The sequence below is a fragment of the Sphingomonas sp. NPDC079357 genome (genome assembly GCF_044901155.1).
Lineage (GTDB): Bacteria > Pseudomonadota > Alphaproteobacteria > Sphingomonadales > Sphingomonadaceae > Sphingomonas.
Genome location: NZ_JBJDOM010000001.1, coordinates 1,578,148 through 1,804,460, shown reverse-complemented (window position 1 = coordinate 1,804,460; position 226,313 = coordinate 1,578,148). Strand labels below are relative to the sequence as shown.

The 226,313-nt window shown below is 65.6% G+C and carries 211 protein-coding genes, 3 tRNA genes, 2 pseudogenes, 2 riboswitches and 1 other annotated feature (2 of these 219 only partly in view); of the genes and pseudogenes, 103 read left to right on the top strand and 113 right to left on the bottom strand.

From position 1 onward, the window contains the following. A protein-coding gene (locus ACI2JO_RS08475; RefSeq protein ID WP_404720206.1) for a glycoside hydrolase 43 family protein crosses the window boundary here: on the top strand, positions 1-215 show its 3' end. The gene continues 1,345 nt to the left of window position 1, outside the view; 215 of the gene's 1,560 nt are visible here — the last part of the coding sequence; its start codon lies beyond the left edge, outside the window; the stop codon is at positions 213-215. An 8-nt stretch (positions 216-223) separates the two neighbouring features. On the opposite strand, the gene ACI2JO_RS08470 is transcribed toward ACI2JO_RS08475, so the two are convergent. Beyond that, positions 224-1,042, bottom strand: coding sequence for an inositol monophosphatase family protein (locus ACI2JO_RS08470; protein WP_404720205.1), 819 nt, complete (start codon positions 1,040-1,042; stop codon positions 224-226). A gap of 44 nt (positions 1,043-1,086) precedes the next feature. On the opposite strand from ACI2JO_RS08470, the gene ACI2JO_RS08465 reads away from it, so the two are divergent. The 6 genes from ACI2JO_RS08465 to thiC all read left to right on the top strand — a co-directional run bounded on the left by ACI2JO_RS08465 (position 1,087) and on the right by thiC (position 7,735). Beyond that, positions 1,087-1,959, top strand: coding sequence for a sterol desaturase family protein (locus ACI2JO_RS08465; protein WP_404720204.1), 873 nt, complete (start codon positions 1,087-1,089; stop codon positions 1,957-1,959). Continuing rightward, positions 1,928-2,248 carry a DUF2141 domain-containing protein gene (locus ACI2JO_RS08460; RefSeq protein WP_404720203.1) on the top strand — a complete coding sequence of 107 codons (321 nt, stop codon included), beginning with the start codon at positions 1,928-1,930 and terminating at the stop codon, positions 2,246-2,248. Before ACI2JO_RS08465 ends, ACI2JO_RS08460 begins: the two co-directional genes overlap by 32 nt. 63 nt (positions 2,249-2,311) lie before the next feature. Further along, positions 2,312-3,193 (top strand): MipA/OmpV family protein, encoded by an 882-nt coding sequence (locus tag ACI2JO_RS08455; RefSeq protein ID WP_404720202.1) that lies wholly within the window; start codon positions 2,312-2,314, stop codon positions 3,191-3,193. Positions 3,194-3,474: 281 nt separating this feature from the next. Next, complete coding sequence (locus ACI2JO_RS08450; RefSeq protein WP_404720201.1) at positions 3,475-4,527, top strand: ferritin-like domain-containing protein; 1,053 nt, start codon at positions 3,475-3,477, stop codon at positions 4,525-4,527. Positions 4,528-4,590: 63 nt separating this feature from the next. After that, positions 4,591-5,646: a ferritin-like domain-containing protein gene (locus ACI2JO_RS08445; protein ID WP_404720200.1), complete on the top strand. Its 1,056-nt coding sequence runs from the start codon at positions 4,591-4,593 to the stop codon at positions 5,644-5,646. 90 nt (positions 5,647-5,736) lie between these two features. Continuing rightward, positions 5,737-5,847, top strand: a riboswitch (TPP riboswitch). A 40-nt stretch (positions 5,848-5,887) separates the two neighbouring features. Further along, positions 5,888-7,735, top strand: coding sequence for a phosphomethylpyrimidine synthase ThiC (thiC, locus tag ACI2JO_RS08440; RefSeq protein WP_404720199.1), 1,848 nt, complete (start codon positions 5,888-5,890; stop codon positions 7,733-7,735). A 90-nt stretch (positions 7,736-7,825) separates the two neighbouring features. On the opposite strand, the gene ACI2JO_RS08435 is transcribed toward thiC, so the two are convergent. From ACI2JO_RS08435 to crtY, 4 genes are all read right to left on the bottom strand, one after another. Further along, entirely contained in the window at positions 7,826-8,002 is a 177-nt protein-coding gene (locus ACI2JO_RS08435; protein WP_404720359.1) for a type II toxin-antitoxin system YoeB family toxin, read from the bottom strand. Positions 8,003-8,160: 158 nt separating this feature from the next. Further along, complete coding sequence (locus ACI2JO_RS08430) at positions 8,161-8,355, bottom strand: type II toxin-antitoxin system Phd/YefM family antitoxin (protein WP_404720198.1); 195 nt, start codon at positions 8,353-8,355, stop codon at positions 8,161-8,163. A gap of 11 nt (positions 8,356-8,366) precedes the next feature. Next, positions 8,367-9,842, bottom strand: a complete 1,476-nt coding sequence (locus ACI2JO_RS08425; RefSeq protein WP_404720197.1) for a phytoene desaturase — start codon at positions 9,840-9,842, stop codon at positions 8,367-8,369. After that, positions 9,839-10,996 carry a lycopene beta-cyclase CrtY gene (gene crtY, locus ACI2JO_RS08420; RefSeq protein ID WP_404720196.1) on the bottom strand — a complete coding sequence of 386 codons (1,158 nt, stop codon included), beginning with the start codon at positions 10,994-10,996 and terminating at the stop codon, positions 9,839-9,841. The genes ACI2JO_RS08425 and crtY overlap by 4 nt, the downstream gene beginning before the upstream one ends. Before the next feature lie 112 nt (positions 10,997-11,108). Here crtY and ACI2JO_RS08415 point away from each other — a divergent pair, with 112 nt between their 5' ends. The 3 genes from ACI2JO_RS08415 to ACI2JO_RS08405 all read left to right on the top strand — a co-directional run bounded on the left by ACI2JO_RS08415 (position 11,109) and on the right by ACI2JO_RS08405 (position 13,604). Continuing rightward, positions 11,109-11,642 carry a peroxiredoxin gene (locus tag ACI2JO_RS08415; RefSeq protein WP_404720195.1) on the top strand — a complete coding sequence of 178 codons (534 nt, stop codon included), beginning with the start codon at positions 11,109-11,111 and terminating at the stop codon, positions 11,640-11,642. A 77-nt stretch (positions 11,643-11,719) separates the two neighbouring features. Continuing rightward, positions 11,720-12,769, top strand: coding sequence for a GGDEF domain-containing protein (locus ACI2JO_RS08410; protein WP_404720194.1), 1,050 nt, complete (start codon positions 11,720-11,722; stop codon positions 12,767-12,769). A 427-nt stretch (positions 12,770-13,196) separates the two neighbouring features. After that, a complete protein-coding gene (locus ACI2JO_RS08405) occupies positions 13,197-13,604 on the top strand; it encodes a DUF1810 domain-containing protein (protein WP_404720193.1) in 408 nt (135 codons plus the stop codon). Here the strand turns inward: ACI2JO_RS08405 and ACI2JO_RS08400 are convergent. The 7 genes from ACI2JO_RS08400 to ACI2JO_RS08370 form a co-directional block, all read right to left on the bottom strand. Beyond that, positions 13,601-15,274, bottom strand: a complete 1,674-nt coding sequence (locus ACI2JO_RS08400) for an ATP-binding protein (RefSeq protein WP_404720192.1) — start codon at positions 15,272-15,274, stop codon at positions 13,601-13,603. The two genes, ACI2JO_RS08405 and ACI2JO_RS08400, sit on opposite strands and share 4 nt — an antisense overlap. A gap of 72 nt (positions 15,275-15,346) precedes the next feature. Then, the gene (locus ACI2JO_RS08395) at positions 15,347-16,063 is read right to left on the bottom strand and encodes a TIGR02186 family protein (protein WP_404720358.1); all 717 of its coding nucleotides are present in this window, start codon (positions 16,061-16,063) and stop codon (positions 15,347-15,349) included. Between the two features lie 35 nt (positions 16,064-16,098). Then, positions 16,099-17,013: a sulfite exporter TauE/SafE family protein gene (locus tag ACI2JO_RS08390; protein ID WP_341208058.1), complete on the bottom strand. Its 915-nt coding sequence runs from the start codon at positions 17,011-17,013 to the stop codon at positions 16,099-16,101. Positions 17,014-17,053: 40 nt separating this feature from the next. Beyond that, on the bottom strand, positions 17,054-17,674 hold the full coding sequence (locus ACI2JO_RS08385) for a hypothetical protein (RefSeq protein ID WP_404720191.1): 621 nt from the start codon (positions 17,672-17,674) through the stop codon (positions 17,054-17,056). Positions 17,675-18,057: 383 nt separating this feature from the next. Next, positions 18,058-19,419, bottom strand: coding sequence for a glycosyl transferase family protein (locus ACI2JO_RS08380; RefSeq protein ID WP_404720190.1), 1,362 nt, complete (start codon positions 19,417-19,419; stop codon positions 18,058-18,060). A gap of 224 nt (positions 19,420-19,643) precedes the next feature. Then, positions 19,644-20,189, bottom strand: a complete 546-nt coding sequence (locus ACI2JO_RS08375) for an RcnB family protein (protein ID WP_404720189.1) — start codon at positions 20,187-20,189, stop codon at positions 19,644-19,646. Positions 20,190-20,306: 117 nt separating this feature from the next. Next, positions 20,307-20,774, bottom strand: a complete 468-nt coding sequence (locus tag ACI2JO_RS08370; RefSeq protein WP_404720188.1) for an outer membrane protein assembly factor BamE — start codon at positions 20,772-20,774, stop codon at positions 20,307-20,309. Between the two features lie 168 nt (positions 20,775-20,942). Between ACI2JO_RS08370 and ACI2JO_RS08365 the strand changes: the two genes are divergently transcribed. Together ACI2JO_RS08365 and ACI2JO_RS08360 are read left to right on the top strand one after the other, a co-directional pair. Beyond that, the gene (locus ACI2JO_RS08365; RefSeq protein ID WP_404720187.1) at positions 20,943-21,404 is read left to right on the top strand and encodes a ubiquinol-cytochrome C chaperone family protein; all 462 of its coding nucleotides are present in this window, start codon (positions 20,943-20,945) and stop codon (positions 21,402-21,404) included. Next, positions 21,401-21,943: a YceD family protein gene (locus ACI2JO_RS08360; protein ID WP_404720186.1), complete on the top strand. Its 543-nt coding sequence runs from the start codon at positions 21,401-21,403 to the stop codon at positions 21,941-21,943. The genes ACI2JO_RS08365 and ACI2JO_RS08360 overlap by 4 nt, the downstream gene beginning before the upstream one ends. Here the strand turns inward: ACI2JO_RS08360 and ACI2JO_RS08355 are convergent. From ACI2JO_RS08355 to ftsE, 4 genes are read right to left on the bottom strand one after another with little or no spacing between them, the layout of a single operon-like run. Then, on the bottom strand, positions 21,937-22,620 hold the full coding sequence (locus tag ACI2JO_RS08355; protein WP_404720185.1) for a lysophospholipid acyltransferase family protein: 684 nt from the start codon (positions 22,618-22,620) through the stop codon (positions 21,937-21,939). The two genes, ACI2JO_RS08360 and ACI2JO_RS08355, sit on opposite strands and share 7 nt — an antisense overlap. Next, positions 22,617-23,153: a YdcF family protein gene (locus tag ACI2JO_RS08350; protein ID WP_404720184.1), complete on the bottom strand. Its 537-nt coding sequence runs from the start codon at positions 23,151-23,153 to the stop codon at positions 22,617-22,619. The genes ACI2JO_RS08355 and ACI2JO_RS08350 overlap by 4 nt, the downstream gene beginning before the upstream one ends. Then, complete coding sequence (locus tag ACI2JO_RS08345) at positions 23,150-24,022, bottom strand: cell division protein FtsX (protein WP_404720183.1); 873 nt, start codon at positions 24,020-24,022, stop codon at positions 23,150-23,152. The genes ACI2JO_RS08350 and ACI2JO_RS08345 overlap by 4 nt, the downstream gene beginning before the upstream one ends. After that, entirely contained in the window at positions 24,019-24,726 is a 708-nt protein-coding gene (ftsE, locus tag ACI2JO_RS08340; protein ID WP_404720182.1) for a cell division ATP-binding protein FtsE, read from the bottom strand. The genes ACI2JO_RS08345 and ftsE overlap by 4 nt, the downstream gene beginning before the upstream one ends. Before the next feature lie 115 nt (positions 24,727-24,841). Between ftsE and ACI2JO_RS08335 the strand changes: the two genes are divergently transcribed. The 5 genes from ACI2JO_RS08335 (at position 24,842) to ACI2JO_RS08315 (ending at position 29,585) form a co-directional block, all read left to right on the top strand. After that, entirely contained in the window at positions 24,842-25,612 is a 771-nt protein-coding gene (locus ACI2JO_RS08335) for an MJ0042-type zinc finger domain-containing protein (protein WP_404720181.1), read from the top strand. Between the two features lie 92 nt (positions 25,613-25,704). Further along, positions 25,705-25,791: transfer RNA gene (locus ACI2JO_RS08330), tRNA-Leu, on the top strand. Between the two features lie 123 nt (positions 25,792-25,914). Then, positions 25,915-26,949 (top strand): hypothetical protein, encoded by a 1,035-nt coding sequence (locus ACI2JO_RS08325; RefSeq protein ID WP_404720180.1) that lies wholly within the window; start codon positions 25,915-25,917, stop codon positions 26,947-26,949. After that, a complete protein-coding gene (locus ACI2JO_RS08320) occupies positions 26,946-27,278 on the top strand; it encodes a hypothetical protein (RefSeq protein WP_404720179.1) in 333 nt (110 codons plus the stop codon). The genes ACI2JO_RS08325 and ACI2JO_RS08320 overlap by 4 nt, the downstream gene beginning before the upstream one ends. A gap of 129 nt (positions 27,279-27,407) precedes the next feature. After that, positions 27,408-29,585, top strand: coding sequence for a transglycosylase domain-containing protein (locus tag ACI2JO_RS08315; RefSeq protein ID WP_404720178.1), 2,178 nt, complete (start codon positions 27,408-27,410; stop codon positions 29,583-29,585). On the opposite strand, the gene ACI2JO_RS08310 is transcribed toward ACI2JO_RS08315, so the two are convergent. The 3 genes from ACI2JO_RS08310 to ACI2JO_RS08300 are packed head-to-tail and all read right to left on the bottom strand — an operon-like array spanning position 29,558 to position 31,250. Further along, the gene (locus ACI2JO_RS08310) at positions 29,558-30,235 is read right to left on the bottom strand and encodes a M48 family metallopeptidase (RefSeq protein ID WP_404720177.1); all 678 of its coding nucleotides are present in this window, start codon (positions 30,233-30,235) and stop codon (positions 29,558-29,560) included. The genes ACI2JO_RS08315 and ACI2JO_RS08310 overlap by 28 nt on opposite strands. Next, positions 30,232-30,675, bottom strand: coding sequence for a YcgN family cysteine cluster protein (locus ACI2JO_RS08305; protein ID WP_404720176.1), 444 nt, complete (start codon positions 30,673-30,675; stop codon positions 30,232-30,234). Before ACI2JO_RS08305 ends, ACI2JO_RS08310 begins: the two co-directional genes overlap by 4 nt. Beyond that, positions 30,663-31,250 carry an SCO family protein gene (locus ACI2JO_RS08300; RefSeq protein ID WP_404720175.1) on the bottom strand — a complete coding sequence of 196 codons (588 nt, stop codon included), beginning with the start codon at positions 31,248-31,250 and terminating at the stop codon, positions 30,663-30,665. Before ACI2JO_RS08300 ends, ACI2JO_RS08305 begins: the two co-directional genes overlap by 13 nt. A gap of 66 nt (positions 31,251-31,316) precedes the next feature. Between ACI2JO_RS08300 and ACI2JO_RS08295 the strand changes: the two genes are divergently transcribed. Beyond that, positions 31,317-31,925, top strand: a complete 609-nt coding sequence (locus tag ACI2JO_RS08295) for an ankyrin repeat domain-containing protein (protein WP_404720174.1) — start codon at positions 31,317-31,319, stop codon at positions 31,923-31,925. A gap of 18 nt (positions 31,926-31,943) precedes the next feature. On the opposite strand, the gene ACI2JO_RS08290 is transcribed toward ACI2JO_RS08295, so the two are convergent. The 11 genes from ACI2JO_RS08290 to ACI2JO_RS08240 form a co-directional block, all read right to left on the bottom strand. Next, on the bottom strand, positions 31,944-32,435 hold the full coding sequence (locus ACI2JO_RS08290) for an MmcB family DNA repair protein (protein WP_404720173.1): 492 nt from the start codon (positions 32,433-32,435) through the stop codon (positions 31,944-31,946). 64 nt (positions 32,436-32,499) lie between these two features. Beyond that, entirely contained in the window at positions 32,500-33,132 is a 633-nt protein-coding gene (locus ACI2JO_RS08285; protein WP_404720172.1) for a cell wall hydrolase, read from the bottom strand. Positions 33,133-33,300: 168 nt separating this feature from the next. Beyond that, positions 33,301-33,636, bottom strand: coding sequence for a DUF1491 family protein (locus ACI2JO_RS08280; RefSeq protein ID WP_404720171.1), 336 nt, complete (start codon positions 33,634-33,636; stop codon positions 33,301-33,303). Next, complete coding sequence (locus ACI2JO_RS08275; RefSeq protein ID WP_404720170.1) at positions 33,633-34,085, bottom strand: PaaI family thioesterase; 453 nt, start codon at positions 34,083-34,085, stop codon at positions 33,633-33,635. Before ACI2JO_RS08275 ends, ACI2JO_RS08280 begins: the two co-directional genes overlap by 4 nt. Continuing rightward, entirely contained in the window at positions 34,075-34,545 is a 471-nt protein-coding gene (locus tag ACI2JO_RS08270) for a PTS sugar transporter subunit IIA (protein ID WP_404720169.1), read from the bottom strand. The genes ACI2JO_RS08275 and ACI2JO_RS08270 overlap by 11 nt, the downstream gene beginning before the upstream one ends. A gap of 9 nt (positions 34,546-34,554) precedes the next feature. Next, positions 34,555-35,145, bottom strand: a complete 591-nt coding sequence (gene hpf / locus ACI2JO_RS08265; protein WP_404720168.1) for a ribosome hibernation-promoting factor, HPF/YfiA family — start codon at positions 35,143-35,145, stop codon at positions 34,555-34,557. Between the two features lie 55 nt (positions 35,146-35,200). Then, positions 35,201-35,890 carry a DNA polymerase III subunit epsilon gene (gene dnaQ, locus ACI2JO_RS08260; RefSeq protein ID WP_404720167.1) on the bottom strand — a complete coding sequence of 230 codons (690 nt, stop codon included), beginning with the start codon at positions 35,888-35,890 and terminating at the stop codon, positions 35,201-35,203. A 10-nt stretch (positions 35,891-35,900) separates the two neighbouring features. Further along, positions 35,901-36,494, bottom strand: a complete 594-nt coding sequence (coaE, locus tag ACI2JO_RS08255; protein WP_404720166.1) for a dephospho-CoA kinase — start codon at positions 36,492-36,494, stop codon at positions 35,901-35,903. Next, positions 36,491-37,300: a shikimate dehydrogenase family protein gene (locus ACI2JO_RS08250; protein WP_404720165.1), complete on the bottom strand. Its 810-nt coding sequence runs from the start codon at positions 37,298-37,300 to the stop codon at positions 36,491-36,493. Before ACI2JO_RS08250 ends, coaE begins: the two co-directional genes overlap by 4 nt. Continuing rightward, positions 37,297-37,884 carry a Maf family protein gene (locus ACI2JO_RS08245; protein ID WP_404720164.1) on the bottom strand — a complete coding sequence of 196 codons (588 nt, stop codon included), beginning with the start codon at positions 37,882-37,884 and terminating at the stop codon, positions 37,297-37,299. The genes ACI2JO_RS08250 and ACI2JO_RS08245 overlap by 4 nt, the downstream gene beginning before the upstream one ends. Next, positions 37,884-38,714, bottom strand: a complete 831-nt coding sequence (locus tag ACI2JO_RS08240; RefSeq protein WP_404720163.1) for a pyruvate, water dikinase regulatory protein — start codon at positions 38,712-38,714, stop codon at positions 37,884-37,886. Before ACI2JO_RS08240 ends, ACI2JO_RS08245 begins: the two co-directional genes overlap by 1 nt. A 328-nt stretch (positions 38,715-39,042) precedes the next feature. Between ACI2JO_RS08240 and hemE the strand changes: the two genes are divergently transcribed. The 7 genes from hemE to ribA all read left to right on the top strand — a co-directional run bounded on the left by hemE (position 39,043) and on the right by ribA (position 45,789). Beyond that, complete coding sequence (hemE, locus tag ACI2JO_RS08235) at positions 39,043-40,062, top strand: uroporphyrinogen decarboxylase (RefSeq protein ID WP_404720162.1); 1,020 nt, start codon at positions 39,043-39,045, stop codon at positions 40,060-40,062. Between the two features lie 2 nt (positions 40,063-40,064). Beyond that, positions 40,065-40,520 carry a CopD family protein gene (locus tag ACI2JO_RS08230; RefSeq protein ID WP_404720161.1) on the top strand — a complete coding sequence of 152 codons (456 nt, stop codon included), beginning with the start codon at positions 40,065-40,067 and terminating at the stop codon, positions 40,518-40,520. 289 nt (positions 40,521-40,809) lie between these two features. Continuing rightward, positions 40,810-42,066 carry a transcription termination factor Rho gene (gene rho / locus ACI2JO_RS08225; RefSeq protein WP_159755545.1) on the top strand — a complete coding sequence of 419 codons (1,257 nt, stop codon included), beginning with the start codon at positions 40,810-40,812 and terminating at the stop codon, positions 42,064-42,066. Positions 42,067-42,289: 223 nt separating this feature from the next. Continuing rightward, a complete protein-coding gene (locus ACI2JO_RS08220; protein WP_404720160.1) occupies positions 42,290-43,024 on the top strand; it encodes a TerC family protein in 735 nt (244 codons plus the stop codon). Positions 43,025-43,087: 63 nt separating this feature from the next. Further along, positions 43,088-43,699 carry an outer membrane lipoprotein carrier protein LolA gene (locus ACI2JO_RS08215; protein ID WP_404720159.1) on the top strand — a complete coding sequence of 204 codons (612 nt, stop codon included), beginning with the start codon at positions 43,088-43,090 and terminating at the stop codon, positions 43,697-43,699. A 240-nt stretch (positions 43,700-43,939) separates the two neighbouring features. Continuing rightward, a complete protein-coding gene (locus ACI2JO_RS08210) occupies positions 43,940-44,722 on the top strand; it encodes an exodeoxyribonuclease III (RefSeq protein ID WP_404720158.1) in 783 nt (260 codons plus the stop codon). Then, on the top strand, positions 44,716-45,789 hold the full coding sequence (ribA, locus tag ACI2JO_RS08205) for a GTP cyclohydrolase II (RefSeq protein WP_404720157.1): 1,074 nt from the start codon (positions 44,716-44,718) through the stop codon (positions 45,787-45,789). The genes ACI2JO_RS08210 and ribA overlap by 7 nt, the downstream gene beginning before the upstream one ends. A gap of 61 nt (positions 45,790-45,850) precedes the next feature. Here the strand turns inward: ribA and ACI2JO_RS08200 are convergent, their stop codons facing one another. Both ACI2JO_RS08200 and ACI2JO_RS08195 read right to left on the bottom strand, forming a co-directional pair. Continuing rightward, positions 45,851-46,519, bottom strand: coding sequence for an HAD family hydrolase (locus tag ACI2JO_RS08200; RefSeq protein ID WP_404720156.1), 669 nt, complete (start codon positions 46,517-46,519; stop codon positions 45,851-45,853). Beyond that, the gene (locus ACI2JO_RS08195; protein ID WP_404720155.1) at positions 46,516-47,175 is read right to left on the bottom strand and encodes a YggS family pyridoxal phosphate-dependent enzyme; all 660 of its coding nucleotides are present in this window, start codon (positions 47,173-47,175) and stop codon (positions 46,516-46,518) included. Before ACI2JO_RS08195 ends, ACI2JO_RS08200 begins: the two co-directional genes overlap by 4 nt. A 22-nt stretch (positions 47,176-47,197) precedes the next feature. On the opposite strand from ACI2JO_RS08195, the gene ACI2JO_RS08190 reads away from it, so the two are divergent. Further along, the gene (locus ACI2JO_RS08190) at positions 47,198-47,710 is read left to right on the top strand and encodes a thiamine phosphate synthase (protein WP_404720154.1); all 513 of its coding nucleotides are present in this window, start codon (positions 47,198-47,200) and stop codon (positions 47,708-47,710) included. 123 nt (positions 47,711-47,833) lie between these two features. Here ACI2JO_RS08190 and ACI2JO_RS08185 read toward each other — a convergent pair whose 3' ends face one another. Then, positions 47,834-48,559: a hypothetical protein gene (locus tag ACI2JO_RS08185; RefSeq protein WP_404720153.1), complete on the bottom strand. Its 726-nt coding sequence runs from the start codon at positions 48,557-48,559 to the stop codon at positions 47,834-47,836. Between the two features lie 191 nt (positions 48,560-48,750). On the opposite strand from ACI2JO_RS08185, the gene ACI2JO_RS08180 reads away from it, so the two are divergent. From ACI2JO_RS08180 to holA, 4 genes are read left to right on the top strand one after another with little or no spacing between them, the layout of a single operon-like run. Beyond that, entirely contained in the window at positions 48,751-49,197 is a 447-nt protein-coding gene (locus ACI2JO_RS08180; RefSeq protein ID WP_404720152.1) for a DUF3576 domain-containing protein, read from the top strand. 16 nt (positions 49,198-49,213) lie between these two features. Further along, positions 49,214-51,754 carry a leucine--tRNA ligase gene (leuS, locus tag ACI2JO_RS08175; protein WP_404720151.1) on the top strand — a complete coding sequence of 847 codons (2,541 nt, stop codon included), beginning with the start codon at positions 49,214-49,216 and terminating at the stop codon, positions 51,752-51,754. Positions 51,755-51,777: 23 nt separating this feature from the next. Then, complete coding sequence (gene lptE, locus ACI2JO_RS08170) at positions 51,778-52,263, top strand: LPS assembly lipoprotein LptE (protein WP_404720357.1); 486 nt, start codon at positions 51,778-51,780, stop codon at positions 52,261-52,263. Further along, complete coding sequence (gene holA / locus ACI2JO_RS08165; RefSeq protein WP_404720150.1) at positions 52,260-53,270, top strand: DNA polymerase III subunit delta; 1,011 nt, start codon at positions 52,260-52,262, stop codon at positions 53,268-53,270. Before lptE ends, holA begins: the two co-directional genes overlap by 4 nt. A 77-nt stretch (positions 53,271-53,347) precedes the next feature. Here holA and ACI2JO_RS08160 read toward each other — a convergent pair whose 3' ends face one another. Genes ACI2JO_RS08160 through ACI2JO_RS08135 form a run of 6 tightly spaced genes read right to left on the bottom strand, consistent with a single transcriptional unit; the run spans position 53,348 to position 58,875 of the window. Further along, the gene (locus ACI2JO_RS08160; RefSeq protein ID WP_404720149.1) at positions 53,348-54,268 is read right to left on the bottom strand and encodes a ParB/RepB/Spo0J family partition protein; all 921 of its coding nucleotides are present in this window, start codon (positions 54,266-54,268) and stop codon (positions 53,348-53,350) included. Further along, positions 54,265-55,047 (bottom strand): ParA family protein, encoded by a 783-nt coding sequence (locus tag ACI2JO_RS08155; protein WP_404720148.1) that lies wholly within the window; start codon positions 55,045-55,047, stop codon positions 54,265-54,267. The genes ACI2JO_RS08160 and ACI2JO_RS08155 overlap by 4 nt, the downstream gene beginning before the upstream one ends. Beyond that, a complete protein-coding gene (gene rsmG, locus ACI2JO_RS08150) occupies positions 55,047-55,655 on the bottom strand; it encodes a 16S rRNA (guanine(527)-N(7))-methyltransferase RsmG (RefSeq protein WP_404720147.1) in 609 nt (202 codons plus the stop codon). Before rsmG ends, ACI2JO_RS08155 begins: the two co-directional genes overlap by 1 nt. Then, positions 55,652-57,373 carry a tRNA uridine-5-carboxymethylaminomethyl(34) synthesis enzyme MnmG gene (gene mnmG, locus ACI2JO_RS08145; protein ID WP_404720146.1) on the bottom strand — a complete coding sequence of 574 codons (1,722 nt, stop codon included), beginning with the start codon at positions 57,371-57,373 and terminating at the stop codon, positions 55,652-55,654. The genes rsmG and mnmG overlap by 4 nt, the downstream gene beginning before the upstream one ends. Next, positions 57,374-58,642, bottom strand: a complete 1,269-nt coding sequence (mnmE, locus tag ACI2JO_RS08140; RefSeq protein WP_404720145.1) for a tRNA uridine-5-carboxymethylaminomethyl(34) synthesis GTPase MnmE — start codon at positions 58,640-58,642, stop codon at positions 57,374-57,376. Continuing rightward, entirely contained in the window at positions 58,639-58,875 is a 237-nt protein-coding gene (locus tag ACI2JO_RS08135) for a DUF6489 family protein (protein ID WP_404720144.1), read from the bottom strand. The genes mnmE and ACI2JO_RS08135 overlap by 4 nt, the downstream gene beginning before the upstream one ends. Before the next feature lie 143 nt (positions 58,876-59,018). Here ACI2JO_RS08135 and ACI2JO_RS08130 point away from each other — a divergent pair, with 143 nt between their 5' ends. Further along, complete coding sequence (locus ACI2JO_RS08130; RefSeq protein ID WP_404720143.1) at positions 59,019-59,711, top strand: dienelactone hydrolase family protein; 693 nt, start codon at positions 59,019-59,021, stop codon at positions 59,709-59,711. A 78-nt stretch (positions 59,712-59,789) separates the two neighbouring features. On the opposite strand, the gene ACI2JO_RS08125 is transcribed toward ACI2JO_RS08130, so the two are convergent. Further along, positions 59,790-62,105 carry a DNA translocase FtsK 4TM domain-containing protein gene (locus ACI2JO_RS08125; protein ID WP_404720142.1) on the bottom strand — a complete coding sequence of 772 codons (2,316 nt, stop codon included), beginning with the start codon at positions 62,103-62,105 and terminating at the stop codon, positions 59,790-59,792. 114 nt (positions 62,106-62,219) lie between these two features. Between ACI2JO_RS08125 and ACI2JO_RS08120 the strand changes: the two genes are divergently transcribed. Further along, a complete protein-coding gene (locus tag ACI2JO_RS08120; protein WP_404720141.1) occupies positions 62,220-63,449 on the top strand; it encodes a UbiH/UbiF/VisC/COQ6 family ubiquinone biosynthesis hydroxylase in 1,230 nt (409 codons plus the stop codon). A 9-nt stretch (positions 63,450-63,458) separates the two neighbouring features. Here ACI2JO_RS08120 and pdeM read toward each other — a convergent pair whose 3' ends face one another. From pdeM to ACI2JO_RS08095, 5 genes are all read right to left on the bottom strand, one after another. After that, positions 63,459-64,136 (bottom strand): ligase-associated DNA damage response endonuclease PdeM, encoded by a 678-nt coding sequence (gene pdeM, locus ACI2JO_RS08115; protein ID WP_404720356.1) that lies wholly within the window; start codon positions 64,134-64,136, stop codon positions 63,459-63,461. Between the two features lie 40 nt (positions 64,137-64,176). After that, positions 64,177-65,577, bottom strand: coding sequence for a M20/M25/M40 family metallo-hydrolase (locus tag ACI2JO_RS08110; RefSeq protein ID WP_404720140.1), 1,401 nt, complete (start codon positions 65,575-65,577; stop codon positions 64,177-64,179). A gap of 53 nt (positions 65,578-65,630) precedes the next feature. Beyond that, positions 65,631-66,554 carry an aspartyl protease family protein gene (locus ACI2JO_RS08105; RefSeq protein ID WP_404720139.1) on the bottom strand — a complete coding sequence of 308 codons (924 nt, stop codon included), beginning with the start codon at positions 66,552-66,554 and terminating at the stop codon, positions 65,631-65,633. A gap of 30 nt (positions 66,555-66,584) precedes the next feature. Further along, a complete protein-coding gene (locus ACI2JO_RS08100; RefSeq protein WP_404720138.1) occupies positions 66,585-68,993 on the bottom strand; it encodes a ligase-associated DNA damage response DEXH box helicase in 2,409 nt (802 codons plus the stop codon). Positions 68,994-69,228: 235 nt separating this feature from the next. Continuing rightward, a complete protein-coding gene (locus ACI2JO_RS08095) occupies positions 69,229-69,411 on the bottom strand; it encodes a hypothetical protein (protein WP_184505351.1) in 183 nt (60 codons plus the stop codon). A gap of 73 nt (positions 69,412-69,484) precedes the next feature. Between ACI2JO_RS08095 and ACI2JO_RS08090 the strand changes: the two genes are divergently transcribed. The 3 genes from ACI2JO_RS08090 (at position 69,485) to ACI2JO_RS08080 (ending at position 74,104) form a co-directional block, all read left to right on the top strand. Beyond that, on the top strand, positions 69,485-70,483 hold the full coding sequence (locus ACI2JO_RS08090) for a ligase-associated DNA damage response exonuclease (protein ID WP_404720137.1): 999 nt from the start codon (positions 69,485-69,487) through the stop codon (positions 70,481-70,483). A gap of 196 nt (positions 70,484-70,679) precedes the next feature. Beyond that, positions 70,680-72,311 carry a S10 family peptidase gene (locus ACI2JO_RS08085; protein ID WP_404720136.1) on the top strand — a complete coding sequence of 544 codons (1,632 nt, stop codon included), beginning with the start codon at positions 70,680-70,682 and terminating at the stop codon, positions 72,309-72,311. Beyond that, positions 72,311-74,104, top strand: a complete 1,794-nt coding sequence (locus ACI2JO_RS08080; RefSeq protein WP_404720135.1) for a DUF885 domain-containing protein — start codon at positions 72,311-72,313, stop codon at positions 74,102-74,104. Before ACI2JO_RS08085 ends, ACI2JO_RS08080 begins: the two co-directional genes overlap by 1 nt. A 158-nt stretch (positions 74,105-74,262) precedes the next feature. Here ACI2JO_RS08080 and ACI2JO_RS08075 read toward each other — a convergent pair whose 3' ends face one another. Together ACI2JO_RS08075 and ACI2JO_RS08070 are read right to left on the bottom strand one after the other, a co-directional pair. Next, entirely contained in the window at positions 74,263-74,940 is a 678-nt protein-coding gene (locus ACI2JO_RS08075) for an RlmE family RNA methyltransferase (protein WP_404720134.1), read from the bottom strand. Next, entirely contained in the window at positions 74,937-75,974 is a 1,038-nt protein-coding gene (locus ACI2JO_RS08070) for a Ppx/GppA phosphatase family protein (RefSeq protein WP_404720133.1), read from the bottom strand. Before ACI2JO_RS08070 ends, ACI2JO_RS08075 begins: the two co-directional genes overlap by 4 nt. 145 nt (positions 75,975-76,119) lie before the next feature. Here ACI2JO_RS08070 and ACI2JO_RS08065 point away from each other — a divergent pair. Continuing rightward, a tRNA-Gln gene (locus ACI2JO_RS08065) sits at positions 76,120-76,193 on the top strand. A 262-nt stretch (positions 76,194-76,455) separates the two neighbouring features. Here the strand turns inward: ACI2JO_RS08065 and ACI2JO_RS08060 are convergent. The 5 genes from ACI2JO_RS08060 to ACI2JO_RS08040 all read right to left on the bottom strand — a co-directional run bounded on the left by ACI2JO_RS08060 (position 76,456) and on the right by ACI2JO_RS08040 (position 80,490). Next, positions 76,456-77,085, bottom strand: a complete 630-nt coding sequence (locus ACI2JO_RS08060) for a hypothetical protein (RefSeq protein WP_404720132.1) — start codon at positions 77,083-77,085, stop codon at positions 76,456-76,458. 17 nt (positions 77,086-77,102) lie between these two features. After that, positions 77,103-77,888: a hypothetical protein gene (locus ACI2JO_RS08055; protein ID WP_404720131.1), complete on the bottom strand. Its 786-nt coding sequence runs from the start codon at positions 77,886-77,888 to the stop codon at positions 77,103-77,105. Between the two features lie 17 nt (positions 77,889-77,905). Continuing rightward, entirely contained in the window at positions 77,906-78,739 is an 834-nt protein-coding gene (locus ACI2JO_RS08050) for a hypothetical protein (RefSeq protein WP_404720130.1), read from the bottom strand. Between the two features lie 29 nt (positions 78,740-78,768). Next, a complete protein-coding gene (locus ACI2JO_RS08045; RefSeq protein ID WP_404720129.1) occupies positions 78,769-79,656 on the bottom strand; it encodes a 3'-5' exonuclease in 888 nt (295 codons plus the stop codon). Between the two features lie 93 nt (positions 79,657-79,749). Then, positions 79,750-80,490 (bottom strand): hypothetical protein, encoded by a 741-nt coding sequence (locus tag ACI2JO_RS08040; RefSeq protein ID WP_404720128.1) that lies wholly within the window; start codon positions 80,488-80,490, stop codon positions 79,750-79,752. A gap of 188 nt (positions 80,491-80,678) precedes the next feature. Between ACI2JO_RS08040 and ACI2JO_RS08035 the strand changes: the two genes are divergently transcribed. Beyond that, positions 80,679-80,969, top strand: a complete 291-nt coding sequence (locus ACI2JO_RS08035) for an ArsR/SmtB family transcription factor (protein ID WP_404720127.1) — start codon at positions 80,679-80,681, stop codon at positions 80,967-80,969. A 215-nt stretch (positions 80,970-81,184) separates the two neighbouring features. On the opposite strand, the gene istB (ACI2JO_RS08030) is transcribed toward ACI2JO_RS08035, so the two are convergent. From istB (ACI2JO_RS08030) to ACI2JO_RS08020, 3 genes are all read right to left on the bottom strand, one after another. Then, the gene (gene istB / locus ACI2JO_RS08030) at positions 81,185-81,964 is read right to left on the bottom strand and encodes an IS21-like element ISRsp3 family helper ATPase IstB (RefSeq protein WP_279729000.1); all 780 of its coding nucleotides are present in this window, start codon (positions 81,962-81,964) and stop codon (positions 81,185-81,187) included. Then, positions 81,954-83,474: an IS21-like element ISRsp3 family transposase gene (gene istA / locus ACI2JO_RS08025; protein ID WP_404720355.1), complete on the bottom strand. Its 1,521-nt coding sequence runs from the start codon at positions 83,472-83,474 to the stop codon at positions 81,954-81,956. Before istA (ACI2JO_RS08025) ends, istB (ACI2JO_RS08030) begins: the two co-directional genes overlap by 11 nt. Before the next feature lie 120 nt (positions 83,475-83,594). Next, entirely contained in the window at positions 83,595-85,079 is a 1,485-nt protein-coding gene (locus ACI2JO_RS08020; protein ID WP_188084622.1) for a SulP family inorganic anion transporter, read from the bottom strand. A gap of 95 nt (positions 85,080-85,174) precedes the next feature. Next, positions 85,175-85,229 (bottom strand) — a sequence feature (sul1 is cis-regulatory element that is thought to sense ions involved in sulfur or methionine metabolism; They are found in Alphaproteobacteria). Positions 85,230-85,610: 381 nt separating this feature from the next. On the opposite strand from ACI2JO_RS08020, the gene ACI2JO_RS08015 reads away from it, so the two are divergent. Beyond that, positions 85,611-86,228: a recombinase family protein gene (locus ACI2JO_RS08015; RefSeq protein WP_188084618.1), complete on the top strand. Its 618-nt coding sequence runs from the start codon at positions 85,611-85,613 to the stop codon at positions 86,226-86,228. A 9-nt stretch (positions 86,229-86,237) separates the two neighbouring features. Further along, positions 86,238-89,243, top strand: coding sequence for a Tn3 family transposase (locus ACI2JO_RS08010; RefSeq protein ID WP_188084617.1), 3,006 nt, complete (start codon positions 86,238-86,240; stop codon positions 89,241-89,243). A 33-nt stretch (positions 89,244-89,276) separates the two neighbouring features. Here ACI2JO_RS08010 and ACI2JO_RS08005 read toward each other — a convergent pair whose 3' ends face one another. Beyond that, entirely contained in the window at positions 89,277-89,546 is a 270-nt protein-coding gene (locus ACI2JO_RS08005; RefSeq protein WP_404720126.1) for a hypothetical protein, read from the bottom strand. Between the two features lie 79 nt (positions 89,547-89,625). Between ACI2JO_RS08005 and ACI2JO_RS08000 the strand changes: the two genes are divergently transcribed. Together ACI2JO_RS08000 and ACI2JO_RS07995 are read left to right on the top strand one after the other, a co-directional pair. After that, positions 89,626-90,705, top strand: coding sequence for a transposase (locus ACI2JO_RS08000; RefSeq protein ID WP_099186151.1), 1,080 nt, complete (start codon positions 89,626-89,628; stop codon positions 90,703-90,705). A gap of 46 nt (positions 90,706-90,751) precedes the next feature. Beyond that, entirely contained in the window at positions 90,752-90,952 is a 201-nt protein-coding gene (locus ACI2JO_RS07995) for a hypothetical protein (RefSeq protein ID WP_206435071.1), read from the top strand. 58 nt (positions 90,953-91,010) lie between these two features. Here the strand turns inward: ACI2JO_RS07995 and gloB are convergent, their stop codons facing one another. The 10 genes from gloB to ACI2JO_RS07945 all read right to left on the bottom strand — a co-directional run bounded on the left by gloB (position 91,011) and on the right by ACI2JO_RS07945 (position 104,691). Then, entirely contained in the window at positions 91,011-91,784 is a 774-nt protein-coding gene (gene gloB, locus ACI2JO_RS07990) for a hydroxyacylglutathione hydrolase (RefSeq protein WP_125999146.1), read from the bottom strand. Next, positions 91,774-92,106, bottom strand: coding sequence for a ribbon-helix-helix domain-containing protein (locus ACI2JO_RS07985; protein ID WP_404720125.1), 333 nt, complete (start codon positions 92,104-92,106; stop codon positions 91,774-91,776). Before ACI2JO_RS07985 ends, gloB begins: the two co-directional genes overlap by 11 nt. 190 nt (positions 92,107-92,296) lie before the next feature. Continuing rightward, positions 92,297-93,193 carry a transporter gene (locus tag ACI2JO_RS07980; RefSeq protein ID WP_125999144.1) on the bottom strand — a complete coding sequence of 299 codons (897 nt, stop codon included), beginning with the start codon at positions 93,191-93,193 and terminating at the stop codon, positions 92,297-92,299. Positions 93,194-93,386: 193 nt separating this feature from the next. After that, complete coding sequence (locus ACI2JO_RS07975; RefSeq protein ID WP_404720124.1) at positions 93,387-95,432, bottom strand: sigma-54-dependent Fis family transcriptional regulator; 2,046 nt, start codon at positions 95,430-95,432, stop codon at positions 93,387-93,389. Between the two features lie 251 nt (positions 95,433-95,683). Next, on the bottom strand, positions 95,684-98,500 hold the full coding sequence (locus ACI2JO_RS07970) for an FAD-binding and (Fe-S)-binding domain-containing protein (RefSeq protein WP_125999142.1): 2,817 nt from the start codon (positions 98,498-98,500) through the stop codon (positions 95,684-95,686). A 116-nt stretch (positions 98,501-98,616) separates the two neighbouring features. Continuing rightward, positions 98,617-100,254 carry a chaperonin GroEL gene (groEL, locus tag ACI2JO_RS07965; protein WP_125999141.1) on the bottom strand — a complete coding sequence of 546 codons (1,638 nt, stop codon included), beginning with the start codon at positions 100,252-100,254 and terminating at the stop codon, positions 98,617-98,619. 112 nt (positions 100,255-100,366) lie between these two features. Further along, positions 100,367-100,723, bottom strand: coding sequence for an MmoB/DmpM family protein (locus ACI2JO_RS07960; protein ID WP_125999140.1), 357 nt, complete (start codon positions 100,721-100,723; stop codon positions 100,367-100,369). A gap of 25 nt (positions 100,724-100,748) precedes the next feature. Continuing rightward, complete coding sequence (locus ACI2JO_RS07955; RefSeq protein ID WP_404720123.1) at positions 100,749-101,864, bottom strand: aromatic/alkene monooxygenase hydroxylase subunit beta; 1,116 nt, start codon at positions 101,862-101,864, stop codon at positions 100,749-100,751. A gap of 25 nt (positions 101,865-101,889) precedes the next feature. Then, the gene (locus tag ACI2JO_RS07950; protein WP_404720122.1) at positions 101,890-102,915 is read right to left on the bottom strand and encodes an NADH:ubiquinone reductase (Na(+)-transporting) subunit F; all 1,026 of its coding nucleotides are present in this window, start codon (positions 102,913-102,915) and stop codon (positions 101,890-101,892) included. A gap of 111 nt (positions 102,916-103,026) precedes the next feature. Next, complete coding sequence (locus tag ACI2JO_RS07945; protein WP_404720121.1) at positions 103,027-104,691, bottom strand: hypothetical protein; 1,665 nt, start codon at positions 104,689-104,691, stop codon at positions 103,027-103,029. 403 nt (positions 104,692-105,094) lie between these two features. Here ACI2JO_RS07945 and ACI2JO_RS07940 point away from each other — a divergent pair, with 403 nt between their 5' ends. From ACI2JO_RS07940 to ACI2JO_RS07920, 5 genes are all read left to right on the top strand, one after another. Further along, positions 105,095-105,511, top strand: coding sequence for a cytochrome c family protein (locus ACI2JO_RS07940; protein WP_125999136.1), 417 nt, complete (start codon positions 105,095-105,097; stop codon positions 105,509-105,511). Between the two features lie 16 nt (positions 105,512-105,527). Further along, positions 105,528-105,923: a VOC family protein gene (locus tag ACI2JO_RS07935; protein ID WP_125999135.1), complete on the top strand. Its 396-nt coding sequence runs from the start codon at positions 105,528-105,530 to the stop codon at positions 105,921-105,923. 46 nt (positions 105,924-105,969) lie between these two features. Beyond that, positions 105,970-106,509, top strand: coding sequence for a gluconate 2-dehydrogenase subunit 3 family protein (locus tag ACI2JO_RS07930; RefSeq protein WP_125999134.1), 540 nt, complete (start codon positions 105,970-105,972; stop codon positions 106,507-106,509). 65 nt (positions 106,510-106,574) lie between these two features. After that, positions 106,575-108,107 carry a GMC family oxidoreductase gene (locus tag ACI2JO_RS07925; RefSeq protein WP_404720120.1) on the top strand — a complete coding sequence of 511 codons (1,533 nt, stop codon included), beginning with the start codon at positions 106,575-106,577 and terminating at the stop codon, positions 108,105-108,107. Positions 108,108-108,169: 62 nt separating this feature from the next. Then, on the top strand, positions 108,170-109,483 hold the full coding sequence (locus tag ACI2JO_RS07920) for an Nramp family divalent metal transporter (RefSeq protein WP_404720119.1): 1,314 nt from the start codon (positions 108,170-108,172) through the stop codon (positions 109,481-109,483). Between the two features lies 1 nt (position 109,484). On the opposite strand, the pseudogene ACI2JO_RS07915 reads toward ACI2JO_RS07920, so the two are convergent. The 8 genes and pseudogenes from ACI2JO_RS07915 to ACI2JO_RS07880 form a co-directional block, all read right to left on the bottom strand. Beyond that, a pseudogene (locus tag ACI2JO_RS07915) lies at positions 109,485-109,995 on the bottom strand (acetyl-CoA C-acetyltransferase); the annotation flags it as partial. Between the two features lie 509 nt (positions 109,996-110,504). Continuing rightward, positions 110,505-110,585, bottom strand: a pseudogene (locus ACI2JO_RS07910) (ATP-binding protein); the annotation flags it as partial. 93 nt (positions 110,586-110,678) lie between these two features. After that, positions 110,679-111,458 carry an IS21-like element ISRsp3 family helper ATPase IstB gene (gene istB, locus ACI2JO_RS07905; protein ID WP_279729000.1) on the bottom strand — a complete coding sequence of 260 codons (780 nt, stop codon included), beginning with the start codon at positions 111,456-111,458 and terminating at the stop codon, positions 110,679-110,681. After that, positions 111,448-112,968 carry an IS21-like element ISRsp3 family transposase gene (gene istA, locus ACI2JO_RS07900; protein ID WP_404720355.1) on the bottom strand — a complete coding sequence of 507 codons (1,521 nt, stop codon included), beginning with the start codon at positions 112,966-112,968 and terminating at the stop codon, positions 111,448-111,450. Before istA (ACI2JO_RS07900) ends, istB (ACI2JO_RS07905) begins: the two co-directional genes overlap by 11 nt. A 1,061-nt stretch (positions 112,969-114,029) precedes the next feature. Beyond that, positions 114,030-117,149, bottom strand: coding sequence for an AAA family ATPase (locus ACI2JO_RS07895; protein WP_404720118.1), 3,120 nt, complete (start codon positions 117,147-117,149; stop codon positions 114,030-114,032). A 3-nt stretch (positions 117,150-117,152) separates the two neighbouring features. Next, entirely contained in the window at positions 117,153-117,791 is a 639-nt protein-coding gene (locus ACI2JO_RS07890; protein ID WP_404720117.1) for an ABC-three component system middle component 1, read from the bottom strand. Continuing rightward, on the bottom strand, positions 117,781-120,165 hold the full coding sequence (locus tag ACI2JO_RS07885) for an ABC-three component system protein (protein ID WP_404720116.1): 2,385 nt from the start codon (positions 120,163-120,165) through the stop codon (positions 117,781-117,783). Before ACI2JO_RS07885 ends, ACI2JO_RS07890 begins: the two co-directional genes overlap by 11 nt. 513 nt (positions 120,166-120,678) lie before the next feature. Next, positions 120,679-121,011 (bottom strand): hypothetical protein, encoded by a 333-nt coding sequence (locus ACI2JO_RS07880; RefSeq protein WP_404720115.1) that lies wholly within the window; start codon positions 121,009-121,011, stop codon positions 120,679-120,681. A 320-nt stretch (positions 121,012-121,331) separates the two neighbouring features. Between ACI2JO_RS07880 and ACI2JO_RS07875 the strand changes: the two genes are divergently transcribed. After that, positions 121,332-122,258, top strand: a complete 927-nt coding sequence (locus ACI2JO_RS07875) for a hypothetical protein (protein ID WP_404720114.1) — start codon at positions 121,332-121,334, stop codon at positions 122,256-122,258. Between the two features lie 333 nt (positions 122,259-122,591). Here ACI2JO_RS07875 and ACI2JO_RS07870 read toward each other — a convergent pair whose 3' ends face one another. Beyond that, on the bottom strand, positions 122,592-123,044 hold the full coding sequence (locus tag ACI2JO_RS07870) for a DUF190 domain-containing protein (RefSeq protein ID WP_204200589.1): 453 nt from the start codon (positions 123,042-123,044) through the stop codon (positions 122,592-122,594). Beyond that, positions 123,001-124,359: a voltage-gated chloride channel family protein gene (locus ACI2JO_RS07865; protein ID WP_042489218.1), complete on the bottom strand. Its 1,359-nt coding sequence runs from the start codon at positions 124,357-124,359 to the stop codon at positions 123,001-123,003. The genes ACI2JO_RS07870 and ACI2JO_RS07865 overlap by 44 nt, the downstream gene beginning before the upstream one ends. Before the next feature lie 23 nt (positions 124,360-124,382). Then, positions 124,383-124,459, bottom strand: a riboswitch (Fluoride riboswitch). Between the two features lie 163 nt (positions 124,460-124,622). On the opposite strand from ACI2JO_RS07865, the gene ACI2JO_RS07860 reads away from it, so the two are divergent. The 4 genes from ACI2JO_RS07860 to ACI2JO_RS07845 are packed head-to-tail and all read left to right on the top strand — an operon-like array spanning position 124,623 to position 127,707. Continuing rightward, complete coding sequence (locus tag ACI2JO_RS07860) at positions 124,623-124,988, top strand: DUF305 domain-containing protein (protein WP_219994278.1); 366 nt, start codon at positions 124,623-124,625, stop codon at positions 124,986-124,988. A 1-nt stretch (position 124,989) separates the two neighbouring features. After that, complete coding sequence (locus ACI2JO_RS07855; protein ID WP_007406255.1) at positions 124,990-126,429, top strand: YncE family protein; 1,440 nt, start codon at positions 124,990-124,992, stop codon at positions 126,427-126,429. Position 126,430: 1 nt separating this feature from the next. Continuing rightward, positions 126,431-126,940 carry an RNA polymerase sigma factor gene (locus ACI2JO_RS07850; RefSeq protein WP_007406239.1) on the top strand — a complete coding sequence of 170 codons (510 nt, stop codon included), beginning with the start codon at positions 126,431-126,433 and terminating at the stop codon, positions 126,938-126,940. Beyond that, a complete protein-coding gene (locus ACI2JO_RS07845) occupies positions 126,937-127,707 on the top strand; it encodes an anti-sigma factor (RefSeq protein WP_007406229.1) in 771 nt (256 codons plus the stop codon). Before ACI2JO_RS07850 ends, ACI2JO_RS07845 begins: the two co-directional genes overlap by 4 nt. 51 nt (positions 127,708-127,758) lie before the next feature. Here ACI2JO_RS07845 and ACI2JO_RS07840 read toward each other — a convergent pair whose 3' ends face one another. Both ACI2JO_RS07840 and ACI2JO_RS07835 read right to left on the bottom strand, forming a co-directional pair. Next, complete coding sequence (locus tag ACI2JO_RS07840) at positions 127,759-128,271, bottom strand: MgtC/SapB family protein (protein ID WP_007406274.1); 513 nt, start codon at positions 128,269-128,271, stop codon at positions 127,759-127,761. Then, positions 128,268-129,335, bottom strand: a complete 1,068-nt coding sequence (locus tag ACI2JO_RS07835) for a molybdopterin-dependent oxidoreductase (RefSeq protein ID WP_007406227.1) — start codon at positions 129,333-129,335, stop codon at positions 128,268-128,270. The genes ACI2JO_RS07840 and ACI2JO_RS07835 overlap by 4 nt, the downstream gene beginning before the upstream one ends. Positions 129,336-129,481: 146 nt before the next feature. Between ACI2JO_RS07835 and ACI2JO_RS07830 the strand changes: the two genes are divergently transcribed. From ACI2JO_RS07830 to ACI2JO_RS07800, 7 genes are all read left to right on the top strand, one after another. Then, positions 129,482-130,354, top strand: a complete 873-nt coding sequence (locus tag ACI2JO_RS07830; RefSeq protein ID WP_007406272.1) for a LysR family transcriptional regulator — start codon at positions 129,482-129,484, stop codon at positions 130,352-130,354. Beyond that, positions 130,351-131,502: a TDT family transporter gene (locus ACI2JO_RS07825; protein WP_007406242.1), complete on the top strand. Its 1,152-nt coding sequence runs from the start codon at positions 130,351-130,353 to the stop codon at positions 131,500-131,502. Before ACI2JO_RS07830 ends, ACI2JO_RS07825 begins: the two co-directional genes overlap by 4 nt. An 89-nt stretch (positions 131,503-131,591) precedes the next feature. Continuing rightward, complete coding sequence (locus ACI2JO_RS07820) at positions 131,592-132,827, top strand: molybdopterin-dependent oxidoreductase (protein WP_007406293.1); 1,236 nt, start codon at positions 131,592-131,594, stop codon at positions 132,825-132,827. 14 nt (positions 132,828-132,841) lie between these two features. After that, positions 132,842-133,324, top strand: coding sequence for a c-type cytochrome (locus tag ACI2JO_RS07815; RefSeq protein ID WP_404720113.1), 483 nt, complete (start codon positions 132,842-132,844; stop codon positions 133,322-133,324). Between the two features lie 215 nt (positions 133,325-133,539). Beyond that, a complete protein-coding gene (locus ACI2JO_RS07810) occupies positions 133,540-135,645 on the top strand; it encodes an ATP-binding protein (protein ID WP_404720112.1) in 2,106 nt (701 codons plus the stop codon). A gap of 148 nt (positions 135,646-135,793) precedes the next feature. Continuing rightward, positions 135,794-139,333 carry a PAS domain S-box protein gene (locus tag ACI2JO_RS07805; RefSeq protein WP_404720111.1) on the top strand — a complete coding sequence of 1,180 codons (3,540 nt, stop codon included), beginning with the start codon at positions 135,794-135,796 and terminating at the stop codon, positions 139,331-139,333. Further along, positions 139,333-139,704, top strand: a complete 372-nt coding sequence (locus ACI2JO_RS07800; RefSeq protein ID WP_242122325.1) for a response regulator — start codon at positions 139,333-139,335, stop codon at positions 139,702-139,704. Before ACI2JO_RS07805 ends, ACI2JO_RS07800 begins: the two co-directional genes overlap by 1 nt. A 61-nt stretch (positions 139,705-139,765) precedes the next feature. Here the strand turns inward: ACI2JO_RS07800 and ACI2JO_RS07795 are convergent, their stop codons facing one another. Continuing rightward, positions 139,766-142,396, bottom strand: coding sequence for a GAF domain-containing protein (locus ACI2JO_RS07795; RefSeq protein WP_404720110.1), 2,631 nt, complete (start codon positions 142,394-142,396; stop codon positions 139,766-139,768). Positions 142,397-142,647: 251 nt separating this feature from the next. Here ACI2JO_RS07795 and ACI2JO_RS07790 point away from each other — a divergent pair, with 251 nt between their 5' ends. Beyond that, a complete protein-coding gene (locus tag ACI2JO_RS07790) occupies positions 142,648-145,890 on the top strand; it encodes a PAS domain-containing protein (RefSeq protein ID WP_404720109.1) in 3,243 nt (1,080 codons plus the stop codon). A 781-nt stretch (positions 145,891-146,671) separates the two neighbouring features. Here ACI2JO_RS07790 and ACI2JO_RS07785 read toward each other — a convergent pair. Next, positions 146,672-147,793 carry a hypothetical protein gene (locus ACI2JO_RS07785; RefSeq protein WP_404720108.1) on the bottom strand — a complete coding sequence of 374 codons (1,122 nt, stop codon included), beginning with the start codon at positions 147,791-147,793 and terminating at the stop codon, positions 146,672-146,674. Between the two features lie 272 nt (positions 147,794-148,065). On the opposite strand from ACI2JO_RS07785, the gene ACI2JO_RS07780 reads away from it, so the two are divergent. From ACI2JO_RS07780 to ACI2JO_RS07730, 11 genes are all read left to right on the top strand, one after another. After that, positions 148,066-148,953, top strand: a complete 888-nt coding sequence (locus tag ACI2JO_RS07780; protein ID WP_404720107.1) for a hypothetical protein — start codon at positions 148,066-148,068, stop codon at positions 148,951-148,953. A gap of 163 nt (positions 148,954-149,116) precedes the next feature. Next, positions 149,117-151,465 (top strand): hypothetical protein, encoded by a 2,349-nt coding sequence (locus ACI2JO_RS07775; RefSeq protein ID WP_404720106.1) that lies wholly within the window; start codon positions 149,117-149,119, stop codon positions 151,463-151,465. Beyond that, complete coding sequence (locus tag ACI2JO_RS07770) at positions 151,452-152,480, top strand: TniB family NTP-binding protein (protein ID WP_404720105.1); 1,029 nt, start codon at positions 151,452-151,454, stop codon at positions 152,478-152,480. The genes ACI2JO_RS07775 and ACI2JO_RS07770 overlap by 14 nt, the downstream gene beginning before the upstream one ends. Then, a complete protein-coding gene (locus ACI2JO_RS07765; protein ID WP_404720104.1) occupies positions 152,480-154,336 on the top strand; it encodes a hypothetical protein in 1,857 nt (618 codons plus the stop codon). Before ACI2JO_RS07770 ends, ACI2JO_RS07765 begins: the two co-directional genes overlap by 1 nt. A 33-nt stretch (positions 154,337-154,369) precedes the next feature. After that, positions 154,370-155,035 (top strand): Panacea domain-containing protein, encoded by a 666-nt coding sequence (locus ACI2JO_RS07760; RefSeq protein WP_404720103.1) that lies wholly within the window; start codon positions 154,370-154,372, stop codon positions 155,033-155,035. Continuing rightward, positions 155,032-155,448: a hypothetical protein gene (locus tag ACI2JO_RS07755; protein ID WP_404720102.1), complete on the top strand. Its 417-nt coding sequence runs from the start codon at positions 155,032-155,034 to the stop codon at positions 155,446-155,448. Before ACI2JO_RS07760 ends, ACI2JO_RS07755 begins: the two co-directional genes overlap by 4 nt. A 328-nt stretch (positions 155,449-155,776) precedes the next feature. After that, positions 155,777-157,429: a glycoside hydrolase family 43 protein gene (locus ACI2JO_RS07750; protein ID WP_404720354.1), complete on the top strand. Its 1,653-nt coding sequence runs from the start codon at positions 155,777-155,779 to the stop codon at positions 157,427-157,429. Between the two features lie 86 nt (positions 157,430-157,515). After that, positions 157,516-158,448, top strand: coding sequence for a serine O-acetyltransferase EpsC (gene epsC, locus ACI2JO_RS07745; protein ID WP_404720101.1), 933 nt, complete (start codon positions 157,516-157,518; stop codon positions 158,446-158,448). Continuing rightward, positions 158,441-159,181: a gamma-glutamyl-gamma-aminobutyrate hydrolase family protein gene (locus ACI2JO_RS07740; protein ID WP_404720100.1), complete on the top strand. Its 741-nt coding sequence runs from the start codon at positions 158,441-158,443 to the stop codon at positions 159,179-159,181. Before epsC ends, ACI2JO_RS07740 begins: the two co-directional genes overlap by 8 nt. A gap of 54 nt (positions 159,182-159,235) precedes the next feature. Next, positions 159,236-159,604, top strand: coding sequence for a hypothetical protein (locus ACI2JO_RS07735; RefSeq protein WP_404720099.1), 369 nt, complete (start codon positions 159,236-159,238; stop codon positions 159,602-159,604). Positions 159,605-159,662: 58 nt separating this feature from the next. After that, on the top strand, positions 159,663-161,102 hold the full coding sequence (locus ACI2JO_RS07730; RefSeq protein ID WP_404720098.1) for an MATE family efflux transporter: 1,440 nt from the start codon (positions 159,663-159,665) through the stop codon (positions 161,100-161,102). Here ACI2JO_RS07730 and rpoN read toward each other — a convergent pair whose 3' ends face one another. The 5 genes from rpoN to ACI2JO_RS07705 form a co-directional block, all read right to left on the bottom strand. Beyond that, positions 161,103-162,572, bottom strand: a complete 1,470-nt coding sequence (gene rpoN, locus ACI2JO_RS07725; protein ID WP_404720097.1) for an RNA polymerase factor sigma-54 — start codon at positions 162,570-162,572, stop codon at positions 161,103-161,105. 179 nt (positions 162,573-162,751) lie between these two features. After that, positions 162,752-163,546 (bottom strand): LPS export ABC transporter ATP-binding protein, encoded by a 795-nt coding sequence (lptB, locus tag ACI2JO_RS07720; protein ID WP_404720096.1) that lies wholly within the window; start codon positions 163,544-163,546, stop codon positions 162,752-162,754. A gap of 109 nt (positions 163,547-163,655) precedes the next feature. After that, positions 163,656-164,192, bottom strand: coding sequence for an LptA/OstA family protein (locus tag ACI2JO_RS07715; protein ID WP_404720095.1), 537 nt, complete (start codon positions 164,190-164,192; stop codon positions 163,656-163,658). A gap of 12 nt (positions 164,193-164,204) precedes the next feature. Then, positions 164,205-164,837 (bottom strand): LPS export ABC transporter periplasmic protein LptC, encoded by a 633-nt coding sequence (lptC, locus tag ACI2JO_RS07710; protein ID WP_404720094.1) that lies wholly within the window; start codon positions 164,835-164,837, stop codon positions 164,205-164,207. Beyond that, the gene (locus ACI2JO_RS07705) at positions 164,830-165,450 is read right to left on the bottom strand and encodes a ribonuclease D (RefSeq protein WP_404720093.1); all 621 of its coding nucleotides are present in this window, start codon (positions 165,448-165,450) and stop codon (positions 164,830-164,832) included. Before ACI2JO_RS07705 ends, lptC begins: the two co-directional genes overlap by 8 nt. Positions 165,451-165,719: 269 nt before the next feature. Between ACI2JO_RS07705 and ACI2JO_RS07700 the strand changes: the two genes are divergently transcribed. Together ACI2JO_RS07700 and ACI2JO_RS07695 are read left to right on the top strand one after the other, a co-directional pair. Further along, complete coding sequence (locus ACI2JO_RS07700) at positions 165,720-166,559, top strand: cold-shock protein (protein ID WP_404720092.1); 840 nt, start codon at positions 165,720-165,722, stop codon at positions 166,557-166,559. A 310-nt stretch (positions 166,560-166,869) separates the two neighbouring features. Then, a complete protein-coding gene (locus tag ACI2JO_RS07695; RefSeq protein ID WP_404720091.1) occupies positions 166,870-168,396 on the top strand; it encodes a peptide chain release factor 3 in 1,527 nt (508 codons plus the stop codon). Between the two features lie 114 nt (positions 168,397-168,510). Here the strand turns inward: ACI2JO_RS07695 and mgtE are convergent, their stop codons facing one another. Further along, positions 168,511-169,923 carry a magnesium transporter gene (gene mgtE / locus ACI2JO_RS07690; RefSeq protein ID WP_404720090.1) on the bottom strand — a complete coding sequence of 471 codons (1,413 nt, stop codon included), beginning with the start codon at positions 169,921-169,923 and terminating at the stop codon, positions 168,511-168,513. A gap of 143 nt (positions 169,924-170,066) precedes the next feature. Here mgtE and ACI2JO_RS07685 point away from each other — a divergent pair, with 143 nt between their 5' ends. Continuing rightward, positions 170,067-170,495 carry a peptidylprolyl isomerase gene (locus ACI2JO_RS07685; RefSeq protein WP_404720353.1) on the top strand — a complete coding sequence of 143 codons (429 nt, stop codon included), beginning with the start codon at positions 170,067-170,069 and terminating at the stop codon, positions 170,493-170,495. A 193-nt stretch (positions 170,496-170,688) separates the two neighbouring features. Here ACI2JO_RS07685 and ACI2JO_RS07680 read toward each other — a convergent pair whose 3' ends face one another. Continuing rightward, positions 170,689-171,573 (bottom strand): LysR substrate-binding domain-containing protein, encoded by an 885-nt coding sequence (locus ACI2JO_RS07680; protein WP_404720089.1) that lies wholly within the window; start codon positions 171,571-171,573, stop codon positions 170,689-170,691. Positions 171,574-171,883: 310 nt separating this feature from the next. Here ACI2JO_RS07680 and ACI2JO_RS07675 point away from each other — a divergent pair, with 310 nt between their 5' ends. Then, positions 171,884-174,178 (top strand): CDC48 family AAA ATPase, encoded by a 2,295-nt coding sequence (locus tag ACI2JO_RS07675; protein WP_404720088.1) that lies wholly within the window; start codon positions 171,884-171,886, stop codon positions 174,176-174,178. A 116-nt stretch (positions 174,179-174,294) separates the two neighbouring features. Here ACI2JO_RS07675 and ACI2JO_RS07670 read toward each other — a convergent pair whose 3' ends face one another. Then, positions 174,295-175,572: an MFS transporter gene (locus tag ACI2JO_RS07670; protein ID WP_404720087.1), complete on the bottom strand. Its 1,278-nt coding sequence runs from the start codon at positions 175,570-175,572 to the stop codon at positions 174,295-174,297. Positions 175,573-175,728: 156 nt separating this feature from the next. Here ACI2JO_RS07670 and ACI2JO_RS07665 point away from each other — a divergent pair, with 156 nt between their 5' ends. Beyond that, on the top strand, positions 175,729-176,343 hold the full coding sequence (locus ACI2JO_RS07665) for a class I SAM-dependent methyltransferase (RefSeq protein ID WP_404720086.1): 615 nt from the start codon (positions 175,729-175,731) through the stop codon (positions 176,341-176,343). 55 nt (positions 176,344-176,398) lie between these two features. Here ACI2JO_RS07665 and ACI2JO_RS07660 read toward each other — a convergent pair whose 3' ends face one another. Next, positions 176,399-177,865, bottom strand: a complete 1,467-nt coding sequence (locus ACI2JO_RS07660; RefSeq protein WP_404720085.1) for a S41 family peptidase — start codon at positions 177,863-177,865, stop codon at positions 176,399-176,401. Between the two features lie 107 nt (positions 177,866-177,972). Here ACI2JO_RS07660 and ACI2JO_RS07655 point away from each other — a divergent pair, with 107 nt between their 5' ends. Then, complete coding sequence (locus ACI2JO_RS07655; protein ID WP_404720084.1) at positions 177,973-178,329, top strand: hypothetical protein; 357 nt, start codon at positions 177,973-177,975, stop codon at positions 178,327-178,329. 140 nt (positions 178,330-178,469) lie between these two features. Beyond that, entirely contained in the window at positions 178,470-179,174 is a 705-nt protein-coding gene (locus ACI2JO_RS07650; protein WP_404720083.1) for a glutaminyl-peptide cyclotransferase, read from the top strand. A gap of 122 nt (positions 179,175-179,296) precedes the next feature. On the opposite strand, the gene ACI2JO_RS07645 is transcribed toward ACI2JO_RS07650, so the two are convergent. The 5 genes from ACI2JO_RS07645 to ACI2JO_RS07625 all read right to left on the bottom strand — a co-directional run bounded on the left by ACI2JO_RS07645 (position 179,297) and on the right by ACI2JO_RS07625 (position 182,300). Next, positions 179,297-179,431, bottom strand: a complete 135-nt coding sequence (locus ACI2JO_RS07645) for a hypothetical protein (RefSeq protein WP_404720082.1) — start codon at positions 179,429-179,431, stop codon at positions 179,297-179,299. Positions 179,432-179,641: 210 nt separating this feature from the next. Beyond that, positions 179,642-181,066, bottom strand: coding sequence for an ammonium transporter (locus ACI2JO_RS07640; protein WP_404720081.1), 1,425 nt, complete (start codon positions 181,064-181,066; stop codon positions 179,642-179,644). 11 nt (positions 181,067-181,077) lie between these two features. Further along, on the bottom strand, positions 181,078-181,416 hold the full coding sequence (locus tag ACI2JO_RS07635) for a P-II family nitrogen regulator (RefSeq protein ID WP_028967359.1): 339 nt from the start codon (positions 181,414-181,416) through the stop codon (positions 181,078-181,080). Between the two features lie 132 nt (positions 181,417-181,548). Then, complete coding sequence (locus ACI2JO_RS07630) at positions 181,549-181,749, bottom strand: DUF2007 domain-containing protein (RefSeq protein ID WP_404720080.1); 201 nt, start codon at positions 181,747-181,749, stop codon at positions 181,549-181,551. Continuing rightward, a complete protein-coding gene (locus tag ACI2JO_RS07625) occupies positions 181,749-182,300 on the bottom strand; it encodes a pyridoxamine 5'-phosphate oxidase family protein (protein WP_404720079.1) in 552 nt (183 codons plus the stop codon). Before ACI2JO_RS07625 ends, ACI2JO_RS07630 begins: the two co-directional genes overlap by 1 nt. A 49-nt stretch (positions 182,301-182,349) precedes the next feature. On the opposite strand from ACI2JO_RS07625, the gene ACI2JO_RS07620 reads away from it, so the two are divergent. Next, positions 182,350-182,595, top strand: a complete 246-nt coding sequence (locus tag ACI2JO_RS07620; protein WP_404720078.1) for a type II toxin-antitoxin system CcdA family antitoxin — start codon at positions 182,350-182,352, stop codon at positions 182,593-182,595. Then, the gene (locus tag ACI2JO_RS07615; RefSeq protein WP_404720077.1) at positions 182,595-182,891 is read left to right on the top strand and encodes a CcdB family protein; all 297 of its coding nucleotides are present in this window, start codon (positions 182,595-182,597) and stop codon (positions 182,889-182,891) included. Before ACI2JO_RS07620 ends, ACI2JO_RS07615 begins: the two co-directional genes overlap by 1 nt. A 2-nt stretch (positions 182,892-182,893) precedes the next feature. Here ACI2JO_RS07615 and tldD read toward each other — a convergent pair whose 3' ends face one another. Together tldD and ACI2JO_RS07605 are read right to left on the bottom strand one after the other, a co-directional pair. Beyond that, complete coding sequence (gene tldD, locus ACI2JO_RS07610; RefSeq protein ID WP_404720076.1) at positions 182,894-184,309, bottom strand: metalloprotease TldD; 1,416 nt, start codon at positions 184,307-184,309, stop codon at positions 182,894-182,896. A 36-nt stretch (positions 184,310-184,345) separates the two neighbouring features. Then, complete coding sequence (locus tag ACI2JO_RS07605) at positions 184,346-184,582, bottom strand: zinc-finger domain-containing protein (RefSeq protein ID WP_028967353.1); 237 nt, start codon at positions 184,580-184,582, stop codon at positions 184,346-184,348. 83 nt (positions 184,583-184,665) lie between these two features. Between ACI2JO_RS07605 and ACI2JO_RS07600 the strand changes: the two genes are divergently transcribed. The 6 genes from ACI2JO_RS07600 (at position 184,666) to ACI2JO_RS07575 (ending at position 194,383) form a co-directional block, all read left to right on the top strand. Then, on the top strand, positions 184,666-185,607 hold the full coding sequence (locus ACI2JO_RS07600) for an ABC transporter ATP-binding protein (protein WP_404720075.1): 942 nt from the start codon (positions 184,666-184,668) through the stop codon (positions 185,605-185,607). A gap of 177 nt (positions 185,608-185,784) precedes the next feature. Then, positions 185,785-186,714, top strand: coding sequence for a DUF1080 domain-containing protein (locus ACI2JO_RS07595; RefSeq protein ID WP_404720074.1), 930 nt, complete (start codon positions 185,785-185,787; stop codon positions 186,712-186,714). Positions 186,715-186,939: 225 nt separating this feature from the next. After that, positions 186,940-188,520, top strand: a complete 1,581-nt coding sequence (gene nadB, locus ACI2JO_RS07590; protein ID WP_404720073.1) for an L-aspartate oxidase — start codon at positions 186,940-186,942, stop codon at positions 188,518-188,520. Between the two features lie 145 nt (positions 188,521-188,665). Then, positions 188,666-189,775 carry a serine hydrolase gene (locus ACI2JO_RS07585; RefSeq protein WP_404720352.1) on the top strand — a complete coding sequence of 370 codons (1,110 nt, stop codon included), beginning with the start codon at positions 188,666-188,668 and terminating at the stop codon, positions 189,773-189,775. Positions 189,776-189,930: 155 nt separating this feature from the next. Further along, positions 189,931-192,699: a DNA polymerase I gene (polA, locus tag ACI2JO_RS07580; RefSeq protein ID WP_404720072.1), complete on the top strand. Its 2,769-nt coding sequence runs from the start codon at positions 189,931-189,933 to the stop codon at positions 192,697-192,699. A 160-nt stretch (positions 192,700-192,859) separates the two neighbouring features. Next, the gene (locus ACI2JO_RS07575) at positions 192,860-194,383 is read left to right on the top strand and encodes a lipopolysaccharide biosynthesis protein (protein WP_404720071.1); all 1,524 of its coding nucleotides are present in this window, start codon (positions 192,860-192,862) and stop codon (positions 194,381-194,383) included. A 65-nt stretch (positions 194,384-194,448) separates the two neighbouring features. On the opposite strand, the gene purH is transcribed toward ACI2JO_RS07575, so the two are convergent. The 4 genes from purH to ACI2JO_RS07555 all read right to left on the bottom strand — a co-directional run bounded on the left by purH (position 194,449) and on the right by ACI2JO_RS07555 (position 199,936). Further along, positions 194,449-196,023 carry a bifunctional phosphoribosylaminoimidazolecarboxamide formyltransferase/IMP cyclohydrolase gene (purH, locus tag ACI2JO_RS07570; protein ID WP_404720070.1) on the bottom strand — a complete coding sequence of 525 codons (1,575 nt, stop codon included), beginning with the start codon at positions 196,021-196,023 and terminating at the stop codon, positions 194,449-194,451. 195 nt (positions 196,024-196,218) lie between these two features. After that, entirely contained in the window at positions 196,219-197,940 is a 1,722-nt protein-coding gene (locus tag ACI2JO_RS07565; RefSeq protein ID WP_404720069.1) for a heparinase II/III family protein, read from the bottom strand. Next, positions 197,937-198,599 (bottom strand): ribulose-phosphate 3-epimerase, encoded by a 663-nt coding sequence (gene rpe, locus ACI2JO_RS07560; protein ID WP_404720068.1) that lies wholly within the window; start codon positions 198,597-198,599, stop codon positions 197,937-197,939. The genes ACI2JO_RS07565 and rpe overlap by 4 nt, the downstream gene beginning before the upstream one ends. Before the next feature lie 29 nt (positions 198,600-198,628). Beyond that, positions 198,629-199,936 carry an RsmB/NOP family class I SAM-dependent RNA methyltransferase gene (locus tag ACI2JO_RS07555; RefSeq protein WP_404720067.1) on the bottom strand — a complete coding sequence of 436 codons (1,308 nt, stop codon included), beginning with the start codon at positions 199,934-199,936 and terminating at the stop codon, positions 198,629-198,631. Between the two features lie 93 nt (positions 199,937-200,029). On the opposite strand from ACI2JO_RS07555, the gene ACI2JO_RS07550 reads away from it, so the two are divergent. Further along, entirely contained in the window at positions 200,030-200,191 is a 162-nt protein-coding gene (locus ACI2JO_RS07550; RefSeq protein ID WP_404720066.1) for a DUF1674 domain-containing protein, read from the top strand. Between the two features lie 217 nt (positions 200,192-200,408). On the opposite strand, the gene ACI2JO_RS07545 is transcribed toward ACI2JO_RS07550, so the two are convergent. Further along, positions 200,409-200,924, bottom strand: coding sequence for a beta-carotene hydroxylase (locus ACI2JO_RS07545; protein WP_404720065.1), 516 nt, complete (start codon positions 200,922-200,924; stop codon positions 200,409-200,411). 51 nt (positions 200,925-200,975) lie between these two features. Here ACI2JO_RS07545 and ACI2JO_RS07540 point away from each other — a divergent pair, with 51 nt between their 5' ends. Then, positions 200,976-202,565 (top strand): lysine--tRNA ligase, encoded by a 1,590-nt coding sequence (locus ACI2JO_RS07540; RefSeq protein ID WP_404720064.1) that lies wholly within the window; start codon positions 200,976-200,978, stop codon positions 202,563-202,565. A 130-nt stretch (positions 202,566-202,695) separates the two neighbouring features. Here the strand turns inward: ACI2JO_RS07540 and ACI2JO_RS07535 are convergent, their stop codons facing one another. Genes ACI2JO_RS07535 through hemC form a run of 3 tightly spaced genes read right to left on the bottom strand, consistent with a single transcriptional unit; the run spans position 202,696 to position 205,140 of the window. Next, positions 202,696-203,571, bottom strand: coding sequence for a hypothetical protein (locus ACI2JO_RS07535; RefSeq protein ID WP_404720063.1), 876 nt, complete (start codon positions 203,569-203,571; stop codon positions 202,696-202,698). Between the two features lie 31 nt (positions 203,572-203,602). Then, complete coding sequence (locus ACI2JO_RS07530) at positions 203,603-204,250, bottom strand: uroporphyrinogen-III synthase (RefSeq protein ID WP_404720062.1); 648 nt, start codon at positions 204,248-204,250, stop codon at positions 203,603-203,605. After that, positions 204,247-205,140 carry a hydroxymethylbilane synthase gene (gene hemC / locus ACI2JO_RS07525; RefSeq protein WP_404720061.1) on the bottom strand — a complete coding sequence of 298 codons (894 nt, stop codon included), beginning with the start codon at positions 205,138-205,140 and terminating at the stop codon, positions 204,247-204,249. Before hemC ends, ACI2JO_RS07530 begins: the two co-directional genes overlap by 4 nt. A 211-nt stretch (positions 205,141-205,351) precedes the next feature. Here hemC and tsaD point away from each other — a divergent pair, with 211 nt between their 5' ends. Both tsaD and ACI2JO_RS07515 read left to right on the top strand, forming a co-directional pair. Beyond that, positions 205,352-206,377, top strand: a complete 1,026-nt coding sequence (gene tsaD, locus ACI2JO_RS07520) for a tRNA (adenosine(37)-N6)-threonylcarbamoyltransferase complex transferase subunit TsaD (protein ID WP_404720351.1) — start codon at positions 205,352-205,354, stop codon at positions 206,375-206,377. Then, positions 206,374-207,354 carry an NAD(P)H-dependent glycerol-3-phosphate dehydrogenase gene (locus tag ACI2JO_RS07515; RefSeq protein WP_404720060.1) on the top strand — a complete coding sequence of 327 codons (981 nt, stop codon included), beginning with the start codon at positions 206,374-206,376 and terminating at the stop codon, positions 207,352-207,354. The genes tsaD and ACI2JO_RS07515 overlap by 4 nt, the downstream gene beginning before the upstream one ends. A gap of 199 nt (positions 207,355-207,553) precedes the next feature. Here ACI2JO_RS07515 and ACI2JO_RS07510 read toward each other — a convergent pair whose 3' ends face one another. After that, a complete protein-coding gene (locus ACI2JO_RS07510) occupies positions 207,554-208,489 on the bottom strand; it encodes a ribose-phosphate pyrophosphokinase (protein ID WP_404720059.1) in 936 nt (311 codons plus the stop codon). 79 nt (positions 208,490-208,568) lie between these two features. Between ACI2JO_RS07510 and ACI2JO_RS07505 the strand changes: the two genes are divergently transcribed. From ACI2JO_RS07505 to ribH, 6 genes are read left to right on the top strand one after another with little or no spacing between them, the layout of a single operon-like run. After that, positions 208,569-209,906, top strand: coding sequence for a glutamate--tRNA ligase (locus tag ACI2JO_RS07505; RefSeq protein ID WP_404720058.1), 1,338 nt, complete (start codon positions 208,569-208,571; stop codon positions 209,904-209,906). Between the two features lie 17 nt (positions 209,907-209,923). Further along, complete coding sequence (locus ACI2JO_RS07500) at positions 209,924-210,274, top strand: hypothetical protein (RefSeq protein WP_404720057.1); 351 nt, start codon at positions 209,924-209,926, stop codon at positions 210,272-210,274. 25 nt (positions 210,275-210,299) lie between these two features. Beyond that, the gene (gene ribD, locus ACI2JO_RS07495) at positions 210,300-211,307 is read left to right on the top strand and encodes a bifunctional diaminohydroxyphosphoribosylaminopyrimidine deaminase/5-amino-6-(5-phosphoribosylamino)uracil reductase RibD (RefSeq protein ID WP_404720350.1); all 1,008 of its coding nucleotides are present in this window, start codon (positions 210,300-210,302) and stop codon (positions 211,305-211,307) included. A 12-nt stretch (positions 211,308-211,319) separates the two neighbouring features. Further along, positions 211,320-211,925 (top strand): riboflavin synthase, encoded by a 606-nt coding sequence (locus ACI2JO_RS07490; protein WP_404720056.1) that lies wholly within the window; start codon positions 211,320-211,322, stop codon positions 211,923-211,925. Beyond that, a complete protein-coding gene (gene ribB / locus ACI2JO_RS07485) occupies positions 211,915-213,048 on the top strand; it encodes a 3,4-dihydroxy-2-butanone-4-phosphate synthase (RefSeq protein WP_404720055.1) in 1,134 nt (377 codons plus the stop codon). The genes ACI2JO_RS07490 and ribB overlap by 11 nt, the downstream gene beginning before the upstream one ends. Continuing rightward, a complete protein-coding gene (ribH, locus tag ACI2JO_RS07480) occupies positions 213,048-213,467 on the top strand; it encodes a 6,7-dimethyl-8-ribityllumazine synthase (RefSeq protein ID WP_404720054.1) in 420 nt (139 codons plus the stop codon). Before ribB ends, ribH begins: the two co-directional genes overlap by 1 nt. Before the next feature lie 73 nt (positions 213,468-213,540). On the opposite strand, the gene ACI2JO_RS07475 is transcribed toward ribH, so the two are convergent. Then, positions 213,541-214,188: a class I SAM-dependent methyltransferase gene (locus ACI2JO_RS07475; RefSeq protein WP_404720053.1), complete on the bottom strand. Its 648-nt coding sequence runs from the start codon at positions 214,186-214,188 to the stop codon at positions 213,541-213,543. A 355-nt stretch (positions 214,189-214,543) separates the two neighbouring features. On the opposite strand from ACI2JO_RS07475, the gene ACI2JO_RS07470 reads away from it, so the two are divergent. Beyond that, positions 214,544-214,915, top strand: coding sequence for a hypothetical protein (locus ACI2JO_RS07470; RefSeq protein ID WP_404720052.1), 372 nt, complete (start codon positions 214,544-214,546; stop codon positions 214,913-214,915). A gap of 105 nt (positions 214,916-215,020) precedes the next feature. Here ACI2JO_RS07470 and ACI2JO_RS07465 read toward each other — a convergent pair whose 3' ends face one another. The 3 genes from ACI2JO_RS07465 to ACI2JO_RS07455 form a co-directional block, all read right to left on the bottom strand. Further along, positions 215,021-215,815, bottom strand: a complete 795-nt coding sequence (locus ACI2JO_RS07465; protein ID WP_404720051.1) for a DUF72 domain-containing protein — start codon at positions 215,813-215,815, stop codon at positions 215,021-215,023. Continuing rightward, positions 215,812-216,516: an HPP family protein gene (locus ACI2JO_RS07460; RefSeq protein WP_404720050.1), complete on the bottom strand. Its 705-nt coding sequence runs from the start codon at positions 216,514-216,516 to the stop codon at positions 215,812-215,814. The genes ACI2JO_RS07465 and ACI2JO_RS07460 overlap by 4 nt, the downstream gene beginning before the upstream one ends. A gap of 108 nt (positions 216,517-216,624) precedes the next feature. Further along, positions 216,625-216,699 (bottom strand) — tRNA-Gly (locus ACI2JO_RS07455). A 156-nt stretch (positions 216,700-216,855) separates the two neighbouring features. Between ACI2JO_RS07455 and ACI2JO_RS07450 the strand changes: the two genes are divergently transcribed. From ACI2JO_RS07450 to ACI2JO_RS07420, 7 genes are all read left to right on the top strand, one after another. Further along, positions 216,856-217,566 carry a response regulator transcription factor gene (locus tag ACI2JO_RS07450; RefSeq protein ID WP_028967327.1) on the top strand — a complete coding sequence of 237 codons (711 nt, stop codon included), beginning with the start codon at positions 216,856-216,858 and terminating at the stop codon, positions 217,564-217,566. A 4-nt stretch (positions 217,567-217,570) separates the two neighbouring features. Next, positions 217,571-218,893 (top strand): ATP-binding protein, encoded by a 1,323-nt coding sequence (locus tag ACI2JO_RS07445; RefSeq protein WP_404720049.1) that lies wholly within the window; start codon positions 217,571-217,573, stop codon positions 218,891-218,893. A 184-nt stretch (positions 218,894-219,077) separates the two neighbouring features. Continuing rightward, positions 219,078-220,583 (top strand): SulP family inorganic anion transporter, encoded by a 1,506-nt coding sequence (locus ACI2JO_RS07440; protein ID WP_404720349.1) that lies wholly within the window; start codon positions 219,078-219,080, stop codon positions 220,581-220,583. A gap of 161 nt (positions 220,584-220,744) precedes the next feature. Then, positions 220,745-221,614 carry a TorF family putative porin gene (locus ACI2JO_RS07435; RefSeq protein ID WP_404720048.1) on the top strand — a complete coding sequence of 290 codons (870 nt, stop codon included), beginning with the start codon at positions 220,745-220,747 and terminating at the stop codon, positions 221,612-221,614. Positions 221,615-221,845: 231 nt separating this feature from the next. Beyond that, entirely contained in the window at positions 221,846-222,742 is an 897-nt protein-coding gene (locus ACI2JO_RS07430; protein WP_404720348.1) for a tetratricopeptide repeat protein, read from the top strand. Continuing rightward, positions 222,739-223,362: an LON peptidase substrate-binding domain-containing protein gene (locus ACI2JO_RS07425; RefSeq protein ID WP_404720047.1), complete on the top strand. Its 624-nt coding sequence runs from the start codon at positions 222,739-222,741 to the stop codon at positions 223,360-223,362. Before ACI2JO_RS07430 ends, ACI2JO_RS07425 begins: the two co-directional genes overlap by 4 nt. After that, positions 223,359-223,529: a Trm112 family protein gene (locus ACI2JO_RS07420; RefSeq protein ID WP_404720046.1), complete on the top strand. Its 171-nt coding sequence runs from the start codon at positions 223,359-223,361 to the stop codon at positions 223,527-223,529. The genes ACI2JO_RS07425 and ACI2JO_RS07420 overlap by 4 nt, the downstream gene beginning before the upstream one ends. A 143-nt stretch (positions 223,530-223,672) precedes the next feature. Here ACI2JO_RS07420 and msrA read toward each other — a convergent pair whose 3' ends face one another. The 4 genes from msrA to pabB form a co-directional block, all read right to left on the bottom strand. Beyond that, on the bottom strand, positions 223,673-224,326 hold the full coding sequence (msrA, locus tag ACI2JO_RS07415; protein ID WP_404720045.1) for a peptide-methionine (S)-S-oxide reductase MsrA: 654 nt from the start codon (positions 224,324-224,326) through the stop codon (positions 223,673-223,675). A gap of 51 nt (positions 224,327-224,377) precedes the next feature. Beyond that, the gene (locus tag ACI2JO_RS07410) at positions 224,378-224,518 is read right to left on the bottom strand and encodes a hypothetical protein (protein WP_404720044.1); all 141 of its coding nucleotides are present in this window, start codon (positions 224,516-224,518) and stop codon (positions 224,378-224,380) included. 211 nt (positions 224,519-224,729) lie between these two features. Continuing rightward, positions 224,730-225,929, bottom strand: a complete 1,200-nt coding sequence (locus ACI2JO_RS07405; RefSeq protein WP_404720043.1) for a pyridoxal phosphate-dependent aminotransferase — start codon at positions 225,927-225,929, stop codon at positions 224,730-224,732. Positions 225,930-225,976: 47 nt separating this feature from the next. Further along, positions 225,977-226,313 carry the final stretch of an aminodeoxychorismate synthase component I gene (pabB, locus tag ACI2JO_RS07400; RefSeq protein WP_404720042.1) on the bottom strand. It continues 1,409 nt past the right edge of the window, so 337 of the gene's 1,746 nt are visible here — the last part of the coding sequence; its start codon lies off the right edge, out of view; its stop codon occupies positions 225,977-225,979.

Sequence of the window (226,313 nt, the reverse complement as noted above, 5' to 3'; positions counted from 1 at the left end):
GGCTGCGCACCGAGATGGACTTCCCCGCGAAGACCGCCACCGTCTCCTACAGCGAGGACGGCCGCCGCTTCACCGCCGTCGGCGGCACGGTGCCGCTGGTGTTCGACTGGCAGACCGGCACCTTCCAGGGCGTCCAGTTCGCGCTGTCCTGCTATACCCCCAAAGGCAAAGGCGGATGGCTGGACGTCGACCGGTTCACGCTATCGAAGTTCTGACGAACCGTTCAATGCTCGTGATGCCCATGCCCCGCCACGTTGCGCAGCGCTTCCAGCACCTCGTCGGTCCGCGCCGGGTCGCCGATCGCCAGCACATGCCCGGCGCTGTCGGCGGTCAACGGATCGCCGTTCCAGTCGCACATCCGCCCGCCCGCGCCCTCGACGATCGGGGCCAGCGCGGCGAAGTCGTACAGCTTCAGCCCGGACTCGCACACGATGTCGAGGAACCCGCTCGCCAGCAGGCCGTAGTTATAGCAGTCACCGCCATAGACCGGCCCCTGCCGCGGCGCCCCGCCGCTCGCCGCGGTCACCAGCGCCATGAAGTGCGGCACGTCGGCCTCCTCGAACAGATGCGGGCTGGTCGTCGCGACGATCGCCCCCTCCAGCGCCGCGCACGACCGCGTCCGCACCGGCGCGTCGTTGAGCAGGGTCGGACGTCCGGTAACGCCCGTCCAGCGCTCGCGCTGCACCGGCTGGTCGATGATCCCGAGCACCGGCCAGCCATCCTCGACCAGCGCGATCAGCGTTCCGAAGATCGCGCGCCCGGCGGTGAAGCTGCGCGTGCCGTCGATTGGGTCGAGCACCCATTGCCGCCCCGTGACGCCGTCCTTCACGCCATGTTCCTCGCCGACCACACCATCGCCGGGGCATTCGGCGTCGAGCAGCCGGCGCATCGCCTCCTCCGCCTCGCGGTCGGCACGCGTCACCGGAGAGCGATCCTCCTTCAGCTCCAGCCCGGCCGGCTGACGGAAATAGGGGCGGATCACCGCGCCGGCGGCGTCGGCGAGGCGGTGGGCGAGGGCGATGTCAGCGGGGCGTACAGGCATGGCCCTGCCTATCGCGCCCGGTGACGATGCGCTAGAAGCCGCTTATGTCCGCCACGATCGCTATCCTGCTGTCGGCGCTGGCGATGAGCGTCATCGTCGGGGTGCGCTATCTCGCCGCCAGCGCCGGCTTCGCCCTCGCGACGCGGCTCAGGCATCCGCGCCTATATGCCGGGCTCGATCCACAGATCCGGCGCGAAATCCTGTGGAGCCTCGCCTCCGCGGGCATCTATGGCGTGCCCGCCGGCATTATCGCCTGGGGCTGGCAGAACCGCGGTTGGACGCGAATCTACGCCGACGTCCATGCCTGGCCGTTATGGTATCTGCCGGTATCGGTGCTGCTGTACCTGATCGCGCACGATACGTGGTTCTACTGGACGCATCGCTGGATGCACCGTCCGCGCGTGTTCAAGCTCGCGCATGCCGTGCATCACGCCAGCCGCCCGCCGACCGCCTGGGCGGCGATGGCCTTCCATCCGATCGAGGCGTTGAGCGGCGCTGTGGCCATTCCGCTACTGGTCTTCGTGATTCCGATCCATGTCACCGCACTGGGGGTGGTACTGACGGTCATGACGATTATGGGGGTGACCAACCATATGGGCTGGGAAATGTTCCCGCGCTTCATGTGGGGGGGACGGGTGGGCCGCTGGCTGATTACCGCCAGCCATCACCAACGGCACCATGAACGGTACGGATGCAATTATGGTCTATACTTCCGCTTCTGGGATCGGCTCTGTGGCACCGACGACGGGCTCGGCGACTTCACGCGCATCCACGCGCAAGCGGCTCGCCGCGGCGGGGCTGGCGATGCTGGCGGTGCCGCTGATCGGCGCGGCGCCGGTGGGCTCGCTGCAGGTGGACATCGACCATCTGCGCTCGGCGAAGGGAATGCTGCGGCTGTGCCTGACCGCCGATCCTGACAACTTCCCCAATTGCGTCGACGACCAGCATGCGGTGTCGCGTTCGGTGCCCGCCGGGCAGACCAGCGTCCGCTTTCCCGCTTTGCCGCGCGGCGACTATGCGGTGGCGGTGATCCACGACGAAAACAGCAACCGGAAGCTGGATACGTTCGCAGGCATCCCGAAGGAAGGCTTCGGCTTCTCGCGCAATCCCGCGATCCGCTTCGGCCCGCCGCGCTTCTCGGCGGCACGCTTCTCGCTGACCACTGATGCCGAAGAGCAACAGATTCGCATGCGCTACATGCTCTGACCGGCAACACGGGAGCAAAATTCCCCGCGAACGGTTGGGCGCGCAGATCGAAGGGGAATTTACGTGCACGTCAACCGTTCCGCCGTCCACTCACTGCTCGCCGCCGCGCTCGCCTGCCTCGCCATGCCGGCGCTGGCGCAGAGCGCATCGGTCCCGGCGGAGCCGAATCCGACGCCAGACCCGGCGCTGGTCGGTGATACGGCGACGGTGGCGGTCGCAGCGGCCTATCTCCCCGATTACGAAGGCTCGGACCATTATCGCATCGTCCCCGGCCCGGCGGCGATCGGTTCGTTCCACAATTTCGCGTTTCAGGTGATCGGCAACCGCGCCTCGATCGACCTGGTCCCGAACCCTTCCGGGCCGCGCTGGGACGTACAGGCGGGCCCGGTCGGCGTCATCAACTTCAACCGCACCAACAACAAGGCGATCGATGACCGCCGCGTCCGCGCGCTGGGTGAGCGCGGCACCGCGGTCGAGCTTGGCGGCTATGTCGGGCTGGGCAAGACCGGCGTGCTCACCAGCCCCTATGACAAGCTGTCCGCCTCGCTCAGCTACCGTCACGATGTCAGCGGCGTTCACGACAGCGGCATCTGGTCGCCCTCGGTCAATTACTTCACGCCGCTCAGCCTGAAGGCGGGTGTCGGCCTGTTCGCCTCCGCCGAGCGTGTCGGCCGCGGCTACGCGCGCACCTATTTCGACGTCGACGCCGCGCAGTCGCTGGCGAGCGGGCTGCCGCAATACAGCACGCGTGGCGGATGGAAGCATTGGACCGTCGGCATGGCCGGCACCTATTCGCTGACCGGGAACCTGCTGAAAGGCTGGAAAGCGATCGGCGGCGTTACCTACAAGAAGATGCTCAACGACTTCGGCGATACCCCGGTGGTGTCGATTGCGGGTTCGCGGAGTCAGTGGCTGGCCGCGCTGGGCGTTGGATATACGTTTTAAGTCGCAGGACGGCCTTGCGCGTGCCGGGCAAGGGCTCATCCAAGACCGGCCGCCGGGGCCCCGTCCGACCGACGACGCGGCCGCGCCGCGGCGTGATTCCGACCGCGAAACCCCGAGGGCTCGCTTCCAACCCCGGCAGGCAGAAGTGGGCTTTCGGATCACGTCAGGGGTGACGGCGACATCAAAAAACCGAATCCCGTCTTTGCCCCCCGCGCGCTGCTGGCCTATCACGCGCATCAACGCCGCGTACTGGCGCGAGTAATAGAAGGGACGAGCCTGCCATGACCGATAGCGAGCAGCTGATCGAGACGCTCGACGCGCGCGTGCGTCGCCGCGATTCGCGTCGCGCCTTCTTCACCGGCGCGATGGGTGCCGCGGCCGCCGCCGCAACGCTGTCGGGCGCCGCACAGGCACAGACCGCGACGCCAACGCCCTCGCCTTCGCCCTCACCTACCCCAACCTCGACCTTTACCGAGGTCGACGTGCTCAACTTCGCGCTGAACCTCGAATATCTCGAGGCGAATTACTACGCTTTCGCCGTCACCGGCAGCGGGCTCGCCGCTGCCGACATCAGCGGCGCGATCGGCACCGCGGGCACGGCCACCGGCGGGCGCGCGGTCGGGTTCAAGGACCCGATCGTCCAGCAATATGCGCAGGAAATCTATCAGGACGAGCTGGCGCACGTCCGCTTCCTGCGCGCGCAATTCACCACGTCGTCGCTCGTCGCGCAGCCTGCGATCGATCTCGGCACCAGCGTGTCGGGCGCGTTCAGCACCGCTGCGCGGCGCGCCGGGCTGGTGGCCGATGGTGTGGCATTCGACCCCTATGCCTCGGACGAGGCGTTCCTGCTCGGGGCGTATCTGTTCGAGGACGTCGGCGTCACCGCCTACAAGGGCGCGGCACCCGCCCTCATCAACAGCAAGATCTATCTGGAGGCCGCCGCCGGCATCCTCGCGGTCGAGGCGTATCACGCCGCGATCATCCGCTCGGTCCTGTATCGCAAGGGGCTTCAGACGCCCTCGCTCCAGCTCATCGAGGCGACCACCGCGATCTCCCGGGTACGCGACACGCTGGATGGCAATCCGACCGAGGATCTGGTGCGCGGCATCGGCCCGGTCGACGACAGCGGGCTGGCGACCGGCACGGTCGTCGACAATGGCACCACGCTCGACGTGTCGAACATCGCGCCGCTCAACACCAACGGCATCGCGTTCAGCCGCACGCCGCTGCAGGTGCTCAACATCGTCTATCTCAACCAGGCGGCGGTAACGAGCGGCGGCTTCTTCCCGGCCGGGGTCAACGGCAACATCAAGACGAGCGCGGCATCGGCCTGACGCGAGACGGTCTCACCGCCTCCCCGCCTTTGCCCCATACGCCCCGCACAAGGGAATGACGCCATGATCAAGGATTCCGTTTTCGCCGCGCTCGAACTCGCCGAGGCCCGCCGGGCCGAGCGCCGCCGCTTCCTCAAGCTGGCCGGCGCCGGCACCGCCGCGGCCGGCGGGCTCGCGCTGCTGTCGGCGTGCGGCAGCGACAACAACAACAGCACCAGCCCGAGCCCGACGCCGACCCCTACGCCGACCGCGACCGGCAGCGTCACCACCGACGTCGCGATCCTGCAGCTGGCGCTCAACCTCGAATATCTCGAGGCGCAATTCTATTCCTTCGCGGCCTTCGGTCGCTCGCTGCCCGAGGCAAGCCTCACCGGCACGGTCGGCACCCGCGGCGCGGTGACGGGCGGGCGCAAGGTCGGCTTCTCCGATCCGATCATCGCCAGCTATGCGCGCGAGATCGCCGCCGACGAACTGGCGCACGTCAACGCGCTACGCGCCGTCATCACCTCGGTGAGCGCCGCGCAGGTCATCAACCAGCCCGCGATCAACATCGACGGCGGAGCCACCGGGGCGTTCAGCGCGGCCGCGCGCGCGGCAGGGATCGCCGATGCCAATGGCGAATTCGATCCCTACCTCAACGACGACACTTTCCTGCTCGCCGCCTATCTGTTCGAGGATGTCGGCGTCACCGCCTACAAGGGCGCTTCGCCGCTGATCAGCAGCGCGATCTATCTGGAGGCGGCGGCGGGCATCCTCGCCGCCGAAGCGTACCATGCCGGGCTGATCCGCGCCGAACTCTACAGGCGTGGCTCGGAAGCGCGGGTGAAGGCGAACAAAATTTCGGACGCACGCGACTCGCTCGACGGCAAGCCGACCGACACCGCCACCGATCGCAAGGATCTCGATCAGGGGATCACCACCACGGTGAACGGTGCGGAGGTGGCCAACATCGTTCCGGCGGACAGCAACGGTATCGCGTTCAGCCGCTCGACGCTGCAGGTTCACAACATCGTCTATCTGACCGACGCGGCCAAGACGTCGGGCGGCTTCTTCCCGGCGGGCACCAACAATTCGATCGAAGCACTGCGCACCAGCGGCGACTTCACCAAGGCAAGCTGATCCGTCTTTCCGATGTTGGCTGGGCCGCGCTCCGCAACTGTCGGAGCGCGGCCTTTTTCGTTGGTGTCGCGGCGTCGGCGTGCGTATACCGACCGTTCCCCGGGGGACCGCCGACGCTGCGGTTGAGAGGAGGGCCGCAGCCCTCGACCCGCTGAACCTGATCCGGCTGACACCGGCGTAGGGAGTGGATGCGGCGTCTCCGGACCACCCTTCCTTCTCCCGCACTAGAGGAGAAGACGTGATGGCCGACATTCCCGCCCGTACCGAAATCGGTGTCACCACCGGCCCGATCCGCGGCAGCCGCAAGGTGCACGTCGGCCCGCTGAACGTCGCGATGCGCGCGATCGATCTCGATCCGTCCTCCGGCGAGCCGCCGCTCAACGTCTACGACACGTCCGGCCCCTACACCGATCCCACGGTTCGCATCGACATCGCCGCCGGCCTGCCCGCGTTGCGTCGTGACTGGATCATGGCGCGTGGCGACGTCGAGGCTTATGACGCGCGCGAACTCCGCCCCGAAGACAATGGCCAGCTCGGCCCGGACCGCTCGGGTGGGGTGCAGCCGTTCCCGAACGTTAACCGCCGCCCGCTGCGTGCCAGGGCCGGCGCGAACGTCAGCCAGATGCATTACGCCCGCCGCGGCATCATCACCCCCGAGATGGAATATGTCGCGACGCGCGAGAATCTCGGCCGCGAGATGCTCAGGGAATATGTCCGCGACGGCGAGAGCTTCGGCGCGGCGATCCCCGATTACGTCACGCCCGAGTTCGTCCGCGACGAGGTCGCGCGCGGCCGGGCGATCATCCCGAACAACATCAACCATCCCGAATCCGAGCCGATGGCGATCGGCCGCAACTTCCTGGTCAAGATCAACGCCAATATCGGCAACAGCGCGGTCGCCTCGAACGTCGCGGCCGAGGTCGACAAGCTGGTCTGGTCGATCCGTTGGGGCGCGGACACGGTCATGGACCTGTCGACCGGGCGCAACATCCACGACACGCGCGAATGGATCATCCGCAACTCGCCGGTGCCGATCGGCACGGTGCCGATCTACCAGGCGCTGGAGAAGGTCGGCGGGATCGCCGAGGAGCTGACGTGGGAGATCTTCCGCGACACGCTGATCGAACAGGCCGAACAGGGCGTCGATTACTTCACGATCCACGCCGGCGTCCGCCTGCCCTACGTCCCGCTCACCGCCAAGCGCGTCACCGGGATCGTCTCGCGTGGCGGCTCGATCATGGCGAAATGGTGCCTCTCGCATCACAAGGAGTCGTTCCTCTACGAACGCTTCGACGAGATCACCGAGATCATGAAGGCGTATGACATCGCCTATTCGCTCGGCGACGGCCTGCGCCCCGGCAGCGTCGCCGACGCCAATGACGAGGCGCAGTTCGCCGAGCTGTACACGCTCGGCGAGCTGACCAAGCGCGCCTGGGACCAGGACGTGCAGGTGATGATCGAGGGCCCCGGCCATGTGCCGATGCACAAGATCAAGCAGAACATGGAAAAGCAGCTCGAGGCGTGCGGCGAGGCGCCCTTCTACACGCTCGGGCCGCTCACCACCGATATCGCGCCGGGCTATGACCATATCACGTCGGGCATCGGCGCGGCGATGATCGGTTGGTACGGCACCGCGATGCTCTGCTACGTCACGCCCAAGGAGCATCTTGGGCTGCCCGACCGCGACGACGTGAAGGTCGGCGTGGTGACCTACAAGCTCGCCGCGCACGCCGCCGATCTGGCGAAGGGCCACCCCGCCGCCAAGCTCCGCGACGACGCGCTGAGCCGCGCCCGCTTCGAGTTCCGCTGGCGCGACCAGTTCAACCTGTCGCTCGATCCCGACACGGCGGAATCGTACCACGATCAGACCCTGCCGGCGGAAGGCGCGAAGACCGCGCATTTCTGCTCGATGTGCGGGCCGAAGTTCTGCTCGATGAAGATCACGCAGGAAGTGAGGGACTTTGCGGCGAAGCAGAACGCCCCGGTCGAGACGTTCGTCGCGGCGGAAGACGCCGAGGCCGGGATGGCGGCGATGAGCGAGCGGTTCCGGGAGAAGGGTAGCGAGGTTTACCTGCCGACGGCGGAGTAATTCCTCGGCTCCTTCGGATGACCGAGATCAGACAGGCTACAGGAGTCCGGCGGTCAGAGCGCCGGCTTCAATAATGATACCGGCACTGTGCTATCTGCAACACCTGCTCCCCGCCGCTTCCCGCCACCCGCTACACCAGGCGATGCTCCTGGCTGATCCAGCACGACCCCAGCCTGACAGATTCCCTCCAAGCGGCTCCGGCTTCCCCGTTCCCTTGAACGGATGCCGACGACATTCCTCGACCAACGCATTGACCTTGGCGAACAGCTTGGCGTCGTGAGCATGTAAATCGACATATTTGGCCCACGAGCGGGACGAGAACTGCGCGTTCGCGGGCGAATCAGCTCATCCTCCTCGCCGCCGCCGGCCTTCATCTCGGCGATGCTCTCCAGCAGGCGCTTCGCACTGCCGGGCGAGCGCAACAGCTACAGCGTCTCCTCGATCGGCGCCCAATGCTTGCCGAAATCCAGCACCGCCCCTTCGCCCCGCTCGCGGGTGATCGCCAACGGCGCGCGGTCGGCAACGACCTTGTCGATCATCGCGTTCAAGTTCGCGCTGGCTTCGGAATAGCTGACGGCGTTCACGTCCAGGAAACTGGACAGCGGTCCGCCGAGACTCAACGCGCCTTGCGTTACGCCCCCAGCATCAACGCCGCCGTCGCCTTCGCACTCCCGACCACGCCCGGGATCCCCGCCCCCGGGTGCGTTCCTGCGCCCACGAAGAACAGATTCGGGATCGCATCATCCCGGTTATGCACCCGGAAATACGCGCTCTGCGTCAGGATCGGCTCCAGCGAGAAGGCGCTGCCCAGATGCGCGTTCAGGTCGTGCGCGAAGTCGGTCGGCGCATAGCTGAACTTCGTCACGATCCGGTCGTGGATGCCGGGGATCAGCCGCCGCCCGACCTCGTCGAGGATGCGCTTCTCCAGGATCGGCTTCACCGTCTCCCAATCGCCCGTATACTTGCCGAGATGCGGCACCGGCGCCAGCGCGTAGAAGGTCGAATCTCCCTCCGGCGCCAGCGACGGATCGGTGACGGTCGGGTGGTGCAGGTACAGCGAAAAGTCTTCGCTGAGCATCCCGTGTTCGTAAATGTCGTCGAGCAGCCCCTTATAGCGCGGCCCGAACAGGATCATGTGGTGCGGGATGCCCGGCCACGTCCCCTTCACCCCGAAATGCACCACGAACAGCGACGGCGAGTAGCGCTTGCGCTCCAGCCGCGCCGCCGTCCGCCGTGCCGCACCCGATTCGGGCAGCAGGTCGCGATAGACGTGCATGATGTCGGCATTGGCGGCGACCATGTCGACCGGCTCGCGCCAGCCGCTGGCGGTCTCCACCGCGGTCACGCGGTCGCCGAGCGTCTCGATCTTCGTCACCGGGTCCGACAGCCGCAGCGTGCCGCCCAGCCGCTCGAACAGCGCGACCATGCCGGCGACCAGCCGGTTGGTCCCGCCGCGCGCGAACCAGACACCGCCGTCGCGCTCCAGCTTGTGGATCAGCGCATAAATCGCGCTGGTGGTCATCGGATTGCCGCCGACCAAAAGCGTGTGGAAAGACAGCGCCTGCCGTAGCCGCTCGTCCTGCACGTACTTCGACACGATCGAATAGACCGAACGCCACGCCTGATATTTGGCCAGCGCCGGCGCCGCCTTCACCATCGACGCGAAGTCGAGGAAGGCAACGGTGCCGAGCTTCTCATAGCCTTCGTGGTACACGCCCGCGGCATATTCGAGGAACTGGCCGTAGCCGGCGACATCCGCCGGGTTCAGCTTCGCGATCTCGGCGCGCAGCACGGTATCGTCGTTGGTATAGTCGAAATTGGTCCCGTCGGGCCAGTTGAGCCGGTAGAACGGCTGCACCGGATCGAGCGTCACGTCGTCGGCCAGCTTCTGCCCCGACAGCGCCCACAATTCCTCCAGACACGCCGGATCGGTGATGACGGTCGGCCCGGCGTCGAAAGTGAATCCCTCCTGCTGCCAGTAATAGGCGCGGCCACCGGGCTTGTCCCGCGATTCGACGATCGTCGTCGCCACCCCCGCCGATTGGAGCCGGATCGCGAGCGCCAGCCCGCCGAAGCCTGCGCCGACCACTACTGCACGGCGGGTCATGCGCGGCCTCCCAGCGCCGCGATCGCGCGGCCGACCGGCACCGGCGGCTTGCCGCTCAGCACCCGCAATTTGTCGAGCCCGGTCGAGCGCGCGGCATAGAAGCGCGCGACCAGTTCGGGCGACAGGCGATAGAAACGCTCCAGCACGCGATAGCGCTGGTCGGGGTCGGCGGCCTTGAACAGCATCAGATCCAGCATCCGGTAGAAACCTCGTTGCCGCCACGAACGCGCGGCGTGGCGAAAAGTCAGCTCGTGGAGCGCCTTGCCCGAAAGATCGCGCTGATTGGCGATCAGCACCGCGATCCGCGCGGCATCGGGCAGTGAATAGCCGGTGGTCGGGTGGAACAGTCCCGCCCGTACCCCCGCTTTGGCGACCTTCGCGCCGGTCGACTGCCAATAAGCGTCGAAGTCGCCGCCGCTCACCACCGGCAAGACGCCGCGTTCGCGGTGGATCACCTCGGCCTGCCACCCCTTCCCGCGCGCATAATCGTCGACCCGCGTGGCGATCGTCGCCGCGTCGAGCACCGGCGAATCGCTATAATAGGTATCCTCGACCAGCAAGGTGTCGGGGGTAAACGGCAGCAGATAGACGAAGCGATAGCCGTCGAGCTGCGCAACCGTCGCATCCATTACCACCGGGCGCGTCACCCCGTGCCCGCCCGCGACACGCAGCTCATGCCCGACGAACTTCTGCCACCCGCCGTCCAGCAACGACGTGTCGCCGACGCCGCGCGCATCGATGACACCCAAAGCGCTCAGCCGATCGCCGTCCGCCAGCACCACCGCGGTCGCGCTGCACGCCAGCACCGACCGCCCGGTCATCAACGCGCGTCGCGGCAGGATCTTGCGCACCTGCGCGTCGAGCATGGCGGAGCGGACGGTATAATAGGGCTGCGCCAGCGTCCGAACATGGCCGGGGAACTGCACGTCATAGTCGGGCCAACCATGCGCCACCAGCGGCGCGACCAGCGCTTGCTCGGGGCCGTGCAGATCCGCGCCGAAGAACGACCAGAAATGATTCCCACCGATCGTCTCGCCCGCCTCGACCAGCCGCACGTCCATTGCCGGATGTCGCGCCTGCACCGCCAGCGCGATCAGCGCGCCGGACAGGCCGCCGCCGACGATCGCGAGGTCGCATTTGTGGGTGGCGGGCATGACGCTTGCGCTATCCTATTGCCGTGCGTTGCGGAAGCCCGACGCAGGCTGGCGGAACCGGCGGGCGATGATATGGCTTGTGGATCAACTTCCTCCTGCCGGAGTCGTCCCGATGCGCCGTCTGCTCGCTGCCGTTACTGCCCTGACCCTCGCCGCCCCCGCCGCCGCGACGCTCGCGCCCGGCGCGAAGGCGCCCGACTTCTCCACCCGCGGCGCGATCGCCGGCAAGGTGGTGCCGGTGCGCCTGTCCGAACAGCTCAAGCGCGGACCGGTGGTGCTGTATTTCTTCCCCGCCGCCTTCACCGGCGGCTGCAATGCCGAAGCGCGCGCCTTCGCCGAGAAAGTCGATGCGTTCCGCGCCGCCGGCGCGACCGTCATTGGCATGTCGGCCGACAACGTCCCCGATCTGCAGCGCTTCTCGTCCAGCGAATGCGCTGGCAAGTTCGCGGTCGCCAGCGCCGGACCGAAGGTCGTCGCGGGCTATGACGTCGCGCTTGGCCGCGAGGTCAAGGGGCGGCAGGTCACCAGCCGCACCAGCTACGTGATCGGACGTGACGGTCGCATCGCATCGGTCTGGTCGGACATGAACCCGGCGGAGCATGTCACCCGCTCGCTCGACGCGGTGCACAAGCTCACAGGCCGTTGAAAGCGCCGGTTATCATATCTTAGCAGTTGCCGCTTAAATCTTGGCTCCCGAGATTCGGGGGCAAGATGGGGCGGATGATGGCGAGCAAGGCGGTCGATATCGGGCAGGCGAACGGGGGAGATCGCCTGTTCGCCCGTATCGGCGCGTTTCTCGCCGCGCACCGCCTCAGCCCCGATCCGGCGCACTACGCCTTTGCCTATGAGGTGGTCGCCAATGCCACCGGGCTTGTCGCCCGGCGCGTCGCCGAACTGACCGATGGCGGCGTGCGCCTGACCAGCCAGGACATCGAAAGCCTGGGTGGCACCAGCATCGCCGGCGCGCCGATCGACACCGCGGACGAAGATACGGCGATGAGCGGCGACGTCGATACGCAGCAGGCGCTGCTCGAACGGATGATGTTCCAGCTCGAGGGTTTCGGCGATGCGATGCGCGTCGTCCATGCCGAGGCCAACGACTTTGGCCGTGACCTGCAACGCTCTGCCGACACGATGCGCGACATGGGTGCGGAGGCAGGGATCGAAGCGATCACGCAGCTTACCGCCGACATGATCGGGCGTGTCCAGCTCGCCGAGTCGAAGCTCGATTCCGCCCTGCGGGAGACCGAGGAACTGCGCACCGCGCTCGACGAGGCGCGTGGTTCCGCACGCACCGATCCACTCACCGACCTTCCGAACCGGCGTGCCTTCGACGAGACGTTCGCCTCACTCCACCGCGACACCCCTGTGACGGTCGCGATCTGTGACATCGATCACTTCAAGCGGGTGAACGACAATTTCGGCCACGCGGTCGGCGATCGGGTGATCCGCATGGTCGCGCAGACGCTGGCCAGCGAAAAGGGCATGATGGTCGCCCGCTATGGCGGCGAGGAATTTGCGCTGCTGTTCGAGAATGTGCGGCTCGACGACGCCGCGCAGATCATCGAGCGCGTCCGCCGCACCATTTCCGAACGTCGCCCGCGCGTGCGGGAAACCGGCGAATCGATCGGCACCGTGTCCTTTTCGGCCGGGGTCGCGGAGGGCCGCGTAGGTGAGGGACGCGCCGCCCTGATGGCGCGCGCCGATGCCGCGCTCTACCGCGCCAAGGATCAGGGACGGGCCCGGACGATCACCTCGGACTCCGCGCCGTAAACTGGCAAATTCCGCCGAAGCGGGCTGGCAATCCGCGCCAACCGCGCCGGCAATCGTCGGCACTCCCCTCGGAGAACGCATTTGGCACGGGTTCTGCAATGACCTTGGCATCGGCCGGATCGACCGGCCGCTGACCAGGGAGTTCCTACCATGACCATCCGTTTCACCGCGCTTCGCCAGTCGCTGCTGTCGGTCGCCGCCGCCTTCGCCGTCGCCGCCGTGATGATCAGCGCCGCCGTCCCCGTCACCCCGATCGCCTGAGCGGAGCGCGTGCCGATGACCAACTATCCGACGCTCGCTCGCTCGCTCTTGCTCGGCGCCGCCAGCTTCGCCACCACCGCCGTGCTGCTCTACGTCGACGCCGTCACCGCCGTGGTCATCTGACCGCGGCGGGGGACCGCCGGGCCCGCCCGGGCGTTGGCGCTGCATGGACCTCGATCGCTTCGTCTCTGCGCAGGAGACACAATATGACACCGCGCTCGCCGAACTGACGCACGGCACCAAGCAGAGCCACTGGATGTGGTTCATCTTCCCGCAGATCGCCGGACTTGGCCACAGCGCCACTGCGCGCCATTTCGCGATCCGCGATCTTGCCGAGGCTCGCGCCTATATCGCCCATCCATTACTCGGCCCGCGCTATCTGGCTTGCGTCGCGGCGCTCGACCGCCATCGGGGCCGGTCGGCGGAGGCGATCATGGGCGGGATCGACGCGGTGAAGCTCCGCTCGTCGCTGACGCTGTTCGACCGCGCCGGCGCGCCGCACGCGGTCGGCGAGACGCTGCACGCCTTCTTCGACACGCCCGATCAAGCGACCTTGCGCCTGCTCGAGGGTTAACGCCCCTGCGCGCGCCAGCGCTGGACGGTGCGCGCGATCATCGCTTCCTCGCCGCCCGCCTCGCGCCACAGCGCGGAGAAGACCGGATCGTCCGACGCCGGCCGCCGGCCCTCCTCCAGCGTGTCGAACGCGACGCGGATCGGGATCGCGACGCCCTCCCCGCAGACAATCGCCTCGCGGTTGCGCAACGCCGGCAGCGCGTCGAGGAAGCCGCGCGCGCCTTCCGGCATCGCAGCGCGGACGAACGCCTGGTCACGATCGTTGTTGAGTCGCATGGCGATGATTGTGCCGCACTGCGACAGCACGCCCTCCGACAAATCGGACGGTCGCTGCGTCACCAGCCCGAGCGCGACCCCGTATTTTCGCCCCTCCTTTGCTACCCGCCCGAGGATTCGCGCCACCGAACCGCGCGCTGCCGGATCGGCGGGAACGTAGCGGTGCGCCTCCTCGCAGACGAGCAGGATCGGCCGCTGCGGCTCGCCGCGCGACCAGATTGCGAAGTCAAAGACCATCCGCGCCAGCACTGCGACCACCACCGAGGTGATCTCGTTGGGCACGCCCGACACGTCGATGATCGAAATTGGCCGCCCGTCGCCTGGCAAACGGAAGATTCGCTGCACGAACGCCGCCATCGTATCGCCGACCAGCATCCCGGAGAACATGAAGCCATAGCGCGGATCAGCACGCACCTCGTCGATCTTGTTCTTCAGCCGCAGATACGGTGAAGTATCCCCCGCCCGATCCATCTTGCCCATTTCCTGCTGCAAGATCTGCATCAGGTCGCTCAGAAGGTACGGGATCGGCGCATCGACGGTCAGCTTGGATATCTCCTGCCCCGCCCGGCTCCTGGCCTTGGCGGCGAGCAGACATTTGGCGAGGATGTCCGCGTCAGCCTGCCGCACCGGCCCGGTCGAGGTGACGAACACTTCGCAATGTTCCTCGAAGTTCATCAGCCAGTACGGCATCTGAAGATTGGACACGTCGAACAGCGCGCCCGCCTCGCCAAACGCCGCGCCATATTCGCCGTGCGGGTCGATCATCACAATGTGTCCCTGCGGCGCAAGCGTGCAGATGCGGTGGAGGATCAGCGCGGCGGCGGTCGACTTGCCGGTGCCGGTCGAGCCGAGCAGCGCGAAATGCTTGCCGAGCATCGCGTCGACGTACAGCGAGGCGCGCACGTCGCGGCTGGGATGAACGGTGCCGACCTCGATCGCCGCCCGTCCGCTGGCGGCATAGATCTCGCGAAGCTCGTGCCCATCAACCGCGAACGCCTGCGCGCCCGGGATCGGGTAGCTCGTCACCCCGCGCCGGAACCGGAGCATCCGTCCCGTCAGCCGCTCCTCGTCACCTTCGCCGAGGAAATCGACCTCGGCGATCACCGCCTCGTCGCGTTCGTCGGCCAGCCGCAGCGCGCGCGTCGTCGCGATCAGCCAGATCGTGCCGACCCGCACCTTCACCTGCCCGCCGACCTGCCCCGCCATCGCCAGCACGGGATCACGATGCGTGCGCAGGGCGTCGAGCGCCGCCCGATCGAGCAACAGCTCGCCGCGACCACCCTCGATCTGACGGACATGCCCGATCGCGGCCGCGGACCCGGCCGCAGACCCCGCCCCGGAGAAAGCGGCAGCGATTGCGGTGTCGAAGGCGTGCGAGCCAGGGATGTCGTTCATAGAAGAGAGCGCTTCCAGGGCTTTGGAAGCGCTCGACTTAGCGCCCGTTTCGTAAAGATCGGGTGGATGCGCTCAACGACGCGCGAACCGCCCTGCCCCCCAGCCCAGCGCGACCGACAGCAGCACCGCCGCGCCGCCGTACAGCCATTCGTGGCGATCGGCCGCCTGCGCGACAAACCGCTCGAACCCCTTCTTGCGAATGTCGATATCGCGCACCGCCACCGCCAGCACACGCCCGTCACGCACCAGGAACGTCTCGGCGGTGAAACGTCCGACCGGCACTCGCGCCGGGATCGACACGCGCGCGCGGTACAGAACACCGTCGCTGATCTCGACCGCGCGCGCCGCTTCGTAGAACAACCCGGTGCGGACGCGTTGCTCGACCAGCCCACGCGTGAAACGATCCTGCACGTCGGAGGGTGCGGCGGAGGCGGGCGACAATTGCAGGCTGTCGAGTCCAAGTTCATAGATTGCGCGCGTCCGCGCATCGACCAGCTCGCCGAGCGGCCGCGACGAGGCGACCGCGTAGAAGGATGGTGCCGAACGATACCGCAGCCGCCCGGCATTGACCCAGATCCCGGCGACCTTCTCCTTCTCGCGGATCACGATCGACTGGGTCGGCCCCTTCACCACCACCACGACATCAGCGCCTCTGGTGTCGGTCGGCGGGGGCCCGCCGGGATAGATGATCGCCCCGAACAACAGCAGCTCGGCCCCGGAAAAGCTGTAGGCGATGTCGATCTCGCGCTGCGAGACATCGGGCACCAGCAGCGGCTTGGCCTGCGCCATCAGCAGCGGGGCGGCGGCGAGCAGCAGCGCGGCCCTCACGACAGTTCGACCGTGTAGATCTCGTCGGGCCGCCATCCCAGCCCCAGCGCGATCCGCCCCGCCACCAGCAGCACCATCAGCGCCAGCGCGAGCCGCAGATATTCGGGCCGCGCCTTCGCCGCGAAGCGCGCGCCGACCTGCGCGCCGACGACCGAGCCGATCAGCAACAGCCCCGCCAGCACGATATCGACCGCCTTGGTGGTGGTCGCGTGCACCAGCGTGGCGGCGGCGGTGACGAACAGGATTTGGAACAGGCTGGTCCCCACCACAACCGCCGTCGACATGCCGAGCAGGTAGATCATCGCTGGCACCAGCACGAACCCACCGCCCACGCCGAGCAGGATGGTGAGGATACCGGTGAAAAAGCCGAGCAGCAGCGGCGCGAGTGGCGAGATGTACAGCCCGGAGGCATAAAAACGCGTGCGGAACGGCAGGCTCGCGACCAGCGGATGATGGCGCCGTCGCCGCGCTGGCGCACTCCGCCGCCCCTTGGCGATCAGGATCGCGTCGACCGCTTCCTTGAGCATCATCAGCCCGATCGAGCCGAGCAGCAGCACATAGGTGATCGCGATCGTCGTATCGATCTGCCCCCATTGCTGGAGCAGCCGGAACAGCCACGCGCCGAACAGCGAGCCGAGCACGCCGCCGATCACCAGCACCGTTCCCATACGCGTATCGACCCCGCCGCGCCGGAAATGCGCGAACACGCCCGACACGCTCGCGCCGGTCACCTGGCTTGCGGCGGAGGCGGCGGCGACGGTTGGGGGGATGCCGTAAACGATCAGCAGCGGCGTGGTCAGAAACCCGCCGCCGACCCCGAACATCCCCGACAGCAGCCCGACGCCCGCGCCGAGCGCGATCATCACCAGTGCGTTCACCGACAGGTTCGCGATCGGCAGATAGATGTCCATGACGGGTCGAACCGCTAGCCGGTTCGCCGGCACGATGCCATCAATAGTCGGTGCCGATCGACAGCGCCGGGCCCGAGCCTGGTCGCGCGTTGCCGACGATCCGCTGGCGCCACTCCAGTGCGACACGCAAGCGCAGCGCGCGACCGAGTGGTAATTCGATCATCGCCGCCGGCCCGACATCCAGCCGTTGCGCCTCCCGCTGCGCGCCGCCCCACACGCCTACCCCGAGCGAGAGCCGCGTGCGCCCTGCCACCGCGGCGACCGGACGCATGATGCGCACCTCGCCATCGGCATAAGCGTCGACCTCACGCCGCAACACCGCGCCCGCCTGAGCATAGGCGTCCAGCCGGAAATCGGCGGGGAGTCGCACGTCGCTCACGCCGCTGACCAGCCCGAGCGCCGGGCCGCCGCGCTGGTTTGCGAGACCGAAGCGCCGTTCGGCGACGACTCGGACGGGCGCCGAGGTTGGTCGCCATTCGATACCGAGCGCGGCTTCCTGTTGGCGGACATCGAGTGCCGCCGCCACCCGCGTGACGATCGCCACGCGTCCGCGCCGATCCAGCGCACGCACGATGCGAACACCCGCTTGCGAGCCGCCGAGTTGCGGCGTTGCGAGCGCGCCGCCCGCCCCAGCGCCACGCACGATCGCCCAACCGCTCACCGACCAGCGGCGTGGAGAGGACGCCGATGCCGGGGGGATCGTCAGAAATGGTTTTTCCAGAATTGCAGGCGGCTGTTCCGGCTGCGACGTCGAGCGTGTGGCAGGGGATGTCGGGAACACCCCGCCCGTCGACACGGTCTCGACAGGCCCCGGGCGCGATGCCGAGACTTGGCGCCGCGTAAGTGGCCGGGGCGGTGCTACGACCGAGGCCCAAGACGTCGACAGGCTCTTTACCCCGCGTGGCTCGTCCATGCCGGCCACTCGACGAACAGTCTTGCGGAGAGCACGCTGCGTTGGCGGTTCGGGCCATAATTGCCAGACACGCAGCCCAATCCACGCCCCGAGCACCAGCACCATAAAGCGCAGCGGACGTCCGGTGCCGCTCACGATCCGCTCGGGAGTTGCGTCGGGAAACGATGCGCGGTCTTGTCCCAGCGCGGGGTCGTCCCGAATAAAGTCGCGATATAGCGGGTCAGCGCACGGCGAGCGGCGAGCATCGCGATGTAATTGGCGACCAACGCGCGCGGGAGCGACCAGAGGCCCTCACGCCAGCCATGTTCGGCCGCCGTGTGCATCGCACGCGCGCCCAGCCGCCAGCACAACAGCCCGGTATTGAGCATCAACAATATTCGTAGACCGGGGCCGAACGGGGTCGCCACGCTATGCGTCACGGCATGGCTCAGCCACGAGAGCCCCCAACCAACCAGCGCAAGGTAGCCGGCGAGCAGCGCCGTGACCGACAGCAGCCCGCGCCGGTCACGCATCCGCATCCAATATTCGGCGCCGTGCCGCCGCGGCCCCCAGCCGGTACGATCCCACCCTGACAGCGCGATTCCGGCGACCCAGCGTGACTTTTGCCGAACCGCCGTGTTGATTGTGTCCGGAAAGTAGGCACGGGTGGCAATAAGTCGGCCCCCCGCGCACGCACGCCAGCGTACAAATCGCGCACGCAGCCCCAACGCTGCGACGCGCAGCCCGAGTTCGTAATCCTCGGTGAGACTCTTTGGCTCGAATGGCGCGCCGCTACCATGGTCGAGACGATCGAGTGCATCGCGCCGGATCGCGCACCCGACGCCGGCCAGCGGCACCCCAGCGCCAATCGCTGACCGCACCGTTAGATCGCGACGATGCGACTCGGCGAACTCGTCGGCGTAATGACCCGAAATCATCCGCCGTCGCGTATCGATCAACGGGACGACCGGCAGCTGCACCAGCGCGGCATCTCGAAGATGGTCATCGAATATGCGAAGCTCGAGCGGGTCGACGACATCCTCCGCATCGTGGAGCACGACCGCTGCGGTGGTCAGTCCCGATGCCACTTCATCGGCAAGTAGCGCGCGCCAGAGCTGGTTGAGACAGTCCGCCTTGGTCGTCGGGCCATCGTGCGCGCCGATCACCACCCGCACACGCGGATCGGCGACCGCCACCGCTGCGGCGGCAGCTATCGTACCGGGATCATTGGGATAGCACCCGATGTAGAGGCGGTAATCGGGGTGATCGTAGCGCGCGAGCGTCGCTCGCAGCATCGCGCCGATCACCTCCTGCTCGTCCCACGCGGGCACGAACACGGCGAGCGGCAACGGTGGTGCGGCGGGTACAGCGGATCGAACCGGATCGGGTTGGCGAAACCGCCACCACATCAGATCCATGATGATGTCGTCGATCCCGCCAAGCAGGATCATGACCGCAGCGAATAGCGCCAGCTCCGCCACCGCGCGATCGCAAAGCCCCAGCACGCCGATCATCGCGTGTTTCGATCCATGCCGCCTGCCCCCAGACCGCCGCATCGATGGCAAGACTGTGGCAGAAAAGCAACGCCGTTGAAGAAGCGTCGACGCTCCACGAACCGAATGGTAAATCGCGCGTTGCCGATCCGGTCCCCTTTCCCCCTTTCGGGACCGGTGCCGACCCAAGCCGGTACCGGCCGCGCCGTCGCGTTACTGGCGGCGCGGCCGAAACCGGTCGGAGGTCAGGAGTAGAAGCCTCGCACGACGTCGAGGACGACGCCGCGGCGCGGATCAACCAGCAGAGCGTCGTCATAATGCCGCACCCAGCGCGCCCGCGCCGGCGCTGCGGGCAAACGGTAGCGCCACGGATCGGCGATCACATAGCGCGTGCCGAAATAGCTTGGCGCGATCCGACCACCGGGTCGAAACGCCTGGTAACGGAACGGTGCCTGCCAGCCACCACGCGCGTACAGGTCGCGATGCCCCGCACGCCAGCGCTGCATGTCGGCACGCCATTCACGACGGTCGCGCTGCCACTGACGCTGCTGGCGAAGGTCTTGGCGATCCTCGCGAAATTCACGACGCGCGTCACGCAGATCGGCGCGCTGCGCTCGAGCATCGCGCCAGTCGCCCCGTGCACGCGCGCGGTCAAGCTGACGCTGTTCGTGACGGATGTCCTGTCGATCGTGGCGCAGTTCGGCGCGTGATTGCGCGGTCGCCGCGGTAGACACGACCACGCCCGACAGCGCAGTCGCGGCGAGCAAAGCGGCGGTGACAAGGTGACGCATCTTATCCTCCATGACGACGGTGCGGCCCGTGCCGCACCGTTGCAAATGGAGATGACGCCCTCACGCTGAACCGGCCGCGAATACCTGTGTCAGCAAAGTGACAGGATTGTCTGAGCGTTACTGCCCGTTACGCCCGGTTGGCCCGGCCCCGCCCGGCGCGCCAGCGGCACCGACCGCGCCGATATTGCCGAACAGGTCCTGGAAGAAGCCACGCTCGCGACCCAGCGTCGGCGTGGTCTTGCCATAAGGCTTCAAGCTGACGACCTGCTCGACCCCCGACTTCCGGATCGCGCTCACGTTCCCCGCCTGATCGAAGCTGATCTGCAAGGTCAGCTGTTCCTTGGGGCGCGGCGCGTTGAACGCGTAATTGCGGCTGTCGCGCGCAAGATAATACCAGTCGCCCTGGTTGAACTGGCTGGCGAAGCTGGGCGTGCCGAGCGTGGCAAGCACCGACTGGCGGTTGTCCACACCCGGCTGGATCGCATTCACCAGATCGGCGTCGACGATATAGCCCTGATGCGAGCGAAGCGGAGCACAGCCCGCGGCAAGAACGCCGGCCAGGGCGAGGAAGATCAGCGGGCGCATCGATACTCCGGTCACAGGCGCGCGTGGACTTTGCGGCCGTCCGCCTCAATATGCCCAGCGGCGCGGCGAAACAAGCGCGTGCCCGCAACGGATCGCGTGGAACGGTAAAGGGATGATGTGGTGGGCTGGTTGACGAAGCTGCTGGAACGACGCGACCGCGATGCCGCGATGCCGCTGTACGATGTGGTGATCGCCCGCGCACGCGCGCCGCATTGGTACCTGAATGGCGCGGTGCCCGACACGCTTGATGGTCGGTTTGACATGGTCGCGGCAGTGTTGGCGATGGTACTGCTGAGGCTGGAAGACGATCCCCATGGCGCAGAGCCGATCGCCCGGCTTACCGAGCGCTTCGTCGATGATATGGACGCCCAGGTTCGCCAGATCGGTTTCGGCGACATGGTCGTCGGCAAGCATGTGGGTAAGATGATGGGGATGCTGGGTGGGCGCCTGGGCGCCTATCGCGACGGGCTGGTGGATGGCGGGCTCGACGCCGCGCTCGTTCGCAACCTGTACCGTGGCGCCGCTCCGAGACCGACGGCGGTCGCGCATGTGCGCACCGAATTGATCGCGCTACGCACGTCCCTTGCCGACGTGCCGCTGCAGCACCTGATGGAAGGACGATGGGCATGACGACGGAATTTTCGCGGGTCGAGCGGCTCGATACGATCGGCGGCGAAGAGCGTCAGGTGACGATCGAGGCCGATGCCCAGGAACGAGTTGCGCTCGCTCGGCGATTTGGGCTGGTGTCGCTCGACCGGTTGACCGCGAACTTCGCGATACGGCGCGAGGCGGCGGCGGTGATCGCGCATGGCCATGTCAGCGCGTTGGCGGTGCAAAGCTGTACCGTGACCGGTGCCCCTCTTCCCGCCAGCGTCGAGGAAGATGTCGCGTTGCGCTTCGTCGAGCCTGCGTCAGCGATCGGCGGTGACGAGGAGATCGAGCTTTTCGGTGACGCGCTCGACACCATCGAGATCGAGGGTGGCGGCGTCGATCTGGGCGAAGCGGCGGCAGAGACGATGGCGCTCGCGCTTGATCCGTTCCCGCGCAGCCCCGACGCCGCTGCCGTACTGAAACAGGCCGGCGTGATCAGTGAGGAAGAGGCCGGCGCGTTCGGCGCGCTGGCGGGGCTGAAGGCCAGGCTGGAGGGAAAGCCAAACCCTGCTCAGTGATTCAGCACGTTGATTGCGGCATGAACGCGCGCCTCGGCCTCGGCGCGCGGTAGCCCGGCCGGAATGGGATCGCCGATCCGGATCGTGACGATCCCGGGCCGCTTGGCACCTTTCTTGGGCAGCAGTCGTCCGCTGTCGAGAGCGATTGGTACCACTGGCAGCGCCAGCGCCTTGTAAAGCCCGGCAAAGCCCGAGCGGAGCGGTGGCGACTCGCCGTGCGGCACGCGCGTCCCCTCGGCGTAGACCACCACCGACCGCCCGGTTGTGCGCACCGCGGCGGCTTCCCTCATCATCGCACGCAGCGCCTTGGCCGACGCCTCGCGATCGACGACGATCGCGCCATATTGCACCGCCGACCAGCCCCATAGCGGGATGCGCATCAACTCGCGCTTGAGCACCATGGCCGGTGAGCCGAGGATCAGTTGCAGCTCCAGCGTCTCGTACATCGCCTCGTGCTTGGCCACGTAGAGGAATTGTCCGACCGGCACCTCCCCTTCGACGCGCGCCCGGATGCCAAGGATGAGGCGCAGCAGCACACGGTGCAGCCGCGACCAGCGATCGGCATGCCTGATGAGCACGCGCTGCCCGAACAGCGCCACGACCGGCGTCGTCACCACGATCGGTACCGACAATGTATAGAAGATCGCGCGAAAGACGATCGTGCGCAGCCAGTTCACCGCAGTCGCTCCCCCCACAGCACCAAACGGCGCAGCAGCAGCTTGTTGTATTCGTTAAAGGCCTGCGTCAGCGTCGGCTGCGCGTCCACCCCGTCAACCAGGACCGTGACGCCATCGCCGAGCGCTGGACCCAGTTCCAGCGCCGCCCGCCGCGCATGCCAATTCGACGTCACGAGCCGGATTGATCTATAGCCCCGCGCGCGCACCCAGACGGCTGTTTCCTCGGCATTGCTGCGTGTATCGACCGCCTCGGCACCGAGATCGACGCAGCACGCGATCGTCGCGGCATGCCCGGCGACTCGCGCCAGATCGGCGCGCGTGACGCCCGGCGCCGTGCCGGTCACCAGCATCCGTCGCGCGCGCCCGTGCTCGAGCAGATCGAGCCCGCGCGCGATCCGCCCTGCCGCGCCGGTCGGGACGACGATGCCGTCGGTGCGCAGATCCGGGTCGGCTGGCTGCGGCAGGGCCAGCATGAACAGCGCGAAACCCAGCATCCACAGCAGCAGGACCAATGCGACGACGCGGCGGATCATGCCAGTCGCCCCAGCGCGCGGCGCACCGCGATATAGGCGACAAGGGCCGCCAGCAGCACGAACGCAATCGGCAGCGCCAGAACAATACCCCAGCCCACACGCCCAAGCACCAGGCCGCCCAGAAATTCCGAGCCGATCCCTGCATTTGCCTGACTGAGGAGCACGATCGTTCCACAGGACAGCGGTGTGCCGACCAGCACCGCGAGCGCCGCGTCGCGCGCCATCCGCCGGCAGAACAAGGCGGCGATCTGTCCGTCTGTTGCCCCGAGCCGGTGCATTACCTCGATCACGGTTCCGTGTGCTGCAAGTCCCGCCCGAACCGTCAACAAAATCATGGCGATGCTGGCCGCTATCATCAGCGCGACGATCGTCGCCGCGAGCAGCATCACGTTGCGCAGGAGCGTGTCGGTCCCCGCCAGTGCCGTGCCCTGCGCATCGATCTGCGCCGTGGGATCGATCGGTGCCACGATCCGGCGGATAATAGCGGTCGCATCCGTCGCGGGTGCCACGATAACGTCGATCAGCGCGGGCACGGGAAGGTCTGCGGCGGCTGCGGTGCTCCCCAGCCACGGTCCGAGCAACCGCGCAAGCGTCGCGCGCGGCACCGGCCTTACCTGCACGATCGCAGGTGAACGACGCAGCGCGGCGACCACCTGCGTGGCGAGGCGCTCACGAGTCGCCGCGTCGGGAACGACGATCTGCACCGTCACCTGTCCCGACAGGGCCGTATCCAGCGCGCGGCTGGCATTGGCAGTGGCGATGCCGCCGGCGGTCGCCAGCACCGCCAGGAAGATCATCACCGCGAGCACGCCGGCCATCGTCCAGCCGTCACGCGCGGTATCCAGAAGACGGGCAGTCGCGGCGGTCATGCGCGCTCGCGCCGAGACGAGGCGCGCATTGCGGCGCCCGCTTCGACCAGCCGCCCGGCGGCGATCCGCATCACTCGCGCCGATGGCACCCGCGACAACAAATGCGGATCGTGAGTGGCAACAACCACCGTCGTGCCAAGCTGGTTGAGCGAGGCGAACAGCTGGATCAGTCGATCGGCCATCGCATCGTCGACGTTCCCGGTCGGCTCGTCCGCCAGCAGGATATCGGGGCGGGCGACCACCGCGCGCGCGATCGCGACGCGCTGCTGCTCGCCGCCCGACAAGGTCGCAGGCTTCGCCTCGGCGCGATGCGTTAGTCCGACCCATGCCAGCATCTCGCCCACCGCCTCGCGAACCTCGTCCTCCGGCTGTGCCGCGATCCGCAACGGCAAGGCAATGTTATCAGCGACCGACAGATGAGCGATCAGGCGAAAATCCTGATAAACCATGCCGATCCGCCGCCGCAGTAGCGGCAGTCTCCCTCGCGGCATGGTCACGGCATCGCTGCCGAACAGCCGGATCACGCCGCGGCTGGGACGCTGCGCCAGATGAAGCAACCGCAACAGCGAGGACTTGCCGGCCCCGCTCGCGCCGGTAAGAAAATAAAAGGCGCCTGGCGCGAATGAGCAGGTGACGTCGCAAAGCACCTCCTCGCCGTGGCCATAGCGAAGCCCAACATTTTCGAACTGCACGATCGCCGCCATCGACCGCAGCCTTTGCACACGGTGCCCGGCGGCTTCAAGCATGGCGACTCCCGCTTGCGTTGCGGGGCGCACGCGTGCTTAGATTCGGCTCGTTCGTCCTGCCGGTGCCGCGCCCATGATCCTCGATTGTCCAGAATGTCGCGCCCGCTATCTGGTGCCGGACGACGCGATCGCGCCGCCGGGGCGCACGGTGCGCTGCGCCAATTGCGGACATAGCTGGTATCAGGACGTCAGCTACGCGGACGAGCCCGAGCAAGAGGAGGCACCCGCCGTCATCGCCGAGACCTCTCCCGAGCCCGAGACGAGAAACCAGCCCGGACCAGAGCCGATCCCGGCGATCGCGCCGCCGCCACCGCCGGCAAGCCTGCCATTGCAGACGCCGCCGCCCGCGGCGGTCGAGCCGCCCGAGCCGGCGCGCTACGACGCCTTTGCGCATCGACCGCCGTTTCGCGCGAAGGTGCGTCGCGGTGGCCACATCCGCACCATCGCCAGCATCGCCGCGGGGTTGCTGATGCTGGCGGCGGTGGCGGTGATCCTGTGGACGACAGCGCCGGGGCTCGCACAGCAGATCGGCCTGTCGATCGGGCCGGAGGAATTGCCGCTGCGGATCGCCGACAATCCGATCGAGCGTCGCAAGATGGCGAACGGATCGGAGCTGTTCGCGATCAGCGGGCGAATCACCAACCCGTCCTCAACGCGTCAGCGCGTGCCCGACATCCGCGCCGACCTGCGCGATTCACAGAATCGCATCGTCTTCAGCTGGACGATCACGCCGCAGCAGCGGACGCTGCTGCCCGGCGGCGCGATCGACTTCAATTCGGCGCAGGTGGACGTGCCGGCCAGCTCAAAGCGGCTCGATCTCAGCTTCGTCGGCGAGGCGAACTGAGATCAAGACGATAAAGGGCGTTGCCAGCCCCGATCGGCTTTGCTAGGGGCGCTCGCCTACCAGACGCCGGGTCTGCCCGGTGGACAACACGTGCGGTCGTGGCGGAATTGGTAGACGCGCAACGTTGAGGTCGTTGTGTCCGAAAGGACGTGGAAGTTCGAGTCTTCTCGACCGCACCAGTTTCCCTGACATTTCAGAAGCAAGGCGCCGAAGGGCGACCCAGCCGGCGGTTTTCCGCAGTTTTGCTTGCTTTTCGGCCGCTGTTCTTATAATGTTCTCCCTGTTCGGCAGGGGAGAACGGGATGGTTCACGCGTCGAGAACGTCGTCGAGCGGTTTCTCGCACTGGTTGCGGACGGGGCGACTGCCGCCGGTCCGCACCGCGGACGGCATCGAACTCAAATTCAATCCATGGCACGATCCGGCGGACGGTCGATTCACATTCGCCGGCGCAGGATCAAGGCAGGGCGGCGGCAACCGCGACACGCGCCAGCCTCGACTGCGCCGCGGCGCACGTGGCGGGTCGTCGAATAGCACCGGCGGGCCGCGTACCGGCCTCGACTCTCGAAGCCAATCTAAGATTGCGCCAACGGCAAAAGCAGGAAACGCGAAACAATCGCACCCGATCGGTGAGTTCGTGGGTGGTGCCGGCAAAGGTCTGTACGATGCCGTCAAGGAAACGGTCACCGGTACCTATTCGCTTCTGACCACCAATCCGGTCACCACGATCAAAGACATCAATAGCGGTGTCGCGGGGATGATCGACGGTGCGCTAGCTGCGGAAGACACGCCGGCACACGTCCAGGTTCGACGCGCCGCTTCGGCTGTCGCGCATATGTCCCCACATGATCTCGGCCACGCGGTCGGCTCGACGGTCGGCAACACGGCGCTGACGGTCGCGCCGGGCGCCGCCCTGAACAAGGTGTCGAGGTTGCGTTACCTGCGCACAGTGCGTCCGCGCACGGTCTACAAAGCGCCCGAAATCAAGATAGTAAAAGAGAATCTGGGTGACGATCCCAAGCACTGGAAACCCTACAACGATGGGGCGACAGGTGCCCGCAAGGGATACGCTCCCGCTTTGATGCGCACTTTGCCAGACGGGTCGGTTCGACCCGTAAAATTTGATGGCATTGACGGGGATTATCTCATCGATCGGAAATGGAAGGTCGTAGATGCGCCTAATGCGCGCGCACAAATCTTGCGGCAATCTGACGTCTTAGCGCAACATGGATTAATCGGGATTTATGAGGTTCCAAGTCAGAAGCAAAAAATAAAAGGTATGAAGGTGCTGGCAAAATTAAACGTGCGCAACATTAAGATGAGGGTTGTTAAGCCATGAACGCCGACCGTGAGGACCTCATTGCCCGACAAATCGCAATGATTATCATGAACTTCGTGAGTTTTCTTGAGACTCCAGACGAAAACATTATTAATCCTGACAATGCTGTAGAAATGATGGAATATCTCGGATTCCAACTGGACAGCATAGAAAAGGGATTTCTTCGCCGGCTTGTCGACTCGTTCTACTCTATCGCCGAGGATTATACCGGGGAACAGCGCGAGTTTGTCCGCAGCATCCCCGATTATTTTTATCTGGAAGAGGCACTCGCCGCCGACGATCCGGTGCGGCTCGCCGAGCTGGAGGCGATACGCGACGCCCGAGACTGACCATCTGCATCCTGCTTCCCGGCGATAGCAGCCGGGCGGTGATGACGGCGCGCAACCACGCTCCGGGTCACCCGCCGCCCAAATATCTTGTTCACCCCTGCTCAAGCCGCTATCCGCCACGGGGCTGACATGGCCCGCGCCCGTACCTCCCACTCCGCTTCGTCCAGGACCCGCTCGCCGTGGCGGCGTCGCGCCGGGCTTGCCGTCAAACTCGCGCTCGGCGCGGTCGTACTGGCGTTTGCCGCGCTGCTCACCGCGGTCTACATCGCCCGCTCGCAACTCCCCAGCTTTGAATCGCTGAAATCGTCGCCCAACGGGCAGATGATCCGCGTGCATGCCGCCGATGGCTCGGTGCTCGTATCGCTTGGGCCGAGCTATGGCGAGTGGCTGACCTATGATCGCATTCCCGCGGTGATGCGCGATGCGACGATCGCGGTCGAGGACCGGCGGTTCGACAGCCATGTCGGCGTCGATCCCGTGGGGATCGCGCGCTCGCTCTACGTCAATTTCGAGCGCGGGCGGCGGGTCCAGGGTGCGTCGACGATCACCCAGCAGCTCGCGCGCAACATCTTCCTGAACAATCAGAAGAAGTTCGGGCGCAAGTTCCGCGAGGGCATCCTCGCGCTCGCACTGGAGCGGAAGTTCTCGAAGGAGCAGATCCTCGAGCTGTATCTCAACAAGGTCTATTACGGTGGCGGCGCGTACGGGATCGACGCGGCGAGCCGCAAGTTCTTCGGTCATGGCGCGGACCATCTGAGCCTGCCCGAAGCGGCGGTGATCGCCGGGCTGGTCAAGGCGCCGTCAAATTACTCCCCGACCGCCGATGCGCAGGCCGCGGTCGGGCGCGCCGGGGTGGTGATTCAGCAGATGGTGCGCAACGGCTTCATCTCGGTCGATCAGGCGCGCGAGGCGAACGACGTCGGGGTGAAGCTGGCTCCCGCACCGCGCCAGAACAGCGTGCGCTATTTCACCGACTGGGCGTTGCCGCAGCTCGACCTGCTGATCGACGAAACCGAAAAGCCGCTGGAAGTGTGGACGACGCTCGACCCGGCGATGCAGCGCGACGCCGATGCGGCGGTGCGCGCCAACGTCCCCAAGGGTGCGCAGGGCGCGCTGGTGTCGATCGACCGCGACGGCTCGGTGCGCGCGATGGTCGGCGGGACCGATTACGTCAGCTCGATCTATAATCGCGCGACGCAGGCGCAGCGCCAGCCGGGCTCGTCGTTCAAGCTGTTCGTCTATCTCGCCGCACTGGAAGCGGGCAGGACGCCGGAGGACCGCGAGGTCGACGAGCCGGTGACGATCGACGGCTGGAGTCCGCGCAACGATTCGCGGCACTTCTCGGGCAGCGTCACGCTACGCACCGCCTTCGCCTATTCGCTCAACACGATCGCGGCGAAGCTGGGGCAGGCGGTCGGCTTCCAGACCGTCGCCGACATGGCGCGGCGCTTCGGGATCAGCACGCCCGTCAACACCCATCCGTCGATGGTGCTCGGCACCTCCGACGTGCGGCTGATCGACATGACGCGCGCCTTCGCCAGCGTCGGCAACAAGGGCGTGGCGATTACGCCGTTCGGGATCACGCGCGTGACCGCCGAGGGTGAGGAAATCTATCGCCACGAGGTCGACCGCAGCCAGGTGCTGGTCGCGCCGAATGTCGCCGCCGAGATGACCGACCTGTTGCAGACCGCGGTCAACACCGGCACCGGGCGCGCGGCGCAGATCGGGCGACCGGTGGCGGGCAAGACCGGGACGACCACCAGCAGCAAGGACGGCTGGTTCCTCGGCTTTTCCTCCGGGCTGACCACCGGCGTGTGGATGGGGCGTGACGATGCGCGGCCGATCGCCGGGCTGCACGGCGGCACCGCCCCGGCGCGCGCGTTCCGCGAATTCATGGTCAAGGCGGTGGCCAAGCGACCGATCGAGCAGTTCGAAACCGCGGTGACGCTGCCCGAGGCGCAGCTCGAGCCCGATGCCGAGAGCTATTATGGCGCGCCCGACAACGCGACCTATGGCGACGACGGCAGCTATGGTCCCGAACCCTTGCCGGTGCCCGAGCAAGGCCCGGTATTTGGCCCGGAGCGACCGGTGGTCCAGCCGCTGCCGCCCCAGGGCGACGAGCCGGTGCAGCAACAACCGCGTCCGGCGCAGCAACCGCGGCCGGACGAGCGGCTCGATCAGGAGTGGCTGGATCGCGTGACCGGGCAGCCGCGACGCGACGCGGTGCGTACCCCGCCGCCCACGCGCGGTGCACCGCCGTCGCGCGTGCCCGTGACGGGTCAGTCGGGTGACCGCCCGAACCAGTGAAGCGCGGCGCCGTTCGCACGTAGCCACGCGCGCTCGGCCGCCGGATCGCGACCATAGAGGTCAGCGACCAGCGCATGGAACGCCGGTGCGTGATTCATGTGGACGCGGTGCGCCACCTCATGCGCGGCGGTTGCACGCCGCACCTCCGGCGGGGCAAGCACCAGCCGCCAGCTGTAGCGGATCGCACCGTGATGCGCACAGCTCCCCCAGCGCCCGCGCGCGTCCCCGATCGCGACGCCGCTGACCGTCACGCCGGCCCGCGCCGCGTAAAAGGCGGTATCCTGCTCCAGCAGCGCCAGCGCGCGTCGCCGCAGCCACAGCTCGACGCGCCGCGGCACGCTGTCGACCGGGCCGCCGAGGACCAGCCGTTCCCCCTCGACGGCCGGCGTCCGCAGTGCGTCGGCGCGCCAGTCGATCGTCAGCATCTGGCCGTCGACGGGGATCGTCGCGCCCGGCACGAACGGCCGCGCCTCGGGAAGCCGCTCGCGCTGGTGCGCGATCCATGCCTCCTGCGCCCGCGCCCAGGCCAGCGCCTTGGCGAGCGAGGCGCGCGGCGGCAGCGTCAGGCGCGCCTGCCCGCTGACCGGATCGAACGACAGCCGGGTGCGGCGCGCGCGTGAGTTGCGCACCACCGCGATGTCTTCGGTCACAGTTCGCGATCGACGATGTGCAGTTCGAGTTCGCCGGCATCATCCTCGCTGACGGTCCAGCCGCGGACGGACTCTCCCGCCCGATGCACCGCCTCGCGATCGCCGGACACGAGATAATGCCAGTCGGGCAGCGGCTCTCCCGCCGCGCGCAGGCGATAGGCGCAGGTAGAGGGCAGCCAGTCGATCGCATGGACGTTGCCCATCGTCAGGCGAACGCATTCGCTCACGAAGGCGCGGCGATGGCGGTAATTGGAGCATTGCCCGCTGCGCCGGTCGAGCAGCCGGCACGCGACATTGGTCGGCACCAGCTCGCCAGTATCCTCATCCTCCAGCTTGTGCAGGCAGCATTTGCCGCAGCCATCGCACAACGCCTCCCATTGCGCGCGGTCGAGCTTTTCGAGCGGGGTCGTCTCCCAGAAGCGGCCGGTCATCGCGCCCATTTCCTCACCTCCGCAGCGATGGCGGCCGGCGGACCTTCGGGCAACAGCGCCAGCGGCTTACCATCGGGATCGAACAGGTAGATCTGGCGGCTGTGGTCCATCAGATAGCCCCCGTCGGTGCCGGCGCCGCGCGCGAAATAAATGCCATATTCCTTGGCGACCTTCGCGATCTGCGCGGGCGTGCCGGTCAGACCGACCAGGCGCGGGTGGAAGGCCGTAACGAAGCGCTTGAGCGCGGCGGGCGTGTCGCGCGCGGGATCGACGGTGATGAAGAGCGGCACGATCCGCTTGCCCAGTGCGGGATCGTCGCGCTCGATCGTCTTCAACGCCGCAGCGATGTTCTGCACGTCGGTGGGGCAGACATCGGGGCAGAAGGTGTAGCCGAAATAGACGATCCGGTACTTCCCGGCGAAATCACGATCGGTGACGCCGCGCCCGTCCTGGTCGGTCAGCGAGAAGGCGCCGCCGATCCGGGCGCCAGCCAGCGGCGGGGCGCTCGCAGGTTCCTGCGCACAACCCGAAAGAGGCCCGGCGAGCAGCAGCGCGAGCGTGGCGGCGAAACAGCGCATGTTCATGGCGGTGCCAGATGTGATGGGTTATAGCCGGCGGCGCAACCCTCAGCCCATCGCGAGACCCCATCGATGCTTCGCCGTTCGCTTCTTTCCATCGCGCTGTTCGCCGCGCTGCCGACCGTCACCGCGACGTCAGCGGCGGCACAGCAGCAGTCACAGAGCTACAAATTCCTCGAGGCGGTGCGGAAAGGCGACGGCAATGCGGTGATCGGGATGCTCGATCAGCCCGGCCAGACGATCGTCAACGCGCGCGACATCACCACTGGCGAGGGCGCGATCCATATCGTGGTGAAGCGCGGCGATGGGGCCTATCTGCGCTATCTGCTGGCAAAGGGCGCCGATCCGAACCTGCGCGACGGGGACGGCAACACCGCGATGCTGCTGGCGGTTCAGGCCAACCAGCCCGACCTGATCCAGATCCTCGCTACATCGAAGGCCAATCCGAACCTCGGCAACAACGGCGGCGAAACGCCGCTGATCCGCGCGGTGCAGCGTCGTGACCTGGGGCTGGTCCGCGCGGTACTGGCGGCGGGGGGCAATCCCGATCAGACCGACAATGTCGCGGGCATGTCGGCGCGCGACTATGCGAAGCGCGATACGCGCTCGACGGTGATCCTGAAAATCCTCGACGAGACGCCGGTCAAGCCGCAGCGCGCGGTGGCGGGGCCGAAGTTCTGACGTCCGGCCGTCACCAGTCTAGAAGCCGCTGAGCGCGTCCGGGTCATGCGTGGCGATCAGCCGCCGTGCCGCCCGGCGCGCGAAGGCGAGGGTACAGCGCTTGCGCGTGGCGGCGGGTAGCGGATCGGTGCGAGCCTCACGAATGATCGCAGCATCGTAGCGGTCGGCGACGATCAGGCCGGTCCGCTCGGGCAGGAACGCCTCTCCGGCAATCGGCGTGGCGTCAAAACCCGCCGGCACCGCCCAGTAGAAGCGATCGCAATGGGCGAGATAGTCCTGCCATTTGCCGTCCCCGAGCAGATCGGCGCGCGAGACCTTGATCTCGACGATCACCAACTGACCGCGGGGATCGACCGCCATCAGATCGGCCCGGCGGCCGCCTTCCAGCGGCACTTCGGCGATGGCGGTGAGATCGTGCCGCAGCAACATCCGCGTCACGCCGCGCGCGACATCAAGCGCACACAGTGCGGCGGTTTCGTCCTGGTGACAGGTGTCGGGCGGTGTCAACATGACCACCCGATTAGAACATCATGCGAACAAAAGCCAAGCCTCCGTTCGTGATATCAGCTGGGGATCAGCGATAGAAGATGTGATTGCCGATCGAGGCGACGCGCACGCCGTTCGAGTGGCCGACGCGACGATGGTTGAAGTACAACGCATTGGCGGCGTCACTTTCCCACGCATCCTTGAGCGCGACCTTCGCGACGGCCATGGCGGTGCGCCAGTCGTCGTTGGACGGCGCTTCCGGCATTCGGCCGCCGCGCACGAAGGAGAACTGCCCCTTCTGCGTGACAACGTCACAGGCGCTGCCGCCGAAACGGTGCGAGCGGGTGCGGTTGAGGATAACCTCGGCGACGGCGAGCTGTCCGCTGAGCGGTTCGCCGCGCGCCTCGAAATAGATGGCGCCGGCCAGGCAGCGCAGATCCTCGTCGGCGTCAGAGCGGATCGACTGATCGGCGACGGCAGCGGCGAGGGTAGGATAGGCAATCTGCTCTTCGACCTGCGCGGGCGTGACGGTCGCTTCCTCGGCAACCGGCTCGGCCGGGGCGATCGAGGGAACCTGCGCGGGGAGGGCGAGTTGAATTGCGGTAGACGCGGCGGGCACCGCCGGGAGTTCAGCAGCCAGTCCGGGAGCGCTCTGCGCTACCAGAGCAAGGACCGAGAGAGTAAGCGTCGCGAAAGTCGCGATGCGCGAGCTGAACGGCATTCCACATCATTTTTGTGCGGTGGGTGCGCGGAAACGATCGCTGAAGCAGCGTTAGCTGTTCAATATCGCCCGGGTCCCCCCCGACTGCGTCACCGTCGGGATCGCACCCCGCATCGGCACAACGCACGTTGTCGATGCAAGCCGGCTAGGGGCAACAGGTTAACAGCGTCAATGCGACAGTATCGTTTCAGCGACGAACCGTTCGGCGTGCGGGATGTCCAGTTCGACAACCCACAAATCGCGATCGCGGCGTCGACGATTCTGCCAATATTCCTCGAGCATCACAGGGTCGTCCGACGAAGGGCCGGCTGGAATCAGCGCATCGCGATCGTCGAGTCCCCGCATGCGCTCGATCGCGCGCAGCCCGCGTCCCTCCACGATCAGGATCAGCAGGGCACCGCCCTGTGGCTCGCCGCTGGCGCGGACCACCGCCAGTCCGCCGGCATCGTTGACGCGCCGCAGCAACGCCCCGACCAAAAGGTGCGTCGGCAGCCGCGCGCTCACAGACCGGCATATCCGGGCAGCGACGCCAGCGCGATGCGTGACCGCATGAAGGTACCGGTGCCGCGCGCCACCTCCTCGCCATCAGCGGTGACAAGCCGCGCCTCGGCGACGAAGACGCGACGCTGGCCGCTGATCCAGCGCCCCTCGGCAACGACCGGCCCGATGCCGAGTGGGCGGGTCAACAGCAGGCTGAATTGCGTCGTCAGCAGGAAACGATCGGTAACAAGGCTGTTGCACGCGTAGAAGGCGGCATCGTCCAGCATTTTGAAATAGCTGGTGCCATGCGCCGCGCCGGCGGCGTGAAAATGCCGTTCGTCGACGGAGAAGTGAATCCGCGACTCGCCCGGCGCGACCAGCTGGAGCCGCGACTCGAAAAACCGGTTTATGGGTGCCGCCGCATACAGCGATTCAAGCGCGCGATAATGCGCGGCGGCCCCCTCAGGCGGCATCGCGCACCCCATGATCAGTGAGCAGCGCGTACATTGCATCCGGCGAACCGGCGCCGCGGAGCTTGGCGACCAGCGCGCGATCGCGCAGCCGCCGCGCGACGCGGGCGAGGGCCTTGAGATGCTCGCCGCCGGCCTGCGGCGGCGAGAACATCGCCAGCACGACATCGACCGGGGCGTCATCCAGCGCATTGAAGTCGAGCGGCTGCGCCAGCCGCGCCACCGCCACCGCGATCCGTGACACGCCCGCGACGCGGGCATGCGGAATCGCGACGCCGCCGCCGAAGCCGGTCGATCCTTCCTTTTCGCGCGCCGCGAGGCCATCGGCGAGCAGACGCGCGTCGACACCGAGGATGGGGGCGGCAAGCGCCCCCATCTGCGTGAACAATGCTTTTTTGGAAGTCGTCGGCAGGCCGACGACGATCAATTCGGGGACAAGCAGGTCGCTCAGATCGCTCGCCATCAGTTCCCGTCAACCACCACGCTGCGGCTCCACCCAGCCGATCGTCCCATCGCCACGGCGATAGACCATATTGTACGAGCCGGTACCCGCATTCTTGAACAGCAGCGCCTGCGTGTTGCGCAAGTCGAGCATCATCACCGCGTCGGAAACGCTGGCATCCGGCACGTCGACGCGCGTTTCAGCAATCACCAGCGGCGCGTCGCCGGCATCGTCCTCGCCGATCTGCTCCGCGAACAACGTATAGCCGGCATTGTCATAGCCGGTGCGATCCTGCGCCTCTTCGGTCGCGGCATGCGCGGCATGGCGATCCTTGAGGCGCCGAACATAGCGGCGGAGCTGCTTCTCGATCTTCTCGGCGGTACCATCGAACACCAGATGCGCGTCGTGCGCGTCATGACGACCTTTCAGGATCAATCCGCGCGTGACGTGCGCGACGATGTCGCAGGTGAAGCCGTTGTCGTGTGGCCCCTTGCCGAACGTCACTTCCGCCGAGATGGCGCGCGCGAAATATTTGTCGGCGATACCCTGGAGTCGGTCCTGCACATGGGCCTTCAGCGCGTCGCCGATCGCCACCTGGTGACCTGAAATCCGGATATCCATATTATTCCTCCATCTCTGCCGGCTCGCCCCCCTGCGATCCGGCCATCCATTCGCGTCATTCGGACGCGGCGACCCCCCACAAAGGCTCTTTGACCTTCTTTAGAAACGCAGCGTGCGCTGCCAGTTCCACATCGCTCGGCGAAAAGACCCGCAACGGGCGGGTGCGCACGGGCGCGGACACGACCTGTTCAACGACGATCGGCGCGGCTTCGCTGACCAGCCCGAGCCCGATCTGCCGCCCGCCCATCAGCTCGACATATACCTGCGCGAGCAATTGCGCGTCGAGCAGTGCGCCGTGCAGCACCCGGTGCGACCGATCGATGCCGTAGCGGTTGCAGAGCGCGTCGAGCGTGTGCTTGGCGCCAGGATGGCGCGTACGGGCGATCGCCAGCGTGTCCACCATCCGCGTCGGGCATACCGCGGCGTTGCCGCAGCGTTCCAGCTCACCGTTCAGAAACGAGAAGTCGAAACCGGCATTGTGCGCGACCAGCGGCGCGTCCCCGAGGAAGTCGAGCAGCGCCGCCACCCCGGCGGCGAAGACCGGATGCTTGGCGAGGAAGGTCGCGGACAGGCCGTGAACGCGCTCCGCCTCGGCGGGCATGTCGCGTTCGGGGTGGAAATAGGCGTGAAAGGTTCGGCCGGTTTCAACCCGGTTGACCAGTTCGACGCAGCCGATCTCCACCATACGATCGCCACCGGCGAAGCTGAGGCCGGTGGTTTCGGTATCGAAGACGATCTCACGCATGATCGCGTCGTTATCGACCCTGTCCGCGTTGCACGCAAGCGATGACGCGCATCACCGCGGCGCGTGTCTGCTCAAGCGGGACGTCGGTGGGGATCACGAAATCGGCGCGGGCGCGCTTCTCGCTGTCAGGCAATTGACGCGAGAGGATCGCGTCGAACTTCGCCGCGGTCATGCCGGGGCGCGCCAGTGTCCGCTCGCGCTGGATCGGTGCGGATGCGGAGACGACCACGACCCGGTCGACGCCACGGTCGCCCCCGGTTTCGAACAGCAGCGGGACGTCGAACACGACCAGCGGCGCGTCGTGATGCCGGGCGAGGAAGGCTTCGCGCTCGACACGGACCGCCGGGTGGACGATCGCCTCCAGCGCACGCATCGCCGCATCATCGCCAAGCACCGCTTGCCCAAGCGCAGCGCGGTCGACGCCAGCCGGGTCGGTGGTGCCCGGAAAGCGCGCCTCGATCGCCACGAGCAGCGGGCCGTCGGGCCCCTGCAGGCGATGCACCGCCGCATCGGCGTCGAACACCGGCACGCCCGCGTCGGCGAACATCGCCGCGACCGTCGACTTGCCCATGCCGATTGAGCCGGTGAGGCCAAGGACGATCATGCGAGCAGGCGGGCGCGCAATTCCTCGTCATGCTCGCGCGGCGGGGCAGCGCCGAAGAACAGCTCGAACGCGACCGCCGCCTGGCCGACCAGCATCTCCAGTCCGTCGACGGTTTCCAGATCGCGTGCGCGCGCGGCCTTCAGCAGCGCGGTCTCCAGCGGGGCGTAGACAATGTCGTAGACGATCGCGTCATCGGGCAGCGGCGTCAGATCGAGGTCGAGCGGATCGTGCCCGGTCATGCCGAGCACGCTGGTGTTGACCAGCAACGCCGCCGCCGGAACCCGCGCGGTCAGCGGCAGCGCGTCGCCCTTGAGTCCGAATCGCGCGAGCAGCGCCGCACCCTTCAACGGCGTGCGGTTGAGCAGGGTGACGCGGCCGACGTTGCTGCGCGCCAGCGCGAACAATATCGCGCGTGCCGCGCCGCCGGCGCCGACCACCACCACCGGCTGGCCGGACAGATCGAGATCGGCGATCGGCGACAGGAAGCCCGCGGCATCCGTGTTGGTCGCGATCAACCCGCCGTCCTCGCCGCGGAAGACGGTGTTCGCCGCGCCGATCATCGCGCGCACGTCGCCGGGATCGGGGACATGATCGAGCGCCGCCACCTTGTGCGGCACGGTGATGTTGCAGCCGCGCCAGTCGGCATCTTCCACACGCTGCGCGAAATAGGAGGCGAGATCGTCGCCGACGACGCGCGTCGCACGATAATCGCCGGTCAGCCCGAGCTTTTCGAGCCAGAAGCCGTGGATTAGCGGCGATTTGGAATGCGCGATCGGATCGCCGATCACCTCGGCATAGGGGGTCATGCGGGCAACACCTGTCGGATACGCAAATAGTCGAGCACCGGGAGCAGCGGCATCCCAAGGACGGTGAACTGGCTGCCGTCGATCCGCGTGAACAGTTGCGCACCCGGTCCCTCGATCCGGTAGCAGCCGACGCAGCCAGAAATCGCCGGCCATTCGGCGTCGAGATAGGTCTCGATAAAGGCGGGCGAGAGCGGGCGGACGAACATCTTCGCCTTATCAACGATCCGCCACACCGCCTGACCGTTCTCGGCGATCACTGCCGCGCTGACCAGATCGTGGCGCTTGCCCGACATGCGCGCCAGATGGTCGCGCGCCTCGTCGCGGCTGGTCGGCTTGTCGAGGATCATGCCGTCGTCGAGCACCGCGAGGCTGTCCGACCCGAGCACCAGATGGCCGGGATGGCGCGCGCTGACCTTGAGTGCCTTCAGTTCGGCGAGTGCGTCGGCGATGTCGCGCGGATGCCGCCCGGCCATCGCCGCCTTGAGCGCCGCCTCGTCGGCATAGGCCGGCTCGGCGGTGAACGGCACGCCGGCGGCGGCGAGCATCATGGTGCGCGAGGCGCTTTGCGAGGCGAGAATCAGCATCAATCGGTGTTCCGTGCGGCGAGCCCGCGGCGTTCGTTGACCAACGCGATGATCGCGGCGGCAGTTTCCTCGATCGAGCGGCGGGTTACGTCGATCACCGGCCAGCCGTTATCGGCAAACATCCGGCGGGCGTAGGCGATCTCGCGCGCCACGGCGTCCTGATCGACATAATTGGTCTCCGTCGCCTGATTGAGCGACAGGAGGCGGTTACGGCGGATCTGGATCAGGCGGTCGGTGCTCGTGGTAAGCCCGACAACCAGCGGGTTCTTCAGCGAGAACAACGCGCGCGGCGGCGGGCTTTCGACGACGATCGGGATGTTGGCGGTCTTGAACCCGCGATTGGCGAGATAGATCGAGGTCGGGGTCTTCGACGAGCGGCTGACACCGGCGAGCAGGATGTCGGCCTCCTCCCATTCCTCGTGCGCGATCCCGTCGTCATGCGCGATCGTGAACTGGATGGCGTCGACACGCTCGAAATAGGCGGCATCGAGGACGTGCTGGCGACCGGGGCGCGCCTTGGCCTGCTGGCCGAGCAGCATCGACAGCGCATCGTTGACCGGATCGAGTGGGGCAACGGTGGGCAGCCCGAGCGCCTTGCAGCGTGCCTCCAGCGCGGCGCGTGTCACCGGATTGACGAGGGTGAAGATCACCAGCCCCGGATTTTGCGCGATTTCCTGAAGGATGCGGTCGAGATGCGTTTCGGTGCGCACCATCGGCCAGAAATGTCGGACGGTCTCAACATCGTCATATTGCGCAAGCGCGGCTTTGGCGATGTTCTCCAGCGTCTCGCCCGTCGAATCCGACAGCAGGTGGAGGTGGAGGCGGAGCATCAGGATCCGGACATCGGGTGGGGTGGACCGATCTGTGGATAAGTCGTGGACAGCCGCTAGACCAACTTTCCGGCCCCGCCAAGCGCGACCCCGATCGGTGGACAACATTGATTCTATCCACAGCGCCGTCCCCAACGCCATATTTTATCCACAGGCTGTGAAAAACGGGGACAGCGTGCGTCGAATCCAACCGCGCCCAGCGTTGGCGCATGAGTCAAGCTGTTGGCAATTCCGGTAGTGACGCATAAGCCCCCGCGATCCACGCGCCCACCGCATCAACAACCAGACTCTCTAAGAATCTTACCTGAAGGTAGAAGGATCGCACGTGATGGTTAACAAACCCCTGTTGCGAGTCCTGAGCGGCGAGCGCGCCGCGCGACCGCCGACGTGGCTGATGCGGCAGGCAGGGCGCTATCTCCCTGAATATCGGGCGTTGCGTGCTGAAAAAGGCGGGTTCCTCGCGCTTGCCACCGACCCGGTCGCGGCGGCCGAGGTGACGCTGCAACCGATCCGCCGCTTCGGATTCGATGGCGCGATCCTGTTCTCCGACATCCTGATGGTGCCGTGGGCGCTGGGGCAGGAGCTGACATTCGGCGCGGGCGAGGGGCCGAGGCTGGCCCCGGCGCTGGTCGACGCGGCACTGGCGACGCTGGCTCGCGAACCGACGCGGCTCGATCCGGTCTATGCGACGGTGCGACGAGTCGCCGCGTCACTGCCTGCCGAGACGACCTTTCTCGGGTTCGCCGGGTCGCCGTGGACGGTCGCGACCTATATGGTGGCGGGGCAGGGCAGCCGCGATCAGGAGGTGACGCGCCGTTTCGCCTATGCCGATCCGGCCGCGTTCGGCGCGATCGTCGACGCGATCGTGGCGCTGACGATCGACTATCTGGCGACGCAGATCGAGAATGGCGTCGAGGCGGTGCAGATCTTCGATAGCTGGGCGGGCAGCCTGTCCCCCGAACAGTTCGAGCGTTGGGTGATCGCGCCCAATCGTGCGATCGTCGACGGTGTTCGGGCGCGCTGCCCGGGAACGCCGATCATCGGTTTTCCGAAGGGGGCGGGGGGCAAGCTGGCCGCCTATGCCGCGGGCACCGCGGTCGATGCGATCGGGCTGGACGAGACGGTGGATCCGCATTGGGCAGACGCCGTGCTGCCGGTGGGGCTGCCGGTGCAGGGCAACCTCGATCCGCTCGCCTTGCTGACCGGCGGGGCGGCGCTGGATGCGGGGATCGACCGGGTGCTGGCGGCGTTCCCGGAGCGGCCGCATGTCTTCAATCTCGGCCACGGGATCGGGCAACACACCCCGATTCCGCATGTCGAACATCTGCTGCAACGGACAAGGGGCTGAACATGGTCGGGTTTCTTGGCGCGACCTATGATTGGGTGAAGGCCGCGCACGTCATTTTCGTAATTTTCTGGATGGCGGGGCTGTTCATGCTGCCGCGTTATCTGGTCTATCATCAGGAAGGGCTGTCCGACGCGGCCGACGCCGCACGCTGGGTCGAGCGCGAGAACAAGCTGCGCGCGATCATCCTGACCCCGGCGATGATCGTCGTCTGGGTGCTGGGCGTCGCGTTGGCGCTCAATGCCGGGCTGGTCGACGGCGTGCCGGGCTTGGGGTGGTTGCACGCGAAGTTGGCGATCGTGCTGCTGCTGTCGGGCTATCATGGCTGGGCGGTCGGCTATGCCAAGAAACTGGCGCGCGGGCAGGCGGGCGTCTCGAACAAGGCGCTGCGGATGATGAACGAGATTCCGGCGCTCGCGACCGCGCTGATCGTGATTCTGGTGATCGTGAAGCCGTTCTGATCTGATCTCCCGTCATTCGCGCGCAGGCGGGAATTCAGAACCGCTGACGTGTCGGCCCTTGCGACGACCTGCGCGTCTGGATTCCCGCCTTCGCGGGAATGACGGTAGGGCGCGGGAATGACGGTCGGTTGGTGCGCTCGGCGCTTGACTATCTCGGGCATGACTCATACCTCGCGCCCGTGGCGTTGCCGGTCCTCGGTGCGCGCCGCATCCTCTACAGCTTCGTTTCTCGAGCGTTTTCCATCGCCGGCCGAGCTTTCCCCGACCCCCGATCACATCGGACAGATACATGCATCTCAAGGATTTGAAGAAGAAGGCCCCCGCCGAGCTGGTGCAGCTTGCCGAGGAGCTGGGCGTCGAGGGCGCCTCCACGCTGCGCAAGCAGGATCTGATGTTCGCGATCCTGAAGGTGCAGGCCGAGAACGGCGAGCAGATCATGGGCGAGGGCACGATCGAGGTGCTGCCCGATGGCTTCGGCTTCCTGCGCTCGGCGCAGGCGAATTATCTCGCCGGGCCGGACGACATCTATGTCAGCCCGAATCAGGTGCGCAAGCACGGGCTGCGCACCGGTGATACGGTCGAGGGCGAGATCCGCGGGCCGAAGGACGGCGAACGCTATTTCGCGCTGGTGAAGATCACGCAGGTCAATTTCGAGGAGCCCGAGCGCGTTCGCCAGCGGGTGAACTTCGACAATCTGACGCCGCTCTATCCCGACGAGCGACTGAAGATGGAAATCGAGGATCCGACGATCAAGGACAAGTCGGGCCGTGTGCTCGATGTCGTCGCGCCGATCGGCAAGGGCCAGCGCTGCCTGATCGTCGCGCCGCCGCGAGTCGGCAAGACGATCATGATGCAGAACATTGCGCGCGCGATCGCGCATAATCATCCGGAAGTGTTCCTGATCGTGCTGCTGATCGACGAGCGGCCCGAGGAAGTCACCGACATGCAGCGCACGGTGAACGGCGAGGTGGTCTCCTCCACCTTCGACGAACCGGCGACGCGCCACGTCGCGGTCGCCGAGATGGTGATCGAGAAGGCCAAGCGGCTGGTCGAGCACAAGAAGGACGTCGTCATCCTGCTCGACAACATCACGCGTCTGGGCCGCGCCTACAACACCGTCGTGCCGTCGTCGGGCAAGGTGCTGACCGGCGGTGTCGACGCCAACGCGCTGCAACGGCCGAAGCGCTTCTTCGGCGCGGCGCGCAACATCGAGGAAGGCGGGTCGCTGACGATCATCTCGACCTCGCTGATCGACACCGGCAGCCGCATGGACGAGGTGATCTTCGAGGAGTTCAAGGGCACCGGCAACGCCGAAATCGTCCTTGATCGCAAGGTGGCCGACAAGCGCATCTTCCCGGCGATCGACGTCGGCAAGAGCGGCACGCGCAAGGAAGAGCTGCTGGTCGAGAAGGGCCAGCTGTCGAAGATGTGGGTGCTGCGCCGGATCCTCATGCAGATGGGCACTGTCGACGCGATGGAATTCCTGCTTGGCAAGATGAAGGATTCGAAGACCAACGACGATTTCTTCGACAGCATGAATCAGTAATGGAGCATGGCCTGCCGCGTGCCGCGGCAGGCCATGCCGGTTTGGCCGGCGGGTGCCCTGGCGCACTTAACCGACGACGCGGCCTCACTCACGTCTTCTGCTGCCACCCGGATCAAGTCCGGAACGACGAACATGGGCGGCGCTCCCCTTTGCCATGGCAATCCCCGCCCGGAACGTTATGCCGGCCAGCGTCATTGATGCGGTCAGACGGGGAGTGACTTAATTGAGCCTTATCGCCACGCTTGCCGCCGCGGCCTCCGCCGGAGCGGCGATCCAGGGACCCGGCTCGCTGGGCGACATCTGGCAGCATATCGTCGCCGATTTCTCGAACCTGTCCGATCCCGCGGCGCTTGCTGCGTTCGGCTCGGTGCTGATGATCGACCTCGTGCTGGCGGGCGACAATGCGATCGTGGTCGGCGCGCTTGCTGCCGGGCTGCCGTCGGAACAGCGCAAGAAGGTGATCCTGATCGGGATCGGCGCGGCGCTGGTGCTGCGGATTTTCTTTGCGCTGATCGTCACGTGGCTGATGGGGATCGTCGGGCTCATCTTCGCGGGCGGGTTGCTGCTGCTGTGGGTGAGCTGGAAATTCTGGCGCGAGATCCGCAGCGGCGGACATTCGGAGATCGACGCCGCCGAGGATGCAGCGGCGGTGAAGCCGGTCAAGAGCTTCGCGGCGGCGGCCTGGGCGGTCGCGGTCGCCGACGTGTCGATGAGCCTCGACAACGTGCTGGCGGTGGCCGGGGCGGCGCGCGAGCATCCCGGCATCCTCGTCATCGGATTGTTGTTGTCGGTGGCGCTGATGGGGCTGGCGGCGAATTTCATCGCCCGGATCATCGATCGCTATCGCTGGATCGCCTATGTCGGGTTGGCGGTGATCGTGTTCGTGGCGTTCCGCATGATCCACGAAGGCTGGATCGGCAGCGACACGACGCCGGGGCTGGCGACGCTGTTCACCTGAGTTCAGCGCGGGTTCAATGGCCGGCGGGCACGTCCCGCCGCCATAACGCTGTGTGGAGACGTCATGTCGAAATATCTTCTGCCGCTCGCCGCGCTGGTCGCGGCGGCCATCCCGGCGACGGCGCAGACCGGCACCGATCTGGCGGCGGTACAGCGCTCCATCGCCGGGCTCGATTCGATGACCGCGGCGTTCAGCCAGACCGATCGCAACGGCCAGGTGCTGACGGGCACGCTGACGCTCAAGAAGCCGGGCAAGATCCGCTTCCAATATCAGAAGGGTGTGCCGCTGCTGATTGTTGGCGACGGCAAGGCGCTGACTTTCATCGATTATTCGGTGAAGCAGGTGCAGCGCTGGCCGATCGGGAACTCCCCGCTGGGCGTGCTGCTCGATCCAACGCGCGACATATCCCGCTATGCCACGATCATTCCGTCGACCAATCCGGGTGTGCTGTCGGTCGAGGCCTATGACGCCAAACATCCTGAATACGGCCGCATCACCCTGGTCTTCGCGCGCAGTGCGTCCGCTCCCGGCGGGTTGATGTTGCAGGGTTGGGCCGCGCTCGACAGCCAGGGCAACCGCACCACGATCCGCCTGACCGATCAGAAATTCAACGTGCCGGTCGCTGATTCCACCTTCCGCTGGGTCGATCCGCGTCGACAGGGGCGATCAAGCTAAATCACGGCATTTTTGTCCAATTCGTTCATGTTGGCGAAAGGCTATGGTCTTTAGGTATGTGAACACGGTCGGCGGGCCGCCGGGATTTTCCCCCTGTTGCCCGGTCTCCTGCCTACCGCTTGCGTGACGAACGCTGAGTCGGCCCTCGCTCCATGCCCCCGGAGCGGGGGCCTTTCTTGTTCGGGCGTTGCCGCACCGCCGTCCCTTGTCGACCTTCCACCCCGAAGCTACCTAGCCGGCGTGAAAATCGTTTCCTGGAACATCAACTCGGTCCGGTTCCGCATCGAGATCGTCGAGCAATTCCTTCGCGAGGCCCAGCCGGACGTGCTGTGTCTCCAGGAAACCAAGGTGGTCGACACCGATTTTCCCACCGACGCCTTTCGCGCGCTCGGCTACGACCATATTCTTCTCCATGGGCAGCGGATGCACCACGGCGTCGCGATCATCGCGCGCGTGCCGGTCACCGCCGACGACCGACTCGACTGGCAGGCCAATCGCGAGGCGCGGCATCTGGGGGTGCGGCTGCCGAATGGCGTTCGGCTGGAGAATGTCTACGTGCCGGCCGGCGGTGACGTCCCCGACCGGGAGGTGAACGCAAAGTTCGGGCAGAAGCTGGATTTCGTCGAGCGGATGACGCGCTGGTCCGAGGCGCTGGCCGGGCCGACGATCCTGACCGGCGACTTCAACATCGCGCCGCTGCCCAGCGACGTGTGGAGCCACAAGGCGCTGCTGAAGGTCGTCAGCCATACCCCGATCGAGGTCGAGGCGCTCGACCGGCTGAAGGCATCGAACGACTGGGTGGATCTGGGGCGGCACTTTCATCCGGCACCGGCGCGCTTGCACACCTGGTGGAGCTATCGGTCGCCCGACTGGACCAAGAACGACCGCGGGCGCCGGCTCGATCATATGTGGGCAACCGGCGATGTCGCGAAGACGGCGATTGCGCATACCGTCTTCGAGCCGTGCCGCAGCTGGCTGAAGCCGTCCGATCACGTACCGATCATGACCGAGTTCGCATGGTGACGCCGACGGAATCCGGGCGCGACGCCGCGCGCGCGATCGATGCAATGCGGCGTGGCTGGCCGATCACCGTCACCGCCGATGGTGAGGTCCCGCTGACGGTACTGGCGATCGAGACCGCTGACGCCGAGCGGCTGGCGCGGTTTGCTGCCGACGGGCCGTTCGACGTGCTGCTATCGAACGGACGTGCGGCAACGCTGAAACTGGCCAATCAGCTGGATGCGGCGGTGCCCGATCGGCCGGTGGTGGTCGCGCATGCGCCGTGGTTCGACATGGCGCTTGCCACCGCGCTGGCCGATCCGCAGCTGGATCTCGCGACACCGTTCAAAGGGCCGTTTCGCACGATTCCGGTGTCGGCACCGGTCGCCGCTGGAGCGGCGCTGCAACTTGCCCGAATCGCAGGATTGTTGCCTGCGTTCGTGATCGGCGCCGGCGCGGCGGCGCAGGTGGTGGATGCCGAGGCTATCGCGGCGCACGAGGACGCTCAGGCGCTGCAGATCGCGGTGCGCGCGCGATTGCCGGTCGCGGGGGCCGAACATGCCGAGATCGTCGCGTTCCGCTCGCCGGAGAGCGCCGATGAGCATATCGCGCTGGTCATCGGCAGCTCGGACGGCGCGCCGCCGCTGGTGCGGTTGCACAGCGAGTGTCTGACCGGGGATGTGCTTGGCAGCCTCAAATGCGATTGCGGGCCGCAGCTGCACGCCGCGATCGAGGCGATCGCGGCGGCGGGATGGGGCGTGCTGCTGTATCTGCGTCAGGAGGGCCGCGGGATCGGGCTGGTCAACAAGCTGCGCGCCTATGCGCTGCAGGATCAGGGATTCGATACCGTCGACGCCAACGTTCGCCTGGGCTTTGCGATCGATGCGCGCGACTTTGGTGTGGCGGCGCGGATGTTGCAGTTGCTGGGGCAGGACCGCGTGCGGCTGCTGACCAATAATCCGGCGAAGGTCGCGGGGCTGGAGGCGGCAGGCGTAACGGTGATCGAACGGGTGCCGCACGCCTTGCCCGCGAACCCGCACAACGAACGCTATCTGGCCACCAAGCGGGACCGCACCGGGCATCAGTTATGATGGGCGGTGCTACGGCGCCGTGTTGCCCGTCATCGCTTCGCTACGCTCGCGATGACGGCGCTTAGACGCTCAGGAGCGTGGTGATCTCGTCGAAGTTTCTCGCCACCGCATCGACGCCGATCGCACGCAGCCGGTCGCCGTGGTCGGGGGCGCAATGGCCACCAGCGACCAGGCCGATCACAAATGCGCCGCTTGCCACCGCACCTTTCGCACCGACCGGGGAATCCTCGATGATCGCGCAGCGCTCGATGGCGACACCCAGCTTCTCGGCGGCGTACAGGTAAAGGTCGGGTGCGGGCTTGCCGTTGGCGACATGCTCGGCACCCGAATAGAGATGCTCGCCGAACGCACAGCGCAAATCGAGATGTTCAAGATGGGTGGCGATCCAGCGCACCCGGCTGGAGGAGACGACCGCACGCGGCAGGGTGGCGGGCAGTGCGCGGACGAAGGCGGTGGCGCCGGCCACCTCCTCGATCCCTTCCAGCAGGCAGCGCTCGTCCTCGGCACGCCGCGCAGCCCTGAAGTCGGGCGGGATCGGGGCACCGATATGGGCCTCGATCGCGGCAAGGAAGTCATTGCCCGACAGACCCATGAACTGCGCCATCGATTGTTCGGGCGTGGTCGGGAAACCGACGCCGGTCAGATAGTCGGCGAGGTGGCGATTGCCGCTCGCCTCACTTTCAATCAGCACGCCGTCAAAGTCGAAGAGCAATGCGTCGAAGCGGGTCATGCGCGGGCTCCGAACAAAGCGGAGCCGACACGGACATGCGTGGCACCGAGCGACACCGCCTGTTCGACATCGTCGGACATGCCCATGCTCAGCCCCGTAATGCCGTGGTCGCGCGCCATCTTTGCCAGTAGCGCAAAATACGGGGCCGGTTCGACCCCGGCGGGAGGAACGCACATCAATCCGGCGAGCGGCAGGGCCGCGGCCTGCGCCTCGGCCAGCAAGGCGGGCAGCTCGGCGATGGCGCAGCCGCCCTTTTGCGGTTCGTCGCCGATGTTGACCTGGATGAAACATGCGGGGCGGCGACCGGTCGCATCGATGGCACGGGCGATGGCGGCGATCAGCGAAGAACGGTCGATGCTGTGGATCGCGTCTGCCAACGCAACGGCCTCCGCGGCCTTGTTCGACTGCAATTGTCCGACCAGATGCAAACGCAGATCGGGAAATTCGTCGCGGAGCGCCGGCCATTTCGCGGCGGCTTCCTGAACGCGGTTCTCGCCGAAATCGCGCTGGCCGGCGAGGAGCAGCGGGCGGATCGCCTCGATGGGATGGGTCTTCGACACCGCCACCAACGTGATGTCGGCAGGATCGCGGCGCGCGATGCGGGCGGCGGCGGCAATGCGCGCGTGGAGGGCGGCGAGACGGTCGTCGGGGGTCATCGCCCGCGCTATAGGGGGGGGCATGCCTGCCCGCCACCCCGTCCGCTGGTTGATGACCGACGAACGTCAGGGTGAATGCCTGTGGCATGCGCTGGAGCGGTTGCCGCGGGGAGCCGGGGTCATCTTTCGCCATTATAGGACGGCATCGGGGGTGCGAAGGACGCTGTTCGCGCGGGTGCGGCGCGTGGCGCGGCGGCGGGGGCTGGTGCTGGTCGTGGCGGGGGACGCGTTTCTTCGGGGTGCGGAGGGCGTTCATGCGCGGCGGGGACGGGGCCTGACGACATGGCCGGCGCACAATCGGCCCGAAGCGGTGCGCGCGGTACGCGCCGGGGCGGATGTGGTGCTGGTCTCGCCGGTGTTCGCGACGCGCTCCCATCCCGGGGCGGCGGTGCTTGGATTCTGGCGTGCGGCGGCCATCGCGCGCGGCTTGCCGGTGACAGTGATCGCGCTGGGCGGGATGGACGAACGGCGTTTTCGGCGGGTCGCGGGGTTGGGGTTCAATGGCTATGCGGCGATCGACGCCTGGTCGCAGTGAGCGGCCATTCCGTTTAGTAGCGCACCCCTGAGGTCGTAAAAGAAGGCGGGCACGCGGGCCACGTTCTGCACGATCGTCAGGCGTACGGCTGTGCCGACATCCGCCCAATCCCGCCCGTCACTATCAGAAGCGGAAGGCGGTGCCCACGTAGATCGCCTGGCTGTCGCGACGGTCATCGTCGACGCGAGTCAGGCGCTCGCGATCAGTCTTCAGCCGCATGCCAGCGGTCAGATCGAGGTTGCGGGTAAGCGAATAGCTGCCGCCGACGTCGATCGAGTAGCTGTCCGGCTCTGCCAAGGTCCGCGCGGTGCCGGGCAGCGGACGATCAGCCGTCGCGCCGACACGGCCACTCCACTTGCTCCCCGAGTAGCTGAGCGCGACATCCGCGGCTTCGCGGCTGCCCGGGATGCCGGCCAGATCGACCTTGGCGACGTCGCCCGAAATCGCGAACCGCTTCCAGCCGACCGAGACCCCCAGATTATAGGCGATCGGCGCCAGGCCGACCGTTGTGGGGGTCGCGGAGGCATAACGCGCATTGTCACGCGCGGTCATGCTCGACCGCGCACGGACGGCCACCGTCACGGCGCGATTTCCGATACGCGATTCGGAGGGCGTAAAGCGGAAGCCGCTGGCATCCAGTCCGCCACGCGCGAACAGCGCCGCAAGCTTGGGATCGGCAGCGGAGGGTGTGAACGAACCGGCGATGCGCGGAGCGGAAACCAGCTTGCGGGCCGGCCGCTGTACCGAATCGGCGGCGCCGAGCGCGGGCACGGCTGCGACGGCGGCGGCCAATAGCCCCCCCCCGACAATTGCAGCGATGCGGCTCCGTACGGCCACGATCGTACCCATCCCCTTTTTGCCGGACGAATCTGTCCGACCATTTGAGCGGGCCTAACAGGAATCCGTTCCGAGTCCATTACCGTCCCGACGGTTTGTCGTGCACCTGTTGCATCATATCCACAATGGGGCGCGCTTGCCGGGGGCAGATGGTGCGGGTAGAGCGGGCAGGATTACCCGAATTGCCTGTAAGGACGATGCCGATGTTCCGCCCCTTGCGCCTAGCGGCTGGCCTGTCGGCCGCTGTTGCCTTGTCGTTGAGCCTTGCGGCGTGTGGCGGACGCGGCGGCAAGCCGGTCGGCGACCTTGCCGCGTCGAAGGTCACGACGATCGGCGTCAACAGCTATCTGTGGCGCGCGACGCTCGACACGCTCAGCTTCATGCCGCTGCTGCAGACCGACTCCAATGGCGGGGTGATCGTCACCGACTGGTACGTCAATCCGCAGACCCCGACCGAGCGGATGAAGGTGACCGTCTCGATCCTCGACCAGGATCTGCGCGCCGACGCGGTGCGCGTCGCCGCGCTGCGCGAGGTGAATCGTGGCGGGCAGTGGGTGGCGTCGCCGGTCGAGGCCGCGACCACGCAGAAGCTGGAAGATATCATCCTGACGCGGGCGCGCGACCTGCGCCGCGGCGCGGTGACCGGCTGAGGCGACGACGACCGAGATGACCACCCGCTTCAATGCCCTGAAGGCCGACGCGCACTGGCAGCGCGTCTGGGATGAACGCACCACCTTCGCCGCGCGTGACGACAGCCCCAAGCCGAAGACGTATGTGCTGGAGATGTTCCCCTATCCGTCGGGGAAGATCCATATGGGGCATGTTCGCAACTATACGATGGGCGACGTGCTGGCGCGCTATCGCCGGATGACCGGGCATGAGGTGCTCCACCCGATGGGGTGGGATGCGTTCGGGATGCCGGCCGAGAACGCCGCGATGGAAAAGGGCGTGCATCCGGGCAACTGGACGCGGGCCAATATCGCCACGATGAAGGCGCAGTTGAAGCGGCTCGGCTTCGCGCTCGACTGGACGCGCGAGCTGGCGACCTGCGAGCCCGATTATTACGGGCACGAGCAGGCGCTGTTCCTCGATTTCTACAAGGCCGGGCTGGTCTATCGCAAGGAATCGGCGGTCAACTGGGACCCGGTCGACATGACCGTGCTCGCCAACGAGCAGGTGATCGACGGGCGCGGCTGGCGTTCGGGAGCGCTGGTCGAGAAGCGCAAGCTGAGCCAATGGTTCCTCAAGATCACGCAATTCGCCGACGAGCTGATCGAAGGGCTCGGCTCGCTCGACCAATGGCCCGACAAGGTCCGGCTGATGCAGGAGAACTGGATCGGCAAGAGCCAGGGGCTGCAATTCCGCTTCACGCTGTCGGACGGTGGGTCGGTCGAGGTGTTCACGACGCGGCCTGACACGATGTTCGGCGCGAGCTTCGTCGCGGTCGCCGCCGATCACCCGATCGCGCAGGCGCTCGCCGCGCGTGACGCGGACGCCGCGGCGTTCATCGAGCGATGCAAGCAGGGCGGCACCACCGCTGCCGAGCTGGAGACGCAGGAGAAGCTCGGGTACGATACCGGGCTGACCGCGACGCATCCGTTCGGCGCGGGCGAGCTGCCGGTCTACATCGCCAATTTCGTGCTGATGGACTATGGCACCGGGGCGGTGTTCGGGGTGCCGGCGCACGACCAGCGCGACTTCGATTTCGCGACCAAATACCGGCTGCCGATCCGCCGCGTCGTCGCCGATGGCGACAAGACCGACCCGGGGTTCGACGAGGAGGCGGCATACAGCGGCCCCGGCAAGCTGGTGAATTCACACTTTCTCGACGGGCTCGACATCGACGCCGCCAAGCGCGAGGTGATCGCGCGTGCCGAGGCGGGCGGCTGGGGGCAGGGTTCGACCGTCTATCGCCTGCGCGATTGGGGCGTCAGCCGCCAGCGTTACTGGGGCACCCCGATTCCGGTGATCCATTGCGCGACGTGCGGCGAGGTGCCGGTGCCGCGCGAAGAATTGCCGGTGAAGCTGCCCGAGGACGTCAGCTTCGACGTCCCCGGCAACCCGCTCGATCGCCATCCGACGTGGAAGCACGTCGCCTGCCCGGTCTGTAGCGCAGACGCGCTGCGCGATACCGACACGCTCGATACCTTCGCGGATTCGTCGTGGTATTTCATCCGCTTCGCCAGCCAGCCCGATGACCAGCCGTTCGATCGGGCGGTGGCGGAAAGCTGGCTGCCGGTCGGGCAGTATATTGGCGGGGTCGAGCATGCGATCCTCCACCTCCTCTACGCGCGCTTCTGGACGCGGGCGCTGCGTCACGTCGGGCTGATCGACCTGGCCGAGCCGTTCACCGGGCTGTTCACGCAGGGCATGGTGACGCACGAGACGTACAAGCTCGACATCCCGGATCACGACGGGCCGCCGGGCGCGTTGTGGGTGTCACCCGCTGACCTCAGCGTCGACGAGGGCGGGGCATTGTTCTTCCAGACCGAGGGGGGGGGGGCAATCCCGATCATCCGCGGTCGCGTCGAGAAGATGTCCAAGTCCAAGAAGAACACGATCGATCCCGAGCCGATTGTCGACCAGTATGGCGCGGATGCGGTGCGCTGGTTCATGCTGTCCGACTCACCGCCCGAGCGCGATCTTGAGTGGAGCGAGAACGGCATCGAGGGTGCGTGGCGCTTCGTACAGCGGTTGTGGCGGCTGTTCGAGAGCGAGAAGGCCGGCGATGGCGCGGACGTCGCGCTCGATCGCAAGCTGCACCGCACGGTCGCGGATGTCGCCGCCGCGATCGAGGCGCTATCGTTCAATAAGGCGGTGGCCAAGCTCTACGAATTGGTCGCCGCCATCGAAAAGGCCGCACCTTCGGCATCGCGCGATACCGCAATCGCGACGCTGATGCGGCTGGTCGCGCCGATGGCGCCGCACATCGCCGAGGAAGCATGGGCGACGCACGGCGACGGTGGATTGATCGCGGACGCCGCCTGGCCGGCGGTCGACGCGGCGCTACTCGTCGAGGATGAGGTGACGATCGCGGTGCAGGTCAATGGCAAGCTGCGCGACACACTGACGCTGCCCAAGGGGCTGGCGAGGGAAGAGGCCGAAGCGGCGGCGCTGACCTCCGACAAGGTTATCCGTGCGCTGGAGGGCAAGGCCCCGCGCAAGGTGATCGTGGTGCCCGACCGCCTTGTGAACATCGTCGCGTGAAGTTTCGTGCGGCCTTTCTCGGCATGGCGCTGGCAGCGGTTCCGCTTTCCGGTTGCGGGCTGACCCCGCTCTACACCGGGGGCGGTGCGGGGCCGATCGCGGCGACGCTCGGCGAGGTCGAAGTGGCACCGATCGACGGCAAGGCCGGTTGGCTGGTCGGGGGCGCTCTGAATGAGCGGCTGAGGGCGATCGGTGGCGGTACGGCGCGGTATCGTCTTAACGTGCGGCTCGACGACAAGATTGTGGGGCTCGGCGCGCGCAGCGACGATTCGGTGGCGCGCGAGCGGCGGACACTGCGTGCACGTTACCAGCTGGTCGATGCGGCCAGCGGATCGGTGGTACTCGACGCGACCGCAGGCTCGGACGCCGGGATCGACGTCGTCGGCTCGGAATATGCGACGATTGCGGCGGAGAGCACGGCGCTGGAACGACTGTCGGAGACGATCGCCGATCAGATCGTCGCGCGGCTGGCGCTCTATGCGCGGCGGACCCAGCCGCCACGGTCATGAAGGCCACCGAGGCGCGGCTGACGGCTGCGCTCGACCGGCCGCCGGCCGACATCCGGCTCTATCTGCTCCATGGCCCCGATGAGGCGGTGGCACAGGCGTTTGTCGCCCGACTGGCGAAGGCCATGGGAGCGGAGGCGGAGCGCGTGGATCTGGACGGGCCGACGCTGCGGAACGACCCCGCACGGCTCGCCGATGAGGCGGCGGCGCTATCGCTTTTCGGCGGCCCGCGGTTCGTGCGGGTCACGAGCGCGGGCGAGGAGTCCGTTGAGGCTGTAGCGGCATTGCTGGCGGCGGATCAGGCGGGCAATCCCACGGTCGTGCTTGCCCCGACGGTCAAGGCGACCGGCAAGCTGGTCAAAGCGGCGATCGAATCAGATCGCGCGCTCGCCTTTGCCTGTTATCCCCCCGGCGCGCGCGACGCGGCGGCGATCGTCGCCGAACTTGCTCGTGGGGCAGGGCTGCGGCTCGCACCCACCGCGGTGCAGCGGATCATCCGCGGCAGCGATGGCGACCGCGCTGTGATCGCTCGCGAAGTCGAGAAACTCGCGCTGTACCTTGATGCCGCCCCCGATCGTCCGATGGATGCCGATGACGCGGCTATTGAGGCGATCGGGGCGGAGATCGCCGAGGGCGAAATTGGCGAGATCGTGCTCGCCGTTACGGCTGGCCAGGTCGAGGCGGTGATCGACGGATTGCGACGGATGAGCGGACCCGATGCATCGCCGATCCCGATTCTACGGGCATTGGGGCGGCGTCTGGTAACGCTTGCCGAACTGCGTGCCGCCGTCGATGCAGGGGAGGGCGCCGACCAAGCGATGAAGCGCCATCGCGTGTTCTGGCGTGAGGAGGCGACTACCGCGGCGGCACTACGCCGCTGGACACTGCCGATGCTGGCAAGCGCGCAAGCAGCAGCCCGCCGCGCCGAGCGCGAAGTGATTGCCGCCGGTCCGGCAGGGCGTGTCGTTGCGGACAACTTCCTGCTACGACTGGCCCGCGCCGCCCGCTGAAGGCGGGCAGCGCGAGCCGCCGCGTGGGGCAGCATTTTCACTTCCAGCCAACTTAAAGCGTGGGCGGCGTTCCTGGACTAAATACGTTCGCCACTGAGCCGCTGGCAAACCATGTCGAGCTGCTCCAGCGAGCTATATTCGAGCGTGATCGCGCCGCGCCCATCGTCGTTGAAGGCGATGCTTACGCGGAGACCGAGCAGGTCCGCCAACTGGCGCTCCAGCGCCTCGATATCGGCACTCCCGCCTCCGCTCGCGCCCACCTGCGCCGAGCGCGACGCCGCCCCGCGCGATGTTGGTGCACCATGTTTGTCGTGGCTTGCAAGCTTCTCCGTTTGACGCACCGACAGGCCCTGACTCAGTACCTGATCGGCCAGCGCGACGGGATCGGCGGCGCCGATCAGCGCGCGGGCGTGACCCATCGCCAGCTTGCCCTCCACCACCTGCGCTTGCACCTCCGGCGGCAGGTCGAGCAAGCGGAGAAGGTTGGCGACGTGGCTGCGCGACTTGTGCACTGCACGCGCCAATTCCTCCTGCGTGTGACCAAATTCGTCGAGTAGCCGCTGGTACGCACGCGCCTCTTCGATCGCGTTTAGATCCTGTCGCTGGATGTTCTCCAGCAACGCAATCTGTAACGTCTCGCTATCGGAATATTCGCGAACGACAACGGGCACTTCATGCAACCGTGCACGCTGGGCAGCACGCCAGCGTCGCTCACCCGCCACGATCTGGAAGTCATGGCCGTGCGGGCGCACGATGATGGGCTGGATCACGCCACGCTGCGCGATCGACGCGGCGAGTTCATCGAGTGCCGCTTCGTCGAAGTGGCGGCGGGGCTGCTCAGGGTGGGGTGCGATCGCCGAGACCGGGATCATTCGCACCGCGCCGCGCGCCGCACCCTTTTCACCGGCCTCGCGCTCGTCCTGCGCCACATCGCCCAAAAGCGCATTCAGGCCGCGGCCGAGACCACCCTTGGCACGCCGGGAAGCAAAATCACTCACGCTGCTTCATTCTCCATCTGCGGCAGTCGCCGGATCAACTCGCGCGCCAGCGCCATATAGGCTTCGGACCCGCTGCACCGATGGTCATAGATCAGGGCCGGGAGGCCGTGACTCGGCGCCTCGGATAGCCGCACGTTGCGTGGAATGACCGTGTCGAAGACCACATTGCCGAGGACGGCCCGCACGTCGGCCGATACTTGCTCGGTAAGACGGTTGCGACGATCGTACATCGTCAGTGCGACCCCAAGGATCGATAGCGACGGATTGAACCGGGATCTTATGCGCTCGACGGTGTTGAGGAGTTGGCTCAAGCCCTCCAGCGCAAAAAATTCGCATTGCAGCGGGACGAACAAGGCGTCCGCGCTGACCATCGCATTGATCGTGAGGAGCCCGAGCGAGGGGGGACAGTCGATCAGCACGATGTCCCAGGAGCGGGTCGCCCGTTCGAACGCGCGGCGCAGGCGATGTGTACGCTGCTCGAACTCGACCAGCTCGATCTCTGCGCCCGACAAGTCGACCGTGGCTGGTAGAACGTCAAGTAATGGAATGTCTGTCGCTACCGCTGCCTCTGCAACACCGTCGCTATCGATCAGCACATCGTAGCTGGAGCGCTGCCGGCGTGCTTGGGCTATCCCCAGGCCAGTCGATGCATTCCCTTGCGGATCTAGGTCGACCAGCAACACGCGGTGTCCGGATGCAGCTAATGCCGTGGCGAGATTGATGGCGCTGGTGGTTTTGCCAACGCCACCCTTCTGGTTCGCGACCGCGATGCAGAACATTAGGCTTCGACTCCATCCGCAATCACGATCACCGAGGCGGGATCCGTGACGCTTTGTTCCACGTGAAACATGTCGCGCCATTTCGCTGGCAGCGCTTTGACCTCACTACCACCATTCTTGCCGCGCGGAAGGATCAATCGCGTGCGGCTGTGCCGAAGATGGCCCGTCATGGTGACAAGGGCGGGGATGTCGGCCACCGCACGGGCAGTGACGATGTCGGCACGACCTACCGCTCCTTCCGCCTTGCTCTTGACGACGGTGACGTTGGTCAGCCCGAGTTTCGCCGCAGAACTTTCGAGAAAAGCCACCCGACGCGCGCGCGGCTCAACCAGCGTGACATATACACCTGACAAGATCGCAACGACCAAACCCGGCAGGCCGGGGCCGGAGCCGATATCGAACCACGTCTGCGGACGTGCGGTACTATGGTGGAGAAGCTGGGCGGAATCGACAAGGTGCCGGTTCCAGATGGTGTCGCGCGAGGACGGAGAGATGAGGTTCTGCCGCTCATTCTCCTCCAGCAACAAGCTCCTGAACCGATCCAGCACGGCGAGTTTCGTCTCGCCAAAGCGCTCGCGACACCAGATGATCGCGTCTTCTTCGGTCATGCCGAGCGCCTTGTGTGAAGCCAAAGCGCGGCGACCGCTGCCGGCGTAACCCCGCGCACTCGCGAAGCTTCATCCAGTGTCTTCGGTGCTGCGCGCTCGAGCCGCTCGATCATCTCTGTGGACAGCCCCGGTACCGCCCGCAACGCCGTACCGTCCGACACGACATCAATCGCACCGTCCCGACGCATGCGTTCGATTTCGTCGCGCTGCCGCAGAAGGTATGGAGCATAGCGGCGATCTTCCTCCACCTCGCGAACCACATCCACGTCGACACCATCGATCGCACCGGCTTTTGCAGCGACGCGCATGGCGTCACGACGACAGAGATGGGCGCGGCGTTCAGTGGTGAGCGCTCCGATGCGGTCACCCCAGGCAGACAGGCGCGCCTCGGCATTGTCGGCGCGTAGAGCCAGCCGATATTCCGCTCGTGCGGTCAGCATACGATAGGGCTCGCTGACGCCCTGTAGTACGAGGTCGTCGATCATCACACCAATATAGCCGCGTGCGCGGTCAATGATTGCGGGTTCGAGATCACGCGCGAGCGCGGCGGCGTTGAGTCCGGCGACCAAACCTTGGGCAGCGGCTTCCTCATAGCCCGTCGTCCCGTTAAGTTGTCCTGCGCAGAAGAGGCCGGGAACGGCATCCAGTGCTAACCGATGATCGAGCGCGCGCGGGTCGATATAGTCGTACTCGACAGCGTAGCCGTATTGTACGATTTTTGCGCGCTCAAGGCCCGTGACGGAACGCACCATTTCATCTTGCACCCCTGCATCGAGCGAGGTGGAGATGCCGTTAGGATAAACCCAATGATGATCGAGACCTTCGGGTTCGAGAAAGATCTGATGGCCATCTCGGTCGCCAAAGCGATGGACCTTGTCCTCGATCGACGGACAATAACGCGGCCCACCCCCTTCGATTGCACCGGCGTACAGCGGCGAGCTGACCAGCCCGCGCCGGATAATGTCGTGTGTGCATTGGGAGGTACGGGTGATGGCACAGGCGAGTTGTGGAAGACGAGCATTCCTCGTCATCGGCGACATGCGCCAGATATCCTCATCAGACGGCTGTGGGAGCAGGGCTGCCCAGTCGATCGTTCTCCCGTCGAGGCGGGGCGGCGTGCCGGTTTTGAGCCGACCCATCGGTAGCTTCAGCTCGCGAAGTTGCTCACCAAGATGGGTTGCGGGCCGCTCATCAATCCGACCGCCCGCGTCGCGTTCCAGACCACGGAAAATCTTGCCACCTAGGAATGTGCCGGTGGCAAGGACCGCAGTCCTTGTCTTCAGCATTTCCCCACCATCAAGCCGAAGTCCACTCAGGCAGCCGTCTTCGAGAAGCAAGGCGACGGCTTCTCCTTCAACGAGTGTCAGATTGTCGTAGCGTGAGAGTTGTTGCTGGATGGAGGCACGGTAACGGCGTCTATCCGCCTGGATCCGCGGGCCCTGAACTGCGAGCCCCTTGGACCGGTTAAGCATTCGATAGTGGATAGCGGCAGCATCGGCTGCACGGCCCATCAACCCGTCAAGCGCGTCAACCTCTCGGACAAGGTGTCCTTTTCCCAATCCTCCAATCGACGGATTGCACGACATCGTGCCAATCTGAGCGAGTGCCTGCGTGACGAGCGCCACCTTCGCCCCACGGCGGGCCGCCGCTGCCGCCGCCTCTGTCCCTGCGTGGCCACCGCCGACTACGACAACGTCAAACTGTTTCACGTGGAACACTCATTTGCCAAGGCAGAACCGGCCGAAGAGAGCGTCTAGCATCGCCTCCGTCGCGTCTCGCCCCAATATCGCCGCCAAGGCGGCGTTGGCAATCCTCAGGCGCTCGGCGTCAATAAGAAGATCGACGCCATCGATCAGCTTCAACTCGTCGGCACATGAGGCAATCAACTGCCGCTGGCGCGCATGCAGCGGCGCGGCGGAGAGATCACCCGTCATTTGACGTGCGATGTCGCCGACCGTTCGCCATACAGCTTCCACGCTGGAAGGGTCGTGGATCGACGTTGCCAAATCCGCGGCGCGATCGGGCTCTCTTTCATCTGCTCTCGCCGCGATCTTTACCGAGCGGGGAGGGGCGAGCTGGGGCTCTCCGAGCCATAGGATAACGTCTGCGGTTTTCAGCAAGGTCTTCGCACGTTCGATGCCGATCGCTTCGATCGGATCGGCGGTATCCGCTGCCAATCCCGCAGTGTCGACCAAGCGGAACGGCAATCCCTCGCGCGTGACAACCGCCTCGAGCACGTCACGCGTGGTGCCTGCGACATCGGTCACGATCGCAGCGGGACGGCCGAGCAGCGCATTGAACAGCGACGACTTGCCCGCGTTACGTGGACCCGCGAGAACGACCGCGACCCCGTCGCGCAATCGCTCCACCGAGGGCCTCGCCAAGGTCGTCATTATCTTTGTCAAAACCGGCGCGAGCAAAGCCGCAAGGTTGAACGGCTCTGCCTGAGCGACTTCACCCTCGTCGGAGAAGTCGAGCTCGGCTTCGACGCGGGCTGCCACGATGCTAAGCTCTGTAAGCCAGGTCTCTACGCTTCGGCTCAACTCGCCCTCGGCCATCGAGAGGGCGCCGCGACGCTGCGCTTCCGTTTCGGCTTCGAGGAGGTCTGCAAGTCCCTCCGCCTGAGCGAGGTCAATGCGACCGTTCAGCAAGGAGCGGCGGGTAAACTCGCCCGGCTGTGCTGGCCGCAATCCGGGCTGCCGCGCCAGTGCTGCCTCGACAGCGGCAACGACGGCGCGGCCACCATGCAGGTGTAACTCAAGCAAATCTTCTCCCGTGGCCGTGTTCGGCCCAGGAAAGAAAAGGACAAGCGCGTGATCGAGCGCTTCCTGACCGTCCCGAAGTCGGCGCAACCCGGCGGTGCGTGCCAACGGCAATTTGCCGGCCAATGTGACGCCGGCCACATGTGCCTTTGGCCCGCTGACCCGAACAACCGCAATCGCCGCTGGCGGCCGTCCGCTCGACAGCGCGAAGATCGTCTCGCTCATGCTCCGGGCTTGGTGCTGCTTGCGAACAGTTGCCGCCAGAAATCCATCCCGGCGTCGCCGACCGGCGCCCAGCTTCGGAACATCGCGCCGATCAACTCAGGGGAGGGACCCTGCCCATCGATGGTCTCACGCATTCTCTGGAGGAAGTGCTCATGCAACGGCGTTAGATCGGGTAGGCCCATCATCCGACGCGCTTCTTCGGGCGTGCAATCAACTTCTATCGTGACTTTCATGGCTGCGCTCCTCGATTGCGCCGCCCGGCGCTGTATTGGCCCGCGATCTATGCGCTCGAACCATGGTGCGCCGCAACGGCCGAGCCGTGGCACTTTGGCGGTGGCCGTGGTTTATAAGCGGAACAGGCATGGAGAAGTAGCAGATGACCGATATGATCTCGATCACCACGTTGGACGGCGCGATCATGCCGGCCTATCGTGCGGTACCAGCCGGTGAGCCAAAAGCCGCGATCGTGGTGATCCAGGAAATTTTTGGGATCAACCCGGGCATCCGCCGCAAGTGCGACACACTGGCGGAGGCGGGCTATCTCGCGATCGCGCCCGATCTGTTCTGGCGGATCGAGCCAGGCATCTCCCTCGACCCGGATGTCGCGCCCGAGATGCAGCGAGCATTGTCACTGATGGGGCAGTTCGATCAGGATGAAGGCATCCGCGACATCGAAGCGGCGATCCGCTTCGCGCGCACCGAGGGCGTGGCAAAGGTCGGGGCAGTCGGGTACTGCCTGGGCGGCCGGCTGGCCTATATGACCGCGGCACGGACGGACATCGATGCAAGCGTCGGCTATTACGCTGTTGGCGTAGACGGGCTGCTGGGCGAAAAGCACGCGATCGCCAAGCCGCTGATGCTGCACATCGCCGGCGATGACGGTTTTGTCGACAAGGATACGCAGGCGGCAATGCACGCGGGCCTCGACGATCACCCGAAGGTGACGCTCCACGATTACCCCGGTGAAGACCATGGCTTTGCCACTGAATTCGGCAAGCGTCGTTCGGAAGCGGCTGCATCGCTGGCAGATCAGCGGACCACAGCCTTCTTCACCGAGTATCTCGGCTGATCAATTTGGGCGGCGGCGTCTCGACCCTAGGTGGGAGAGACGCCGCCCCGGATCACGTCCGGCGCGACCGCGGCAACGTCAGGCAGGATTGCCGTCGGTGTCACGCAGCACCTCGCGGCGACCGACATGGTCGGGGCGACTGACGACGCCTTCCTTCTCCATCCGCTCGATCAGCCGCGCCGCGGAATTGTAGCCAATCCGCAATTGACGCTGCAGCCATGAGGTCGAGGCCTTCTGACTGCCGCAGACGATCGCGACCGCTGCGCGATACTGCTGGTCCTCGGCGGTATCTTCGCCAGTCGGCGCGCCTTCCAGAGCGAAGCTCTCGGCCGGTTCCTCAGTGACGGACTCGATATAGTCGGGCTGCCCTTGAGCGCGCCAGTGATCGGTCACGGCGCGAACCTCGTCATCGCTGACGAACGGACCGTGGACGCGAACAATTCCCTTTCCGCCGGGCATGTAGAGCATGTCGCCGCGCCCGAGCAGTTGCTCCGCACCCTGTTCGCCCAGGATCGTGCGCGAATCGATCTTGCTGGTGACGTGGAAGCTGATGCGCGTCGGCAGGTTCGCCTTGATGACGCCGGTGATGACGTCGACCGACGGACGCTGCGTGGCCATGATGAGGTGGATGCCCGCCGCGCGTGCCTTCTGCGCGAGCCGCTGAATCAGGAATTCGACCTCCTTGCCAGCGGTCATCATCAGGTCGGCCAGCTCGTCGACGATGACGACGATCTGCGGCAGCACGTCGTAATCGAGCTGCTCCTCCTCGTAGATCGGCTGGCCGTTCTCGCCATAGCCGGTCTGGACGCGCCGCCCGAGCGGAGTGCCCTTGGCGCGCGCTGCGCGGACCTTGTCGTTGAAGCTGGCGAGGCTGCGTACGCCGACCGACGACATCTGGCGGTAGCGATCCTCCATCGTCTCGACTGCCCATTTCAGTGCGCGCACGGCCTTTGCGGGGTCGGTGACGACCGGCGACAGCAGATGCGGGATGTCGTCGTACATGCTCAGTTCGAGCATTTTCGGGTCGATCATGATCATCCGGCACTGATCGGGCGTCAGCCGGTAGAGCAGCGACAGGATCATGCCGTTGAGCCCGACCGACTTACCCGAGCCGGTGGTGCCCGCCACGAGCAGATGCGGCATCGGCGCAAGATCGGCGATGACCGGATCGCCCGCGATGTTCTTGCCGAGAATAACGGGCAGCTGCGCGGTCTGGTCCTCGAACGCCTGGCTGGCGACGAGTTCGTGGAGCGACACCATCTCGCGCTTGGTGTTGGGCAGTTCGATGCCGATCACCGATCGGCCAGGGATTGTCGCGACGCGGGCCGAGATTGCCGACATGTTGCGTGCGATATCGTCAGCGAGCGCAATGACGCGATTCGCCTTGGTGCCGGGGGCGGGCTCCAGCTCGTACATCGTCACGACCGGGCCGGGCCGAACCTCGGTGATCGCACCCTGCACCTTGAAGTCGTCGAGCACGGTTTCAAGCAGCCGCGCGTTTCGCTCCAGCCCGGCCTTGTCGATCGGGCTGCTTTGGTTGGCCGGCGCAGGGGTAAGCAGATCAAGCGACGGCAACACGAACGTATCGCGCAGATCGAGTCGCTGCTGTGGCTTCGGCGGGGCAAGCGACGGCGACGTCGTCCTGTCGCTGATGACGGGGGCGGGGCGGTTGTCCGGCTGCGCCACCGCGCGCGGCGCCGGGCTGCGTGCCAGTGCGAACGGCGCATCCTCATCGTCGTGCGCATCTTCAAACACCACGTCGTCGTCGTCAGCCGCTTCGCGTGCGCGGCGGCGGAGCAGGCGAGGCGAGGGCGTAAAGCGCGCCAGATCGATCTCGAGGCTGCGCCCCCACAGGATCGCGCCCGCGATCCCGGTCATCAGCCCCAGCGCCAGCATGCCCCACCACGTCACCTGCGGATTGCCGATCAGCGCGATGCCCGAGCGGAATGCACCGACGACGCCCGACCCGACCGCGCCGCCCCAGCCGAAGGGCAGCGCGGGCACGGCACCCGGCGCGACGCAGGTCAGCGTCACCGCCATCAGGGCGACCCCGATGGCAGCGTTGCGCAGCATCCTCCAACCGTCGCCAGCGGGCTGCGCGCGCCACAGCCGCAGTGCGACGATCGGAGCGATCGGTAGCAACAAGGCCACCGTCGGACCGAACAGCGTCAGCGCGAGATCGGCGAACCACGCACCAGGACTTCCAAGCAAATTGCCGGTTACCCCTGCAGCAGCGGTGTTGAGCGAGGCATCGCCCGGACGATAGGTGACGAGCGCCACCGCCATCGCGACCGTCAGCACGAACAATGCAGTAGCGACGATCAGCGCCCCACTGCGCAATGCCCCGGCCTTGACCGTCTCACGCCACAACGGCGCGTCGACACGGCTTGCCATACCGAACCCCCAACGATGTCAGAAAAATACCGCCATATTCTCCGCCCCCGCGCGTTGTACGTCAAGATGGTGGCGGGCGTTGGCATCGCGCGTGCGGGAGGATAGGGCAGAGTCATGGACAAAGCAGATGCCCGGGCAGATGTGCTCATCCTTGGCGGCGGGCTGGTCGGCAGCGCGCTTGCTGTCGCGCTCGATCGTCATGGGCTGTCGTCAATCGTCGTGGATCCCGCCGACCCGGCGGTGACGCTGGGAAGTACCTTCGACGGTCGTGCCTCGGCGGTGGCGAGCGCCAGCCACAAGATGCTCGACGCGATCGGTGTGGGGGAGGCCTTGCGCGGCAAGGGCTGCGAAATCCGCCAGATCCGGGTCAGCGACGGGCTGGCACCGGGCAAGCTCGACTTCATCCCGGCCGTCGACGACGCAGCCTTGGGAACAATGTACGAAAATCGTCTGCTGCGTCGTGCACTCAATGACGCGGCAGTCGCGGCGGAGCGCGTCGACCTGCGAATGCAGACTCGCGCGACGTCGGTTGAACGCAGCGCGGACGGTGTGCGCGCGATGTTGTCGTCGGGGGTGACGGTATCGGCGGACTTGCTCGTCGCTGCCGAAGGGCGACAATCCCCGACGCGCGCGGCTGCGGGGATCAACGTCGCGCGCTGGCAATATGATCACGCTGCGATCATCGGCGCGTTTCACCATCAGCGCAGCCATGAGAACATTGCGTATGAGATCTTCTACTCGGCAGGGCCGTTCGCGCTGCTGCCGCTGCCCGACGACGAAAGTGGACACCGATCGGCGATCGTGTGGACGGTGGCTGGCGATCACGCCGCCGGGATGCTCAAGCTAGGCGACCGCGCCTTTCTCTCGGAAGCGGAAAAGCGCATGGGGGGGTTTTTGGGCAGGCTATCGCAGGCGGCGGCCCGCTCCAGCTACCCGCTCGGCTTCCACCATGCGGCGCGGATTACCGATACGCGGCTGGTGTTGGTCGGCGACGCGGCACACGGCATCCATCCGATCGCGGGGCAGGGGGTGAATCTCGGCTACCGCGACGTGGCCACGTTGGTCGAGGTATTGGTGGAGGGTCGGCGGCTCGGGCTGGACGCAGGTGATGCACAATTGCTCAAGCGCTATGAACGGTGGCGGAGCCTCGACACGTTCATGGTCGCCGCCGCCACCGACACGCTGACGCGTTTGTTCGGTGTCCCCGGCAAGGCAGCAAGTGCGATACGACGGTTCGGCATCTCGGCGGTTGATCGGCTGCCGCAGCTCAAGGACCGTTTCATGGCCGAGGCGCGTGGCGAAAGCGGCGATCTCCCCAAATTGCTGCTGGGGACGCTGGCCTGACGCGATCCGTCAGGCCGCGACTGGGAAGCGCAGCAACCGGTCAGAAAGGGCAATCAGCGCCTCGGCACCTGCGCCCGTAGCGCGTGCGATTTCCGGATGCGTGACGTCGAGCCCGCCGGTAAGCGCCCCGAAAGCGGGAAATATTAGCTTGGTGGCGGTCGCCACAAAACACCGCCGTGCTACCAGCTTGCCACGAACCCTCACCCGTAGCTTCGGATGGTAGTGGCCGGATAACTCAGGTAATGTTTCACGTGGATCAGCCTCGTGACGCAGCATCACGCCATCGATCAGCGCCTCGTCACATACCGCGCCGCCGCAGCGATCGACAAAGACGCGGTCATGGTTGCCGGTGATCCATGTCCAGTTTGTCGTTGCGGTCAAAGCCGAAAGCGCTGCGCGGGCGAGGTCCGGCAAGCGATCGCAGCCGCCGATGTCATGGAAGCTGTCGCCGAGACACCACACCTCCCGCGCGCCGGTGGAGTCGACAATCGCCGACAAGGCCGACAGCGTCGCGATCGAATCATAAGGCGGCAACATCTGCCCGCCGCGCGCATACCAGCTTGCCTTCTCAAAGTGCAGATCGGCCACCAGTAACGCGCGCCGCGCTGGCCAGAACAACGCACCCTCGGGCAGCACGTGCCAGACGTGACCGCCAAAGCGGAGTTCAGCGAACGGAACGGGAACCATGCCGCTCGCCATGCCTTAGCCGGCGATGCCGATCAACCATTTAGCCGGCATACGCCTTCACCAGATCGAACATGTAATCGCGCGCGTCATACAAGGAGTCGACGCGGATCCGTTCGTTCAGGCCGTGAACGCCACTCGTCTGCGGATCGACGAAGGTGCCGGGCACGCCGTAGACTGGAATTCCGATCGCCTCCAGAAACACGCCGTCTGTCGCGCCGGTCGACATCATCGGCAGCAGCGGCAAATTCGGGAAATGCTTTGCCGCTACGCGCTTCATCGGTTCGATCACCTTAGGGTCGAGCGTCGGCGGGATCGCGGTAGGGCGCACCGGTTGGTTGGCGGTAATCGTCACCTTCTCACCAGCGAGCCGCTTCAGCGTCGCTAGGGTATTATCGACCGTCTCGCCGGGAAAGATCCGGCAATTGACGTTGGCCGTCGCGCGCTGCGGCAACGCGTTCTCGGCGTGGCCGGCGTTGAGCAAGGTCGCGACGCAGGTGGTGCGCAGCGTCGAGTGGAGCACCTTGTCGCGGCTGACGATCGCGTCAGCGGCCTTGTCGGTCGGCTCGGCAAGCAGTCGGCGAATCGCCCCGGCCTGTTCGCTGTCGGCGCGTTCAGCGGTGGCGGTGAAATAGGCGCGGGTCGTATCGGTGAAATGGACCGGAAACTCATAGCCCTGCACCGCCTTGATCGCGTCGGCCAGCTCGTAGATCGCGTTGTCGGGCGTGGGGGCGGAGCTGTGGCCGCCGGGGTTGGTGGTAACGAACGTGTAATTCTGTGCGGCCTTCTCGCCGACCTGCACCGCGAGCAGCTGCCGCTTGCCTGCCGCGTCCAGCCGCCCGCCGCCACCCTCGTTGAGCGCGAATTCGGCGGCGATCAGTTCGGGCCGGTTCTGCGCCAGCCACTCGGCACCGTTGAAGGCAAACGTCGTCTCCTCTCCGCAGGTCAGCGCCAGCTTGATCGTTCGCTTTGGGCGGTAATTCTGCTGGCGGAAGCGGATCATCGCATCGGCCCAGATCGCCGACATCGCCTTGTCGTCGACCGCACCGCGCGCGTAATAATAGCCTTTTTCCTCGACCAGCTTGAACGGATCGCGCTGCCAGTCCTCGCGCTTGGCGGCGACGACGTCCAGATGACCGAGCAACAGGATCGGCTTGGCGACGGAGTCGCTGCCCTTCAATATCGCGACGATCCCGCCGTCATTCGGATGTTCGGGAACCGAGAAGCTGGTAATGTCCGCATCGGCAAAGCCCGCCGCCTTCAGGCGCGCACCGACCTGCGCCGCCGCCTGCGTGCAGCTGCCGACGTTCACGACCGTGTTGGTTTCGACCATCTCCTTGTAAAGACTGAAGAACGCTTTCTGATCTGGGCGCGTCTGCGCTGTGACGCCCGTTGCCAGCATCGTCATCACGCCAGCCGCGATCGCTGCGTTACGCATCCACATTCCCCTATGCCATTGCGGCGATCGTCGCAGCGAAGCGGCGGGGGTGCAACAGGTTACAACACGCGCGCACGCCCAGCATCGCGGGGTAACAACAGCCGCAACTCGCGCCGTGCGAAGTCGATATGCACACGCCGGAACAGCCGCAGCACGTCCATGCCGAGCAGCAACGCGGGCTTATCCTCCAGCCCGAACGCCGCGAACGGCCGCGCGTCGGCAAAGCCGACCGGCAGCGATCGGATCGTGGCGCTGCCCAGCGTCAGCATCGGCACTGCGGCATAATCGGTGGTGATGCTGTCACCTGTGACACTGGTGAAGACGATCGGCATGCCGCCGCCTCGTCGCGTCAGCAGGCGTCGCAACGCCAGATTGCCGATACTGACGCTGGTCCCGGTATCCAGCACCACGCGCACCCGCCGCCCGGCGACAGTGGCGTTCGTGACGACCAGTTGCCCGAACAGGCTTTTGGCCCGCACGACGATCTCGCCGGGTTCGGGGCGCGGTGGCTTCACCCCCACCGCGGGTGTCACGATCATCCGTTGCTGGTCGAAGTCGATCGTCAGCGCGTGATCCTGCATCGCATCGATGCCGAGGATGCCCAGCGACCCCATGTCCTTCGCGTCGAGCGCCGGCGCCTCGACCCGTCGGGCGCCCAATGTGCTGACCGACAGCGACGGGATGACGACCGTGTTGACGCTGCTAGTGCCGGTAATTGTCGTCATCCGCACGGTCGGGCCGGGCGGCAGCGCAAGCCGGGTGGCGAGCTGGCGCGAGATGACACTGCGTTGCGCTCCGGAGTCGACGATGAACGGAAACGGGCCGGCGGCGTCGATCCGCACCGGCACGGTCATCCGATCTTCCTGATCCAGAAAGGCAAGATCATCACCGACCGGCGCAGTCGGTGGTACCTGTTGCGTCGTATCCTGTGCAGCCGCCGGCAACACGACGCAGGCCAGCAACAACGCGACGATCCTCTCCATGGCTCACGCTACGCCTCGCGGGTCGCGCGATCAATCCACGCGCATTGCCTCGGCGGCGAGCGCTTCGGCCTCGATCAGCAAGGCGTCGTCGGCGCTACCGGTCGCGACCTTCTCGCGCCCGATCAGCGTCAGCACCGGCACCGCCAGCGGGGTGACGCGTGGCAAATCGACATGCACCATCGTGTCCGCAGCGCGGTCGAGCAGATCGGCGAGCCGCCCGACATCGGTCATCCGCGCGCGCGCATCGGCCCATGCCGCCTGGAGCAGGATATGGCCGGGCTCGTACTGGCGCAGCACGTCGTAGATCAGGTCAGTCGAAAAGGTCACCTGCCGCCCGGTCTTGCGCTTGCCGGGGTGCTGGCGCTCGACCAGCCCGCCGATCACCGCCACCTCGCGGAACGCGCGCTTGAGCAGGTGCGAGCGCTCGACCCATTCGACGAATTCATGTTCGAGGATGTCGGCGCTGAACAGCGCGGCAGGATCGGTGACCTTCTCCAGCCCGTAACAGGCGATCGCATAATCGTTGGCGACGAAGCCGAGCGGCTTGAGCCCCAGCGTCTCCATCCGCTTCGTCACCAGCATGCCGAGCGACTGGTGCGCGTTCCAGCCCTCGAAGCTGTACGCCACCATGTAATGCCGGCCCTCGCGCGGGAAGGTCTCGACCAGCAACTGATCGGGATGCGGCAGCGTCGAGCGGCGCTGCTGGATCTCCAGCCATTCGCGCACATCGTCGGGGAAGCGGTGCCATTCGGCCGGGGTGTCGAGGAAGCGCCGGACGCGATTGGCGAGGTTGGTCGAGAGCGGCATCCGGCTGCCGCCATAGGTCGGGATCCGCGCCGGGCGGCTGGTGGCGCGAACGATCAGATCTTCGGTGTCGATCTTCTCGACCTCGAGGCTCAGCCCGGCGAAGAAGAAGGTGTCGCCGTGGCTCAGCGTTGCGGCGAACCCTTCCTCGACCTTGCCGAGCGCGCGGCCGTTGCGGAACCGGACCTTAAGCATCGTCGCCTCGACGATGATACCGGCGTTGAGCCGGTGCTGCGCGATGAATTTCGGATGGCTCACCCGCCAGCGGCCATCGGCATCCTGCGTTAGCCGCTTGAACCGGTCATAGGCGCGCAGCGAATAGCCGCCGTCGCGGATGAACCCGAGCACACGGTCGAACAATTCGTCGGTCAGCGCCGAATAGGGCAGGGCCGACCGCAGTTCGTCCAGCATCGCCGCCTGATCGAACGGCGCGGCGCAGGCGCAGGCCATGACATGCTGCGCCAGCACGTCGAGCGCGCCCATCCGGAATACGTCGGTGTCCAGCTCGCCCGCCTCGACCGCGTCGAGCGCGGCACGCGCCTCCAGATATTCGAAACGGTTGCCGGGAACGAGGATCGCCTCGCTCGCCTGATCAAGCCGGTGGTTGGAGCGCCCGATCCGCTGGAGCAGCCGCGACGAGCCCTTGGGCGCGCCCATCTGAATCACGCAATCGACATCGCCCCAGTCGACCCCAAGGTCGAGGCTGGCGGTCGCCACCAGGGCGCGCAACCGCCCGTCCGCCATCGCATTCTCGACCTTGCGGCGCGCTTCCTTTTCGAGACTGCCGTGATGGATGCCGATCGGCAGCTGCATCGCATTGGCCTTCCATAGATCCTGGAAGATCAGCTCGGCGAGGCTCCGAGTGTTGCAGAAGACGATCGAGGTCTTGTGCGTCTCGATCTCGGCCATCACCTGTTCGGCGGCATAGCGTCCAGAATGGCCCGCCCATGGCACGCGGCCCTCGGGCAACAGGATCGCAATGTCGGGATCGACTCCGGTGTCGCCATGCACCAGCGCGACGCGGTCGATATCGCCGTCGGGGGCGAGCCATGCGCGATAGCCGTCCGGGTCGGCCACGGTCGCGGACAGCGCGACGCGGCGCAGATCGGGCGCGATCGTCTGGAGCCGCGCCATGCACAGGTTGAGCAGGTCGCCACGCTTTCCGGTGGCAAAGGCGTGAACTTCGTCAACAACGATCGTCCGCAGCCCGGCGAACATCGTGAAACTGTCGGGATAGCTAAGCAGCAGCGATAGCGATTCGGGGGTGGTCAGCAGGATCTGCGGCGGCTTGACGCGCTGCCGCGCCTTGCGATCGGACGGCGTGTCGCCGGTGCGGGTCTCGACGCGCAGGTCGAGCCCCATTTCCTCGATCGGCGCAAGCAGGTTGCGCTGGATATCGACCGCCAGCGCCTTGAGCGGGGAGACGTAGAGCGTGTGCAGCCCGTCGACCGGCGTGTCGATCAGCTCGGCCAGCGTCGGCAGGAACCCGGCCAGCGTCTTGCCGGCACCGGTGGCGGCGATCAGTAGCGCATGATGCCCGGCGCGCGCCTCGTCCAGCATTGCCAGCTGGTGCCGGCGCGGCTGCCAGCCACGTCGCGCGAACCAGTCGTTGAGGACGGCGGGAAGGGCGGTCAATCAGGTGTCCGGGCAGGCATGTCAGGGATGTAGGTGGTGCGGCGGGAGGGGCAACTGCGTGCCCCATCACTTCGTCATTCCCACCTGATTCTGACCTTTTTCCCTCCGTCATCCTCGCGAAGGCGGGAATCCAGACGCGCGGGGCAACGTAAGAGTCGCTACGCCGGAGGTTCTGGTTTCCCGCGTTCGCGGGAATGACGAAAGGAAGGTGAGGACTGACGGAACAGCCTACGGCCTACGGCGTCCGCGTGCGATCCTCAGCAGATTGCTGCTTGTACAGCTCACGCGTCGCCTGCTCCGTCCGCGCTTCCTCGCGCGGCGTCCGCCCGCGGTTGCGCAGAATCGCGAACAACAAGGCCGCCACCAGGATGATCGGCCCGGCGATCACCACGAAGCTCCACAAACCGTCGCCAGCCATCGGCTCTCTCCCAACTGTCTGCTTGTCAACGACGCGCCGATGAACTTCGATCCGCGCGCGCGGTTGGTGCGGCATGGCAACGCTCGGCGACTGGCTCGAACCGCATCCGCACGGGCTATACGTGCGCCCCGCCGATGCGTGGGTCGACCCGTCGATCCCGGTCGCGCGCGCGCTCGTCACACACGGACACGCCGATCACGCGCGCGGCGGACATGGCGAAGTCTGGGCGACGCCCGAGACGCTCGCGATCATGGACGCGCGTTATGGCGAACAGGTTGGGCGCCCGGTCGCCTATGGCGAGAGCATCCGGCTCGGGGAGGTCGAGATCGGCTTCGTTCCGGCCGGGCATGTGCTCGGCTCGGCGCAGATCGTGCTCGATCATCGCGGCGAGCGGGTGGTGGCATCGGGCGACTACAAGCGCCGCTCGGACCCGACCTGTACCCCGTTCGAGCCGGTCAAATGCGACGTGTTCATCACCGAAGCGACCTTCGGGCTGCCGGTGTTCCGCCATCCCGATACCGGCGACGAGATCGACAAATTGATCGCGCGGCTCCACGCCAACCCGGAGCGTTGTATCGTCGTCGGCGCCTATGCGCTTGGCAAGGCGCAACGCGTGATCGCCGAGCTGCGGGTCCGCGGGCACAGCGCGCCGATCTACATTCACGGTGCGCTTCAGCGGCTTTGTGACCTGTATGCGGCGCATGGCGTGGCACTCGGCGAGTTGCGTCCGGCGACCGGTGTCGCAAAGGCGGAGATGGCGGGGCATATCGTGATGTGCCCACCCTCGGCGCTCAACGACCGCTGGTCGCGGCGGCTGCCGGACCCGATCACCGCAATGGCGAGCGGCTGGATGCGGGTGCGGCAGCGCGCGCGGCAGAAGAATGTCGAGCTGCCGCTGATCCTCTCCGACCACGCGGATTGGGACGAACTCACCGAGACGCTGAGCGAGATTTCGCCGCGCGAGGTATGGGTGACGCACGGCCGCGAGGAGGCGCTGGTGCACTGGTGTATGACCCGCCAGATCAAAGCGCGCGCGCTGGCGCTGGTCGGGTTCGAGGATGAGGACGATTGACTCTTCTCGTCATTCCCGTGCAGGCGGGAATCCAGAACCTCTGACATTTCTACACCTGCAAGGACCTGCGCGTCTGGATTCTCGCCTGCGCGGGAATGACGGGGTGAGGCAAAGATGACCTAATTGCGACAACGCCTTGCATCGTTTCCGTTGCGACGATTACACCAGCATCCCTGACCTATAAGGGGAACGCCTGATGCGCTTCGGATACGCCGCCCTCCTGCTCGCCGCCGCGACGATGCCGGCGCTGGCGCAGGACAAGGACAAGCGGCCGGCGAAAAGCAACGCCGAGGTGCAGAAGGAAGAGGCCGAGGCCGCCACCGCCAATGCGCCGGTCGAGGAACGCGAGGAACGCTCCAAAGGCGCGGTGACGGTCACGGGCAAGCGGCTCGGCTATACCGCCACCGCCGGGACGCTGACGATCCGCGACATCGAGGGCAAGCCGACCGCGTCGATGTTCTACACCGCCTATACGCTCGACGGGACCAAACCGGGCACGAAGCGGCCGATCACCTATTTCTACAACGGCGGGCCGGGCAGCCCGACCTTCTGGCTGCACATGGGCTCGTTCGCGCCGGTGCGGCTCCAGACCGGCAGCCCCGAGTTCATCCGCCCCGCACCGTATGACTTCGGCCCGAACCCGTACACCTTGCTCGACAAGACCGACATGGTGTTCCTCGATGCGATCGGCGCCGGCTATTCGCGCCCGCTGGGCGACGCCAAGCCGTCCGACTTCTACGGCACCGACGAAGATGCCGACACTTTCGCCAAAGCGATCCTGCGCTATTCCACCAAGTTCGGGCGCTGGAACTCGCCCAAGTTCATCTTCGGCGAAAGCTACGGCACGCTGCGTTCGGGGGCGCTCGCCTATCAGTTGCAGGATCGCGGGATGGCGCTCAACGGCGTTGTGCTGCTCAGCTCGATCATGAATTACGGCTATCGCCAGCCCGGGCTCGATCAGGTCTATCTCAACTATCTGCCCAGCTATGCCGCCACGGCCTGGTATCACAACCGGCTCGCCAACCGTCCCGCCGACGTCGCGACGGTGGTGCAGCAGGCGCGTGAATTCGCGGTCGGGCCGTATATGTCGGCGCTCGCCAAGGGGCAGAACATCAGTGCGGAGGAACGCGACAGCGTTGCGCGGCGGATGAGCGAACTGACAGGACTTTCGCCGGACTTCCTGATCCGCAGCAATCTGCGTGTCGATCTGCCGCGCTTCCAGAAGGAGCTGCTGCGCGGCTCGCGCCAGACGGTCGGGCGTTTCGATTCGCGCTACGTCGGCGTCGACAGCGATGCGGCGGGCGAGCGGCCCGAGAGTGACGTGTCCTCGGACGCGATCTCCGGCGCGTTCATCGCGACGTTCAATGATTATGCGACCCACACGCTCGGCTACAAGACCGACATGCCGTACCGGCTGTCGGCGCGCGACGCGAAGGGCTGGACCTGGAACTGGAAGCATGATTCACCGCTGCGTGGCGGCGGGCAGCAGAACAATCCGAACACCGCGGTCGATCTGGCGGCGGCGATGCGCGGCAATCCGTATCTGCAGGTGCTGTCGATGAACGGCTGGTACGACATGGCGACGCCATTCTTCGGCACCGAGAACGACCTCGGGCACATGATGCTCGAACCCGCACAGCAGCGGAATCTCTCCTTCACTTATTATCCGGCGGGGCACATGACCTATCTCAATCCCGACGCCCTCGTGGCGATGAAGCGCGACCTGTCGGCGTGGTACGACCGCGCGCTGGCCGTGGCGCGCTCCGATGCGCCACCCGTGCCACCCTCCACGGCGGCGGCCACCACCAGCGGGCAGGGGCCGAACTGATGCGCGCGTTGATCCTCGCGCTCGCCGCCCCCGCCGCGATCGCCGCGCAGGCGCCCGTCGCCTCGACCGCGGCGGAGGATGCGCGGCTGACCGCTTTCCTCGATCGCGCCTTCGACGCGCGCGTCGCGCTCAGCCCGGAGGCGCAGACCAGTCTCGGGCTCAAGACCAATTACGACAAGCTCGACGACAATACCGATGCCGCCGCGATCCGCGAGCGCGACCTCGCCGAACGCCAGCTGCGCGAGATGCGCGCGAGCTTCTCGCCCGCCAAGCTCGGGCCGAGCGGCAAGCTGAGCTACCGTTTGTTCGAGGATCAGGTCGAGCGCGCGCGCGACAGCTTCCGCTTCCGCAAGTGGCGCTATCCGGTGTCGACCAACGGCAGCCCGATGGGCGAGGTGCCGGCGTTTCTCATCAACAATCACCGCATCGACACCGTCGCCGATGCCGACGCCTATGTCGCACGCATCCGCGATTCGGAGCGGGTGATGCGCGAGACCGCCGCGCTGATGCGCGAGCAGGCGAAGATGGGGATCGTGCCCCTGAAAATGACCTATGCGCCGGTGCGGGCGGATGCGCGCAAGGTGCTGACCGGCGCGCCGTTCACCGCCGGCGCGGATTCGGCGCTGATGGCCGATTTCCGCAAGAAGGTGACCGCGCTCAAGGCGTCCGACGCGGAGAAGCAGCGCCTGTTCGCGGCGGCGGCGGCGGCGATGACCGGGCCGATGAAGCGTGGCTACGAGCTGATGTTCACCACGCTCGACGCGCTGGAGCCGCAATCGACCGGCAATTGGGGCGCGTGGAAGCTGCCGCAGGGCGCGGCCTATTACGCAGTCCGGCTGCGCGATTCGACGACCACCAATCTGACCGCCGACCAGATCCACGACCTCGGGCTGCGGCAGGTCGCCGCGATCCGCAAGGAGATGGAGGCGGTGAAGACTCGCGTCGGCTTCAACGGCACGCTCGAGCGATTCTTCGAGGTGGTGCGCACCGATCCGCGCTTCAAATATCCGAACACCGAGGCGGGGCGTGAGGCGTATCTGGGCGACGCCCGCAGCTTCGTCGCGCAGATGATGGCGGCCGCGCCGCAATGGTTCGAGCGGTTGCCCAAGGCGAAGCTGGAGGTGCGCGCGGTCGAGAAATGGCGTGAGGGCACCGCCTCGACCGCCTTCTACAACCGCCCTGCGCCGGACGGGTCGCGGCCAGGGATCTTCTACGTCAACCTCGTCGACATGAACCAGACGCAGAAGATTCAGCTCGACGCGATCGCCGCGCACGAGGCGGCACCCGGGCACCATTTCCAGATCGCGCGCGCGATGGAGCTGGAGGGCCTTCCCAAGTTCCGGGCGTTCGGCGGCTATGGCGCCTATGTCGAGGGCTGGGGGCTCTACAGCGAGCGGCTGGCCAAGGAGATGGGCGCGTACAAGGATCCCTATGCCGAGTTCGGGATGCTTTCGAATCAGGTGTGGCGCGCGATCCGGCTGGTGGTCGATACCGGCGTGCATTCCAAGAAGTGGACGCGCGAACAGGCGGTCGCCTATTTCCGCGCCAACAGCTCGGTCAGCGACACCGACATTTCGCGCGAGGTGGATCGCTACTTCAACTGGCCGGGGCAGGCGACCAGCTACATGGTCGGGCAGCTCAAGATCGCCGAGCTACGCGCCAAGGCCGAGCGGGAGCTGGGGCCGAAGTTCGACATCCGCAGCTTCCACGAGGCGGTGCTGGGGCAGGGCGCGCTCCCGCTCGATGTGCTCGAGGAGCAGGTGGACGCGTATATCGCAGCGAAGAAGGGCTGATCTTCAATAAGGAGTCAGGGAGCTAACCTTACCCATCGCATAACCGCCACCCCGGCGCAGGCCGGAGTCCAGTTGGGAGACGCTCCCTCATTCAAACGCAGCGCCCGCCACTGGACCCCGGCCTTCGCCGGGGTGACGGTAGAAGGAGGCGACCGCCGCTATTCCTCAGAGGCCGCAGCCCGCCCCTTGAACCCCTGCGCCACCACGAACCATTCGACCGATCCCTTGCGGCTCGACGGGGGCTTGGCGTGCTTCACGGTCGCGAAATTGCGCTTCATCTCCGCGACCAGCGAGGAGTCCGCGCCGCCCGCGAACACCTTCGATACGAACGTGCCGCCCGGCCGCAACACATCGACCGCGAACGCCAGCGCGGTTTCGACCAGCGCCATCGTGCGCAGCGCATCGGTCTGCGGATGCCCGACGGTATTCGCCGCCATGTCCGACATCACCAGATCGGGTGCGCCGCCCAGTGCTTCCATCAGCTTGCCGGGCGCGGCATCGTCCATGAAGTCCATTTCGAAGATCGTGACGCCGTCGATCGGATCGACCGGTAGCAGGTCGATCCCGACGATCGCCGCGCCCGGCGAGACGCGCCGCACCACCTGGCTCCACCCGCCCGGCGCGATCCCGAGATCGACGACGCGCTTCACGCCCTTGAGCAACCCGAACCGCTCGTCCAGTTCGATCAATTTGTACGCGGCGCGGCTGCGATAGCCCTCGGCCTTGGCGCGGCGCACGTAGGGATCGTTGAGCTGCCGCTCCAGCCAGCGCGTCGATTGCGCGGTGCGGCGCTTGGCGGTCTTGACCCGCTGCCGCCCAACTCCGGCACCTCTCATGCCCCCGTCTCCATCAGCCGGCGGAGGATCCCTTCGCGGATGCCGCGATCGGCGACCCCCAGCCGCTCGGCGGGCCACAGGTCCAGAATTCCCTCCAGGATCGCGCAGCCCGCGACAACCAGATCCGCACGCTCACGCCCGATGCACGGCAGCTTCGCGCGCTCGGCCAATGACATGCCGGCCAGTTCCTGACTGATCGTGCGCATCGCCGCGGCGGGCGCGATCAGCCCGTCGACCTGCGACCGGTCGTAGCGTTCGAGGCCGAGGTGGACGCTGGCGAGCGTCGTCACCGTCCCCGACGTGCCGAGCAGTCGTGGTACACCCGACGGGCGCGGCAATCGCGCTGCGAACGGCGCGAAACTTTCGGCGACCAGCGTGCGCATCCTTCTGTAGGCGCGCGCGCGCTCCTCGTCGGTGTTGCCGCCGCCCGCGCTTTCGGTCAGCGACACGACGCCCCATGGCGCGCTGTGCCAGTCGCGGACGCGCGGCACGGTGGTGTCGGCATCGACCAGCACCAATTCGGTCGAGCCGCCACCGATGTCGAACACCAGCGCCGGCCCGCTGCCTGGTTCGAGCAGCGCGTGGCAGCCGAGCACCGCCAGCCGCGCCTCTTCCTCGGCGGAAATGATATCGAGGTGGATGCCGGTCTCCTCCAGCACGCGCGCGATGAACGACGCGCCGTTGCTCGCGCGGCGGCATGCCTCAGTCGCGACCGAGCGCGCCAGCGTGACGTTGCGGCGTTTCAGCTTGTCCGCACACACGCGCAGCGCCGCGATCGTGCGCTCTATCGCGGCGTCGGACAGCGCGCCGCTATGCGCCAGCCCCTCGCCAAGCCGGACAATTCGCGAAAAAGCGTCGACCACCGCAAAGCCGTCGCCCTGCGGGCGCGCGATCAGCAGGCGACAATTGTTGGTGCCAAGGTCCAGCGCGGCATAATGCCGCGGCGCGCCGCGCGCGTGGCGTGATTGGGGTCGTGCCGAACGGGCAAGGCTCGGGGCCTGCCGGCGCGGCAATTGGGCGGGGAAATCCACCATTGCCGTCAACTTTCTTACGTCTGCCGGACCAGGACCACCCATGCGATCCCCCGGTGCTTGGCTTCGACGCTACACAGTCGGGATACGCGGGGCAAGGCAGGCGTTGACACGGGGCATCGGCGCTTCTAGATGCCTCCCTCGCTGTTGCCCGATCCTCTAATGGTAAGAGAGCGGACTCTGACTCCGTCAATCAAGGTTCGAGTCCTTGTCGGGCATCCAGCTTCCTATCAGCTTTCATGATCCCTCGCTCAATCTTGCAGATGAGCGGCCCAGCGAAATGAGCGGGTCGGAATCTGACAGCGGCCATCTCGCGGCAACTCCCATTCTCGCTGCTGATCAGCGGTTCGTACCTTAATGGAAAGGCCTCGCCGTTCGGTCGTGCCGAAGGCGAGGCATCGTTGAGATCGAAAAATTGTGGTTCAGGCGCCTGCGCCGGCCTCAGCGAGTCGCTTATAATCACGTGGATCACATGGCGGATCAACTAAGGTCGCCAAGGCACCTCGAGTCTCGCACGACCCACATCGAACGCCAGCGACGATCCTCCCCCTACCTGCGTGGCTTGCGAGATCATCAGGTCACGTTTGCGGAAGAGTGGATGATCCACGACTTCCAGCAAAAGGCGGCCCACGCAGGAGTTGATGACGGTCTCCGGCAGCGGGCTTTCGAGCATGACGAAGCCCATCCCGCCGTGCGTGAAGAAGACGAAACCCTCGCCCCGAAGCTTCACCTCGAGCGATGCACCGTACACCTTCACCTCCACGAACGGTCCTTCGATGTCGTCGCAGACGATCGCGTCGGCGATCAGCGGTTCAGGGCGCCAGGGACAAACGGCGCCTGCCTTGATCCGGCGGCCGGTCAAGGAGCCGGGATCGTCGCGTCCCGCCTTGCGAGCGGTCACCGAAGGCCATCGATGTCCCGGCCGTAGCCGTTGCATCGCATCCGGGACGTTCGATCCGGCGAGAGCGAGCACGTCCGGCACGATCGCCGACATCGAGTCCATGGTGACGGCCAGGTATGATCTGAAAGACGCGAGCCGCATGTTCTCGACGAGACGGTCCAGCATGCGCGCCTCGTCGCGCGCGCGCTTTCCGGCGATCTCGCGAGTCGCCATAGACTGATCGGCCGGAGTCATTGGAACGTGCCCTCCCTCTGCGCGACGATGATCATCCCGAGCATGTGCCTGGTGAGGCTGTCCGCCCCCTGTCGGAAGGCGATCTCTCCCCAATCGTCCCAGCGATCGATCCTGCACGCGAGCCATGCGAACAGGTCATCGCGGCTCGCTGCTTCGTTGAAGGACATCGACCACGTCACGCGCTTGGTAGGCATCCTGGCACCGCTGCCCCTCGCCATGCTGGTCAACGTGACGAGATTCGCCCGGCCGATCCGCTCGCGAGCGAAGAGGTGACGACGAAAGCCGACGCCGTCTTCGAAGGAGCGCAGAGCCTTCTCCCGATCGGCGGCCTCCGAGCCCGGACCCGCCGCCGTCACCGCCTCCATGACGGCCGCCATCGGCAATCCCTCCCAGGCCGGGTCGCGGGTCGCACGCAGCATCATCAGGACCGATCTGCCCTCGGGACTGAGACGCGCGCTGAGCGGGTTCGACGTCGCGGGGGCGGTGACCTGGAGATCGAGCATGCCGATCGCCGCCAGCCAGCAGCGGTAGAAGCGCCAGAACATCATGTCGCCGGCGAACAGATCATGCCGACTCTCGCCATCACCGAGGCCGCGGGCGTCGATCGCCGACATGACCCGCAGCATGAGCTCGTGCTGCTCCTGCGCGAAGTGGACCTCGCAGAAGCGAAGCTCCCCCTGCCAGAAGGCGTCGCGGACCGAGCGCCAGGTCCGGCCGTCTTCGTCCTCGAACCTTCCGTCGCGTGCGCGCAGCCACCAGCCCCAGGGCAGCTCTCCCGGCACGTGCCTTTCCCGCGCCATCACATGCCACCCCGCTGCGGATCGAGGCCGATGGCTGGCAGCGGCGGCCCCTCCCGCGGCGGGACGGCCTCGCCTCTCGCAATCGCCTTCAACTGCGCCGCGAGATTCAGCACCTCACGGACGACGTAGCCATCGTCTCGGTACTCGGCAGCGGTCTCCGCCCCCATGAAGCGCCGACGATCACGGGCGTCGTTGGGAACCACGTCGTACAGGTGGTTGCAGTCGAAGCCGAACCACCAGTGACCGGTGCCAGCATCGTGCTCGGTCGCGTTCCGAAGAGGGTTGTGACCGACCACCACATGGCAGATCCGTCTCGCCTCGCTGATTAGGCTACGCTGCGGCGACGGACCGGAGTCGCAGACCCGCGAGTAGGTCAGACCGCCGTGCACCTCGATACCGATGTCGGCGGGGATCGCCTCATGGTTCCACCCGAACAGCGGATGGGACTCGGGCACTCCGACGAACCCGCTGAGATAGCCCGCAGGATTGTCGCGCATCACGATGCATTCGTACCCGGTGGCGGGATCGATCCAGGCGAGCTTGTCGGCCTCGCCGAGCCAGGGGCCGTCGTCGCGCGGTTGGCTGCCCTCTACGAAGTAGATCTCGGCGGCGGGCACCGTCCCCGTGGCGGTCGTGTAGTTCCTGCCGGTGATACGGGTCACGCCGCTCGCCAGGGTCACCTCGCCGCCGTCACCCGGAAGCCGGGCGAGGGCGAGTTCCGAGCCGATCGCCGGCGCGATCCGGCTCTCCATCGCGGGGGTGAGAGGCTGCGCCGTCGCAACGACGTCGGTCGAACGAGCCTTCCGAGACTTCGGCGTGTTCATCCTGGCCATGGCGTTCTTCTCCTTCGATTGGGGGTGCATCAGAGGAACCGGGTCCGCGGGGTTACGCGGACGATCTCGGGACAGATCTTCTGGGGGCGGGCGTCGGCCGCGTAGACGTTGGCCGCGAGCCACATCTGCTCGCAGACGAGCTGGTCGTCGGCGACCTCGCACCACCAGACCTTGCGTTCCTTCGCTGGATCCCAGCGATAGCCTCGCGCCCTGAGCTGATCCTTGAGGTCGAAGTGGGCGCCGCGGGCGCGCACGATCCACGTCGGCTTCGAGCCCGTCTGGATCATCTCGGACAGCGCGGTTCGACCGTCGACGTCTTCGTGACGCAGCATCTGGATGAGCGCATCCACGTCCGCCGACGCGCGATGGCCGCAGTGGTAGAAGCCGGCCTGCAGCAGAAGATAGCCGAGAACGCGGCCATCGAAATGCCGGGCGCGCCAGTCCACCTGCCGCATGGAGCAGCACCAGTTCAGCCCGGCGGCACCGGGCAGACGCTTCTCTACCCAACGGCGGTCGAAGGCGCTGTTGTGCGCCACCACGAAGCTGGCGGAGCGGAGAAGTTCGGTGGCATGCTTCTCGTCGATCGCGCGTCCGGCCAAGTCCGCATCCGTGAGGCCGGTAAGAGCGGCGATGTCGGCGGCGAGCGGCTCTCCCGGGTCCTGCCGCCACTCGAACGCCTCGTCGATGGTGGTGATCACGCCATCGGCGTCGTAGCGGAATCGGCGGATGGCCAGTTCGATCACCTTCCCGGTGTCCACGTCGAGTCCGGTGGTCTCGACGTCGATCGCGACGCCCACGTGCAGTCCGCGACCGACACCAACGCCGGTCGGGCCTTCGAGCAGGCGTAGCGGATGCAGGACGCGCACGTTCGCGTCGCCGGCCGCTGCGATGCGGCCGACCTCGGCATGCAAGGTCATGTGTGTCTCCTGAAGTCGGATCGGGCCAGTGAGCGGCGGTGCGGAGCGTCGCCCTCAGGCGCCTCCTCGGCTCAAGCCGTCACCCCCGATTGATCACGCCCGAATGCCCATCTCGATGTCGACGGCGAAATGACGGGCGTGCGGGTCCGCGGAGTTCTGCTCGACTCCCCGGACCAGTTCGAGCACCGCCTGCGGCACCAGAGCGATGACGGGGGGCGAAGCGACGTGCACGCCCTGACGGATGTCCGCGAGACCGGCGACCTCCCCACCGAAGCGGCTGGCGAGACGAGCGCGGACCTCGTCGACGTCGCGAGCGATGCTGGCGTGGAACACCTGCATCATCCGATTGTCGCGCGTGTCAACGATGGTCGCCGTGTACATGCGCGCGCGAGGCGTCGGCTTGCGACGGCTGCGGTTGGATGCGGGGGAAGGGCGAAGTCCGAAGAGGTGGCGGCGGTCGCGCTTCTCATCATCGTCCGCCAGCAGCTCGTCCACGAACGACGGCTCGGCGTCGAGGCCGAGGCTGAGGCCGTGCAGGACGATGCCGCGGCGGCAGGCCTCGACGTCCTGACAGGCGTCGATGGGCGCCCGGCCATCGAACAGCGTGCGCGGCGACAGCATCCAGGCCATACTGTCGTAGTTCAGCGCCTCTCGCTGGAAACGAGCGCCGGTCTCGCTCGCCAGCAATGCGACCCGGACCAGCGCCCTGCGCGTGGTCAGGACGAGTTCGTCGTTCGGCGCATCGTCGTCGAGCGGGTCGGGGATCTGCACGATCGGCGCCTCGTGGTCGGTCGTGGTCGGCGCCGCCAATTCGTCGTTCACGGTCGCAAGCATGGTCAAACTCCGCGTCGCCTTCTGCCTCCATCGTGCGGGTGGCGACGACCCGCGCCGCCATGATATAGTTGAATACAATTCATCGTTCAATGGTTCAGGAAACGTTGTAATATGGTTAGTGCGACGTGAATGCCCGCGCCCGGTTGGCGTGCATCGGTCGAAGCGGTACTGCGTAAGGAGTGGAAAAGGTGCAGGCGATCCAGATCATGTCCGCGCTGGCACAGGCCAGCCGTCTCAGGGTGTATGAAATACTGGTCGATAGTCTTCCCGAAGGGTTGACGGCAGGTGAGATCAGTAAGGCGGTGGGCATGTCGCCGAACGGCATGACGCCCCACTATGCGGTCCTGACCGCAGCCGGACTCATCTCCGCGGAGAAGCGCGGGCGACACGTCATCTACCGGGCTCAGACCAAACCGGTGGAGCAGCTCTCCGCCTTCCTCGCCGACGCCGTCGAACGAGGTCGAGCAACTGAGCGTTGAATTTCTCTCATCTCTGGATCATTCCAGCTGCGACAGATGTCGCACCGGGAAACACCCCGCGCGCGTGGTCGATCAAAGGCCGAGCGGACGCAGCTCGCGGATGAGTTCGATGAGGAGCCGCAGACCTGTTGAGTTGCACTGAGAAGTGACCCGGGATTTTCATTGAGAAGTGACCCGGGTGGGCGTGGTTGATGTGCTGCCTGCGACGAGCAGGGTCAAGCGGGTGATTTGTCCTTTCTGGATTTTGGGGCGGCGGAACTGGCTCTGAAGCGGAAGCTGTCATTGCCGGTTTCAAGGATATGGCAATGATGCGTGAGGCGATCCAGCAGGGCGGTGGTCATTTTGGCATCGCCAAAGATACTGGACCACTCGCTGAAGCTCAGGTTGGTGGTGATAACAACGCTGGTCCGCTCATAGAGTTTGCTGAGCAGATGGAACAGCATGGCCCCGCCTGAAGGGCTGAAGGGTAGATATCCCAGCTCATCAAGGATGACGAGGTCGAGGCGCAACAGACGCTCGGCCAACTGGCCCGCCCTGTTTGCGGCCTTTTCCTGCTCCAACGCATTGACCAGATCGACAGTAGAGAAGAAGCGGATCTTTTTGCGGTGATGCTCAACCGCCTGGATGCCCAAAGCCGTCGCGATGTGGCTTTTGCCGGTGCCTGGTCCGCCGATCAGTACGACGTTGTCGGCGCTATCCATAAAGTCACCACGGTGAAGTTGACGCACGAGCGCCTCGTTGACCTCACTGACGGCAAAGTCGAAGCCTGCCAGATCCTTGTAGGCCGGGAACCGGGCTGCCTTGATCTGGTAAGCAATGGACCTGACCTCGCGCTCGGCCATTTCCGCTTTGAGAAGCTGGGAGAGGATCGGAACGGCAGCGTCAAAGGCTGGCGCGCCCTGCTCGATCAGATCGCCGGCGGCTTGCGCCATGCCATACATTTTGAGGCCGCGTAGCATGACAACCACAGCGGCGCTGGCGGGATCATGACGCATGGCGTAACGTCCTCAGCGTGTCGTAGCGTTCGACATCGGCCACAGGCTCCTGGGCGAGGCGCAGGGCTTGCGGGGCATCGATTGGGGATGCCGGTGGAGCCTTGCCATCGATCAGGCGGTGCAGAACATTGAGGATGTGGGTTTTGGTCGGCACCCCGGCTTCAAGGGCCAGTTCGACTGCGCTGAGCACAGCCTGCTCGTTATGCTGTAGAACAAGGGCGAGGATTTCCGCCATCTCCCTGTCACCACCAAGCCGCTTGAGCAGATGCCCCTGCAGTTGCCGGAAGGCTTCGGGCATTTCCAGGAATGGCGCCCCATTGCGCAAAGCGCCAGGCTTGCGCTGAACAACTGCCAGATAGTGCCGCCAGTCATAGATCGTCTGCCCCGGCTTCTGGTGAGAGCGGTCGATAATCCGGTTGTGCTCGCACAAGATTTGCCCCTCGGCCGCGATGACCAAGCGATCAGGATAGACCCGCAGGCTCACTGGCCGGTTCGCAAAGGAAGCAGGCACGCTATAGCGATTGCGCTCGAACGCGATCAGGCAGGTGGGCGACACGCGCTTGGTATGCTCGACAAAGCCATCGAAGGCCCGACCCATCGGCATCAGGCTGATAATCTCAGCGGCGTGCACATCGGCAACTGTGCCGGGCAGGACGCCATGCTGGATTTCTCCCCATTGTGCGATGCACCGCTCTTCCAACCAGGCATTGAGGGCGTCAAGATCTGGGAAGTTGGGCATTGGCTGCCATAACCGTCGACGTGCATCCTGAACGTTTTTCTCGACCTGGCCTTTCTCCCAGCCTGAGGCCGGATTGCAAAAATCCGTCTCGAACAGGTAGTGGCTGGCCATGGCAGCGAACCGCGCATTGACCTGTCGGACTTTACCCTGGCCGATCCGGTCTACAGCCGTCTTCATATTGTCGAATATTCCACGCTGAGGCACGCCGCCCAGCACCCGGAAAGCCTGTGTCAACGCATCGAACAACATCTCGTGGGTTTGAAGCAGGTAGGCTCGCGTAATGAACGCCCGACTGTGGGAGAGCTTGGTATGGGCCACCTGCAGCTTGACAGGTCGGCCATTCAGAAGGGCGTAATCTTCACTCCAATCGAACTGAAAGGCCTCACCGGGCTGGAAGATCAGCGGTACGAATGTGCCGCGCCCACTGGTTTGCTTTTCATATTGGCGTTCGGCCTTCCACGCTCGAGCAAAGGCGGCAACACGGCCGTAGGATCCCTCGAAGCCCAACTTAACCAGATCTGCATGTAGCTGCTTGGCTGTTCGCTTCTGCTTGCGCGACTTGCCGGATTCCACCCGCAGCCACGTCGTCAATTTTTCGGCAAACTGATCAAGCTTGCTCGGCCGTTTGGGAACCTTGAACGTCGGCTCCACCGCGTCATCGCGCAGATATTTGCGGATCGTGTTGCGCGATAATCCAGTCCGTCGCCTGATCTCGCGAATGGGAATGCCTTGCCGAAAATGCCAGCGGCGGATCACACTGAGTAAGTCCATGTCGATCACTCCGATGCCTCCTGACTGTTAGCCAGGGGCGAGGAAAACATGGGTCAATTCTCAGTGAAAACTTATAACCCTCCCGGGTCACTTCTCAGTGCAACTCAACATCTTGTCCTCTCAATGACCGCCGAGCGCTGCTTCGGCGCCGGGCTTGTCGTGAATGGCGAAACGATCGACCATTGAGGCGCTGGCCTCGTTCAGGCCAATCACCTCGACTTCGATGCCTTCGCGGCGGAACTTCAGGATCGCCTTGTCGAGCGTGCCGACAGCCGAGATGTCCCAGAAGTGTGCTTGCGAGACGTCGATGACGACGCGATCAAGCACTTCCTTGAAGTCGAACGCATCCACGAAGCGCTCAGACGAGGCGAAGAACACCTGTCCGGCGATGCGATAGGTCCGACTGCGACCATCAGCCGACAGGTCGGTTGCGACCGTGAACAGCCGCTTGACCTTGCTGGCGAAGAACAGGCCCGACAGGATCACGCCAGCCAACACGCCTTGTGCCAGGTCATGCGTCCACACGGTGATCAGCACCGTGGCGAGCATCACCACGGACGACTGCCATGGGTGATGCCGGATGTCGCGGATCGAGCGCCAGCTGAAGGTGCCGATCGACACCATGATCATGACGGCGACCAATGCGGCCATCGGGATGATCGCCACCACCGGCCCAAGTACCAGTAGCAGGAACAGCAGGAATACGCCGGAAACAAAGGTCGACAGGCGGGTGGAGCCACCTGACTTCACGTTGATCACCGACTGGCCAATCATCGCGCAGCCGCCCATCCCACCGAAGAAGCCGGTGACGAAGTTGGCAATGCCCTGGCCCTTCATCTCGCGCTGCTTGTCTGACGGCGTATCGGTGAGGTCGTCAACGATCTGTGCCGTCATCATCGATTCAAGCAGGCCAACGGCCGCCATCGTCAAAGAGTAGGGAAAGATGATCTTCAGGGTCTCGAGCGTGAATGGCACGTCGGGAGGCCAGAAGCTGGGGAAAGCCGTGGGCAGTTCGCCCATGTCGCCAACGGTACGAACGTCAAAGCCGGCATAAAACGCCACGACCGTCAGCAGCACGATGGCCACCAGCGGCGACGGGACAGCCCTGGTGAGCCGCGGGAACAGGTAGATCACAGCCAGTCCGGCCGCGACCAGAATGTAGGTCAGCAACGGCACGCCGGTGAGTTCCGGCAGCTGGGCCATGAAGATCAGGATAGCGAGCGCGTTGACGAAGCCGGTGATCACCGAGCGCGACACATACTGCATCAGCAGATTGAGGCGCAGGAAGCCGGCGATCGCCTGCAGCACGCCCATCAGAATCGTGGCGGCGAACAGATATTCGACGCCATAGTCACGGACCAGCGGCAGGATCAGGACTGCGATGGCCGCAGTGGCTGCCGAGATCATGCCCGGTCGGCCACCGACCAGCGAGATGATGACGGCGATGGAGAAGGAGGCATAAAGACCGACGCGCGGATCGACGCCGGCGATGATCGAGAAGCCGATAGCTTCAGGTATGAGCGCAAGCGCGACGACGATCCCCGCAAGGATGTCGCCACGTGGATTGGCAAGCCATTCGCGTTTCAGCGAGGCAAATGTTATCATTGGAAAACCTGGAATATAGCTGCAGCACAACAGCGGCCAGACGCTCAGTAGAGAACGTATGCAGTTGTAAGTGGCAGAACGCCGTGGTGCTTCAAGGTTATCCCGGGGATAGGCGCCGGGCCGAGCCACCCGGTACGAGCCGGGTCCAGCGGATGCGCGGCCATATATAGCACCCTTGGCAGCATGGCAACTCACAATATTGAACGGAGGAACGGTCGATTAGGCGCCAGGTCTCACAACAACGCAATCAGTCGCGTAGGTCAGTGCATTCCACGGCGACCGCGCAAACAGCGCCATCGACTGATGTGAACAGACGACCGTTTTTAGTGATGTGGCATCGTGGCTGGACGGCAGAGAATGAGGCGATAACTGCCGATGCAGGATTTCCAACAAACCCCGGTTTGATGCGAAGCGGCTTGGCGCTTGCGAGCGGGCTGCTTGATGGGCCTCAATCTCATATATACCCGTCCAAAAACCTATAGCCGGTAAACCCATCCTTCGATAGATTGATAAACGAGGGAGCGGACGTCAATGCTGATCGGGTACATGCGGGTGTCGACGGGCGAGCAAAATCTCGATCTGCAGCGCGATGCGCTGGATCGTGCTGGATGCGACCGGGTCTTCGACGACGTGTGCTCGGGTCGCGCGACCGAACGGGCGGGGCTCGACAAGGCAATCGATATCATGCGTGATGGCGACACCCTCGTCGTCTGGAAGCTCGACCGGATTGGACGGTCGCTGCCCCACGTCGTCGGACTGGTCGGCGATCTGCAGAAGCGCGGGGTCGGCCTGAAGGTGCTGACCGGCGATATCGACACGACGACCGTCACGGGCCGGTTGGTGTTCGGTATCTTCGCGACTCTTGCCGAGTTCGAGCGCGACCTGATCCACGAGCGCACGATGGCGGGGCTGGCCGCGGCCAGGGCGCGTGGCCGTGCAGGCGGTCGGCCACGGGTCATGACGAAGCAGAAGCTGAAGGCCGCGATGGCGTTGATGGCAGACCGCGACAATGCCGCGCGCGATGTCGCGATCCAGCTCGGCGTGTCAGTGTCGACGCTTTATGCCTATGTCGATGCGAAAGGACAGCCGCGAGAGCGGGCCAGCGAACTGCTGGCCAAGCGCGGGACCAAGTCCACGGCAGCGGCATAACGCGAAGCGGTGCCCGTCAGCTTTCTCTCAGATGACCAAGCACTGCGATATGGTCGCTTCGTCGGCGATCCGACATCGGAACAGCTGGCGCGTCATTTTTATCTCGACGATGCGGACCGGGCGTTCATCGGCGCGCACCGCGGCGACCACAACCGGCTCGGTGTCGCGGTGCAGCTTGGCTCGTTAAGGCTTCTCGGCACCTTTCTCGAAGATCCGGCAAAGACACCGGCGTCGGTCACGCGGTTTACCGGCGACCAACTGGCGATCGACGGATCGGCCGAACTGATGGCGCGATATTGCGCGACCAAAGGACGATGGCGGCACGGCCCACGCATTCGCGATCATTATGGCTACCGCGTCTTCTCCGATCCCGACGTCGCGTTCCGATTGCACCGTTTCATGTACGCGCTGTGCTGGACGGGCACTGATCGGCCATCGGCGCTGTTCGATGCAGCAGCGATATGGCTGCTCGAAGCCAAGGTGCTGTTGCCGGGCCTATCCGTCCTCGAGCGCGATATTGCGCGGGTCCGCACACGGGTCGCCGCGCACGTTCATAGCCGTCTGGTCGATAAGCTGACGCCAGAGCAACGTATCCGGCTTGATACGCTCGTCGCTGTTACCGAGGACGGACGGCAAAGCCCGCTCGATCGGCTGCGTGACGGGCCATATCTGCAAAGCGGCCCTGAGATTAGTCGCGCCGTCGACCGCCTGACCGAAATCCGCACGTTCACCGCGGGCTTGCCCGAACTTGACCGCGTGCCACCCAGCAAGGCCGCTGCCTTGGCGCGATTTGCTGGGGCCGCGAAAGCGCAAGCCGTAGCCCGGCTTCCCGACGATCGGCGCGCGGCCACCTTGGTTGCATTCATCCGCACCCTCGAAGCGTCGGCCAGCGACGATGTGATCGACCTGTTCGACGTCGTGTCGGCCAAGATGTCCTCCAATGCGCGCATCAACGCCAAGGAGGCTCGGATGCGCTCACTGCGGGATCTCGACGCTGCATCGCTCCGACTTCGCGATGTCGGCACCGTGCTGCTCGATGACAGCATTGACGATGCGAAGGTTCGCGCGGCCGTGTTTGCGCTGGTTGACCGGTCGGCGTTGACGGACGCCGTCGCGCAGGTGAACCTGCTTGCCCGACCAAATGACGAAAGCTATTTTGTCGAGTTGCGCCAGCAGGCCGGCACGATGCGCTATCTGCCGAAGATGCTGGCAGCGCTCGATCTTGCAGCCGCGCCTGCGGGGCAGCCGCTGCTCGACGCGGTCGATCACCTGCGCAGAGTTCACCAGGGTGAAAAGCGCCGTGGGCCGGCACCTACCGCGTTCGTCCCCAAGGGCTGGGGTCGTCAGCTGAAGACCGATGACGGTGCATTCGATCTGACCGGTTACCGGCTTTGTACGCTCGACCGGCTGCGCCGTGCCATCCGTCGCCGAGACGTCTTTCCCGTTCGTTCGCTTCGCTATGCCGACCCGCGCAAGGGCCTGCTGACGGGGGCCGCCTGGGAAGCGGCCCGACCGACGATATGCCGCACGGTCGGCGTGGCAGTCGCTGGCGACGAGGAAATCGCCAAACTGTCGGCGCGGATCGATCTCGCCTACCGCGAGACAGCAGCGCGCGTGCCGGCCAATAATGCAGTGACCATCACAAAGACCGCGGGCGGTGCCGACCTGTCGATCGGGCCGCTCGACAAGATCGACGAGCCGCTCAGCCTCACCGATCTCCATAAGGCGATTGATGCACGGCTGCCGCAGTTGGATCTCCCTGAGCTGATCCTGGAGATGAACGCGCAAACCGGGTTCGGGGCGGCGTTCACTCATGCCAGCGAAGGCAATGCGCGCGCCGAGGATATAGCGACGACCATCTGCGCAGTACTTGTCGCGGAGGCGACCAATACCGGGTTCGAGCCGCTTGTACGTCCCGAGATGCCCGCACTGCGCCGGTCTCGGCTGAGCTGGGTGAAACAGAACTTCATGCGCGCCGAGACGCTGACCGCCGCCAACGCGCTGCTGGTCGCCGCGCACAACAGGATCCCACTGACCCGCGCCTGGGGTGGCGGCGAGGTCGCCTCGGCCGATGGGCTACGCTTTACCGTGCCGGTCCGCACGATCCACGCCGGCCCAAACCCGCGCTATTTTGGGCGTGAACGTGGCGTCACCTGGTACAATCTGGTTTCCGACCGCTTTTCCGGACTGAATGCCGTGACGGTCCCCGGTACGCTGCGTGACAGCCTCCATCTGCTGGCGGTCGTGCTCGACCAGGAAACCGAATTGCAGCCAAGCGAGATCATGACCGATACGGCCGGCTATACCGACACAATCTTCGGCGTCTTCCACCTGCTTGGGCTCCAGTTCTCGCCGCGCATCGCCGATATAGGCGGCGCGCGGTTTTGGCGTGTCGATGGCAAGGCCGATTATGGCGTGCTGGATGACCTCGCGGCGAACAGGATCAACACCAGGCTTATCGTCGAGCACTGGGATGACCTCCTTCGCCTGGCCGGGTCACTGAAACTCGGCGCCGTGCGCGCGACCGGACTTACCCGTGTCCTCCAGACCAACGATCGCCCGACAAGGCTGGCGCGCGCCCTCCAGGAACTCGGCCGCCTCATCAAGTCGCTCTACATGCTGCGGTTCATCGACGACGAACCCTACCGACGCCGCATCCTCGTCCAGCTCAACCGCGGCGAGAGCCGCCATCAGCTTGCCCGCACCATCTTTCACGGCAAGCGCGGTGAACTTCGCCAGCGCTACCGCGAGGGACAGGAGGACCAGCTCGGTGCGCTCGGGCTGGTCGTCAATTTAGTCGTGCTCTGGAACACGATCTACATCGATGCCGCGCTCAACCAGCTCCGCGCCGAAGGTCATGTGATCCTGGACGAGGACGTCGCCCGCCTTTCGCCGCTCGGAACCAAGCACATCAACATGCTCGGACGCTACGCCTTCACCATCCCCGACATGGTGGCGCGCGGCGAACTTCGGCCGCTACGCGACCCCGGTGCAGTGGGTATCGACGATGCCTGAAGGTGCGCCTTATGTAGGTTTTCTGTTCCGTTGCTACTCAACCCCCAAGAATGCTTTCTGAATGGCGCGCTCGGTGGCGGGCGGAAACCCGGTATTGGCGACATGGATATTACCTAGAACGTAGGCAAGGCGGGTCCAGACCCGACGCGGCGGCCGTGGGATTTCCGGGATTACGCTGCCCAGAATTAGATCCTCTACCTCAGCTTCAACACGGTCCTCTTCGGGCATGAGGGTGACACCCGCGCTGAGTTCTTCGATCGCCTGAATGGTTGCCTCCCGTCGTCCCGATGAACCGACTTTCATAAGCTGGAGACCCGCAAAAACCGGTAGCGTTTGGACGGCTATGGTGATTCATTGAAGGCGCGCGATCACGGAGTGAGCTATGGATCCCAAGTCTCTGTTCAGTTTGAGCGAACACCTTGATGCATTGAGCAAGGAAGGCGATCCGCTCGAGGTTTTGCAGGAGACAGTGGATTTCGAGTATTTCCGGGCGTGGCTGGTTGAAGGGCTTGGCTATGGCGATGGTAGCAAAGGCGGCCGCCCACCATTCGATCCGGTGATGATGTTCAAGGCGCTGATCCTGCAGGCGCAGCATAATCTGTCAGACGCTCGGATGGAATTCATGATCCGGGATCGGCTTAGTTGGCTGCGGTTTCTGGGGCTGTCGCTCGGGGATCGAACGCCGGACGAGAACACGATCCGGCATTTTCGCAATCGCCTGACCGAGACGGGAACGCTCAAGCGTGTGATGAAGGCCTTTGACTGGCAACTCCAGAAGAAGGGCTACATCCCGATGTCCGGGCAGATCGTGGATGCCTCGCTGGTGCCTGCGCCAAGACAGCGGAACACCGAGGGCGAACGCGAAGCGATCAAGTCGGGCAAGAGCGCCAGGGATATCTGGCCGGACGAACCGAACAAGGCAGCGCAGAAAGATACCGACGCCCGCTGGACTCTCAAAGTCGGCGGGAAGGTCCGGTATCGGGCGGATGGGACGCCGCTCCCCATGATCGCCCTGCCGGTCTTCGGCTACAAATCCCACATCAGCATCGACCGACGCTTCGGCTTCATCCGAGGCATGGCGGTGACTTCGGCGTCAGCAGCGGACGGGCGTCTTCTCCGGCAGGTCGTCAGCACGGACAATACCAGTTCCGAGGTCTGGGCTGACAGTGCCTATCGATCCAAGCGCAACGAGAAGTGGTTGTCGGATCAGATGCTCACGTCCCGAATTCATCGGCGCAAACCCATGGGCAAGCCGATGTCGAAGGCAACCGCACGGGCCAATGCCGTCAAATCCTCCATCCGTGCGCATGTTGAGCATGTCTTTGCGCATCAGAAGAACCGGTTCAACCTGTTTATCCGCACCATCGGCCTGGCCCGCGCTGAGGCGAAACTGACCCTTTGCAACCTGGCCTACAACTTCAATCGCCTGATCTTCCACGAGCGCCGAGAAACCGCAGGCTGACTCTGTCTGCAAGCCGGCAAAAACGGCGAAATCAACGCCAGGTATCTTGGAAATCGGTCCGAACGATGCCCTTGGTGCGCCGCGCAGCCTCGACGTCATCACGCCAGCCCGAAATTACCCGGTTTTTGCGGGTCTCCAGCTCCTTCGCAACGCCTTTGGCGTCGGGCAGGGCGCGTGGAGCAGCGGGCAGTGGGTGGCGCTTGAGGTGGGGGTCGACATCGATATCGTCGCAACACGTCGCCGTTAGGAATGGTATAACTTCCTCGTAGGATTACGACGTAGAAGATTCGCCGATAAATGAATGCTCAGAACGTGTCTTTGTGTGCCCTCAGCTCTGCGAACTTGCGCAGCGCTTCGGCCTCCGTGCCTCGCCCCGCAATTTGCGGAAGATGAAGGAACGGGTTGGTACGCCGTTCGATACCGATCGTCGTTGGGACCGAAGGCTCGCCGTGATCGCGCATTGCGAAGATGTCGTTTGCGCGGTCGGTTGTTTCCGCACCATTGTCCACGGTGAGCGCGAAACGCGCATTGGCGGCGGCATACTCATGTGCGCAGTAAACCTTCGTTTCTTCGGGCAGCGCAGCAAGCCGTTGCAGACTTTCCCACATCATGCCGGGCGACCCTTCAAAGATTCGTCCGCACCCCATGACAAACAGTGTATCGCCCACGAATACGGCATTGAGACGCGGTATATGATAGCTCAGATGCCCGAGCGTGTGCCCGCCGGTAGCCATTGCCGCAATGGTAAGACCGCCAAGGAAGATGACCGCGCCGTCGCCGATGGCGATGTCAACGCCGGGTATCCGCGTGCATTCGATGGCCGGCGCTATGACGCGCGCGCCGGTCGCTGCTTTGAGCGCCAGGTTCCCGCCGACATGGTCCTCATGCCAGTGGGTGTTGAGGATATAGGTCAGCGGCCATCCGCGTTCGTCGAGGGCAGCCAGGATCGCATCGGCATCGGGCGTATCGACCGCGATCACCTCACCGCTGGCATGATCGCGGACCAGAAAGCCATAATTGTCCTGAAGGCAGGGAAACTGCACGATCTCACCGTCGGACTGGATCGTTTCACCGTTCATTGGAATTTCCGACCAGAAGCCAGGCCGGTCCCTTTGTCTTTGTGTGAGGCGCGAACTGGTCCGCGTAATAAATGCCGTAGTGGAGCGCGATGACGCGCAGGCATGAGGCGAAATTGGTCAGGTCGGCCTCCGTTCGCCGTACTTCATCGTAGAGCTGCGTCACAAGACGCCCGACGCTCTTGCCTTCGGCGCGCGCCATCTCGTCGAGAATAGCCCAGAAGCCCCGCTCGAGCCTTACCGACGTCGAATGGCCGTGAATCCGTATCTTGCGGGTGCGCAACATGTAACTGCCTGGATCGCTCAACTGGAACAGCCGACACATGCACCCTTCCAAAAGCCCGCGCTTCGACGGGCCTGAAGAATCCTAATCATGTTTCGTGCCAAATCGGCGTCCCGCCTGATTGCGTGATTTCGCGTCCATCATCAGATCCGCGATGACACAAATATGTGTCATCCTGTCGCGCACTGGATCACATCCGCTACATCTGTCCCGCGTTCGGGATGTGGCGGCCTCAGAAGACGTAAAGCCCTCTCAGCAGGAAGCCGATATCCTGGCGGAACCCCCCATCGACGTTGAACTGATGATTGACCTCCGCGAGCAATTGGAATTTCGGGGTCACGAATTTGCTCGCGACGAAACGCATTTCATCGAACTCCGTCCGTTGTCCGTTGGCGATGCTGTCCAGCTTTTGCTTGCCCCCTCGGAAACCCTGATAGCCGATCGACGTGGCGAGACCGCCAGGCCATTTGTAGTTCACAAATGCCTGTGCCTGGACGCTGGTCTTTTGCGACAAGGTCTGTTCGCCCAGAACGCCTGCCTTCTTATTGTGACCATAGAGGATCATGTCAGCGGTCAGATCGAACGACCAATGATCTCCGAATCCTTGGTGCAGGGCGATCTGCGGATCGTAGACGACACGATTGCCCCCGAGGTTTATCGTTTCCAGCTTGTCATATTTGCCGGTAGGAACCGTCAGATATAGGGTGACGCCCAGATAGGTCTGTCGTTCCTTATCGTTGATCGGCCATAGCGCCGCAGCGAGGATCGTGTCGCCCAGCCCTGAACTGCGCTTGAATCGCTGGCCGCCGATGCGTGCCTTATCGAGGGTGCCGATCGGTTGCAGCACCTCGACGAGCGCCAGCGTATCACCGATTTCAAAATAGTGCGCGAGGCGCGCGATGCTGAGCTTGAGATCGAGATTGGTGCCGTCGTCCAGCTTCGGGCCGCCCTCGGGCTTGAACTGGTCATGATGGCCATAGAGCGCATAGCCGAGAAAGACCGTGGTCCCGGCGGGAACCGTCACGAACTCATAGGGCTCCAATTCCGTCGCATTCGCCGTCGCCGAAAAGCACGCCACACCGAGGGAAGCGCAAATAGCAGACAAGGCTGTACCAAGAATAGACCTCATAAATCCTCTCCCGCTTGCTATTGATTCTCGCGTTTTTCGCAATTTGCGCGGGAATAGTGTGAAATATTCAGCCCAATGTCCAATAAAACTGTTAATAAAAAGGCATTTTATTGAATATGTTACCTAGTAATCACAGTATTGCATATAATAATACTACATCATTCCGCCACTCGCGGCGAAACGCAGGGCGAACTCAGCTTTCTCCGGCAGGCATGCCAAATCGGCTGAGCAAATCGAAGGGATTCGATCGTTTCAGGCCGTAATGATTCATCTTGCGATAGAGCGTACTGCGCGAAATGCCCAATATGGCTGCAGCAGCCGACAGGTTCCCGCCCGCCACCCGCATGGCCCGATTGATCGCAGCCTGCTCGGGTCCGCCAGCATCCTGTGACGCGGGGTCATTGGGATAAACGGGAATCGGCAGCTCCACTGCCTGTTCTCCAAAGGCGATCTCCCTGGGCAGGCAAGCAAGGTCGGCAATACCATCCTGTGCGAAGAGGATCCCGCGCTCGACGACGTTGCGGAGTTCGCGGACGTTGCCCGGCCAGGAATAGGCTTTGAGCCGGGCCATCGCTTCCGCCGTAAACCGCACAGGTTCACGGTCGTGGCGGTCGGCGACACGCGGATTGAAATAGTCGATCAGGCATTCCAGGTCGCCGGTCCGCTGGCGCAGCGGCGGAACTTCGATCGCCGTCACGCTAAGGCGGTGATAGAGGTCAAGCCGGAAACGCCCCGCGGCAACCTCGGCGCGGAGATCGCGATTGGTCATCGCCAGGATACGCACATTAACGCGGCGCGGGACATTGTCGCCGACCCGATAGATCACGCCCTCTTCTAGGACACGCAAGAGATAGGGTTGAAGCTCCAGCTGAAGTTCACCGATCTCATCGAGGCAAAGCGTGCCGCCATCGGCCTGCTCGAAGCGGCCGATGCGCCCTTCAGTGTTTGCGCCGGTAAATGCGCCTTTCGCATAACCGAACAGTTCGCTTGCCAGCATCTCCCTGGAAACCGCGCCGCAGTTGAACGGCACGAACGGGCCACGGGCGACCGCGCTCTGCCCGTGGATCGCGCGCGCGAACAATTCCTTGCCCACGCCGGTTTCGCCTTCGATGAGCACCGGCACGTTAAGCGCGGCAATCTGCTTAGCCTGGGCAATGGTGTGCCTAATACCGTCGCTCACGCCGACAATGCTGTCGAATTGGGATCGGGCAGGATCTGCCTCGTCTGCGACGGCACGTGTTGCCGGGACGGGACGGGCGACGGAGCGCGCGGGTATGACGAGCAGGTGTCCGGTAACATCGCCGTCAGCGAGCAACGGACGAAGCCAATCACGCGGAAGATCCGGAACGAGTTCCCGCATCGGTCGACCGGAACTGTCGAGCAAGCGCATCCCACGCTTGAGTTCGGGCAAGGCACTGTCGATGCGCTCGCCCAGCATGCGCTGCGCAAGGCGGCTCATATAGGCGATCCGCCCCTTGGCATCGATAGCAATCAGGCCATCGCCGGAATGGCGCTGGCTGTGCTCCAGCCCCATTTCCATCAGGCGAAGCTGCTGCGCTTCGGTCTGCCGCATCAGGGCCTGCTCGATCTGGCTCGCCGCCACGACGGCGAGCGCGAGCATCTGCGTACTCGATTCCTGCTTCTTCGCCGAGATATCGAGGATGCCGATGATACTGCCATCCACCGGGTCGTGTATCGGTGCGCCCGCACAACTCCAGCCTTTGATGCCTTCGCAATAATGCTCGCCGGCATGGACCATCACAGCCTGACCGATCGCTAATGCCGTGCCGATACCGTTCGTCCCGGCATTGCCTTCCTGCCACTGTCCTCCCTGTGAAAGCGCAATATCCATACCGGCGTGAACCGCCTTCCGGTCGCCCACGGAATCAAGCACGATGCCTTTCGGGTCGGTGATCAACATGAGTGAGTTCGTGCCGGCCAGGACGTCGGCGGCTTCGGAGAGCGTCGGCGCGGCAGCCTGAAGAAGCTCGCGATTTTTGCGGCGGAGTGATCCAAGGATGTCACTGTCCAGTTGCGGCGCCACGTCGACAGCGAGGTTGACCTTGGAATGACGACATCGCTGCCAGGATTTGATGACGACTTCTCGAACCGGCGAGCGATCCAGCGTTGATCCGGAAACGAAATGTTCCCACGCCTTGCTGACCTCGAAGTCCCGTGCATCCAGGACCTGGAAGGTCGTCCGGAGCTTTCTTTCATCCATTGATAAATGATCGGTCATGCCGCCCACTCCCTCGCTGGCCGCAATTGCTGCGAGAGTTGAAATTGGTCTGTAGGACGGCCATCGCACTGCTTCGGGAAAGGCCAGGCCGTGTCGGTCACCTTCGGGGCGAAGCGCGGCCACGTCACGCTCTTTACGTCGCTTTTCAACGCGAACTCCTCTCACTCGTCGCGAGTCTCTCTTTGCCGGAGACTTCCGCTTTTGATATTCGTCAAAGATACACCGCGCAGCGGCAATGTGGTAGTAATCTGCTACCCCCCTCTCCTCATTCCTTCATCGACCAGATAGGCCAGCGACCGGTAGGATATGCCGGCATGGTCGGCGAGGCCGATTTCGCAAGTCCTGCTGGTCGAATAGCCGCCGCCACATTGTTCCGGTACAGCGTCGGCAAGATGCCGCAGCGCGTGGTCGTTCAGTTCCGGCGTTGTGAAGCCCTTGTCGCCCGCGAAACCGCAGCAGCCGACATCCTCTGGTATCACAACCTGAGAGGCGCAGGCGCGCGCCACGGCCGCAAGCTTGGCTTCGAGGCCCATGCGGCGGCTGCTACAGGTGATGTGAAGCATGACCGGCCCATCCACGGGCGTGATGTCCACCCGTGGGAGGACCAGGTCGTGCAGGAAGTCCGCGATGTCGAGGATCATGAGAGGGCGATCCGTCGCCGCGATCCGGCGGCGCAGCCGGAACGCGCATGGGCTGGTGTCCATCAGGACGGCGCGTGCATCGCCGACGCCGTTCGCCATGATGTCCAGCATCCGGTCCGCCATCTCGTCGGCGGTTTCGATCAGCCCCTTGCTCTCCCACGGCATTCCACAGCACAGGGCATCCGCGCCGGCGGGACAATGAAGCGCGAGGCCAGCGCGCTTGCCCAGCGAACGCACGACATCGGGAAGCTGCCGGGCATCATGGTCCCCGGCAGCAGGTCCCATCACGCGGCTGACGCAGCTCGGGACATAGAGCAGGCTTTCGGGTCCGGACGGCGCGGCGCTTGCGTCGAAGCGCGCGGGCCGCGGCATGTTCCGGGGCATTTGCGGCAGTCTATCACCCGACAGGCTGCGCACGCCGTTGGAGAGCCGGCGCACCGTCTCGCGCCCGACCAGGCGTCCGGCGAGGTCGGCCGCACCAAGGGCGGCACGCACCGTGGCCATGGCCATGTCCATATGACCGGCGATGACGCTGCCGGTGCTGCGCGCCAAAGCGCCGCGGCGCTCGCCCCGATCCTGTTTCATCAGCAGACCGGTTTCTATGCCCACCGGGCAGGCATTAGCACACAGGCCGCAGGCGGCGCAGGTGTCAACGCCGGCATAGGCGAAGAGCCTTTCGAGCTCCTCGGCGTCTTCGCCTGTCTTGCGGCGCCTTGCGATCTCACGCTGACCGACGATCCGCTGTCGCGGCGACAGCGTGAAACCATGCGAAGGGCAGCTCGGTTCGCAAAAGCCGCACTCCATGCATTGATCGACCAGAATGTCGGTCGCCGGCAGCGGTTTCAGGTCCTTCAGGTGGACGTGGGGATCATCGTTGAGGATGACGCCCGGGTTGAGCAGGAATTCAGGGTCGAACAGCGCCTTGATATCCTGCATCAGCGCGTAAGCGCGAAACCCCCATTCCGCTTCGACAAAGGGAGCCATATTGCGCCCCGTGCCATGCTCGGCCTTGAGCGAGCCATCGAAGCGGACGACCATCGAAACCACCTCGTCCATGAACCGACGATAGCGTTCGATTTCAGCGGGCGTGGCGAAATCCTGGGTGAAAACGAAGTGTAGATTGCCCTCCAGGGCATGGCCGAAGACGATCGCCTCGTCATAGCCATGGACGGCGAAGAGACGCTGTAGCTCTCCAGTGGCAGCGGCGAGATGCTCGATGGGGAAGGCGACATCCTCGATGATGACGGTGGTTCCCGGCCGCCGCATCGCGCCCACCGCCGGAAACAGGCCCTTGCGTACTTTCCAGTAGGCATCGGTGATCGCAGGATCGCTTTCGAACTGGATCGGCACGATCGTGTCATGACCGGCAAGGGCTTCGGTGAGGGTCTCTAACTGAGCCGCGAGATTCACGGCATCGTCGGCGCGGGTTTCGACGAGCAACGCAGCCGCATCCGGCCCCACTCCTGCGATATGCGCCGGAATGCCTGGCTTGCCGTCGACCGCACGCAGGGAGGCACGATCCATGAGCTCGACGGCCGCCACCGGCAGCGCCTTCAAAGTGATGACCGCGCGGGCTGCGGCATCGATATCGGCGAACAATAGGAGGGCGCTCGCCTTGAAACTTGCGTCTGCGACGGTGGCGAGCGTCACTTCTGCGATGAAGCCGAGCGTCCCCTCCGATCCGATCATCAGATGCTGGAGGATATCGATCGGATCGGTGAAATCGGTCAGTGCATTGAGGGCGTATCCGGTGGTGTTCTTGATCGCAAATTTGTGCGCGATGCGATCGGCCAGCGCGGTGTTCCCCCGCACCTGCTCTCCCATCTGCCGCAACTCTATCAGCATCGCGCCGTGACTGCGGGTAAAGGCGGCGCGGCTCTCGGCATCACTGGTGTCGAGCAGCGTGCCGTCAGCCAGGATGATCCGCATCGCGATGAGCGTGTGGTAGCTGTTCTGCGTGGTGCCGCAACACATGCCGCTGGCGTTGTTCGCGGCGATGCCGCCGATTTTCGCCGTGGCGATGGAAGCGGGATCCGGGCCGATCTTGCGGCCGTGACGCGCGAGCAGACGGTTGGCGGTGGCGCCGATGACACCGGGCTGCAGCCGGATGGTCGAGCCGTCCGCCGCGACGTCGCTTGTCCGCCAGCCGTCCCCCAACACCATCAATATGCTGTCGCTGATCGCCTGGCCCGAAAGGCTGGTGCCCGCCGCGCGAAAGGTAACGGGTGTCGCGTTCGCCCGCGCGACCGACAGCAGGTGGCACACTTCGTTTTCACTCTCCACGATTGCCACGATCTTGGGGATCAGCCGATAAAAGCTCGCGTCGGTCCCATAGGCAAGCGTGCGGAGCGGATCGGTGATAAGCCGCGTCCGGGGGATGACCCTGGCAAGCTGCCTGTAGGCGTTGTCGTAGCGATCAGACGTCATATCCATCCTGTCCTGGCCACTCGCCATTCAGTGAAATGGGGTGCTTTCCGCGCCGCTCACGAAAAGCACCCCTCGGCAGCGGAGTGGGCGCGATGGCGCTCGCCGATCCGCGCCGATCAGGCCCGGCCGTAGACTTCCGCGCCGCCACCCCGCGCGGGTCCGGCGGTCGGATCGACGCCTTCGGGAAGGTCCACCACGAGCGAATGCGTCGTCAGGATCAGCTTCGCCACCGATATCGCATTTTCAAGCGCCGTGCATGTCACCTTCACCGGATCGATGACACCAGCCTCGAACATGTCGGCGAACGTGCCGTTCCTGGCATCAAAGCCGAACCCGTGCCCCTCCCCGGCGACCCGCGCGACGACGGCGGCACCGTCCTGGCCAGCATTGGTGGCGATGATCGCGAGCGGCTGCTTGATCGCGTCGCGCACCAGCATGACCCCGACCTGCGCGCCGTCGATCGTCTCCTCCACCAGCGGGTCGAGCCGCGCAGCGGCCTGCACGAGCGCGGTGCCGCCCCCGGCCACGACACCTTCGTCGCGCGCGGCGCGGGCCGCGTTCAGACCATCCTCCAGAAGTTGTGCGGTGCGTTTCTGTTCGACCGGCGTGGCGCCGCCGGCGAGCAGCAGGGCGGTGCCGCGCGTGAGCTTGGCCAGCCGGTCGGCAAACTTGTCCCGTTCGATATTCTGCGGCGCCTCGTCCCAAAGCCGCTGGACCAGTTTGCGCCGTCCGTCGATCAGGGCCTTTTCACCGTTGCCGCCCAGGATCACCGTGGAGGATGCGGAGATGCGGGCGCGGGTCGCGTTGCCGAGATCGTCGAGCGTCACATCCTCGATCCGGCCGCCCAAGTCCCGGGCGATCACCCGTCCACCGGTCATGATCGCGAGATCCTCCATCATCGCCTTTCGCCAATGACCGAATTCCGGCGGATTGATCGCGACCACCGTGCCGCGCCCCTGAAGGCGGGCCTGCATCACAGCGGCGATGACGTCCGGGGCGATCTCGTCCGCCACGAGCAGCAACGGCCGTCCGCTCGCCTTGAGCTGATCAAGAATGCGCAGGATCGGTTCGGCTGCGGGTACCTTATGGTCGGTCAACAGGATGGCGGGATTGTCGAGTTCGGCAGCGAGGCTCGAACTGTCGGTTGCCATATGGTGGGATACGAAGCCGCGATCGAGGACGAGCCCTTCATCCACCTCCAGCCGCGTCGGTGAACCGGCAAGGGCATATTCGATATGGACGACGCCCTCGGAGCCAACCCGTTCCAAGGCTTCGGCGATCAGCTCACCCAGCGCCGCTTCGGTGGCGGCGACATTGGCGACCATTCGCAGTTCGCCCTGCCGCACCGGGCGCGCACTGTCGCGCAGCGCCTTGAGGACGACGTCGCGCGCCTGGTCGATACCCGCTATGACATCGACCGCCTTATGGTCGCGCTCGACCAGCTTGACGCCGTCCTGAACGAGCGCGTTGGCGAGTGCGGTCGCGGTCGTAGTGCCGTCGCCTGCAGTTTCGTTGGTCTGGGCCGAGACTTCGCGAACGACCTGCGCGCCCAGATTCTCGAACCGGCACGGCAATTCGATCTCGGCCGCGATGCTGACGCCGTCGCGCGATACAAGCGGCGTTCCGATCGGCCGGTCCATGATAACATTGGTTCCCTTGGGTCCGAGCGTGCCGACGACGGCGCGGGAAAGCTGGTCTACGCCGCGCGCGAGCGCGGCGCGGGCTTCGGCATCGTAAAGCATGATCTTGGCCATCTATCTTCTCCTGTACGCCCCGCCGTCCATTGGCGTGGGGTCGCTTATCGTGGGGCAGTGAGCGCCGGCGGAGCGGCCGCCGATGCGATATCGCTTCATTCAAATCGGCGGTTCACTCGTATTGGAGCGCCTCATCCATGTCGCCGAACAGGATGACGGTGTTCTCGTCGACCATCACCATCCGGCCATAATGGGTGGAGGTGGATATCTCGAAGATGTGCGGGGTCATCTCGCGACCGAGCGCCTCACTGATCTCGGCCATATCGAAGACGATCTTGCCCTCCCCATCGACGCGGATCATCGCGGGGAGATAGGTCACCTTGATCCCCGGACGCTGTTCCAGGATTTCGGCGATGCAGCGCGCCTCGACGCTGTCGTTCATCGTCACGCCGCACTGGTGCGATATAGTGCGTTCCTGTGTGATGTCCTTCAGAGGCGTGAAGAGTTGCTGTTCGGTGGTAACGGCCATGTCCTGTGTTCCTTTCCTGGAGCGATTATTCGGCGGGCTCGGCGATCTGGAGTTCCGGCATCGGAATCTGCGTGGAAAAGACGCCGATCTCCGATACGATCGCCTGCAGGCGGTTGATCGCCGAAGCGTAGGCTTCGGCGAATTGGGCAGCCTTCACACGCGGCTGCGACCAGATCGGCTGAAGATCCAGCGCGGCCTGAGTGGCGATCGGCGAATATTTGTCGAACCAGCCCTGCAGCAGCTGTCGGTTAGCCTCGCCATAAGCGGGATCGCGCACCAGGAGAGCAAACAGTTCGACCGTGTTGGCGAGATTGCGCTCATAGTCCGCTTCCGCCGCGGAGATCACGGCAGGAGAGGAATAGTCGTTCTGGGCCGCGGCGAGCTGCATGACGAAGCCGGAGCGGAACAGCTCGCCGACCAGCGGCTCGAACAGCACGTTGACGATGAAATACTGCTCAAGGAAATCGCCGGCGCCGCGCGCGGATTCAACAAGTTCGCGCGCCTTCTGCCAGACCGGATTTTCCAGCCAGTTGCGCTTGCCCGCGTCGACGTCGAAGCCTTCGATATCGAGCCCGATCTCGCCCAGATACAGCGTCAGATCCTGCGCCAACCTCAGCTTGTAGGACGAGTTGGTCAGGATCGCATTGTTGACCATCTGGGTATAGCCGTAGCGCTGAGCGTGCATCAGAGCGGTGCCGAGACCATATTCGGCGTGCTTGAAGGCTCCCAGATGATCCTGCAGCACCTTCACCCAGGCCTTGTCGAAACGCTTGGGTGCGCCAGCGCGGCGGGCATTGTCGATCACATTCTTGACCATGCCGCAGATGGTGGACTGGCGCTGATAGTGCGTGCGTTCCCATTCCTGATCGGGCGCGCGGTACTGGTGCCAGTCGCTGCTCTTGATGGACGTCCAGTCCTTGGAATAAGTCGGCGTGCCATCTCCAAAGGAAATGATCCAGTCCTGGAGCAAATAGCGCTCAGGGTCCGGCTGGACGTCGACGGTGACGTCTTCATAATGGGTCGCCTTGCGACCCTTGGGCTCATAATAATTATAAGCCCGGCTATCGGACCCCGGAAAGGTCTTCGCGCCCGCGGCCGCGGACTTCTGCTCAGGTTCAAGCACTTGTACAGACATCGTCATCTCCCTTTCTGTCAGGCATTGCGCCTCATGGTTGCGTCGCGGGTGTGAACTTGTCGAAATAGATCCGTGCCGGATCGACGTCGGCCATCTGCAGGATAGGCAGCGCCGCATCGATCATCGGCGGCGGGCCGCAGCTATAGGCGTCCGCTTCCTCGGTATCGTCCATTTCGAGCAGGTGACGGCGAAGGACGTCGTGGATGAAGCCCGTCTCACCGGCCCATCCGTCGCCATCCTCGGGGTGCGACAGGGCCGGAATGAATTTGAAGTCGGGCATGCGCGCCTCAAGATCGGCGAAGATCTCGAGCGCGAACAGATCCTGTACGGTACGGGCGCCATAGAAGAAGCGCACCGGTCGCGTTTCGCCACTTGCCGCCTGATCGAGCAGGATCGACATCAGCGGCGCCATCCCCGAACCGCCGCCGACGAGGACCATCGGTCCGGTGCGTTGCTCGCGGCGGAAGCAGGAACCATAAGGCCCCTTGACCGTGATCGTGTCACCGATCTTCGCTTGCGCGATCGCGGTGGAAAAGGCGCCGCCGGGATATTTCTTGATGATGAATTCCAGACGGTCGGGTTCGCTGGGCGCGTTGCCCATCGAATAGGAGCGCGTGATTTGCGCGCCGTGGAGCGTCAGGTCGGCGAACTGGCCGGCCCAGAATTTCATCGGCTCTTCGAGATCTATGGCGATGCGCACAATATCGTGCGTGAGCGGTTCGACGCCGGCAAGCCGGCCAGGGAACGCCCTGACCGCAATCGAGCGCGACAGGAGATCCTCGTCATAGTTGAGCAGCTCGACTTCGATATCGCTGTAGACGAGGGTCCGGCACAGCAGCACCTGGCCGCTTTCCTTTTCCGGGTCGGACAGGGCGAAGGTCGAATATTTGAGCAGCTCCACATCCCCTTCATTGAGGATGCATTTGCAGGCGGAGCATTGCCCTTCCTTGCAGCCGTGCGGCAGGGCGACGCCCTGGCGGAAGGCGGCGTCAAGCACGGTCTCGCCCTCCTCCACCTCCATCTCGATGCCGACCGGCTCCAGGCGCACCTTATGCACCGCTGGCCTGGGCTGAAGCATTTCCTGTCCCATTTTTGTTCTCCACGAGGTAGTCGCTAAGGGGCTCGGAGAGGCGGGACATACCCGCCTCCCCGGTCCGCGGCCGAGAGATCAGATCCGGCGGATCGTGAATCCCTTGCGATAGTCCTCGACATGCCTGGCCCGCGCCTCGGGCGTCAGTTCGCGCAGCGCCAGCAACGGGCTGCGGATGGTGTGACCGCGGACATGGTCGAGGGTCCACATGTCCTTCTCCTCGAACGACATGTGCGGCTGCGCGATCAGCGTCTTGCCGTCGGGCCGCACGAAGCCCATGTCGACGATGGCGTCGGCGACGTCCCACCCGTCATAGACTTCCTCCCACTGGCGGCGACCGGAAAAGCGGCCCATCGCCGGTGTCGGGCGCCCCTGATACTCGCCCGCAAAGGCTTCCTTGTGGGTCCAGCGGTCCACTTCGCTGGCATAGGTGAAGAGCTCGCCGTCTACCTCGTCGACGCAGAAATCCTCGCGGATGACGGCCGGCACGAGGCTTGACCAGCAGCGATGCGGATAGACGTAGCCGGTGTCGGCGAAGGTGATCAGTTCGCTGCCGGGCTTGGAGAGCTTTTCGTAATTCTCCCACCAGGCGCCGAATTCATTGTACCAGCCCGGATATTTCGCCTCGAACCATTCGAAGTCGCGCTCGGTCTGCGCCTCGATCCGCCAGAAATTGGCCCACCAGCCGGCCGAGAAGAACTGCGCGACCTTGTGGACATAGCCCTTCTTGACGATCGAATCGAACGCCTCGTGGACATCGTCGTGATGAATCTTGATGCCGTATTTCTCCAACGGCAGCATGTAGGTGCGATAATAGTCCTCGAAGATCCAGCGGTGCCAAAGCTCCGCATAGCTCTCCTTGTTCTTGTCGCGATTCTTGGTGCCATATTCGATGATCGTGCCGATCGCGGCGTCGACAATCATGTGGTTCTGCCAGAAGGAATAGCGGATATCGCGCTCCAGCAGCAGGTGGTTGTCAGGCTCCTTGAGCACCGACATCAGCATCGAGTGACCGTTGCCGATATGGCGGCTCTCGTCGCTCTGGACCGACAGGAACACTGTCGGCAACGCATAATCACCGTTGCGCGCGGCCTCCGACGGCATGGCGACGAACAGGGTGTTGGTGAAGGCCGTTTCGGCCGCGACCTGGAGATAGATGTTCGACGCGGTGATCGCATCGCCGGTCAGGAAGGCCTCGCCGAACTGGCGGCCGATCGTAGTGGCGTAGCATTTGCCGAACGCCTTTTCGGTGATGTCGAACCCGGCGGGATCGATATAATTCTCCATGTACCATTTTTTGAGGTTCATCTGGATGGTGGAGTGGCGGAACTCGTCCACCATTTGCATCGTGAACCCGGTACGAAGATGATCGCCCGGGGCAAGCTGTCCGAGCGTCGCCATCGAGCGGGCGGCCGAAATTTCGGGAAACGGGATGATCGCCAGGAACAGCTTCATCCACTCGATCCAGCGCGGCTCGACATTGCGGAACATGTCGCCGCGCAGCGCCGCGTCGAGCGCGCCATAGACGCGATTGTCCTTTTCCTCCTGCATGGGGAAATAGGAGCGAAGCACCTGCTTCATCGGATCACGGGGGGGCTTGCTGATCTTGTAGTCGGTCGGGAACGCCATCGCGTCCTGGACATAGGACGGCGTCCAGCCCAGATCGGCGATCAGGCGGGTGGCCTCGCTGATACTGATGCCTTTCTGGCTCGTAATCTTGTTGAGTGTCAGTGCCTCGGTCATCTTTGATCTCCTTTCCCTTGCCCGATCGGCCGGCGGGCATGTGCAGCGCGGTTGCGGCGGCGCGCTTCCGTCGAGCGCAGCGTCCACTTGGGGCTGTCTCGCAATGTGCGTGCCAACTCGTCGGATTGTTGATTTTGCGGCGATCTCGAGATGGATCAGCTGAGCGCGCGTTCCACGATGCGACAGCTCGTGACACATTTGTGTCGCGCGGATGACGCAGGGCTGTTCCCATTGGAGGAACCCGACACACTCCAGCCGATCCTGTGGCAAGAACCGGAAAAGCCCGGTTTTACGCCGCACCCCGCCCCGCGCGAACATAGCTTTTCGCGATTGGCACGAGCTTTGCTGAACAGTCCTTCAAGGCCCGCACCGGGCGGATATCAAAAATATTCGAGAGGGATTCATGCAAACCGCCACCCTGTATCGCTACCGCTGGAAGTTCATCAGGATCGGACTCATTCTCGGTTTCTTCGCGATCGCCAAGATCAGCCAAAGCCACGCTCAGTCGGTGCCGCCATCCGCACCGCCGACGGGTGCGCGCCTGTTCACCCAGCAATGCGCGGCCTGTCATTCGATGAAGCCCGGCGAGATACGCGTGGGACCATCCCTTGCCGGAATCGTCGGCAAGACAGCGGGCAAACAGCCCGGCTTCGGCTATTCGCCCGCGCTCAAGCGCAGTCCGATGAAGTGGAATGCCGTGAACCTCGATCGCTGGCTCGCGGACTCCAACGCGGCCGTCCCGGGAAGCGTCATGAACTATCGGCAGGCTGACGCGACGAAGCGCCAGGCGCTCGTCACCTACCTCACCACCGGCAAGTAAAGAGGCATCGCCTGACATGGCCAAGATAATTCATTCGATGATCCGCGTGCTCGACGAGGAGACATCAACCGCTTTCTATCGCGATGCACTCGGTCTCGAAGTCGCGGATCGATTTCCTTTCGACGATTTCACGCTGGTCTATTTGCGGAACCCGGAGAACGACGTGGAGATCGAACTCACGGTAAACGATGATCGGACCGAGCCCTATACGCATGGCGACGGCTATGGCCATGTCGCAGTGGCTGTCGCGGACCTCGACGCCGAGCATGCCAGGATGGAAAAGCTCGGCATCGCGCCCCAGCCCATCAAGGAATTCTTCCGGGAGGGCGCGCTGATGGCCCGCTTCTTCTTCATCGCCGACCCGGACGGATACAAGATCGAAGTGCTGCAGCATCACGGACGATACCGCTGAGCAGCCTCTCGACCGTCGCCACAACAGGAAACCCGGGAGGGGTTGCATGAGACTCGTAGACAAGACCATAAAATTGAACCGGAGAGCATTTATCGGCCGCTCCGCGGGGGCGGCCGCGCTGGCAGGCATCGTCGGGACATTTTCCGATCGTGGCGCCTTTGCGGCAACGCTCAAGACCGTGACGCCGGCCACAGCGCCGACCCTGGTGAAGGTCGCGCGCGACCTCTATCCGCACGACCGGCTTCCCGACGCCTATTATGAGAATGCGGTCGCCGCCATCGACACCAGCGTCGCCGCGGAGGCGGCAAGCAAGACCCTGCTGACCGATGGCGTGGGGTTGCTCGACGCGGCTGCGATGAAGCTGAAGGGGAGCCCCTATGTGGCCGTCGCGTCCGAGGCCGATCGCATCACGGTGCTCAAGTCGATCGAAGGCACTCCGTTCTTCGCGCGGATGCGTTCCGAGATGGTCACCGCGCTCTACAACCAGCCTGAGGTATGGACCCAGCTTGGCTACGAGGGCTCTTCGGCCGAGCAGGGCGGATATATCCACCGGGGCTTCAACGACATCGACTGGCTGCCCGCCTGAGTGCGGCCCGACAAGAGGATAAGCATATGGCTACCAAATTCAGCCTGAACGACGACAGCGTCGTCGTGGTCATCGGTTCGGGCGCGGGCGGCGGCACATTGTCTAACGAGCTCGCGCAGAAGGGGATCAAGGTGGTCTGCCTGGAGGCCGGCAGCCGCTACGAGATCCCAGACTTCATCAACGACGAATGGGAGAGCTTTGCTCAACTCGCCTGGCGCGACAAACGCACCACCTCGGGAAGCTGGCGCGTCGCAAAGGATTTCCCCAACCTGCCGGCGTGGATCGTAAAGGCGGTGGGTGGCACGACGACCCATTGGGCGGGCGCATCGCTGCGGTTCCAGGATCATGAGTGGAAGGCGCGCTCGACTTACGGCGACATTCCCGGCGCCGCGCTGCTCGACTGGCCGATCACGGCCGAGGAAATGGCCCCCTGGTATGCCAAGGCCGAGTTCAAGATGGGGACGACCGGAACGAACGGCATTCCCCGTTTGCCCGGGAACAACAATTACAAGGTCCTGGCCGCCGGCGCACAAAAGCTCGGTTACAAGGAATTCCATACTGGCAATATGTCTATCAACAGCCAGCCGCGCGATGGTCGCGGCAGCTGCCAGCAGATCGGTTTTTGTTTCCAGGGGTGCAAGTCGGGCGCGAAATGGTCGACGCTCTATACCGAGATTCCTAAGGGCGAGGCGACCGGCAATCTGGAAGTTCGTCCTGAATCGCAGGTGATCCGTATCGAGCATGATGCGCGCGGCAAGGTAACGGGCGTCGTCTATGCCGACACGACCGGTGCCATGCATCTGCAAAAGGCGCGCATCATTGCGGTGGCCGGCAATTCGATCGAAAGCGCACGCCTGCTGCTCAACTCGCAAAGCAACCTGTTCAAGGACGGGCTGGCCAATGGCTCGGGTCATGTCGGGCGTCACTATATGCGCCACACGACCGGGTCCGTCTACGCCGTGTTCGACAAGCCGGTGCATATGTATCGCGGCACGACGATGGCCGGCATCGTGCGCGATGAAGCACGCAACGATCCAGCGCGCGGCTATGTCGGCGGGTTCGAGCTGGAGACGATTTCGCTCGGTGTGCCATTCACTGCGGCTTTCCTCAGTCCCGGGGCGTGGGGACGCGATTTTTCGTCGGTACTGGACAGTTATGATCATATGGCCGGCCTCTGGATTGTCGGCGAGGATCTTCCCCAAGCGAACAACCGCGTCACGCTGAACGGCTCCGAGAAGGACCGTTTCGGCATGCCGATCGCCAATGTCCACTATGACGACCATCCCAATGACGACGCGATGCGCACCCATGCCTATCGTCAAAGCACGGCGCTTTACGAGGCCGTCGGCGCCAAACGCACTATCCTGACGCCGCCCTATCCCTCGACCCACAATCTGGGCACCAACCGGATGAGCGAAAAGCCGGATGACGGAGTGGTCAACAAGTGGGGACAGGCCCATGAGGTAAAGAACCTGTTCGTGTCCGACGGTAGCCAGTTCACGACAAGCGCTGCAGAAAACCCGACCCTCACCATCGTCGCCCTCGCCATCCGTCAGGCCGATCACATCGCCGGGCTCATGGCGCGCAACGAGGTTTGAGAAAGGGCGCGCCCCGCGCCTGGGCTGCGGGCAGGAAGGACGGCACGATGCACGGGCCTGACATGGCAAAGGGATGGCGCCGGGAACGGCCGGCGCCATCGCTGATGGAGGTTTTTCGGAGCGTTCCGGTCGAGGGCCGCGGCTGGCGCAGACTATGCTCATTTCTCGGCCCCGGCTATCTTGTGGCCGTCGGCTATATGGATCCGGGTAACTGGGCTACCGACCTCTATGGCGGGTCTGCATTCGGCTATACATTGCTGTCGGTCATATTGCTGTCGAACGTCATGGCCATGCTGCTGCAGCATCTCGCGGTCCGACTGGGCATCGCTACCGGACGCGACCTGGCGCAGGCCTGTCGCGATCATTTCTCAAAGCCGGTCGCGCTGCTGCTGTGGGTCATGTGTGAACTCGCGATATGCGCATGCGATCTTGCCGAGTTGATCGGCACGGCGATCGCGCTCCAGCTGCTGTTCGGTATCCCGCTGCTCTGGGGCGTCGCGCTGACCGGACTAGACGTCCTGCTGATCCTGCTGCTGCAACGCTGGGGCTTCCGGCTGGTCGAGGCATTTGTTCTCGCGCTGCTGGTGACGATCTTCACCTGCTTTGTGATCGAGATGGTCCTCGCTTCACCGGACTGGTCTGCGGTTATGCAGGGGTTTGTGCCGCGCCGCGAGATCGTGACCAATCCCCTCATGCTCTACATAGCGGTGGGGATCATGGGCGCCACCGTGATGCCCCACAATCTCTACTTGCATTCGTCGATCGTTCAGACACGCGCTTATGACGAAACGCCAGCTGGGCGCCGTGAGGCCGTGCGCTTCGCGACGATCGATTCGACCCTTGCATTGCTGTTCGCGCTGTCGATCAATGCTGCGATCCTGATCCTGGCCGCAGCCACTTTCCATGGTTCGGGCCGCATCGTCATCGAAATCCAGGAAGCGCATCGTCTGCTCGCACCTGCACTGGGCGCCTCTGTCGCGGCAACCGCCTTTGCGCTGGCGCTGCTTGCATCGGGACAAAATTCCGCGGTCACAGCAACGCTGGCAGGCCAGATCGTTATGGAGGGCTTTCTTTCGATCCGGCTGCCACCCTTCTTCCGCCGGATGATCACGCGTGGCATCGCGCTCGTCCCGGCGCTGTTCGTAACGGCATGGTATGGCGAGCGGGCAACTGCCAAACTGCTGGTGCTGAGCCAGGTGGTGCTGTCCGCGCAACTGCCGTTCGCGGTTGTTCCACTTGTGCTTTTCACCGCGAACCGTGGGAAGATGGGCGCATTGGTCATTCCCCGATGGCTTGCCTGCTCCACTTGGGGCATCGCGGGCGTTATCATTGTCTTCAACGCCAAATTGTTATGGGATTTAGCTACAGGCGCATGACTCACAGTGCTTCTATGATTGTGACATTAGCGATGCCACCACCTTCACACATGGTCTGCAGGCCATATTTTTTGCCCCGGGCGCGCAATGCATGCACCAAGGTTGCCATCAGTTTGCCACCGGTTGCGCCGAGCGGATGTCCAAGTGCGATGGCGCCACCATTGATATTGAGCTTTTCAGGATCTGCTCCGATCTCGCGCAGCCAGGCGAGCGGGATCGGCGCGAAAGCTTCATTGACCTCGTAAAGATCGATATCATCGATCGACAGGCCCGCACGCGCAAGCGCTTTGCGCGTGGCCGGAATCGGCTCTTCCAGCATGATGACCGGGTCGCCTGCTGTCACCGTGACATTCACGATACGTGCGAGCGGTGTTAATTCAGGACTACAGACGAACCGTCACACAAATTTGGCTGGCATTCGCAGCGGATATTTTGCCGCCCTCCTGTAGCAGTTTCATGGTTCCGATCGATTCCAACACGGCGTCGTACCTCATGCCCTCAACCTTGACATGAAGTTCCCCCATCAACGAGCAGTGGGATCACTACCCGATCAAACGCGCTGTTCTGCGTTGCTCTGGCGCTTGCTGATGGCTTTCGTGGAGCAACGTGAATATCGTTTTCGTCATTAGCCATAACGGCTGCAAGAAAACAGCGTAGCAGCAAGATTCCCCTAGTCGACTACAAGATGGGGCAATCGATATGAGCCACCTCGCCATGGCGTGGACGTATACGAAATTAATTTTCGTCCAATTGAAATCCCCTGCGTATTCCGCTACGCGGAGTCGCTAAAGAACGCCAAGACGGCGTCGACAAAGGAGGAGGATTTCGCGTGAACACACGTGGGTGTCAATCGGCGTGCAAACGGGACCCCTTATCGGCGCGCAAAAGGGACCCCCTGTCAGGATGGCGGAGCGTTGATGTGACGGGCTTCCTTGCGCTGCGCGCGGCGTAGGGAGGGCGTAGCCCGACCGGAGGCGCGCGCAGCGCAAAACATCTTCTAATTGATCGGTGCTGGGGGGGATCAGCTGCGGTTTTTGAAGCGCCAGCTGTCATTGCCGGTCTCGACGATGTCGCAATGATGGGTGACGCGGTCGAGGAGCGCGGTGTGTTGAGTTGCACTGAGAAGTGACCCGGGATTTTCATTGAGAAGTGACCCGGGTGGGCGTGGTTGATGTGCTGCCTGCGACGAGCAGGGTCAAGCGGGTGATTTGTCCTTTCTGGATTTTGGGGCGGCGGAACTGGCTCTGAAGCGGAAGCTGTCATTGCCGGTTTCAAGGATATGGCAATGATGCGTGAGGCGATCCAGCAGGGCGGTGGTCATTTTGGCATCGCCAAAGATACTGGACCACTCGCTGAAGCTCAGGTTGGTGGTGATAACAACGCTGGTCCGCTCATAGAGTTTGCTGAGCAGATGGAACAGCATGGCCCCGCCTGAAGGGCTGAAGGGTAGATATCCCAGCTCATCAAGGATGACGAGGTCGAGGCGCAACAGACGCTCGGCCAACTGGCCCGCCCTGTTTGCGGCCTTTTCCTGCTCCAACGCATTGACCAGATCGACAGTAGAGAAGAAGCGGATCTTTTTGCGGTGATGCTCAACCGCCTGGATGCCCAAAGCCGTCGCGATGTGGCTTTTGCCGGTGCCTGGTCCGCCGATCAGTACGACGTTGTCGGCGCTATCCATAAAGTCACCACGGTGAAGTTGACGCACGAGCGCCTCGTTGACCTCACTGACGGCAAAGTCGAAGCCTGCCAGATCCTTGTAGGCCGGGAACCGGGCTGCCTTGATCTGGTAAGCAATGGACCTGACCTCGCGCTCGGCCATTTCCGCTTTGAGAAGCTGGGAGAGGATCGGAACGGCAGCGTCAAAGGCTGGCGCGCCCTGCTCGATCAGATCGCCGGCGGCTTGCGCCATGCCATACATTTTGAGGCCGCGTAGCATGACAACCACAGCGGCGCTGGCGGGATCATGACGCATGGCGTAACGTCCTCAGCGTGTCGTAGCGTTCGACATCGGCCACAGGCTCCTGGGCGAGGCGCAGGGCTTGCGGGGCATCGATTGGGGATGCCGGTGGAGCCTTGCCATCGATCAGGCGGTGCAGAACATTGAGGATGTGGGTTTTGGTCGGCACCCCGGCTTCAAGGGCCAGTTCGACTGCGCTGAGCACAGCCTGCTCGTTATGCTGTAGAACAAGGGCGAGGATTTCCGCCATCTCCCTGTCACCACCAAGCCGCTTGAGCAGATGCCCCTGCAGTTGCCGGAAGGCTTCGGGCATTTCCAGGAATGGCGCCCCATTGCGCAAAGCGCCAGGCTTGCGCTGAACAACTGCCAGATAGTGCCGCCAGTCATAGATCGTCTGCCCCGGCTTCTGGTGAGAGCGGTCGATAATCCGGTTGTGCTCGCACAAGATTTGCCCCTCGGCCGCGATGACCAAGCGATCAGGATAGACCCGCAGGCTCACTGGCCGGTTCGCAAAGGAAGCAGGCACGCTATAGCGATTGCGCTCGAACGCGATCAGGCAGGTGGGCGACACGCGCTTGGTATGCTCGACAAAGCCATCGAAGGCCCGACCCATCGGCATCAGGCTGATAATCTCAGCGGCGTGCACATCGGCAACTGTGCCGGGCAGGACGCCATGCTGGATTTCTCCCCATTGTGCGATGCACCGCTCTTCCAACCAGGCATTGAGGGCGTCAAGATCTGGGAAGTTGGGCATTGGCTGCCATAACCGTCGACGTGCATCCTGAACGTTTTTCTCGACCTGGCCTTTCTCCCAGCCTGAGGCCGGATTGCAAAAATCCGTCTCGAACAGGTAGTGGCTGGCCATGGCAGCGAACCGCGCATTGACCTGTCGGACTTTACCCTGGCCGATCCGGTCTACAGCCGTCTTCATATTGTCGAATATTCCACGCTGAGGCACGCCGCCCAGCACCCGGAAAGCCTGTGTCAACGCATCGAACAACATCTCGTGGGTTTGAAGCAGGTAGGCTCGCGTAATGAACGCCCGACTGTGGGAGAGCTTGGTATGGGCCACCTGCAGCTTGACAGGTCGGCCATTCAGAAGGGCGTAATCTTCACTCCAATCGAACTGAAAGGCCTCACCGGGCTGGAAGATCAGCGGTACGAATGTGCCGCGCCCACTGGTTTGCTTTTCATATTGGCGTTCGGCCTTCCACGCTCGAGCAAAGGCGGCAACACGGCCGTAGGATCCCTCGAAGCCCAACTTAACCAGATCTGCATGTAGCTGCTTGGCTGTTCGCTTCTGCTTGCGCGACTTGCCGGATTCCACCCGCAGCCACGTCGTCAATTTTTCGGCAAACTGATCAAGCTTGCTCGGCCGTTTGGGAACCTTGAACGTCGGCTCCACCGCGTCATCGCGCAGATATTTGCGGATCGTGTTGCGCGATAATCCAGTCCGTCGCCTGATCTCGCGAATGGGAATGCCTTGCCGAAAATGCCAGCGGCGGATCACACTGAGTAAGTCCATGTCGATCACTCCGATGCCTCCTGACTGTTAGCCAGGGGCGAGGAAAACATGGGTCAATTCTCAGTGAAAACTTATAACCCTCCCGGGTCACTTCTCAGTGCAACTCAACAGCGGGACTTTGCACCCGAGTCCAAGTTATCGAGTGCCGCAATCTCGCCAGCCTTCGTTTTCATTAAAGGGACGTAGCGGTAGATACCGGCGGCGGCCGTACCAGGAGCAAATGCGTCGTCGGATCGAAGAGGCGCGGTGGCCATATCAAGATTCCTTTATGTCCCTATTGAAAGGAGCCTTGACCAGCGAACCTACTACCAGTAGAAGAATTCGCGAACCTCGGCAGCGCTCCTCCAACAGGATCGTTGCTTCACCAGAAGCCGCTTTGGGGAATCTCACCTCCCCGGGGCGGCTTCTGCGTTGTAGGCGTGTGTTGCTCTACATCATCAAAATAGTGCGTTCGTTACTTGGCCGTCAACCGGACTCGGCATCGGCCACTGACCCTTCGTCTTGCAATTCGTGTGGTTTAACTGCGCAAAGGGCCAACGACGCGCGAATTTCTGCGGCTTTCGCGCATTGCAACAAGCCCAAAAATTATTTTTTTACCACAACATATTGATTGCAAAATCGCCATTTTGAGCGGGTACCGACTACATATTGTATGCCGTGAGACGGCGAATCCGAGGGCCAGACCCGGCGGATTGTTGTTCGAACCGCTGGATAAGCCTTCGCCGATTCGGCGCTGACTGCCCCAATCAGTAAGCTGAAGGTGCGGGTCTCGATCAATCTCAAGGTACCGCTTCTATGGGCGATTTACCTCGTCGACATCAGCGCTTTGGTCGGTCAAGTCTTGGACGATCCAGCTGTACCGACAAAGGCCCGTCGTCTTGTCACTCAATGGGCGCTTAAGCGCGATCTGCTGGACTGGGGCAGGTTGTTGACCAAGGCGTTCCCCAGCTATTCGGACCCCGCGAGGACATCGACCTCATCAAGCCGGATATTGGCCATTCGCGCCAGCATCGAGCCGACATGGCCGAGCGTCTCGATCAGCTTGTCCGAGCGCGTGGCGGTCAGGCGACGACCGCCAATTTATCCTCGCGCGGTCTGGTGACCGGCGACTGGCTCCAGGTCACACCGCCGCGGCCCTGACCTTCAAGGCGCAGCGTGGTGCACGCCACCTGGTTGGCGCGGAATTTGCGCTGGAGGAACTCAACCTGTGCCAGGTCATGGCTCGACATCAGGATCTGATAGTCGCGGTCGCGCACGAGATTGCTCATCAGATCCGCAAAGGCGGCGGCGTGAATCGCGTCATTATGCTGGAGCGGGTCGTCGAGGATGAGTGCGCGCCACCGCGACCAGGGGAAGGTGAGGCTGGCCGCACAGAGGAGGCTGACCGCGAGCGCCGCCATCTGGCCCTCGCTGTGGACTAGCGAGGGGTCGACCTTGTGCAGATCGGTTGGCATCTCGCCCGTCTTCCTCGCGGACTGGATCACGCGTCGGGCCTTAACCTCGAGTGCGATGCCGATCCGCGGATCGCATAGGATCGCCGCGTTGATCCGATCCATCAGCTCCCCGAGGGGCCGGATATAGTCGGTATCGAACTGGCTGAGCTTGACCTCGATGGCGCGGCTCGATGCCCAAGCGATCTGCCTAGCCCGTTCGATCCGCTCGAGGCGCTCTGTGAGCTCGCGGCTCCGCGTCTCGCCGCCCTGCCGCAATTTGTCCCGGCTACTGTTGGGGGCCATGTCGAGCAGCGCGCGCAGATCCTCGAGCAGCTGCCGGTGCTGTTGTCGACGATCCCACCCCATTTCGGCCATTCGCAACCGGCTGAGGCGCGCTTCAGCTTCCGCCAACTGTTTGCCGTCAGACGCGGTCTTTTCCTCGGCCATTCGAATCTGGTTGAGGTCGGGGAGTGGCCCGAAGATCTGCAACTCGGCCCAGTCGGTCAGGTTGGCCTCGAGTTGCTGCCCTAGCACCGTTTCGCGCTCGGCCAGTTCGGTTACGCGTGCGGTACGGACCGCGATATCGGTGTCGAGCTGGGCGAGGCGCGTTTCAAAGGCGGTGAGGTCGGTTTCCAATTGCCGAAAGGAAGTGGTCGCCGCGTTGGTCTCGGCCATCGCCGCTTCGAGCAACGTCGCCATGTCCGCCGTGGTGGGATCGCCGCCCGCCACGACCTGACCGAGCGCGTTCTCGACGTCAGCGTTGCGCCTCTCAAGCTGAGCCTGGAGGTCGATGAGAGTTGTCCGTGCGGCATCAAGAGCGCGCTGAACACGGTCGCGCTCCCGCCGTCGGGTATCGGCCTGCCGCCGAAGCTGACCGCCGCCTAGCCAGCGATGGCGCGCCCAGTTGCGGCGGCGTTTGATGCGGCTCGCCAGTCGGTTGGCACGGGCGACAACTTGCTGTTTGCGGTCGTCGATCGACAGGGCTTGATCGAGCGCGAGTCCGCTTAGGCGTTTTATCAGCGCGGCCTGGTGGTCGCGGGCCGCGCCTTCCTGCACCATCAGCTCGGTTCGTTGCCGCTCGTGTGCAACCAGGCCGTCGAGGTGCGCCTTTGCTTCGCGGCTATGCTCGGCGCTCGTCTGCGCAGTGCGCTCTTGGGCAAGCAGAGCGGGGGATAGCCGATCGGCGGCCGCATCGATCTGGGCTCTCAGCGCGTCCGCACTCGGGAAGGTGGTGGCGCAAAGCGGGCATGCGCAGGACGCGGGATTGACATGCGCGATCACCGCCGCCAGCGCTGTCGACAGTGCATCGGTGCTCGCTGTTAGGGCGCTGAGCGCTGCCGCCTGATTGCGCGCGGTCTCCTCGGCGGCGAGCGCCTCCGCTCTGGCGCGAGGCAGCGCATCGGCAAGATTGGGATGGCCCTGGGCGATCGCGGCGATCGCCTCGCGCAGCTCGGTCAATCTCGCGGCGTTGGCCGCTAGTTCGTCGAGCGCGGGCAAGGCATCGCAGATAGCGGCAAGCTCGGAGTCCAGCGCATCGGCCTCGTCGGTAAGCCGGCTGACAATATCCATCGCTCTGCGATCGCGTCGGTCGCCGTGATCGAGCTTGGCGCGCTCGGCGTTGAGCTGGTTAAGCTTCTGATCGGCCTCGTTTAGTGCCGTCTCGGTTTTGGTCAGCGCTGCCCGGCTGGCCTGCAGCGCGAACAGTCGCATCGAACGCCGGGTCTTATCGTCGACGATAAGCCGCTGCTGGGCCACGGCGGCTGCGCGGGCAGCGCGCTCGGTTTCAGCTTCGCTGCGCGCTAAGTTCAGCTGATCACGCTGCGCCTGGGCTTCGCGCACGCCTGCCGCGTTGGCGATGCTTTCGGTCTCGATGCGCCCGCGTTCGGTTAGCAGCTGACGCGCGCGTACCGCACGCCGGGCAATCTCGCGGCCCGCCTCGCCGATCCTCGCGATCAGCTGATCGGGCTGCTCGAAGGCCATGGCGGGGGACCCTATCTGCCGGCCTATCGCTGACGGGGCGATGTCGATCAATAGGCCTGCGATCGCCCGGCGCTCAGTTGCCACATCGTCCGGTGTCAGCGCCCCCATCTTTTGCGATTCGTTAAAAAGGATAATTTCCTGGGCGAGCAGATCAGTGAGGATCGTCACATCCTTGCGGACGAAATTGGCCTGCCGGTTGAAAGCATTGCCCATCACCGAGACGCCAGTTCCATGCAATGTGTCGCTGATCGTCTGGATTTCATTGCTCTGCGCGGCCTCGCGGAGGATGTCGAACCGGTCGCGCGGTTCGCGGTGGGTCAACCGCGAGATGGTCGACTGGCCAAGAAAATGGGTGAGGAGGAGATGATGATCGAGCGAGGAGATCGCGCGTTTCCAGTTCGGATCGCGCAGATGATCAGCAATGTGTTCGATCGTGCCGCCAAGAACCGATTTTCGCGCTCTTTTGCTGGGCAGCGACCGCTCGATCAGGCTGTTGTCGGAGAAAGTTAGGGCGACACTTGTCGACCGCGGTTCGCGCGGCTTTCCCCAGCGGGTAAGATAGGTGCCCGGGAGCTTCTTCTTGGCGATTTTGCTGAAATGGTCGATCCGGTCGGTGAGCGCCCATTCGAGCGCATCGAACAGCGATGACTTGCCAAGTCCATTGGTGCCATGGACGATGAACACGCCCGGGCCTTCCGGCAGCTCGACCTCGAGTTCGGCGAAGCCTCGGAAATCGTGCAGGCGGATCCGATTGAGAAAGAGGCTCATTGCCTATAGCTCCATGCTGGCGGCGAGCCGCTGGACAAGCTCATCGGGTTCGGCGACCGTCTCGGCGAGCTTCACCCAGGTTTCGGCTGACTTCTTCGACAGGCCTTCCTTCTCCAAGATGGTCTGGACCAGCCGATGATTATGGTCCAGCGGCGCGTCGGTCACTGGGTCAAGCCACAGCCAAGGCCGCGCCAGGAAGGTCCGGGCAACGAAGCCGGCATAGGACGCATCGAGTGCGCGCGAGTCGGGGAGCCAAACGAGCTTGCGGCAGACATTCTCGTCGCGCTGCGCAAGGTCGACCAGCTGATGCCAGTCGGCTTCGGTGCCGCTCGTCTCTGCGACGAGCATGATATGGGCGTTGATGACCTCGGCGGCGCTCATGTAGGAGCGCGCTATGATCATCTGGTTGTGCGCCTCGCGCAGTCGCTTGATTAGATTGTCGCGGTTGTTGAGCCCGATCGCCAAAATCAGGATTGGATATTGGCCGATCCGCAATCCGATCCCACCTTGGGGCAGCGCGGCCGTGCTGTCTTCGCCATGCCCGCGAAAGGCGGTAGCGGTGAAATCGGGCTCGATAGTCGCGGTCCAGCCCTGGGCCGCGGCCGTCTCCGCCAACAGGCCCGCCAGGATACTAGGCGTCATTATCCTCTCCCGTCGTCAGAGCGTTCCAGCGTGTGCGCCATGCTGCGAATTCAGCCTCGACCGCCGCCGTCCATGGACCAAGTCCTTCCGCGAGACGCTTGCGCCAGCTCCTGTTCGCTTGGATCACGACCGGGGCTGGGCGCTGCCAATCGAGCATGCTCGTCGAGCGGGCACCGCCCGTCAGCACATTGCCGGCCGGGGGCATCACGTCCGTTTCGCTTGTACCCGAGAGGATCAGCGCGTCGACACCCCATTGGTCGACCTGATCCCAATCTTCGATGCGCTCATGGCCTTTGAGAAACTGACAGCCTGTGCCGAGCCCCACGCCGCGCGGCGAAATGCCGAGATTGCCAGGCGAGCACAGGCTCGGCGCCAGCGCTTCGCCCTGATGCGCGGCGAGCATTAGGATCAGCGCCGCGGCATAGAGATTGATCAGGCTGTGATCGCCATTCCACCGTGGCCGGTCGTCTTGATGAACATGTGCGATCAGACGGAGGAACTCGCCACGGAGTTTCGCATCGCTCTCCAGCGTCAAACGCCAATCGGCCCAGGTCGGCTTGATCGCCGAACAGATCGAAGCATGGATCGCGCCCAGCGTGTTGCAGGTCTCTGTCGCGATCGCGGTCGCGACCGCCTGGTCGAGTAGGCGCAACAGGCAGAGATCGACTGCCTCGGCGAGACCGTCGGTGTCGAGCGGCGACGGCGCGCAGGGCGAGGGGATGAGGTCGACGCGCTCAATCGTGTCGGAAAAACGCTGCCATTCGAGGTGGGCCGGATCGACATAGTGGAGCCGAATGCGCCCGTTGCTAGCCTTGGCCAGCCGCACCAGATCGGCGGGATGATCGAAGCGATTGGGCTCGAGCGCCAGCTGGATGGTGAACGTGGCGGTCAAACGCTCGCATTGCTCGGCGATTGACGCGAGCGATCGACGGCCTTGCTCGGTCAGAATATGCGCAGCACTGTCGCGGGCGATGATGATAGTCGCATCGCGGGCCGCGATCTGAGCCTTCATATCGGGCCGCGCGCTTGCATCGACCAGCGTCTCAACCCGCAGACACTCGAACAGGTCGAACGTCTCGAGCGCGAGCCGGGGCGGAGCATTAAGCTCGGGTCTGTCGATCAACAGAGCCTGTACATAGTCCCGATAGCGCTTGAATGGCTCGATCGCAGCGGCATAGCGTTTGAGCTTGTCCGGTCCATGGCGCAAGACGACATGGTGAAAGTCGGCGGCGAGCGCCGGGCCCACCGGGGCGACCCCGTTGATTGTGAAGCGCGGTCCGGCGTGGGTGACACCGTCGAGCCTGCCCTGCCCGAGGATCACCGGTCGGCCCGTGCCGGCAGCGGCCTCGATCAGGCTGAACGCCATGATCTGGTTGAGCTGCGACGCTTGGCCATTGCAGAACAATGCTCCGTCGCTGTTAATCGTGACCCGCCGGTCGGTGCGTAACAACGCGACCAGCTCGTCGGTGACGTTGTGGAGCGCGAGCGCCGGTCGCAACGTCGCCTCGAAGCGTTGTCGCAAATCTTCTTTTGGTAGAGCGCCCGCATAGATCGTGCTGGTCAGGAGGCGCAGACTGTCTCTCGGGAACCAGCGCAAGAAGCGCTCGGTGAAGGCGACATGCTCGAAGTTCCGGACTAGCAGTTGCATGAGGTCGGTGAGCCCACCATCGCCATTGCCGCTGACGATATAGCGGATCGAAGGGTTAGGCTCAGTGGCGATCGTGCCGACGCCGCTGATCCCCCAATAGCCGTTGGCCAGCGCATCGCCGATTAGCATCTCGCCGCCAAAGCCCATGGCGAGGACCACCCGCGAGGGCGCCTTGCGCATGGCATTGCCTCCGTCGTCGGTGACCTCGATCTCCCAGCCCGTCACAGTCCGTTCCAGGCCGGTGAGAGACATCCCCGATTTGAACGAGAGCAGAGGAAGCCCGACCTTCGCCGCGTCAAACGTTTTGCGCAATGCAGCGCTGACGGTGTCTCCAGTACCCGCATCCCAGTCGAGCAGTGGCAGATGCGCGCGGGCCTCCAAAGCGCCTAGTTCGGGCCATTCATAGATGTGCGGATGAAGCAGACGCGGCGATCCGCTTTGCAGGGTCAGGATCTCGGGAGATTCCTCATATAGCGTCACTCGCTCACCAAGCAGCGCAAGAGCCACGGCCAAGGTAACCCCGGCCGCGCCCGCACCCACAATCGCTGTCCATCCGTCATCGGCCAGCTTACCGCTCGCGTGCAGGGCATGGGCGAGGCGGAGCGCGCGCACCTGCTGCGAAAAAAAGGTGATGCGCCGCTCGCAGGGTCCCAGGAAGAAGAGCCCCGGATCGTCGGGATGGTTGGAGAGCGCGATCCACTCGTCAAATGGCGGTTGCGGATTCATGCGGCAAGGAAATCCCGACCAACGGGTGGCTCGACCCGGGCGTTCGGGCCGCCATGGTTCAAGGTGCTGGGCTGCGTCAGCCGACGAGATGACCGCATCGGTTCAGCCGTCACAGGCATCGCCGTCAAGGACACACCTCACCAATAGCGTTTTCTGCGGCAGTGATCGCCGCATGATGGTGGTGCCGCATTCATCCCCCAGCGAGATCGATCGATGTGCGTCGTTGGACAGGCGCGAAGCCCGCTTCACTGAACGATGACCGGTCCCAAAATCTGCGCAAAGCAAATTGCCCGAATATCCTCAGGAAAGCACCTTAATTCTGGTCGTTTGGCCACTGCCGATCGCGATAATGCGGCCTGAAACCTGCCGGTCTGCACCCGGCCAACCGCGGCCGCCCGACGTTATCCAGACGAGCGTCCGATTTCAGTAAGAGGCGAACGGCTGCGTCCGTCCGCATCTGGGTTTGGCCGGCCTCAGCTAACTGCGTAACTCAGCCCACCGTGAACTCCGCGGCTAGCCCTGTAAAAGCGTTGCGAAGAACCTCGTGCCGTTTCCCAGGTAAGGTGTCGGACGCGAGCCGCGTGGCGTCAATGGCGACCACCGCCGCCACCCGCAGCCTCGTTTCCGGTTCGGTTTCGGGCCAGCTGCCATGGCAAAGATCGAGCCGTCGCCATCTATGACGCCGGTCTCGATCAGCAGCCGGAAGACGAGCAGGTCGATCTCCGTCTTCGGCAGCACGCCGAACGCCTGACCGAAGTACGCTTCGGCGAAGCCCGAGGCGAAAGCCTTGCCGGCACGATCATCCGCCAGGGCCTTCCTCACCTCGCCGATCGTCCTCGCCACCATTTCAACCCCCGTTCTCGATTTAGCATTCGCGGTAGCGGTTCGCGCGTCAACCGTCCCGGGAGGCGAGGTAATCAGACGCCCGATCAACCCGGCGATACATAAATCGTGAAACGCGGGGATCGGCAACGATGTCGGCCGTCGTGCCGACCATCGCGTAGCCGGCAGGTGCCTGACGATCCCTGAAGCGGACGACGTTCCGCGCATGCCGACGGCGGCGACAGGCTTCGACAGAGCCGTGGCCGCGCCGCGACGAACCGAATGCCTCCTCGCCACCATGCCTTGAGAGGCGGCGACCTGAACTCTGGAAATTGGAGGAAAATGTGTCTGAAGACCTTGATCTGTCCGACGTGGATCCACTCAAGTGGGCGGAGGTGCGCAAGCGGGTGGACGTCGTCCGCCGCTACCTTGCTCTGCCGCACCCGACGGGTGTCGACCGCGACCGCCACGCGGCTGAGCTTGGTCTACGCACCGGCCAGTTCTACAATCTGGTTCGCGCATGGCGCGAGCATCGCCAGGCATCCGCCTTGACCCTCGGTGTTCGCAATAAAGGCCGACCCAGCAGGAGCCGGCGCGGCGGCGTCGACCCCCTTGCGCGCGAGATCGCGAGGCAGGCGATCGGCGAACTGGGGCGGGACGCTCCAATCCTAGACTTGGAGTCCATGACCGTCGCCAGATGCGCCGCTGCCGGCGTGCGGCCGCCCTCACGCGGTACCATCAGGCTCCTCGCAAAGGAGGGCGGAGCGGCGGCGATCAACGCTCCTGCGACCGGCATCTTCGTCGCTAGGACCTTCGTGCGACTGCCGATGATCGTCGATGGGACCGTCGGGCTTCCGGCCGCCGCCGTCGTGGCCGAGTCGCCAGGTGGACGCGTCCTCGGCTTCATCCTCACCGAAGCCGAGGCGGATGGCGGCTTCGACCGCATCATCTCGACCGTCCGGAGCCGCTTGGCCGAAGAGCCGCTGCCGGTCACCGCGACCGAGGGCGATGCTCGCGTGTTGGAGCAGAGGCTGCCCGGTCTACGCTGCAAGCGCGAGACCATACCCGGTGTTGAACTGCTGCTCGCGAGCACCGTCGGTTCGCGCGTCGGGCACATCGAACTGCGGTCGCGACGTCCCAGGTCAGGCGTGGAGGCGGTCATGCAATCCGCCCGCGATGTCGCGCTGTCCGTCGAAGACGGCGAGAAGGCGCTCGAGTTGGCCATGATCAACCACAACCGTGCGATCGATTCCCGATCTCGATCGGCCTGATTAGCGGCGGCTGATCGCCAAAAGCGCGGTTTCCTACTCACTCTATCTGCACTTGGTGGGTGGCACCGTGCTCAAATTAGCTGCCAATGTGCACGCCCTCATCCCGCGATGCTCACAAACGAGCAATCGCAATCACGCGGTCTGCCAACAGCTTCGACCGCCAGCGAAAGGTCGATCAGACGGCCATAGGTCGTCTCGTTTCTCCATCTGCACCGGGCGTTTTGGGGAAAGCCGATCGGGAACACATTTCGGGAAAATGGCGCCCTCGTTGCCATTGAGCGCGCCTTGCCGCTGTGAGCCGTCCCACGAGACCTTCCTTTACGGGAACGCCGATCAGGCTCTGGTTAGCTCAGTTTTGCGCGTGATAGTCCAATGCTCCAGTCGTTTGTAGACGATCACCTTGTCGCCGATCAGATCTCCATGCCGGCGACAGAAGAGGTCGAGCTGATCGCGATCGCCGACCAGTTCGACACAGATCGTCAGATGCGGATCGGCAATTTCCGAGCCGTTCTCCCGGATCGGTTCGTGATTGCTGAAGCCGTAATGGGTATTTTGCGCGACGGCGTTGATGATGCCGTCCGCCTTCGCGGTGCGAATCAGCTCGCGATAGAGCGGCTTTGCCCCCCAGAAGCGACGCGGGCCGATCTTGTCGGACGGTTTCAGATAGATGCGCAGCATCCCGACTTCGCGGTGATGGACGGTGAAACGATTGGGCATGACGGGCTTTCGACAGGAAACAGGATCAGGCGCGCGTGCGCCGGCGAGAAGCGCGGTGCGTGCGGGCATCGCGCAGGGTCGCGTCGGGTGTGAGGTGTGCGGCAGGTACCTTTGGCACAGCGACGCGCTGCGACAGGTAGATGCCGTTGTGGCCTGAGCAGAGGTAGGCGACGAAGCACGCGACTGCGATCGGCACCGCATAGGCCGCGCCGAACAACTCGATCCCCATGAACGTGCAAGCCAGCGGTGTGTTGGCCGCGCCCGCGAACAGCGCGACGAAGCCGATCGCTGCGAATAGCCCCGACGGTACTCCGAACATCGGCGCGAGCGCATTGCCGAGCGCCGCGCCGATAAAGAACAGCGGCGTGACCTCGCCCCCCTTGAAGCCCGCGCTCAGGGTCACGACGGTAAAGAGCAGCTTCAGCGCCCAGCTCCACGAGTGCGTATCGGGACCAAAGAAGCTGGCGATGGTCAGGCTGTCCGGTGTCGCGGCGAGCGTACCCAGGCCAAGATAGTCGCGGGTTCCGAGCAGCCAGACCAGCGCAATCACGGCCAGCCCGCCGATAACGGGTCGTAGTGGGCCATAGGGGATCACGCGCTTCAACCATCCGCCCAGCGCGTGATTGGCCTCGGCAAAGGTCAGCCCGGTCAGACCGAAGGCAATGCCGGCGACACCGGCCTTGGCGACGAGCAGCGCGTCGACCGGCACCAGCGCATCGACATGGTAGACGCCGTGATGAATGCCCCAGGCAAGACAGGTCCAGTCACCGACCAGCGCCGCGACCAGGCATGGCACCAGCGCGCGATACTCGACCCGACCGATCGCCAGCACCTCCAGTGCAAAGACCGCGCCCGCAATCGGCGTCCCGAAGACCGCGCCGAACCCAGCCGCGATCCCGGTCATAAGGAGGGTGCGTGTCGCTTCCGCATCCAATCTGAGCGCGCGTCCAAACCCGCTGGCAAGACTGCCGCCCAACTGCACGGCGGTGCCTTCACGTCCCGCCGATCCCCCGAACAGATGTGTCACGACCGTGCCGAAGAAGATGAGCGGAGCCATGCGCAGCGGCACGCCGCCCCCCGGTTCGTGGATTTGCTCGACGATGAGGTTGTTGCCGCCTTCGACCGAGCGCCCTGTCAGATGGTAGAGCAGTCCGACCACGAACCCGCCGATCGGCAGCAGGTAGAGCAGCCAGGGAAAGGCGAAGCGAAGCCGGGTTACGGCGTCGAGGCTCCGCAGGAAGGCCGCGCAGAGCGTTCCCACCGCTGCGGCCATCGGGACCAGGATCAAAGCCCACCGCAGTACCGACGTGGCATGGGTGCGGCGATCGCGAATGAACGCTGCCATGTTGAACTGGTCATAGAGATTGCGAAATGTCGCGCGCACGATTCCTCCTTGCTGCCTTGCGGCGCCTGGTAGGAATCATCGGCCCTTGCGAGGGCGGTTCGACCGAATGGCCCGGCGGAAATCCATCGCCGTGCCTGCGCATATGCTGTCCGACCGCGACCCGGTCAACCAACCGCAGAAGCATGAGACTATCGTTTTGGTGAGGACCGATAAAATGGCTTTGGCCACGGAATAAACCCCGACGAGCATCGTCTACGCTTTCGAGACCGATGCGCTGGAGGCTTATGCGTAGACGAGATTGGATGCTGGGTCTGACGGCTTCGGCCCTACTTACCGGCGCAGTCGCGGCCGCCCCCGCCGATGGCTACGCTACCATGATGTCTGTCGCGATGGACCGGATGATGGCGGGCATGATGGTCAAGCCGTCCGGTGACGTCGACCGCGACTTCGTGGCGATGATGCTTCCGCATCATCAGGGTGCCATCGATATGGCGGTGGCGGAGCTGCGCTACGGCCATAACGAGCAGCTCAAGCGCATCGCGCAGGAAATCATCATCGATCAGCAGCAGGAGATCGCCGCCATGAAGCTGGCGATCGGCCAGCCGCTACCGCCTTCGACGCCAGCCCCGACGCAGGGCGGCGACCACCATAGCCCTATGGAGCACTGACATGATCCGGACCATCCTGCGCTCGGCCGCCTTGCTGATGAGCGCCGCACCGGGCCTCGCCATGGCCCAGCAGGCGCCGTGGAACGCTAAGGACATGCCCGTCAGCCACCGCGACCGCGTCTATGCGTCTGAACAATTCTCCAACACGGTGTCGGTGACCGACCCGGCCGACAACCGGCTGCTCGGCGTCATCAAACTCGGCGATCCCCAGCCGATGAACTTCTCCCCGCTCTACAAGGGACAGGTGCTGGTTCACGGCCTGGGCTTCTCGCCGGACGGGAAGACCTTGGCGGTCGTGTCGATCGGATCGAACGCCGTGTCGTGGATCGACACCGCCACCAACACCGTCAAGCACACGACCTATGTCGGGCGCAGTCCGCACGAGGCGTTCTTCACGCCGGACGGCAAGGAGGTGTGGGTCACGGTCCGCGGCGAGGATTATATCGCCGTGCTCGACCCCACGACGTACAAGGAGACGGGGCGCATCAAGACGCCCGGTGGTCCGGGCATGACGATCTTCTCTCCCGATGGCCGGTACGGCTATGTCTGCTCTTCGTTCAATCCGGTATTGGCTGTGTTCGATGTCGCGACCCACGCGCAGGTCGGACAGGTGGCGCAGCCAAGCCCCTTCTGCCCCAACATCGCCGCGACGCCGGACGGCAAGCAAGTGTGGTTTACGCTGAAGGACATCGGCAAGACGGTCGCATTCGATGCTCGGCCACCCTTCGCGATCCTGAAGGTGCTGGATACCGGGCCTATCACGAACCATGTCAATTTCGCCCGCACGGCCAAGGGGCAGTTCGCGTATGTGACGGTCGGCGGAGAGAATGTGGTCAAGGTGTTCCGCACGTCCGACTTCACGCCGGTGGCAACAATTCCGGTCGGCAAGATGCCGCACGGTGTTTGGCCATCGGGCGACGGCCGGCGCGTTTATGTCGGGCTAGAGAATTCCGATGAGCTGGCCGCGATCGACACTGCCGGCAACACGGTCGTCGCTACCGTGCCGGTCGGACAGGCACCGCAGGCGATCGCCTATGTGTCGAACGCAGTTCCGACAGGCCCCGGCACCGACAATCTCCAGCCGCTCGGCACAGCGGGCAAGGCGCTGCATCTGACCATGGGGCCGATTGGCGGCAAAGGTACGGCAAGCAGCATCACCCTCTTCGACCAGGGCATCATTCAGGTCGTGCAGAGTGCCGTTACCGGTTTGCAGCCCAAGAAGCCTTACATGCTCGTACTGACCGCCAATGCGGACGGCAGCGGCGCTGTAGAGCCGCTTGCGAACTTCATGAGCAACCCGGCAGGTGCGGCGATCGTCAACGCATCGGGTCCGATCCGCCAGATCGTTCAGGGCAGCACCGCGACACCCCGGCGCTTTCTGGCGGTTGCGGAGGTGGTGAACGGCGCGCCGGGGCGCATCGTGCAGGTGCAGCGCGACTGAGATGGACCCGCTTGCCGCCGCGATCGAACCGCTGATCCCCGGGCTGCGCCGCTATGCCCGGTCGTGGTTGCGCGACCGGGTGATGGCGGATGACGTGGTGCAGGATTGCCTGGAGCGCGCGGTCGGGCGCTGGCGACAGCGACGGGGTGCGGAGGTCCGCCCGTGGGTCTATGCGATCCTGCACAATTTGTTGGTCGATCATCAGCGGCAGCATAGCCGGCGGGGTACGGCGGTTCCGCTCCACCTCGTGGACGACGCCGCGCTCGGCCGCCCGGCCGATCAGGACACAGGCCTGCACCACCGCGACCTGCTGCGCGCGCTTGATGCGTTGCCTGAAGAACAGCGAACGGTGCTGCTCCTGGTCTCGGTCGAGGGCCTGCCCTATGCGGAGGTCGCTGCCGTAGTCGGCGTGCCGCTGGGCACGGTAATGTCGCGCATATCGCGGGGGCGCGACCGTCTGGCGACCCTCCTCCGGGAGGGTGAACGGCCGCGATTGAGGAGCGTGCAATGACCAGCCCGATCGGCGAGGACGATCTGGCCGCATGGATCGATGGCAGGCTGTCGCCCGAGCGGCAGCGCCTGGTCGACGCCTATCTTGAAGGCCAGCCGGACGTGCATGCCCGTGTGCGAGAGCAGGCGGAGCAGGCGCGAGCCCTTGCATCCCTGTTCGCCCCCGTCGCGGATGAACCGATCCCGGCGACGATGCGCGTGGCAGCGATCAGGGGACGGCAACGGCAACCGCGTTGGCAGCTCGCCATCGCCGCGTCACTTCTGCTAGCGTTGGGGTTTGGCGGTGGCTGGTCGAGCGCGCGGTGGAGCGGCGAACCCCGCGCGGGCATCGCGGCGCTGGCCAACGAGGCGAGTGATAATTTCCGTGTCTATGCCGCCGACCGGATACGACCGGCGGAGATCGGCCCCGACCAGCGCGCCATGCTGATCCGATGGACCTCCGCTCGATTGGGTGAGCGCGTCACGATCCCGGACCTCAGCACGGCCGGCTATCGCTATGGCGGGGGGCGACTGGTCGCGACGCCCCACGGCCCTGCGGCACTGCTCCTCTACGACGGACCGCAAGCGTCGAAACTTGCGGTGCTGACGAGGCCCATGCAGATCGACAAGACCGCGAGCATGACCAGCACGTCCAGCGGGACCATGGGCCGGGTCACATGGGCGGTCGACGGGATCGGCTATAGTGTGGTGGGCGAGCGACCCGCGGCCGAACTGCATCCGATCGCCGATGAAGTCCGGCGTCAGGCAGATGCCGCGCTTGTGTCCTGATAGCGCCTTGCCGCCTCCCGGCGCCGACGGGCACCGGGCGGTCCAGCGCGATCACGGCTTGCGCTCGACATCCTTCCTGTCGGTCTCGGCCGGCGTCAGACGGGCTCGCTCGCGGATGCGGCGTTCCAGCGGCGCGCCGACGAACAGGACGAGCATTGCAAGGCTCACCCCGCCGATGATGAGCGGCCACACCGCCAACCCTGCTGCCGCGCCGATCGTGGCTGTCACCCAGATGCACGCGGCGGTCGCCAATCCATGCACTTCCTGACCCTGGCCGACCCGCAGCACCGCACCGGCACCGATGAAGCCGACGCCGGACAGAATGCCCTGCATCGCCCGTCCTGCGGCATCGGCGTTCACGTTCGGCAAGCCACTATGCACGATCGCCTGAACGGCGATGCAACTCGCCAGACCGACCAGACCCAGCGTCCGCAGGCCCATGATCTGCCGGTTCTCACGCGAGCGTTCCCAGCCGAGCACCATCCCGGCCGCGGTCGCCACCACCAGCCGGCCAATCGCATCGATCCAGAAAGCGACGTCCGGTGCCGCTGATGCTTCGATCATTCGACCAGCACGTGAACGTGATGCCAGGCGGTGCACAGATAGCCGGCGAAGTTCCACATCGTATCCGGCCGCTCGGGCTGTCCCTGCCCGGTCTCGTCGAAGGCACGGGCGACAAGGTGCTGGCGTCCCTTGGCAAGTGTGGCGTCAAGGATCCAGCGCCGCCAGCCCCAGCGCGTCTCCGGATCATCGGCGAAGGTCGCCTGTTGCCAGTCGCGACCGCCGTTCACCGACACTTCGATCCGAGAAATACGGCGGTCATAGGCAATGGCATATCCCTCAATCCGCACCTCTCCGGCGGCCAAACTCTCGCCCGCACCGGGCGAGCAGATCGCGGCGTTGAGCGGCATGGCATTGATCGTCAGACCCTGGCTCCAGTCGACGGTGTCGCTCGTCACAGCGGCGGGGAAGAGCTTGTAGTCGTGCGCCTGGATCGGTGCCTCGGAGGGCGTTTCACGCACCTCGATCCGTGTCAGCCATTTGGCGCTGCGGACCCCGGCATAGCCAGGCACCACCATGCGGAGCGGGGCGCCATGTTCGGGCGTCAGCGGCTCGCCATTCATCGCCCAGGCGAGGAGTACGTCGGGCTCCCGCGCCTTGCTCATGGCGATCGATACCCCGAACAAGGCTTCTTCACCCTCCACGTCCACCTCGTCCGCGCCGGTGAACGCCACGAACAGCTCGGACGCATCCGGCGCGCCGACCGCATCGAGCACATCGGCCAAGCGTACGCCGGTCCACTCCGCATTGCCGATCGCGCCTACGTCCCACGGATCGCCGGAGGTGTTGGCGACCTGCTGGAGATCGGTACGCCGGTTGCCGGCGCACTGGAGAACCGCCGTTACCGTGCGCGTGGCAAACGTGCTCTTCAGTTCCTGCACCGAGAAGAAGCGGCTCGCCATGCCCCTCCCGCTCACCTCGATCCGATGATTGGCGGGCAGATCCGGCACTGGCCCGTGGCTGCGCACGTAGAACAGCGCCTGCGGCGTCAGGAACCGCTCGATCAACGCACCGGGCGTCGGCTCGGCATTGTAGGGATCAGAACTGCGCTCGATCATATCGGTCATGGACGATCAAACGTCGCGGGCACGCGTAACGCTTCAAGTCTTCGAGACCATCGCAGACGAAAGGCTGCCGACCATTCCGATATCCAGATTGGAATGACCATATCAAACGGTTGGTCGTATCGATCTAAGTACGCGATATATGCTGCATGACTTTGGAGCAGCTCAGAATATTCGTCGGTGTCGCGGAGCGCGAACACGTCACCAAGGCAGCGGAGGCGCTGAACGTCACGCAGTCTGCTGCCTCCGGGGCGGTTGCGGCCCTCGAAGCGCGCTACGGCGTTCCGCTGTTCCACCGCGTCGGGCGTGGCATCCAGCTTACCGAGGCAGGCCGCGGCTTTCTGGAGGAAGCGCGCGCGGTGCTGGGGCGGGCAGCGCATGCCGAGACGATGCTCGCGGACTATGCCGGGCTCGCGCGTGGTTCGTTGCGGATCGTCGCCAGCCAGACGATCGCGAGCTATTGGTTGCCGGCAAAGCTCGCCGCCTTCCACGAACGCCACCCACAGATCGCGGTCGAGCTGGCGATCGACAACACCGAAGGCGCGGCAGCGCAGGTGTTGAGCGGCGCGGCGGAACTCGGCTTTGTCGAGGGCGAGGTGGACGAACCGGCGCTTGCCCACTGGAATGTCGGGCATGACCCAATGGTGCTGGTCGGCCGCGAGGAAGCCGAACGCATCGACGAGGCCTGGCTGCGCACTACACGCTGGATCGTCCGTGAGCAGGGATCGGGTACGCGCTCGACTTTCGAGGACGTGCTGCGAACGCGCGGGTTTGATCCGGCCCAGCTGACGATAGCGATGACGCTGCCGTCCAACGAGGCGGTGCGCACCGCCGTTGAGGCCGGTGCCGGCGTTGCCGTCTTGTCGCGATTGGTCGTCGCGCGCGCGCTCAAGGCTGGCGATCTCGTCGAGCTGCCGCTCGGGCTGCCCGACCGCGCCTTTCACGCGCTGCGCCACAAGGAACGCTATCGCACCCGCGCGGCCGACGCGCTGACGGATCTCATCAAGGAGCAGGTCGCATGACTGCCGACACGCACTCCGTTCTCAGCGGCCTCAAGCCGCTCAGCCGGCTCGATCACCCCCGCGAGATGATCCGCCAGTTCACGCCCAACTGGTTCGCCGCGACGATGGGCACGGGCATCCTTGCCCTCGCGCTGCCGCAGGTGCCCGGCATCGGGCCTTCGCTTAAACCTGTCGGCGAGGTGTTGTGGTTCTTCAATATCGCGCTCTTCGCGCTGTTCGCCGGCCTCTATGGCGCGCGCTGGGTGATGTTCGGGCACGAGGCGCGGCGCATCTTCGGGCACAACACCGTGTCGATGTTCATCGGGACCATTCCGATGGGGCTGGCGACGATCATCAACGGCTGTCTCGCCTTCGGCATCGCGCGGTTCGGAAATGGCATCGTGCCGGTCGCGCATATCCTGTGGTGGATCGACGTCGCCATGTCGCTCGCCTGCGGCGTGCTGATCCCCTACCTGATGTTTACCCGCCACGAGCACAGCCTGGACGGCATGACCGCCGTATGGCTGCTGCCGGTCGTCGCTGCCGAAGTGGCGGGCGCCAGCGGCGGGCTGCTCGCGCCGCATCTAACCGATCCCCACGCGCAGATAGTGACGCTCGCGACCTCCTATGTGCTGTGGGCCTATTCGGTGCCGGTCGCGTTTGGCATCCTCGCCATCCTCATCCTGCGCATGGCACTCCACAAGTTGCCGCATGAAAGCATGGCGGCATCTTCCTGGCTGGCGCTGGGGCCGATCGGCACGGGTGCTCTGGGCATGCTGGTGCTCGGCGCGGATGCGCCGGCGATCCTCACCGCGCACGGGCTAGCCGGCGTCGGCACCGTCGCGCAGGGGATCGGCGTTGTCGCCGGGCTCTGCCTTTGGGGTTTCGGCCTGTGGTGGCTGGCGCTCGCGACGCTTATCACCATCCGCTACTGGCGCGCGGGCGTGCCGTTCAACCTCGGCTGGTGGGGCTACACCTTCCCGCTCGGCGTCTACACCGTCGCCACCTTCCGCCTCGGCACGACGCTGAACCTTATGTTTTTCGGTATCGTCGGCACGGTGCTGACGGTTGCGCTCGCGGCGATGTGGCTGCTGGTCGGTGCCAAGACGCTAGCCGGTGCATGGCGGGGCAACCTGTTCGTCTCGCCCTGCATCGCCACCCCGAACTGATCCGCCATGATGATCGGATCAGTCGGTCCGATCACTTGCAGAATGCCCCTTCGATCCGCCAGCGTGACTGGCCACAGGAGAGCCTTGTCATGGACAATTTCGACGCCGGGCTGGCGAGTGAGACCAGCCGTCGCCGCTTCCTCAGCCATGCCGCGCTCGGCACCGCCGGCCTTGCCGCCGCGCCGGCACTGGCGCAGCAGCTCGTCGACCTGAAGCTGCCCGGCGGCAATGCCGAGCGGCCGATGACCAGCGCCTTTCCCGGCAAGGGCAGCATGATCCTCCAGCGCGTCCATCCACCCTTGCTGGAGACGCCGATGGAGGTCTTCGACAAGTCGGTGTTCACGCCCAACGACCAGTTCTTCGTCCGCTGGCACTGGGCCGACATACCGACCTCGATCGACGTCGAAAGTTTCCGCCTCAACGTCTTCGGCCACGTCAATCGGCCGCTGTCGATCAGCCTCGCTCAGCTGCTGCGCCTTCCACGGGTCGAGATGGCGGCGGTGAACCAGTGCTCGGGCAACAGCCGCGGGCTGTTCCAGCCGCGCGTCGCCGGCGCGCAATGGGGCAATGGCGCGATGGGCAACGCCAAGTGGCTCGGCGTTCGCCTGCGCGACGTGCTCGACCTCGCCGGGGTCAAGGCAGGCGCGGTGCAGGTGCGCTTCGGCGCTCTCGATCAGCCGGTCGTGGCGGGCGCTCCTGACTTCGAGAAGGCACTCGACATCGACCATGCCCGCGACGGCGAGGTCATGATCGCCTTCGGCATGAACGGCGAGCAACTGCCGCTCCTCAACGGCTTTCCCTGCCGGCTGATCGTGCCGGGCTGGTACTCGACCTATTGGGTCAAGATGCTGAACGCGATCGAGGTACTGCCCGGCCCTGACGACCAGTATTGGATGGCCAAGGCCTACAAGATCCCCGCGACACCCGGCGCGAATGTCGCGCCCGGTGCCAAGGACTTCCCGACCGTACCGATCAATCGCATGATCCCGCGTAGCTGGATGACCAGCCTGCCCGATGGTCAGGCGATCGCCTATGAAGCGTCGATCCCGGTCGGCGGCATCGCAATGGGCGGCGATTGCGGCGTCGCCAAGGTCGATGTGTCGTCGGACGGTGGCCGCACCTGGTACAGGACGACGCTCGGAGCGGACGAGGGCAGGTACAGCTTCCGGCGCTGGGACGGGCGGGTGCCGCTGAGACGCGGGCCTAACCCCATCATGGTGCGCTGCTGGAACACCAACGGTGTCGCTCAGCCGATGAAGCCGATCTGGAATCCCGGCGGGTTCATGCGCGGCAACATTGAAACCACCACCATCATCGCGGCCTGAGGAGCGAGCAAATCATGAAGACTCCGTCTCCCGGCATGATGGCTGCTGGCCTGATCGGCCTGACCGGCATCATCCTCGTCTCGATCGGCGCGCCGAGCAGCCGCAAGGCGCCCGTTCCGATCTCCGAGATGTCTGAGCCGGCACCGGCCGCCAGCGTGTCAGCCCGCGGCTTCTCGCTTGCCTCGACCAGCGTCGACCTGCCGGCCGACGACGCGACCTACCCCGACGGTCCGCACGCCGACGTCATCAATGCCAATTGCACCTCGTGCCACTCAGCCAGCATGGCGCTGACCCAGCCTGCGCTATCGGCGGATCAGTGGAAGGCGACCGTCACCAAGATGCGTGAGGTGTATAAGGCGCCAGTGGCCGAGAAGGACGTCGATGCGATCGTTGCTTATCTCACCGCTATGCCGAGCCAGAAGGTGGCACCCGCGATCGGCAAGGCGCAGGACCCGGACCCCAAAGTGGCTCCTGATGTCTCAGGTGGAACCGGCTAACCGATCTACTTCCATAATCCCGAAATACCATACCAATCGAGACAGCTCCGAGCCCCTTGATCACCATACCCCTTGGAGACAGTGCGGGTGGTCTCGCTCATTGCTTGTTTGCAGCATACCCCTGTGCGCGTGTCGCGATCGGGCGACGATCGTCCAGGCAAAACACCGACGCTTGCTCCTAAAATGTGGTAAGACGCGATCGGAGAAACGTTTCGATGATCAACGACAGTCCGGCACCCGACCATAGTACGACCGCTCAAACGGTCCTGATGGACGCCAGCGAGCGGCTTGCCGATGCCGGATCGATGGATGAGGTGGTCGAAGTTCTCCGACAGACCGCGCGGGAGGCGATCGGGGCGGAAGGTATCGCCGTTGTCATTCGCGAAGACGAACGCTGCTTCTATGCCGCGGAAGATGCGATCAGCCCGCTTTGGGGGGGCAACCGGTTCGATCTCAGTGTATGCGTGTCCGGCTGGGCAATGCAGCATCTGGAAACCGTCGCGATTCCCGATATCGCCCGCGACGATCGCGTTCCGCATGAAACCTATAAGGGTACGTTCGTTCGCAGTCTGTTGATGGCACCGATCGGGAAGCCCAGAGCCATCGCAGCGCTCGGGGCCTATTGGTCGGACGTTCGCAATCACGATCCCGAGACGATCCGACGCCTTGAAAGCTTGGCGCGCCTCGCTGCCATCGCGATCGACAAGGCGCGGCTGCTCCGGGCAGCGGAGGAGAGCGGTCGTCAGCGCGCGCTCATGCTTACGGCCGGCAGAATGGGCATGTGGTCGTTCGATGTCGCGACTGGCGAGCTGGAAACCTCGGCGACGTGCCGGACGAATTTCGGGCGCGATCCCGAACTGCCCTTCAGTTATGCAGAGCTGCACGCCGCCATCCATGACGAGGACAAAGCACGGGTGCAGGGTGCCATCGAAACCAGCTTGCGCACCGCTTGCGACTACGACATCGAATATCGGCTGCTGACGCCACAAGGCGAAACACGCTGGATCGGTATCCGGGGACAACCAGCCTATGCGGCTGACGGCACGCCTGTGACGCTGGCAGGGGTTTCGATCGACATAACTGAACGTCGGCGGATGGAGGATGCGCTGCGCACGTCGGCCGCCACCTTGGAGCATCTGGTCGCGGAGCGGACCCGCGAATTGCTGACGACACAGGAAGCGTTACGCCAGTCGCAGAAGCTGGAGGCGATGGGCCAGCTTACCGGTGGGGTCGCGCACGATTTCAACAATCTGCTGACGCCGATCCTGGGAAGCCTTGACCTCCTGCAACGCCGTAAGGTGGGCGGCGATCGCGAACAGCGGCTGATCGACGGTGCCTTGCAGTCGGCCGAGCGCGCGCGAACGCTGGTGCAGCGCCTGCTTGCCTTCGCGCGCCGCCAGCCCCTGAAGCCCGAGGCGACCGATACGTCCGCGCTGCTCACCGGCATAAGCGAACTGGTCGCGACCACACTTGGCCCACGCATCACGCTCGAACTGGATGTCGCAGACGATCTGCCGCTTGCATTGGCTGACACCAACCAGGTGGAAATGGCGATCCTCAACCTGGCGGTGAATGCCAAGGATGCCATGCCTGAGGGCGGAAAACTTGTCCTGTCGGCGCACTTGCAGAGCCCGGGGACTGACCATCCCTCCGTCCCGGAAGGCAGCTATGTCGTAATCGCCGTCACCGACACCGGGACGGGCATGAGCGAGGACACCCGCCTGCGGGCGATCGAGCCGTTCTTCTCGACGAAGGGTATCGGGAAGGGGACCGGCCTCGGACTGTCGATGGCACACGGCCTCGTGTCGCAACTCGGTGGGGCACTGACGATCCAGAGTGTTGCGGACGAAGGCACCACGATCAGTCTGTGGCTGCCGCTAAGCGGGGGGCTCCCGACCACCCCCGGCAAGGCTGCGATAATGGAACCGATGGTTGCCGGGATCGCCGTCCTGGTCGATGACGAGGATTTCGTGCGAGCCAGCACCTCGGACATGCTCACCGAAATTGGCTTCGAGGTCATTGAGGCGCGCTCCGGCGAGGAGGCGTTGGCAGCGCTTCGTCAGGGCCACCACGTCGATGTGCTCGTGACCGATCACCTGATGCCCGAGATGACCGGCGTCGAACTGGCGCGCACCGTCCTTGCCGAGCGCCCGGGCCTGCCAGTGCTGGTCGTATCAGGCTATTCGGATGCGATCGGCATCGAGGCTGGATTTCCGCGGCTGGAAAAGCCTTTCCGGCACGCCGATCTTGCAGCGAAGCTCGCTGGCCTACTATGCCGAGCAGGTACGCCTTCGACCGACATTGCAGCTGCCGTTCTCTAAAACTGGCTGGTTGCCGCGCGGGGCATTCGAAACATGCCATCGTGACGGGCTATCGATCGTTCATCGTACCGCTTGGTAACGTACCCAATCTGGCAGATATGGGCTGGTGATGCTAGGGCATCCCCAAAGGGCCCAACCGTGGAAAGCAATGACTGATCTTCCCGCGCATGAGCAGCAGCGGTTAGCTGCGCTCGCAAAATTCGATGTGATGGATACGCCGCGCGAAGCGGCGTTCGACGAGATCGCCGAGCTGGTTGCGGCAATCTGCGAGGCGCCGATCGGGATTGTGAACCTGATCGGAAACGGACGTCAGTTCTTCAAGGCCGAAGTAGGTCTTGGAGTTCGCGAAACGCCGCTGGACACAGCGTTCTGCAGTCATGCGCTTCTCGAAGAGGAGTTTCTCCTCATACCCGATGCCGCAGCTGATCCGCGTTTTGCGTGCAACCCCCTTGTTACAGGTGAGCCACCACTGCGCTTCTACGCCGGAGCCTTGCTCAAAACGGCTGATGGCTTCCCGATCGGCACCTTATGCGTGCTTGATCATCGTCCCAGAACCCTCTCCGACGTGCAGTTGCGCTCCATTCGCGTTCTGGCGCGACAGGTGATGGCACAGCTCGAACAACGCCTGACGATGAGGCGGATAGCGGCCTCGGAGGCGCGGCAGCGCGCTATCATGGATAGCGCCCAGGATTTCGCGATCGTCGCTACCGATCTCAACGGACAGATCGTCGAGTGGAGCTACGGTGCGGAATATGTGCTTGGCTGGTCCAAGGACGAGGTGATCGGAAAAAGCGCATCCCTGTTCTTCACGCCAGAGGACCGCGAGGCCGAACGGCCTGCTGTTGAGATGCAGTGCGCTCGCGAGACGGGGCGTGCAACCGACGAGCGCTGGCATATGCGCAAGGGCGGACAGCGTTTCTGGGCGAGCGGTGAAATGTCACCGCTCCTCGACCAGGACGACCATCATATCGGATACGTGAAGATCTTTCGCGACCGCACGGAAGAGCATCTCGCAGGAGCTGCCCTTCGCGAGGCACAGGAGCGGTTCACGACGATCTTCGATACCGTGGAGGCGGCGTTCGCCATCGTCGAGGTGAAGTTTGACGAGAACGATCAGCCCGTGGACTATCGCTTCCTTGAGGCAAATCCGGCTTTCGAACGTCAGGCCGGCGTCAACCTGCGTGGCAAATGGGTCACAGAATTTGCCCCGGATCTGGAGCGGTTCTGGTTCGATACTTATGGTCACGTCGCGAAGACCGGCGAGGCAACGAATTTCGAGAACTATGCCGAGGCGTTCGGCCGCTGGTTCGACGTGCGTGCAGTACGGGTCGGCGATCCCGCCGATCGGCAAATCGCCATCATCTTCAACGACGTCACAGCCCGGCGCGAAGCGCAGGATCGCCTGGCTATCAGCGAAGCGTTGGCGCGTGAGAACATCGAGCGCGTACAACTCGCCTTGCAGGCAGGTGCGATCATCGGGACGTGGCACTGGGATCTTCCCAGCGACTGTTTCGCAATCGATGAGGCTTTCGCCCGTACATTCGGTCTTGATCCTGCCCTTGGTCGTGAAGGCATACCGCTTGCCCAGATCGTTGCCACGGTCCACCCGGATGATCAGGAAGGGTTAGCGCAAGCCATCGACGCCGCCATTTCCCGCGGGGGGGCCTATGCCCACCAGTATCGTGTTCGTCATGCCGATGGGAACTACCGCTGGATAGAGGCCAACGGGCGCGTCGAACTGGCGCAGGATGGTACGCCGCAGACATTCCCCGGTGTCCTTATCAACGTTGATGATCGGCGCGCGATCGAAGCGGAGCGGGATCGCGCCACGGCAGAACTCCGGGCTAATGAAGCGAAATGGCGGGGCCTCTTCGAGACGCTGGAGGAAGGCTTCGTCCTCGGTAAGGTCGTACGTGATGCACAAGGACATATCGTCGATTGGCGGTATGAAGAGGTGAACAACGCTTGGTACGATCTGGTTGGGATCGAGCGCGGTTCTGTCGTTGGACGGACCATCCGCCAGCTCTTCCCCGGTGTCGAGGACGAATGGGTGCTGGAATTCGCCCGCGTCGTCGATACGGGTGAAGCAGTGCGCTTCACGCGACAGGTCGGCAACCTTCATCGCTGGTACGATGGTGTTTGCCAATCGACCGGCGATGATCGTTTCACGGTGATCTTCCTTGAAGTCACCGAGCGCATACGTGCCGAGCAACGACGCGAAGCGTTGGTCGAGCTGGAACACGCCTTGGCTGATACAACCGACGTGGGTGGGACGGTCAAGCAGGCGACGGCGATCATCGGCAAGGCACTCGGCGTTGGCCGCGTCGGGTACGGTACGGTCGCCGTCGATGGCGAAACCTTTACCGTGCCGGAAGATTGGACAGCGCAGGGGTATCCAAGCCTCAAGGGTACATATCGCCTCGATGACTACGGCGACCATGCGGCGGATCTGCGCGCAGGCCGTGCGGTTGTCGTTCCCGATGTCCGGCTTGATCCAAGAACGGGGCCGAGATCGGAGGTCCTCGAAGGCATAGCGGTTCGAACAATGGTCAACCTGCCCGTCGTTGAGAACGGGCGCACGGTAGCCATCTTCTTCGTTCACGATGACGTGTCGCGCGAGTGGACCTCTGAGGACATCGCGTTCGCTTCCGATACGGCAGCTCGTATTCGCACTGCGATCGAGCGTCGCCGAGCCGAGGAGGAACTGCGTGACAGCGAGAGCTTCATGCGCAGTGTGCTTGCTGCATCGACCGACTGCATCAAGGTACTCGACCTTGAAGGCAACCTCACCTTCATGAGTGAGGGTGGCATGAAGGTTATGGAGATCAGCGACTTCAATGCGGTGAAGGGCTGCTTCTGGCCCACGTTTCTGAAAGATGATGGAACCGGCATTGGGAAGGAGGCGCTGGAAACCGCCAGAGCCGGCCAGTCCTTCCACTTTGAAACAGCGGCCGACACTTTTCTCGGTACACCAAAATTCTGGTCGGTGTCGGTGTCCCCCATTTTCGGAGAAAACGGCCGGGTAGAGCGCATCCTGTCGGTGTCGCGTGATCACACGACGCTGGAGGAAGCGCGTGAACAGCAACGCCTCCTCAACGGCGAACTCAGCCACCGGCTCAAGAATGTGCTGACGATTGTTCAATCGATCGCCAATCAGACGCTGCGCGATGCGACCACGCTGGAAGAAGCGTCCGCCGCGTTCTCCTCGCGCCTTGCGTCGCTTGGACGGGCTACCGACGTTCTCACCGCCACGTCCTGGGAAGCATCCGATCTGACCGCGGTGCTAGAAGCGGGTCTCGCCGTCGTCAGCGGCAAACGGAAGCGTGTGGCAATGAGCGGACCGGCGGTTCGGCTCAACTCGCAATCTGCGCTGGCGCTCACGCTCGCCGTTCATGAACTTGGCACCAACGCGTTGAAATATGGCGCTTTGAGCAACGATAATGGTACTGTGACGTTGACGTGGCAGGTGAGCGGATCAGAAGCTGATCCGGAATTTTCCCTGCTTTGGCGGGAGCGTGGTGGGCCAGTCGTCTCGGCGCCTACCCGCAGAGGTTTCGGAACACGAATGATCGAGCGCTCGTTGCGATCGTACTTCAGAGGTGAAACTGCGCTCAGCTATCCTCCCGAAGGCGTCGAATTTCAGATCAGGGCACCGCTCAGCGGTGCAGGCGAATTGGTAACAGCGTAATGGGTCAGGCTATTCCGGCACGGGCCATCCTCATCGTTGAGGATGAGGTGTTCATTCGTCATGATTTGATGGATTTTTTTGAAGATCGGGGCTTTGTGGCCTTCGAGGCAGAAGACGCCGACGAAGCTATCAAGATTTTATCGGTTCATCCCGAAATCCACATTGTCCTTACGGATATTCAGATGAAGGGATCGATGGATGGGCTGCGCCTCGCGCGATACGTTCGTGACCGGCATCCGCCGGTTTTGATCGCCGTCGTATCAGGCGCAGTCAGGCCATCCCAGACAGACCTTCCAGAACGGTCTTTCTTCATTCCCAAGCCCTTCGACCCTCGGCATATCTTGTCGGAGATTGATCGACTGAGTGCATAGCAACTACTTAAAGCGGCGACTTTTTCTAAATTAGGCACCACAGGATTGCTGAGGGCTTGAGTTATCTAGAGGGGTTAGCCGCCTCCGGCTCATCATAGCCGACCTGTACGGAAGAGGCAGAGATAGTGGGTGCAGGCGCCGCCTCCCGATCCGGGATGACCAACGTGTCTATTGCACGGGCGAGCTGGTCCGCCGAATAAGGTTTTTGCAGAAGAAGGAAGCCATGTGCGCCTTCCTGCGCGAGGACGTGGCTATACCCACTCGCAAGAACCACGGGCAGGTGCGGCCATGTCTTGCGCAGCCGCTTGGCCAGTTCCAGGCCGCCCATCCCTGGCATCACAACGTCGGAAAAAACGGCGTCGAACGTACCGGAATTGGTACCGAGCGCCTCAAGCGCATCTTCGGCGCTAGGCACGAGCGTGGTACGAAAGCCCATATCGTTCAACGCCTCGCTAGCGAAACGACCCACCTCCTGATTGTCCTCCACGACCAGGATGGACAGCCCGCGCGTGGCATGCACGCGCTCTGGGGTTGGCACAACTGTTCCCAACTCAATACCCGCAGCGGCTTCGGGGAGGTACAGGGTGAAGGTGGTGCCGACGCCAGGTGAACTCTCAACATCAACATCGCCACCCGACTGCTTGGCGAAGCCGAACACCTGGCTGAGGCCAAGGCCGGTGCCCTTGCCGACCTCCTTGGTCGTGAAGAACGGCTCAAATATTCGCGCGATGTCAGCGGGCGCGATGCCTGCTCCCGTATCGGTGAGGGAAACGGCCGCGAACCCACCATCCACCGCTGCGTGGCCGCGAATAGTGGGCTTACGGACACCACAGACCAGTCGGATCCTGAGTTCTCCCTCGCCGCCCATCGCGTCCTTGGCATTGACTGCCATGTTGACCAACGCCGTCTCGAACTGACCGACGTCCGCCCTGACAACGCAGACTTCGTCCGGGAGGTCGAGGGTGACGGCGACGCGGGCACCGGTCACCGTGTCCAGCATCTCGGCCACACCACGCAGCCGCTCGGCGACATCGAACGCTGTGGGATGCAGCGTTTGCCGGCGCGAGAACGCCAGTAACTGACTGGTCAGCTTGGTCGCGCGGTCCGCCGTGTCGCCGATCGCCTCGATGTAGCGCGTGCGCCGGTCCTGGGGCAGGTCTGGTCGACGCAGGAGATCGACGGATCCACGGATTACCGTCAGCAGATTGTTGAAGTCGTGCGCGACCCCGCCGGTGAGCTGGCCGATCGCATCCATGCGCTGCGCGTGACGCAGGGCTTCCTCAGAGGCGAGTAGGTCGCGCGTACGCTCCTCGACGCGACGCTCCAGCGTCATGGCCAGGTCACTCAGGGCGGCCTCGCGGTCTAATCGCTCGCGACCGATCGACAGGAAGCGCGCAAAGCTCTCGAAGAAGGAAATGGCCTCGTTCTCGAAGCGATCATGGACCGTCGAAACAAAGGAGATCACGCCGTAGAGCTTCTCCTCGGACTGAACAGGAAAGCCCGCATAGGCACGCGTGCCACGGTGTCGGCTGATTATTGTCCGCGGGTCAGCCGATTGCTGGACATGGTCCAGGATGAGTGGCTCCCGGCTCTCCGCGACGAAGCCGCAGAGCGGCACGTCCGCCGGACATGCGTCGGCCAGCCAGTTCCGAACCTCCTCCTCCACCCCCATCGACTGGAGAAGGCGCATGCGCGTGCAGTCATTATTGAGCAGGTAGCTGTAGCTCTGGTCATAGCCGAGCGTCTCGGCGCCTGATGACAGGATATCCCGGAGCACCCTGTCTGGATCATCCGACGAAAGGAGGCCTGCGGAGGCCCGCGCCAGCAGGTCCAGTCGCTGCTCGCGCAGCCGTTCCGCCGTACGGTCGCGCAGCACCTTCACGAAGCCAACGACCTTGTCGTCGGATCGCCTGAGCGGCGTCATCTCGCCCTGCGCCCAGAAGCGCGTACCATCTGCCCTGAGGTGCCAGCGCTCGTCGTTGCCGTGGCCGTGTTCCAGCGCCAGTCGCATCTCGGTCTGCGGCCGACCGACAGCGCGATCCTCGGGAGTGAAGAACCGGTCGACCGGCTCTCCCATCATCTCCCGCTCGGTCCAGCCCAGGATGTTCTCGGCACCTGCGTTCCAGCGGGTCACCCGGCCATCGAGGTCAGTGGCGATGATCGCGAAGTCCGTCGCGCTGTCGAGGATTTGGCGGTGAAGCACCTCGCTGTCGCGCATAGCCCGGCCGGCCTCGTTCCGAGCCGACGCCTGCTCGGCCTGATCCAGTTGCAGAGCGATCAGCCTCGCGAACATCTCGAAGGTCGGAAGGATCTCAGGCCTGGCGAGATCGTGCGGACTGGGATCGATCGCGCACAACGTGCCGAAGAAGCGGCCTTCCGGCAGCACGATCGGGACCGAGATGTAGCTCTTCAGGCCGTATATCGCGGGCGTGTGATGCGCCGCATAGGCGGGGTCTGCGTCAACGTCAGGGATGACCACGGCCTGCCGGTGCTGCCTGATCTCGTGGCAGATGGTCGTCTCCAGCTTCAGCTCGCCACCAGGCTGAAGTCCGAAGTTGATCTCGTCCCTGACGCTGCAGGCGATCCATTTGTCGTCGGTTACCCGGGCGATCGCGGCGAACCCCATCCCGGTGATCCGGCAGACCGTATCAAGTAGCGTCGGCACCACGTCCAGGCGGCCTACCGCCGCCACGTCAGCTGCGCATGGATCATCAACAAATGGATCGGGTCCCATGACCGCTATTTAGCGAAGGATCGAGGCCACGTCATTGACGATGCTCGTTTCCAATCGATAGCCGGATCGGTCGTTTGATCATCCCTTTGGGAATGTGCCCGTTGCCCCGGGGGGGACACAGCCGAGCACAAGGGCGTTGTGATTGGTAATTTTATTTGCTGGCCCGCTATTTGGACGCGCCGCTCCACACTTCCGTCAGTGAGTAACCCGTGCCTGCATCGATCGCCGACCTCGCCACCTTCTTCGACGCCTCGCCGAACCCATATCTGGTGCTGGATCGCGACCTGAACATCGCAACGGCGAACAAGGCCTATCTCGCGTCGGTCCGCCGTGAGTTGCCTGACATCGTCGGTCGCTGGGCGTGGGATGCCTTTCCCACCGATGAGGAGACGCTGCGCCAGGCAGTGGATTCGTTCCAGCGCGTGCTTCGGACCAGACAGGCCGACACCATGGCATTGCTGCGCTTCGACGTGCCAAGACGCGCCTCGGAAGGCGGCGGGCTGGAAAAGCGCTACTGGAGCATCACGCACACACCCGTGCTCGGGGACGACGACGAAGTGTCGTTCGTTCTCCAGCACCCGATCGATGTGACCGACTTGGAGACCCTGCGGCAGACCATCGAGGCTGGTGATAGCGGGGTGCAGCTTCGTCCCGACCACAGCGGCATCTTCGACCGCGCCGAGGCAGTCTACCGCGCCAATCAGGCGCTAACGGCCGAGGCGGAGCGCAATGCCGCTGCGATCACGGCGCTGACGGATGAGCGTGAGAAGCTGATCGGCCTGTTTGAGCAGGCGCCGGCGATGATCGCGCTGCTGCTCGGTTCCGAGCACCGGTTCGCTTTCGCCAACGCCAGTTACCGCGCATCGGTTGGACAGCGCGAGCTGATCGGGCGGACGGTAGTAGAGGCACTCAGTGATGCGGCCGAGCAGGGCTACGTCGCGCTGCTCGACCACGCCTTCGCCACCGGCGAGCCGTACCAGGCGCGGGGCGCCCGCTACGACGTTCAGGCCGAGCCCGATGGTCCGATCGATCAGAGGCTGCTCGACTTCATCTACCAGCCGGTTCGCGACGATGCCGGTGCCGTCATCGGCATTCTGGTACAGGGCGTCGACGTCACCGAAACGATGCGAGCGGCGGACGAGCTAGCTGCGACGGAGGACCGCTATCGATCGGTTCTCGACGCGATCGATGTCGGCTTCTGCATCATCCGTATGCGCTTCAACGACGCAGGCGAACCTGTCGACTACATGATCGAGGAGGGAAACACCGCCTACGAACGGCAAACCGGCCTGCACGGGTCATTCGGCAAATGGGTCAGTGAGCTGGCGCCCGATCTCGAGAAGCACTGGTTTGAGCTTTACGGGCGGGTCGCTGCCACTGGCGGGCCTGTAAGATTCGAGAACTTCGCCGAACCACTCGGCCACTGGTACGACGTGCATGCGCTGCGTATCGGCCGTCCCGACGAACACCGCGTGGCGTTGCTGTTCAACGACATCACCGAGCGCAAGAACGCTGAGGTGGCTCTGCAGCAGACAAACGAGACGCTCGAGCGCGAGGTGGTCGAGCGCACCGTCGAACGCGACCGGATGTGGGAAACCTCGCCCGACCTGATGCTCGTGATCGACTTCGATGGCGTGTTCAGGCGTGTGAACCCGGCTTGGACTGACCTGCTCGGCTACGAGCCACACGAGCTAGTAGGCCACCACGTTAACGAATTCGTCCTCCCGGACGATCATGCCGGCACCATCGGAGCCTATGAGACAGCGGCGACAGGCCAGCATGCGACGGTCGAGAACCGCTACCGTCACAAAGACGGCTCGACGCGGTGGATCTCCTGGGTCGCCGCTCCGGCTGGCGAGCTAACTTACGCCACCGGACGCGACATCACCCAGCAGCGCGAGGTTGAGGCAAGGCTCCGCGACGAGCAGGACTTCGCGCGCTTGGCGCTCTCAGCGGTTGGTGGGGTCGGGGTCTGGACTTACGACATCCGCTCCGACCGCTTCTTCTGCGATGCGGCGATATCAGCGCTGTACGCGCTTGACCCGGCGCGGGGCGCAGCGGGGCTGTCGAGCGCCGAGTTCCTGGCCAATGTCCATCCGCAAGACCGCGTCGAGCTGAACGGCGTGATGGCCGCGGGATTGCAGCGAGCGGGCGAAATCGAGCTCGAATACCGCATCGTCCATCCCGACGGATCGCTTCACTGGGTGCTGTCGCGGGGGCACACCTACTTTGACGCGGAAGGACACCCGTCGCGGAGAACCGGGGTGGGCGTCGACATGACCAGCCAACGCCTGATCGAGGATCAACTCCGTCAGGCGCAGAAGATGGAGGCCGTGGGCCAGCTGACCGGCGGCCTCGCACACGACTTCAACAATCTGCTCACCGGCATGATGGGCAACATGGAGCTGCTGCAAATTCGCCTTGCACAGGGCAAGATCCAGGACAGCGAGCGCTTCATCGTCGCCGCGCAAGGTGCCGGCCGACGGGCGGCATCGCTGACCCAGCGGTTGCTCGCCTTCTCTCGCCGTCAGACGCTCGATCCTAAACCCACTGACGTGAACCGGCTCGCAGCCGGTATGGAGGAGCTTCTTCGGCGGACCGTTGGCCCCGAAATCGAGATCGAGATCGTCGGTGCTGCCGGGCTATGGACCGCGAACATCGACGCCGGGCAGCTCGAGAATGCGCTGCTCAACCTGTGCATCAACGCACGCGACGCCATGCCGGATGGCGGCCGCATCACCATCGAGACGGCGAACAAGTGGTTGGACGAGCGAACTGCGCGCGAACGCGACCTGCCCCCCGGGCAATACCTGTCTGTCTGCGTGACCGATACCGGCACCGGCATGACCGCAGAGACAATCCAACGGGCCTTCGAGCCCTTCTTCACGACCAAGCCGCTCGGCGAGGGCACGGGTCTCGGTCTGTCGATGATCTACGGCTTCGCGCGCCAGTCGGACGGACAGGTCCGGATCTATTCGGAGCTGGGCATGGGCACGACCATCTGCATCTACCTGCCCCGCTTCGTCGGTGATGCGATGCTAGTGGAAGAGGAGGAGGCCCTCACCATAGCCGCGCAGGCCACGGGGCAGACCATCCTCGTCGTGGATGATGAGGCGACGATCCGTCATCTAATCGACGAGGTGCTGGACGAGGCGGGTTATACCGTGATTGGCGCTGCCGACGGCAACGCCGGCTTGAAGGTCCTCCAGTCCGGTGCCCGGATCGAGTTGCTGATCACCGATGTCGGACTGCCTGGGGGCATGAACGGCAGGCAGGTCGCCGACGCGGCACGAGCGCTCCGACCAGGCCTGAAAGTGTTGTTCATCACAGGCTACGCCGAAAATGCTGCCGTGGGAAACGGGCACCTAGAGGCGGGTATGGAGTTGCTCACCAAGCCCTTCACTCTTGAAGCGCTCTCGGCCAAGGTGGGTAGCATGATCAAACGAGATTGATGTGCCGGCATTCACTTCGACGAAGCTCAGGGAAATCATCATTATTCGCTACGCCGCACGTCATCAACTCGGTCAGCCCTGGCTATGTGAAGATCGACCTGACCGAACACAACGGCTTCATGACACCCGAGGAAGGGGGCGAAACTCCCCGTCGAGGACGCGCTGCTCGGGGACGATGCCGTATCTGGTCGCTTCGTGGAAGCTAGCGGCCAGACGCTTTGGTAAGATCAGGCTGATCATTGGGCAGGGGTAAAAAAGGCTGTCCCGAAACCGGTGACAGACTGTTTTTGGAAAGGCCGCGCCATTCCCTGTATTCGATCCCATTTGGGACGGTCGCGGCCAGCGCGCATCGACTGGTTCAGTCGTGAAACGTATATCTATGCCAGTTCTATGCGCACTCGTTGTTCACGAAAGCCTTCCTTTCTGACGACTTGGCCGGTGGGCCATGACCGCAACGCATTTCTGCGGCCCGACGCTTGTCAGAACTGTTCTGAAAACCTGCTTCGCAAAAGCGCCTGCCGGCGACGGGTTTGGAGAACCCAGTGGCGTGGAGCGTGAGCACGGCGCCTCGTTTGCAAGCAGCGCCGGATGAAAGCGAGCACACTGGTAGATAATTCGAGCTGGATGCCACTCGCGAGTGGCAGATAGCGTGAGCATGAAGTCTGGCTGATTGCGAACAGACGCTGTTATAATTGCAAGCGCCTACAATTAGCCCCCATCCGACGGGCAACACCTGCCCGAACCAAGGGAAGTGAGGCTAATTGTACGGCACAGACGGCGTTCACGCCATCGCCAACAAACTCAGAAGCCGCACGAGCTGCTCCGGGGGCTCGTTGCCGCCCTTCACGTCCAGCATCATCAGAACCTCCTTGTTGTGCGCGGAAACCGCGATTCCGAATCGCGCGCGGGCGTCAGCGGTCTCCAGCGGATCAACTGCCGGGGGTGCCTTGTCGGTGGCGGCAATGCCCGTACGGGATGGTAGCAGCCGTATTGGACCGACCTTCAATCCAATCGCCGCACGCGCATAGCGACCGTAGCTGCCAGGCGCCAAGATCTGCGGCGCAACGCCGCCGACCGCGCCCCGCGCGCGAGCGACCAAGTCAGCAACGGCGACGGCATCGGTCCCTGGAACCAGCTGCGACCGCTCGGTCCGGTCAGCCCATACCTCCCTGGGAGGCATCATGGCAGGGATCCGCCCCAAAGCATCGCAGGCGGCCGACGCATAGCCCGCGACGCTGTTCGATAGATGGCCAATGGATTGACCCAGGATCAACCCGGTGCCGCCATCGAGAACGAGGAAGACGACGTGGTTCGCGCCATCCGGCCGCATAAGCGAAGTGGCGACACAATCGAATCGGACCTCCTCGCCGGCGAGTCGCCGCTGCAGGCGGCGACGCAACTCGCGCTCGACGAATGGCCTGAGCGTGTTCGGCGATCTCTTGATGTCAATCGCTTTAGTGAGGTCGCGCACCAGGGCGGCCACCGATGCATCCGGATCGGCCTCCACGATCCGCACGACGGCGGCTTGAATGGTCTGCGCGATCTCCGGCGCGATCCGTTCGCGCGTCTTCGTCGTCGAAGCGAAGGTGCCCACGCTGGCCAAGGAACGGCGTTCGCTCCATGCGCGCAGCATCTGATAGAAGCGATTGAGCTTCAGCCCAGCGTCGGCCGCGGACTGTTTCGCCGTCAGGCCGCCGAACGAGCCGAGATGCCGGTCGAGCGCCACCATCCGCTGCAATGCCTTGTCCCGTTTCGACGGCGGCATCGATGCCCAGATCTCGAGCTCCTCTTCGGGCACTGGATGGCCGAACACGCGCTCGAGGCTTCGCTCGCTGGGGCCATTGGGCAAGCCTCTTCCAGCTTCGTTCGCCCCGCTCGCGGCAGCATCTGCGGGATCCAGCAAGTTCCGTTCCATCAGGAGCAAGGGTAGCAGATTAGAGCGTCTGACCAAATTAACTTTAAAAAATTCAAATAGGGATTGCGCAACCCGATCGCCGCTCCGACATTGCCGTTTCCAAAGTCTATTTGAAAGGGGCAATGTGATGCGCGATGACACCTTCGCTGACAGCCACGATGATGGTGCTCAGCGCCGAATGGCCAGCTGGCGCCGGCCTCCGCGCAAGAGGCCGTGGTTGTCGTCCGTGCGTCCGGGTCCACTTCGTGGGGAAGCGGACGATGGCGGAAGGTCGTGAGATGAAGACGAAAGTCACCGGCAAAACCGCCAACGCCGGCAGGCGCGACATCCGCACTCCGCCGCGGCATGCGGACACGCGCATCCCCAACTACCGCAACCCGAGCGAGTCGGGTTCCCGGTCGCTCATCCGCCGCCGTCCGGTTCGCTGGGAGGGTCTGGAGGAGGCCAGCCGCATGGCGCAGATCGTCGTGCTGGAGCACGGCGGTCACGCGCGACCCGTCATCAATCGTGGCCAGCGGCACCTCCGTTCCCGAATGGCGTCGCGCAAGACCGGTCATCAGCAGGTGGTCGAAGGCAGGGGGCACCGCGACTTCGCGATGTGGAACGAGGTCAATCCCGACGTCCTGGACTATCAGGCCCATCCGTTCCTCATCCGTGGACAGGCGGGGGGCGAGTGGTTCGACTACTACCCCGATCACATCCGTCTGATGCGGGACGGCAGCATCGAGCTCATCGAGGTTAAGCGGACACCCGCCGACCTCGACGATCCCGCCTACCGGCGGAAGCTCGGGATCGTCGCGGAGATCGCGAGGCGCGGCGGTTGGATGTTCCGCATCCTCTACCACGCGGACATCGCCGGTCCTCGCTGGCGCATGCGCAACGTCGAGGGGATCTATGCCAATCGGTACCTGCTGCTCGATCGCCAGGAACAGGATGTCATCAACGCGTTCGTGATGCGCGGCACCACCACCGTCTGGTCGACGCTTCGGCACCTCGTCGCTCCCAGCGACCAGCGCCGCGGCAACGCCGTCATTGAGAACGCCATCGCGCTCGGTCGGGTCGGCGTCGAACTCGATCAGCGCATCACCTGCGGCACGGTCCTGATCCCGCTCCCGCCGGTGCCGCACAACGACCAGATCCGGCTCTGACGATGGCGATCCTCGTCATCTGCCTGGCCGCACCCCGCCCGCCGACAGAGCTGAGGCGGCGAAGGCCGCCACGCTCCCGCTGACCGAAGACAAGCAACCCTCGGGGTTCCCGGTCGTGGACGCGTGTCCGCGGGCGCGGACTCCTGCGTCCAGGAGACACGACATGAAGGAACTGCCCCTGAAGCTCGAACCCGGCGACATCGTCGCCATCGACCACGTCGACCACGTGTTCGAGCGCATCGACCCCGACGGCCTCGTCACCTTCCGCGTCATGGGCGGCAAGGTGGAGTTCGAGGTCACCAACGAGGAGACCGGCTTCCCGAGCAAGCCGAACGCCAACGAGATCGCCCGTCTGATGGCCGCCGGCACGATGGTCAAGCGCGCCCGCGATCTCGAGGACGGACCGCGCAAGGCGGCGCGCAAGCGCGAACTCAGCGCCGAGGCCGCACGCGCGGAGGACCCCACGTCCGAGTTCCGCACCATGTTCAGCCGCGCCTACGACAAGAACCCCTGCGGCCTCTCCGATCGCGGATTGCGCGTGTTCAACGAGCAGCTGCTCACCGACCCGACGATCGCGGCGATGCCGGGCGCCCGCGTCTACGCCGGCTCGACGCTGCGGTCCTGGATCCACAAGCGCGGATTCCACGGCGACCGGCGAGCGCGTGACGGTGTCGCCATGACCGGCAAGCGGCGCGGGCGCCGCGTGAGGCACCCCATCGAGATCCTGTCGCACCATCTCGCGATCAGCGTCGGACGGAAGTCGGCGGCCAATCCGAATGCGAAGGCCAAGGCCTACAAGGCCTGGACCAGCTACAGGGCCGACATTGGTCGAATCAACCGCGGGCAGCCCACCGGCCGCGAAGGCGCGGAATACCCGCAGCCGCCGGTCCCCTACAAGGCCGTCAGCTACACGACCTTCTGGCGGATGGGCCGCGACCTCCAGTCCTCGGCCGCGCTCAAGGCCGAGCATGGCCCTCAGGCCGTCTATCAGCGCTACGGCGGCGGCGGTGTCACGGACCGCCACACCCGCATCGGCGCGTTCGGGCAGATGGACGACACCAAGGTGCCCGCCATCTTCCTCGTCGACGACGAGCTCCGCATCCCGCTCGGGCAGGCGACCTTCACCGCGATGATGGAGAGCGTCAGCAAGTGCATCATCGGGTGGGACCTGTGCTGGGACGAACCGTCGAGCGCCACCGCGCTCGAAACCTACGCGCACGCCAACACGCCCAAGGCCATCCCAAAGGACATCGACGACATCCATCCCGAGCTGAAATGGATCTGCTGCAGGCTCGCGGCGGTGCTGCTCGACAACCTCTCCGGACACCACTCGCGCCACTTCGAGGACGCGATGATGGACGCGGGCACCGACGTCCACTTCTCCGGCGCGCACATGCCCCGCGACAAGGCGGAGATGGAGCGCGCCATCGGTACCATCCTCGGGATGGCGTTCAAGGACCTGCCCTCCGCGACCTACGACATCCCGCGCGCGCGGGAGTTCGGGTTCGATCACACGACGATGGTGATGGTGCCGATCCGCAAGGCTCGCGAACTGCTGCTCCGCGCCATCTGCGTCTACCACCTCAAGCCGCACAAGGGGCTCGACGGCCGCTCGCCGGCGTTGGTGTTCAAGCAGCAGACCGCCCGTCACGGCATCAGCGTCATCGACGACCTCGACGAGTTCCGCAGGTCGATCGGCGACGTCGACTTCGATGGGAAGCTGCGGCCCAGCGGGATCGTGGTCACGGGCCTGCGCTACTCCGACGCCAGGCTGACGCGCGAACTCATCGACGACATCGTGTCGCTGCAGCCCGCCTCGGAGGCCAAGAACAAAGTCTCCACGCTGCCGGTGAAGGTCAAGTACTCGCGCCGCGACATGGGTCGGGTCCACGTCTGGAACGAGCGGACCAAGCGCTACGTCACCCTGCCTGCCGTGCGGCAGGACTACGCCGACGGCCTCCCGCTCTGGGCGCACAAGCGCATCGCCGACATCGCGAAGCTCGACATGCGGGACTACAACGAGGAGACGGAGGATACCGATGGCGACCGCCTCATCGAGATCCGCGCCAACCTATTCGACGCTATCCGGAACATCACGCCCGAGGCGGCCGAGCACGACCGCGCCACGCTCGCCAAGCTCAAGGATTCGCCGCTCTTCAAGCGGGTGATGGGCGAGATCGTCGAGGTCGTCGACGAGGACGTTTCGACGCTCGTGGCACCGCGCGCGGCTGACGCGCCCGACACCCAGCTGAAGGTCGGAATGGCGGCGCCCTTCCGCGACGACGCGACCGTGAAGACGCCTCGCGCGGATGAGCGCAACAGCGCCGCGGCGGCGGCCGAGCGGGCGGCGGCCGCCGCCAAGCCCCGTCGCCAGCGCAGCAAGAAGCAGAAGGATCGCGATCCCCGGGATGCGGGATCGCCAACGAAATCGGTCACGGCCGATACCCGCGCCGGCTTCTCGCCGGCTTTCACCAACCGCCCAAAATGGGGGATCACGTATGACGGACAGTAACATCGCCAACAAGCCGGAGGCGCAGCGCGTCTCCGCCACGGACCAGGCACCGCGGCGTTCTGGCCGCAAAGAGCCGAAGGCTCGCGACCGTCGCGACGCCGGCGCTCCGCGCCCCGGATCGCTCGCGGAGCGCTCGGCCAGGGTCGGCTTCGCCGTCGCCGGTGTGCGCCGCCTGCGCGTGCCGGAACCGCGTCAGCTCGGCATCCATGCCGAGTTTGACGAGATCCGGCTCACCGGTCTCGAGATGAAGGGAATGCCCATGCTGGGCATGACCCTCTTCGAGGTCACGGGTGCCGGCAAGACCACGACGGCCGAAGAGTATGCGAAGCGCATCAACGCCGACGATGAAGACGGGCAGGTTTCGATCCTCCACATCCGGCTCGACAACTCGGGTACGGCGCGCAGCCTCTACGTGGAGATGCTCGCGGGTCTCGGCGACGGGTTCGCGCTGAACGGAACCGAGCACAGTCTGCGCCGTCGGACCCTCGAGGCATTGGAGGAAGCCGAGACCGAGCTCGTCATCATCGACGAGAGCCATCACGGCGGAAGGCGCTCGGGGTTCGGTGGTGAGGTCACCTCGTCGGTCAAGCTGCTGCTGGACGGCGGAGTCGTGCCCGTCGCTCTCCTCGGCACCGAGGCCGCCGTGCCGATCTTCGGCAAGGATCTCGAACTCAGCGGGCGCCTCACTGCCCCGTGCAACCTCAATGGTCTTCGCTGGCACGACGGCTATGAGCGGGAGATCTGGCAGGGGCTGCTCGCCACGCTCGACACCCGCCTCGTGGCCGACGGCATCCTCGCCCGGAAGATCGGCCTGGACGATCCCGCCCTGGAGCGACCGCTCATCGACGCGACCAACGGCGTCATCGGACAGCTGATGGGGACGATTCGGACTGCCGTCCGCCACGCGGTTCGCGAAGGACGCGATCACGTCACGCACGACGATCTCAGGATTGCCGTCGACATGTGGAACGTCGGGCACCGCTTCATCTCCCACAATCCGCTGAGGCACGGCTGATGGTCCGAAAGGTTCGCCGCGAAGCCAATCTCGTCCTCGGAGCATCGCTCCGGGGACTCGTCTTCGACGCCTGCTTCGACAACCGCATCCCTCACACCTTCGGCATGCTCCGCCACTTCGGCATGCCGAACCGGAACCGCGTCCTCGTGTCCGAGAGCCCGGATCTCGATGTCGTCGGGCTCGCCACCGCTCTTCGCATTCCCGAAACCGAAGTCACGGCGCGGCGCTATCCGGCGATCGGGCGTGGTCATCGCGACTTCTACGGAATTCAGGTTATGAAGGGGCGGATAGAGGATCGGGTTCGCCGCTTCTCCCCGGCCGCGATCGCCTCGGGCGTCCTCCATCATCCCGCCACCCACGAACTGCGGGATCTGCCGTTCTCCACGGTGGGCTGGGACATGCTGCAGGACACATGTCCTTGCGAACCGGCGGGGGTTCGCCAGAACTGGGTCACCACCAATGGCACCAGCCGCTGCCACTCGTGCGGAGGCAGCCTCGGCAAGATCGAGGCGGTGCCGGTCCCGGATGGGCTAAAGCCCTCACTCACCCTCATCTCCCGACTGGTTGATCCGGACCCCTGCGCGCAGCGCGCCGGGCACGACATGCTGCCCCACGCGATCCGCGGTGCCAGCCGGACGCTCATCTACGATCTGATCATGAACCTCGCGAAGGTGATCGGTGTCGAGGCCGATGTCGCGAATTCGACTGCGCGCACCGCCTTGCTCGCCCGCGCCTGCGAGGCGCTCATCCGGTGGCCGGCGGGCTTCTCCAGCATCGAGCGTTCGGCTGACTGCCCGACGAACGTCTGGGACTGGGTCCGCCGGACCTACGCCATCCTCGACGGCGCCGGCCAGCCCGCGGCTTCCGAGGCTCGGTCGGGAACGCCCGCATTCGCGCCGAAGGCGACCCAGCCGGGCTACGTGCCGTCTGGATCCAAGGGACGCATCAGCACGCAGTTCATCAGCGCCATGGCCGCCGCGCGCCTGGGCGGGATCGACGAGCAGGCGCTGAAGCAGGCTTGGGACGACGGCAGGTTCACGCAGCACCTATGGGTGCTCGGCTCGTCCCGCGTCCGCGCCTTCGATCCCGCCGAGGTCGTCGCGCTCACGCCCCGAATGCGCGTGCTCGGCTCTCGCCTCGCGGCGGCGAGGTTCCTTGGTCTTCCGCTCTACGGTGCCGAGCAGCTCATCGAGGCGGAGTTGCTCACACCTGCGGCTCCCGGCGGCGGCATCAAGCAGATGGAGGCTCACCTAAGCGCCGCCAACGCACTGAGCCAGACGATCGAAGCCGCCGGTGGCGACGTCAACGACGGTATGCCCTTTCTGGAAGCTATCCGCCACGTATCCGGACGGCCCAAGCCCTTCGCGTCCGCCCTCGGCATGCTGCTCGCCGGCGAGATGCGCTTCGGACTCACCGACAGCACTACGCGCACGGGGGTCATTGGCCGCATCAGGGTTCACCGGGATGCCGTTTCGGACCTGACCGCGTTGCCACACGATCCGGTTCCCAAGGCGAGAATCGTCAGAGCCGACCGGTGGAGCGGAGTGGACGCACTTCATTGCCTCAATGGGAATCGCAGTGCGAGCGAGTTGCTCATGGGACTTGAAAGCCAGGGCAGCACCACGAAGCGGCAATATCTCGTCACCGACATTCTGGAACGTGCCGCGATCGGAGTGACGACATCCGACCTCTCACGTCGCAGCGGGTGTAGCATCGCGCACGTGGCGGGTAGGCTGAAGGCGCACAACGTCCCGCAGATCGCACCTGGCCTTTGGCAGCGACGGCAGGCCGAAGAGCTGACCTTTGAAGAAGCAGTCCGAGGAGTGGCCTCGGCCAGCGATCCTCTCGAGGACTGAACGACCGAACAATCTTGTGATGGAGAGAATGACATGAACGGCAGCGCTCGCACCGGCTTCGCGCTCACCATCCGTTTAGGTTTTGGCAATAGCCGTCAGACTCTCATCATCATGCGGGGTCAGGCAATGCCGAAATACGATTACGAGGTGGAAAGGGCCGCTCAGGTCCTCGCCTACTTCGCCCTCAGGGCGAAGGACAGAGCGCTGAACATCCTCAAGGCCATGAAGCTGGTCTACCTCGCGGATCGGGAGAGCATCCGACGCTTCGGCGAACCCATGCTGGACGAGCCGCGCTACTCGATGAAGCGTGGCCCGGTGAACCACATGACCTACCAGCTCGCCAGCGGGCAGGAGGATCAGCCAGCCGAATGGAGCCGCTACCTCCACGCGCGGGACCAGAGCCACGACATCGCCGTGCGCGGCAACATCACGTTCGGCTCCCTCGGCGAGCTGAGCGAGGACGACGTCGAATGCCTCGACGCCGTCTGGCGCCAGTTCGGCTGGATGGACGAGCACGTGCTTTGCGCGTGGACCCACAAGCCCGAAAACGTGCCCGAATGGTCCAACCCGAATGGCGGGCGCAAACCGATCAGCCTGGCCGACATGCTTGCGGCCGTAGGCGTCCCCGACGCGCGTCAACGCGCAGAAGATCTCGAGCACAGGGGCAGCTTGAAGCAGCTCGTGGAGACAGTCCGATGATCGGCGTCGGCTTCAAGAGTCGGGGCGCGTTTCTACGCAAATCCGGGCCATCGTATGATCCGGACCGCATGCATCTTCATTTCATCTGCACTGACGAGCAAGCCTTTGGCACAATCCTGGTCGTATCGATGTGTTCACTGGAACCAAGCACGAAGGACCGCGCCTGCCTGCTGGACGTTGGCGATCACCGCTTCATAAACCGTCGATCATACATCCACTATCGTAAGACAGAGATAATGGATTTAACGGCGCTGCAGGAATTGCTTCGTAGAGGCGACATTGTACCTGAAGAGGATTGTCGCGAGGACATCTTTGATCGGATCTGCCAGGGATTGTTGGCGTCAACGGCGGCCCGCACAAATCACAAGGAATATTTCAGGGCCTCTCGGAACCCGTTTCCCGAGGCGGCCTAACCTGCTAAAAGATGACAGCCATGACGGCGCGCGAAGACCATGATCTTCGCGCGCCTCTCCGCCGAGATGGGTGTCTCGGTTATCTCGAAAAGCTGAGCGGGCACTCTGCAAGGATATCGCTTTCGGAGCGGATGAACTGAAATGTCTCTTTCCGCTCTGTTTGAAAAAGACGAGCAATTACAAAGTCTCGCTGAGCGACGTATTGTGAGATCTGACACTTCCTCCCCTCACAGCGTTGGCCCTGATCGCGTAAGTCGCTGATCGTGCTTGCGATGATAGCGCTAACGTTTAATCTGCCGTGAAATCGCGGGAGAGGATCGTGGGCATCATTCGTCACAATAAGGTGCTGCTGTGCGGCGTCGCGCTCGGGCTTGTGGCGTTAGTCGGGACCGCAGGCGCGCAGGTCGCCCGCTTCGAGCGTTTTCGCTACGACGGCAAGGCGCAGGAGCAGGTCACCGCCAAGGCGGGCGAGTATCAGAACCCGATACTGTCCGGCTATTATCCAGATCCGTCGGTGACGCGGGTTGGTGACGATTATTACCTCGTCAATTCGTCGTTCGCGCACTTTCCCGGGCTGCCGATCTTCCGATCAAAGGATCTGGTGAACTGGATCCAGATCGGCAACGCGATCGACCGGCCCGGGCAGCTCGACTTCAGCGGGCGGCGTGTCTCGGAGGCGGTGTTCGCGCCCGACATCTCCTTCCACGACGGTACGTTTTACATCGCCAATACCTGCGTCGAATGTGGCGGCAATTTCGTCATTACCGCCAGGAATCCGGCGGGGCCGTGGTCGCAGCCGATCTGGCTGCCGTTCGAGGGGATCGACCCGTCGATCTACTGGGAAGGCGACCGCGCCTATATCGTCAACAATCGTGCCCCCGCCGAGCCGCCGCGCTACGATGGGCATCGTGCGATCTGGGTGCAGGAATATGACTGGCGTGCCGGCAAGATGGTCGGCGAGAGCACGATGCTCGTCAACGGTGGCGTCGATCTGTCCAAGAAGCCGGTATGGATCGAGGGGCCGCACCTGCTTCGCAAGGATGGCTGGTATTATCTCAGTGCCGCCGAGGGCGGGACGAGCGACAACCACTCGCAGGTCGTGTTCCGCTCACGCAGCCTGCGCGGGCCGTTCGCGCCTTATGCGGGCAATCCGATCCTGACGCAGCGCGATCTGCCGCCCGGTCGTCCGCATCCGATCACCTCGGCGGGGCACGCTAAATTCGTCCAGACGCAGAACGGCGACTGGTGGGCGACCTTCCTCGCGACCCGCCCCTATGCCGACGGACTCTACAATATCGGCCGAGAGACGTTCCTGTCGCCGGTGACGTGGAAGGACGGTTGGCCGCACATCCTCGAACGTGGTGTGCCGATCCCCTTCACCGCATTGCGTCCGAAGTTGCCCACCGGCGCGAAGCCCGCGCTGCCGACCAGTGGCGACTTCGGCTATGTCGACAACTTCGCCGGCAACCGGCTGGCGATGCAGTGGATCGGTCTCCGTACGCCCAGGCAGCCGTTCTACCGCGTCGCGAACGGCGCGGTCGAGCTTCGACCCGGCGCGCGCTTCGGCGACCTGAACGGCGTGCCGTCGTTCGTCGGGCGGCGGCAGCAGCATCATGTCGCGACCGTCTCGGTGACGATGCGCTATCAACCCGGCAAGGATGGCGCGCGCGCGGGACTGGCGGCGGTGCAGAACGACCGCTCGCTGCTGCTGTTCGGCGTGACGCGCGTGCAGGGCAAGACGATGATCGCGCTGTGGACCCGCGCGGGTGCGGATACCGACACGCTCGTCGCCAGCGCTCCCGTTGATTCCGCGAAGCCGGTAACGCTCACGCTGCGTGCCGATGGCGGGACGATGGCGCTCGACTATACCGTCGGCGGGCAGCGCAAGACATTGCGCGAAAGTGTCGACGCACGCTTTATCAGCACCGCGCGCGCGGGCGGGTTCGTCGGCACGGTGATCGGCCCGTTTGACGAACCCTGAGCAGTCCAGCTTGGGCACACCCGGCCTGCTTCTTTCAACACCCAGAGAAATGCTGGGATATGATGCGCGCCCGATAAGGAGTGCGCATGACCGATCAACGCAGTTCAGTCCCGGTGGCAGAGGCGGTCGCCGATTTGCGCGCGGCGCGCGGGGCGTGGCGCGCGCGGCATGACGACGGGCGCGACACCACCAGCTTCCCGTCGCGCGGCGCGCTGGAGCGGGTGGTCGAGCTGTTGTCCGCGGCGCTCTATCCGCGGCGACTGGGTCAGTTCCGCGGCGCGCCGGCTGAGGAAGACGGGTTCGTCGCCGCCAAGCTGCTCGCCGCCGCGACCGAGCTGGAGCGCGAGGTTGCCGCCGAGCTGGGCTATTGGCAGGCGGAGGCGAGCAGCGGCACCTTCGACCGTGAACAGCCGGCAACGATCGTGCGGCTGTTCGTGGCGGGGCTGGGCGAGATCCGGCGGGTGATCGATACCGATGTCGAGGCGGCATTCCTCGGCGACCCCGCCGCGCGCAGCGCCGACGAGATCCTCGTCTGCTATCCCGGCGCGATCGCCAGCCTGCATTACCGGCTTGCGCACCTGCTCTATGAACTCGGCGCGCCGATCGTCGCGCGGCTGATCTCCGAACTGGCGAACGAGCGGACCGGGATCGACATCCACCCCGGCGCGACGATCGGGCCGTCGTTCTTCATCGATCACGGCACTGGGGTCGTCATCGGTGAAACCGCGATCATCGGTGCGCGTGTCCGGTTGTACCAGCACGTCACTTTGGGCGCCCGAACGCCGCGCGGCGATGATCCCGATCGGCCCCGCACGCGTTACGCACGTCACCCGATCGTAGGGGACGATGTGGTGATCTACGCCGGAACGACGATCCTCGGGCGCGTGATGATCGGGGCGGGCGCGATGATCGGTGGTAACGTCTGGTTGCTGGAGGACGTGCCCGCCGGGCAGGTGGTCGTGCAGCCCGAGGCGCAAGCGCATGACAATGCGAGCGACTGGCGCGCGCACGATGGCTGAGGCGCGCAAGCCCGTCATCGGCGTGCTGTGTTGCAACGAACTGGTGCAACGCCCGGTGCAGGTGGTGGCAAGCCGCTTCGTCGCGCCGCTGGCGCGCGTGTCGCAGGCGTGCGTCGTGCTGGTCCCGGCGATCGCCGAACTATGTGATGTCGAGTCGCTAACCCACTATCTCGACGGCATCTTACTGACCGGATCGCGCTCGAACGTCGCCCCGACCCGCTATGGGGCGGCGGATGACGACGCCGGGGGTGTGCTCGATCGCGAGCGCGACGACGTGGCGCTGACCATGGCCGAGGCGATGATCTCGGCGGGCAAGCCGGTGTTTGGCATCTGCCGCGGCATGCAGGAGATCAACGTGCTGTTCGGCGGCACGCTCTCGACCGAGCGCTGCTGCGGCCGGCATTTGCGCGGCGGCTGGGACCAGTCGGATTATGCCGCGCTTTTCGACCATCGCCATGAGGTGGACCTCGCCGCCAACGGGGCGCTGGCCGCGCTGACCGGCGAACAGCGGCTGTCGGTCCACTCGGTGCACGAACAGGCGATCGAGCGGCTCGGCGCCGGCCTGACGGTCGAGGCGTGGTCGAGCGACGATGGCGTGATCGAAGCGATCGCCGCGCGTCCGAACGGCGCAGAGGTGCTGGCGGTGCAATGGCATCCGGAGTGGGATGTCGAGCGCAGCGCGAGCAGCCACGCCTTTTTCGCGCAGATCGGCCGTGCGCTGCGCGGCGGCTGACGCAACAAAGCCGCGCGTTCGGCGATTGACCACGCCAAGCTACGGAGAAAGACGATGAAGCCGCTCGCCCTGCTCGTTCCGCTCGCCGCATTGGCGCTCGCCGCCTGCTCGGAGCGCGCCGAGGACCATGCCGAGCGCACCGGCAACGCGATCGCCTCCGATATCGAGCGCGCCTCCGACAATGTCGTCCAGAGCGTCGATACGCTCACCGACCGGCTTTCTGATCACGTCACCAACCGCGTCGATGGTCTCGCCGCCGAGCAGATTGACCGCGCCGCGGATCGGATTTCCGAAGCGTCCGACCGGCTGGAGGACGAAGTCCGCCGCCATGGCGAACGAACACGTGACCGCGCGGGCGCGGCGCTTGAGAACGCCGGTGCCGATTTGCGCGACCGCGACGCCGCCGATCGCGAGCGACGCTGATCCTGCCCCTGTCGTCGTCGCGACCCGCACGCTAAGGCGGCACCCGAGGGGACAGAAGATGGCACGCGGACCGCAACAGGATTTGACGACCGGTCCAATCGGCCGAACCTTGCTGGTGTTCGCGCTGCCAACGCTCGGCTCCAGCATCCTGCAATCGCTCAACGGATCGATCAACGCGATCTGGATCGGGCAATTTCTTGGCGAGCGCGCGCTGGCGGCGACCACCAACGCCAATATCATCATGTTCCTGCTGATCGCGGCGGTGTTCGGCTTCGGCATGGCCGCTACGATCCTGATCGGGCAGAATATGGGCCGCCGCGACCTCGACGCGGTACGGCGCGTGCTCGGCACGTCGGTCGGGCTGTTCACGATGTTGTCGATTGCCACCGTCGTCGTCGGGCTGCTCGCCGCGCCCGCGATCCTGCGCGTCTTGGCGACCCCGGCCGAAGTCTACCCGCTCGCACTTGCGTATTTGCGCGTCATCTTCGTCGCGATGGTGCCGGGCTTCGTCGCCGTGCTGCTGACGATGGCGCTGCGCGGGACAGGCGATTCGATCACGCCGCTCAAGTTCATGGCGCTGGGATCGGCGATCGACGTCGCGCTCAATCCGTTGTTGATCCGTGGCTTCGGCCCGATCCCCGCGCTGGGAATCGAGGGATCGGCGGCTGCGACGCTGATCGCCAATGCCGTCTCGCTGATTGCGATGCTTGTCTACATCTACCGTCGCGACCTGCCGATCCGGCTGCGCGGTGCGGAGTGGCGTTACGTCCTCCCCGACCCAGCGCTGCTGCGAACGATCGTTGCAAAGGGCGTGCCGATGGGGTTGCAGATGCTGGTTGTCTCGACCTCGGCGCTGGCGATGATCGGGCTGGTCAACCGCCACGGGACCGCCACGACGGCGGCCTATGGCGCGGCGAACCAGCTGTGGACCTATATTCAGATGCCGGCGATGGCGGTCGGCGCGGCGGTCAGTGCGATGGCGGCGCAAAATATCGGCGCGGGGGCGTGGTCGCGGGTCGACCGGATCACGCGCGTCGGGATCGTCACCAACCTGGCGCTAACCGGCGGGCTGGTCGTGCTGCTCACTCTGCTCGACCGCCATGTGCTGTGGCTGTTCCTTGGACAGGATAGCGGCGCGGTCGACATTGCGGTGCGGATCAACCTGATCGCGGCGTGGAGCTTCGTGCTGTTCGGAGTGTCGATGGTCCTGTCGGCGACGGTGCGCGCGAATGGTGCGGTGATCGGGCCGCTGGTGATCCTGGCGCTGGCGATGTTCCCGCTGCGGCTTGGGATGGCGGCCGGGTTCGAACCATCGTGGGGGGCGAATGCGATCTGGTGGAGCTTTCCGGCCGGGTCTACGGGCGCGATGCTGATGATGATCGGCTTTTATCGCCACGGCGGCTGGCGGCGCGGCAAGCTGCCCGCCGCGCCGCATGAGGGCGAGGAACAGGCGATGGCAGAGTGCGAGCCCGCCGCCAAGACGATGCCGGTCGGCTAATCAGGCGCGTTGCAGCGTACGCGCGCGGCGGCGCTGCACCGAACTGCCGATCCCCATCGCCTCGCGATATTTCGCGACGGTGCGGCGCGCGATGTCGAAGCCTTTGGCGTTGAGTTGCTCGACCAACGTATCGTCGGACAGGATCGTGTCGCCTTCGCCGGCGATCAGCGCGCGGATCGCGCTCTTTACCGCCTCCGCCGACACCGCATCGCCGCCATCGGCGGCGGCGATCGCGGAAGTGAAGAAATATTTCAGCTCGAACACACCGCGCGCGCAGCTCAGATATTTGTTGCTGGTGACGCGGCTGACCGTCGATTCGTGCAGGTCGATCGCTTCGGCGATCTGGCGCAGCGTCAGCGGGCGGAGATGCGCGACCCCGCGCAAGAAGAACGCTTCTTGCTGCTTCACGATTTCGGTCGCGACGCGCACGATCGTCCGCTGTCGCTGGTCGAGCGCCTTGACCAGCCAGTTGGCGCTGGCCAGCTTGTCGGCCAGCCACGCCTTGCCCGCCTTGTCCTGCCTGCCGCCCGCCAGCTCGCTATAATAGCTCTTGTTGACCAGCACGCGCGGCAGCGTCGCGGCGTTCAGCTCGATCGCCCAGCCGGCCTTGGTGCGCGTCACCGACAGATCGGGGATCACCGGCGCGGGGGGCTCGCCACCGAAGCGGCAACCGGGCTTTGGATCGTAGCCGCGCAGTTCGCGGATCATGTCCGCCATGTCCTCGTCATCGACCTGGCACAGCCTCTTCAGCCGCGTCAGATCGCCACGTGCCAGCAGGTCGAGATGATCGAGCAATCGCGCCATGCAGGGATCGTAGCGATCGGCCTCGCGCGCCTGGATCGCGAGACATTCGGCAAGGTCACGCGCGCCGACCCCGGTCGGCTCAAATCGCTGAATGATGGTCAATACGCGTTCAACGCGCGCGACTGCGATGCCCAGCCGCTGCGCGACCTCCGCAACGTCGGCGCGCAGATAACCCGCCTCGTCGATCTGGTCGATCAGCGCGCGCGCGATGAACAGCTCCGCTTCGCCGAACGCCGCTCCGGCTTGCGCGAGCAGCACATCGGCGAGACTTTCGCTCGTGTCCGCGAAGGTGTCGAGGTCGGGCGCCTCGCCCGAGCCGCTGACGGGCGCGACGCTCGATGACAGCCCGGCATGGTCAGACGGCGAATCGTCGAAACGCTCGGCGGCGATGTCGACGTCGAGCGTTTCCCCGGCAGCCTCGCCCGCGACGACGAGTTCGTCCGCACCGGCCGGCTCGTCACGCGTCGAGGTCTCGACCGGCACCGCCTCCGGCGCCTCGTCGCCGCCGGGTGTCGACTCCAGCAACGGATTGCGCTCGAGTTCCTCGGCGATCACGCCCTCGATCTCGAGATTGCTCAGCGCCAGCAGCTTGATCGCCTGCTGAAGCTGCGGCGTCATCACCAGCGATTGCGATTGCCGCAGGTCGAGGCGCGGGGCGAGGCTCATGCCGCTACGATCCGTCGCCCCTGCGCAGGCAGGGGCCTATGACTGGCGAGTTTCGATAGGCGACCGGACACATAGGCCGCCAATTGTGTGTCGAGGTTGTACTCGCGACCGGCAGACATGGGCCCCTGCCTGCGCAGGGGCGACGGGTCGGAGAAGGCGCGCATCCCGACCCGCATCGCCTAGAGCGCGAAATCCTCGCCCAGATAGAGCCGGCGGACGTTTTCGTCGCGCACCAGTTCTTCCGGGCTGCCCGTGAACAATACCTTGCCGTCGTAGATGATGTAGGCCCGGTCGACGATGTCGAGGGTCTCGCGCACATTGTGATCGGTGATCAGCACCCCAATACCGCGATCCTTGAGCTGGCAGACGAGATCGCGGATGTCGGCGATCGAAATCGGATCGATGCCCGCAAAAGGCTCGTCGAGCAGCATGATCGACGGATCGGCGGCAAGCGCCCGCGCGATCTCGGCGCGGCGGCGCTCGCCGCCCGACAGCGCCATCGCCGGCGCGTCCCGCAGCCGTGTCAGACCAAATTCGCCGAGCAGCTTCTCCAGCTTCTCGGCCCGCGCCGCTGCGTCGGGCTCGGAAAGCTCGAGTACGGTCGAGATGTTCTTCTCGATCGTAAGGCCGCGGAAGATCGACGTCTCCTGCGGCAGATAGCCCAACCCAAGGATCGCGCGGCGGTACATCGGCAGTCCGGTGATATCGTCACCGTCAAGCATGATCCGGCCCGAGTCGGGTTTTACCAGCCCCATCACCGAATAGAAGCAAGTCGTCTTGCCTGCCCCGTTGGGGCCGAGCAGTCCGATGACCTCGCCGCGCCCCACCGTCACCGACACATCGGTCAGCACCACGCGCTTGTCATAGCTCTTGGCGATCGACACGACCTGAAGGCCACGGCCCAACTCGGCCTCATGGATCGGCTCGACCCGGTCGAGTCCTTCGCGATCAAGCGCTGTCGTGGTGCCGTCCATCGTCTGTCGCTCTCTCAGAACAGGGTTACTGGTTCGTCAACGCCCCGCCATCCTAAGTCTTGCAGGAAGCGAACGCGGGCGTGAACCCCCGATGTGCGCGCGCCGGCGGTCAGTTGCGCTTGGGCACCGAGAAGGTGCCGGTGACGCGCCCGCTCGGCGCCTGCGTCACGCCACCCGCACCCGCCGTCCCGCCGCCCGCCACCGAAGAGCCGTCGATCACGGCACGACCGGAGTCGAGATTGATCGTCAATCGTCCGCCGTTGACGGTGTTGCCGCCCTGGGTCAGCTTTACCGAGCCCAGCATCGTGATGACCCGGCGATTGAGATCATAGACGCCGAACTGACTGCGCGCGGTCTGGTCGGGGCGCACGACCGTCACGCCGCCGCTGGCATCAAGCCGCGACACCTGGGGACTACCGTCGATCACCTGCCCTGTATAGGCAACCGTCATACGCTGCGCGGTGAGCGTCATCTCCGCCTGCCGCACCTTGACGCTGCCCGACAACACCGCACGGTTGGCGCGATCCTGCAACTCGATGTGATCGGCACCGAAGTCGATCGGCGCGGCGGTATTGTGCCGCGTCTGCGCCGCCGCGGGAATGGCGAGCATCGTTAGCAGGGTGGGGGCGACGGCAAGGCGCAACATGCGGAGGCTTCTCTATTTTCTTGGGGTGAACCGCAAGCGGGCATTGCCGTCGAGCGTGACGGACCGCGCTTCGAGATCGGCGCTCATCCTGTCGCCGCGGAACGTGCCTTGGCGAACGGTGCCGGTCGCCGCGCCGGTGGAGCGCAGGCGACGCGATTTCAGGTCGACGATCGCATTGTCCGTGTCGAGCGTGTAATTGTTCGGTCCGCGTACCTTGATCGGCCCGTCGACATTCACCTGCTCGCTGTCCATGTCATAGCGCGCGGTCGGCGCGGTCAGCGTCGCGGGGCCATCGGAAAGGCGGATCGCGGCGGCCATGCCGGCAATCCGCACGATCGGCTCGGCAGAGCTCTTCTGCACCGCCGAGCCGGCGTCGAGCTCGAACGGCTGACCTTTGGCATCGGTGCCGCGGTAACGCGCCTCGCGCAGCTTCATCCGCTCCTTGGCGACTTCGACGCGATTCTTGTCGAGGACGAACGACGCGTCGCCGCCCATGGTCAGCGGCGCCATGACCAGGAACGCGAACAGCACGCCGATCGAGACGGGCAGCGCGCGGTTGGCGAGCGCGATGATGCGATCGTGCCGCCCGCCGGGCTGCGCCCAGCGTTGCCGTTCCGATCGGACGCGAAGCGCGACGTCAGACATGTGCGAAGATGTCAACTTCCGGCCAGCCCGCCAGATCAAGCTCGGCACGCGCTGGCAGAAAGTCGAAACACGCCTGCGCCAGTTCGGTGCGGCCCTCGCGCGCCAGCCGACGGTCGAGTTCTTCCTTGAGGCGGTGCAGGAAGCGGACATCGGAGGCGGCATAGTCGCGCTGCGCGTCGCTCAACACCGGGCCGCCCCAGTCGGACGATTGCTGCTGTTTCGAAATGTCCTGCCCCAGCAATTCGCGCACCAGCTCCTTCAAACCGTGCCGGTCGGTATAGGTCCTCACCAGCCGCGACGCGGTCTTGGTGCAATAAACCGGCGCGGCGACCACGCCGAGATAGTGACGGATCGCCGCAATGTCGAAGCGACCAAAATGATATAGTTTCAACCGCGTCGGATCAGCGAGCACTTGGCGCAATACCGGGGCGGCATAATCGCTACCCGGCGAAAAGCGCACGAGATGCTCGTCCGCGCCGCCGTCCGACAGTTGCACCAGGCACAGCCGGTCGCGCGGAGTTACGAGCCCCATCGTCTCGGTATCGACCGCAATCGCGGCGCCCGCGGCGAACACGTCGTCGGGCAGGTCTTCTTCATGCAGATATACAGCCATATGTGGCCTGTAACGAGGGGACCCGCCCGGCTCAATCGCTTCGTGACTCGATGTCATCTCGACGACGGAACGTGGCAACAGTGCGACCGATTAATGGCAGTGGCTGGTCATTGCTTGAAAAGATGCGCAAAACGATTCGCAGGGCGACGAAAGATGGTCTATAGAGGCTTTGAGGCGCAGTAGGTCCTGTGCCCAGGGGAGCCGCGTTCGCCGTCCTGCGCGTGGCCCTGATGAGAGTTATCGGGCGGACCGGGAAGACGAACAGGGTTATGGGTTACGACAAGGGCGGCCGCGGGCAGCGCGGCGGGCGTGGGCGCGACAAGCGCGATGGTTTCGGCGGCGGCAGTGACGATTTCGGCGGCGGCGGTTTTGGCGGCGGCGGCTTCGGCGGCGGCTTCGAAGATCGTGGCGGCGGCGGCTTCGGCGGCGGTCGTAGCTTCGGCGGTGGTGGCGGCGGCTTTGGCGGCGGCGGCGGTGGTGGCTTCCGCGGTGGCGGTGGCGGCTTCGGTGGTGGCGGCGGCGGTGGTCGCGGCTTCGGCGGCGGCGGTGGCGGCATGCCCCCGCAGGTCGTTGGCGAAGGCACCGGCGTGGTCAAGTTCTTCAACGCGCAGAAGGGCTTCGGCTTCGTCGTCCGTGATGACGGCGGCGAGGACGTGTTCGTGCACATCTCGGCGGTCGAGCAGGCAGGCCTGTCGGGCCTGGCGGAGGGCCAGCCGCTCGGCTTCACGCTCGTCGACCGCGGTGGTCGCGTCTCGGCGACCGATCTGAAGATCGATGGCGAGCCGATGCCGGTCACCGATCGTGCGCCTCCGCGTGAAGGCGGCTTCGGCGACCGTGGTGGTGATCGCGGCCCGCGTGCGGGCGGCGCCGGCGCTCCCCAGCGCCAGCTGACTGGTGAGAAGGCGACGGGCACCGTCAAGTTCTTCAACGCGATGAAGGGCTTCGGCTTCATTCAGCGTGATGATGGCCAGCCCGACGCGTTCGTGCACATCTCGGCCGTCGAGCGCGCCGGCATGCCGACCCTCAACGAGGGCGATCGCCTGAGCTTCGAGATCGAGGTCGACCGTCGCGGCAAGTATGCGGCCGTAAACCTTGAGTCGGGCAGCTAAGCAGACCGGTTCTTTCTGAATGAACGGCGGCCCGTCCGACATTTGTCGGGCGGGCCGTTGTCGTTTGACTGATGCGACGGTGAGAATCGCGAGTCGTCGGGGGGTGCGGCGTACGAGCGTCCGCCCTCTATCGTGGGTTTGACGTGACCGGGAGCTCCGCTCGTCCTTTGAGCCTCGGGACAGGTCGGGTGGAGGGGCAAGTCCCGGACGACGGTGAGGACTACCTCTGTCCCTCCGCGCGCCATCCTGCTATTCGCGCGCTCCACATGGCCGCGCGACCGCGGCGCTTGCCCGAACCGCTGGAACCCGCATGACGTCTCCCCGCCGTACCTTTGCGATCATCTCTCACCCCGACGCGGGCAAGACGACACTGACCGAAAAGCTGCTGTATTTCGGGGGCGCGATCCATCTCGCGGGGGAGGTCAAGGCACGCGGGCAGAACCGGCGCGCGCGCTCGGACTGGATGAAGATCGAGCAGCAGCGCGGGATTTCCGTCACCTCCAGCGTGATGACCTTCGAAAGCGGCGGCATCACCTTCAACCTGCTCGACACGCCGGGTCACGAGGATTTCAGTGAGGACACATATCGCACGCTAACCGCGGTCGACTCGGCGATCATGGTCATCGACGCGGCACGCGGCATCGAGGCGCAGACCCGCAAACTGTTCGAGGTCTGCCGGCTGCGCTCGGTACCGATCATCACCTTCGTCAACAAGGTCGATCGCGAAGGGCGGCCGACGTTCGAGCTACTCGACGAGATCGCCGATATGCTGGCGCTCGACGTGTGTCCGATGACGTGGCCGGTCGGCATGGGCGGCACGTTCGAGGGTATCCTCAACCTGTCGAGCAACCAGATCGCGCGGCCCGAGGGTGACAGCCGGCTGTTCCTTGGCATGACCGAGGAAGCGCCGACGCTGCCGGAGGCGGTCGCGGAAGAGATCGAACTGGCGCAGGCCGGTTATGCGTCGTTCGATGCCGAAGCGTATCGCAACGGCGACCTGACGCCGGTTTATTTCGGCTCAGCGCTAAAGGATTTCGGCCCCGCGGACCTGATCGCGGCGCTGAGCGACTATGCCCCGCCGCCGCGCCCTCAGCCTGCCGAGCCGGCGCCGGTCGCGCCGGAGGAAAAGGAAGTCACCGGCTTTGTCTTCAAGGTGCAGGCCAACATGGACCCGCAGCACCGCGACCGGATCGCGTTCATGCGGCTGTGCTCGGGCACCTTCAAGCGCGGGATGAAACTGACCCCGACCGGGCATGGCAAGCCGATCGCGGTCCACTCGCCGATCCTGTTCTTCGCACAGAACCGCGAAGTCGCCGACGAGGCGTTCCCTGGCGACATCATCGGCATTCCCAACCACGGTACCCTTCGCGTCGGCGACACGCTGAGCGAGAAGGCCGATGTGCGCTTCACCGGGCTGCCGAACTTCGCGCCCGAAATCCTGCGCCGCGTGGCGCTCAAGGACCCAACCAAGACCAAGCAGTTGCGGAAGGCACTCGACGACATGGCCGAGGAGGGGGTGACGCAGGTCTTCTATCCCGAGATCGGCAGCAACTGGATCATCGGCGTGGTCGGTCAGCTTCAGCTCGACGTGCTGCTCAGCCGGCTCGACGCCGAATACAAGGTCGCGGCGGGGCTGGAGCCGGCGCCGTTCGACACCGCGCGCTGGATTTCGGCGGAAGATCCGGGCGAGCTGAAGAATTTCACCGATCTCAACCGCGCGGCGATGGCCAAGGACCGTGACGGCAACCCCGTGTTCCTCGCCAAGAGCGCGTGGGAGGTCGGCTATGTGCAGGACCGCTACCCGAAGGTGAAGTTCGCCGCGACGCGCGAGCGGTAAAGGACTTGTCCCGCGCGCCGCGATTCAACCGCTCGTGTTCAGCCTATCGAGGCACGTGCGCCGCGTACACCCTTCGACGAGCTCAGGGTGAACGGTGCGGTGGCGCAACTTGATCTACCCGCCCAGTCCCCATAGCGCCGCCAGCCCGAGAAAGGTGAAGAACCCCAGCGAATCAGTGCAGGTCGTCACGAACACCGACGACGCAACTGCGGGATCGACATCAAAACGATCGAGCGTCACCGGGACGAGCACCCCCGCCAGCCCGGCGACGATGTTGTTGATGAACAGCGCCAGCCCGAACACCAGCGACAGCGCCGGATTGCCGAACCACAGATAGGAGCCCGCGCCGACCAGCAGCCCGAGCCCGACGCCGTTGCTCCCCGCGATCCGCAGTTCGCGCGTGATCATTCGCAGCGTGTTCGAGCCGGTAAGCTGGTTGGTGGCGAGCGCGCGAACGACGACGGCGAGCGTCTGCGTACCCGCGTTGCCGCCCATCCCGCTGACGATCCCCATCAATTGCGCGAGCACCGCGAAGCGCGCGATCCGTTCGTCGAACAATCCGACGACGGTCGCGGCGATCATCGCCGTCGGCAAATTGATGAGCAGCCATGTCAGCCGCGTCCGGACGGTCAGGCGGATCGGCTCGTTGATGTCGCCTTCGCCCGCGCCCGACAGCCGTAGCGCGTCTTCGCCCGCTTCCTGCTGGATGATGTGGACGACGTCGTCGACCGTTATCATTCCGACGAGCCGCCCGGATCCGTCAACGACCGCGGCGGAGATCAGGGCATATTTCTGGAAACGCAGCGCGACCTCTTCCTGGTCCATGTCGACCGGAATCAGCGTCTGCTCGCGTTGCATGACGTCGGCGATCGCGATGCTGCGCGGGGTGCGGAGGATCCAGCTCAGCGAACAGGTGCCGACTGGCTCGTGCGTCGGGTCGACGACGAAGATTTCCCAGAAATCGGTGGTCAGCGTCTCGTCGGCGCGCAGATAGTCGAGCACGTCGCCGACCGTCCAATGCTCCGGCACCGCGACCAGATCGCGCTGCATGAGGCGACCGGCCGATTCTTCCGGGTAGGACAGCGCCTCCTCGATCGCGGCGCGATCGTCGGGCTCCATCGCACGCAGGACCTCGCGCTGGTCCTCCGGCTCCATGTCCTCGATGATCGCGACCGCGTCGTCGGTATCGAGTTCGCTCGCGATGTCAGCGACCTGCCGCGCGTCGAGCGCGTCGATCAGTGCCTCGCGGACGTAGTCGTTCATTTCTGCGAACACGTCGGCGTCGAGCAGGTCGCTGACCGCCGCCGCCAGATCGCGGCGGCAATCCTCGGGGGTCAGCTCGAACAGATCGGCAATGTCGGCGGGGTGGAGCGGCTCGACCAGCGCATGCGCCTCGGCAACGTCGCCGGCTTCGACCGCGTCGAGCACCGCGCGGACGAACTCGGGCTTCAGCCGGTCATCTTCGTCGAGACGCTCCTCGCGGTCGTCCTGATCCTCATACGCGTCGCGCAGCTCGGTCTCGCTCATATGCCGGCTCCCTGATTGCGCGTCGACGCCCCGGCACCTAGCGCGGGCGTCGTGCATTTGCCAGCGGGGCGCGGGACCGATAGGGGCGCGCGCATACGGCAAGAAAGGAACTGCCTGTGACCGATACCTATTCCACGCTGACCATGACGCTGGATGGCGGCGACGTGACGATCAAGCTGCGCCCCGACCTCGCACCCGAGCATGTCGCGCGCATCGCCGAGCTGGCGAACGAGGGCTTTTACGACGGCGTGGTGTTCCACCGCGTCATTCCGGGCTTCATGGCGCAGGGCGGTGATCCGACCGGCACCGGGATGCACGGATCGGAGAAGCCGAACCTCCGCCAGGAATTCAGCAAGGAACCGCACGTGCGCGGGACCTGCTCGATGGCGCGGACGATGGACCCGAACTCGGCAAACTCGCAGTTTTTCATCTGCTTCGACGACGCGCGCTTCCTCGACGGCCAGTACACCGTCTGGGGTCAGGTGACCGAGGGCATGGAGCTGATCGACGCGCTGCCCAAGGGTGAGCCGCCGGCGAACCCCGGCAAGATCGTGGCGATGAAGGCCGCCTGATCCGGTCGCGACTTGCCCTGCCTGGCAGGGCGAGTCGCGGGTCCGAAGTTGTCGAAGTTTGCGCCAAACGCGGCGGCAGCACGCGTGCTGCACCATTACCGGCGCGCGGCCCGGCCGCATGACGCCGAATGTTGGCCGGTGTAGGGCAGCACCTTCGTCATGCCCGTGCAAACAGGCGCGAAGGACGGACGGGTCAGTTTTCGCGCAGCGTGCGAATCAGCCAGTCGCGGAAGATCTTGACCGGCTTCGTCTGCAACGCGCGCGGGCGGCAGGCGAACCAGTAGCTGTACGGGCTGGTGACATCGATATCGAACAGCCGCACCAGCCGCGGGTCATTCGCGTCCTGGAAGTGGTTTTCGTGCATGAAGGCGACGCCGAGCCCCTGCGCCGCCGCCTCGAGAATCAGCACGCCGGTGTCGAAATAATCGATCGCGACCGGCTCCATCCCCGGATAGCCCGCTGCCTGGCTCCACGCCGCAAAGGTGTCGGGCATATCGCGGTGAAGCAGCACGCTATGCTGGCGCATCTGTTCGGGTGAACGCAGTGGATGTTGCCCGTCGAGCAACGCGCGCGCACCGATCGGGTACACCATGTTGCGATCTAGCCGCTCCGAATAGAGCATCGGATCGATATCGCGCGCGACGACGATCACCGCGTCGAGCCCCTCTCCGAGTCGCGCCAGCGCGTTGCCGCCGGTGTCGATGTCGAGATGCAGTTCGGGGTGCGCCGCACGCAACTCGCCCAGCCGTGGAAAGAGCCGCTGCGACGCATAGAGCGGCAGCACGCCAAGCCGCAGGCGCAGCACGTCGTTGCCGCTGGTCATCCCCTCGATCGCGTCGGACATGCCGTCGAGCGCGGGCGCGATCGCCGCGAGCAACCGCTCGCCATCAGCATTCGGCACCATCGCCTGATGCCGCCGGTCGAACAGCGGCCGCGAGATGAACCGTTCAAGTGTTTGAATACGCCTGCTAAGTGCCGGCGGCGACAGCGCAAGCTCCTGCGCGGCGGCCTTGATCGAGCCGAGTCGCGCGACGGCCACGAAAGCCTCGATCGCAGTGAGGGGTGGAAGCCGACGCATGGCAGGTCCGGGGACGGGTCCAAAATGGCTGTTGCGGTGCATCATGCAACATCCGTCCTCGGACGCAACAACAATCGCCCGCTGGATTGCAGAAATTGCAAGCATACCGCTATCATTTCGCACTTGCGAAGGGGCATGCCGCGGCGCACATAGGACGGGCCTTTCAGGCATCCTCTCCTAAAAACTTCAAACGGCCGGCCCTCAGGGGCTGGCCTTTTTTTTCGTCGGTGCGGCAGGGCGGTACGGTTCGCAATGCGGAACCGCCGCCCTATCTCCTGCGCTCGGCCGTTGGCCGCGCGAAAGGAACGACATGGCGGATGCCGACGAAACAGTGGTGAAGTTGCAGGTCGCGAACGCGCGGCCGGAGGACAGCGGGCGCGGCGTCGCGCACCTGCCGCGCGCGGTGTTCGCGGCGTTGGGGATCACCGACGGCGATGTCGTCGAGATCATCGGCAAGAAGACCACCCCGGCGCGCGCGATCGGCCCCTATGCCGAGGACGAAGGGCTGGAACTGGTTCGTATCGACGGGCTTCAGCGCGCCAATGCGGGGGTCGGTTCGGGTGACTTCGTCGAGGTACGGCGAGTCGAGTCGAAGGCGGCGACGCGGGTCGTGTTCGCCCCGGCGCAGCAGAACCTCCGGCTGCAGGGATCGACCAATGCGCTGAAACGCACGTTTTTCGGGCGGCCGTTGTGCGCGGGCGACATCGTCGCGACCGCCGGGCACCAGCGGGTCCAGAACATGCCGCCGGGCATGGAGCGTTACGTCAACGCACCGGCCTATGCATTGCAAGAAATCCGGCTGCTGGTCGTGTCGGCGAGCCCCAAGGGCGTCGTCCATATCGACGAGAGCACCGAGATAGAGCTGCGCCCCGAATATGAGGAGCCGCAGGCCGCGCGGCGCGCCGATGTCACCTATGACGATATCGGCGGCATGGGGCAGACGATCGACCAGCTCCGCGAGATGGTCGAGCTGCCCTTGCGCTATCCCGAACTCTTCCAGCGGCTCGGCGTCGATCCGCCCAAGGGCGTTTTGCTTCATGGGCCGCCCGGCACCGGCAAGACGCGGCTGGCGCGCGCGGTGGCCAACGAGTCGGACGCGCAATTCTTCCTCATTAACGGGCCCGAGATCATGGGCTCGGCCTATGGCGAATCCGAGCAACGGCTGCGGCAGGTGTTCGAGGAAGCCAGCAAGGCCGCGCCGTCGATCGTGTTCATCGACGAGATCGACTCGATCGCGCCCAAACGCGGACAGGTGTCCGGCGAGGCGGAAAAGCGGCTCGTCGCACAATTGCTGACGTTGATGGACGGGCTGGAGGCGCGCGCCAATCTGGTGGTGATCGCGGCGACCAATCGCCCGGAGGCGATCGACGAAGCGCTGCGCCGGCCGGGCCGCTTCGACCGCGAAATAATCGTCGGCGTCCCCGACGAGCGCGGGCGGCGTGAGATCCTCGGCATCCACACCCGCGGGATGCCGCTGGGCGAGGGTGTCGACCTCGACCAGCTGGCGCGGCAGACGTTCGGCTTCGTCGGTGCGGATGTTGCCGCCCTGACGCGCGAGGCGGCGATCGAGGCGGTGCGGCGGATCATGCCGCGACTCAACCTCGAGGATCGCACGATCCCTGCCGAGGTTCTCGACATGCTCGCGGTGACGCGCGAGGATTTCACCGAGGCGCTCAAGCGCGTCCAGCCGAGCGCGATGCGCGAGGTGATGGTGCAGGCGCCAACCGTCAAATGGTCCGATGTCGGTGGCCTCGACGATGCGCAGATGCGGCTCAAGGAAGGCGTCGAACTGCCGCTCAAGGACCCCGACGCCTTCCGCCGGCTGGGAATTCGTCCGGCCAAGGGCTTCCTGCTCTATGGTCCGCCGGGGACGGGCAAGACCCTGCTCGCCAAGGCGGTGGCGCGTGAGGCGCAGGCGAACTTCATCGCCACCAAGTCGAGCGACCTGCTCAGCAAATGGTACGGCGAGAGCGAGCAGCAGATCACCCGGCTGTTCCAGCGCGCGCGGCAGGTCGCGCCGACGGTGATCTTCATCGACGAACTCGACTCGCTGGTGCCGGCGCGCGGCGGCGGGCTCGGCGAGCCGCAGGTGACCGAGCGCGTGGTCAACACGATCCTCGCCGAGATGGACGGGCTGGAGGAACTCCAGTCGGTGGTGGTGATCGGCGCGACCAACCGGCCGAACCTGATCGACCCGGCGCTGCTGCGGCCGGGGCGGTTCGACGAACTGGTCTATGTCGGTGTGCCCAATGCCGCGGGGCGGCGGCGGATCCTCGACATCCAGACGCAGAAGATGCCGCTGGCGCCCGATGTCGATCTCGACGCGGTGGCGGCGCGGACCGAACGCTTCACCGGCGCCGATCTGGAGGATGTCGTACGACGCGCCGGCCTGATCGCGCTGCGCGAGTCGCTCGACACGCGCGAGGTGCGGCGGGCGCATTTCGAGCGCGCGCTGGAGGAGAGCCGTGCGAGCGTGACCCCGGAGGTGGAGCGCGAATATGAGCAGATGGCGGCGCGGCTGAAGCAGGAGGCGAATGCGATCCAGCCGATCGGCTTCATCTCACCCGGGCAGCTTACCGCGCGGCCGGGCGGCAAGGAGGTTTAATTACCCTGATCGTCGCCCCGGACGTGATCCGGGGCCGCGCTTCCGCTCGACAGACCTAAGAAGCGCCATCCCGGATCGCGTCCGGGATGGCGCCGACGAGAGGTGAGCGGTTCGACCTATTCCCGAAGCGCCCGCCACCCGAGCGGCAGCATCACCACGCAGGCGATTGCGGCGGCATCATACGGCAGCGCATGGCCGATGCCGTACAGCGCGACCCCGATCGACGGCCCCAGCACGAAGCTGGCGCCGCTGATGCTCGTCACCTTGCCCGCGACCGATGCCTGCAACGATGCATCGACCGCCAGGCTCGATCCCGCGGTGAACCCCGGCCGCACGAACCCGAAGCCGAGGCTGGCGAGCGCATAGCCGCTCGCGATCGCGGGCAGGGTGGTGGCATGACCCGTCGCCCAGCAGCCGGCGGCGGCGAGCGCGAGCCCGACGAGCACCAGCGCGCGCGGGCGCAGGTCGAGCAGCGGGATCATTCCCCATTGCGCGAGCAGCGACGCGCCCGCGCCGGTCATCAGCACCAGCCCGGTCGCACCCAGCGCGTCGACCGGCGACACGCCGAGCCGGTCGATCACGAGAAAGCCGATCACCTGCCCGGTCATTGCCTGCGCATGGCCCATTACCAGCCCGACGAACAGCCACCAGCGGATGCGCGGGTCGAGCGCACCGATCCGCCCTCCGCCCTCCGGCGCGACCGCCGCGGTGACGCTTGCCCCCGAAGACTGCCCGCCGATCGAGGGGTAGGCAGTCGCAGCACCGTGGCTCACATCGTCCAGCCGGTCGTCGGGCAGCCGCCGCCATACCGCGACCAGCATTGCGACGCCGAACAAGGCGAACGCGAACGCCGGCCCCGCCAGTCCGATGGCGACCGGGCCGATGTGACCGAGGATCAGATAGGGGGCGAGCGCCGGACCAAGGATCGTTCCCAGTCCGAAGGCGGAGGCCAGCAGGGTCAGCGCGCGGGTGCGCTCCTCGCGGGTCGTGCTGCCCGCCACCAGCGCCTGCACCGCCGGCGGGGCGGCGGCGCCGGTTGCGCCATAGATCACGCGGCCAACGATGAAGAGCAGGAAGGCCGCCGTCCCGCCGACCCAACCGTTGATCCCGGCGGTGAGAAAGACGCCGCATAGCACCAGGCTGGTCGCATAGCCGCCGAGCCCGAGCAGAATCATCGCGCGCCGTCCGTGGCGGTGCGAGCGATGCGCCCAGAACGGTGCCGCGAGAACCCAGAACAGCGCCGAGATCGAGAAGGCCAGCGCCACCTCCGCATCGCGCACGCCCAGCGAGCGGCCGAGCGCGGGCAGCACCGACTGAAGCGCGGTGTTGCCCGCGGCGATCGTCAGCATCACCATGAACATTAACGCGAATGTCGTGTCCCGCGCCTGCTTCACCGCCATCTGCTCCCGACCCGTCCCGTGCCAATGTCGATTAGGCGCTTGGGGGCCGCGCGCAACCCGGCTATGGCAACCGCTTCGTCCGCAGGACGTTCGTCATGCCGATGACGTGCAAAAGGTCATCATACTAGGTTCGGGAGCCGTTTTTTCCACATGACCAGTTCCACCGACGCCGTGCGGCGCGACCGCAGCAAAGCCGCCGGCGTGCCCGGACCGTGGCAGATGTTCTTCACCGGGTTCCTGAAGCATCCGGTGATGGTCGGCTCGATCATCCCGTCGTCGGATCGGCTGATCGCCAAGATGCTGGGCCCGGTCGACTGGGCCAATTGCAAGCTGTTCGTCGAATACGGCCCCGGTGTCGGCACTTTCTGCCGGCCGATCCTGGAGCGGATGGCGCCCGACGCGATGTTGATCGCGATCGACACCAATGCGGACTTCATTCGCTACCTCGACCACACGATCACCGACTCCCGCTTCGTGGCCGTCCACGGCTCGGCGGCGGACGTTGAGCGGATCGTCGCCGAGCACGGGCATGAGGCGGCCGATTACGTGCTGTCGGGCCTGCCGTTCTCGACATTGCCGGACGGCGTCGGGCCGGCGATCGCCGCCGCGACGCAGCGCGTGCTCCGCATTGGCGGCGCGTTCCTCGTCTATCAGTTCAGCCCCAAGGTCCGCGACTTCATCGCGCCGCATTTCCACCGCATCGACCATGACATGGAATGGTGGAACGTGCCGCCGGCGCAGCTTTATTGGGGCTGGAAGGACTAGGGGTCGACGTCACCCGGACGTGAGCCCGGTTCACGTCCGCGCCGGATCCGGCAACTCAATACAGCCCCGGCGTCTCGCGTTGTGCGATCGTCGGTTTGGTGGCCAGCAGCGGGCGTTGCGCTGGCGTGAGCAATCCGGTGCTGCGCGCCGCCGAGGCGCTGGCGCCGATCGAGGTGCACCCGCGCCCCGCCAGCCAGTCCAGCGCGGTGCGCACCGACGTCTCGTTCGTATCGCCGAGCTGGTGCGTATAATCGTCGCCGGCCTGGCAGCTCGCCTCGACCTTGGTGGCCAGACCGTTGTAGTAATCCCCCTGCCGTGCCGCATTCTGGAGCGCGAAGGCGATGACCCGCAGGCGGTCGTTGCTGCACGACGGATTGTCCACCGCGATCTGCCCGACCGGCTTGCCATAGGTATTGCCGCCGACCAGCGCGAGATTGCCGTGCAGGTACGGGATCAGCGCATTGATGACATATTCGCTGGCGGAGGCGGTCTGGTCGGTACCGATGAACGCGATTCGTGTCGGCGCGATCGCGTTCATTTCACGCGCGAAGCGTCGAACCTCGTTTCGTTCCGACTTGGAGACACGGAAGGTCTGGTAAGCCTGCACGTCGCTGGTCGAGCGGTCGGCGCCGAGCAGATCGGTGAACGTCTCGGCGGTGGAGAGAAGCCCGCCGCCATTGTAGCGCAGGTCGACGATCACCTGCGTCACCCCCTGCGCCTTGAAAGCACCGAAAGCGCTGCGCAGCTGACCGTCGGCGGTTTCGATGAAGGTGCGCAGGTTGACGTAGCCGACCTTGCGTCCGTTATCGTCGATCACCTTGGTCCCGTAGCGTGACGACAGCGGCGACAGCGTGTAATTGTCGCTGGTCACCGAAACCTCGCGGGTGCCCTTTTCGTCGACGATGCGGAAAACGTGCACCGTTCCGGGGTCCGCCGCGTAGAACGCTTCGTCCAGTGCATCATAGTCGCGGCTGGCGAGCAGGTCGCTGATGGCGCGGATCGTCGCGGAGGTGGTGCCGACGCCGACGATCTGCGCGCCGCGGTCGATCCCGGCCTTCAAAGCCGGCGCATCCTCATAGGCCTCGGTCACGAAGACGCGGTTGCTGGCATCCCAGGCGAGCCGGACGCCGATCCCGGCGGTCGCGCCCGAGCTATAGTAAGCGCTCTCCTGATTGTAGGAGGTAAGATAGGTGAAATAGCGATCCTTGCGCTGCGCCCGCGCGGTTGCGGTCAGTGCGTCGAGGAAGCTGTCGACATCAGAATAGCCGGATGGGTCGATGCTGGTCGGCAGCGTATCCGGGAACAGATACCATTCCTTCATCGCGGCAAGCACCCAATCCTGCCGGGCGCGCAAGGCGCAGCCGGTCGCGGCGGTCGACCCCGTACCGCTTCCGCTGGCAGCGCCGCCGCTGCTGTTGGCGCCGGCGGTGCTGGCGGGGCGGCCGGCATTGCCGTCCTTGTCGCCGCACGACGCCAGCATCGCCACTGCCGCCACCAGCCCGATCGACCGACGTCCACGCATCACCACTTCCCCCGATTCGTTGGTTGCACCTACATAGGATAGAAAGTGCAACCCGGCGCCGGGAAAAATGTTAAACCAACGCAACGTTCGTCTTCGAGGGGCCTGTCATGATTCGCCATGCCGTGATCGCCGCCACCCTGCCGCTGGCACTTGCCGCCTGCGGCGCGAAGTCGGAGGGAGATAATGCCGCGACGGCCAGCGCCGCCAACAACAGTAGCGGGAATTACCTCGCCCAGATCAATCAATTGAATGAAAAGGAGCGCAATGGCGTGCTGTTCCGTGCGATCAGCGATGCGGGACGCGCCTGCCAGGGCGTGACGCGATCGGCCGCCGGGCCGGTGTTGCAGGGCAACCCGAGCTGGATCGCGACGTGCGATGATGGGACGCCGTGGGTGGTTTCGATCAACGACAAGGGCATCGCCACCGTGAACGCGGTGCAGGGCGCGGCGCCCAAGGCGGGCTGACGCGGTCGCGCGGCGCAACGCGATTGCCCCGCGTCGCGCGGCATCGTACCGTTGGGCGCATGTCGCGCTGGCTGCTCCTTCCGCTTCTCGCTCTTGCCGGCCCGGCCGGGGCGGTTCCGCCACAAGCCGCGTCCGCCGTCATGGCGCGCCAGCCTGTGCTGGTCGTGCCGGTCATCGTCCGCCGGACACCGCACGATCCCGCCGCCTTTACCGAAGGGCTGGTGTGGCACGGCGGGGCATTGGTCGAGAGCGTCGGGCTGGAAGGACGCTCCGACGTGCGGCGGGTCGACGTCGCGACCGGGAAGGTCGTGCTGCGACGGACGATCCCCGCGGCGCAGTTCGGCGAAGGGCTCGCCGTGTGGAAAGGCGAGGCGATCAGCCTGACGTGGCATGACGGCGTTGCGCACCGCTGGACCGCCGCGACGCTGAAGCCGCTGGGAACGATGCGCTATACCGGCGAAGGCTGGGGGCTGACGTCCGATGCGACGTCGTTGATCCGCTCCGATGGCAGCGCGACGCTGACCTTTCACGATCCGGCGACGATGAAGGTGCGGCGCAAGCTGACCGTCACGTTCGCGGGGCGGGCGCTCGACCAGATCAACGAACTGGAGATGGTCGACGGGCAGATTCTCGCCAATGTCTGGCACCAGCCGTTCATCGTTTCGATCGATCCGCGCAGCGGTGTCGTCACGCGCGTGATCGATCTGCGCGCGATCGTCGCCGAGGTCGGCGCGCGCGATCCTGAGGCGGTGGCGAACGGTATTGCCTGGGACGCCAAGGCGCGGCGGCTGTTCGTCACGGGCAAGCGCTGGCCCACGATGTTCGAGATCCGGCTGCCGAACTAACGTTTCCGCCGAAATTTCAACTTAACGTCGCCCCGGACTCGATCCGGGGCCCCGCTTCTTCTGCGGGGGACGTCAAAAAGCGGGACCCCGGATCAAGTCCGGGGTGACGAGGCCTGCTTTGGTCACCGTATCAGCAGCTCGCCGACATAGACCAATGCGTCTGCGGCAAGCTGTGCGCCAAGTACCGCGGCGGTGAACATCGCTGCGAGCCCGGCGGCGACCATGCCGTGATGGCCGGCGTTCCTGATCCTCAACATGACCCATCCTCTCCTTCTGGGAGCCGGGGTCTCGTTCGTACGGGATCGCCCGACGCCGATTACTAATATAGCGCCTTCAGCACCCCGTGTCATCTTGCAGCGCAGCACGCAAAAAAGGGCCCGGTCGCGTTGCCGCGCCGGGCCTTGAGGTGTTGTCCGCAGGAGGAACATCGGTGGCGGAGCGGCGACCATCGCCGCCCCGCGAACTCGTCAATAATTGTAGGCGCGTTCGCCATGCTCGTTGATGTCGAGACCCTCGACCTCGACTTCGAGCGAGGGGCGCAAGCCCATCGTCGCCTTGATGCCGTAGAACAGCACCGCCGAGACCCCGCCCGACAGCACCAGCGTCAGCACCACCGCCTTGATCTGCGTGAAGACCTGCGCGGCCATGTCATACTGGCCGGCGACCGACGGGAACTTGGTGTAGTCGATGAAGCCCTGACCGCCGAGCGACGGGTCGGCGACGATCCCGGTCGCGATCGCGCCGATAATCCCGCCGACGCAGTGTACGCCAAACACGTCGAGCGTGTCGTCATAGCCGAGCTTGTTCTTCACCGTGGTGACGAAGAAGAAGCACACCGCGCTGGCGACGAAGCCGAGGATGATCGAGGTCATCGGCGCGGCGAAGCCCGCGGCCGGGGTGATCGCGACGAGGCCGGCGACCGCCCCCGACACGCCGCCCAGCAGCGACGGCTTCTTGTGGACGATCTGCTCGATCACCGCCCAGGCGACCGCCGCGGCGGCGGTGGCGACGAAGGTGTTGACGAACGCGAGCGCCGCACCGCCATTGGCTTCGAGATTGGAGCCGGCGTTGAACCCGAACCAGCCGACCCACAGCAGCGAGGCGCCGATCATCGTCATCGTCAGCGAGTGCGGCGGCATCGGCTCCGACTTGTAGCCGTGGCGCTTGCCGATGATGAGGCAGCCGACGAGGCCGGCGATGCCCGCGTTGATGTGCACCACGGTGCCGCCCGCGAAGTCGAGCGCGCCCCAGCCGTACAGCAGCCCGGCGTCGGTCGGTGCGTCGGCCAGGAAGTCCGGGCCCGCCCAGTACCAGACCATGTGCGCCATCGGGAAATAGACGATCGTCAGCCACAGCACGACGAACACCAGCAGCGGGGTGAACTTCACCCGTTCCGCAAACGCGCCGACGATCAGCGCGGGCGTGATGCACGCGAAGGTCATCTGGAAGGCGATGAACGCATATTCGGGCACGTAGACGTTGTTTGAGAAGGTGGCCGCGACCGAGGTCGGCCCGACCCCCGCGAGGAACGCCTTCGACAGCCCGCCGACGAACGCGTTACCGCCGGTAAAGGCCATGCTGTAGCCCCAGCACACCCAGACGAGGCTGGCGACCGAGACGATCATGAACACCTGCATCAGCACGCTGAGCATGTTCTTGGTGCGCACCAACCCGCCGTAGAACAGCGCGAGGCCGGGGATCGACATCATCAGCACCAGCGCGGCGGAGATCAGCAGCCAGGACGTATCGCCCTTGTTGATCATCGCGACGGCGGCCTCGGCGGCGGGTGCACGCACCGGCCCGGCGGCGCCTTGTGCCAGCGCCGGTACGGCGGTCAGCAGCGTGGCGGCCAGCGCCCCCGCGCCGCCCGCGATCTTTCTGGAAAGCGTCATCGGTCCCCCCATCACAATGCCGTATCGTCGGTTTCGCCGGTGCGGATCCGCACCGCCTGTCCGACATCGAGCACGAAGATCTTGCCGTCGCCGATCGCACCGGTGTTGGCGGCGGCCTGGATCGCCTCGACCACGCGGTCGGCGATGTCGCTGGCGCACACGACCTCGATCTTGATCTTGGGCACCATGTTGGTGCTGTATTCGGCGCCGCGGTAGATTTCGGTCTGGCCCTTCTGGCGACCGAACCCCTTCACCTCCGACACCGTCATCCCGGCCACGCCGACGGTGGTGAGCGCTTCGCGCACCTCGTCGAGCTTGAACGGTTTGATGATGGCTATGACCAGCTTCATCACGCCCCCTTTGCGTTTGTCCCGCAAAAGAGCCTAGCAAGGGGCGTGCCAGTTGGCCGCAGAGGGGGCGAACGTATCGGCGGGAGTAAAAGATCGTTAATAATTGTGCAGCGCGTCACCGCTGCCCAAAAATCAGGCAGGATCGACGATCGCCTGCGCGGCGGACAAATCGTCCTCGTCGACCATGACCCGCACCGGGATCAGCAGCCAGCTTCCGTCGGCGATGCTCGCACCGCCATCGAAGGCGAGCGCGGGGATGCCATCCGATTCAAGCCGCGCGACGAGAATGTTGGCGAGGTTGCGGTCATACCGGCCGAGTTCAACAAGCGCCATCAGGCGGGGACGCGCGTCGGGCTGCGGACCGGCAGGCCGTCGATGCTGTGGGTGCGGACCGCATATTTGCCGAAGCGCGTCGCATCGTCGGTGCTCGCGTGATATTTGTTGAGCGTGTCGCGCTCACGCTCGAACGCCATGTACGGCACGCCCCAGCCGCACGACGTCTGAACCTCGTCGACCGCGATCACGAAGATCTGCCGCGTACCGGGCAACAGCGTGAAATGCGCCGCCAACGCCTGCCACTCGTCATCCTGCGGCAGCACCGGGCGACCGTGGCCGTAGATGCGGAAGATCAGCGCAGGATTGTCGAAGGCGCAGAACATGATCGTGATCCGCCCGTCGGCGAGCAGATGCGCATTGGTCTCGTTCCCCGATCCCGCGACATCGAGATAGGCGACGGTGGTGTCGTCGAGGATGCGAAAGCTGTCCATGCCCTTGGGGCTGAGGTTGACGCGCGCGTTCGGCGCGGCGGTGGCCACGAAGAACACCGGCTGCTTCGCGACGAACGCGCGATGTTCGGGGGTAAGTGCCGGGAAGAACTTGGCCATCGCTCGACTCCGCGTTGACGCGCATGGATGGTGCGCATAGCTTGTGAGCATGAAGCACGATCCGATCGCGTCCGGCAAGCGGAAGTCTGTCAATCTGTCGCTCGACACGGGCGTTGTGGCGGCGGCCCGTGAGGCAGGGATCAATCTGTCGCAGGTAAGCGAAGCAGCGTTGCGAAAGGCGGCAAAGGAAGAGCGGGATCGTCGCTGGCGCGAAGAGAATCGCGAATGGGCCGAATCCGTTAATCGCTGGGTCGAGGAAAACGGCTTGCCGCTGGAACGCTACCGGCTGTTTTGATGGCACAATTTGACGTGTATCGGTCGAGCAACGGCGGCCTGCTGCTCGATTGTCAGTCGGAGGTACTCGCATATCTGGCGACGCGGATGGCGGTGCCTCTGCTCCCCGTAGCGGATGCCCCGGAACTGCGGTTACGCTTGAACCCTGTGTTTGAGATCGAAGGCGAACGCTACGCAATGATCACGCAATTCGCCGCCGCCGTGCGGGTCAGCGAATTGCGAAAGCTGGTGATCACCTTGCGGGATTATCGCTTCGACATCATCGGCGCGTTCGACATGGCGCTGACGGGTGTCTGAGGTTAGGCCGTCCCGCCCACCGTTAGCCCGTCGATCAGCAGCGATGGCTGTCCGACGCCCGCCGGCACGCTCTGCCCGCCCTTGCCGCACACGCCGATCCCTTCGTCGAGCGCGAAGTCATGGCCGACGCCCAGTACCTTGGTCAGCACGCTCGGCCCGTCGCCGATCAGCGTCGCGCCTTTGATCGGCGCGCCGAGCTTGCCGTCCTCGATCCGGTAGGCCTCGGTGCACGAGAAGGTGAACTTGCCCGAGACGATATCGACCTGCCCGCCACCGAACGACTTGGCGAAAATACCCTTCTTCACGCGCGACAGCAGCTCGGCGGGATCGTCGCGGCCCGCCTTCATGAAGGTGTTGGTCATTCGCGGCATCGGCGCGTGCGCGAAACTCTCCCGCCGCCCGTTGCCGGTCGGCGCAACCCCCATCAGCCGCGCGTTGAGCCGGTCCTGCATATAGCCCTTGAGGATGCCGTCCTCGATCAGGATCGTCTCCGACGTCGGCGTCCCCTCGTCGTCGATCGTCAGCGAGCCGCGCCGGTCGGCGAGGCTGCCGTCGTCGACGATCGTCACGCCCGGCGCGGCGACGCGCTCGCCGATCCGGCCCGAGAAGGCCGACGTTCCCTTGCGGTTGAAGTCACCCTCCAGCCCGTGCCCGATCGCCTCATGGAGCAGGACGCCCGGCCAGCCATTGCCGAGCAGCACCGTCATCTCTCCCGCGGGCGCATCGACCGCGTCGAGATTGACCAGCGCCTGCGCCAGCGCCTCGTCGATCGCGCGGTTCCACATGTCGGGCATCATCACACGGTCGTAGAGATAGCGTCCGCCTACCCCGAACGACCCGGTTTCGCGCCGCCCATTCGCCTCGGCGACGATCGAGACGTTGAGCCGCACCAGCGGACGGACGTCGGTAGCGACGAAGCCGTCGGCACGGACGATCTCGACCACGCTCCACGTCCCTGACAGTCCGACCGACACCTGCGCGACGCGCGGATCGCGCGCGCGCGCGGCGGCGTCGATCGTCTGGCACAGGTTCACCTTGTCGGCGAACGGCACCAGATCGAGCGGGTCGGCATCGGTATAGAGCCGGCTGTTGGTGCGCGCGGGCGCGGCCGCCTTCGTCGCGGTCGACGGATCGATCAGCGCCATCGTCTCGCCCGCGCGACGGATCGCGGCCTCGCTCAGCTCGTTGGCGTGCGCGAAGGCGGTCATCTCGCCCGACACGGCGCGCAGGCCGAAGCCGGCGGTGGTGTCGTAGCTGGCGGTCTTCAGCCGCCCGTCGTCGAACCCGAACGCCTCGGCCTTGCGATATTGCAGGAACAGCTCGCCGTCATCGGCGCGCGCCAGCACATCGGCGGTGACGCGCTGCGCGGTCGCGGGGTCGAGCGTGTCGCGGTACAGGAAGGAGCGGGGATCGGTCATGTCGCCCAAGATAGGCGCACCGTGCCCCGGACGCCACTATTGCGGGCTGGCGCCCTCGGAAATGTCGGGGAGCTTGCTGTGGTCGACGCCATCCGCCGGACCGCCGATCAGCACGAAGCGCCGGTCGCAATAGCCGCAGTCGACATAGCCATGCTCGTCGATCTGCAACCACACGCGCGGATGGCCGAGCGCCGCGCCGCCCGGAATGTCGGTCGCGCCATCGCAGGCGACGCGGGCGGAGGAGGTGCGGACGAGTTCGGACGGCGGGCGCATGGGCAGGCGATTAGCAAGGCGGGGGCGGCGAAACAATCCTCACGTTATTGGCTTCCGCGCCTCGTGCGCCTATCGCGAGCCGCATGACCGAAGCAGCGATCTCGATCCGCGACCTGTGCAAGACCTACGCCGGGATAAAAGGCGGCGCGCCCAAGCGCGCGCTGGACGGCGTGACGTTCGACGTGCCGCGCGGCAGCATCTTCGGGCTGCTCGGGCCGAACGGCGCGGGCAAGTCGACGCTGATCAACATCCTTGCCGGGCTGGTCAACAAGACCAGCGGCGCGGCGACGATCTGGGGCTTCGACATCGACGAACACCCGCGCAACGCCAAGGCGTCGATCGGGATCGTCAATCAGGAAATCCTGTTCGATCCGTTCTTCACGCCCGTCGAGACGCTGGAGATCCAGGCCGGGCTGTACGGCGTGCCCAAGAAGGAGCGCCGCTCGATGGAGCTGCTGCGCGCGGTGCATCTGGAGGACAAGGCCAACGCCTATGCCCGCACGCTGTCGGGCGGCATGAAGCGCCGGCTGATGGTTGCGAAGGCGATGGTGCATACGCCGCCGGTGCTGGTGCTCGACGAACCGACCGCCGGCGTGGACATCGAGCTGCGCCAGCAATTGTGGACCTATGTCCGCAGCCTCAACGACGCCGGGGTGACGGTGGTGCTGACCACGCATTATCTCGAAGAGGCCGAGGAACTCTGCGACCGGATCGCGATCATCAATCACGGCCGCGTGATCGCCAACTCGCCGACCGCCGAGCTGCTGGGGAAGGCCCAGGAGAAGATCGTCGCGGTGACGGTCGACCGAGACGTTTCGGCGCTGCCCGACAATGAATGTTTCGGGAAGGTCGCGCTCAAGGGCACGCGGACGCTCGAAGTCACCTATGCCAAGGACCGCGTCAACGCGGGCGAGGTGCTGGGGGCGATCCAGCGCGACGGCTATGGGATCGTCGACGTTAGCACCAAGGAAGCCGATCTGGAGGACGTGTTCCTCAACCTGACCCGCGCCGCCAACGCCGCGTGACCTACACGTCATCCCGGACTTGATCCGGGATCCCGCTTTTTCTTCGACGGCTGGTACAAAGCGGGGCGCCGGATCAAGTTCGGGGCGACGAGGAGCAGACCACGACCTTGGTCGTAAGCCGTTGTTGCGGCTTCTCTATCCTGCAATACCGCCGCGGTATTGTAGGGGAGGGCACCGGTGAACATCATCCTGCTGGCTGCGGCGATTGCGCAGGTCGCGCCGCCCGCGCCGTCTCCGGTCGAGCAGGCGCGCGCGATCGTCGGCGACGCGCCGACCGCCCCGCAAACGCTCGTCCTCACCGATGTCCCGAAACCGACCGGCCCCGCACGCGCCTTGTTCAACGGCCGCGACTTATCCGGCTGGCAGCCATGGCTCGGCTATCCCGATCCCTCGGTCACCTACCGCGACAAACCCGGCGCGACTCCGATCGGCCGCGCGCGCTCGACCGCGGGCGACTTCGCGGTCAAGCTGATCGACGGCAAGCCCGCGCTGTGGGTGAAGGGCGAGACATGGGGCGCGCTGGTCCATGACGCTGACCTGCGCGACTATCACCTGCGGCTCGAATATCGCTGGGGCGACAAGCGCTGGGCACCGCGTGCGGACCAGCCGCCCAACAACGGCCTGCTCTATCACACGCATGGCAAACCCGGCGCGGTGTTCGGAACGTGGCAGCCGTCGGTCGAGTTCGAGATGATGATCGGCTCGACCGGCATGGCGGTCGCGGTCGGGCGCGATGTGCGCATCCACACCACCGCCGCGCTCGACCCGTCGCTGATCTCGCCGCCGGTCCGCTACCGGATCGGCGGCAAGCCGGTCGAGATCGTCAACGGCTCGCTGATCTGGAACGTCGAGAACGCCCACGATGCCGAGCGACCGGCGGGGCAGTGGAACGTGCTGGACCTGTACGTGCTCGGCGACCGCGCGGTGCATGTTGTCAACGGCGTGCCGGTGATGGTTGTCGAGGGGCTGGCGACGGTCGGCCCCGGTGGCGAGCGCACCCCGCTGACCCACGGGCATGTCCAATTGCAGTCGGAGGGCGCGGAGACGTGGTTCCGCAGCGTCACCGTCGAGCCGATCGACCGGCTGCCGACCGTGGTGGCGCGGTAGCCACGTCCGTCATTCCCGCGGCGGCGGGGATTCAGAAAAGCAGGCCTTCGTCAGCGCCGGCAGCTCGGAGGTTCTGGCTTCCCGCCTTCGCGGGAATGACGGACGGCGTGAACCAAACATCTGTCCTTCACGACCCGATCTATGCCACATGATCGTCATGTACCCCGTGACCGCCGCAAGAACCCGCCAGCGTCTCAACATTCGCAACATTCGCGGGCGCGCGGCATGACAAACAGCGACGTCCTGATCGTCGGCTCGGGCGCGGCCGGGCTGACCGCCGCGCTCAACCTCGCCGATCGCTTCAAGGTGACGGTGCTCGCCAAGGGCGCGCTCAACGACGGGTCGACCGCCTGGGCGCAGGGCGGGATCGCCGCGGTGCTCGAACCCGGTGACACCTTCGACCATCATGTCGAGGACACGATGGTCGCCGGCGCCGGGCTCAACGACCGTGCCATTGTCGAATTCGTCGTCGAGCGCGCCCCCGCCGCGATCGAACGGCTGCGCGCGCTGGGCGTGCCGTTTGCCGAGGAAAAGGGCGCGCTGCACCTGACGCGCGAGGGCGGGCATTCGCACCGGCGGATCGTCCATGTCGCCGACGCGACCGGCTGGGCGGTGCAGGAGGCGCTGCAACGCGCTGCCGAGGCGCACCCCAATATCACGCTCGTCCCCGATCAGGTCGCGATCGACCTTGCCACCAGCCGGCACGAGGAACGCTATTCGGGCGCGGGTAACGTTTGGGGCGTCTATGCGATCGATCGGCGCAGCGGTGCGGTCGCGCTGCACACCGCGCGCGCGACGATCCTCGCGACCGGCGGGGCGGGGCGGACCTATCTGTTCTCGACCGCGCCGCGCGGCGCGACCGGCGACGGGATCGCGATGGCGTGGCGGGCGGGAGCCCGAGTGGCCAACATGGAATTCATGCAATTCCACCCGACCTGCCTCTATCATCTGGAGGTCAAGAACTTCCTCATCACCGAGGCGGTGCGCGGCGAGGGCGGGCGGCTCATCAACCCGACCACCGGCAAGCGCTTCATGCCCTATTACGATGCGGAGCGGCTGGAGCTGGCGCCGCGCGACGTGGTGGCGCGCGCCATCGACGCCGAGATCAAGCGCTACGGGCTCGATTTCGTTCATCTCGACATCAGCCATATGCCCGCCGACTTCGTGCGCGGGCATTTCCCGAACATCTACGAGAAGCTGAAGGGGCTGGGGATCGACATGACCGTCGCGCCGATCCCGGTGGTGCCGGCGCAGCATTACACCTGCGGCGGGATCGTGGTCGATCGCGACGGGCGCACCGATCTGCCCGGCCTCTATGCCGCGGGCGAGTGCACGCAATCGGGGCTGCATGGCGCGAACCGGCTGGCGTCGAACTCGCTTCTCGAATGTTTCGTGTTCGGCGAGGCGGCGGCGCAGCATATCGCGGAATGCTGGGACAAACTGCCGGTGGTACCCGCGATCCGGGCGTGGGACGAAAGCCGCGTGACCGATTCCGACGAGGAAGTGGTCATCAAGCAGAACTGGACTGAGATCCGCCGCTTCATGTGGAATTACGTCGGGATCGTCCGCACCACCAAGCGGCTTGAGCGCGCGCGTCACCGCATCGACCTGCTCCGCAGCGAGATCGAGGATTATTACGGGCATTTCCGCGTCACGCCCGATCTGATCGAGCTGCGCAACCTGCTCCAGACCGCCGACCTGATCGTCCGCTCCGCGCTGCACCGCCACGAAAGCCGCGGGCTGCATTACACGCTCGACTATCCTGAACTTAGCGATCCGCCGGTCGACACGGTGCTGGTGCCGTGAGCCCTAGGGAATCAGCGGTTTGAGCCACGTCGACTCGACTCGTCGTGCGCTGGCGGGCGGTCGTCGCAAGCACGAGTCGCAGGGGTTTGCGGCAGCAGGCTTGCCCGGCACACCCGTGGATCAGGCAGGGGTGACGGCGGCGGACATGGGAAAGACGACATTCGCGCACCGGGCAACGGTGATCGGCTGGTCGCTGCTGATCGCCGGCTGCGGCGCGGGTGCGGGGTCGACGCTGATTCCCGCTGCCCCGCCCCCGCCGATCGTCTCGGTCGCGGTCCCGCCGCCCGCGCCGCCGCGCCCGAAGTCGGCACCGCGCGCCTTGCAGCAGCGCGTGACCCAGCTGATCCGCAGCTTTCCCGGCAAGGCCGGCGCCGCGATCCAGGCGGTCGACGAGGACTGGATCGTCCAGGAGGGCGGCACGCTCTATCTGCCGCAGCAGAGCGTCAGCAAATTGTGGGTCGCAATGACCGTGCTGGCGCAACGCGACGCCGGGCGGCTCAAGCTCGACGATCCGTTGCTGGTAACACGCGACGATCTGACGCTGTTCCACCAGCCGGTCGCGTCGCTGGTGACGGGCGAGGGCTATCGTACCACGGTCGGCGGGTTGCTGACGCGCGCGCTGACGCAGAGCGACAACACCGCCAACGACCGGCTGTTGACCTATGTCGGCGGCCCGGCGGCGGTGCGGCGGTTCCTCGCGGAGAAGCATATATCCGGCATCCGCTTCGGTCCCGGCGAGCGGCTGCTCCAGAGCGGTACCGCCGGGGTGACGTGGAACCAGTCGATGGCGATGGGGCGCGGGTTCGAGGCGGCGCGCGCGCGGCTCGATCCGGAGGTGCGTCGGGCAGCGCTGCAACGCTATATCGACAATCCGCCCGATGGCGCGCAGCCGGCGGCGATCGTCGAGGCGCTGGCGCGGCTGGCGCGCGGCGAGTTGCTGAGCGAGACGTCGACGCGGGTGCTGCTCGACACGATGGCGAATTCGCACACCGGGCGCGCGCGGCTGAAGGCGGCAACCCCGGCCGGCTGGACGCTGGCGCACAAGACCGGGACCGGGCAGGAACTGGGCAGCCGCAACGCCGGGTTCAACGACATCGGCATCCTGACCGCGCCCGACGGGCGGCGCTATGCCATCGCGGTGCAGATCGGCGACACCACTGCGCCGATGCGCGTGCGGCAGGTGCTGATCCAGCAGGTCGCCGCCGCGCTGACGGGTGCGCAGCCAAGGGCGGGCGGGGTGGACGAGTCGGAATAGGTGTGAGGCCGTGATTCCCGCGGAGGCGGGCATCCGGACGCGCAGGATTTCGCAAGAGCCGCCACGTCAGAGGTTCTGGATTCCCGCCTTCGCGGGAATGACGAAAGGAGAAACCCCGGTTCCCCCTGACCCCAATCCGTTATAGGGCAGCCGCCATGCCGCACCTCTATCTCGTCGACGGATCGGGCTATATTTTCCGGGCCTATCACCGTCTCCCGCCGCTCACCAACAAGCATGGCGAGCCGGTCGGCGCGGTCTATGGCTATACGACGATGCTGTGGAAGCTCGCCGACGCGCTCCACAAGGCCGACGGGCCGACGCATATGGCGGTGATCCTCGACAAGTCGAGCAGCACCTTTCGCAACGAGCTGTACGACCAGTATAAGGCGCACCGCCCGCCGCCGCCCGAGGATCTCGTCCCGCAATTCCCGATGATCCGTGACGCGACCCGCGCCTTCTCGCTGCCGTGTATCGAGGAACAGGGCTGGGAAGCCGACGACCTGATCGCCAGCTACACCAAGGCGGCGCTGGCGCAGGGGTGGCAGGTGACGATCGTCAGTTCCGACAAGGACCTGATGCAGCTGATGACCGATCCGTCGGTCGACATGCTCGACACGATGAACAACCGCACGCTCGGCCCCGCCGATGTCGAGGCGAAGTTCGGGGTCGGGCCGGACAAACTCGGCGACGTGCTCGCGCTGATGGGCGACAGCGTCGACAACGTCCCCGGCGTGCCCGGCGTTGGGCCGAAGACGGCCGCGAAACTGATCCTCGAACATGGCGATGTCGAGGGCGTGCTGGCCGCGGCCGACGCGATGAAGAAGGGCAAGCTGCGCGACAACCTGATCGAACATGCCGCGGCGGCGCGGATGAGCCGCAAGCTGGTCGAGCTGGCGTGCGACGTACCGCTGCCGCAACCGCTCGAGGAATTGTCGCTGGCGGACGGGATCCCCGACGCACCGCTGCGCGCCTTTCTCGACCATCACGGTTTCCGCTCGCTGCTGACGCGGCTGGGCGAGGTTGCCGACGCGCCGGTCGCCGAGACCGCCACCGACGCCGCGTTCGACGCGGACGAGGAGCCGGCGTGCAACCACGACGGTTATGAGACGGTGGTCGAGGACGACGCGCTCGACCGCTGGATCACGGTCGCGCGGCATCAGGGCTGGATCGCGATCGACACCGAGACGACCGCCAAGGACCCGATGCTCGCCGAGCTGGTCGGCGTGTCGCTGGCATTGCACCCGAATCTCGCCTGCTATGTGCCGCTGGCGCATGGCGGGAGCGATATGTTCGCCGAACGCCCGCCGCAACTTGACCGCGACGCCGCGCTGGCCAAGCTCAAGCCGCTGCTGGAGGATCCCGGTGTCCTCAAGATCGGGCACAATCTCAAGTACGACCTGATCGTCTTGTCGCGGCTCGGGATCGACGTCGCGCCCTATGACGACACGATCGTGATGAGCTTTGCGCTCGACGCCGGGCTGCACGGGCACGGCATGGACGAGCTGGCCGCAACGCATCTGTCGCACACCTGCATCGCGTACAAGGACGTGGTCGGGACCGGCAAGAAGGCGCTCGGCTTCCATGAGGTCGATCTGAAGGCCGCCACGCGCTACGCCGCCGAGGACGCCGACGTCACGCTGCGGCTGTGGCGGCGCTTCACCGCACGGCTGCCGCGCGAGGGCGGAACGCGCGTCTACCAGATGGTGGATCGCCCGCTCGTGGCGGTGATCGCGCGGATGGAGCGGCGCGGGATCAAGGTTGATCGCGAGAAGCTCGCGCAGCTGTCGGCCGAATTCTCGACACAGATCGCGCAGCTGGAGGGCGTCGTCCACGAACTGGCCGGCGGGCCGTTCACGATCGGCAGCCCCAAGCAGCTCGGGGATGTGCTGTTCGAGCGGCTGGGGTTGAAGGGTGGACGCAAGGGCAAGAGCGGCGTCTATTCCACCGACGTCACCGAGCTGGAGCGGCTCGCCGCCGACAAGGACTCGGCGGGGGCGGAGATCGCGACCAAGGTGCTGGAATGGCGTCAGCTCACCAAGCTGAAGAACACCTATACCGATAGCCTGCAGGAGCAGATCCACCCGCAGACCGGTCGCGTCCATACCAGCTATTCGCTGACCGGCGCGCAGACCGGGCGGCTGTCGTCGACCGACCCGAACCTCCAGAACATCCCGATCCGCACCGAAACCGGGCGACAGATCCGCGACGCTTTCGTCGCCGAGTCCGGCAACGTCATCCTCGCCGCCGATTATTCGCAGATCGAGCTGCGGCTGGCCGCGCATATGGCTGATGTGCCGCAGCTCAAGGAAGCGTTTGCGCGCGGCGACGACATCCACAGCCTGACCGCGCAGGAATTGTTCGGCGAGGTGACGCGCGACACGCGCGCCAGCGCCAAGACGATCAACTTCGCGATCCTCTACGGCATCTCGCGCTGGGGGCTGGCGGGCCGGCTCGATATCTCCGCCGACGAGGCGCAGTCGATGATCGACCGCTATTTCGAGCGCTTCCCGGGTATCAACCGCTATATCGCCGAAACGCTGACGCAGGTGCGCGAGCGCGGCTTCACCGAGACGCTGTTCGGTCGCAAGACGCACTTCCCGCGCATCCGCAGCAAGGTGCAGCACGAGCGGCAGGGGGCGGAGCGCGCCGCGATCAACGCGCCGATCCAGGGCACCAGCGCCGACATCATCAAGCGTGCGATGGCGCGGATGGAGTCGGCGTTGCTCGAGGCAGGGCTGCCCGACGTGCGGATGCTGTTGCAGGTCCACGACGAACTGGTGTTCGAGCTGCCCGAGGTCGACGTCGAGCGCGCGCGTCCGGTGATCGAGCGGGTGATGGCGAGGGCGGCGGAACCGTCGGTGGTGCTCGACGTGCCGCTCGGCGTGGAGATCGGGGTAGGAGCGAGCTGGGGAGCGGCGCATTGACGGCGCAGCTTGGCGGCCGGCTACGCCCGGCTGACTCAAGCAAGTGCGGCCGGCGGGCGACGCCCGTCCGACGATGCGGCTTTGCCGCGGCGCGTCCTGCGACCCGCCGTCATTGCTTCGCTACGCTCGCCATGACGGCGGCCTCGGAACGAACCCCGGCATGACCGCCACCGACCAGCCCGAAGACATCGCCGCGCTCGCCAAGGGCGGGCGCACCAATGTCGCCGGCTTTGTCCTGCGGCTCGGCGCGCGCATCCCGTTCCTGTTCATCGCCGGCCATATGTACGGCGCGGCGCTTGTCGGGCGCTTCGCGATCGCGGTCGTGGTCGTCGAGTTCGCGGCGCTGATCGCGACACTCGGGCTCAAGCGCGGGCTCGCGCAGGCGCTGTCCTCGACCGAACGCCCGCACAATCACGTCGTCTTCGACGCGCTGGCGCTGGCGCTGATCGCCAGCCTGATCGCCAGCGTCGTGCTGTTCGCCTTTCCGCAGGCGATGTACCCCAATTCCGCGATCGGCGGGCTCGACCGGCTGTTCCCGCTCATCATCCTTGCGCCGGCGCTGTCCGACGTCAGCCTCGCCGCGCTCGCCTATCGCCACAACGTCAAGGCGAGCGTCACCGCGCGCGCGGTGATCGAGCCGTGGACGCTATCGATCTTCGCGTTCCTGTTCTCGTTCTTCACCCACAAGGACGGGCTGGTGCTCGCCTATGTCGCGAGCATGGTCGCGGCGCTGACCGCGAGCATCGTGCCGCTGATCCGCAGCTATGGCGTCCCGCACGGCTGGTCGCCGCATGTCGGGCAATTATGGCAGATGACGCGCGCCAATACGCCGCTGGCGGGCGCCGACGCGCTCGAATGGGGCAGCCGCAACGTCGACCGGCTGATTCTCGGCACGTTGTTCGCGCCGAGCGTGGTCGGCATCTATTATATGGCGCAGCAGGTCGCGAGCTTGCCGCAGAAGCTGAAGACCAGCTTCGACCCGATCCTGGGGCCGGTGGTGACGCAGAGCCTCGCGCGCGGCGATCTGGCAGCGATCGCGCGGCAGGTGCGGCAGGTGGCGTTCTGGATCATCGCCGCGCAGCTCGCACTCGCGATCACCGCCTCGATCCCGCGCGAGGGGGTGATGGCGACGATCGGGCCGCAGTTCGTCGGCGGCGCGGCACCGATGGTGTTCCTGCTGTTCGCCGAGGTGTTCGCCTCGACCGGGGCGGTGTCCGAATCGGCGCTGGTCTATATGGCGCGGCACCGCAACCTGCTGATCTCGATGACGATGATCGCGTTACAGATCGCGCTGTCGTTCGCGCTGATCCTCGCGTTGCGCACGGCCGGATACGGGGTGACGACGCAGGCGGCGGGCGCGCCGATCGCCCTCATGCTGGTGGTGCTGCTCACCTCGTTCATCAAGGCGGGGGTGCTGGGTCGGCTGCTGGGCGCGAGCGTGTCACCGATGCGCTGGCCGCTCGTCTGGGCGGCGTGCGCGGGGGCGGCGGTCGGCGGGGCGTTCGCGCTGCTGCCGCCGGACTGGCGCTGGGCGCAGGTGTCGATCGGGGTCGCCGCGACGCTGGCGGCGTATCTGTTCGTGATCTGGCGCTACGCCTTCGGGCCGGAGGATCGTGCGCTGTTCAGCAAGATGCCCAGCGCGGAAGAGGCGACGCTGCCCAACGAGGGCGGGTTCATCCGGTAATCGCCGGAGAGCGCCGTCGCCCCTGCCTGCGCAGGGGCGACGGGGTGTTGGTCAGCCCGCGCGGATCAATGCCGGAAGTGGCGCATGCCCGTGAACACCATCGCCAGCCCGGCAGCGTCGGCGGCGGCGATCACCTCGTCGTCGCGGATCGAGCCGCCCGGCTGGATCACCGCGGTCGCGCCCGCCTCGACCGCTGCGAGCAGGCCATCGGCGAACGGGAAGAACGCGTCTGACGCGACCGCCGAGCCGATCGTGCGCGTCTCGCCCCAGCCGGCCTTGTCGGCGGCATCCTTGGCCTTCCACGCCGCGATCCGCGCCGATTCCAGCCGGTTCATCTGCCCCGCGCCGACGCCGGCGGTGCTGCCGTCCTTGGCATAGACGATCGCGTTCGACTTGACGTGCTTGGCGACGGTCCAGGCGAAGAGACAGTCGGCGAGTTCCTGCTCGGTCGGCTGGCGCTTGGTCACCACCTTCAGGTCGGCGGGAAGCACGCGGCCGGCGTCGCGCGACTGCACCAGCCAGCCGCCCGCGATCGACTTGGCGAACAGCCCGTCGCGCGCCGGATCGGGGAGCGCGCCGGTCAGCAGCAGCCGCAGATTCTTCTTCGCCGCGAACAGCGCCAGCGCTTCCTCGTCGGCGTCGGGGGCGACGACGACCTCGGTGAAGATCCCGGTGATCGCCTTGGCGGTGACGCCATCGAGCGGGCGGTTGACCGCGATGATCCCGCCGAACGCGCTGACCGTGTCGCACGCGAACGCCGCGTCATACGCCTCGGCCAGCGTCGCGGCGCTCGCGACCCCGCACGGATTGGCGTGCTTGACGATCACGCAGGTCGGCTCGGCATCGCGGAACTCCGCGATCAGCTCCAGCGCGGCATCGGCGTCATTATAATTGTTGTAGCTCAGCGCCTTGCCCTGCACCTGCCGCGCCTGCCCGATCCCGGGCGTCGCGTCGCCGGTCGCGGCGTAGAAGGCGGCGTGCTGGTGCGGGTTTTCGCCATAGCGCAGTTCTTCGCCCGCGCGGCGCAGCGTCAGCGGCAGGACCGCCGGGAAACGCTCGCCCTGATCGACATTGCCGAACCAGCGCGCGATCGCACCGTCATAGGCGGCGGTGGTGGCGAACGCCTTCGCGGCGAGCCGCTTGCGATCCTCGAGCGTGGTCGAGCCTTGGGCGACCAGCGCGTAATCGGCAGGATCGGTGACGATCGCGACATAGGCATGGTTCTTGGCGGCCGAGCGGACCATCGACGGGCCGCCGATGTCGATATTCTCGACCACCTCGTCGCGGTCGGCGCCCTTGGCGACGGTCGCCTCGAACGGATAGAGATTGACGACGACGAGATCGATCGCGCCGATCTGATGCTCTTCCATCGACGCAGCGTGCGCGGCGTCGTCGCGCACCGCGAGCAGCCCGCCGTGGACCTTGGGATGGAGCGTCTTGACGCGGCCGTCCATCATCTCGGGGAAGCCGGTCAGCTCGCTGATGTCGCGCACCGTCAGCCCGGCGTCGCGCAGCGCCTTGGCGGTGCCGCCGGTCGAGACGAGCTCGACGCCTTTGTCGCCAAGCGCGGTGGCGAGATCGACGATCCCGGTCTTGTCGGAGACGGAGATGAGCGCGCGGCGGATCGGGATGCTGGTCATGCGCGCGCGCTTACGCGGGGGAAGGGCGGGGCTCAAGGGCGAAGCGGCGTCATTATGTCCCGCTGACTGCCATTGCCGGGCAGACATGCGTTCCGGCCGACAACCGTTCGCCCTGAGCTTGTCGAAGGGCGTGCCCCAGGCGGCACGTGCTTCGACAAGCTCAGCACGAACGGTCTAGATGATGCAAGGCAGGGCCTACCGCGCGCGCTTCAGCACCCAGTTGACGCTCACCCCGGTCGGTGGGGCAAGGCCGTGGATCACGATCTGTTGCGTCGTGAACAGCCGTCCCCAGCCGTCGACCCATACGCTGTCCTCGATCGTCAGCCGTTCACCCCGACTGCGGAAGTGCCAGAAATTGCCCGCCGCGGTGCGCAGCATGGCCGCCTGATTGTCGGCGGTCGCGACCGCCTCGACCCCGGCGGCAAGGTGGAAGCGCAACAGGAACGGCGTCATCGCGTCCGCGCGACGCGGGCGCGCGCCCGGCGCGGCAAGCAAGGCATCCTCGCCGCGCAGCTCCCGCCCGTCGCTGAGCAGCAGCAGGGTGCGCTGGTGGTGGAAGCCGTGGCGGCGAACATAACCATCGTGACGCGCCTCGATGCGGCTGCCCAGCTCCGACTCCTGTCGGGTCAGCTCGACTTCGCGCACGCCCTTGCCGAGCGTACCGTCGGGCAGGATCGCGGTCGAGTTGGTGTCGCCGATCGTCAGCGTCGAATGCGCCGCGGTGCTGCGCAGCCCCGTCATCATCGCCGGCGACATGCGCGCGCCGGTCACGCCCGCGCCGCCGCAATTGACGATCAGCCGTTCCGCGCCGTCACTGAACTCGAACGCGAGCGTCGAGGCGCAGCCGCCCTCCGCCACGCGGGCCATCGGCGGCGGCGCGGCATCGACGATCAGCACCGCCGCGCCATTGGCGAGCCGCTGATAGCCCCAGTCGCGCGACTGGCGGAGCGGGCGACCATGCGCGCCGCTGGCATAGAGCACGTCGTTGACCGTCTCAGCATCGACGGGCAGCCCGCCCTGCCAACTCGACAGACTGCCGTCGCCCATCGTCGTGCCAAGCAGCGCCGGCGTGGCGAGCGACAGCGTGGCTGTCACCGGCTCGGGAAGCGGCAAGCCGCGCGCATCATAGGCCGCGCGCAGCAGCCCGATCGTCGCGAGCACGTCGAGCAGCGCGGCGGGCGAGCGGCTGACGACACCGCCGTCCGCGCTCAGGCCCGTGCCCAGCGCACGCGTCAGCCCGGCCTCGCCGATCGCCAGCCGCGTCTCGCCCGCGGGCAGCAACAGGCCCGCGATCACCACGCCCGCCCAGGCCGCGATGCGCTCCGCACCCGGCGGCGCCTTGTCGGCAGTGCGATCCAGATGCCGCGCGGCACGCGCGATGCCGTTGAGAACGCGCGAGCGGAAGACGAGATCGGACGAGGCGAGCAGCAGTGGCGAATGGAACGCCCACATCGCCAGTCGCCGCGCGGTGGTCGACGGACGCCACGCCGGGTCGGAGACGCGGTCGCCGTGCGCCGCCAGCCAGCCGCCCGCCAGCGCCTCGGCCAGCGGCACGGCGCGCGCGCGATCGTCGAGCGCGGCGACATCGCGCAGCCACGCGAAGGAGTGGAGATATTCCACGAACGCCGGTCCGGCTGCCGGGGCGGCGACGTCGATCGTCTCGATCGCGTGATGCTCGCCGCCCGCGAACATCCAGCCTTCGAGCATCGCCTCGCCAAGATCGCTCTCGCCGGGAATCGGGTCGACGGGCACCGCGACCAGCTTGGCTGGATGCTGGCCGTCGAGCCGCCGGTCGTGGAGCGGGGTGCGCCACGTCAGCCGTTCGAGCCATGCCGCCATGCGGTCGCCGAGTGATTCGCCGTGCCCTGCGGAGATGACGTGCTTTTCGGAATCGATGCCGGTGCGGTCGTCGGTCATCCGCCGCGCAGTGCCCGGATGTTGTCGGCATAACGCTCCGGCCCGCCGCGGAACGTGGCGGTGCCGGCCACCAGCGCGTCGGCGCCGGCCTCGATCGCGCGGCGCGCGGTCTCGACATCGACGCCGCCGTCGACCTCCAGATCGATATCGCGGCCGGAATGGTCGATCATCTTGCGGATCGCGCTGATCTTCTTGAGCTGGCTGTCGATGAAATGCTGCCCGCCGAACCCGGGATTGACGCTCATCACCAGCACCAGGTCGACCATGTCGATCAGATAATCGAGCATCTTGGCCGGGGTGCCGGGATTGAGCACCACGCCGGCGCGCTTGCCCAGCCCCTTGATGTGCTGGATCGAGCGGTGGATATGCGGGCCGGCCTCGGGATGGACGGTGATCGTGTCCGCGCCCGCCTCGGCGAACGCATCGAGATACAGGTCGACCGGCGAGATCATCAGATGGACGTCGAACGGCTTGGTCGTGTGCGGGCGCAGCGCCTTCACCACCGCCGGTCCGATCGTGATGTTGGGGACGAAATGCCCGTCCATCACGTCGATATGGATCCAGTCGGCGCCGGCGGCATCGATCGCGCGCACCTCCTCCCCCAGTCTGGCGAAGTCAGCGGACAGGATCGAAGGCGCAATGCGAACGGGCTTGGTCATGATGCCGCCCCCGTTAGCGGACGCAGCGCTTAGGCGGAAGCGCGCTCAACCCGCGCAACGAAGAACCCGTCGCATCCACCGGCCGCTTCGAGCATCCCCGGCAGCGTGCGGACCCAGCCTTCCGGTTCGGGTGCGATGCCGGCGGGCAGTTCGCCGTCAGCCGGTGCGCGGATCGCAAAATCGGGATGCTCGCGCAGGAAGCGCTCGATCTGCGCCTCGCCCTCTTCGGGCTCGAGCGAGCAGGTGGCGTAGACGAGCGTTCCGCCCGGTGCGACCCAGGTGGCGGCGCGATCCAGGATGCGCGCCTGTAACAGCGCCATTTCCGCGACGATCCCGCCATGCGCACGGTGGAGCACGTCGGGGTGGCGGCGGAAGATACCGGTCGCGCTGCACGGCGCATCGACCAACACCGCCTGCACGGGTGCGTCCGGCGACCATTTGAGCACGTCGGCGATCGCGATCTCGAAGCCAAGCCCGGTGCGCTCGCGGTTCTCGCGAAGTCGCGCCGCGCGACTTTCGGACATTTCGACGGCGGTGACCTGCCACCCCGCGGCGGCGAGCTGGAGCGTCTTGCCACCCGGTGCGGCGCACAGGTCTAGTGCGGTGCCGGTGCCGCGGCCGATCAACCGTGCGGGGATTGAGGCAGCGAGATCCTGCACCCACCACTCACCCGCATCGTAACCGGGGAGCGCGGCGACATCGCTGCCCGCCGGCACGCGCGCGTGCGCGGGTGCGAGCGACGTCGCGTCGGGCAGTACCTTCGCGGCATCGGCATAGCTCAGGTCGATCGGCGGCGGCGCGGCGATCGCGCGCGCGGCGGCAGCAGCGACTGCCTCGCCCCAATTGGTGCGCCAGCGCTCCGCGACCGCGGCGGGCAGCGTCGGCACCTCGGGCAGTTTCGCCTCGCCGCGCATCAGCGTTCCGAAGACGCCATGGACCAGTTTGCGCGGGCCGCCGTCGACCAGCGGCAGCACGGTGGCGATCGCCGCGTGCGGCGGCGTGCCGAGCCCGAGCGCCTGCGCCAGCGCAATTCTGAGCGCGTTGCGCGCCTTGGCATCGTCGGGCAAGCGCTGGCGGGTCGCGGAGTCGATCAGTGCGTCGAGATCGGGGAGCCAGCGCAGCGTTTCGGCGGCGATGGCATGCGCCAGCCCGCGGTCGGGACCGCCGACCAGCGCGCGCGTCGCATGCGCCAGTGCCGATTCGAGCGGCTCGCCCCGTCGCAGCACCGCGTCGAGCAGCCGCAGCGCAGCGCGGCGGGAGGCGGTGCCGAGCGGCTCGGGTCCCCCGAGGGCGGGGCGCGGGCGGGCGGAGCGGCGGGGCGGGCGGGCGTCAGTCACGCAGGGTCTGCTGCAACGGGCTCGGCTTGAAGGCGGTCATGGCGCTGCATATGTGCCGAGGCGCACGCCGGATCAATCGGAAGGACCGAAGCGATGGGCAAGCGCCCCGATCATGTGAAGCCGCCCGCCTATCTCAGCCCGAACACGCCGGTCCCTGCGCCGGGGCCGATGGCACGCCCCGCCGAGGACCCGCTCGGCCGTGATCCGGTACGGTTCGGCGACTGGGAATTGAAAGGCATCGCCGTCGATTTCTGAGCAGATCGGCCAATCGTCCGTTCGTGCTGAGCCTGTCGAAGCACGTGCCCGGAACACGCCCTTCGACAAGCTCAGGGCGAACGATTTGAGAGACGACAGCCTCTCTGAAGTCTCTGCAACCCCTAAGCAGTTGCCCCGGATCTGATCCGGAGCCCCGCTTTTTACCATCCGTGCAAGAAGAAGCGGGATCCCGATCATGTCCGGCATGACGGAATAGTCAGGCCCGCTCACGCTCCACGCCCGCCGCCGCCCGCACGCCGGCGCGCCCGCGGCGCTTCAGTTCGGCCTTCAAATCCTCCGGCTTCGGCGCGACGAGGAAGCCGAAACTGACGTTCCCCTCCTTCGTCTCGACGACATGGTGCAAGCGGTGCGCCTGAATGATCCGCTTCATATAGGCGGACTTCGGCAGATACCGCGTCGGCAGCCGCTTGTGGACGATCACGTCGTGGAACCCGAAATAGATCGCGCCATAAGCGGCGATCCCCGCGCCGATCCACGTGAATCCCGGCCACCAGCCAAGCTGCACCCCGCCGAGGATCATGACGAACGAAGGCACCGCGAAGATCGCGGCATACAGATCGTTCAGCTCCCAGTTGCCGGTTCGCGGGCGATGGTGGCTCTCGTGCAGGAACCAGCCCCAACCATGCATCACCCAACGGTGCATGACGTAGGCGAATCCCTCCATCAGCGCGACGGTGGCGAGGAACAGCAGCAAGGCGGGCCAGAACGACATCGCGTGTGCATATAGCCATCCGCCCCTCGTCTCGCTACGTCGGCGCGCATCATGACCGACGATCTCCGCCCGGAAAGCCTCCGAACCGCCGCTCTCGAGTCCAAGGCCTGGCCGTATGAAGAGGCGCGCAAGCTCCTCAAGCGTTACCCCGACGGGAAACCGGACGGCCAGCCGGTATTGTTCGAGACCGGCTACGGTCCGTCGGGGCTGCCGCACATCGGCACCTTCAACGAGGTGCTGCGCACCACGATGGTCCGCAACGCCTTCCACGCGATCAGCGACGTGCCGACGCGGCTGATCGCGTTCAGCGACGATATGGACGGGCTGCGCAAGGTGCCCGACAACGTCCCGAACGGCGACATGCTGCGCGAGCATCTCGGCAAGCCGCTGACGCGCATTCCCGATCCGTTCGGCAAGTTCGACAGCTTCGCCGCGCACAACAATGCCACGCTGCGCGATTTTCTCGATCGCTACGGCTTCGACTACGAATTCGCGTCTTCGACCGATTATTACGCCTCGGGCCGCTTCGACGACGCGATCCGGGGCGTGCTGCGTCATTGGCAGGGCGTCATGGACGTGATGTTGCCGACGCTGCGCGCCGAGCGTCGCGCGACCTATTCGCCGGTGCTGCCGGTCAGCCCGAAGAGCGGTATCGTCCTGCAGGTGCCGGTCGAGGTAATAGACGCCGAGCGCGGGCTGATCGCGTTCGAAGACGAGGGCGAGCGCATCGAGCAGTCGGCGCTCGGCGGGCTGTCGAAGCTGCAATGGAAGGTCGACTGGGCGATGCGCTGGGTCGCGCTCGGCGTCGATTACGAGATGGCGGGCAAGGACCTGATCGACTCGGTTGTGCAATCCTCGAAGATCGCGCGCGTGCTCGGCGGGCGGCCGCCCGAGGGCTTCAACTATGAGATGTTCCTCGACGACAAGGGCGAGAAGATCTCCAAGTCGAAAGGCAACGGTCTGTCGATCGAGCAATGGCTGACCTACGGCCCCGAGGAGAGCCTCGCTTTCTACATCTATCGCGAGCCGAAGAAGGCCAAGCAGCTCCACATGGGCGTGATCCCGCGCGCGGTGGACGATTACTGGCAGTTTCGCGGCAATTATGTCGGGCAGGCGATCAAGGAGCGGCTCGGCAACCCCGTCCACCACGTCCATGACGGCAAGCTGCCCGACGGCAAACTGCCGGTGACGTTCGGGCTGCTGCTCAACCTCGTCGGCGTGATGGGCGAGGGCGCGACGCGTGAGCAGGTCTGGGCGTATCTCGCCAATTACGTCGCTGATGCGACGCCGGCCGCTTACCCGGAACTCGACCGGCTGATCGGCCACGCGCTGGCGTATCACCGCGACCATGTCGCCCCGACGCTGAAGCGTCGCCCGCCCGAGGGTGTCGAGGTCGCCGCGCTGGAGCGGCTCGATGCCGAACTGGCGGCGTTGCCCGAGGAGGCGAGCGCCGAAGACATCCAGAACATCGTTTATGAGATCGGCAAGACCGGCGGGTTCGCGGAACTGCGCGACTGGTTCAAGGCGCTCTACGAGACATTGCTCGGGTCGAGTCAGGGGCCGCGGATGGGCAGCTTCATCCGGCTGTACGGCATCGCGAACACCCGCACGCTGATCGCGGAGGCATTGGGGAAGAACTGAAACTTACCCGGCCGTCCGACGCTCCGTCACTGCGAGCGCAGCGAACCAATTCAGTGCCGGACCAAGACGCCCCTGGATTGCTTCGCTACACTCGCAATGACGGCATAAGCGAAGCCCGGGCGACGACGCCCTAGAACAAGCTCCCGTCCGCCGATGCGGACGGCGAGGGCGCCGGTTGCGGTTCCGCCGGCCGTGCGGGCGGCGGGGCGAAGGCGCCGGTGATCGCCGCCGTCTCCAGCGTGTCGAGCGCCGCGCGCGCGTCGATCCAGCGCCGCGCCGCCGCGGTCCAGTTCGCCGCATCCGCCGCGCCCGGCAGCCGCTCGACCTCCGCCAGCGCGGTTTCGACGTTGCCATTGTCAAGCTGCCGTCGCGCGCGCGCCAGCCGGTCGGACGGCAGCGGCGAGGGCGTATCGGCGCGGTGGATCACGACCAGATTGCGCAACTCACTACCGATCCCGCTCCACCAGTCGCTGGGCCGTGCGAGCAGCATCGGCGTGGCGACGTTCAGGCTTTCGCGCAGGTCCTCCAGTGTCACCGGCTGGCGCGCGGCGCGGATCACCGTGCCCACCTGTGCGGGCAGCGTCGCGCCAAACCGGCGCCGCAACTCGTTCTCTAGATAGCCGAGCCCGGCACCGCGATCGAGCGCGCGCCGTGCGGCGAACGTCACGAAGATCGCCTCGGCCTTGCCCGCGTTCACCGCCGCCTCGGCGGTATCGGCATCGGTGCGTGCCGCGCGGGCCTCGAGATTGGCGAGTTGCGCGGCTAGCGTCGCCTCACGCAGCGCCAGCGTTGCGGCGTCGGCGGCGGCTGCGGTCGGCGCGACCGGCGCGGCGGTCGGCTTGGCGACGGGCGCACCCGACCCGCCGCGCGCGAAGAAGCCGGGCGTGTTGCGTACCGCATAGGCCATCAGCCCGAGCCCGATCAGAAAGGCGAGGATCGCGATCGCCAGCGCCGGGCCAATCCGCGATCGCGTAGGGGGGCGCGTCGTTCCAAGGGGATCGCTCATTGGCCGCTTATCCTCGCGCCCGACGCGCCGGTCAATCGGATGCGGCAACCGCCTCGATCAGCGCGTGATCGTCGGGGCGATCGGCGACGATGACGCGTGCCCAGCCCGGCCCCGCCGCCCGGGCGATCGCCGGACTGAGCGCCGCAACGCTGATCCGCGGACGTGGAAGGGTGGCGGTCAACAGGGCGAATCGCTGCGCGGCGCGCGCGGAGTGCAGCATCACCACCCCATCGACCGCCGCCGCCAGCGCCGAAGATGCGACAGGCAGAGCCTCGCTGGCATAGACGATCAGTGTGGCGACGCCGGGCTGCGCGACATGCTCGCGCCCGGCGAGATGGAGCAGGCGCGGGAAGGTCTGTGCCCGCGCCACCGCCGCAGCCGCATCGCCATTCCCGACCATCACGACGTCAATTCCCGCCGCGCGCGCCGCTGCGGCGGTCGCGGCGCCGACCGCAACCACGGGCAGCCCCGCCAGTTGCGCCAGCCCGTCGCCCGCCAGCCGCACCGCCTGCGCGCTGGTCAGCAGCAAGGCGTCATAGTCGGCCGGGTCGGGCGGCGACCACCCGACCGGTACCGCGGCGAAGAGCGGTACCGAGACCGGATCGATCCCCACCGCCGCCAGCGCCGCGCAGGTGCGTGCGTTGCCCGGTTCGGGCCGCAGCACCAGCGCGTGCGTCATCCGAACAGCGCGCGGACCGCAGGTGACGCGCGCTCCAGCAACTCCTCGGCGAGCCGCGCCCCCAGCAACACCGGGTCGGCGCCCTCGGCCGTCCCCTCGGTCGATTCGCTCCCGTCCGGGGTCAGCAATTGCGCGCGCAGCACCAATGCCCCGCCCTCGACCACCGCGAGCGCCGCGACCGGCGAGTGGCAGTCGGCGCGCAGCCCCGCAAGCAAGGCGCGCTCGGCCGCGACCGCGCGGTGCGTGGGCGCGTGATCGATCGCAGCGACCAGCGCGCGCGCCGATCCCTCGGCCAACGTCTCCACGCCCACCGCGCCCTGTGCCGGCGCCGGAAGCATCACGTCGAGCGGGATCGTCACCCCGGTGTCGTGCCGCCCGAGCCGTTCCAGCCCCGCCGCCGCGAGCAAGGTCGCATCGACCTCACCGGTCGCCAGCTTGCCGAGCCGGGTATCGACATTGCCGCGGAACAGCACCGCCGAAATATCGGGCCGCAGCCGGCGCAGCTGCGCGGCACGGCGCGGGCTGCTGGTGCCGATCACCGCTTTGTCGGGCAGCGCTGCGATCGACGCTGCGCCGATCAGCCGGTCGCGCACGTCGGCGCGCGGCAGCGTCGCGGCGATCGCGATCGCGTCGGGACGCAGCGTCTCGACATCCTTCATCGAATGAACGCAGGCGTCGACCTCGCCCGCCAGCAGCGCGCGGTCCAATTCCTTGGTCCACAGCGCCTTGCCACCGATCTCGGCGAGCGCACGGTCCTGCACGCGGTCGCCGGTCGTGCGGATCGTCACGATTTCTACGTTGTCCCAGCCATGCGCGGCCATCAGCGCATCACGCACCATGCCTGCCTGGGTGAGCGCGAGCGGCGAACCACGGGTACCGAGCCGGAACATGCCGCACCTCTTGGCGGCTTCGTCGCGTCCGGGCAAGGTTTGCGGGACCATGACGTACGTCGACCCTGCCTGCGCAGTGGCGACGGCGCGGGGGCGGACTAGCTCCTAATCCTTTGCTGGATGCCCGTATGAAAGCCGAGGTCACAGGCGACCCCGTCATCATTGCTTCGCTACGCTCGCAATGACGGCGGGGTCGCCCTAGATGACTGCCATGCTGATCCTTGGGCTCGAATCCTCCTGCGACGAAACCGCCGCCGCCCTCGTCACCGGCGACCGGGAGGTGTTGGCGCATCGGCTCGCCGGGCAGGAGGCCGCGCACCGTCCTTATGGCGGCGTCGTGCCGGAAATTGCCGCGCGCGCGCACGTCGAGGTCCTGCAACCGCTCGTCGAGGCGGCGCTGGCCGATGCCGGCAAGACGCTCGCCGATGTCGACGCGATCGCCGCCACTGCCGGGCCGGGGTTGATCGGCGGGGTGCTGGTCGGGCTGGTGACCGGCAAGGCGCTCGCGCACGCGGCGGGCAAGCCATTGATCGCGGTCAACCATCTCGAAGGCCATGCGCTGAGCCCGCGACTCGCCGACCCTGACCTCGACTTCCCCTATTTGCTGCTGCTCGTCTCGGGGGGGCATTGCCAGTTGCTGCTGGTCGAAGGCGTCGCGCGCTATCGCCGGCTCGCCACCACGATCGACGATGCCGCGGGCGAGGCGTTCGACAAGACCGCCAAGATCCTCGGGCTCGGCTTTCCCGGCGGCCCGGCGGTCGAGCGCGCCGCTGCCGACGGCGATGCGCGCGCGGTGCCGCTGCCGCGTCCACTCAGGGGCTCGCCCGAGCCGCATTTTTCCTTCGCGGGGCTCAAGGCGGCAGTGGCGCGGATGGCGCCCGATCACGCCGCAGCCGACGTCGCGGCGAGCTTCCAGCAGGCGGTGGTCGACTGCCTGATCGACCGCACCCGCCGTGCGCTGACCAAGACGGAGGGCGCGACCGCCCTGGTCGTCGCCGGCGGCGTTGCGGCGAATGGCGCGGTCCGCGCGGCGTTGCAGGCGCTGGCGGGCGAGCACGGCCTGCGCTTCGTCGCGCCGCCCGGCTGGCTCTGCACCGACAATGCGGCGATGATCGCCTGGGCGGGTGCGGAGCGCTTCGCCGCCGGGCTGACCGATCCGCTCGACACCGCGGCGCGCGCGCGCTGGCCGCTCGACCCGGACGCGGAGAAGGTGCGCGGCGCGGGGGTGAAGGCATGAGCGGCCCGATCGGCGTTATCGGTGCGGGCGCGTGGGGCACCGCGCTCGCGCAAGTCGCTGCCACCAACGGCCATGAGGTGCGGCTGTGGGCGCGCGACGCGGCGCTGGTCAACGCGATCAACGCGAATCACGAGAACGCCGCCTATCTGCCCGGCATCCCGCTCTCGCCGCTGATCCGCGCGACCGGCGATCTGGCGTGGGTGGCGGAGGCGGCGGCCAATCTGATCGTCACGCCCGCGCAGGCGATGCGCACGGTGCTCGCGCAGCTTCCCGCCAATGCGCAGGCGCTGGTGGTGTGCTCGAAGGGGATCGAGGCCGGAACGCACCTGTTGATGAGCGAGGTGGCGCAGGAACAGCATCCCGCCTCGCCGGTGCTGGTACTGTCGGGGCCGACCTTCGCGCATGAGGTGGCGCGCGGGCTGCCGACCGCGGTGACGCTGGCCGGGCACGATCCGGCGACGCGGGCCTTGCTCGCCGCCGCGATCGCCGCGCCGCATTTTCGACCCTACGCCAGCAGCGACGTGATCGGCGCGGAGATCGGCGGGGCGGTGAAGAACGTGCTGGCGATCGCCTGCGGGGTCGTCGATGGCGCGGGGCTGGGGCAGAATGCGCGCGCGGCGTTGATCGCGCGTGGTTTTGCGGAAATGACGCGCTTCGGCGCAGCAAAGGGTGCACGCGCGGAGACGTTGGCCGGACTGTCGGGGCTCGGCGATCTGGTGCTGACCTGTTCGTCGACCGCGTCGCGCAACTTCTCGCTGGGCGTCGGAATCGGGCGCGGCGAAGCGGCGACGGATCTGCTGACGAACCGCCGCACCGTCGCCGAAGGAGCCTATACCGCGCCGGTGCTGCTGGAGGCAGCGCAGGCGTCGGGCGTGGAGATGCCGATCACCGCGGCGGTATCCCGGTTGCTTTCGGGCGAGGCGGTGCGCGGCGTGATCGACGACCTGTTAGCGCGGCCGTTGAAGGAGGAGGTGTAAACCTCCTGTCCTTCAGGACCTGATGCGGGATCCCGCTTCCTTTTTCCCCAAGCCGCCAAAAGAAACGTGGTCTTGGGTCAAGCCCGGGACGACAATGCCCCGCCGCGGCGAAGCCGCGTCGTCGCTCGGGCGTCGCCCGCCGGCCGGGCTGGGCGCTGCTGGCGCAGCGGCGCGGGCGTGGCCGCGCCAGCGCCCCGCCTCAGTCGAACAGCGACGAGACGCTCGCCTCGTCGGAGATTCGCCGCATCGCCTCGGCGAGCAGCGGCGCGATCGTCAGGTGGCGGATCTTGCCGACATCCTTGATCGTGTCGTGGTTACCGATCGAGTCGGTGATCACCAGCTCATGCAGCGCCGATCCCTCGACCCGCGCCACCGCGCCGCCCGACAGGACGCCGTGCGTGACATAGGCGACGACATCCTCCGCCCCCGCTTCCTTGAGCGCGGCGGCGGCGTTGCAGAGCGTGCCCGCCGAATCAACGATATCGTCGATCAGGATGCAGAACCGCCCCTCGACATCGCCGATGATGTTCATCACCTCTGACTCGCCGGCACGCTCGCGGCGCTTGTCGACGATCGCCAGCGGCGCGTTGTCGAGCCGCTTCGACAGCGCGCGCGCGCGCACCACGCCGCCGACGTCGGGCGAGACGACCATTAGGTTCTTCTCGCCGAAGCGCGCGCGAATGTCCTGCGACATCACCGGGGCGGCGAACAGATTGTCAGTCGGAATATCGAAAAAGCCTTGAATCTGCCCGGCGTGCAGGTCGACCGACAGCACGCGGTCGGCGCCCGCGGTCGTCACCAGATTGGCGACCAGCTTGGCCGAGATCGGGGTGCGCGGCCCCGGCTTCCGGTCCTGCCGGGCATAGCCGAAATAGGGCAGCACGGCGGTGATGCGCTTGGCCGACGCACGCTTCAGCGCGTCGATCATGATGAGCAATTCCATGAGGTTGTCGTTGACGGGATAGCTCGTCGACTGAACGACGAACACGTCCTCGCCGCGCACGTTCTCCATGATCTCGACGAAGATCTCCTCATCGGCGAAGCGCCGCACCAGCGCCTCGGTCAGCGGCACTTCCAGATAGTCGGAGATAGCACGCGCCAGCGGCAGGTTGGAGTTGCCGGTCATCAATTTCATGGACGAACACCCTTTCGTGCGCGACCGTTTAGGCGCGGGGGCTGGCGAGGGGAAGGGGGCGCGCGTAAGCGACTGACCCATGACTGTCATCACCCGCTTCGCACCCTCGCCGACCGGCACGCTGCACGTCGGCAACATTCGCACTGCGCTCCACAACTGGATGTGGGCGCGCGCGCATGGCGGACGCTTTCTGCTGCGGATCGACGATACTGATGCCGAGCGCAGCGAGGAACGGTTCGTCGACGCGATCCGCGCCGACCTCGCCTGGCTGGGGCTCCACCCGGATGCCGAGGAACGTCAGTCGGCGCGCACCGCGCGCTACGAGGAGGTGTTCGAGGAACTGCGCGCCGCCGGGCACATCTATCCCGCGTATGAAACCGCGCAGGAGCTGGACCTCAAACGCAAGATCCTGCGCGGGCGCGGACTGCCGCCGGTCTACGATCGGGCCGCGCTGGCGCTGAGCGATGCCGAGCGCGCGGCGCTGGAGGCCGACGGCGTCCGCCCGCACTGGCGCTTCCGGCTCGATCATGCCACGCCGATCGAATGGACCGACCTGATCCGCGGGCCGCAGCACTTCGACGCGGCGACGATGAGCGATCCGGTGATCCGTCGCGCAGACGGGTCGTGGCTTTATATGCTGCCCTCGGCGATCGACGATCGCGACATGGGCGTCACGCATGTCGTGCGCGGTGAGGATCATGTCACCAACACCGCGCTGCAATTGCAGATGTTTGCGGCGATGGGCGCGACCCCGCCCGTCTTCGCGCACGAGGCGCTGCTGACCGGCGCGGAAGGCAAATTGTCGAAGCGGCTCGGCAGCCTCGGCGTCGACGCGCTGCGCGACGAAGGGATCGAACCGGCCGCGATCGTTTCGCTACTGGCACGGCTCGGCACCAGCCAGCCGGTCGAGCCGCACCTCGATCCCGCACCGCTGCTGGAGGCGTTCGACTTCGCGCATTTCGGTCGTGCGCCGGCGAAGTTCGACGAGCGCGAGCTGGCGCAGGTCAATGCGCGGATCGTCCACCAACTGCCGTTCGCGGCGGTCGCCGACCGGCTGCCCGCCGGGATCGACGCAGCGGTGTGGGAGGCGATCCGCCCCAATCTCGAGACGGTCGCCGGTGCCGCGGACTGGTGGCAGGTGATCGAGGGGCCGATCGACGCCCCTGCTGCCAAGGACGACGCGGATTATCTGGCGCAGGCCGCGGCGGTCGCGCGCGCGATCGACTGGGCGGAAGACCCGTGGCACGCGCTGACCGCGGCGCTGAAGGAGGCGACCGGGCGCAAGGGCAAGCCGTTGTTCCTGCCGTTGCGCCGCGCGCTGACCGGGCGCGACCACGGGCCGGACATGGCGGCGCTGCTCCCGCTGATCGGGCGCGAGCGGGCGATCGCACGACTGGACTCGAACAGTCGCGGCTGACGCCCTATATCGGCGTCATGCGACACTTCCTCGCCCGCATCTCGCCGGTGCGCGCCACGCGCGACTTGCGCTTCTTCCTCCAGACGCGTGAGCGGTACGAATGGAGCTTTTTCGCGCTGTCGATCGCGGTGACGACGGTGGTGATCTGGGCCTTCTTCTACGATTCCTACGCCGAGAAGGAATATCGCCCCAACATCGTCTACTTCAAGCAATGGAAGCTCGATCGCACCGATGCGGAGATCATCGCGCAGCAGAAGATCGACAAGCCGATCCGCGATGCCGAGGTCGCCGCGCAAAAGGCGCGCGAGGAGAAGCTGCGCGCCGGGTTCAAGCGGCTGGACGACAAGCTGAACGACATGGGCATCTGATCCATTGAGCGACGATGCGCGCTGGATGGCCGCCGCGCTTGCGCTGGCGGGGCGGACGCGCGGGCGGACGACGCCCAACCCCAATGTCGGATGCGTGGTCGTCCGCGACGGCCGCGTCGTCGGGCGTGGCTGGACCCAACCGGGTGGGCGACCGCACGCCGAAGCGATGGCGCTCGGTGAAGCGGGCGAGGCGAAGCGCGGCACGACTGCCTATGTGACGCTGGAGCCCTGCGCGCATCGCAGCGAGCGCGGCCCGGCCTGCGCCGATCTACTCGTCGCCGCCGGCATTGCGCGGGTCGTCGCGGCGATCGGCGACCCCGATCCGCGCACCGACGGCGGCGGATTTGCGCGGCTTCGCGCCGCGGGGATAGAGGTGACGACCGGCGTTCTTGCCGACGCGGCGCGCCGTTCGATGGCGGGTTTCCTCACCCGCCGCGCGCTCGGGCGCCCGCAGGTCACCCTCAAGCTCGCGCTGTCGCTCGACGGTGCGGCGGCGACCGCAAACGGACGCAGCCAGTGGATCACCTGCCCCGAAGCGCGCGCGCACACGCATCTCGAACGCAGCCGCCACGATGCGATTCTCGTCGGGCGCGGGACATGGGAGACGGATCGGCCCCGCCTCGACGTGCGATTGCCGGGGTTGGAGGAACGCAGCCCGCTGCGGGTGGTGCTCTCCCGAAACGCACGTCATTGCGAGCGTAGTGAAGCAATCCAGGGCCACACCCCGGACGCTCTGGATCGCGTCGCTCCGCTCGCGATGACGGCATTTATCTGGATTGCCACGCCCCACGACATCGCGTCGCTCCCCGCCGATCACCTTTTCGTCGAGGGGGGCGCGCAAACCGCCGCCGCCTTCCTCCGTGCCGATCTCGTCGACCGGCTGCTCCTCTATCGCGCCCCGATCCTGATCGGCGGCGGGCGGACGCTGCCGGACATCGGGCTCGCCGATCTCGCCGAGGCGCATGGCCGCTGGACGCTCGTCGATCAGCGCCAGCTTGGCAGCGACCGGCTCGAAGTCTACGAGCGCGCTTGAAAGGCCCATCCCATGTTCACCGGCATCGTCACCGACATCGGCACCATCGACAGCGTGGAGGAACGCGGCGACCGTCGCGTCACGATCGCGACCGCCTATGACACCGCCGCGATCGACCTCGGCGCGTCGATCGCCTGTTCGGGCGTATGCCTGACGGTGGTCGACACCCGCCCGGGCGTTTTCGTCGTCGATGTCTCAGGTGAGACGGTCGCGCGCACGGCCCGCGATCAGTGGCAGGCCGGACGGCGGCTGAACCTCGAACGCGCGATGAAGCTGGGCGACGAACTCGGCGGGCACATCGTCACCGGCCATGTCGACGGCGTCGCCGAGGTGATCGTCGTGTGCGCGGACGGCGATTCGAAGCGGATCGGCTTCCGTGTCGACGCAGCACTCGCCCCGTTTCTCGCCCCCAAGGGATCGGTGACGATCGACGGCGTGTCGCTGACCGTCAACGAGGTGCGCGACGAAGCAGACGGGACGCATTTCGCCGTCAACCTGATCCCGCACACGCAGGCGGTCACCACGCTCGGTGCGCTGGCCGCCGGTCAGGCCGTCAACGTCGAAATCGACGTCCTCGCCCGCTATCTGCAACGCATGGAGCATTATCGTGGCCGCTAAGTCCGCCGAACTCGCGCGTCTGCGCCACGGCTATCTGTCGACGCCAGAAGAGATCATCGACGAGGCGCGCAACGGCCGGATGTTCATCCTGGTCGATGACGAGGATCGCGAGAACGAGGGCGATCTGGTCATCCCCGCGCAGATGGCGACGCCCGAGAAGATCAACTTCATGGCGCGCCACGGCCGCGGGCTGATCTGTCTGGCGATGACCAAGGCGCGTGTCGAAGACCTCGGGCTCGACCTGATGAGCCGCAACAACGGCACGCGCCACGAAACCGCCTTCACCGTCTCGATCGAGGCGCGCGAGGGCGTGACGACCGGCATCTCCGCCGCCGATCGTGCCTGCACGATCGCGGTGGCGATCGACTCGACCAAGGACCGCACCGATATCGTCACGCCGGGGCACGTCTTCCCGCTCGTCGCGCGCGACGGCGGGGTGCTGGTGCGCGCCGGCCATACCGAGGCGGCGGTCGACGTCTCGCGGCTCGCCGGGCTTAACCCCTCGGGTGTGATCTGCGAGATCATGAACGAGGACGGCACGATGGCGCGCCTCGACGATCTCGTCTCCTTCGCGCAGCTCCACAATCTCAAGATCGGAACGATCCGCGACCTGATCGCCTATCGCCGCCGCCACGACCATCTGGTCGAGCTGGTCAGCGAGGCACCATTCACCAGCCGCTGGGGCGGCGACTGGACGGTCCGCGCCTATCGCAACAAGGCGACCGGCACCGAGCAGATCGCGCTGGTGAAGGGCCGCGTCGACCCATCGCGGCCGACGCTGGTGCGGATGCACGCGCTGTCGCCGTTCGCCGATCTGTTCGGCGAAGAGGGCGAGCGCAGCCGGATGCTGTCGCGCTCGATGGAGCTGATCGCGGCGGAGGGTGCAGGCGTGATCGTCGTCATCAACCGCCAGCGTGCCGATTCCTTCACCACCGCGGTGCGGCTGAAGGCCGGCGAGCAGGCGCCGGTCGATATGGAGGAGTTGCGCGACTATGGCGTCGGCGCGATGATTCTCGCCGAGCTGGGCGTGCATGACATGGTGCTGCTCACCAACACGCATCACACATTGGTCGGGCTCGACGGCTATGGCCTGTCGATCGTCGGCGAACGGAAGGTGGATTGATGGCCAACGTCCTTATCGTCGAAGCACGTTTCTACGATCATCTCAACGACATGCTGGTCGCGGGCGCGAAGGCGGCAGTCGAGGCGGCCGGGCATCGCGCCGAGGTGCTGACCGTGCCCGGCGCGCTCGAAGTGCCCGGCGCGATTGCGCTGGCATCGGAGAGCGGCCGCTACGACGCGTTCGTCGCGCTGGGCGTCGTGATCCGCGGCGAAACCTATCATTTCGAGATCGTCGCCAACGAAAGCGCGCGCGGTATCATGGCGCTGACCATGGATGGGGTGCCGATCGGCAACGGCATCCTGACCACCGAGGACGAGGCGCAGGCGATCGTCCGCGCCGACCCCGCACAGCTCGACAAGGGCGGCGCGGCCGCCAGGGCGGCGCTGGCGATGCTGGATCTCAAGGAACGGCTAGGCTGAGCCCAAAAACCCCCTTCAGCACGGCTCTTCTCGAAGCAAGACAAGCGGCAGGGCAAACCCGAGGTGACGCCGCTCACCGGCGAGCGAGCAGCAAGTCCGATGTCTTTGTGATCGTAAATGCTTCCGATGTTGCGAACGCGCGCTCGACTGCCGCCGCCAGCTTTGCCACCGCGCCGGGCGCATCCGCTTCCGGCAGACTGGTCAGATAGCCGAGCAGATCAACCGGGTCGGTGACGCGCAATGTGTCGTCATAGCGCCGCACCGCGACCTCGCCGAACTGCGCCTGCATCAGCGCGAGACCATCCTCCGACGACAGAGGCGTGCGCCGCGCCGCGGCCTGACCGAGCGCCTGCGTCAGCAGCCCGCTCACCTCCGCCATCGTCCCCGACCGGTTGAGCACCACCGCCACCGTCCCGCCGGCCCGCGTCACCCGTGAAAATTCGGCGAGGCCGGCGGTTGGATCGGCAAGATGATAGAGCATGTGGATCGCCAGCACGATATCGACGCAGCCGTCCGCGAATGGCAGCGTGGTCGCCTCGCCGACCATCGCCGCCGTGTCTCGCCAGCGCCCGGTCGCGCGCACTGTCCCATCCGCCGCCGCCACCATCCCGGGTGAACTATCAATCAGCCGCAATGCCAGGTCGTCAGGGACTTCGCGCGGTGCCGCGCGCCAGAAGGCCCCGGCGCCGCATCCGACATCCGCCACCACGCTGCCCGGCATGAAGTCGATACCGTCGGCGAGCCACGCGAACCAGTCATCGCGTCCATAACGGCGATGGAGAAGCGCGCGCCTCCAACCGATCGGGAAAGCGATACTGAACCTCGCGCAGATAGCGGCCTTCGCTGTCGGTCATCCTTGCTCGGGGCTCTGGATTACGATTAGCGGCTTCTTAGGTGCGCATCGAGCAGGGGAGCAAGCTGTTGCCGACCGGCAATGGCGAGGCGGGAGAGCGTCGGGTGAGGAAGCGATCCCACGCTATGCGCTATATTGTCGCGTCGTATAAGGGATCGGCGTACAACCCTGCACCTGACGCGTTCGCCGCATCATGAGACCTGGGGACCTCGAGGATAGCGACATGAGCGAAGCGTCGCTGACCACGACCGCCTTGGCCGCCGCCGAGCAGCTTTTCCGCAAGGGCGCGGTGGAGGAAGGCGAGGATATTGCCGCCTTCCTCGATCGCTTCGCGGCGCGGCTGGCGCGTGCCTATAATGATGGCGAACTCTCTTATGCGGTATGCGACAGTATCGCGAGCGACCTGTGGGGGCTCTTGCAGGGGTTGTGGCTGGACGGCGTGGCGTATCGCTGGCCCACGCTGTTCCAGCAGGTGCATGACGCGTTCGAGGCCGGTGCATACCACGCGCGTGCCGATGGCTCCGACGATCCGGTCGCAACCTACACCAATCCCGCGATTGCCGCGATCGTCGCATCGCTCGACCGCGCGGATTAAGGCTGTCCTACACGCGCCAACGCGCGGCATGGCAGGTGTATGATCGGCACTGCACCAACGTTGAGCAAACCCGCCGACGTCTCAACATTCGCAACATTCGCGCGGTCAGCCGAGCCGCTCGATCAACGCCATCGCGGCATGCGGCGCGCGGACCTTCGCGCCGTTTATCATGAAGATGAACGTGTCGCGCGGGCGCACGGGCGCAGGATCGGCGACATAGGGCAGGCCCTCGGGACTTCTGCCGGCCGCCCAATCCCGTGCGATGTCGCGCCAGCGGTCGAGCGCCGCGGGGGCGTAGCCGGTCGGCTCCTCCTCGCGCGCATCCTCCAGCCGTGCATAAACGAAATCACCCGACACATCCGCCAGCGCAGGGTAATCAGCCGAAGCGCCATGAACGATCGCCACCCCGGCCGCGCGGCACAGGGCGACGAACGCGGGCGTCGCAAAGCTTTCGTGCCGCACCTGGATCGCATGGCGCAGCGGCACGCCGGCTTCTTTGGCGGGCAGCAGCTTCAGGAAGGCGGCGATGTCGTCGGCATCGAACTTCCGCGTTGCGGGCAGCTGCCAAAGGATCGGTCCGAGCATGTCACCCAGTTCTACGATTCCTTGTCCGAGGAAGCGCGCAATCGATTCGCCCGCCTCGGCCAGCACCTTGCGCGTCACGCAATAGCGCGACGCCTTGAGCGCGAAGACGAACCCGTCCGGCGCGGTTTCGCGCCAGCCCGCGAAGGTCGCGGGCTTGAACGACGAATAGAAGGTGCCGTTGACCTCGATCGCGGTAACGTGACGACTGGCATATTCCAGCTCGCGCTTTTGCGGCCATTTCTCGGGATAGAAGGTCCCGCGCCACGGCTCGTAGGTCCAGCCGCCGATGCCCACGCGAATCGAAGAAGCCGTCATCGCACCGGCGTGCCGGGTTGCCGCATTTTTGTCGAGCCGGCGCGGCGTGCCGCGGCGTGCGCCTCGGCGCGGGTCAGCAGCGCGTCGAGATCCTCCGGGGCGATGTCGAACGTCTCGTGCAGGTCGGCGAGCGCCGCATCAATGTCGGCGGCGTGCAGCCCCGGCGCGGGCGCTGCGACGGGCGTGGCGGCGCGGTGCGGATAGCTGTGGCGGGTCATGCGATGATAGAGGATGCCGAGCGTGACCAGTGCGACCGAGTTGATCCCGACCGGCGCAAACGCGAAGGTCCAGCCCGCGGCATGGATGCCGGTGCTCCCGATCACCGCGGTCAGCGCCGCCGCGCCACCTGGCGGGTGGAGACAACGCAGCAGCGACATCGCGAGGATTGCGCCGCCGACCGCGACGCCCGCCGCCAGCGCGACCGGCGGGATGAGTTGATAGGCTGCGACGCCGATCAGCGCCGAGACGGTGTTGCCGCCGATCACCGACCATGGCTGTGCCAGCGGACTTGCAGGCACCGCGAAAACGAGCACCGCCGACGCGCCGAGCGGGGCGACGATGATCGGCAGATCGGCGTGGCTCAACGGCAGCCGCGCGCAGACGACAAACGTCAGCGCAAGACACAGCGCCGCGCCAAGACAGGCCAGCAAGCGGGCCGGCCAGTGTGCACCGGCGAGCAGGAGCGAGAACAGCGGCGTCATGCGCGCGCCGTAGCGCAGCGCCGGCAAGTCGTCACCGTCGACAGCGAACTGCGCAGGCGCAAAACGGTGAGGATCCCCGAAGGGAAAACATATGTTACTGTAGAAAACTGGAGCGGGCGAAGGGATTCGAACCCTCGACCCCAACCTTGGCAAGGTTGTGCTCTACCCCTGAGCTACGCCCGCTCTGGCGCCGTGACCGGAAGCATTTGGCTGCTTCCGCCGGGTGAGGTGGCGCCACTAGCAGCGGTGTTCGTACCCCGCAACAGCTTTTTTCGCGATCGTCCGTTTTTCCCCACATCGAATTGACCGGGTCCGATGCGGCCCCTACGTCCTAAGCCCATGACCGCTCCCACGATCCTGCTTGTCGAGGACGATCCGTCGCTCCGAATGCTTACCGCACGCGCGCTTCAGGAGAATGGCTTTGCCGTGCGTCCCGCCTCCGCCGCGCCGGAAATGTGGCTGGCGCTCGACTCCGGGCCTGTCGACCTCGTGCTGCTCGACATCATGTTGCCGGGGACCAGCGGGATCGATCTTTGCCGGTCGCTGCGACAGAAGAGCGACGTGCCGATCATCTTCATGTCGGCGCGGGCCAGCGAAACCGACCGGGTCGTCGGGCTGGAACTCGGCGCGGACGATTATATCGCCAAGCCGTTCGGGACGCGCGAGCTGGTGGCCCGCGTCCGCGCGGTGCTGCGCCGGCCGGCACTCGACCGACGCGCGGGCGCGGGCGATCAGGGGATGCTGACCTTCGACGGCTGGACCGTGAACCTGCCGCGCCGCGAACTCGCGTCGCCGAGTGGTGCGATCGTCGACCTGACCGGTGCGGAATTCGACCTGCTGGTGGTGCTTGCCGACCATGCGCAGCGCGTGATCGCGCGCGAGCGGCTGATCGAGCTGAGCCGCACGCGGCTGGGCGACAGTTCGGACCGCTCGATCGACGTGCTGGTCAGCCGCCTGCGTCGCAAGCTGGGCAGCGCGGGCGCGCCGGCGCCGATCGTGACGGTGCGCGGCGTCGGCTACATGCTGAACGCGCCGGTCGAGCGCAGTTGAGCGTATGACCTTCCTGCGCCGCCCGGCAGTCGGCCTGCTGGGTCAGGTGCTGGGTATTCTGTTGCTGACGCTGGTGATCGAGTTCGGCGCCAGTACCTTGCTTTACGAGCGCGCGAGCGGGTTTGCGGTGCGCGACGACGAGGCCAATCGCCTCGCCGAACATCTGGTGATCAGCCGCCGGTTGATCTCCGAACGCCCGCAGCTCGAGCGGCCGACGATGGCGGCGGAGCTGACCACCGACCGTTATGCGCTGCAATGGAGTGCGGCGCTGCCGGCGGTGCCGCCGATCGCCCCTGCGCTGGATGAAATGCACCGGCAGGTGCTGGAATGGGAGCCGTCGCTGGCGTCGACCGATCTGTGGTTGCGGCTGCAATCGCCAGGGCGGCGATCGGTGGTGACCGGCGGGTTGCGGCTAGACGACGGAAGTTGGCTATTTTTCCGCACACGCCAGCCGATCGCCAACCTCAACCTGTCGTTCGAGCGGATCGCGCTTGCGATGGTGCCCGCCATTGCGTTGATGCTGCTGGGCGCGTTGCTGTTGCGGCGCGTGCTGCTGCCACTGCGGCGGCTGGCGACCGCGGCGGACCGGGTCGGGCACGGAATTGTCGAGCATGTTGAAGAAGATGGGCCGGGCGAGGTGCGGCGGGTTATCACCGCGTTCAACCGGATGCAGGACCGCATCCAGGCCTTGATCGCGGGGCGGACCCAGGCGCTGGCGGCGGTCGGGCACGATCTGCGTACGCCGCTGGCGCGGTTGCATCTGCGGACCGAGGCGCTGCCCGATGTCGACACGCGCGAAGCGATTGTCCGCGATGTCAGTGAGATGGAGGCGATGATCACCTCGCTTCTCGCCTTTTTGGGCGGGTCGGCGGAGCCGGAGCCGACCAGCATCGTCGACTTGGCGGTGCTGTGCGCAACGCTGGCGGATGATGCCGAGGATCGCGGGCGGGTGGCCACTTACGTGGGGCCCGATCATTGCGAATGGCGGCTTCGGCGCGTCGGATTCAAGCGTGCGTTGGTCAATCTGGTCGAAAATGCCCTGCATTATGGCGACACAGTCACGATCAGGCTCATCACCGACCGCCCGGGTGCCGTGATCCGCATCGAAGATGACGGTCCGGGAATTCCGGACGACGAGCTGGAGCATGTGCTTGAGCCGTTCGTGCGGCTCGACCCCGCGCGGTCGCGCGATACGGTCGGGTTCGGACTGGGACTGTCGATCGTCCAGTTGGCGGTGGCGGAAGAAGGCGGGCGGCTGACGCTTGCGAACCGCGCCGGGGGCGGGTTGTGCGCGGAGATCGTGTTGCCGCCCCAGGAAACGAAATGACACGCAACCGCCGCACGGCAGCAAGGGAGCGCCCGTAAGAGCTGATCGGTTGGCATGGGGGACGGGACGTGGCGATCGCAGGCGAAAGCACTCGGGTGATCGCGGCGCGATCGTCATGGCTGGACGCATAATGGCCAGCGTGGTCCCGCCGGCGGAGACGACGATCACCCGACCGGGCGTGTCGATGCCGTCCGTTGCGCTGCTCGGTCGCGACCTGACCGCTTCGATCGTCGTCTTCCTCGTCGCTATGCCACTCTGCATGGGGATCGCGATCGCCTCCGGCGCACCCGCCGAGAAGGGCCTCATCACCGGCATCATCGGCGGGATCATCGTCGGCGCACTCGCCGGCTCGCCGTTGCAGGTGAGCGGTCCTGCCGCCGGCCTTGCGGTGATCGTCTATGAGCTGGTGCGCGATCAGGGTCTGGCCGCGCTCGGGCCGATCCTGGTGCTGGCCGGCGCGGTGCAGGTCGTGGCGGGCGTGTTCCGGTTGGGCGGCTGGTTCAAGGCGATCTCCCCCGCCGTTGTGCACGGGATGCTCGCCGGAATCGGGGTGCTGATCGTTGTCGGACAGTTCCACGTGCTGTTCGACCATCGCCCGTTGCCGAGCGGGCTTCAGAACCTCGCCGCGATGCCAGGGCGGCTGTTCGGCCTGTCGCCATCCAACCTGCAAGCCACCGAGTTCGCGTTCGCGATCGGCGTAGTGACGATCGCGGCGATGATCGGGTGGGAGAAGTTCCGACCCGCCGCGCTGCGGTTGCTGCCGGGTGCGCTGGTGGGGGTACTGGTCGGCACGATCGTGTCGCTGCTGTTCGGGCTGGAGGTCGCGCGGGTACAGGTGCCCGATTCGATCGTCGCCGCGATCACCCCGCCGAGCGGCGAGGGGTTCGCGCGGCTGCTCAACCCGGCGGTGGTCGCGGCGGCGGTGGCGATCGCCTTCATCGCCTCGGCCGAGACATTGCTCTCGGCAGCGGCGGTCGACAAGATGCACAACGGCGTCCGTACCGATTATAACAAGGAGCTGCGCGCGCAGGGCATCGGCAACCTGCTGTGCGGCTTTGCCGGCGCGTTGCCGATGACCGGGGTGATCGTGCGAAGTTCGGCGAACGTGCAGGCGGGCGCGGCGACGCGGCTGTCGGCAATGCTGCATGGCGTGTGGATCCTCGGCTTCGTCGCGGCGCTGCCCTTCGTGCTGAAGCTGATCCCGATGGCGGCGCTGGGCGCGATCCTCGTCGTCACCGGCTTCCGGCTGGTCAGCGTCAAGCACGCCACGCACCTGTTCCGCGATTATGGCGTGTTGCCGGTACTGATCTGGGCGGCGACGCTGGTGACGGTGGTGTCGACCGACCTGCTAACCGGGGTGCTGGTCGGAATTGGGCTGACGATGCTCGAACTTATCCCGAATCTCCACCGGCTGCGGCTGCGCGTCTATGAGGGGCAGGAGGCGGACACCCATGCGATCACGCTGGACGGCACCGCGACCTTCGTGACGCTGCCCAAACTTTCTGAGACGCTCGACCGGGTGCCGACCGACACGCCGGTGCGGATCGACGCGACGCGGCTCAGCGCGGTCGATCATACCAGCGCGGAGATGTTGCGTGACTGGTTCCAGCGTCGCCGCGCCTCGGGCCAGTCGATTCAGGTCACCGGTGCGCGTGGCCGGATCGCCACACTGAACGACGATCAGCACTGATGCGACAGCGCAGCAATCTTTTGATGCGGATCGGACACATTGCTGCAATGCGGCGCAAATAGGTTTTGATGGTGGGCCAGCCATCGCCCTCCCGCTGGCCAAGGCGGGAGAGAGCGTAGCGGACCGCAAGCAGGAGGAGCCTCTTACCATCAGGAGGTTCCATGAAGTACGCATTCCTTATCCCCACCGCCATGCTGGCGCTGGCCGCCGTCCCCGCCGCTGCGCAGGAAGAGGCCCCGCCGAAAGCGGTCACCGTTTCCGGGTCGGTCGGGCTGGTCAGCGATTACCGCTTCCGCGGCGTGTCGCAGTCCGACGAGAACCTTGCCGTGCAGGGCGGCTTCACGATCGCGCATGAGAGCGGCGTCTATATCGGCACGTGGGGGTCGAACCTCAGCGGATGGGGGACGTTCGGCGGCGCCAATATGGAGCTGGACCTGATCGCCGGGTTCAAGACCCCGATCGGCGACGGCGGCACGCTGGATGTCGGTGCGACCTGGTACATGTATCCGGGCGGCTTCGACAACACCGACTTCATCGAACCCTATGTGAAGCTGTCGGGCACCGCCGGCCCGGTCAGCCTGACCGCGGGCGTCGCCTATGCGCCCAAGCAGGAAGCGCTCGGCGCGTGGTCGGCGAACGGGACGGTCGCGGCGAATGTCGATTACGCCGCCGGGACGGGCTACAGCAACCCAGGCGCGAAGGGCGACAATCTCTACGTGTGGGGCGACGCCGCCGCGGCGATCCCGAACACCGGGCTGACGGCCAAGGCGCATATCGGCGCGTCGAGCGGCAACAAGGGTCTGGGGCCGTTCGCGACCAGCGTCGCGCCGACCGGTAATTATGCCGACTGGCTGCTGGGTGTCGATTATGCGATCCCGAGCACGCCGCTGACGGTCGGCGTCGCCTATGTCGACACCAACATCACCGATCGTAAGGCCGCCTATCTCCAGCCGAGCTTCAGCCGTGGGCAGGACGGGGTCGGTTCGATCGCGGGTGCCAAGGTGGTCTTCGCGCTGACGGCGGCCTTCTAGGGCGGTCGCCAACAATGCCGTCGCCCCGGACTTGATCCGGGGCCCCGCTTCTTGGCAACGATGAAAGAAGAAGCGGGATCCCGGATCAAGTCCGGAATGACGGACAGTAGCTGGCGACCCGTCTGATCGCGTTCCGACCAAAGCGGGTGGGGCGGGGGGTTTGTATCCCCCGCCGCCATCCCACATAAGGGGGCAAGCAATTTCAGGAGCGCCCCATTGGCCACGTTAGGCATGTCACCCGCCGAGAAGGAAGCCGTCCAGCGGTTCCGCGCCGACGTCGTCGAACCGTCGATGACGCAGCTCGTGATCGTCGATTTCTGGGCGGAATGGTGCGGGCCGTGCAAGGCGCTGACGCCGGTGCTGGAAAAGGTCGCCGCCGACTATGCCGACAAAGGCGTGGTGCTGGCCAAGGTCGATACCGACAAGGACCAGTTCATCGCGGCGCAGTTCCAGATCCGCTCGATCCCGACCGTCTATGCGATGTTCCAGGGGCAGCTGGTCGCTGACCTGACCAGCGCGCGCACCGAATCGCAGCTCAAGGCGACGATCGACCAGTTGCTGCGGCAGTTGCCGATCAGCGGCGAAGCGCAGTCGCAGGAGACCGAGCTGGAGCCGCTGATCGCAATGGGCGAGCAGGTGCTGGCCGAGGGCGATGCCGAGCGCGCGCTGTCGATCTTCGACCAGCTGGCCGAGATGGCACCCGAGCATCAGGCGGTGCTGTCCGGTCGCATCCGTGCTTTGGTCGCGATCGGGCAGGTTGAGGAAGCCGAGGCGGCGATCTCGGCACTGCCCGAGGATGTCGCGAAGCTGCCCGAGGTGCAGCGTGCGGCGGCGGCGCTGGCACTCGCCAGATCGGCGCCGGCGGTCGATGACCTCGCCCCGCTCGAGGCGGCGGTGGCGGCGAACCCCGATGATCTTCAGGCGCGTTTCGATCTCGCCAATGCGCGGATGGCGGCGGGGGATCGCGAGGCGGCGGCGAGCGGTTTCCTGTCGATCGTCGCGGCGGATCGCGCGTGGAATGACGATGCGGCACGCCAGCAATTGCTCAAGCTGTTCGAGGTCGTCGGGTTGGAAGATCCGTGGGTGTCGGCGCAGCGGCGCAAGCTGTCGGCGATCCTGTTCGGATGACCGAGACGACGCGGCTCTCGATCTTCCCGCTGCCGGGGGCGCTGCTGTTCCCGCAGCTGCATCTGCCGCTGCATATCTTCGAGCCGCGCTATCGCGCGATGGTCTCCGACGCGATGGCGCGCGATCGACGGATCGCGATGATCCAGCCGCGCCCCGACAGCGAGGATGACGACGCGCCGGATCTGTTCGAGATCGGTTGCGTCGGGCGGATCGCGGAGGTCGAGGCGCTCGATGACGGGCGCTACAATCTGATCCTGCAAGGGCTGTCGCTGTTCCGCGTGCGACGCGAGCTGCTGGTGACGACGCCATTCCGGCAGGTTGAGGCGGAATTGCTGCCGGTGGCGGCGGACGAAACGCTGTCACTGGCGGCGCGCGCCTCGCTGGAGATGGAGTCGCGTCGGTTTGCGGAGGCGCATGGCTATAGCGTCGACTGGAAGTCGGTCGGACGACTCGACGACGTCAGCCTGGTCAACGGCGTGGCGCAGATCGCGCCGTTCGATGTCGCGGCCAAGCAGGCGCTGCTGGAGGCACCCGATCTGGCGACGCGCGCCGAGATGCTCGTGCAGTTGATGCAGTTCTTCGGTCGCCACGACGGCGAGGACCGGGTGACGCTGCAATGACGATCGACCCGTGGTTGCTCGAACGGCTGGTATGCCCCGCGACGCGCACGCCGCTGCGCTATGATGCCGAGCGGAGCGAGCTGGTGTCGGAGGTGGCGGGCGTCGCCTATCCGGTGCGAGACGGTGTGCCGGTGCTGCTGGTCGAGGAAGCGCGGCGGCTGGATTGACCTGCCGCCGTCCCTGTCGCCGCGTCACACCGGCAAAGGCCTAGGACCCGGTACGGAACATCAGCGACGACGGACGGTGCTTCGTTGCAGCGGCCCCTCAGGTGGACCCCGGCTTTCGCCGGGGTGATAAGAAGCGGGCGGTGTTACCGCGTCGCCAGTTGCGGAAAGGCGGCGCGGAAGCCGGCGACCTTCGGCTTGTCCCAGCGCACGATATAAGGATGCGTCGGGTTCCGGCGGAAAAAATCCTGATGATAGGATTCAGCGGGATAGAAACGCCCCGCCTCTAGCCGCGTAACGATCGGCTTTGCGAAAGCGTGGGACTGCCTGAGCTGCGCGATATAGGCGACGGCGACCGCGCGCTGATCGGGGGTCTGCGGGAAGATCGCCGAGCGATAGCTGGTGCCGCTGTCGGGGCCCTGCCGGTTCAATTGCGTCGGGTCGTGCGCGATCGAGAAATACACGCGCAGCAGTGTCGCATAGCTGACGATGCGCGGGTCGTAGGTGATGCTAATCGCCTCTGCGTGGCGGGTCGTTTCACTGCTGACCGCTTGATAATTGGCGCTTTGTGGCGTGCCGCCGGCATATCCTGCGCTCACGTCGCGAACGCCTTTCACCTGCTGGAACACCGCCTCCATGCCCCAGAAGCAGCCGCCCGCCAACACCGCTTTCTGCAGACCCGCGGTGGCGGGTACGTCACGCGTCGCGGCGGGGATCGGGACGGCGCGCTCGGCCTGGGCGATGCCGCAGCCGGCGAGCAGGAGCGGCAAGGCCGCGGTGAGGGCGAGGAAGCGCGTCATGGACCTGATATGGGTCGGCAAAGGTCGCTCCGCCAGAGCGACCGCGACCGGTCAATGCGTGACGTGGGTCGCCGCATAGGGGTTGGTCGGCAGCTCGGGCTGCGCGGCGTGGATCGCCAGCATCCCGGCGGCGCCGATCAGGAAACCACCCGCGAACTGCCATGCGAAGCTGGACTTGATGAAGCGGATCATCAGCTGCTCTCTTTTCCTTGGCCGCCAGTGCGGCACGTCGCTCGATCGTCGTCACGTTACCGCCGCGGTGGCAGGAGCGGTGACGACCACCGCAACATCACCCCCGACGCCTGAACGGCGGCTGGGCCGTCCGTTCATCTGGCGTCGATATACGGACAGCAAGGCTGCCCTTCCATGGCAGAGTGCGAAAGCGATCGTTTCGCAGAAGCGCCTATTTCAGCGCGGCGCAGGCCGTCTGGATACGCTGGCACGCCTCGGTCAGCAGCGCCTCCGACGTGGCGTAGCTGATCCGCATTGCCGGCGAGACGCCGAACGCCACGCCCTGCACCGCCGCCACCTTGGCATCGTCGAGCAGATAGCCGACGAAATCGCTGTCGGTCTCGATCCGCTTGCCCGCCGGGGTCGACTTGCCGATCACGCCCGCCACGCTGGGATAGACGTAGAAGGCGCCCTCGGGCTTCGGGCAGGTGATGCCCTCGGCGGCGTTGAGCATGTCGACTACCAGGTCGCGGCGGACCTGGAACGCCTGCGCGCGCTCCTTGAGGAAGGACTGGTCGCCGGTCAGCGCCGCGGTCGCGGCGGCCTGCGCGATCGAGCAGGGATTGCTGGTCGACTGCGACTGGAGCTTGGCCATCGCCTTGATCAGCCACGACGCGCCGGCGGCGAAGCCGATCCGCCAGCCGGTCATCGCATAGGCCTTGGAACAGCCGTTGACGGTCAGCGTCCGCTCGTAGAGCGAGGGGCAGACCTCGGCGATCGTCGCGAAGCGGAAATCGTCATAGACGATATGCTCGTACATATCGTCGGCGAAGATCCAGACGTGCGGATGCCGCTCCAGCACCGCGCCCAGCGCCTTCAGTTCGTCGACGGTATAGGCAGCACCCGTCGGATTGGACGGCGAGTTGAGGATCAGCCACTTGGTACGCGGCGTGATCGCCGCCTCCAGCATCGCCGGGGTCAGCTTGTAGCCGACGTCCGCGCCCGCCGCGACGATCACCGGGGTCGCGCCCGCGAACTGCACGACGTCGGGGTAGCTGACCCAATAGGGGGCCGGCACGATCACCTCGTCGCCCGCGTCGAGCGTCGCGACCAAAGCGTTGAAGAGCGTGTGCTTGCCGCCGACGTTCACGCTGATCTGTGCCGGAGTATAGTCGAGGCGGTTGTCGCGCTTGAACTTGGCGACGATCGCCTCCTTCAGCTCCGCGGTGCCGTCAACGTTCGTGTACTTCGTCTTGCCGGCGCGGATCGCTTCGATCGCGGCCTCTTTCACGAAATCGGGCGTGTCGAAATCGGGTTCGCCCGCGCCCAGCCCGATCACGTCGACGCCGGCCCGCTTCAGCTCCAGAACACGGCTGGTGATCGCCAGCGTCGGGGACGGATTGATGCGGTCGAGCGCGGCGGAGGTGTGCATGATGAGGCCCTTCGATCGGAAGCGATGCGCCTATGCGACGGTCGGCCTCATTGTGCAACCGCGAGCGTCGCTCGCATTAGTCCGCGCAACGCATTACCCACGAACAGGCCGTCGCGAAGGTCGTCCGCGACCACGTCGCCCTCAATCGCCTTACCGGTGTCGAGCAACTCGCCGCGCAGCACGCCGGGCAGCAGCGAGCCCGTGCGAGGGGTGACCAGGGTGTCACCGCGAGGCACGAACAGGTTGGTAAAGCTGCCCTCGGTCAGCCGCCCATCAGGGGTGAAGAACACCACCTCGTCGGCACCGCTCGCCGTCCGCGCCGCGTCGTAGAAGCGTCGATCACTGGTTTTGTGGCGCAACCGCCAATCGCGCTCGCCGACCGGC

Excerpts from the sequence above, each read along its gene's own strand:
- ACI2JO_RS08470 (WP_404720205.1), bottom strand. The coding sequence starts at position 1,042 with ATGCCTGTACGCCCCGCTGACATCGCCCTCGCCCACCGCCTCGCCGAC.
- ACI2JO_RS08465 (WP_404720204.1), top strand. The coding sequence starts at position 1,087 with ATGTCCGCCACGATCGCTATCCTGCTGTCGGCGCTGGCGATGAGCGTC.
- ACI2JO_RS08460 (WP_404720203.1), top strand. The coding sequence starts at position 1,928 with ATGCTGCGGCTGTGCCTGACCGCCGATCCTGACAACTTCCCCAATTGC.
- ACI2JO_RS08450 (WP_404720201.1), top strand. The coding sequence starts at position 3,475 with ATGACCGATAGCGAGCAGCTGATCGAGACGCTCGACGCGCGCGTGCGT.
- ACI2JO_RS08445 (WP_404720200.1), top strand. The coding sequence starts at position 4,591 with ATGATCAAGGATTCCGTTTTCGCCGCGCTCGAACTCGCCGAGGCCCGC.
- thiC (WP_404720199.1), top strand. The coding sequence starts at position 5,888 with ATGGCCGACATTCCCGCCCGTACCGAAATCGGTGTCACCACCGGCCCG.
- ACI2JO_RS08425 (WP_404720197.1), bottom strand. The coding sequence starts at position 9,842 with ATGACCCGCCGTGCAGTAGTGGTCGGCGCAGGCTTCGGCGGGCTGGCG.
- crtY (WP_404720196.1), bottom strand. The coding sequence starts at position 10,996 with ATGCCCGCCACCCACAAATGCGACCTCGCGATCGTCGGCGGCGGCCTG.
- ACI2JO_RS08415 (WP_404720195.1), top strand. The coding sequence starts at position 11,109 with ATGCGCCGTCTGCTCGCTGCCGTTACTGCCCTGACCCTCGCCGCCCCC.
- ACI2JO_RS08410 (WP_404720194.1), top strand. The coding sequence starts at position 11,720 with ATGGCGAGCAAGGCGGTCGATATCGGGCAGGCGAACGGGGGAGATCGC.
- ACI2JO_RS08405 (WP_404720193.1), top strand. The coding sequence starts at position 13,197 with ATGGACCTCGATCGCTTCGTCTCTGCGCAGGAGACACAATATGACACC.
- ACI2JO_RS08400 (WP_404720192.1), bottom strand. The coding sequence starts at position 15,274 with ATGAACGACATCCCTGGCTCGCACGCCTTCGACACCGCAATCGCTGCC.
- ACI2JO_RS08395 (WP_404720358.1), bottom strand. The coding sequence starts at position 16,063 with ATGGCGCAGGCCAAGCCGCTGCTGGTGCCCGATGTCTCGCAGCGCGAG.
- ACI2JO_RS08390 (WP_341208058.1), bottom strand. The coding sequence starts at position 17,013 with ATGGACATCTATCTGCCGATCGCGAACCTGTCGGTGAACGCACTGGTG.
- ACI2JO_RS08380 (WP_404720190.1), bottom strand. The coding sequence starts at position 19,419 with ATGATCGGCGTGCTGGGGCTTTGCGATCGCGCGGTGGCGGAGCTGGCG.
- ACI2JO_RS08375 (WP_404720189.1), bottom strand. The coding sequence starts at position 20,189 with ATGCGTCACCTTGTCACCGCCGCTTTGCTCGCCGCGACTGCGCTGTCG.
- ACI2JO_RS08370 (WP_404720188.1), bottom strand. The coding sequence starts at position 20,774 with ATGCGCCCGCTGATCTTCCTCGCCCTGGCCGGCGTTCTTGCCGCGGGC.
- ACI2JO_RS08365 (WP_404720187.1), top strand. The coding sequence starts at position 20,943 with ATGCCGCTGTACGATGTGGTGATCGCCCGCGCACGCGCGCCGCATTGG.
- ACI2JO_RS08360 (WP_404720186.1), top strand. The coding sequence starts at position 21,401 with ATGACGACGGAATTTTCGCGGGTCGAGCGGCTCGATACGATCGGCGGC.
- ACI2JO_RS08350 (WP_404720184.1), bottom strand. The coding sequence starts at position 23,153 with ATGATCCGCCGCGTCGTCGCATTGGTCCTGCTGCTGTGGATGCTGGGT.
- ACI2JO_RS08345 (WP_404720183.1), bottom strand. The coding sequence starts at position 24,022 with ATGACCGCCGCGACTGCCCGTCTTCTGGATACCGCGCGTGACGGCTGG.
- ftsE (WP_404720182.1), bottom strand. The coding sequence starts at position 24,726 with ATGGCGGCGATCGTGCAGTTCGAAAATGTTGGGCTTCGCTATGGCCAC.
- ACI2JO_RS08335 (WP_404720181.1), top strand. The coding sequence starts at position 24,842 with ATGATCCTCGATTGTCCAGAATGTCGCGCCCGCTATCTGGTGCCGGAC.
- ACI2JO_RS08325 (WP_404720180.1), top strand. The coding sequence starts at position 25,915 with ATGGTTCACGCGTCGAGAACGTCGTCGAGCGGTTTCTCGCACTGGTTG.
- ACI2JO_RS08320 (WP_404720179.1), top strand. The coding sequence starts at position 26,946 with ATGAACGCCGACCGTGAGGACCTCATTGCCCGACAAATCGCAATGATT.
- ACI2JO_RS08315 (WP_404720178.1), top strand. The coding sequence starts at position 27,408 with ATGGCCCGCGCCCGTACCTCCCACTCCGCTTCGTCCAGGACCCGCTCG.
- ACI2JO_RS08305 (WP_404720176.1), bottom strand. The coding sequence starts at position 30,675 with ATGGGCGCGATGACCGGCCGCTTCTGGGAGACGACCCCGCTCGAAAAG.
- ACI2JO_RS08300 (WP_404720175.1), bottom strand. The coding sequence starts at position 31,250 with ATGAACATGCGCTGTTTCGCCGCCACGCTCGCGCTGCTGCTCGCCGGG.
- ACI2JO_RS08295 (WP_404720174.1), top strand. The coding sequence starts at position 31,317 with ATGCTTCGCCGTTCGCTTCTTTCCATCGCGCTGTTCGCCGCGCTGCCG.
- ACI2JO_RS08290 (WP_404720173.1), bottom strand. The coding sequence starts at position 32,435 with ATGTTGACACCGCCCGACACCTGTCACCAGGACGAAACCGCCGCACTG.
- ACI2JO_RS08285 (WP_404720172.1), bottom strand. The coding sequence starts at position 33,132 with ATGCCGTTCAGCTCGCGCATCGCGACTTTCGCGACGCTTACTCTCTCG.
- ACI2JO_RS08275 (WP_404720170.1), bottom strand. The coding sequence starts at position 34,085 with ATGCCGCCTGAGGGGGCCGCCGCGCATTATCGCGCGCTTGAATCGCTG.
- ACI2JO_RS08270 (WP_404720169.1), bottom strand. The coding sequence starts at position 34,545 with ATGGCGAGCGATCTGAGCGACCTGCTTGTCCCCGAATTGATCGTCGTC.
- hpf (WP_404720168.1), bottom strand. The coding sequence starts at position 35,145 with ATGGATATCCGGATTTCAGGTCACCAGGTGGCGATCGGCGACGCGCTG.
- dnaQ (WP_404720167.1), bottom strand. The coding sequence starts at position 35,890 with ATGCGTGAGATCGTCTTCGATACCGAAACCACCGGCCTCAGCTTCGCC.
- coaE (WP_404720166.1), bottom strand. The coding sequence starts at position 36,494 with ATGATCGTCCTTGGCCTCACCGGCTCAATCGGCATGGGCAAGTCGACG.
- ACI2JO_RS08250 (WP_404720165.1), bottom strand. The coding sequence starts at position 37,300 with ATGACCCCCTATGCCGAGGTGATCGGCGATCCGATCGCGCATTCCAAA.
- ACI2JO_RS08245 (WP_404720164.1), bottom strand. The coding sequence starts at position 37,884 with ATGCTGATTCTCGCCTCGCAAAGCGCCTCGCGCACCATGATGCTCGCC.
- ACI2JO_RS08240 (WP_404720163.1), bottom strand. The coding sequence starts at position 38,714 with ATGCTCCGCCTCCACCTCCACCTGCTGTCGGATTCGACGGGCGAGACG.
- hemE (WP_404720162.1), top strand. The coding sequence starts at position 39,043 with ATGGTTAACAAACCCCTGTTGCGAGTCCTGAGCGGCGAGCGCGCCGCG.
- ACI2JO_RS08230 (WP_404720161.1), top strand. The coding sequence starts at position 40,065 with ATGGTCGGGTTTCTTGGCGCGACCTATGATTGGGTGAAGGCCGCGCAC.
- rho (WP_159755545.1), top strand. The coding sequence starts at position 40,810 with ATGCATCTCAAGGATTTGAAGAAGAAGGCCCCCGCCGAGCTGGTGCAG.
- ACI2JO_RS08215 (WP_404720159.1), top strand. The coding sequence starts at position 43,088 with ATGTCGAAATATCTTCTGCCGCTCGCCGCGCTGGTCGCGGCGGCCATC.
- ribA (WP_404720157.1), top strand. The coding sequence starts at position 44,716 with ATGGTGACGCCGACGGAATCCGGGCGCGACGCCGCGCGCGCGATCGAT.
- ACI2JO_RS08200 (WP_404720156.1), bottom strand. The coding sequence starts at position 46,519 with ATGACCCGCTTCGACGCATTGCTCTTCGACTTTGACGGCGTGCTGATT.
- ACI2JO_RS08195 (WP_404720155.1), bottom strand. The coding sequence starts at position 47,175 with ATGACCCCCGACGACCGTCTCGCCGCCCTCCACGCGCGCATTGCCGCC.
- ACI2JO_RS08190 (WP_404720154.1), top strand. The coding sequence starts at position 47,198 with ATGCCTGCCCGCCACCCCGTCCGCTGGTTGATGACCGACGAACGTCAG.
- ACI2JO_RS08185 (WP_404720153.1), bottom strand. The coding sequence starts at position 48,559 with ATGGGTACGATCGTGGCCGTACGGAGCCGCATCGCTGCAATTGTCGGG.
- ACI2JO_RS08180 (WP_404720152.1), top strand. The coding sequence starts at position 48,751 with ATGTTCCGCCCCTTGCGCCTAGCGGCTGGCCTGTCGGCCGCTGTTGCC.
- leuS (WP_404720151.1), top strand. The coding sequence starts at position 49,214 with ATGACCACCCGCTTCAATGCCCTGAAGGCCGACGCGCACTGGCAGCGC.
- lptE (WP_404720357.1), top strand. The coding sequence starts at position 51,778 with ATGGCGCTGGCAGCGGTTCCGCTTTCCGGTTGCGGGCTGACCCCGCTC.
- holA (WP_404720150.1), top strand. The coding sequence starts at position 52,260 with ATGAAGGCCACCGAGGCGCGGCTGACGGCTGCGCTCGACCGGCCGCCG.
- ACI2JO_RS08155 (WP_404720148.1), bottom strand. The coding sequence starts at position 55,047 with ATGTTCTGCATCGCGGTCGCGAACCAGAAGGGTGGCGTTGGCAAAACC.
- rsmG (WP_404720147.1), bottom strand. The coding sequence starts at position 55,655 with ATGACCGAAGAAGACGCGATCATCTGGTGTCGCGAGCGCTTTGGCGAG.
- mnmE (WP_404720145.1), bottom strand. The coding sequence starts at position 58,642 with ATGAGCGAGACGATCTTCGCGCTGTCGAGCGGACGGCCGCCAGCGGCG.
- ACI2JO_RS08135 (WP_404720144.1), bottom strand. The coding sequence starts at position 58,875 with ATGAAAGTCACGATAGAAGTTGATTGCACGCCCGAAGAAGCGCGTCGG.
- ACI2JO_RS08130 (WP_404720143.1), top strand. The coding sequence starts at position 59,019 with ATGACCGATATGATCTCGATCACCACGTTGGACGGCGCGATCATGCCG.
- ACI2JO_RS08125 (WP_404720142.1), bottom strand. The coding sequence starts at position 62,105 with ATGGCAAGCCGTGTCGACGCGCCGTTGTGGCGTGAGACGGTCAAGGCC.
- ACI2JO_RS08120 (WP_404720141.1), top strand. The coding sequence starts at position 62,220 with ATGGACAAAGCAGATGCCCGGGCAGATGTGCTCATCCTTGGCGGCGGG.
- pdeM (WP_404720356.1), bottom strand. The coding sequence starts at position 64,136 with ATGGTTCCCGTTCCGTTCGCTGAACTCCGCTTTGGCGGTCACGTCTGG.
- ACI2JO_RS08110 (WP_404720140.1), bottom strand. The coding sequence starts at position 65,577 with ATGTGGATGCGTAACGCAGCGATCGCGGCTGGCGTGATGACGATGCTG.
- ACI2JO_RS08105 (WP_404720139.1), bottom strand. The coding sequence starts at position 66,554 with ATGGAGAGGATCGTCGCGTTGTTGCTGGCCTGCGTCGTGTTGCCGGCG.
- ACI2JO_RS08095 (WP_184505351.1), bottom strand. The coding sequence starts at position 69,411 with ATGGCTGGCGACGGTTTGTGGAGCTTCGTGGTGATCGCCGGGCCGATC.
- ACI2JO_RS08090 (WP_404720137.1), top strand. The coding sequence starts at position 69,485 with ATGGCAACGCTCGGCGACTGGCTCGAACCGCATCCGCACGGGCTATAC.
- ACI2JO_RS08085 (WP_404720136.1), top strand. The coding sequence starts at position 70,680 with ATGCGCTTCGGATACGCCGCCCTCCTGCTCGCCGCCGCGACGATGCCG.
- ACI2JO_RS08080 (WP_404720135.1), top strand. The coding sequence starts at position 72,311 with ATGCGCGCGTTGATCCTCGCGCTCGCCGCCCCCGCCGCGATCGCCGCG.
- ACI2JO_RS08075 (WP_404720134.1), bottom strand. The coding sequence starts at position 74,940 with ATGAGAGGTGCCGGAGTTGGGCGGCAGCGGGTCAAGACCGCCAAGCGC.
- ACI2JO_RS08070 (WP_404720133.1), bottom strand. The coding sequence starts at position 75,974 with ATGGTGGATTTCCCCGCCCAATTGCCGCGCCGGCAGGCCCCGAGCCTT.
- ACI2JO_RS08060 (WP_404720132.1), bottom strand. The coding sequence starts at position 77,085 with ATGGCGACTCGCGAGATCGCCGGAAAGCGCGCGCGCGACGAGGCGCGC.
- ACI2JO_RS08050 (WP_404720130.1), bottom strand. The coding sequence starts at position 78,739 with ATGGCCAGGATGAACACGCCGAAGTCTCGGAAGGCTCGTTCGACCGAC.
- ACI2JO_RS08045 (WP_404720129.1), bottom strand. The coding sequence starts at position 79,656 with ATGACCTTGCATGCCGAGGTCGGCCGCATCGCAGCGGCCGGCGACGCG.
- ACI2JO_RS08040 (WP_404720128.1), bottom strand. The coding sequence starts at position 80,490 with ATGCTTGCGACCGTGAACGACGAATTGGCGGCGCCGACCACGACCGAC.
- istB (WP_279729000.1), bottom strand. The coding sequence starts at position 81,964 with ATGCGTCATGATCCCGCCAGCGCCGCTGTGGTTGTCATGCTACGCGGC.
- istA (WP_404720355.1), bottom strand. The coding sequence starts at position 83,474 with ATGGACTTACTCAGTGTGATCCGCCGCTGGCATTTTCGGCAAGGCATT.
- ACI2JO_RS08020 (WP_188084622.1), bottom strand. The coding sequence starts at position 85,079 with ATGATAACATTTGCCTCGCTGAAACGCGAATGGCTTGCCAATCCACGT.
- ACI2JO_RS08015 (WP_188084618.1), top strand. The coding sequence starts at position 85,611 with ATGCTGATCGGGTACATGCGGGTGTCGACGGGCGAGCAAAATCTCGAT.
- ACI2JO_RS08005 (WP_404720126.1), bottom strand. The coding sequence starts at position 89,546 with ATGAAAGTCGGTTCATCGGGACGACGGGAGGCAACCATTCAGGCGATC.
- ACI2JO_RS08000 (WP_099186151.1), top strand. The coding sequence starts at position 89,626 with ATGGATCCCAAGTCTCTGTTCAGTTTGAGCGAACACCTTGATGCATTG.
- gloB (WP_125999146.1), bottom strand. The coding sequence starts at position 91,784 with ATGAACGGTGAAACGATCCAGTCCGACGGTGAGATCGTGCAGTTTCCC.
- ACI2JO_RS07985 (WP_404720125.1), bottom strand. The coding sequence starts at position 92,106 with ATGTGTCGGCTGTTCCAGTTGAGCGATCCAGGCAGTTACATGTTGCGC.
- ACI2JO_RS07980 (WP_125999144.1), bottom strand. The coding sequence starts at position 93,193 with ATGAGGTCTATTCTTGGTACAGCCTTGTCTGCTATTTGCGCTTCCCTC.
- ACI2JO_RS07975 (WP_404720124.1), bottom strand. The coding sequence starts at position 95,432 with ATGACCGATCATTTATCAATGGATGAAAGAAAGCTCCGGACGACCTTC.
- ACI2JO_RS07970 (WP_125999142.1), bottom strand. The coding sequence starts at position 98,500 with ATGACGTCTGATCGCTACGACAACGCCTACAGGCAGCTTGCCAGGGTC.
- groEL (WP_125999141.1), bottom strand. The coding sequence starts at position 100,254 with ATGGCCAAGATCATGCTTTACGATGCCGAAGCCCGCGCCGCGCTCGCG.
- ACI2JO_RS07960 (WP_125999140.1), bottom strand. The coding sequence starts at position 100,723 with ATGGCCGTTACCACCGAACAGCAACTCTTCACGCCTCTGAAGGACATC.
- ACI2JO_RS07955 (WP_404720123.1), bottom strand. The coding sequence starts at position 101,864 with ATGACGATGTCTGTACAAGTGCTTGAACCTGAGCAGAAGTCCGCGGCC.
- ACI2JO_RS07945 (WP_404720121.1), bottom strand. The coding sequence starts at position 104,691 with ATGACCGAGGCACTGACACTCAACAAGATTACGAGCCAGAAAGGCATC.
- ACI2JO_RS07940 (WP_125999136.1), top strand. The coding sequence starts at position 105,095 with ATGCAAACCGCCACCCTGTATCGCTACCGCTGGAAGTTCATCAGGATC.
- ACI2JO_RS07935 (WP_125999135.1), top strand. The coding sequence starts at position 105,528 with ATGGCCAAGATAATTCATTCGATGATCCGCGTGCTCGACGAGGAGACA.
- ACI2JO_RS07930 (WP_125999134.1), top strand. The coding sequence starts at position 105,970 with ATGAGACTCGTAGACAAGACCATAAAATTGAACCGGAGAGCATTTATC.
- ACI2JO_RS07920 (WP_404720119.1), top strand. The coding sequence starts at position 108,170 with ATGGCAAAGGGATGGCGCCGGGAACGGCCGGCGCCATCGCTGATGGAG.
- istB (WP_279729000.1), bottom strand. The coding sequence starts at position 111,458 with ATGCGTCATGATCCCGCCAGCGCCGCTGTGGTTGTCATGCTACGCGGC.
- istA (WP_404720355.1), bottom strand. The coding sequence starts at position 112,968 with ATGGACTTACTCAGTGTGATCCGCCGCTGGCATTTTCGGCAAGGCATT.
- ACI2JO_RS07895 (WP_404720118.1), bottom strand. The coding sequence starts at position 117,149 with ATGAGCCTCTTTCTCAATCGGATCCGCCTGCACGATTTCCGAGGCTTC.
- ACI2JO_RS07890 (WP_404720117.1), bottom strand. The coding sequence starts at position 117,791 with ATGACGCCTAGTATCCTGGCGGGCCTGTTGGCGGAGACGGCCGCGGCC.
- ACI2JO_RS07885 (WP_404720116.1), bottom strand. The coding sequence starts at position 120,165 with ATGAATCCGCAACCGCCATTTGACGAGTGGATCGCGCTCTCCAACCAT.
- ACI2JO_RS07880 (WP_404720115.1), bottom strand. The coding sequence starts at position 121,011 with ATGGTGGCGAGGACGATCGGCGAGGTGAGGAAGGCCCTGGCGGATGAT.
- ACI2JO_RS07870 (WP_204200589.1), bottom strand. The coding sequence starts at position 123,044 with ATGCCCGCACGCACCGCGCTTCTCGCCGGCGCACGCGCGCCTGATCCT.
- ACI2JO_RS07860 (WP_219994278.1), top strand. The coding sequence starts at position 124,623 with ATGCTGGGTCTGACGGCTTCGGCCCTACTTACCGGCGCAGTCGCGGCC.
- ACI2JO_RS07855 (WP_007406255.1), top strand. The coding sequence starts at position 124,990 with ATGATCCGGACCATCCTGCGCTCGGCCGCCTTGCTGATGAGCGCCGCA.
- ACI2JO_RS07850 (WP_007406239.1), top strand. The coding sequence starts at position 126,431 with ATGGACCCGCTTGCCGCCGCGATCGAACCGCTGATCCCCGGGCTGCGC.
- ACI2JO_RS07845 (WP_007406229.1), top strand. The coding sequence starts at position 126,937 with ATGACCAGCCCGATCGGCGAGGACGATCTGGCCGCATGGATCGATGGC.
- ACI2JO_RS07840 (WP_007406274.1), bottom strand. The coding sequence starts at position 128,271 with ATGATCGAAGCATCAGCGGCACCGGACGTCGCTTTCTGGATCGATGCG.
- ACI2JO_RS07835 (WP_007406227.1), bottom strand. The coding sequence starts at position 129,335 with ATGACCGATATGATCGAGCGCAGTTCTGATCCCTACAATGCCGAGCCG.
- ACI2JO_RS07830 (WP_007406272.1), top strand. The coding sequence starts at position 129,482 with ATGACTTTGGAGCAGCTCAGAATATTCGTCGGTGTCGCGGAGCGCGAA.
- ACI2JO_RS07825 (WP_007406242.1), top strand. The coding sequence starts at position 130,351 with ATGACTGCCGACACGCACTCCGTTCTCAGCGGCCTCAAGCCGCTCAGC.
- ACI2JO_RS07820 (WP_007406293.1), top strand. The coding sequence starts at position 131,592 with ATGGACAATTTCGACGCCGGGCTGGCGAGTGAGACCAGCCGTCGCCGC.
- ACI2JO_RS07815 (WP_404720113.1), top strand. The coding sequence starts at position 132,842 with ATGAAGACTCCGTCTCCCGGCATGATGGCTGCTGGCCTGATCGGCCTG.
- ACI2JO_RS07810 (WP_404720112.1), top strand. The coding sequence starts at position 133,540 with ATGATCAACGACAGTCCGGCACCCGACCATAGTACGACCGCTCAAACG.
- ACI2JO_RS07805 (WP_404720111.1), top strand. The coding sequence starts at position 135,794 with ATGACTGATCTTCCCGCGCATGAGCAGCAGCGGTTAGCTGCGCTCGCA.
- ACI2JO_RS07800 (WP_242122325.1), top strand. The coding sequence starts at position 139,333 with ATGGGTCAGGCTATTCCGGCACGGGCCATCCTCATCGTTGAGGATGAG.
- ACI2JO_RS07780 (WP_404720107.1), top strand. The coding sequence starts at position 148,066 with ATGGCGGAAGGTCGTGAGATGAAGACGAAAGTCACCGGCAAAACCGCC.
- ACI2JO_RS07775 (WP_404720106.1), top strand. The coding sequence starts at position 149,117 with ATGAAGGAACTGCCCCTGAAGCTCGAACCCGGCGACATCGTCGCCATC.
- ACI2JO_RS07770 (WP_404720105.1), top strand. The coding sequence starts at position 151,452 with ATGACGGACAGTAACATCGCCAACAAGCCGGAGGCGCAGCGCGTCTCC.
- ACI2JO_RS07765 (WP_404720104.1), top strand. The coding sequence starts at position 152,480 with ATGGTCCGAAAGGTTCGCCGCGAAGCCAATCTCGTCCTCGGAGCATCG.
- ACI2JO_RS07760 (WP_404720103.1), top strand. The coding sequence starts at position 154,370 with ATGAACGGCAGCGCTCGCACCGGCTTCGCGCTCACCATCCGTTTAGGT.
- ACI2JO_RS07755 (WP_404720102.1), top strand. The coding sequence starts at position 155,032 with ATGATCGGCGTCGGCTTCAAGAGTCGGGGCGCGTTTCTACGCAAATCC.
- epsC (WP_404720101.1), top strand. The coding sequence starts at position 157,516 with ATGACCGATCAACGCAGTTCAGTCCCGGTGGCAGAGGCGGTCGCCGAT.
- ACI2JO_RS07740 (WP_404720100.1), top strand. The coding sequence starts at position 158,441 with ATGGCTGAGGCGCGCAAGCCCGTCATCGGCGTGCTGTGTTGCAACGAA.
- ACI2JO_RS07735 (WP_404720099.1), top strand. The coding sequence starts at position 159,236 with ATGAAGCCGCTCGCCCTGCTCGTTCCGCTCGCCGCATTGGCGCTCGCC.
- ACI2JO_RS07730 (WP_404720098.1), top strand. The coding sequence starts at position 159,663 with ATGGCACGCGGACCGCAACAGGATTTGACGACCGGTCCAATCGGCCGA.
- rpoN (WP_404720097.1), bottom strand. The coding sequence starts at position 162,572 with ATGAGCCTCGCCCCGCGCCTCGACCTGCGGCAATCGCAATCGCTGGTG.
- lptB (WP_404720096.1), bottom strand. The coding sequence starts at position 163,546 with ATGGACGGCACCACGACAGCGCTTGATCGCGAAGGACTCGACCGGGTC.
- ACI2JO_RS07715 (WP_404720095.1), bottom strand. The coding sequence starts at position 164,192 with ATGTTGCGCCTTGCCGTCGCCCCCACCCTGCTAACGATGCTCGCCATT.
- lptC (WP_404720094.1), bottom strand. The coding sequence starts at position 164,837 with ATGTCTGACGTCGCGCTTCGCGTCCGATCGGAACGGCAACGCTGGGCG.
- ACI2JO_RS07705 (WP_404720093.1), bottom strand. The coding sequence starts at position 165,450 with ATGGCTGTATATCTGCATGAAGAAGACCTGCCCGACGACGTGTTCGCC.
- ACI2JO_RS07700 (WP_404720092.1), top strand. The coding sequence starts at position 165,720 with ATGGGTTACGACAAGGGCGGCCGCGGGCAGCGCGGCGGGCGTGGGCGC.
- ACI2JO_RS07695 (WP_404720091.1), top strand. The coding sequence starts at position 166,870 with ATGACGTCTCCCCGCCGTACCTTTGCGATCATCTCTCACCCCGACGCG.
- mgtE (WP_404720090.1), bottom strand. The coding sequence starts at position 169,923 with ATGAGCGAGACCGAGCTGCGCGACGCGTATGAGGATCAGGACGACCGC.
- ACI2JO_RS07685 (WP_404720353.1), top strand. The coding sequence starts at position 170,067 with ATGACGCTGGATGGCGGCGACGTGACGATCAAGCTGCGCCCCGACCTC.
- ACI2JO_RS07680 (WP_404720089.1), bottom strand. The coding sequence starts at position 171,573 with ATGCGTCGGCTTCCACCCCTCACTGCGATCGAGGCTTTCGTGGCCGTC.
- ACI2JO_RS07675 (WP_404720088.1), top strand. The coding sequence starts at position 171,884 with ATGGCGGATGCCGACGAAACAGTGGTGAAGTTGCAGGTCGCGAACGCG.
- ACI2JO_RS07665 (WP_404720086.1), top strand. The coding sequence starts at position 175,729 with ATGACCAGTTCCACCGACGCCGTGCGGCGCGACCGCAGCAAAGCCGCC.
- ACI2JO_RS07660 (WP_404720085.1), bottom strand. The coding sequence starts at position 177,865 with ATGCGTGGACGTCGGTCGATCGGGCTGGTGGCGGCAGTGGCGATGCTG.
- ACI2JO_RS07655 (WP_404720084.1), top strand. The coding sequence starts at position 177,973 with ATGATTCGCCATGCCGTGATCGCCGCCACCCTGCCGCTGGCACTTGCC.
- ACI2JO_RS07650 (WP_404720083.1), top strand. The coding sequence starts at position 178,470 with ATGGCGCGCCAGCCTGTGCTGGTCGTGCCGGTCATCGTCCGCCGGACA.
- ACI2JO_RS07645 (WP_404720082.1), bottom strand. The coding sequence starts at position 179,431 with ATGTTGAGGATCAGGAACGCCGGCCATCACGGCATGGTCGCCGCCGGG.
- ACI2JO_RS07640 (WP_404720081.1), bottom strand. The coding sequence starts at position 181,066 with ATGACGCTTTCCAGAAAGATCGCGGGCGGCGCGGGGGCGCTGGCCGCC.
- ACI2JO_RS07635 (WP_028967359.1), bottom strand. The coding sequence starts at position 181,416 with ATGAAGCTGGTCATAGCCATCATCAAACCGTTCAAGCTCGACGAGGTG.
- ACI2JO_RS07630 (WP_404720080.1), bottom strand. The coding sequence starts at position 181,749 with ATGGCGCTTGTTGAACTCGGCCGGTATGACCGCAACCTCGCCAACATT.
- ACI2JO_RS07625 (WP_404720079.1), bottom strand. The coding sequence starts at position 182,300 with ATGGCCAAGTTCTTCCCGGCACTTACCCCCGAACATCGCGCGTTCGTC.
- ACI2JO_RS07620 (WP_404720078.1), top strand. The coding sequence starts at position 182,350 with ATGAAGCACGATCCGATCGCGTCCGGCAAGCGGAAGTCTGTCAATCTG.
- ACI2JO_RS07615 (WP_404720077.1), top strand. The coding sequence starts at position 182,595 with ATGGCACAATTTGACGTGTATCGGTCGAGCAACGGCGGCCTGCTGCTC.
- tldD (WP_404720076.1), bottom strand. The coding sequence starts at position 184,309 with ATGACCGATCCCCGCTCCTTCCTGTACCGCGACACGCTCGACCCCGCG.
- ACI2JO_RS07605 (WP_028967353.1), bottom strand. The coding sequence starts at position 184,582 with ATGCGCCCGCCGTCCGAACTCGTCCGCACCTCCTCCGCCCGCGTCGCC.
- ACI2JO_RS07600 (WP_404720075.1), top strand. The coding sequence starts at position 184,666 with ATGACCGAAGCAGCGATCTCGATCCGCGACCTGTGCAAGACCTACGCC.
- nadB (WP_404720073.1), top strand. The coding sequence starts at position 186,940 with ATGACAAACAGCGACGTCCTGATCGTCGGCTCGGGCGCGGCCGGGCTG.
- ACI2JO_RS07585 (WP_404720352.1), top strand. The coding sequence starts at position 188,666 with ATGGGAAAGACGACATTCGCGCACCGGGCAACGGTGATCGGCTGGTCG.
- polA (WP_404720072.1), top strand. The coding sequence starts at position 189,931 with ATGCCGCACCTCTATCTCGTCGACGGATCGGGCTATATTTTCCGGGCC.
- ACI2JO_RS07575 (WP_404720071.1), top strand. The coding sequence starts at position 192,860 with ATGACCGCCACCGACCAGCCCGAAGACATCGCCGCGCTCGCCAAGGGC.
- purH (WP_404720070.1), bottom strand. The coding sequence starts at position 196,023 with ATGACCAGCATCCCGATCCGCCGCGCGCTCATCTCCGTCTCCGACAAG.
- ACI2JO_RS07565 (WP_404720069.1), bottom strand. The coding sequence starts at position 197,940 with ATGACCGACGACCGCACCGGCATCGATTCCGAAAAGCACGTCATCTCC.
- rpe (WP_404720068.1), bottom strand. The coding sequence starts at position 198,599 with ATGACCAAGCCCGTTCGCATTGCGCCTTCGATCCTGTCCGCTGACTTC.
- ACI2JO_RS07550 (WP_404720066.1), top strand. The coding sequence starts at position 200,030 with ATGGGCAAGCGCCCCGATCATGTGAAGCCGCCCGCCTATCTCAGCCCG.
- ACI2JO_RS07545 (WP_404720065.1), bottom strand. The coding sequence starts at position 200,924 with ATGTCGTTCTGGCCCGCCTTGCTGCTGTTCCTCGCCACCGTCGCGCTG.
- ACI2JO_RS07540 (WP_404720064.1), top strand. The coding sequence starts at position 200,976 with ATGACCGACGATCTCCGCCCGGAAAGCCTCCGAACCGCCGCTCTCGAG.
- ACI2JO_RS07535 (WP_404720063.1), bottom strand. The coding sequence starts at position 203,571 with ATGAGCGATCCCCTTGGAACGACGCGCCCCCCTACGCGATCGCGGATT.
- ACI2JO_RS07530 (WP_404720062.1), bottom strand. The coding sequence starts at position 204,250 with ATGACGCACGCGCTGGTGCTGCGGCCCGAACCGGGCAACGCACGCACC.
- hemC (WP_404720061.1), bottom strand. The coding sequence starts at position 205,140 with ATGTTCCGGCTCGGTACCCGTGGTTCGCCGCTCGCGCTCACCCAGGCA.
- tsaD (WP_404720351.1), top strand. The coding sequence starts at position 205,352 with ATGCTGATCCTTGGGCTCGAATCCTCCTGCGACGAAACCGCCGCCGCC.
- ACI2JO_RS07515 (WP_404720060.1), top strand. The coding sequence starts at position 206,374 with ATGAGCGGCCCGATCGGCGTTATCGGTGCGGGCGCGTGGGGCACCGCG.
- ACI2JO_RS07510 (WP_404720059.1), bottom strand. The coding sequence starts at position 208,489 with ATGAAATTGATGACCGGCAACTCCAACCTGCCGCTGGCGCGTGCTATC.
- ACI2JO_RS07505 (WP_404720058.1), top strand. The coding sequence starts at position 208,569 with ATGACTGTCATCACCCGCTTCGCACCCTCGCCGACCGGCACGCTGCAC.
- ACI2JO_RS07500 (WP_404720057.1), top strand. The coding sequence starts at position 209,924 with ATGCGACACTTCCTCGCCCGCATCTCGCCGGTGCGCGCCACGCGCGAC.
- ribD (WP_404720350.1), top strand. The coding sequence starts at position 210,300 with ATGGCCGCCGCGCTTGCGCTGGCGGGGCGGACGCGCGGGCGGACGACG.
- ACI2JO_RS07490 (WP_404720056.1), top strand. The coding sequence starts at position 211,320 with ATGTTCACCGGCATCGTCACCGACATCGGCACCATCGACAGCGTGGAG.
- ribH (WP_404720054.1), top strand. The coding sequence starts at position 213,048 with ATGGCCAACGTCCTTATCGTCGAAGCACGTTTCTACGATCATCTCAAC.
- ACI2JO_RS07475 (WP_404720053.1), bottom strand. The coding sequence starts at position 214,188 with ATGCCGGGCAGCGTGGTGGCGGATGTCGGATGCGGCGCCGGGGCCTTC.
- ACI2JO_RS07470 (WP_404720052.1), top strand. The coding sequence starts at position 214,544 with ATGAGCGAAGCGTCGCTGACCACGACCGCCTTGGCCGCCGCCGAGCAG.
- ACI2JO_RS07465 (WP_404720051.1), bottom strand. The coding sequence starts at position 215,815 with ATGACGGCTTCTTCGATTCGCGTGGGCATCGGCGGCTGGACCTACGAG.
- ACI2JO_RS07460 (WP_404720050.1), bottom strand. The coding sequence starts at position 216,516 with ATGACGCCGCTGTTCTCGCTCCTGCTCGCCGGTGCACACTGGCCGGCC.
- ACI2JO_RS07450 (WP_028967327.1), top strand. The coding sequence starts at position 216,856 with ATGACCGCTCCCACGATCCTGCTTGTCGAGGACGATCCGTCGCTCCGA.
- ACI2JO_RS07445 (WP_404720049.1), top strand. The coding sequence starts at position 217,571 with ATGACCTTCCTGCGCCGCCCGGCAGTCGGCCTGCTGGGTCAGGTGCTG.
- ACI2JO_RS07440 (WP_404720349.1), top strand. The coding sequence starts at position 219,078 with ATGCCGTCCGTTGCGCTGCTCGGTCGCGACCTGACCGCTTCGATCGTC.
- ACI2JO_RS07435 (WP_404720048.1), top strand. The coding sequence starts at position 220,745 with ATGAAGTACGCATTCCTTATCCCCACCGCCATGCTGGCGCTGGCCGCC.
- ACI2JO_RS07430 (WP_404720348.1), top strand. The coding sequence starts at position 221,846 with ATGTCACCCGCCGAGAAGGAAGCCGTCCAGCGGTTCCGCGCCGACGTC.
- ACI2JO_RS07425 (WP_404720047.1), top strand. The coding sequence starts at position 222,739 with ATGACCGAGACGACGCGGCTCTCGATCTTCCCGCTGCCGGGGGCGCTG.
- ACI2JO_RS07420 (WP_404720046.1), top strand. The coding sequence starts at position 223,359 with ATGACGATCGACCCGTGGTTGCTCGAACGGCTGGTATGCCCCGCGACG.
- msrA (WP_404720045.1), bottom strand. The coding sequence starts at position 224,326 with ATGACGCGCTTCCTCGCCCTCACCGCGGCCTTGCCGCTCCTGCTCGCC.
- ACI2JO_RS07410 (WP_404720044.1), bottom strand. The coding sequence starts at position 224,518 with ATGATCCGCTTCATCAAGTCCAGCTTCGCATGGCAGTTCGCGGGTGGT.
- ACI2JO_RS07405 (WP_404720043.1), bottom strand. The coding sequence starts at position 225,929 with ATGCACACCTCCGCCGCGCTCGACCGCATCAATCCGTCCCCGACGCTG.